The sequence below is a fragment of the Acinetobacter sp. BZX-2 genome, from assembly GCF_055179795.1.
Genome location: NZ_CM143686.1, coordinates 2,651,692 through 2,882,377 on the forward strand (window position 1 = coordinate 2,651,692; position 230,686 = coordinate 2,882,377).

Consider the following 230,686-nt stretch of genomic DNA (forward strand, 5'->3'; position numbering starts at 1 on the left):
ACCAGCCATTTTCATCAATATGAACATAGTAAAATTAAGTAAACATCCACTGAACCCTACTTGAGTTCAAGTGGGGTTCAGTGGATGTTTACGGATCAGGTTCCATAAAGTATTGTAAAATGCCTATCCGCTACAACTTTCTTATCCCGAATTCACGTTATTTAGGCAATAATTTATAGTTTTCTAATTCAAGTCTATTTGGGAGAGTTAGTTTATCTATCGACTGTTTATTATTGTCCACATAAATTGCATTCCCACATTGCGGGCACTCATATACAAGTCTAGAATCTTTTACATTTTTGAACACTAACAAACCATCTGAATCACAAAAAGAACAAAGAGTATTAACTCTAAGCACGAATAAATATTCAAATATTTCTGATAGTATTCTTGCTATACTTTTCTGATCTTTAAAGCTATATCTATTCAAATTTTTAATAAATAAGATAAACTCATCCTTATCAAACTGAAATTTGTAAATAGGATAATCATTCATATCTAAATTACAGTATTCTAATATTTTATAATTAGAAAAAGGATAATTAGAAAACATATCTATATTTTCTAATACCCAATTTCTAATTACTAAGTAAATACACACAGGTTCTACAGACTCTTCATCATTTATTTTATCAAGAAAGCCTTTCCAAATAGCTTTATTTAAATATTTTGAACTCATCTTCCACCAACCACAGGGTAAACTGTTATTAAATTCCCTTTTGAATCGGTAAATATTTTAATAAATCGTGTTGCCTGACCACTTTGATTTATTGAAGCATTCCCAATAATCTGCCCAGTATTAACATACGCATAAATTGACCTCCTAGAATTGTAGTAAATGAGTTAGCAACAGAGTTGTGAAATCTCATTAGATAAAGTTAAGGGTGAACCTGCTAGTCTAGAGCCAAATGTATTATGTTAATTTGTTTTTAACAAAATATGATAATTCATTTTTTCCATAATATTCTTCAAGAACTCCTTAATATTATTCAAATTAACACTAGATAACAGAACTAAATTTTTATCATAGAAGCAATTATTTCCAAAGTAGTTAGCACTCTCTATACTGTAGATTCTCCGCATATCATAAAAATTAAAAATATAAGAATTTTCAAAAATTGTGACATCAACCTCTAAGCATCCTTTAGCTTCATATTCCCAATCATAATCCTGAAAATCATCAGGTGAATTAATAGTATAGTTTTCCATTAGTTTTATCTCACACATTTAATTTGAGAGCATAAATTATATATTTGAAATAAAAAATGACCAAAGTAGGGAAGTATACTCAATATTTTTTCACAAAACATAATAAATACTTAGTATTTATAACTCTCTCGACAAAGTCATTAATATTTTTAATATTTACTTTAGTGAGAACAACTATATTTTCATCAAAAAAATTGGGTTGATGAGCAAACTCTATATCTATTGTTTGATTTAATCTAGTCATATCATAGAAATTAAAAGTATAAATATCATTATTAATTTCAATATCAAGCTCTAAACACCCTTTAAGCTCAACTTCCCACTCATATTCCTCAAAATCATTTGGTAAAAATAAAGAGTAATTCATTTTCCATCTCCTCATTTAATGCACTGTATCTGTGAACAAAATTTAATATATTGTTCAGGCGTAAGGTTAACACCGGGTTTCGGCACTATCTCAAAATGATTAAGATCATTTCCTACCTGTCTAATTCCTAATTGGCTAGGAAATGTATTAGGATCAACTTTGTAAGGCACATATCCTTTTGACCTTACACTATTAGAATTATTGAACAATGATACACCTCTAGTATCTTTAACATAACCACTTGTTTTATCAACTTTAAAATCAATTGATCTAGGAACAAAGTCGGCTTTAGTTCCATCCCTAGCTCCCCGATAAAAATCAATTGCTTTATCAGCAGCTTTAGCTCCTTTAGCTTGAGGAGGTTCACCGTCTACTAACCCATCTACTGTAAGTACAAATCCTCCAGCAGCTGCTATAAAATAAAATACTGGAGCTACCCCACCAGTTACATTACTCATTTCACTATCTGATAGTCTAGACAATGTTGAAGAGCCGTTATTTAATGAATTATTCAAATACCTAATTTGCTGATTTAAAATTGAATTACTTAATGAATTATTGATACCTGTTATCATTGATAACTGACCATCATTCATCATATCTAACACCAATCCTGTACTATCCGTATTCATGACAGGATTACTACCCGCATAAGCATACGGATTCAAACCACCTTCAAGCCCAATTGGGTCAGGCTCCATATAACGCCCAAGCTCAGGGTTATAATAACGGTTATGGTTATAGAACCGTTTGCTTTCCTTGTCATAATACTGACCAGGGAAACGCAGATTGAATTTTATTGAACCTACTTCTACAGGATCACCTAATCCAAATGCTGTAGAATCCCATGACCACACAACTGTTGATGTACTGCTATCAATCAAACGACGTGGTGTATTCAAATGGTCTGTGACAATATAATATATTTTAGTTGCTGCACCTGAACCGTAAATAGCAGCAACAGGCTTATCCCCCAACCAGACATATTCAACAATCACACCACTAGCGTTGTATTCCCCAATCAAATGACTGCTTTCATCATAAACATACTGTACAGCTGTCGCCTGAACACCATGCGTGGGCGAAGTTCTTAAACTACGCTCATTTTTATGGTTATAATTCATGTAGTAATAATCAACAGTTCCATGCTCAATTTTACGCCTGCCGCCATTGTCATAAGAACCTCCACCATAAGTACCATAGGCTAAATCGCCCATGGGGGTGTAACTCAGATATTGGGCATTACCATCCTTACTGTAGCTGTTTAGCCTGTTATTATTGTAGGTAGAGTCTGCATTTGTGGCTGGTTGCAGATGATTTCCTGTCGCCCTTAAACTGGTCCGATTGCCATTCCTGTCATAGGTATATGTTATGCCATAGACACTGGTTGCACCATTGGTCCGCTTTTCAGTCAACAAACGGTCAACATTATCGTAAGTAAAAGCATCCCTCGTACCATCATGACGGGTCAGACTGGTAATACGGCCTTCACTATCCCGTCCATAAGCTAAAGAATAATTGATATTACCTGCTGTATTGCTGTTGCTTATAGAACTGATATTTCCGATTGAATCATAATTTATTTTCTGACTGGCATTGCCAGATGCACCCCAAGACAGGCCAGCAAGATCACCGCCACCGTTATAGCTGATTAGGCGGCTGATGACTGTACCCGATACACTGATGCTGGTCACCTGTCCCTTGGATAGGTTAAGTCCATAATTAATTACTCGGCCTGACGGTAAAGTTGTTGAAGTCAGTTTTCCTGCTGTACTGTAGCTGTAACCTACGGACAATGCCTGCCCAGTATTATAGAAATAATTGAGTTGTGTCTTTTTGGTAATACGGTCATAGCTGTCATAACTGTAACTGGTATCAATATCATAACCTGTACTGGTTGTTACCTTGTCAAGCCGCCCATAACGACTTTGATCATAGGTGTAGCTGTCATTCACCTGATGCTCAGTATCAGTGGAACCGCTGCTAGCCTTGCAGGCAAAATTAGTATAACGACCAATTTCATCAATGTTGTTATAGTCACATTGACGGGTTCCATGCAGACGCCTGGTCAGTTGATCGGCATTATTATAAGTATAGGTTTTTTGACCAAAGTCAGTATTGTTTTCCTGAACCAGCACATTGCCGTTGCGGTAGGTCAAAGGTGCTGACCCTGCATTGAGTGCATCTTTTGCTGAAATCACATTGTCATTGGTATCGTAATCTTTGGTATCCGTATTACCATTGCCGTCAGTATGCGTTTTTATACGGTTGAGCAGGTCATATGTCCATTTTTCTGTAATCCCAAGTGTATTGGTTGCCTGAATCAGATTTCCATTGTTATCATAGCCATAGGTGCTCATATACTGACCAGCATCTGTACTTTGCCGTATTCTGTAAGTACGACCCTGAAAATTCAGATCCTGATAAATTGCACTGAAGACATTTCCTGCACTGTCAGTCCTTTTATAACTTTCCTGTGTTCCAATTGGATGATAGGTATATTTCTCAATCGTGTCGTCAGGTAAAACTGACTGTATGCGTCTTCCTGCTACATCATACTGATAGGTGACGACTTCACCATCAGGGCTGGTCTGGCTGATCATCTGTTTGAGATCATTATAACCATAAGTGGTTGTTTGCCCGGTGACAGTGCCTGATGCACCACCTGTACCTACAGTTTTGCTTTTTACAGTACCATCAACATTATAGACTAGTTTTTCTACCATCCCGTTTGGCGAGACAATACGTTCGGGCTGACCAAATGAATTGAAGCCCACATACTGCGTTATTCGGCTAATACCACTTACAACCTTAGAGATATTGGCTACATTACCATACGCATCATAGGCATAAGTGATTTTATCACGTGGTCCATCGACATTGACTAACAGCCCCAGCCCAGTAAGGTTTGCTTCATAGTAACTGTAATTAGTCACTTTACTTGTACTGCCGGCTTGTGTTGAACTTTCAGTCTGAGTAATAATTTGCCCACGGTTATTTAAAACATTGGTTATCTTCAGGTTAGATGTTTGTATGGTTTCAGGTGTGGAATAAGGGTTAGGCTGGCCATCAGCCAGTAATCCATAGACGTAGGTTGTCAGGCGGCTCAGTGGCGTATCTGCTGCTTCTGTTGTGGATGTAAGACGGTTGCGACTATCATAAGTGTAGACTGTATTACTAGCATTGACATCCATCACCTGAATAAGACGGCTGCGTGCAGTATCAAAAGTTGCTGAAGTTAATGGCTTTTTATTTGATGTCAGACAAGGATAGCCTGTATTCGTTAACGTAATACTTTTGTCAGAGTTGATAGTAGTCTGTACAGTGGTGGTCGCCCGACTTATCCCATCCAGTGCAAAGTTTAGGTTGATACTTTTAGAAATATCATCATATATCGTAGTATTGTCCGCTACTGTTCCATTATCAGGTGTAAATGACCTTAATGTCGTCTGAGCTGTAGAATAAGTATTTCCACTGCCTAAAACATAATTTTGAGTTACATCCCACTGACGTACAATCTGAGAAAGTGAATTTTTAACCTGTTTTAAAACAGGATAATAATAACTACTGTCAGCTGTTCTACCTTTACTTGCAACATAAGCTTTCATGGCTCCCAGTTCGGTTAATGCGTTCACATAGGTCGTTTGTCCTGCTGCTGTCGAATTGCTTTCAACCAAGGCATAAACTTTCGCTGTTATACCTGTACTGGGAGTTTTTACATCATATGACTCGTATTTAAACTCAGCAACCTGAGTTACTTCCTGTCCTGCATCAGCATAGCTGACCTTAGTCACTAGGCGGGATTCATCAATTGTCTGCCCACTACCAATATTGGGGTCATCAAAGGTATGCTCAATCATTAATTTATTATTAAAATTATCAGTAACCTGTGTCAGATTCATTGAGCCATCATATTGCATATCTAGGCTTCGTCCCTGAGATTCAATACGTGCAACACGATATAAATCTACAGATGTTGTTGTCGTTGTCTCTATATAACGAGCCACGTTGGTTATACTATTAAATCTATTGGCACCCCCATTAGAACCTAACCAAGAACTTGTGGTTGTTTGTAATCTTCCAGTTTTATCTATATATAAATTTAGGATACTAGAAGATGTTGTCGCTGGGGCTGTTCTATAATTATCACTTGAAATGGTATACTTAACTCCATTCTTTGTAATAACCAAATTTCCATTTATACGATTTAATTCATATTCACCTAAATCAGTATTCCAAGAAAGTTGATTTATTGAATAACGATTCATATCACGGATTGCATCTGCGGAGTATAATCTAGAGAACCCTCCTTTTTCTTCTTTAAAAACAGTATCAATCGTTTCACCAGGTAATCTAGCAATAATTAATTTTGCAGACAATTCTGTTGTTATTGGATTTGATGTATATAGCCAATAATATCCTGGATTGAATGAATCTGGTGTCGTGGAATAACTTGTATATTGAGTTGTTTTTGAGTTTATATTTTGAATAATAATTGATGATTGGTAATTATCACTCCAACCGCTTGTTGTGTTTTCGGGTTGAGCAAAGGTTTGAGCTGCTGATAAATTCAAACGTAACGGTGCTTTATAATTCCACGAATAGGGCAATTTACTGGAAATTAACGGTTGTTGATAAGCAACATCTCCACTCATCAGATCATAACCAGCTGTACAGGACTGAATACCCGGTGAGTTGGCTGCCGCATAATTTTGTGCAACCACATCAGGTGCCGCATAGATTAATTGAGACATTGATAAAAAATAAGCAATAAAAAGAATCGCAACACTACGAAAATTGAAATTAATCATTTTATTAGCCTTATTATTTTGATGTATCTGGCATAGTCGAAATGTTATGTGATTTACCATCTGCAACCACAGGCATATTTGAAACAGGGGCTTTTTCTAAGGCAACCTCATTCATCAACCGAGCCTGATTTTTCCCGAAATCTTCGTTATATCCAGCAGCAACATTACTATTCGTTGCCTGTTCTGTCTTACAACCTGTTATAAAAATACAGCAACAAAATACAGCTGTTTTTAAACCTGAGAAATTTTTTATCATCGATATACTTCCTTATTTTTAATAATATTGTTGATTAATTTCAATACTTTATGAGTTTTGAGCGATGTTGTATATTTAATCCAAATTTTATCGATAACTATAATTCATTTTCTAGTTATTAACAATCTACGGGATTTTTTCTCTTCATATACATCTCCGCCTTCAATATCCCAATCTTTGATCGTTTTTATTTTTAAAAGGTTGTATTTTCCATTTGTTGTTTTTGTCCATCCATTCAAAATGTTATTAAGTCTAATTTTTTGAAGCTTATTCAAGTGATGAAGTAATAAAAATATCAGTTATAGAAAAAAGATATTTTTGAGCTACAATAGATAAATTCTTTTAAACTGTTTTTACATGCCAAAAATATATTCAGAAGACTTACGTCAGAAAGTCATGGAGTTCTACACAAAGAGCAACCATAAATCAAATACCTGCACGACTTTCAACATCGCCCGAACAACATTGGATGACTGGATTCTACTTGAACAGCAGACTGGACAACTGGCTCAGCCTAAACTTGTCAATGTTGGTAGACCATCATCCATTAAGGATTGGCAGGCATTCAAAGTATTCGTGGAAAATACAAAGTTTTCACAGGCAAAAGACTTAGTTGCCTTATTTGAAATTCAGTTTGGATATGCGATTACTTATGATGTCGTGCTTGCTGCACTTCATAAATTAGGTTGGACTCATAAAAAAAGAGTTTCCTCTACAGACAAGCCTGCAAAATAAGCAGAACGGTATTTCAATGGATTCTCCCTCAATGGGAAAGTGAATATGGTCAGGAAAATATTCTGTATGTAGATGAATCTGGAATAAACAGTGCTGAGACAGCAGAATATGGCTGGTCATTTAAAGGGAAACGTTGTCAAGATTTAAAATCAGGTGGTCATGGAAAAAGAATAAGTATGCTCAGTGCCGTGAGATCAAATTCCCCATACAGTTTTTTGTCACCAATAGTTTTTCAAGGTTCATGTGACAGAAAGTTATTCACAGGATGGCTTGATTATTTATTTCAAAATTTACCTAGGTCAAAGTATCTTTTGATTCTAGACAATGCTTCTATTCATAAAGGCAAAGAGATAGTACAGCTTGCGGAAGCGTATAATGTACGAATTGCCTATCTTCCTGCATATAGCCCTGATTTAAATCCAATTGAACAAGCATGGTCTGTACTAAAAAGGAAAGTCAGAAATATTGTAAGTCAGCAGAGTATTTCTATCTCTGAGGCTTTAGATATTGGATTTAAAGAAATGTAGCCTTTAATTTACATGTGGCTATATGTAATTTGATTTGTTTTAATCATAAAAATCTCTGATTTTATTAAATGCTCTAATTGCATCATAAGCATTATGCTGAGAGTATTTTATCGGTTTCATCATTGTAATCTTTTTATATATTTCATAATCTTCTTTATGAGTAAAATTAAGTTCATTTTTTTGTTCCAATGATGTAAAAAAATTTAAAATAAATTCAAATACAAGAGTTTGAGTAAATCTTAATTCAGTACTTCGTTGTAATTTTTTTATATATTTTTCAGCAAAATTCAATATCAAATACCTCCTTGAATAGTTTTGGTCAATTGCTTCTGAATAAAGTAAAAAAGTCACCATAAGTACATCAAGTGGATGACCTTCTTCAATTTCATTTAGCAATTTTTGGGTTGTTGGAGCACGTTTAAGAATTGAGCCTCCAATTTCTTCTATATATAAAACTTTACCCATAATACAAGGTGTATGTGTGCTGCATAAAGCGTTGGGTTCAAATCTTTCTTCGTTTTTCCAAGAACCTTTGCAATTTCTGACGCTTTTAAAGGCCCTTTATCCTTTAAAACTGTTAAAATATTTTTTAATAATTCATTCATAATCAAGACTAAACTTAGAGAGTTTTAACAGAGCTATTAGGATAAAGTCACTTTCACTGGTGAGATTTATTCTACATCATGAAGAGATTAACTTTTACAAATGTAATTGGAAATTAGACTCAAAATCTAATTATGCAGCTTACCCCCCACTATCAAAAATATTTTGTTGCTAACTTTTCCAATTCTTTTGCATGTCTGGCCTGCCAACCATTTTTAATTGCCCAAAATTTAACATCTTCAGGTTCTACTTGATGTCCTTCATTTTTCAATTTTAGGAATATACGCTTGGCAAATTCTTTATCAGATGGATGTACTAGCCCTGTAGATAAGTTTATTACTTTGGTTAAACGGCTTAAAGCCTCTTCAACATCTTGCGTAAAAGTCAGAGGTTTAATTATCCAAGAAGAATTCCCCCAGATAACTGGATTCCAACATGCTAACCATTTTTTCCCTTCCTCTTCATGCCAAGGCAAATATACGATTGCTTGAACTGTTCTTAGAGCATCAATAATGGACATATCTTCCTCTGATAAGTAAGTAGCCAGTAAAGTGCCAAAATTTTTATGCGAAGAAAGATTACGAGGAATTTCTAGATTCATTGATATTCCATGCCCTAAATCTACAACTCCTCCTTTACACAATAACTTAGAAATTCGATCGCCAAAGAACTCTCCAATTATAGTGTCAGGAAAACCACCTTTGGCAGGTACAACTAAAGTGATTTGGCCAATACCATTTGAATGTGAAAATTTTATTGCCTCAGCCAATGCCATCTTAAAAGCATCAACATTTGGACCATGATTTTCAATTAAAAACCTTTGAATGTTCACATTATATCTCTTTTATTTCATTAAATATTTTCATCGTACACAACCTGTCCTTGATACTTAAAATTGTTAAAAGTTAGTAGAACATTATTGTATGCACATGAAGCCCATTAGTAGAATATTCAAACTTGACTCAGCTTGTAGTTTATGGCGATTCTTTCATAGCATGAAATAATAGTATAATTAATATGTTATTGGGTCTATGAGTTTAGGGTGATACTTTATTACTAGATCTGCACTGATTGAAGAAAAATGTGAACTGTAAAGGTGAAACTTTATTTTTTTCAAATAGATGAATTAATATAAATCAACGAAATAAGGCTGGAACAAGATGAAACTTTATAAAGTGCTTTCACACAAGAGCTTTTAATTAATGCGCTTCATTATCATCTAAAATGATCCAAATAGAACCATCTTCTGCCAAAAGCTCTTTTAATAATTGTAAACGTAGATACATCATTGACAGCCATTGAGTATATTTAAACTTGTTATCATAGTGTTCGAAAGCAGATTGCGTGTGTATGGTGGGTCAATAAAGATACACTTCACTTGTCCGCTATAAAGGGGCAAAAGTGCTTTGAGAGCCTGTAAATTATCCCCTTGAATAATAAGATTATCTTTGCTTGCTTCTCATCACCATAAGATTTTTCGAATTTTAAAAGATGATATGGAACTTGGGTCGCTGTTTCTTCAGCTTGGTTTCGGTTCACCCAATCAAGTAAAGGCATAACATAACTGAATATAAGATAAAAATTGACTTAATCTTATCAAAAATGCCTCAATCAATGGGCAATTGAGGCAATATTTTTCAAATATTTTCTTCGTCGTTTTGCATCCCAACAGATTCAACCCATAATGCTAAAATTTCATCAGGGGTAAACTTATGCCATTTTTCACAATTTCTAATGATAGTTGAACTAATAAATACCTCAACCTCAGAATATGTCCAATTCTCTAAAAGCGGTTTGGGATACTTAGGTTTCTCATTTCTCATTTGTAAAAAATCAATAGCTAATGAAATTTTCGTCGCAAAAATAGTATCTTTATGAAAAATATTACAATTTTTAGAATGCTCAATTTCATATAAGCGAGATGCCGCCATTTTTGCTTGATAATCTAGTACGCTATATATTTCATTTAAATTATATTTTTTCAACATTCTTATTAAATCAATTTCAAGTGCATTATTTTTTTTAATCGGTATACTTTTCATTTCACAAATATAATCGAGCAAAATATATATTTCTTCTAAGCGCTTACAGGTTATAAATTTTTCAATTTCAATACAATCGTCAATTGAAAGTTTAGCTTTTATTATTTCTAGATAAAGCTCTTCAATCCAACTCTCTAAATCTTCAAATTTTTCAGGAATTACAACTTTTATTTTACTTTTAAAATTCAATCGTAGATAGTTGTTTATTTCCTGTTTCATTACTTCACTAATATATTGTCCATACTTAAGTATCAAATTACGTAATTCAGCTTGGTTTTCTAAAAATTCATCATTTTGACTTGTTTTGAAGAGATAACCTTTTTTTAAAAAACAATCTAATGAATTTCCGCTTCCACATACATCAATATTATTAAAGTGCTCTAATACGTGAGATGAGATCACTCCATTTTTTTCAATTTTTGTTTTAGTAAGGAGGACAAATAAAAATATTTTTTCTAAATATTTAAGCTCTTCAATTGGTGAAATGACTTCTGAAATTGTTTGTGAAGTATTAAACTCTCTAAATGTATTTAGAATTTTTTTTGTACGTCTATCAGCAATTAATGAACGACAGTTATGACAAATTAATTTATCAGAAAAATTATTCCATTTATAATAATTAATATCTTTACGCTTATAGGCTTTAAATTCTTTAAAGCACTTTTTACAACTCATTAATTCACTAAATTTTAAAAATCCACTATTTCTAACAATACGTTCTAATGTCTCTGGCGATTTAATACCGTATTTACGTAATAGGCTAGCAAGACTGTAAGTAAATTTTTGACTTTCGAAATTTTTGAAAGACCAATAATCTTTCAACATTTCAATATTAAAATCTTCATAAGTTACATTCGTCACAAGTTCATAATCTTTATTCACCATTTAACAAAACTCCTTACGTACAATTTTAAAAATACTAACTCAATTAATTTAAAATATTTTAGAAAATAGTATATATACTTATTATGTATACTAGGTATAAGTTAATAATTTATATTGATTAAATACAATATAGTATAAAAAATGAGGTTATTATGTTTCATCAGCATTTTCCGAACGATCGCCTAAACTGGCAGCCCAATTTACCTTTTTAGTAATTTCAGGCCGTTCTACACGCCATAATTGCTGTAACTCTGCGACCAACAGATCATGCCCTTTACGGGTAATTAAATTTGATTTCATTTTTCAAAACCATTCACAATATACATCTACTTATCTTATTTTCACACTGAAGATTATCTATAGTCTGACTCAAATATTCTAGTTGTTTCTTTGATTATGCATCAGTAAAAATCATCATTTAAAACAAGCTTGATTTTAGAATCTACTTCACCATTTTACGCTATATTTTCCTCACTCAGACCCAAATAAAATCATAAAAGAATCTAGGCTCATTAAGTTTTTTTGCATTTAAAATGCGGTTTCATTTGCTACATTCGCTTACAATTAAAATTCATATAAATTACTTACCAGTTTCTTTAAAAAATCAAAAAAAATTATTATTTAAAATCAATGAATTGAATATTTATAACCGCTTGTTTTTTGAACAAAATTTGACAAGCTAAAAAAACGCTTATATTATGCGCACATGTTTTATTAGCTGACTTTTATTTTTTTGTAGTTTTTCTGCAAAAGCTTTCAATCCCACATGTCATTTTTTGAATGACGTTCATGACTGCCCACCCTTATTGAATTTACCAACTGTAAAAGGTTTTAGGCTTCTTTTGCTTTAACTTTTTTGGGCAATAAATTACTTGTAGCGGAGACAACATGCACAGTAGTTCAACCTCTGGGTCGAGGCTTAGCCTTAACTCATTTTTTCGTGCTCTTCCAATCAAAACTTTAGTTTTATCCACCGCATTAATTCCTTTCAGTATTAATGCCAGTAAGACCAATCAATACAATGCTGTAGTTAATTCGAGTAAATTGACTGTAGTCGCGGTTTCCAATCCTAGCATCGTGTTTAAGGATGGAAAATTTAAACATGGCTTCGGCTATGATTTAGCGCATAACTATGCACAAAGCTTAAATGTTAAATTAGATTTTCAAACGGTTTCAGATAATGCAACTGCTTTGAAAATGGTTGCGCAAGGCAAGGCCAATTTCGCAATCACCACGGCAAGTATGCAAAGCATTGAAGCAAAACAGTTAACTTCATTTTCAGCAAGCTGTGGTGATTTTAATAGTTTGCAAAAGAATGGTTTGAATACCGAACTGAATTGGGTCTTTAAACAAGCAGAAGATCCGTTAACAGCGACAGCAAGTGGTTTCGTCTGCCAAAGCAAACAAAATGGTGCTACTCAGCAACTTGCGGCATTTTATAACCGAAATGTTGTTAAAAAAGACGATTGGAATGTGATCCAACGTGATCTAAGTAATCGCTTACCTATTTACAAAGCCAGTTTCCAACGTTCAGCTGAACAGTATGATATAGATTGGCACTTGCTTGCTGCAATTGCATATCAAGAATCATATCTTAAACCTGACTCTGTTTCTCCCACAGGTGTTCGTGGTTTGATGATGTTGACCAATGGTACAGCGAAGGAAATGGGCGTACGTAATCGTAACGATCCTGCACAGAGTATTCAGGGTGGCGCAAAATATTTCGATATGATGCTCAACCGTTATTCTTATATTTCTAATCCTGACCGTCGTTGGTATGCACTTGTGGCTTACAACATGGGACCAGGTGCTGTAGAAAGTATTCAAAAGCGTATCAAAGCTCAAGGTAAAGATCCCAATGATTGGATGAATCTTTATAATTATTTGACACGTAATCAAGCAAAAAATGGTCGCTATAAGCAAGCGGTTCAATATGTGACACGTATTCGTGCGTACTTAGAACATATTAAAACCACCCCTCGTCTTTTAGAGATTTAATCCAAACGCTAACAACGAGAATGTTTAGACGACTGCATAAAAAAAGCTTACCCACATGGGTAAGCTTTTTTAGTTTCAATCGTGATTAAGCAGTTTGCTCAAGTACACGTTTGAAAAGATCTTTTTGCTCTTGGCTTGGTTTAGCTGTTTGTAAAGCCATCAATTGTGACATATCACCTTGAACTTTGATTTTACCTGTCATGAATGCTTGCATAGCAGCAGCCATATCAAACTCAAGGAATACTTTACGAAGTGTCTCAGCATCCATATTTAGTGTCGTTTTAGCATTTGCAGAAGCGCCTTTAAGGATTTTTCCGCCATCTAAAGCAAGTTCAGTATTGCCATCAGCATCAGCAACAACAAGGTTGATTGCTAAATTTGAAAGTGCAGGTGGTAAATTTAAATCACCAGCTTCAGCAGTCAATTTTTCTACATTTGCAAACCAATCATCAGTTAAGAAAGCAGGCATGTTCATTCCTCAAATTATTTATTCATTTATAGTGTTGTCTATCCCAACAACATCATAGTGAAGCAGTTTTGCTCGCCCATTGTTATAGCATGATAATTTCCATTTGGGCTAAAGTTTTTTGTACGGGCTGTTCAACTTTTGTCGGATTTTTGACTTTACATAAAAAAAAGGCACTCAAATCAAGATGAATGCCTTTGTTTATTGTATTGTGACTAGAAATTAATCTGCTGAAAAACTCAAGTTAACAACGTCAAGTCGCTTTTTCATGTCTTCAGTATCACACTTCATATCGAACTCACGCTCCTCATCCAATTTTTCAAAATCAAATAAGTCACGGTCTGCCAACTGAGATGGTGAGACATTCTGTAATGCACCGAAAATGCTGTGTAAGCGTTTAGGATATTGTTTATCCCAATCACGTAACATGTCATTCAAAATTGCACGTTGTAGATTTTCCTGAGAACCACACAAATTACATGGAATAATTGGAAATTGTCTAATTTCCGCATATTTAATGATGTCTTTCTCTTCTACATAGGCAAGCGGACGAATCAGAATATTCTTTTTGTCCGATGACAATAGCTTTGGTGGCATGGCCTTCAAGCTACCGCCATGGAACAGATTCAAGAAGAACGTTGCCAGAATATCATCACGATGATGTCCCAAAGCAACTTTCGTTGCACCAATCTCTTGTGCAAAACCATATAAAGAACCACGGCGTAAGCGCGAACATACGGCACAGTATGTTTTACCTTCAGGCGTTAAACGCTTGGTGATGCTGTAAGTGTCTTTTTCCAAAATATAATAAGGAATGTTATTTTCCTCTAAATATTTCGGTAAAACATCTTCAGGAAAACCGGGTTGCTTCTGATCAAGGTTGACTGCAACCACATCAAAATTAATCGGTGCAATGCGTTTAAATTGCAACAAAATATCTAACAAGGTATAGCTATCTTTCCCACCAGAAACACAGACCATGACCTTGTCGCCTTCTTCGATCATTTTAAAGTCACGAATAGCATGACCGACCTGACGACGAAGTTTTTTCAATAGACGATAGTAAGCCGAACTTGTAGGAAGTTCTGGTTTGAAATTAAATCCTTGTTCGGACTCAACTGGCGAGTACATAGACGCGATTTACCAAATAAAAATTCTGCGCAATTTTAGCTGATTTGTTGCTTAATCGCATCTAAAGAATTTTTATTTTTACATTAATCTTTTTCTTCGTCATATTCCTGTCTTATTCACATATCTAAAATAGACGGCTCAGTTCATTTTTTGACCTAGGTGCTTATGATTTGGACTTTTCCACAGTTTTCCACAAATCCTGTGGATAAAAGTGTGGATTGTTTGGGGCTTGACAAAGCATTCATACGGGAGAATGGGCGTTTTCTTTAAATTGATCACTTTTTAACCACATTATTTAAATGATATTTAACAATGACTTATCATAGTCAATAGGTATGTTTTAAAAAAAATATAAAATAATTTTTGATTAATATGCCAACAAATAAGACTTGATTTTTTTTATTTGTATTGTTAAAAAACAAATCGTAGTTTTTCTTATCGAATAACTTTGCTAAACTCCAAAAGGGAATTGGGGAAAATTTTAATTACTAAAAATGAAAAAATTAATTACGGGTTCATTGGTATCAATTTTAGGGTGTATGAGCATGGTCTCATTTACATCGCAAAGTTTTGCTGGGCAAATTTATTTCTATAAAGATAAAAATGGCACAACTTTACTGACCAACCGTAAAAATTCAGACAGTTCACTGCAAAAAGTTAAAGTGACCTATTATAAAGACAGCAATATTCATAGTTATAGCAATTGGGGCAGTTCAGAATCTTCTGTTTTACCAAGCTATAGTAGAAGTAAAAATTCTTTTGACTCGATTATTCGCCAAGCTGCTCAAACACATGGTGTTTCCGAGGGCTTAATCAAAGCTGTTATGCATACTGAATCTGGCTTTAATTCAAATGCACGCTCCCCTGTCGGTGCTCAAGGTTTAATGCAACTCATGCCAGCGACTGCACGTCGTTTTAATGTTTCCAACTCCTTTGACCCGCAGCAAAATATTTTTGGCGGTGCAAAGTATCTCAGTTGGTTAATGAAGCGGTTTAATGGCAATACCAATTTAGCTTTAGCAGCATACAATGCAGGCGAAGGCAATGTCGATAAGTATGGTGGTATTCCGCCTTTCCGTGAGACACAAGATTATGTTAGACGCGTCACCAGTCGCTATAACAATCTGTATTCTACGGGTTTAAGTATTGCCAACAGCAGTTCAAGCAATAATTCAAATTCTGGGCAAGTCATCGCCCAATCAAATAACTATACAAACAATAATTCGAATAGCAGCACATCTAACACTTTATCGAATAACACACCTACAGTGACTCCTGTAAAATATAGTTCTAGACAAATTATTGTCGCTTCTGATGGCACTTATACAGATGCACCTTCTGGATCTTCTTATTCCACAGCCAATGCCAGTGCAACCGCACATATTAGTTTTGGTAACTAAGGCATGATGTAAATTTTCTCAGTGAATAGATTCAAAGTTTGCTTATTTCTCCTGTTGAGATAATTCCTGTTATTTTTAAAAATAATTTTTAGTTTTTATAAAGATAGGACTCATATTTTAAAATTATTTTGATTTTATATTGTATAGATTTTTCCAATCATTCTTGAATTTTGATTATTGAAACCTCATATTCGATACATGATTTATAGGATCTATGAACATTTTATCAATGGCTTACATTGTAGGCTAAGATTGCGCAAACACGAACAACATGTGTTGCAAAGAAATGAACGCTGTAGCAAAACTATTTGCTTTCAAGACGGATTGTTCATTGCTCCTAAGTAATAAATCAAATTATTTTATATTTTGAAGAGGATTTTCTCGATGATGCGGATTGGTTTGTTTTTGCTAACCAACCTCGCGGTACTGGTTGTAGCTGGCATTATCCTATCTTTATTGGGTGTTGGTAGTTATCACGGCGCTGGCGGTCTTAACTTAGGCAACCTGATGGTGTTCTGTTTAGTCTTTGGTATGGCAGGCTCTTTAGTCTCGCTTTTCCTTTCTAAATGGATGGCTTTAAAAACCACGGGGACTGAATTAATTGATCCTAACGCACCTCGTAACCAAGCTGAAGCTTGGTTATTGCAAGAGGTTGCACAACTTTCACAACGTGCTGGTATTAAAATGCCAGATGTGGGTATCTTCCCATCTTATCAATCAAACGCCTTTGCAACAGGTTGGAACAAAAATGATGCGCTTGTATCCGTTTCAACAGGTTTGTTAGAGCGTATGAATCAAGATGAGTTACGTGCTGTATTGGCCCATGAAATTGGTCACGTTGCCAACGGTGATATGGTGACCTTATCGTTGATTCAAGGTGTTGTGAACGCCTTTGTGATGTTCTTTGCGCGTGTTGTTGGTGACTTTATTGACCGCAGTATTTTTGGTCGCCAAGATGGAGAAGCACCGGGTATCGCTTATTTTGCAATTACCATGGTATTGGATATCGTCTTTGGTATTTTGGCATCAGCGATTGTGTTGTGGTTCTCTCGCCACCGTGAATACCGTGCAGATGAAGCAGGCGCACAATTGGCAGGTAAAGAAGCCATGATCTCTGCGTTATTACGTTTACAAGCAGAATCTGAAATGCCAGATCAAATGCCAAAAGAGATGAAGGCTTTTGCGATTGCAGAAGGTAAAGAACAAGGTTTTAGCTTGGCGGCATTGTTCCATACCCATCCAAGCATTGAGCAACGTGTTGCGGCTCTACGTCAGCTTAATTTACCGTAATTGATCTAAAAATTTCACATCGATACAGAAATAGATCAAGCAGAAATAGTCAAAACAAAGCCTCCAATTGGAGGCTTTGTTTTTTAAGTATTTTACTTATCTGAGATTTTTAATCGTAAACAATACATTCTCAAACATTCTTATAGCAGCGTTCGTAATCAACGCAGTGCTTAAACACATTTACATCTAAGATTTCAGCACACAACCTGCTTTCGTCACGAAGCAGAATGCTATTTAAACCGTTAAACTTTGATACCAATCCCACAGCATATTCACCCCAAACCAAAGCGCAAAACCGATCAATACCAATACAATAGCGCCTAAAATATCGGGTATATGAATCCAAAGCCAAGCAACAACAGGGTTACGCCAAAATGCAGATTGTTGTTGCTTCTGCTCTAATTTTTCATGCAGGAATGGATGAACCACATGATCATCGCTATGAATTTGATATTCTTCTCGAATATGATCATGCACAACGTCTAAAGCCCGTCGGCTTGGGCGAATAAAAATATCGAAAACAGTGCCAACCACAGGAATAAAACCGACCACAGCATCAACAGCTGCGAGCTTGATGACCCCATTGAGTTTAGTTTGTGGCACACCAATTTGTTTGGCTTTATAGACTGCATAACATGTCAGCACAAAACCAGCAGCATCACCTGCAACTGGAATAGTACTCAATGCAGCATCTGCACCAACGCCTTGCTTAGTAAATGGAATGCGAACTACGGAATCCATCATATTGGCAAATTTTGCCAAATCACGTTCCAATTTAATGACTTCTTGAGTCGATAATTTTTTTTCTGAACTCATCGATGTGTCTATCTTCTAACATCACACTATATTCAAAGCATCATAGCCAATAAATTCAGCGTGTTGTGTATACTTTTAATATTTTGTGATCAAAATAAAGCGTTTAAATCTCATATTGTGCCCTGTCCTAATATCAGTAAAGCAATAAAAAGATATACAACCACACCTGTTGCATCACAAATTGATGTGACCAATGGTGCCGATGCGCTCGCAGGATCTAGTTTTAATCGATTTATCATCCTCTCAACATAGACATCATTAATCTATAAAAAGGCCATTATAAAAATAACAGCCTATTTAAATCACTTTAAGGTTTTGTCTAAATGCTCAAACTAAACGGTCTAAATTGTCTATATTTCAATAATACAGATTTTAAACTGCAGTTAATTTCTACTTAAAGTTGCATAAATGGCTGTTGCTTTAACTGGTTTTAGGTTTAGAGAATGATCGAATCAGAACGTACATAAATGGAATAAAAATCAGCACTAAAACCGTCCCAAAAACCACGCCACCCAGTACACTCACACCAATTTCCTGACGGCTGGCTGCCCCTGCACCAAAAGCAAAAACCAAAGGAATCACACCTGCACCAAAAGCCAATGAGGTCATTAAAATAGGACGTAGACGTAGCCCTGCCCCTTCTAATGCAGCAGCAACTGCGGTTTGACCTTTCTCTTGTGCAATTGCAGCAAATTCTACAATTAAGATTGCATTCTTACATGACAAACCAATTGTCGTGAGTAATGCAATTTGGAAGTAAATATCATTTGGAAATCCCATCAGTTTACTGAAAATAATATTACCACCGACACCAAGCGGAATGGCCGCAATCACGGCTGTCGGAATCGACCAACTTTCATATAACGCAGCAAGACATAAGAAAATAAATCCAATCGAAATTAAATAGAGCCATAAAGCCTGACTGCTCGATTTCTGTTCTTCAAAAGACAAACCACTCCACGCTACATCTATGCCATCATGTTGAGCAATCAGCTTTTGAATATCACGCATTGCCACACCAGAACTGGTATTTTTTGCTGCATCTGCTTCCATTTCCAGTGCTGTATAGCCTTGGAAACGATTTACAACATCAGGCCCACCATCCCAATTGATTGTTGCAAAATTGCTAAACGGGATCATTTGATTTTGTGCATTGCGTACCGTCCAATATTGCAAATCTTCGGGTTTGGAACGGAATGCCGCATCCGCTTGCATCATGACTCTTTTAATTCGACCACGGTCAATAAAATCATTGATATATGAACCACCCCAAGCAGCGGAGAGTGTGCTGTTTATTTCAGACTGAGATAAACCATTTGCCAAAGCTAATTTTTGATTGACATCAACTTTAAGCTTAGCTTTATCAGGATTAGATTGTTTGTCTAAGTTTTCAAAAGTACTTACTTTTTCGGCTTCATTTTTGAGTAATTCAAATTGCTGATCTAAATATTTTCGACCTTGGCCGTTAATATCTCGAATCCAAAACTCTATGCTATTGCTATTGCCCAAACCATTCACAGAAGAAGGCATCATTACTGTAATATTGGCATTTTTATTATTTCTAAAATACTTCATTGCACGTTCACGAATGGCTTGGGCCGAATTGGCACTGCCTACACGTTCATCCCAATGTTTTAATGCAATAAAGCCTGTACCTAAGTTTTGCCCAGTTCCAGAGAAGTTACGACCATAACGAATCAATACAATATTGACATTCTGCTGTTCTTTTTCTAGGAAATATTGACGAATTTCTTCACCGACAATTCGGCTCTTAGAAATCGGTGCACCTTCTGCTAGACGGAATTGCACGCTTAACATTCCTTGATCTTCACTGGGTATGAAACTGGTCGGCAATACCCGATAAATCAGTGCAAAAACACTGATTAGCCCAACAAAAATGACCAAAATGACCCACTTAAACTGCAAAGTCTTCGCAACAAGTTTTAAATAAGCTTGTTTTAAATGTTCAAGTTTTTGATTAAACCTATTTGCCCAACGCATGGTTTTTGGATTTGGTTTAAGAATGATCGCGCATAAAGCAGGGGTTAAAATCAATGCAACCAATAGCGACAAAGCCATTGCTGCAACTAAGGTAATGGAGAACTGGCGGTAAATCACGCCAGTTGAACCCGTGAAAAATGCCATGGGAATAAACACAGCGGTAAGCACAACAGTGATTCCGATCAAAGCACCTGTCATTTCTTGCATAGATTCAATAGAAGCTTGTTTCGCACTGAACCCACGTTCATGCATCAATCGTTCGACATTTTCGACAACAACAATTGCATCATCTACCAGTAGACCAATCGCAAGGACCAAAGCAAACAATGTCAGTGTGTTAACACTCATTCCCAAGGCAAATAACACTGCAAATGTTCCCAATATCACAATAGGAACAGTGATGGTTGGGATTAAAGTTGCACGCCAGCTTTGTAAAAAAACAAACATGACGATCACAACCAGAATGATAGCTTCGAATAAGGTTTTGATGACTTCTTTAATCGATTCTTGCACAAAAGGCGTGTTGTCTCGTGGGTAAACAATCTTATAGCCGTGTGGTAATTTTTCTGAAATTTGTGCCAGTTCTGCCTTGATCAAAGCTGAGGTTGCTAAAGCATTTGCACCAGAGGATAAAGAAATTCCGATACCTGATGATGGAAAACCATTAATGGTATTAAAGGATTGATAATTTTCAGCCCCCAATTCTATACGTGCAACATCTTTTAAATAAACGTAGCTGCCGCCCACATTGGATTTGACAATAATATTTCGGAATTCTTCTACTGTTTTTAAACGCGAACCTGCGGTCACTTTGGCATTTAAGTATTGATCTTCAACTGCGGGTAAATCCCCGATTCCACCTGCTGCGACTTGAGTATTTTGAGCCTCAATTGCCGCACGAATATCGCTCGGCATCAGTTGGTATTGACGTAATAAATTGGGGTCTAACCAAATGCGCATTGCATATTGTGAACCAAACACATCAACTTCCCCGACACCATCAATACGGGAAAGTTCTTGCTCAATATGGTCAGAGAGATAATCACCTAATTCAATATTATTGCTTTTCCCCGTTTCATCGTATAAACCCACGACCATAAAAGTATCGCCAAGTGATTTATAGACATTGACCCCTTGACGCTGAACATCTTCAGGTAAACGGCTAATCACACTGTTAATACTATTTTGAACTTGGACTTGCGCTGTATCAGGATCCGTTCCATTCTCAAAACTAATGCTGATTCGTGCACGTCCAGAAGAATCACTACTCGAACTAAAATAAAGTAGATTGTCTATGCCTTTGATCTGTTGTTCTAAAACTTGGGTTACACTTTGTTCAACTGTTTCAGCATCTGCACCTGTATATGTCGCTGACACAGTGATTCTTGGCGGTGCAATATCGGGATAACGCTCTACAGGAAGATGAATAACGGAGAAAATACCCAGTGCCATGACGATAATGGCAAGTACGCAGGCAAAAATAGGACGTTGAATAAAAAATTTTGAAAGCATCAGATTAAATTCTGTAGCAGATGGATATTATAAATCTCGTAAAGACTCAGGGTGCGTAAACAACTCATCAATGGTTTATCTCATCGGCTGAAATTGAAGTCATACACTGCATACTTTGCAAGGAAATGATGAGCCTAGGCTGACTATTTTCAAATTTCATGAGCAAGTTTTATAAACAAGGCCGAGATCATTTTAGCCACATCCCCAAAACCTCTTTCTATGGATATTCTGTGAGTTCGCAGAAAAACTCAAGAACAAATAACAGAAAACTGAATTTTATCATTAAATATGAAGAAATTATGGAGAATTATACAAAATAGAAAAAATAACCTTTTGTAATTTCATCATTTCTTCATAACAATGTCATCATTCTGTCAATCAAACTTTTCACACTTATGCAAACACTAATACCATAATTTGAGCAGAAAATGATTAAAAAAACCTTAATAATGACCAGTATCATGGCACTTTTAAGCGCTTGTAATGACGATAATAATGATTCAACAACAACTTCAAAACCTGAATATAAAGAACCGAAAATTATTATTGTAGGCCACCGAGGTGCGAGTGCTTTACGTCCTGAACATACCTTAGAAGCGTACCAAAAAGCGATTGATGATGGTGCGGATTTCATTGAACCCGATTTAGTTTCAACCAAAGACGGTGTACTGGTGGCACGTCATGAAAATGAAATTGGGGGTACCACCAATATCAGTGAATTAGCACAATTTGCAGATCGTAAAAAAACCAAAATCATCGATGGAACATCATTAACGGGTTGGTTTACCGAGGATTTGACATTGAGTGAATTAAATCAAATTAAAGCACGTGAGCGTATTCCAAAACTTCGCCCTGAAAATACCAAATACAATGACCAATTCAACATTCCCACACTAGAACAAATTATTGAACTTGCTGAAAAAAACTATAAGAAAACAGGAAAAATTATTGGCTTATATATCGAAACTAAGCATCCCACTTATTTTCAAAAAAACAATTTAGGTCTTGAAGATCCTTTATTAAAAACACTGGCGAAATATCAATATACACGTGACATAGCACCGATTTACTTACAATCTTTTGAGGTCAGCAATCTCAAATATATGAAAGATCAGCTGACACTACATAAAAGTTTAAAAAATGCCAAAATCATTCAACTCTATGATGATAAAACGGTTAGCCCTGCGGATTATGTTGCTCAAGGTATTCAAGCAACCTACGGCGAAATGGCAACAGCACAAGGCTTAAAAGACGTTGCCAAATATGCCAATGGTGTAGGCCCATGGAAACCTTATATTTTCAATGAAAGCTTTACTGCACCTTCTTCTTTTGTTGCAGATGCACATGCCGCAAATTTAAAAGTTCATCCTTATACTTTCCGTCCTGAGAACAACTTCCTTGCCGCAAATCTAAAATGCAGTAGCGCTGAAGCAGATGCCTCGAAACGCTGTGAAGCAGGTGCAAATAAAGAGTTTGAAATGTACTTTAAAGCAGGCGTAGATGGCTTATTTACAGATGATCCGGGTCTAGGTCGTAAAGCAGTCGATGCTTATTGGAAAGCGAATCCAAGTGCGCAATAAATATTGATTTCTACTCTTTAAAACGCTTTGATTGGGCAAGGGATTGAATGACTTGCCCAATTTTTTTATAAACTTGATGTATTTTGCCTAAAATTAATACCCATTTAAGTTTAAAATATTACACTTTTTAAAAATTTAGCTTCATTGATTTATGAGTGATTATTCTCCCCTTAAAGGTACGACTGGTTTCAAACGCATCATCAATGCAACGGGTTATTCTTTGGCTGGTTTTAAAGCCGCCTTCCAAAATGAAGCCGCTTTTCGTCAAGTTCTTTTCCTCAATGTTATTCTCATTCCAATCACCTTTTTCTTAGATTTAAGTGCTGTTGAACAAGCTTTAATGATTGGCGTATGTTTATTGGCGATTATTGTTGAACTGTTTAATTCAGCACTTGAAGCTGTGGTTGATCGTATTTCCTTGGAACGTCATCCACTTTCCAAGAATGCCAAAGACATGGGCAGTGCGGCTCAATTTGTTACTTTAACGATCATTGCCGTGACTTGGGCTTTGATTTTACTACGCTAAAGATCATCTTGATTTAGAGATAAATTGAAAAGCTAAACTGACTTTATTTATGACGTATAAATTGATTTGCGAAGCGCATTTCGCTTTCGCAAATCCTTTCATTAGAAACAATCTACAATTTAATATTTAAACTTCACATTAAAACGAACCATCATTGGATCACCCCAATTGACCAACTGCGCATTCGGTGTTGTTCCTGCCAAGTATTCTCGATCAAATAAATTTTTAATGCTTAAACCTGCGCCCCACTTTTCTGCTTCATAGCCTGCATTTACATCAAATACAGCATAACTTGGTAAATAGACATAATCCGTACTCCGTTGTGCCGTGCGTGAACCCTGATAACGTATCCCAGCACCCATATTCCAACCGAGTTTATCAGGACTGAAATAATACTGAGTAGATAAAGTTGCCGCATTTTTAGGAACATGATTACTACGTTTACCAATTTCACTGGCGGTTAAACTTTCAGTAATTTTTGCTGTTGGAATATAGCTATAGCTTGTCGAAATGTTCCATTGATCCGTAAGTGCAGCGGCCATTTCGGCTTCAAAGCCTTTGGTCACTTGTTCACCTGTTTGGATAGAGAAATTTCCTGAAGCATCTGCCTCTGTCACGTTTTTACGCGTTAAATCATAATAAGCAATATAACCTTGCAAACGCTGATCCAAAGCTTGTAACTTCACCCCAATTTCTGCTTGCTTACCCTGTTCTGGATCAAGTAATGAGCCATTTTCACCTGAATCTGTTACTGGCATGAAAGATGTTGAGTAACTGACATAAGGCGCAAACATATCATTCATGCGATACATCACCGACGCGCTGCCCGTAAAAGCATTGTCAGAGTTTTTGGTTGTTGTGTTATTTAAAATATTGTCAATTTCAACTTGCGTCCAGTCATGACGTCCAGACAAACCGATAATCCAGTCATCATCAATTTTAATGGTGTTACGTAAATATAAGCCTGTGTATTGGCTATAGGTTATTTCTTCTGAGGGTGTACCTCTTTTTTTAATAATGATGTTGCCATAGCTTGGATGATTTGCATCAAAATCATTAATCGTATCTGTACGACGATAATAATCACTACGCTCTCGCATCATATCTACACCGACCATGACATCGTAGTTAATCGATCCAAAATTAAAATTGCGTTGTAAATGATTATCCAAGGTATAATTCACATCTTGCTTATCTTGATTGTTAATGGCTCGCTTAATTGTAGGAAGTACATTTCGACCAGATGCAAGAATCGAATCACCCAATATCTCAGTTTTTGTCACAGCAAAATTTTGTTTAAACGTCCAATCATTATCAAAATAATGAGCATAGTTTGCCCCTAAACGATACACATCGACATCATAGCCATAGTCTGGATCTCCAAAGAACAGGCTATGTGAATAATTCTTATAATTTCCACTGCTATATGGAATACCTTGCTGACGCAGATATTCACGGCGTTGATAGCTGGCAATTACAGATAAATCGTCTTTTTCACCTAAATCAAAATTATATGATGGTGCAATATATAAGTTTTTGAAATACACATAATCCGTTGGATCATCCTGATCAGACACTCGCCCGACAATACGAAATGCACCTTTTTCTGTATTGTTGGGTGCATAGTTAAGATCAAAAGCTCCCTCTTTTAAACCATAACTCCCGTAACTTAAGCCGCCTTTATATGTTGTTTCAGCTTGTGGACGTTTTGTGGTTAAATTGACTAAGCCCCCAGGTAGCGCTAAACCAAAACCTACAGAAGTCGGGCCTTTGACAACTTCAATCGATTCTAAACCTGAAATATCTTCTGCTCTTAAAACGTTATCCGAAGCTTGTACTCGTAAACCATCAATATAAGTTTGAGAGCTCGAGATTTGCCCACGAATAATAAAGTCATCCCAACCACGGCGACCATATTGCCCAGTGGTGACACCTGCAACGCCTTCAAGTGCTTCAGCCACTGTTTTTGCTTGTTTTTGTTCGATCTGCTGATTTGTAATGACACTAATCGATTGTGCTGTTTCAAATAATGGTGCATCTGAGCGTAATACTGCATTAGCCGTTTTAGCTGCATATAGTTTTTGTTCTGTTTCAGCTTGTACTGTAATTGATGGAAGTACAGATGCTGCGTTTTGTTGTGTAGTAGATTCCGTTTCTGCATGCGTAGTCGCTGCCAAAATAGCCAGAACTGAACATGTTAAATAAGATCTGTTGAATTGCATTTGACAGCACCATATAGAAAAGTGGTGTAAATTATAATCATTTGCATTTATATGTATAGAGATTACTTAAGAAATATTTGTGAAAAATACATTAACTTTAGAATATTTAAACAAATTTTATTGTGAAAATATCAATATCGTAATAAAAAAGCCCATCAACTGATGAGCTTTTACTGAACCAACTCGATTATTTTATCGACTAACTGGGATACTAAGTTCCTCATCTTTGGTTAAAGCAACCGATGTTAAAATTGGAATAGCGAGAATAATTGGAACCGTAAAGATCCATAACACTACTGTTAATTCCCCTGAAAATAGAAAATGAATACCAAGCGCAGCCAATATCAAAACCAAGAAAAGAACACTTGCAAAGCGAATCACAAATTTTAGAGCCATCGTTAAACTCCCGTAGGATTATAATCTTTGTCTTTTGAGTATATACCCAATATTTTGGTTGGTTATATACTCATTCTGACTGATTTACTTATTATTTCCCACCAAAAACGTAGGAAACTCCAACTCTTCCACCCACTTCACCACCACCAGCAACACCAAATGCACCACTAAAAGATGTACGACCATCTTCAAGTACACTGGTTATACCAAGAGCGCCAGCTGATTGTCCCTCGTAATGTCCCATACCACCAAATACAGCAAATTGACCTGGCTTCATATTCGGTACAGCCTGTTGCGCAGCAAGTGAGATTGCTACTCCACGATAAGCATTGGTTTCAACATCATCAAAACGTCGATTTAAGTCTGCTGTATAAGATCGGAATTGTCCCATATTAACCGCGTCATTATTTGCAACACCATCGGCAACATTAGAGACGACTTTATTTCCTGCATCTACACCCTGTGCAGACAGTTTTACATCACCAACAGATACTTCTCCAGCTTTTACGGTTGTGGATATAGATGATTTCGTTTCTTTACCTGATGCATCTTTTTGGACAATGTCTTGGCTCAATAACACTCCAGACACATGATCTACTCGAGTTTCTGTTACAGACTTTGCCGAACCATCTTTAGCTGTTGAAGTCGTATTAAAATTTGAAGTATCTGATTCTAAAATCCCAAATTTATCAATAACTCTCGTATTGGCATTCGCTATTGATGTTTTTATACCGTCTGAGCTAAGAATATTCTCTGAGCCGTATACTTTTTCAGTAAAACTTTGATCTGTGCGATTTTCAATGTCTGAACCACGAATAATATTTTGTGTCGTTATTTTTCCATCTACAGCTGTGCTTGTTTTGGTTTCAGCATTTTGAATATTTCTCGTCGAATACACCGCTTGCGAAGCAAATAATCCCATTTCAGTATTGTTTACTGTTTCATTTGAAATATCCGACGTCGTATATGTAAACCCTGATTGATCTTTATTGGTTACTTTCATATCTGAGTTGAACTCAGATGTAATTTGCTCTGATATTTTTTGATCCGCTTGATAGACCAAATTTTCTAACTTCGTAGTTCCCTTTGTTTCTGTGGTTGACGCATCTAGAACATTTTTATGTGTATAAGAAGATTCATTTAGCGATGAACTTGATAAAGCATTTTTGCCTTTTTGGTAATCCACAGCAGTTGTGTTGTTGCTTGATGTTGTTTCAATCGTACCTTTTACGACTGATTCGCCATTTTCATTAAAATCATAAATTTTATTATTCGTACTCACTTCCACTGTCGTAGCTGCATCACGATATTTATCACTTTGATTATGATTGTATAAAGTGACATCATTTGTACTTTTTAATTCTGAGCGAGCAATATAACCATCTGCGAAGGTATCTTGATTGGTTTGCTGATTTTGTTCAGACTTTTTATATGCTATAGCACCAGACTGATAAACTTGTTCAGCTACTTTTTTACTCTTCGTATTTTGGTTAACAACATCTACATCCGTTGTTTTTAATACTTGAGTGCTTTTCACTTCTCTCCCATGCTCATCATATGCTAAGACACCATTTCGGATTGACAAATCAGTACCATTTTCATCAACACCATAATAAGGTGCTGTAGAAGTCAATTTTTGATTACTCAGCACATCCAGAGTAGAAGAAGTATTAATTGTTCGATCTAAAATATTTTTTCCTTGCGCATACTGCACAATGTCTAAATCTTTTGATTGATTATCATAGTTGAGAACTTTTCCGTTAGCATCTGTACTTTTTTGGTTTGATGAAATCTGGCTTGAATAGTTCCATACTTTTTCTTGTCCAGTTTGGTATTGCTGTAATAATGCCTTAGCTGCGGTATCAGATGTATTAATGGTTTTAATAACAACTTGACCTTGTTCATCTAACACTAAATTACTCGACATATTTTGAGTATTGTAGGCTTGTTGAATTTCACGATCTAATGCATTTTTTCCTGCAGAATATAATTTTATGGTTTTATTTTTATCCGATTTATTGGATCCATAAATAATCTGACCATCTTTTGATGTTTCAGATTCATCTACATGATCCTGCTCAGTTAAATTGTAAGCCAGTTCTTGCCCATAATTCACTTGTTCAGATTTATGGTTTGAGTTTTTTGCTTTAAAAACAGTATCGACTTGAATGCTTTTATTTTCTGATGCATTTTCTAAAGTCACTTCACTTCGAATGTCTTTCCCTTCTAAATCAGTCCCAAGAACGACATAGTGGCGCTGAGTACCATTTTCATCAACCCAGCTTCGAACATTACTCTCTGTCACATCTTGCCCTGTATTTAACAATATATGTTGATTAGGATCTAAATAACCGCCTGATAATGAACCATAATTACCAATGGTTTTATTAATACTACCCGCTTTAATATTCTGTTGATTTGTTCCAGAGGCATTTTCAGCACTTACTGTCTTACTTCTTAACTGCTGCAGATCAACACTCGATTGCTGACTTATAGCTCGATCAACTTCAATATTTTCCTGCATGCTCTTTTTATATTCTACTGAACTATTTTCTGCCGTTATCGCATGTTCAACAAAACCATCTGCATAATTTTTAACTTGATTATAAGTCGCCGATTTGGTTCTTTTTTGAGTAGCGGTATCCGAATAACGGCTATTTGTACCATTATTCAGGATGTCGTAATCCTGCCCTTGTTTATCTCCAGAGACATGATGCGTTGCTTGATAATTTGCCTGATATAATTCTTCAGAAGATTTATTTTCAAAGGTAAATTCAGTAATAGGTTGATTATTGGTTAATACCAACTCACCATTTATATTTGTTTGCAATTGACGATTTGCATTATGTCGAAGAGTTTTAGAACTTTCTTCTGTACCTATGGGTTGCGCACCATCTTGGTATTTAACATATGTTGTATCCGTAGAAGTATTATTGATTGCATTAAATCCATCCCATACTGAAGTTCTATTTACTTCATTCAGGCTTGACGACTTTCTACTTTCCTTAATTAAAGATGAATCATCGTAAACAATATTATGACTTGAATCTGAATTTTTTCTATTCGTAACTGTAGATTCTTTTTCTATATATCTTTTATCAGAACTCACTTGAATTGCTACAAATTGTCCTTGACCATCAGTTGCATAATCTACATCTGTACTGTTTCCACTTGATGAATGTTCTTGGTTGGTTAAAACCTTATTTGGGTCACGGCTAATGATTTTACCATCTTGGTTAGTCGTAGATTTATATGTCGCATTTTTAGATTGAGATTGGTTAGCTCTACCTTCGGCAATATAAACATGAGCACCACTTTCTATAACGGGTTGCCCATTGGCATCGCGTTTTTCAACGCTATTAAAATTTGATTGCTGGTATTGTGATTCATTCAGCGTATCTAATGCAACGTTATTTGAGTATTTTGTATTTGATTGACGACTATAATATGCATTACTTTTTGCATCTTTAACTTTTGTTAAATCATCCGCAGCAAAATCAAATGATGAATCATTTAAACGACGTTCTGAATTTGCAATTTCATTACCACTTGCATCTAATCTGACTTGAGTATTGGCTTTACGTGTAACTGTACCTGTGCTGTTGAAGTCGCTATTAATGCTTTCATAATGTGAAAGTTCATTTTCACCCACTTGGTTTGATGAATAATATCTCCCTCCATTTAAATCTGCCCGACGTGTTTCATCATAACTATATTGTTGATAATTTTGTCCTGAACTAGACGTTTGACTTTCTTTTATTTTCGTTCCTACAGAAGAAATAGTATTTGAGTTTAAGTTATCGTATTGGTAATTATTATCGTACATATTAAAATTGGGGTTAGATTGGTAATTACTTGTTCCTTGGGTTTGTTGATAATTATTTCCTAAATTTTGATCATAGGCAGTCCGATAAGTAAGGTCTGCTGCGGCATATCCTGTTATTGAAGATAATGCTAATACGAGTGTAGTTTGTTTTAACTTCATCAATATAATTCCCAAAGTTTTATCGATTATTTAATTTTTTGTTTTGTGCGCCTTTTAAATTTAGAAATGGCACGCTTACTGAATAGTATAAAATACTAGTTTTATTATGTAATTTAATCAATGAATTTCGTTACTTGTTTTTTGAGAATAAATTTTTAAAGTAAAAGAAATTTAAATATTGATAAAAAAATCCCTGCTAAAAAGCAGGGATTTTTTATGCAGTAGCGCTTAGGATGAATTACATCATTCCACCCATACCACCCATGCCGCCCATATCAGGCATCGCTGGTTTATCTTCTGGAATATCAGTAATCATACATTCTGTAGTCAACATTAAACCTGCTACAGATGCAGCATGTTCAAGTGCAGAACGCGTTACTTTTGCAGGGTCAAGAATACCCATTTCCAGCATATCACCATACTGAGAAGTCGCAGCGTTATAACCAAAATTACCTTCACCCTTTTTCACAGCATTGATCACGACTGATGGCTCATCACCTGCATTAGATACGATTTGACGTAGAGGTGCTTCAATCGCACGACGCAAAATATTGATACCCACATTTTGGTCATCATTTACACCAGTGATACCATCAAGCGCAGATGCAGCACGTACTAGTGCAACACCACCACCTGCAACAACACCTTCTTCAACCGCAGCACGTGTTGCATGAAGAGCATCGTCAACACGGTCTTTCTTCTCTTTCATTTCAACTTCAGTCGCTGCACCAATTTTAATTACAGCCACACCGCCTGCTAATTTGGCAACACGCTCTTGAAGTTTTTCTTTGTCATATTCAGACGTAGATTCTTCAATTTGTGCACGAATTTGAGTAACACGTTCAGCAATTTGTTCTGCGTTACCTGCACCATCAACAATCACTGTGTTTTCTTTAGAAATAGTCACTTTATGTGCAGTACCTAAGTCTTGAAGAGAGGCTTGCTCTAAAGTCATGCCGACTTCTTCAGAAATAACGGTAGCACCAGTTAAAATCGCGATGTCTTGCAACATTGCTTTACGGCGATCACCGAAACCAGGGGCTTTGACCGCACATACTTTGATAATACCGCGCATGTTATTTACAACAAGTGTTGCCAAAGCTTCACCTTCAACATCTTCAGCGATGATCAAAAGTGGCTTACCTGTTTTAGCAACAGCTTCAAGCACTGCAATTAATTCACGGATATTGCTAATTTTTTTATCAACAAGAAGAATAAATGGGTTTTCAAGCTCAGCAGTTAGAGTATCTTGTTTGTTTGCAAAGTATGGGCTGATATAACCACGGTCAAACTGCATACCCTCAACAACGTCAAGTGCATCTTCAAAGCCTGAACCTTCTTCAACAGTGATCACGCCTTCTTTACCAACGCGTTCCATTGCTTGTGCAATCAATTTACCTACAGTTTCATCAGAATTTGCAGAAATCGAACCGACTTGTTCAATTGCTTTCGTATCAGAAGCAGGTTTTGCAGTTGCTTTAATGTTTTCAACAACAGCTTTTACAGCAAGATCGATACCACGTTTTAAGTCCATTGGGTTCATGCCCGCTGTTACTGACTTAATACCTTCATTTAAAATTGCTTGAGCAAGTACAGTTGCCGTTGTTGTACCATCACCTGCGATATCATTGGTTTTTGAAGAAACTTCACGAACCAATTGAGCACCCATGTTCTCAAATTTATCTTTAAGCGAAATTTCTTTAGCAACAGTTACACCATCTTTAGTGATGTGCGGTGCGCCAAAAGAACGGTCAATTACAACGTTACGACCTTTCGGACCTAAAGTTACTTTTACAGCGTCTGCAAGTGTATTTACACCAGCAATCATTTTCGAACGTGCTGAATCACCGAATTTTACGTCTTTAGCTGACATGCTAAACTCCAATATTCTTAAATTTTTACTGATTTGATTTTAAAATGGATTTAACCTTTTCATTTTGGCTTAGGTTTTCTTTAATGTTGAAAATCTAAGCTTTTAAAATCATGAAAAAGTTATTCAGGTTTAAATTAACCTTCTAGGACCGCTAAAATATCAGACTCTTTCATAACAAGAAGTTCTTCACCATTTACTTTAACTTTTGTACCAGCATATGCGCCGAACAATACGTTATCACCAATTTTTACGTCTAATGCACGAACACCATTGTCAGTAATTTTACCATTACCTACAGCAAGGACTTCACCTTGAGCGGGTTGTTCAGCAGCAGAGGTACTTAAAATCAAACCGCCTGCGGTTTTAGTTTCCTTTTCTACGCGGCGAACCACAACGTTATCATGTAAAGGACGAATGTTACTCATTTCAAACTCCATAGGCATTTCAAAACGCCATTGATTACTAGAAGATGACTTCTTATTCCTAGGTCATCGACAAAATATTTGTATGTCACTTTTGTGGGGATGGAAACATAGGCTTCAAGGGGGAAACTTAAAAATATTTTGCAAATTTGTATCTTTTTTACACGTTCAACTCAAATCTAAGATGATCTAGAAATTCACTGTTCTAATTTGACAATAAAATCCTGTAATTGTTCATCAAAAAAGTAATGCTCAAATCTGCCATCTTTATAAATCACATTAAAGCTATTGGGCATATTTTTATACAGCCTTTTGGAAACTGCAGTACCTGCATGCACCTCATAAACTGGTTGACTTAAATTTAAAGCAAATTCTTGATTTAAATCATAAACGGCAACAAGATGTAAATGTCCATGTAACAAAGCATACAACTGATGCTGCCCCCATTCTTTTATGGCAAATTTCCCCAATGCAGGACAATCTTTCAAATGATGATTCTCATTGGAAATATAAAAAGGTTGATGACTGACAATGATTTTCAGCTGATCAACGGGTGCATTGGATAATAATTGATTCACTTTTTGAATTTGCGTTAAAGAAATGTGACCTCGAGTATGATAACGACGTCGGATCGTATTCATTCCAATTAAATAAAAATGTTCAGTTTGCAAAGTATTCTCTAAACTGCCAAAAAATAACTGATATAAACCAAATGGACGAAAAACACGCTTCCACACATGATACAACGGAATATCATGATTGCCAGGAACTACAAAATAAGGAATTTTCAAACTGTCTAAAAACTGACGACATGCTAAAAACTCTTTAAATTTAGCTCTTTGTGTTAGATCTCCACTCACCACGACTATTTCAGGTTGCTGTTTTACGCAAAACTTTTGTATCGCTTTAATACATGCTTGGCGTTCAGTTCCAAAATGAAGGTCAGACAGATGCAACAACATACGGCACCATAATATTTAAAGCATTTTTTTCAACATGAAGTTTTAAAGGTGTATTCATAGATACAATTTCACCATCGACAGCAACAGTCAGTTTAGGCTTTTTTGAATAAACAATGACGCTTTGTGCACCAAAACTATATACATCTGAAGCTTGATCTAATCGCCCTCGTATCATCTGAAAAAGGGTTTTAAATAAAGTGAGCTTATCCCCTTTTGCAATCACAATCCCTGCGATCTCACCAATTTCTGCGCATTTGGCAATTTTGAGTTTCATTTCTTTTAATTGTAATTGGTTATTCCCAAAAAATATTAAAGGTGTTTTAACAGGATATTTTTGACCATCAACTTCAATTTCAAGTTTTAATTCTTTACGATCACGAATGAGTACATCCAAGCCTGAAGTGTAAGCATTTAAAGTCAAACGTCCCAATTTACGATTGTAATCCTCTCTTTTCTTAATAAATAAAGGATAAAGCCCTAAACTGGCGTTATTTAAATAGATCTGATCATTAATACAAGCAACATGTGAAGCACGTGGTGTACCTGTTGCAACAACTTCTACTGCTTCAAGAAGATCCAACGGAATATTCAAAACTCGTGCAACATAATTAAAAGTCCCCAATGGCAAAATACCCATTGGAATTTTCTGATGCAGCATTTGTGATGCTACGGCATTTAAAGTACCATCGCCACCTGCTGCAACGATCACACCTTTATGATCATAACGTTGATGGCGTTCAAATACTTTTTTCATCAAAGTTTGGATACTTACTTCTGATCCAATATCAAAAACCTGTATTTCAAACCCATGAGCAGACCAAATCGTCATGAGTTGTTCATAGATACCTTCTTTCTTATTGGCATGAAAGCCAGATTTCTCATTGTAAATTAGTGAAAGTGGTTTAAGATCTTTACGCATAGACTTGATTATTGTGAAGTATTTCCACTAATTTTGCCGATTTTGTAAACAATTGGTAGCCCCTTTATGTAAAATTTGAATTATGATCATTTATTTAATCAATAAGAAAGTTCAACTATGTTTAAAATTTAACTTGTTGTAAATTATTATTATTTATAATTAAAATATCACATATAATAGATATAAATAGTTAAATAAAAGCCCTAATTTCCATACATTATCATTTAAAATCAACACATTAATAGAAATATTACATTTGGTATCTTTTACGCCTTTAGTCTTATTTTTTTTGTGAATATATGCTTTAATACAGCCACTTTTTTTCATACTTAAATCTGAATGTTGTATCACTACATTTGGATTATTATTTGTACATAAAATTGTACACATTTAAGATAGGCCTCACCATGACCCAAGTGAACGCACCAGAATTCGTTCGTCATCCCAAGCTCATTGCATGGGTTGAAGAAATTGCTAAATTAACCAAACCTGCAAAAATTGAATGGTGTGACGGAAGCGAAGAAGAAAATCAACGTTATATCGATTTGATGATCGCTAACGGCACTATGCAAGCTTTGAACCAAGAAAAACATCCTGGTTCTTATTTAGCGAATTCTGACCCGTCTGACGTAGCTCGTGTTGAAGGTCGCACATACATCTGTTCTGAAAAACAAGAAGATGCTGGCGCGACGAACAACTGGGAAGCACCTGCTGAAATGCGCGCACGTCTTAACGGTTTATTTGATGGCGCAATGGAAGGTCGTACAATGTATGTTGTACCTTTCTCAATGGGTCCTTTAGGTTCTCATATTGCTCATATCGGTATCGAAATCACTGATTCACCATATGTTGCAATCAGTATGCGTAAAATGGCTCGTATGGGCAAAGCTGTTTACGACGTACTTGGCACAGATGGCGAATACATTCCTTGCGTACACACTGTTGGTGCGCCACTTGCTGAAGGTCAGAAAGATGTTGCTTGGCCTTGCAACCCTGAAAAATATATTGTGCATTATCCAGAAACTCGTGAAATCTGGTCTTATGGTTCAGGTTACGGCGGCAATGCATTATTGGGTAAAAAATGCCTCGCTTTACGTATTGCATCATCTATGGGTCGTCAACAAGGTTGGTTAGCTGAACATATGCTTATCCTTGGCGTGACCAATCCACAAGGTGAGAAGCATTACATCGCAGCAGCGTTCCCTTCTGCATGTGGTAAAACAAACTTTGCAATGTTGATCCCACCAGCAGGTTATGAAGGTTGGAAAATCGAAACTGTAGGTGACGATATTGCCTGGATCAAACCAGGTGAAGATGGTCGTTTATATGCGATTAACCCTGAAGCTGGTTTCTTCGGTGTTGCACCAGGTACAAATACCAAAACCAATCCAAACTGTATGGCTACATTGCATAAAGACGTGATCTATACAAACGTTGCTGTTACTGACAATGGCGAAGTTTGGTGGGAAGGTCTTTCTAAAGAAGTGCCAGCAAACTTAACCAACTGGAAAGGTCAACCACACACTGGCGAAGAAAAAGCAGCACATCCAAATGCTCGTTTCACTGTTGCCGCAGGTCAATGCCCTTCTATCGACGCTGACTGGGAAAATCCGGCAGGCGTACCGATTTCTGCATTCATCTTCGGTGGTCGCCGTGCCGATACAGTACCTTTAATCTCAGAAGCATTTGACTGGGTTGATGGTGTGTATAAAGCTGCAACCATGGGTTCAGAAACGACTGCTGCTGCTGTTGGTCAACAAGGTGTTGTACGTCGTGACCCATTTGCGATGCTTCCATTTGCTGGTTATAACATGGCTGACTATTTCTCTCATTGGTTAGAACTTGGTGAAGAAGTTGCTACTAAAGCGAAAGCTGCTGGCAATAAACTTCCTGGTATCTACAATGTGAACTGGTTCCGTCGTGATGCTGAAGGTAACTTCGTATGGCCTGGTTTCGGACAAAACATGCGTGTTCTTGAGTGGATCATTGACCGTTGTGAAGGTCGCGCTACTGCAATTGATACACCAATTGGTCGCGTACCAACTTACGAACAGTTGAACTGGACTGGTTCTGACTTTACCAAAGCACAATTTGATCTTGTAACCTCACAAGACAAAGAGCAATGGGTAAAAGAACTTGAAAGCCACACTGAGTTGTTTGATAAGCTTGGTGATCGTTTACCTGCTGCACTTAAAGCACGTCAAAACGAGCTTTTAGAAGCTGTTCAAAAGTCTGCTTAATAAAATATAAGTAACACTCAAAAAAGACCGCACATGCGGTCTTTTTTCAACCTATTTTAATAAATTTTTATATTTTTTATCACTTTACAACTAAGCATAAAAAGGGGAAATCCATGCTAAAAACACTAACCTTAACGACAACGATCTGTCTATTCAGCTTATCTAGTATTACTATGGCCAATACTGAAACAACAGAACAATCTACGCCTCATATCTGCGCAATCAAAGGCACACCTGATTCTAGCCAATTTAAAATCATGAAACGTGTCAAAGTAGCGAAAGGTACTTATGGGAGCGTAGAAGAACTTTATCCTCGTTTTGCAGAGCGTACCCATCAAGTGGGTGGTAACGTAGTCATCAACTACAATGCCAGTCAAAGATTCGGTTTCTGGCCTTGGCGTATTGTACGCCCAGTGGTTTGGGGTACTGCTGTAAAATGGAATACACCTGTAAACTGCCAACAACTTGGTGGAATTGAAATTTAAGTATAAAAGCCGCTTTAAAAGCGGCTTTTTCATAGAATTCAAATCATTACCCTGTTCCAAATCCTGCTTATATTTTAAAATCGTATTAACATCATTTAAAACAACATACCAAATAACACCTAGTAAAATCACGATTAACACTGCAGCTATCAAAACTTATAAAAAAATAAAGGAATCAAAGAAGATTTATTTTTTACCAATTAAAACCGTATTCTTGCTTTAACTCGCTTGTATATATTCGTAAGTTTAAAATATCAATGTATCTTTAAAAAAAGAACTTTTACTATAGTAAAACCGTCTAATTTATCATACATATATCAAAAAATCGTCTAAAAAGAATATCTATCGAGTCAATAAGCCATTCTTTCCTTTTCTTCTTCACCCATGCCCACATTTTTTCAATAGGATTCAAATCTGGACTACAAGGAGGGAGCCAAAGTATTTGATGTCCATGTTGTGCTAATAAGTCTTGTATATCATGTCGTTTATGAAAGGTGGCATTATCCATAACAATTACACTGTGAGCTGGTAATTCTGGAATTAAAAATTTATCCACCCAAAATGGAATACATCAGAATTTACCTTGCAATCAAATAAACCCACTGCAAATAACTTATTCTGATAGATTGCTTCAATCGCATTGGTTTGATTTTTTAATTGCCAATTGTATGCCCCATAACAAGGAGTTCCTTGTTTAGAATAACCATGAGGTCTACATTCATGGGATTTAAAGCCACTTTCATCAAGATAGATGATCGGATGTTTGCTTTTTAATTGATCCAAATCTTTTAAGTATTGCTCTCTGATTTCGGCTTTTGCTTGTGGGTGGCGTAAGGTCTTTTTTTAACTGTAATTCCTAATCGTCTTAATGCGTCACCAATAGAAGAAGTTCCACAATTAAAGCGAAGAGCACGCTCACATTGATAGTCATCAAGATATTTTTCAACATCCGCACGTAATGCATCATCATCTATTTTAGTGGGTTTACGTGGTCGAGTTCTTTTGATTTCTATACGTTTTTTCCACTCGACAATTGTATTTTTATCAATTTCAAATTGTGAAGCTACAGCTCGAATGGATTTACCCTCCTCAAGCTTAGCTAAAACTTTGCGCCTAAAATGTTCTGAATAACTCATTATTTTAGTGTATAGATTTTTTATCGGATTGACTATACTTTTCATCTAGAAAATACAAAGTGTCATCTACCTGAATAAATTTCAACTTTTCACTAAAAAATAATGCATTAAAATCCCTATATGGATATGACACAGATTTCCAAGAGTCGTATTTTATTTTCCAATTCACTTTTATTTTGCACAAAAAAAGAGACCATGCGGTGAGCATGGTCTATAAAAATGGTGGCTATGACGAGACTTGAACTTGTGACCCCCGCATTATGAGTGCGGTGCTCTAACCAACTGAGCTACATAGCCTTAAACTGTGTGCGCATTATCTAAATTTCTGCATGCTTCGTCAAGCACTCAAACTCACTAGTGATCATGCTTTAAACAATTGATAATTAAATGTTTAAAATTAATACATATTTATCTATTTTATCAGACACAAAGCTAAAAAATAACATTCAATTTACACAGCATAGATCGCAAATTAAAAATAGAGAATGGCTTACCATTCTCTATTTGCAATAAGCTCTTCCATTTCAATATCTAAATAACCTTGGTTCTGAACCACCATCATCATCGCTTCTGCGATATAGTCAGCAGCAGTATCATCTAATGAAGAATCAAGGTCCTCAAACTGGGGCTTCATTTCATTAATTTCAACCACGGTTAAATTGGCCAAAGAATAAATTTCAGTATCACTAAAACTGCTCTTAGACACCTTTTTGGCAAACTTTTCTATCAACTGCTTTACTTCAGCGACAAGAATGTCAGGATAATATTCATCATCAAACATTGGGAGGAGTAGATCGTTAAACATAGCAACCTAAAATACAGCATATCAATCAACACGCTTATATAACATAAACAATACAATTCACCAAGTTGATAAACCATTAAGTTGATTGAATTTACAAATCATATTTACCTGTTCAACTTATCCTAAATAAAAAATAAAGCAAATCAATACAATGGAAACGAATCAAAATCACATCACTGCCCATTGATATTTTAATAAACACTTATTTATTCTAAAAAAATGGCACTTTTCTTGATAAAAATGCCAATGATCACTTTAAGCACCTTGGTTGATTTGCAGCGCTTTGGTTTGATCACCACTTAAGCTTTTCGCCTTTTTAACCAAATCAATAAACTCCGCTTTTAAACCATAAGGATCAGATTGCTTACCAGCTTGCGCTAAATTGAGAATGTCATTCCATCCCATTGACGCATTATATTGACCACCTCTTAATTGTTGCCCGTATGCAGCAACAGCGATGGCAAATTTAGTATCTACATTTGCTTGATTCAATGGTTTACTCGCCACAGCAATCGGTTGAGTCATTAAAATACTCTTAGATTGGTTAGGTAATTTATAGCGAATATTTAAAAATGCATACTCAGAATTTTTCCCTGATTTAATTTTGTTTTGAGCATATCTTGAATCGTTTAGCCAGCCCTTTTGCCCTACTGGAATAATTTCATACAATGCCGTAACGGTATGCCCTGCTCCAATATCCCCCGCATCGACCTTATCATTATTAAAATCCTCCTCATTCAATAGTCGATTTTCATAACCGATCAGGCGGTACTCTTTCACCGTATTAGGATTAAATTCCACTTGAAGCTTGACGTCTTGCGCTACGGTTGCCAAAGTTGATGATAATTGACGATCTAAAACTTTTTTTGCTTCATTTTCATTGTCGATATAACTGTAGTTTCCATTTCCAGCATCAGCCAATTGCTCCATCAGTTGCTCATCATAGTTTCCTGAGCCAAAGCCTAAAGTAGAAAATGAAACGCCTGTTTTGTGCTTTTGCTCAACCATTGTTTTTAATGCATCAAAATCTGTAACACCGACATTAAAATCACCATCTGTGGTAATCAAAATACGATTTATACCCCCCTTAATATAAGCTTTCTCTGCGGCTTGATAAGCCATGTCAATCGCATGTGCACCAGCTGTACCACCTCCTGCAACCAAATCATCAATCGCTTTAAGAATCTTCTGCTTTTGTTCCCCACTGGTTGGCGCTAAAACCATTTTGTCACCATCTGAATAGGTAATTAACGTGACTTTATCTTGAGGGCGTAATTGCTGAGTGAGTATTGTTAATGTCTTTTTGACCAGTGGTAATTTATTGGGTCCATCCATACTACCTGAAACATCAACAAGGAAAACCAAATTGGCTGGTGCTAAATTTTTCTGATCAATATCCTTGGCTTTAATACCAATTTTGATCACTTTGGCATTCGGTTGCCATGGAGAATCCACTGTTTCTGTACTCACTGCAAAAGGATGCGCACCACTTGCTTGTGGATATTGATAATCAAAATAATTAATCATTTCCTCCACACGCACAGCATCTGCAGGCGGTAGTGTTTTCTCACTCAGTAAAAAGCGTCGAACATTGGTATAACTTCCAGTATCGACATCGGCACTAAAAGTAGATACAGGTTGCTGAGCAACACTTTTCACAGTATTTGTTTCGATTTTTTGATAATTCTCAGTATTTCCTTCAGTTCCATAAGCAGGACTTTGTTCCGCAGCAGCATCTGTCACCTGTTGACTTGAATTACCCATCGGAGCTTGAGCTTGCATATCACTTGCAGCTTCTTCAGCCTTTTTACTACAAGCAGTCATCATCACAGCACATAATGATATTGCCAGTATTTTTTGATTGAACTTCATCACTCATTCCTCAAATTATTTTAAGTGTTATTGTTATATCGATATAAGTTAATTGTTATATTATAACATTTATTATTTTTCACAATTGTATTTTCAAAATGGTTGACATGATTTTGTTTATTTTCAGTAAGTCTAAAATCTATGCTCAATGCTAAAATGTTCTTGAACAACTCTAGCAATAATTCTCAAACTTATTTCATGATTAAATTTCACATTGAACAATATAATAATTAGAAACAATAGCTTAAAATTAAATCATTGATTCAAATATTAAATAGATACAGTAGAATAAGCTGGAAAATTGATGCATCTATTCTCCATCTTACAAAACGCTTAGCTTTAACACAGTTTCCTCGCAGAATTTTATTTACATGCCACATATAAAACTTTACATGTTGATGCGAGCCCTGCCAAAACATTTAACGCATTGACTAAATTGCAGCCTGCATCGCCTGCCATACTTTTATTGCATCCGACATTGCTTTTACATCATGCACACGCACCATACACGCACCTTGCTGAATACTCAGTAAGTGTGCCGCAACACTCCCCACAGCACGATTTTGCGCATCTGCTCCACCAAGTGCCTCACCTATAAAACGCTTACGAGAAAGCGCTGAAAGGATTGGATAACCCATCTGATTAAGCTGATAAAACTCATTCAAAAGCTTTAAATTTTGCTGTGCATTTTTAGCAAAACCAAAACCTGGATCAATCATAATATGTTCAGGTTTAACACCTGCTTGCAATGCATCATCTATTCGCTGCTGAAGCTCAGTCATAACATCTTGAGTAATATCTTGGTATTGGTCCAGATTGTTCATCGTAGTGGGTTCACCACGCATATGCATAATAATGATTGGAATATTTAATTCAGCTGCTGTTTTTAAAGCATTTGGACGTGTTAAAGCCCTAACATCATTCCAAATATGCGCACCAGCCTTTACCGCTTCACGGATCACTTCTGGCTGTGAGGTATCAATAGAAATCACCACATCATGGTTTGCTAACGCTGCAACAACTGGAATCACACGGCGAATCTCTTCTTCAATCTCAACGGGTGACGCACCCGGACGTGTAGACTCACCGCCAATATCGATCACTGTTGCACCTTGCTCGATCATTTCTAAGGCATAAGCAACCGCTTGATCTTTCTGATTGTGCTTTCCACCATCACTAAAAGAATCAGGTGTTACATTGAGAATACCCATGACATGCGCTTGCGATAAATCCAAGCTTAAACGCCCACATTGCAAGATTTGCTGAGGAAGTGGCATAAGTTGCATGTCATGTACCCATTGATGATTTAACTAGACCTCAGTGTATCAATTCCAATACCAGACAAGTTGAAATGTTTTCATAATCAGATATTTTTTGTATAAAAAAAGAGCCTCTATTGAGACTCTTTCTGACTACTTTTAAATATTTTAAATATTAAGTCGCTGGTAATGGCGGTGGAGTTGATGGGCCATCTGTTGGTGTTACATCAATCACAGGATTTTCAGCAACATAAACTTTTGGTGGTTGAGGTTCACGACCTTCCATGATGTCACGGATTTGGTCACGATCAATGGTTTCCCATTCCATCAACGCTTTTACCATCGCATGTGCGATATCTTTGTTATTTTCCAAGATATCACGGGCAACTCTATACTGTTCGTCAAGAATACGACGTACTTCTAAATCAACTTGCTGTTGTGTTGCTTCAGAAATTGTACGACTACCGACATTTCCAAAAAAACCGTTTTGGTTTTCATCTTCATAGACCATGACGCCCATTTTGTCTGACATACCATACTTGGTCACCATCGCACGTGCCATTTTAGTTGCACGCTCAAAGTCATTTGAAGCACCAGTCGACATTTGGTCAATAAACACTTCTTCAGCAATACGACCACCGAATAAGATTGAAAGTTCATTCAACATCTTCGATTTGTAATGGCTGGTTTGATCGTGTTCAGGCAGCTGCCAAGTCACACCAAGTGCCCAACCACGTGGCATAATCGTTACTTTATGCACTGGATCGGTACCTGGAAGAATCTCCGCAACAATCGCATGTCCTGCTTCATGGTAAGCTGTCGCACGACGTTCTTCTTCACGAATCACCATCGATTTACGTTCAGGCCCCATATAAATCTTGTCTTTTGCATCTTCAAAGTCATGCATATCGACAGTATTCTTATTACGACGTGCAGCAAACAACGCAGCTTCGTTAACAAGGTTTGCCAATTGTGCACCAGAGAAGCCTGGTGTACCACGTGCAAGAACTTTAAGATCTACACCAGTAACAGATGGTAATTTTTTCAAATGTACAGCCAAGATCTGTTCACGACCTTTAATGTCAGGAAGTCCTACCATCACTTGACGGTCAAAACGTCCCGGACGTAATAAAGCTTTATCCAGTACATCTGCACGGTTGGTTGCAGCAATGACGATAATGCCTTCATTACCTTCAAAACCATCCATTTCAACCAGCATTTGGTTTAGGGTTTGCTCACGCTCATCGTGACCACCACCTGTACCTGAACCACGATGACGACCAACAGCATCAATCTCATCAATAAAGATGATACATGGCGCATGACGTTTTGCTTGTTCGAACATATCACGTACACGTGATGCACCAACACCCACAAACATTTCAACGAAGTCAGAACCAGAAATACTAAAGAATGGAACTTTTGCTTCACCTGCAATCGCCTTCGCAAGTAAAGTTTTACCTGTACCTGGAGGGCCTACCATCAAGACACCTTTAGGAATAGTTGCACCTAAACGTTTGAATTTTGCAGGATCTTTTAAGAAATCAACAATTTCAACAACTTCTTGCTTCGCTTCATCACAACCAGCAACATCTGTAAAGGTCACTTTAATTTGGTCTTCTGAAAGCATTTTCGCTTTAGATTTACCAAAACTCATCGGACCATTTTTACCGCCTGCACCGCCACCCATGTTACGCATAAAGAACATGAACAATAGGATAATCAGAAGTACAGGGAAGCTTGCGATTAAAAGCTGCATCAATAAACCTTGACGTTGAGGTGCAGTACCTTCAACAACAACGTTATTTTTGATCAGGCTCGGCATCAATTCAGGATCTTGAACCGCTGGGCGAATACTTTCAAAAGGTGTACCGTTTCTTTTTTCGCCACTTATTCTTTCACCATCAATGGTCACTTGCTTAATTTGACCAGCATTCACCGCTACAATGAATTCAGAATAATTCATCGCAGATGGCTTACTGCGGTCGCTGAGATTGCTGAAGATAAGAATCAGCACACCCAGTATTACAAGCCACAATACGGCATTTTTGAAGTAATCGCTCAAAGCTTTATTCCCATATATAACTATTTTGATCAGGCTCAATCTTGCTTGATCGTAACAAAAAGCGAGTAATGAATTTCGCAATAAAGATTAAAAAGGTACAAAATGCACAATTTTTAACAACTTGGCAAGCTTTTGTTGGCAATTCATCACCAATAAAGAACATACCTTAAAACCAGTCGTTATTGCGAAACTTTTTTACGGCCTTGTCCAAGTAAAAAAACTTCTTTGGAACGTGCACGTGAAGCAGCAGGTTTTGCAGTTTTTAAGACTTCAAAACTATCCACGACTTGCTTTCGGAACTCATCAAAACCAGAACCTTGGAAAACTTTTACTAAAAATTGCCCTTTTGGTCCTAAAACCTTATTGGCAAAATCCAGTGCTAATTCACACAAGTAAATCTGGCGAGGTTGATCTACAGCCCTATTACCTGATGTATTGGGGGCCATATCCGAAATTACAACGTCTACAGTGCGTCCATTTAAAATATTTAACAATTTTTCGAAAACTTCTTCTTCACGAAAGTCACCTTGTAAGAAGGTTACATCGGGTAAAGCATCCATTTCTAAAATATCAGAGGCAATCACTAAACCTTTGTCACCGACCAGTTTTCCAGCAATTTGTGACCAACTTCCTGGTGCTGCGCCAAGGTCGACAACAGTCATACCCGGTTTAATCATTTTATATTTTTCTTGAATTTCAAGCAGCTTGTATGCAGCACGAGCTCGATAACCTTCTTTCTGAGCCTTTTTTACAAAAGGATCATCTAGATGCTCTCTCATCCACGCACGACTACTTTTTGATAACTTTTGGTTGGTAATGCGTGTAGCCATAACTCTCTTAATACAAATTAATCAATCATTATTGATTGTACGTGAAAAACTTTTCCTTTGCAGTAGGCATCTGTATCTAAAACCGAGATATTGGCATGATTTTTATGAATCAGCTTAATCGATTATTTCTACAGATTTTACAGCGCAGTGATACGGCATTTGTTATACTAGGTCGTTTTTAGAATTAGGTTATTTTTATGGCGACTCTCTCTATCCAAGAACGTAAGCGTTTACGTCAAATCGGACATGCTTTAAATCCAGTGGTAATGCTTGGAGATAAAGGCTTGACTGAAAGTGTCGTTGAAGAATTAAACCGCGCTTTAAATGATCATGAGTTGATTAAAGTTAAAGTTACTGGTGAAGATCGCGAAGCGCGTGCTGCAACAATGGCTGAAATTGCAGAGATCACTGGCGCTGAAATGGTACAAACCATTGGTAAAATTGTTTTGCTTTACAAAAAAGCACCGAAACAAAATCCTAAGTTATCCAATTTAGTTCGTCACGCTCATCTTTCAAATTAAGACTAAATTTTCATGGCAAGTTATGAATTAAATGCTTTTGATCGTCGCTTTCAAAGTATTTCCTTGGTTGGCGCAATTGAGCAACTCAGCCCTTATACCTTAAATGTAGGTTATTGGTTGCGTGATCCAAATCAATTGATTATTTACCCAGATATGGTTGCATCCAATCCACGTATGGATTTTCTTTGGGAAAAAACTTGTTTTGAGATTTTTATTGGTGTGCAAGGTGAAGATTATTATCGTGAGATTAATCTCTCCCCTTCCCAAGCATGGCAAGCTTACCAGTTCGAAGAATATCGCTATCCTGAACAAATGCCACCCAAAGTGGCGTATGACATCGAACTCAATCAGTTAAAACGCACCCATTACGGATTAAATGTAAGTTTAGATTTAACCGAATTTATGTTAGCCAATAAGTTGAAATGGTCAGATTTATTCGTCGGTCTAAGTGCTGTTTTCGACACGACACAAGGCCAACAATTGTTTGCTATGCAACATAGTGGACAACAGGCTGATTTTCATAATAAACGTGATTGGCTACATGTGTTTTAATGATTCATTACATTAAAAATACATGTAAATGAGTGAGGCAAATAACCTCACTTTTTTATTACCTATTAAATGCTCTCGTAAAAGCCAAAAGATGATCAAAAAACAGCAGTAATTTTTATATTCAATCTTTTTGTTCATAAAAAAAGGCAAATCAACCATGACCTGCCTTTCTCTTCTCTAATTTCTAAAAATCACCACTCATTCAATCTCACAAAACATCAAATGCTCAGTGAATAAAAGTTGTGATTTTGAAACTTAACTTTTTAAAGTTGTATTTTCTTCAACTTTTGCAGAAACTTTTTTCCATGCATCTAAAGTATGTTCTTTAGAACGTTTTAAAGTTTCAGTTAACTGCTCTTTGTGCTTAGACGAAATTTGAGTAACGTCTTGACGAATTTCTTTACCCACTTCAGTTAACTCTTTTACAAGTTGGCTTAATTCAGTTTTTAAGAAATCAGCCAATTCAACTAAATCTTTTTGTGAAGTTGAAAACTGAGTTTTAATCACGTCAATGCGTTGTACAAGATCTTGCTTAAAGTTTTGCACTTGATCTTGAACTTGACCATTCAATTGTTCTGCTTCAACTTCAAGTTTAGCTTTAGTTTCCGCAACAGCTTCAGTGACCTTTTGCTGCGCTTCTTTACCTAATTTCTCTAAGTTTTCAGCCGTTTCAGTAACAACTTCTTTCACTTCAGTTACAGCTTCTTTTACTGCTGCTTTCGCTTTTGGTGCTTTATCTAGATCTTTATCAGTAGATGTAGTCATTTCGATTCCCCCTGGAATGTGAACCGCCACAATAACGTGAATAGATAAATTTTAAATTCTGATTTGTCTGACAATTCTAAAATACTTACAAATTTCAGACATTTTTTAGAAACAGAAATTATTTCAAATAGCAAGGGATTTATCTTATATATTCAGCATAAATAAAATGGACTTTAAAAGCATTCATGCGTATAATGCGCTGTTAAGTTACAAGCGAGCAGACATGAGGAGGGTAGGATTTAGTTAGCCTTCCTTTTTTTTCGTCTACTCGCTTTTTTACAGCCCTATTTTTGTGGTTTTAGTTCAGGAGCTATGGTTTGAGCACCCCCGCCATTTTAGCCCTTGCTGACGGTACTGTTTTTAAAGGTACATCGATCGGCGCTACGGGTAGTACGACTGGTGAAGTCGTTTTTAACACTGCCATGACTGGTTATCAGGAAATTTTAACTGACCCAAGTTATGCACAGCAACTTGTAACTTTAACCTACCCACATATCGGGAATACTGGTTGTAATGATGAAGACGTTGAGTCTGGCCGCATTCATAAAGTATGGGCGAATGGCTTAATCATTCGTGACTTACCGTTATTACACAGTAACTTCCGATCAAATCAATCTCTTGGCGACTATTTACAACAACATAATGTGGTTGCCATTGCAGATATCGATACTCGAAAATTAACCCGTATTCTTCGTGACAAAGGTGCTCAAAACGGATGCATCCTTGCTGGCGAAAATATCACCGCAGAAGAAGCGATTGAAAAAGCACGTGCTTTTGGTGGTTTAACGGGTTTAGACCTTGCTAAAGAATGTTGCGATCCTGAAGGTTTTGAATGGACTGAGGGTTCTTGGGCTTTAGGTCAAGGCTTTTCTCAACCTGAAACTAAATTCCATGTTGTTGCATACGATTACGGTGTCAAAACCAACATCTTACGTATGCTTGCAGACCGTGGCTGTAAACTTACAGTTGTTCCTGCGCAAACGCCTGCTGAAAAAGTCCTTGCTTTAAATCCAGATGGCGTATTTTTATCAAATGGTCCTGGCGATCCTGCAGCTTGTGACTATGCCATTGAAGCTGTTAAAACAATTGTTGAAACAACAAACTTACCTGTCTTTGGTATTTGTTTGGGTCACCAAATTTTAGCACTCGCTTCTGGCGCTAAGACAATGAAAATGAATCATGGTCACCACGGCGCAAACCATCCTGTACAAAACCTTGAGAATGCTACAGTGATGATTACTTCTCAAAACCACGGCTTTGCTGTCGACGAAAGTACTTTACCTGCAAACTTAAAAGTGACCCATCGCTCATTGTTTGACGGTACAAACCAAGGTATTCATCGTACTGACAAACCTGCATTCAGCTTCCAAGGTCACCCTGAAGCAAGCCCTGGTCCACATGACTGTGCCCCATTGTTCGATCATTTTATCGAACTTATTGAAGCATCTAAGAAGTAATTAAGGAAGCGATCATGGCTAAACGTACAGACATTAAAAGTATCTTAATTATTGGTGCAGGCCCGATTGTGATCGGTCAAGCATGTGAGTTTGACTACTCAGGTGCGCAAGCTTGTAAAGCACTTCGTGAAGAAGGCTATCGTGTTATTTTGGTGAACTCTAATCCAGCGACCATTATGACTGACCCAACAATGGCAGATGCGACGTATATCGAACCGATTACTTGGCAAACTGTTGCACAAATCATTGAGAAAGAACGCCCAGATGCAGTTCTTCCAACAATGGGTGGTCAAACAGCGTTGAACTGTGCACTTGCATTGGATGCCAACGGTATTTTAGAAAAATACAATGTTGAATTGATTGGTGCGACCAAAGAAGCAATTGAAAAAGCTGAAGACCGTAAACTTTTTGATGAAGCAATGCGTAAAATTGGTCTTGAATGTCCAAAAGCAGATATTGCAGAGTCAATGGAACAAGCTTTAGAAATTCAAGCACGTTTCGGCTTCCCTGTGATTATCCGCCCATCATTCACCATGGGTGGTTCAGGCGGTGGTATTGCTTATAACAAACAAGAATTTATTGAAATCTGTGAACGTGGTTTCGATCTTTCTCCAACGAAACAGTTATTGATTGATGAATCTTTAATTGGTTGGAAAGAATACGAGATGGAAGTTGTTCGTGACAAAAACGACAACTGTATCATCGTATGTACGATTGAAAACTTCGATCCAATGGGTGTACACACAGGTGACTCGATCACTGTTGCGCCTGCTCAAACATTGACAGATAAAGAGTTCCAATTACTTCGTAATGCTTCTTTAGCTGTACTGCGTGAAATTGGTGTTGAAACAGGTGGTTCAAACGTTCAGTTCGGTATCTGCCCAAATACTGGTCGTATGGTCGTGATCGAGATGAATCCACGTGTTTCTCGTTCTTCTGCTTTGGCTTCAAAAGCAACAGGCTTCCCGATTGCAAAAATCGCTGCGAAACTTGCTGTTGGTTATACCCTTGATGAGTTAAAAAATGACATCACTGGCGGTGTAACACCTGCATCTTTTGAACCTGCAATTGACTATGTTGTTACAAAGATTCCTCGTTTTAACTTCGAGAAGTTCCCTCAAGCTGATGCAACACTGACAACTCAGATGAAGTCTGTTGGTGAAGTAATGGCGATTGGTCGTAACTTCCAAGAATCTGTACAAAAAGCCCTACGTGGTCTTGAAGTAGGTGTGTGCGGTTTTGATGAAAAAATCGAAGCTGGTACAGAGAATGCGAAAGATAAAATCTTAGTTGAACTTAAAGTGCCAGGCCCTGACCGTATTTGGTATGTTGCCGATGCATTCCGTCATGGCTTCTCTTTAGATGAAGTTTTTGAAGCTACCAAAATTGACCGTTGGTTCTTGATTCAAATCCAAGACATTATCAAAACTGAAGAACAAATTAAAACTTTGGGCTTTGGTGACTTAAACGCTGAGAATATTCGTTCATTCAAACGCAAAGGTTTATCTGACCTACGTATTGCGAACTTAATGGGTATTTCACAAAAGCAATTCCGTAAACATCGTTGGAACTTGGGCGTTTACCCAGTTTACAAACGTGTTGATACATGTGCAGCTGAATTCGAATCAGATACTGCTTATATGTATTCAACATATGATGAAGAATGTGAAGCAAATCCTTCAACGAAAGACAAGATCATGGTGATCGGTGGTGGTCCTAACCGTATTGGTCAAGGGATCGAGTTCGATTACTGCTGTGTACATGCAGCGCTTGCAATGCGTGAAGATGGCTACGAAACAATCATGGTGAACTGTAACCCTGAAACAGTTTCAACAGATTATGACACTTCAGATCGTTTGTACTTCGAACCAATCACCTTGGAAGATGTACTTGAAATCGTTCGTACTGAAAAGCCAAAAGGTATTATCGTTCAGTACGGTGGTCAAACTCCGCTTAAATTGGCTCGTGCTTTAGAAGAAGCGGGTGCACCAATTATCGGTACATCACCAGATGCGATTGACCGTGCAGAAGACCGTGAACGTTTCCAACAAATGATTCAACGTCTACAACTTCGTCAACCAAACAACAGCATTGTAAAATCTGCTGAAGAAGGTATGGCTGAAGCGTCTAAAGTAGGTTATCCATTGGTTGTACGCCCTTCTTATGTATTGGGCGGACGTGCAATGGAAATCGTGTATAACGACGATGAATTAAAACGTTATTTACGTGATGCAGTACAAGCTTCAAATGAAGCACCAGTTCTGCTTGACCGTTTCTTAGATGACGCGATCGAAGTTGACGTAGACTGTGTTTCTGATGGTAAAGACGTTGTGATTGGCGGTATTATGCAGCACATTGAACAAGCGGGTATTCACTCAGGTGACTCAGCATGTTCGATTCCTCCATATTCGCTGTCTGACGAAATCCAAGATGAAATGCGTCGTCAAACCATTGCTATGGCAAAAGAACTTGGCGTTGTTGGTTTGATGAACGTACAGTTTGCAGTGAAAGGCGAAGACATTTACATTTTAGAAGTGAATCCACGTGCATCACGTACTGTGCCATTCGTATCTAAATGTATCGGTGAATCGTTAGCCAAAGTTGCAGCACGTTGTATGGCGGGTCAGTCTTTAGAATCTCAAGGATTCACGAAAGAAATCATCCCAACTTACTTCTCTGTAAAAGAAGCTGTATTCCCATTCAACAAGTTCCCTGGTGTTGACCCGATTCTTGGCCCTGAGATGAAATCTACAGGCGAAGTAATGGGTGTAGGTAAAACCTTTGGTGAAGCATTCTATAAAGCTGTATTAGGCGCAAATGAACGCTTACCAGGTCTTCCAACCGAAGGCGAAGTGAAGCATGCTTTTATCTCTGTTCGTGATTCAGACAAACCACGTGCGGTAGGTATTGCCAAACAACTTGTAGACTTTGGTTTCAAAGTGATCGCAACTGGCGGTACCTATGATGTCATTAAAGCTGCGGGTATTGAATGTGAACGTGTGAACAAAGTCACTGAAGGTCGTCCTAATATCGTGGACCGCTTGAAAAATGGCGAGATTCACCTCATTATTAATACAACTGAAGGCAAACAAGCTCAACAAGACTCGTTCTCGATTCGTCGTTCAGCCCTTCAAGGTAAAGTGTATAACACAACAACCTTGAATGGTGCTGATGCTTTATGCCAAGCTTTAGCGATTCAATTGCCAATGGATGTATACCGTTTGCAAGATTTACAAACTGTAGGTTAATTCGTTTACCGAGAAGTCCCGTTACCTCTCGGTAGCGGGCTTTTTTTATTTCTAAACCTGTGTTTTATTCACTAACATAATTGAGGGACAACAATGCAACGTTATCCTATGACTCCTGAAGGCAAGGTTGCCTTAGAGAAAGAATTACAACAGCTTAAGTCTGTTGATCGTCCACGTATCATTGCCGCAATCGCAGAAGCACGTGAACATGGCGATTTAAAAGAAAATGCAGAATACCATGCAGCTCGTGAGCAACAAGGTTTCTGTGAGGGGCGTATTCAAGATATCGAGGGTAAGCTTGGCGCTGCTCAAGAAATTGATGTGAAAACACTTGAACAAAATGGTCGTGTGGTTTTTGGTGTGACCGTCACGATTGAAAATATCGACACTGAAGAACGTAAGACTTATAAAATTGTTGGCGATGATGAAGCTGATTTTAAGATCAATAAAATTTCAGTGAACTCACCTATTGCTCGCGGTCTATTGAGTAAAAATGAAGGCGACGAAGTGAAAATTGTAACGCCACAAGGTGAAGTGGAATACGAAATTGTGACTGTAGAATATCTCTAATTTTTTCTGATATTTACGGTTATCGAATCCCCTCACTTGAGGGGATTTTTTTGTTTTTGTATTTTCCGAAACACTCCTCCCTAACCTTCACCGAATAAGAGAGGGAAACTTCATTATAAGAATGAGATAGGTTTAAGGTATATACAAACCCTCAAACCAATACTCAAAATTCAATCTAGATTGAATACTCCTACCTCCTAAGGAATAAGGTTGGGATGAGGGATATCAGTAAAGAAGTTGTTAGATTTAAGCAATCCATTTCCCTCCTCTTTTCAAAGGAAGCGTTTTATTTGCTATAATTCCTTTCACCCTGCAACGTTATCATCCTATGTCTGAACCTTTGATCAATTCCCCTGTCAAACACTGGTGTGAGTTTGAATTTATTGCTAAAACGGTAAAAAATCCAAACATCCACATTAAGGGTAATTATTCTTATTATTCAGCGTATTGGGATCAAGGTTTTGAGCGTTGTGTCGTGCGTTATTTACACGATAAGCCCTCTACAGCGGAAAAGCCAATTGATCAGTTATATATCGGCAATTTCGTCTGTTTTGGAGCGGAATGTGTGATTATGATGGGTGGTAATCAGTTACATCGTCCAGATTGGATTTCAACCTTCCCTTTTGATACACGTAGTTTTTTAGCTGCGGGTGACACAGTGATTGCTGATGGTTGCTGGATTGGTAGCCGTGCCATGATCATGCAAGGTGTGACCCTTGGCGAAGGTGCTGTGGTTGCAACTGGTGCTGTGGTCACGCAAGATGTACCACCTTATGCCATTGTCGGCGGTGTTCCTGCTAAAGTGATTAAGTATCGTTTTCCTAAACAAGACATTGAAAAACTGCTATCCCTTAAATTATATGATTTAGATGAAAAACAGATTTTAAAGATGCGGGAAGAATTGCAAACGGATGATGTGGATGCTTTACTTAGATACTTAAGTTGACAACCCACTCGAAATATAAAACTCCCATTCTTTCTTGAAATCTAAAATATCCTCATCCTCATAACTATCAAAAGGAAGTTTAGTAACTTGATTTAAAATATATTCATTAGATGACTCTTTAAGTACTTCATCTAAGTTCATCATAAAAAATCTTGGTATAATGACATCTTTAGAAGAATTTAAAATATCTCCATATAATTGATGTTTACTAAAAACTCTTCCACGATCATTCATTTCTTGCTGCCTATAACTTAACTGCTGCATTAGTCCAATGTCCGAGTCAACAATTAACTTAAACCATTGCGTTAAGAACTTATAAACATCAATTGTAGAATGTTGTATTTGCAGTTTTTTTCTCAAAAATAAATAAACAACTAAAATATGATTTTTTCTTTGTTCCTCTAGAGCTAAAAGATTGAAAGAATGCATCAACCGAAGCAACTCCCTAGAGTTCGTTCTACAATTTTCTGCCATAAAAGCAAATAAATAATCTATTTTTAAAAAACTATTTCTATTTGTTTTAATTCCCAGTTCCTCTAATTTCTGCCTTACAAAATCCAACCTTCCATTTATTTTTGGTGGATTAAGCCTTAGGGAAAAATCCACAAATTTATCTAAATACTCTTCACCCAATTCTTCATCATAACCGTAGTTATGGCAAACGACTTTTGAAAACTGAGTTTTATCCATCACTAAAACAAATACAATTTTAGGAATATCAAAGAAATGCTTGATTCGCTCAATCAAACGAATTGCAAAATCAGGGCGACAACGATCCAGTTCATCAATAATAAAAACCAAAGGTTTTTCTAACTTATCAGCTAATTGAGCTAATTCTTGCTTAAATGCTAATAACGTATTTTTATCAGCTTCGTGGCTTTCAATTTTGGCTTCAATACTTTCTTTAATTTTTTCGCCAATTTCATCACTTGCTGATTCAATAACTTTTTCACCTGTTTCATAAGCTTGTTGTGCTAATGTTCCTAAAACTCCACCACTAATCAAATTTAGTCCCAGTGTAAGCAACACTTTAGGTAAGCTAGGCAATAGCGCTTGATAAGCTGCTGCAGCTTTTTCTTTAAAAGTATTGATTTGACTTGAAACATTATCATCTTTTGCAAGGCAACTTGTGATTTCAGAAGAAATTACTAAAAATGGATCTTCCAAATAATCATTTGCAAATGCATCCAAATAAATCACATTATGGTTTTCATCTTCTAAATGCTTTTTCCAATGCCTTACAAACCAAGTTTTCCCCTAGCCCCAACGCGCATCTAAAGCAAGCACAGCACCACAGTTCAAACGATCTACATAATTGGTTAATTGAATACCTAGGCGTTTCCGATCCCAAAGATCCCCCTCCCAAGCTTGTTCAATATTATCTAAATTTGTACGTTGCCAATTTAATTGATTTTGTTCAGTCATTAACTATTCATTATCATCAAGTTAACTACAGTATGACCGAACTCCATCTACATTGAAAAGTCATTTTTTCTTCTGCAAAACGGCATCACCACTACACGATGCTTTTCTACGATTTTATCCTTTTCAGGTTTAAAAGCCTCCCAAGTAAAATCTGTATAGTTCAAAGTCCATTGATAATAAGGCTTTCCTACATCCTTGAATTGAATCGATAAACTTGAACCACTTTCATCATGGCAATGCGGCGAAGTCTTATAATCTTTTTCAGAGAAACATGCTCGAATCATTTCATAAGAATAAAAAGGAACGTCTGCCAAAGCTAACTGATACTTCCCTTTCGGTTCTAACATCACAAAATCTGCAAACTGTTCACCTTTGCCACCACCTGAATAACCAGTACCCCAATGCTGAACGATAGCAATTGCAAACTTTTGCCGATTCAAAGGATAAAATGCAGGGAAAATTCCAGTGCCGTAATCACCCAATTCACCATCCTTAGAATTTTTATTGTAATGCTGATAATTTTTAAAATTCCATACATCAACGACTTTATAACGATTCTTATCTTTAACAAGTTCAATCAATTGCGGAGTAGCATCAATCAAATAGACATTGCCACCATTCGATGCTTTCTTTTTCCATAATGCTGCCCCTTCTGAACATGTTAAACTCAAATCTGTACAGATCTTTTTGAGTTGCGATAATTCAGCTTTTAATTTAACCAAAGGAACAGCCTGAATTGCACCCACAGCAACCGAGTGTACTGAAAACATCATTAGCGATGAGAATAAGACTGATGGCATTACAACATGTTTATGCATATTCATGATAAATAATCGCTCCAGTGTCCAATGGAATTAAGCTAATCTTGCATGATGAATGTGAATATTTTAAAAAGATCAAAAATATAAGTCGATCAACACATACAAGATCATTAACATGAACAATAATTTAACTTTTCCCACATATACAGATAATAATTCTCAGAATTATGTATATTTTTTGTTCTTCATAATTTTAATGATCTTGTAATTTTTAGCATTCCATCGCTCAATTATTTTCTACATTTCCTGTAATTCCATGATGTTTCTCTAGATTTAAATATCTTGATTTTGATATTACAAGCTATTGACTAATTAAAAATAAATTAAGATATTTCAATAAATTATCCTTATAAAATTACTGGGTTTTATTCTTTTCATATTCACGTTATGATCAAAGTGTAAACTGATTTATGTGTTCAATTTTCATCATTCAATTCAGCATTTTTTATCAAAATAAGGAAATTACCTATGGCTTATCAAAATATCCTTGTCCCTGTCGATGGTTCAGAAACGTCTCTATCTGTGGTTAAACATGCTGCTGAATTTGCCAAAGCATTTAACAGTAAAATCATCGTCGTACAGGTTATGACTTTAGACCCTTATATTGCTTCAGAATATCTTGCGAACGGTCAAAGCAATATGCTGATTGAACGTGCCCGAGAGTTTATCCAAGACAATATAAATGTTGCGAAAGAACAATTTCTTGCAGAAGGTGTTCAAGTTGAAACTCGTTTACTTGAAGGTGAAAATATTGCACGTACAATCAATCAAGCAACCACAGATTTAAAAATTGATTTGGTCATTCTCAGTTCTCATGGACGTACAGGCTTCCAAAAACTGATCATGGGCAGTGTTGCACAAAGTTTATTAACAGAGTTACAAATTCCTGTATTGGTCATTAAATAAGTGTTGTTTTAAGAATCTATTTCAAATACTGATTTTGGAGGATTTCATCGCAACAATTTAGTTTTTGAGTATTAAAAGTCCTTATCATAATTCCATGATAGGGACTTTTAAGTTTAAGGTGTCCATTGGTATTTTTTTAAATTAATTTTGCCCTCAATCACCACAACATTTTCAGACAATAACAATGCAGTTTGAATGCAATTGCCCTGTTCATCTAATTTGTTCAGGCTAATTTTACCTTGTGAATTCACCACTCTATACCATGGAATCGCATGACCCTGTTCGAGTTGCCCCAAAACACGTCCCACCAATCGTGCATGCTTAGATAGACCTGCTAATTTGGCGATCTGCCCATAACTGGCAACTTTACCTTGCGGTATTTGCACAATCACATTGAGAATAAGTTGTGCAAGTTCATTATTTTGCATGATTACAATCACCATTGACCGATAATGAGGAGTTTACTATTTTTAGGCAAATGTATTCTGTTTACGACTACTCTAATCTTAAAAAGATAATCTAAAACAACAAGAGTATATTTATGAAACGGACTTTAGCTCAATTACTTATGGCCTCTGCTATAGGTTTAGCTTCGATCGGAGTGATCCCGCAAACTCAAGCAGCCCCTAGTATTGATATTCAAAGTGTCTTGCAGCAAGAACGTTCTTGGGCGGGCATGGAAACCAAGCGTATCAAAGTTGCTGATATAGACTGGGCATATAGCGAAGGCGGTCAAGCAGGTAAGCCTACGCTGATGTTAGTTCACGGTTTAGCTGGAAGTCGTGATAACTGGAATCGCTTAGCACGTTATTTGACCCCTTATTACCATGTCATTATTCCAGATTTACCTGGTCAAGGCGACAGTAAAGTTCCCAATGATTTTGATTATTCACTTCCAAATCTAACTGAAAAATTACGCCGTTTTGCTGAAGCGATTAAAGTAGACAATGGTTTAAATATTGCAGGTCATAGTATGGGAGGATCGATTGCCCTACTCTATGTTGCACAATATCCAGTTGATACCAAGTCATTGTTTTTAATTGACAGTGCAGGCGTGTTTAAGTCAGCAAATACCCCTTATTTAAAAGATCCAACAACCTTGCGTAACATGCTGGTCAGTAAACCGGGGGATTTTGATCGTTTAATGAAAATCGCCATGAATACTCCACCGTTTATTCCAAAAGAATTAAAAGATGCGCAAGAAAAACTCATGATCAGTCAGTCTGCCAATACGTCCAAATTGGTAGAGCAATTGATCGTGATGTCTAAATTATTTACACCTGATTCATTTGCAATCGCAGCTCGTTCTATTGATCAACCTGTACTCATTGCATGGGGCGACAAAGACCAAATCATCAATGTTGAAGCAGCAGCCGAATTAAAAGGCTTACTCAAAAATGCGCAAGAACCTGTGATCTTAAAAGGGATTGGTCATATGCCAATTTTGGAACAAGAGCAATTGTTGGTTAAACCGTATTTAGACTTTTTAGGAAAACACGCGAAATAAATAAATTTAGCCTAACCTCGAATTCTCTTGCTACACCCTCCTTTGAACAAGGAGGGCTGGAAGGATTTAAAAATATTTGAATGAATAGTCTCGGCTTTTTCTACGATCAATCACAACAATATTGACGATTAAAAATTCGTAGGATTTTCCAAACGCTTCACTTCTTGTGCCTTTTTAGGATGATGTACCGTTGCAACACCATCGGCAGATTTTTTATCAATCAATGCTTCTGGATTATAAATGGTAATGGTTTCGTGACCTTCTGCATCTTCACCTACAATGTATTTCGCTCCCTTACGGTTCATTTTATTACACATACGTTGGTACCACCCCTTAAAGCCAGTGGTTTCTTCATTTGGGTTGTAATAGAAAGCATTCATAACAGCTGGTAATCCTAAACCACAAACCACGCCTGAAAGTAATACGCTAATAAAAGTATAACCAATCAAAATACTACTATACTCACGTAGCTCAGGAACGTTCGCAACTGCAAGGATCAAGGCCAAGGAAATCCCTCCTCGTACCCCACCCCAAGATAAAATTGCTAAACTACCGTTATAGCTTTTTTGTCTAAAACTAGGGAAAAATGCAAACGCCAAAAAGTTCGCTGCAAAGCGTGAAAGGTGTAATGCAAAGAATGCAAAAATACCGCCGAGAATCAAACTGGTACTCAAATCTAGAATGAAAATTTCCAAACCAATTAACGTGAATAAGAATGAATTGATAATCCCTTCAACCGTATGCCAAAAATGATTAACTTCACGAATCTCACGGTCTTGTAAAATTTCTTTCCATTTATTTCCGACAATTAAGCCACCAATTACACAAGCAATCGGTGCTGAAGCATGTGCAAATAATGCAACTAAATATGAACCACATGCCAATAAAGCAGTGGTCAAAATCAATGATTCCATTTCATGTTTACCACGCAGTAAACGCAAAATACCTAAACCAAAAGCCCAACCAATAATTACCGCGACAACAATTTCATAGAGGAAGGTTTGCAAGGTTGCAACTAAACTAAAATGCTCACCTTCGAGTACATTTAATAAGGTCATGAATACCGCGATACACATGGCATCATTAAATAAAGATTCGCCCTCAAGTTTAACGATCAAATGATGTGGCGCACGAACTGAACTTAAAACCCCTTTAATCCCAATAGGATCGGTTGCACCTAAAGCAGAACCCAATAACAGTAAAACTAAAATAGGTACAGGATTTCCAATCAAATATTGAAAACCAAAAACTAAGCCTGCGAAAAATACTGCACAGAATAAAAGTGCGATTGTGGCCAAAATACTGATCGGCTTCCAATATACCTTCAGGTCTGAAACTTTAAATTTGAGTGCCGATGACGTCAAAATAAAGCAAATAACACCATTCACTAAAAAATCATAGAAATCGATGTGACGTACAGCTTCTTCAATATTATGAATATTGATGGAAATAAACTGATTTCCATTCAATAAGCTCGCGCCCCATTGCAAAATAAAGACAAAAATTGCGGAAACAATCGGAACACCAATCGCCTGAGGAAAGCCTAAAATACGTTTATTAAAAATGGTTGTTGCAATGGAAAGTGCAAAAACAACTGTAAAGACCTGTAGAAAGAAATAATTACCCATGCAACCTCTATTCTCTATTTTTTAGTTGAAATCAACATCAAACACTCGATCATTTCCCAAATAAACACAAAATAAAAGACCATTTAACAATCCCAATAATTTTACAAAAAAATGAGAAAGTTAAATTAAATATTTATAATTTTTAACATAAAATTATCGATGTAGCGCATCACATCTCAGAACAACAAATTAGAAAAACAAAAAGAGAGGATTTTCATCCTCTCTTTCAATATGTTTAATATGTTCAATACTAGACAATATTTAAATTACTTAATTTAAATTACTTAAATGTATCACACTGATTAACATCACCAGATTTCAGACCTGTATTAAACCATTGCATACGTTGTTGACTGGTTCCATGCGTAAAACTATCAGGTACAGCATAACCACGCGCTTGCTTCTGCAGATAATCATCACCAATTTTTTGAGCTGCATCCATCGCTTCTTCAACATCACCTTGTTCTAAGAACTGAGTACGCTGTTGCGTATGATTGGCCCACACACCTGCAAAACAATCTGCTTGTAATTCTAAACGTACTGAAAGTTGATTCCCTTGCGCTTCACTTGATTGTTGGCGTGCTTTTTGTACTTGAGAAGAAATCCCCAAAAGGTTTTGTACATGATGCCCAACCTCATGCGCAATCACATAAGCTTGTGCAAAATCACCCGCTTCATCTTTTGCAGAAAGCTCAGACTGATTTTGTTCACCTGAAATACCCATTTGCTGACGCATGTCTTTAAAGAATTGAGTATCTATATAAACTTTTTGATCCGCAGGACAGTAAAAAGGTCCCATTGCAGATTGTGCTGTTCCACAAGCTGAATCAGTACTTCCAGTAAAAAGTTTTAATTTAGGTGCTGTATATTGCGCACCTTGTTGTTGGAAAATAGTTGTCCACGTATCTTCCGTATCAGCCAATACAGTTCCAACAAAGTCTGAGACTTCTTTTTGTTCAGGTGTCAGTGAAGTCGGTGCAGTACTTTGCGTTGCTCCAGCAGATGTGACTTGTTTGGTTGCTTGATAAGCTTGTTGCGGATCTACGCCAAAAAACTTCCAAGCCACAAAAGCCACAATCAAACCGAGGATACTAATCCCGCCTGCTTTTACACCGCCTCCACCACGTCGATCTTCGACATTTTCACTGACACGACGTCCTTTCCAACGCATAGTCTTATCCTTCTTATTTTAAATTGAAAATTATTTATTACTTAAGCTGTTGTCGATTTACCACGAATTTTTTGAATCAACCCAATCACAAGTACCACGATTAAACCTGCAACAATACCCACTGACATATTGATTAAAGTTGGGGTAATTGCACCAACAATACTACCAACTGTAGGAATATGTTGTGCATGATCAACGGCTTCTTCAGTCAAATGATGCAGTGAAGAAACTGTATGCGTAATAATTCCGCCACCAACAAGGAACATGGCGACCGTACCCACGATAGTCAATGTTTTCATTAATTTAGGAGCAAAAGCCAATAAACCACGACCAATGGCTTGTTTCAAATTTGAAGTTTGCTGGGTTAAATACAAACCCAAATCATCAATTTTTACAATCATTGCGACAAAACCATAAACGCCAACGGTCATTAAAATGGCAATAACAGACAAAACCATGACTTTAGTGCCAAATGTAGCAGCAGCCACCGTACCCAGTGAAATCACCACAATTTCAGCAGAAAGAATAAAATCGGTACGTACAGCACCCTTAATCTTGTCTTTTTCAAACGTCGCTAAATCAGTCTCAATCTGCTTGAGTTCTTCATGCGCAGCTTCTTCTGTTTTGGCTTTTTTATGTTGTAAGCTATGAATCACTTTCTCTACGCCTTCATAGCAAAGAAAAAGACCACCAATCATCAGTAAGGGATTAATTAACCACGGCGCAACAACACTAATCAATAAAGCTAAGGGCACTAAAATTAACTTATTAACAAAAGAACCTTTGGCTACACTCCACACCACAGGTAACTCTCGCTCTGAGCGTACACCACTGACCTGTTGCGCATTTAGTGCTAAGTCATCACCCAAAACACCTGCAGTTTTTTTGGCTGCCATTTTGCTCATCACCGCAACATCATCAAGAACAGTTGCAATATCATCCAGCAATATTAATAAACTACTCGCCATTTTTTATCCTAAATTTTAGTTATTTCACTATTTTAATTTGAAAATGGTTTTTTCTATAGAAAATTTTGTAGATTTTCACATTTATCCATAAAAAGCATGACTTCACCAAATTTCACTGACATTAAAATAAATTATCTCGTACAATGGTGCGCATTCACAAAACATGACTGTCCTTTAATAAGACTTTGGAAGCGATAATGACGAATCAAGATAATCGTCCTGTGATTTTGACAGGCGACCGTCCTACTGGACAACTACATTTAGGGCATTTTGTAGGTTCTTTACGCTCAAGAGTAGGCTTACAAGATTCTCATCATCAACATTTACTTCTTGCAGATGCTCAAGCACTGACAGACAATGCGGATAATTTTGAAAAAGTACGCCGCAACATTCTTGAAGTGGCTACAGACTACTTAGCGGTTGGCATTGACCCTACAAAAACCACCATTTGTGTTCAATCTTGCTTACCTGCACTGAATGAACTCACCATGTTGTATTTAAACTTTGTGACTGTTTCTCGTTTGGAACGCAATCCAACCATTAAAGCTGAAATCCAGTTACGTGGTTTTGAACGTGATATTCCAGCAGGATTCTTATGTTATCCAGTCGCTCAAGCTGCTGACATTACAGCATTTAAAGCGTCTGTTGTTCCTGTTGGTGAAGATCAAATTCCAATGATTGAACAGACCAATGAAATTGTTCGTCGTTTAAATCGTCAAATTGGGCAAGACATTTTACCTGAATGTAAAGCACTTTTATCTAATATGAGCCGTTTACCTGGTTTTGATGGTAAGGCGAAAATGTCTAAATCTTTAGGCAACACCATTGTTTTAGATGCTTCTGATAAAGACATTAAAAAAGCTGTAAATGCAATGTATACCGACCCGAACCACCTTCGTATTGAAGACCCAGGTCAGGTTGAAGGTAATATCGTATTTACTTATCTAGATGCTTTTGATCCAAATAAAGAAGAAGTTGAAGAGCTAAAAGCACACTATCGCCGTGGTGGTTTAGGTGATGGCACTGTGAAAAAACGTCTTGAAGGTGTTCTTAAAGAGTTGATCACACCGATCCGTGAGCGTCGTATGGAACTCGCAAAAGATCCTGATTACATCATGGACATTTTGAAAACAGGTACCGAAAAGTGCCGTATTATCACGCAAAATACGCTTGATGAAGTTAAAAATGGCTTAGGTGTATTTCATTTTTAAACATTAATTAAAATTTTTTAGTCAGCTTAAAACAAAAAAGCCTTTCAAAAGAAAGGCTTTTTTGTTTGATATTGTTCACATTTTAACCTCATTTACGAGAGTTAACACTTATTTACGTGAATACCAATGAATTTACAGATGAGAACATCTACTATCTACTTAAGTTATGAATCTTCCCCAAAATTCATAACATTTCTCCTTGACCGAACTGTGAAAGCAGATTCGTTGTTCTACGCAGTGATCACCCCAATCATTGCGTATTTTTTTGTCTTCAGTTCCATCTGTAAAACTGCTTCTGTTATAAGCAATCCTCGAACAAAACGCAAGAGCTTCTTTTTCCGCTTTCTTTATCGCTCATTTATAAATTCATAAGACATTGATTTTAATTGTGATAAATTAAAAATTTAATTGTAATCTGTAAATAAAACCGATAAGCTTGATCAGCTAATTAAATTAATTAATACGATCTTTTATTAATTAGTGAAAATTAAAACGTATTTTTATAAGTTTTATAAGAAAGTTAAACAATATATTGAGTACAACAATATGTGGGAATTATTTACTCATTCATCTAATCTACTCTTTAGCGTTAGCTTATGCCTCATGTTATTGCTCGGTATTTTAGAATGCTTACTTTTAATTATTGGATCAACTTCACAAGGCTTTTTAGATCAGTTCATTCCTGATCAACTTCTTGAATCACATCATCCGGATGTTGAGCTCAACGCAGACAGTGGCTTCTTTGTACAATTTTTAGATTGGTTATATTTGGGACGCATTCCAGTCTTGGTCTGGCTGATCATTTTTCTGACTGTATATGCATTATTTGGCTTTATTGTCCAAGCCACTTTCTATCACTTTACACAAAGCTATTTCCCACTTTGGATTATTGCACCTGCTAGCCTTGTTCTATGCATGCCCATTGTCCGCACCTGTGCATTGGTTATTGCCAAAATTTTGCCGCAAGACGAAACCACTGCCATTCATAGTGATGAACTGATTGGACGTAAGGCACACATTATTTTAGGTGAAGCCAAACTCAACTACCCTGCTCAAGCTAAAGTGGTAGATCAATTTGGGCAAACCCATTACATCTTGGTTGAACCAGAAACAGATATCGTATTCCAACAAGGTCAGGAAGTCCTTTTAACACAAAGAACCAAAGTTGGCTTTCAAGCGATTACCGCTTAATTTTGAAATAACAAACGCAGAGATAATAAAATGTTAACTGAAAATTTATCTGAAATACTTGTTTTAGCAGGAATAATACTCGTGGCGCTGATCGTCATTGGGGTGATTATTGCACGCTTATATAAACGCTCAAGCAAAGAAGTATCTTTTGTACGTACAGGTTTTGGTGGTGAAAAGGTGATTTTGAATGGTGGTGCCATCGTACTCCCTGTTTTGCATGAAGTTATTCCTGTAAATATGAATACGCTACGCCTTGAGGTAAAGCGTGCAACAGATCAGGCATTAATTACCCGTGATCGTATGCGCGTTGACGTGATGGCTGAATTCTATGTTCGGGTCAAACCAACTGCTGAATCGATTGCCACTGCTGCACAAACTTTGGGTAAAAAGACCATGTCACCGCAAGAGCTGAAAGACTTGGTGGAAGGTAAATTTGTCGATTCTTTGCGTGCTGTTGCGGCTGAAATGGCAATGGAAGAATTGCATGAAAAACGTGTCGATTTTGTTCAAAAAGTTCAACAAGTGGTGTCTGAAGATCTATTTAAAAATGGTTTAGAATTAGAAACGGTTTCTTTAACAGGTTTAGACCAAACCAGTTTTGAATATTTTAATCCACAAAATGCCTTTGATGCAGAAGGTTTAACCAAACTGACTGAAACCATTGAAGACCGTCGTAAGAAACGTAATGATATTGAACAAGACAATGACTTAGCCATCAAAGCAAAAAACTTATCGACTGAACAAGCGCGTTTACAAATTTTACGTGAAGAAGAATATGCAAAACTTCAACAAGAACGTGAAATTGCTATTCGTAAAGCTGAACAAATGGCTGAAATTGCATCTCAAGAAGCGGCAAAAAAACGTGAAGCAGAAGAAGCTCGAATTGCTGCTGAACGTGAAATTGAATTAAAACGGATTGCATCTGCACGTGATGTTGAAAATGAAAATATTCAAAAAGCACAATTAATTCAAAAAGCGCAAGTTGAACAAAAGAAAACCATTGAATTGGCAGAACAAGATCGTGCCATCGCCATTGCCGAAAAATCACGTGCTGAATCTGAAGCCAAAGCATTGGCCGACCAAGCACGTGCTCAAGCTGTAAAAGCGGAGGAAGAAGTCACGACTGTACGTGAAACTCAACGTGCTGAGCGTTTAAAAGCGGTTGAATTGGTTGCAGCGAAACAGGTTGCTGAAACGGATGCGATTGCTATTACGGTTGCCGCAGAGGCTTCTAAACAAGCTGCTGCCGATGATGCAGAAGCTGTACGTATTGCAGCACAAGCTGAAGCTGAAAAAGTACGCTTAAAAGCTAAAGGTGAAGCGGATGCAAAAATGCTACTCGCTGCTGCTCAAGAAAAGCAATACCAAGTCGATGCTGATGGTACTCGTGCTGTTAATGAAGCCAACAACATCCTTTCGACTGAGCAAGTCGAAATGCAAATTCGCTTAGCACTTATGAAGTATTTACCTGAAATCATTCGTGAAAGCGTTAAACCAATGGAAAATATTGACGATATCAAAATCCTGCAAGTCAATGGTTTAGGTGGCATGAACACGACCACTCATTCAGGTGAAGCTTCTGATCAAGGTCAAATTGCCCTTTCAGATCAAGTGGTGAATAGTGCCTTGCGTTACCGTTCTCAAGCACCGCTGATTGACAGCTTAATGAATGAGCTTGGCATTAAAGGTGGCGATATAAATGGTTTAACCCAATCTTTAAATCCGAAACCTGAAAAAGAGTCATGATTTACTAAACAAAGCCCCTATAGAGGGGCTTTGCTTTATTACGGGAATCTATAACTTGCCTTCCCAATAGAATCGTTAAATTAAGCCACTTCTTTCTGTAAGCGACGTTGATGCAATTCCACTAAATATGCATCTAAAGATTGGACATCATCCTGAGTGAATTCTAAATACAGTTTGGTGCGACGTTTTAAAATATCAGTCGTTGTAATCGCCCATTCTGAATCAACTAAATAATCAGCCTCTTGCGCATACAAACCATGTCCAAAATGTTGCCCTAGCTCATGAACCGATGTTGCATGATGCACGAAATTCCATACACAAGTACCGTACGCATGCGTCCAACGGCTGGCTGTTTCTACATCAAGACCTTTGATTTTATTTTGCAATTCAATCACTAAATCATCAATAGCATTTAGATTTTCAGCACCAGGTAGCAATGCTTTTTCAGTCCAAGGCTTATTCATTTCAGGGAAAAACTTTTTCAATTGATCCATTGCCGATTCAGCTAACTTTCTGTACGTGGTTAATTTGCCACCAAATACAGATAACAAAGGTGCTTCATTTTCATCATCTTGCGATAAAACTAAAGTGTAATCACGTGTAATCGCTGCTGGATTATCCGACTCATCATCACATAATGGACGAACCCCTGAGAACGTCTGAATAATGTCTGATTGTTGCAGTTTCTTTTTAAAATGATCATTCGACACATCTAAAAGATATTCAATCTCAGATTGCGTGATTTCAACCTGATTTGGATCACCTGTGTACTCACGGTCAGTAGTACCAATCATAGTGTATTTGTCTAAATACGGAATCGCAAAAACAATACGTTGATCATCATTTTGCATAATAAAAGCTTTATCACCCTCATAAATTTTAGGGACGATAATATGACTGCCTTGTATCAAACGAATGCCGTATTGAGATTTAAGCTGTAAATCTTGCTTGATAAATTGTGCAACCCACGGGCCTGCAGCATTCACCAAAACTTTTGCACGGATCTGATAGCGACCTTGCTCATTTTCCAACTCAACTAACCAAAGACCATTTTCTCTTTTGGCAGAAATACAACGTGTTTGAGTCACAATTTTTGCGCCCTTTTCACGAGCTTGTATCGCATTGAGAATAACTAAGCGAGAGTCATCAACTGCACAGTCTGAATACTCAAAACCACGGGTAATTTCATCTTTTAATGGACTTGTTTCAGCAACAAATTGAACTAAATTTGAGCCAGCAAGTTTTTCTCGTTTTCCCAAATGATCATAAAAGAATAAGCCTGTACGAATCAGCCACGCAGGTCGTAAATGAGGTTGATGCGGCATGATAAAACGCATTGGTCGGATAATGTGTGGCGCTTTAGACAACAAAACCTCGCGTTCTGCCAAAGCCTCACGAACCAATCGAAATTCTTTATGTTCTAAATAACGTAAACCACCATGAATCAACTTACTACTTGCAGACGAAGTATGACTGGCTAAATCATCTTTCTCACATAAAAATACAGATAAGCCACGTCCAATCGCATCTGTGGCAATCCCAACACCATTAATTCCACCACCTATGACAGCGATATCATAACAAGTTTGTTGCTCAAGACTTTGATTCATTTCGACCACCTATACGATATAAATTTTCGTTTATTTTCATTTAAGAAAAATAATAAACAATTAAGCCGATACTGTCTATCAAAAAACGACCAAATTACATTTTTATTTTCGTTTATTTTCATTATTCACAAATACTAAACAGCAATCGTCCAAATGCTTTCCTTATTAGCGCATAACTATTGATTGTTTTAAATACCTAATATCAGTGATCAACACATTTTTTGAATCCGCGAATGAAAATGTCGGCTGTTTTACGCGATCACCAATGTAACATCAGCTTCTTTAATTTTTTGTAGAAAAACATCGGTTGGCTTTTCATTGGTAAAAAGACATTCAATATCGGTCAAACTGCCTAAACGCATCATGGCATGACGGCCAAATTTACTATGATCGGCTGCAAGAAAAACATGTCTTGCACCTGCAATAATCTCTTGAGAAACAGAAACTTCTTGAAAATCAAAATCAAGTAATGTGCCATCTTCATCGATACCACTAATACCAATTAATGCATAATCTACCTTAAACTGTTTGAAAAAGTCCGATGTCGCTTGCCCAATGACACCACCATCTGGGCGTACCTTGCCACTGGCGATCAGAATTTCAAAATCTTCTTTCTTACTTAAAATATTGGCAACATTCAAATTATTGGTAATCACCTTTAAACCTTGATGTTGCATTAATGCATGGGCAATCGCTTCTGTCGTCGTTCCAATATTGATAAAAATAGATGCATGATCTGGAACAGCATCTGCAATAGCATTTGCAATTCTTTGTTTTTCTTCAAAATTATGATCAATCCGCATACTATAATCTGTATTGGATACGCTAGAATTAGAATCGATCGCTGCGCCACCATGGTACCGCCGTAGCAAGCCATCATCAGCCAATTGATTGATATCACGGCGTACTGTTTGCGGTGTTACAGAAAAATGCTGTGCTAACTCATCAATACTAATATAACCACGTTCTTTAACCAGTTCTAAAGTCTGTTGTTGACGGATTGCTAAATTCATTGAATAAACCTTGTTGTTTTATTTTCGAAAACGAACATGAGATGAATAAAATATCATAATTTCAAAAGATTAAACCTGTTATGCTTTAAAAAGAATGACTTTAACTCAACTCATTTGTTCAATATTGCAACTGTTGTTGCTTTTCGATCCCTATAAAAATTGGAAACCTATATTTTCCAATACCTGCACAATCTTTTTCTTACTCTTTTTACTTAATTTATATCCCGATTTTCTCTATCGGATCACAGTATCACTATACATCTTTGGATTAGCCTACCCCAAATGCTTTATGACAATGTTTAAAAGCATATAGCACTCAAATAAATATAAAACCGCTTATTTAATCTAGGTTTCAGTCAGCTTTGGCATTTATACACAAGACAATGTTCGTGAATTGATTTGAGCTATGGCATACTTAAAACAACAACAACACCGAGACTTGCAAAAATGAAAAAGATCACTTTATTAGGATTAGGTTGTATTATTTTAGGTTTAGCTGCGTGTCAAACTACGCCACGTCAGTATAACGGTGTTACAGGCTACCAAATAGAAAATCAAAGTTCAAACAGTGCTACGCTTGCTTACACTTTATCTGGTCGTGCAGATCGTGATCTAGATGCAAATAAATTGCAACGTGCTTGCAAAAAAGTTTTAGGCGAAAATAAAGCGTATAAAATTTCTGTTTTAAGTGTGAATGAGATTATTAACCCACAGGCGGTAAGTAATGATTCAAAAGGTGTTCAACTTGGTCACAGTCGTACATCGTTTGGACTTTCAAATACACCAAATTTAAATAACAGCGAAGATTATGCAACCCGTCAAGCTTTGGAAACTCGCCCAAGTACATTACATGTCGTTCGTTATACTTGTTCTTAATATTCAAAATCATAAATATGATCGAAACTCAATTTATAAGACGCTTTTACAGCGTCTTATAAAAACTTACATTTCTAAACTCTTTAGCTTCATCTAAATCAGGCCAAGTCGTTGCACTACGCTCATCCAACTTTTGATAATGTGGATGACTAAAATTTTTCACACGACTATCTGCAACCCAAACTTCAGGTGCGAACTTTAAAAACTCATCTAAAAAGAAACGATTACACTGATCATATAAAACATCGGCAGCGAGCAATACATCCACCTGCTCGGCTTTATATAAATCATCTAGATATTCCAACTCAACATTGTTCAATAATGCATTTTCACGACATGCATCTAAACTCCCTTGGTCTATATCACAACAAATCACACGTTTTGCACCTGCCATTTTTGCAGCAATTGCAACCACACCAGAGCCTGCACCAAAGTCTAAAACAACTTTATCTTTGACATGATGCGGTTCTGCAAGTAACCACTGCGCCATTGCAAGACCTGATGCCCAACAAAATATCCAATAAGGCGTATCGTTCCAAATACGACGAATCACTTCATCGTCCAAACGATCTGTTGGAAATATAGGTGGAATCAGCCACAAAGAAATCGGCGTTTCAGGCAATTGCTGTGCAATAAGCTCGCAATTTGGAATCACGTCGTGCAAAGCTTTTAGCAAATGCTCAGGGGCTTTAGCAAATTGAAAAGTACAACTCATTTGATTTTTATTCATTTTAAGGTTAAACGTTTAATTCATAAAAACGCGATCTAAGCCTAAGGTCATTATGTTCCCTCTCCTTTTGCAGGATGGGCACTATTACACATAAGAGCGAGAGGACTATCCCCCTCATCCCAACCTTCGTCCTCAAAGCATACAGCTAAAAAAGAGAAACATTCAATTTGAATCACATAAAATCCCCTCTCCTTTTTAAAGGAGAGGGTTAGGGTGAGGATTAATAAATCAACCCAACGCTTTTTCAGCAGCTTCAACTGTTTGACGAATTAAGGTTGTAATCGTCATAGGCCCTACACCACCTGGAACTGGCGTATAAGCTGAAGCGACCTCTTCAATACCTACCAATTGAATATCACCTACACCGCCACCATCACGTGGATGGAAACCAGCATCAACAACGACAGCACCTTGTTTGATCCAATCTTTTTGAATCAATTCAGCTTTACCTACAGCACCAACAACGATATCCGCTTGTTTCACCAATTCTGCAAGGTTTTGAGTACGTGAATGGCAAATCGTTACAGTCGTATTAGCTTGTAATAGCATCATCGCCATCGGCTTACCCAGAATCGCAGAACGACCGACAACAACAGCATGCTTACCCGCGATTTCAATATTGTATTCTTTAAGCGTGGTCATAATACCTGCTGGGGTCGCAGAACCATACGCAGCTTCACCCATTGCCATACGACCAAAACCTAAGCAAGTTACGCCATCTACATCTTTTTCAAGTGAAATAGCATCAAAACAAGCACGTTCATCAATTTGTTCAGGTACAGGATGCTGTAACAAAATACCGTGAACATCAGGATTGGCATTCAACTTCTCAATTTCAGCGAGTAATTGTTCAGTCGTTGTTTCTTTACCTAATTCAACTTTAAGAGAATCCATACCTACACGACGGCAAGCATTACCTTTCATACGTACATAAGTTGCAGATGCACCATCATCACCGACCAAAATAGTGGCTAAAATTGGGGTACGACCTGTTTTTGCTTTTAAAGCTTCAACACGAGTCAACAAGTCTGCTTCAATTTGTTTCGCTAATGCGCGACCATCTAATACCAATGCCACGGCACATCTCCAAGGTAGATATGAATCAATTTTGCAAATAATACATGATTATTTGAACATTTTTATTCTATATGCCGAATTTATGTGCATATGCATGAATTATAGTATTGTTTTTTTTTCAAAGGTTGCTAATATGTGCATCACCAAGACATGGCGGGGTGGCAGAGTGGTCATGCAGCGGACTGCAACTCCGTGTACGCCGGTTCGATTCCGACCTCCGCCTCCAATCTTGTAAAGCCCGAGTGGTGAAATCGGTAGACACAGGGGATTTAAAATCCCCCGCCCACAAAGCGTGCCAGTTCGAGTCTGGCCTCGGGCACCATTTTAATACTTCTTAAAATGGTGCAATAAAAATTCCAGCTTATGCTGGTTTTTTTATATCTAAAATTTACTAAATATAAGAATTAACAATATTTATTAAATACTTACAATACTATTTTTAAGTTTATTCCCACCCAAATCACGAACTTCTACATTTTCAAAAATTTAAAACACATTGTATTTGATTCAAGTTCTTGCCCCCAATTCAAAATTAGCCTTACAATGAGTTTAATTTTGAAAATCGTAATAGTACTCTGAACGATGAACATGTTCAGTCTATGCCAAATGAGTAGTATGATCAGATCCCAACAAGCTGTGCTTTTTCTGCAAGACTTGCAAAATAAATATCCTCAAGCGTTTAAACGCAATTTTTTATTTTACAGTCAGATGAAAACAAAAGGACTTTTAGACGAAGCAAAGGAATTCATTCCTTGGGTTTTATCGATCATGATTTTCTGTAGTATTTATTTTAGTTTAGGTCACTATATAGAAAATCATTACCCCCAGTTTGATCCTTTTCAAGCCAAAGGTATTGCAGCTTTAGCCATCATGCTCTTTTTTATGCTGATCGTGCCGTTTATTATCAAACAGATTAAACACAGTTCTGTACATCTTTATAAACAACTCAACAATACTCCGCTTAAACTCGCTATTCTCATCATCTTACAAGCACTGAACATTTACTTTTTTGAAAGTATTTTATTACAAGGTGTTCTGTTCTTTTTTGCTATGAGTTTTGGTTTTGTGAAGTTCTATAAAGAAAATTTATTTAGAGATAGCACCAAAGATACTGAGTATTATCAATTACAACAAATCCGTAGAACCTGCTTTTGGGCGTATAAACAAGCCAAAAAAGCTAAATTTAAAATGAAATTCCATGCTAAAAATTCTGAGCAATTTAAATTTCAGCAACAACAATTGACGCAGTATTTAGAATTACACTTAAAACTACTCAAATTCGAAAATGAAATGTGTATGACTTATAAATATGTCGACTTAGATGCTTATATGGACAGTTTGATGTAAGGTCAGATCCTTAATTCTTCTTATTAAGATGCCCAAAAGAAAAAACCAAGCAATCAACGCTTGGTTTTTCTTTTACCTAGATACTAGAAATAAATCGATCTAAGCACTTTTTTGCACAGTCGCTACATCAACCAAAGCGCTATTCAATACCAATTGATGTCCACGTGCTGTATCTACAACATAGCTTTTGTCTTTAATTGTACTCATAAAGACCCAGTCCGCTTGTACTTGCTGCGCAGTAAAGTTAACTTTTAAATAACCACGTTGATTCAAGTTAGCGTAGTTTAACTCATCAATTAACGTAGTAAATGCCATTTCAAATTGCTGCAACTGCGCCATCGGAATATTCAAATATTCTTCTAAGCCCGGTGAAGAAACAGAACTGGTTGCCAATTCCACGCCAACAAAGTCACCTGCTTGCGAATGCAAATCTGAAGACCAAGCATTATGTGTATCTCCTGCGAGCACAACAACTTTCTTATTCAATGCTTTTAATGTTCCGTATAAAACTTCACGTTCCACATAATAACCATCCCATGCATCAAGGTTATACGGCGCAACAGTTGTGACCCGTGCTTTTTCTTCAGCAGTTAAACTTGGATCACCTTTTTGTAAACGGATCTTTATGGTAACCAACTCAGTGATTTGTTTATTCATTTGAGCTAAAACTTCAGATGTCGCATTACCACTGGTAATCGCAGCAAGTGGCAACAACAATTCAGCAGGAATTAACATTTTAGACATCAACACTTGCTGCCCAAGTACGTTCCATGTCGCTGTAGATTGCGCCAATTTCTGTTGTAGCCATGCGCGTTGCGTATAACCCACCAAAGTTCGTGTAGTACTGGCTAAATCCGCTTGGAAACGAGCAAAATCCATGCCTGACGCTGTCATATAATCAGCATAATCCAATTGCTTATCACGTGCCAAAATACGTGTATCTAGCATGGTGAGTTGAACCAATGAACCAAAGTCAAATTGACGGTAAATATTCAAATGATCTGTTTCTGAAACAGGACGAATCGGCATCCATTCAAAATAAGCTTGTAATGCTGCTAATTTACGATCTAAAAAAGCACCTTCAGTACTTTGATGATTCCCTGCGCCATCTTTCCATGCATCATTGGCTAACTCATGGTCATCCCAAATCACAATAAATGGATGACGTAGATGTGCAGCTTGTAAATCCACATCCAAACGGTACAACGCATAACGTTTACGATAATCATCCAATTTGATAATTTCGTTTTCATTACCCGCAGCGAAAGTACGACCTAACTTTTCAGCATCTGCTGTTGCATAGCCACCTTGACCATATTCATAAATGTAATCACCCAAATGAATAATCGCATCAAGTTCTTGTTTTGCCATTTCTTTATAAACATGGAAATAGCCTGCTGGATAGTTTGCACAAGAACACACTGCGAATTGCACCGAACTGGTGGTTTCTGGCAATGTTTTGGTACGCCCTACTGGTGAAGTGACCGAACCAAATTTAAAGCGATAGAAATACGTTTGTCCCGATTTCAATTTATCTGCATCAACTTTAATGGTGAAATCTTGCGCAGCAGCCGTTTGTACTTTGCCTGTATTGATGATTTGGCTAAATTTATCATCTGTCGCAATTTCCCAAACAACCTCTAAACGTAGCGATGTATCTTCTGGGGTAATACGTGTCCATAGAATCACTCGATCTTTCAGCGGATCACCACTGGCTACCCCGTGTTTAAATGTCGCCTTTGTTGTTGGTTTAATTGAACTGTCGTTATCATCATCACATGCAGTCAACCCGACTGGTAAAGATAATGCCCCAAAACCTGCTAATGACCTTTGAATAAGTGCACGGCGTGAAATTGAATTAGACATTGATTTTCCCTAAGTTTTTTTATCCAGTTAATTTAGAAGGTTTAGATTTCACTTTGATCTCAAATAAATGAAAAAATCATGACAAAAAAGATTTTTTTAATAAAAATTGGCTTATTTTCAAACATAAACACATGAATTGATTGAAAAGAAAGCAAATCGACTTAAATATCCTTGCCAAGTGAAAGTCTCTCCTTTATTATTGCGTCCATGCCCGAGTGGTGAAATCGGTAGACACAGGGGATTTAAAATCCCCCGCCCACAAAGCGTGCCAGTTCGAGTCTGGCCTCGGGCACCATTTTACAAAGCTAAAATGGTGCAATAAAAATTCCAGCAACAAGCTGGTTTTTTTATGCCTAAAATTTATAAACTTGTACTCAGCTAAAATAATCTTGAATAGACTTTTTAGCAACCATTATTTTACTGAATTTTCAACTAATTAGATTGACCATCGAGCAAATATCTGCGTATTCCCCTTTCAAATCTTTCAGCAATAATTCAATAAATTAAGCTAATAATATAAACACTCACCTGAAATTTGAATGTGCGATAAATTTTGCTCACTGATTCAAAAAATAAAGTAAATATCAATAGAAATTAACCCCAGATTTTGGGTAAAGCATCACACAATAAATTCAATTCAATGAAGTGTTTTTAGTTTGATCATTTGAAAAATAAATTTCTTAATTTGAATCATTCAAACACATTTTTTATTTTTAATTAAAAAGGATAAAAGAAGTCTTTTCATCATTTATCTATTCTAGATATGTTATTTGTAATCGCGACTTCGCATATTTTTTAGATAAAAAAAGACCACTTTTTGGAACGTGGTCTATAAAAATGGTGGCTATGACGAGACTTGAACTTGTGACCCCCGCATTATGAGTGCGGTGCTCTAACCAACTGAGCTACATAGCCGAAAAACTGTGGGCGCATTATGTGATGTTATGTTTAGTATGTCAAGTACTTAATGCGCTTAATTGATCAAAATTTGTTGAAGTGAGCCGATAAGCCGGGTTCTGTCGAGAACGATCATTCCTCTAGGCGTACAATCACTCATACGCTCCAGCAACCTACCCGGATCCAGCATGGGCCATGCCTAAAGGATCCCTATTTGGTCTTGCTTCCAGTGGGGTTTACCATGCCATGAACTGTTACCAGCCATGCGGTGCGCTCTTACCGCACCCTTTCACCCTTACCTTCCATTTCTCCGAAAAGAAACGATATTGAAGGCGGTCTACTCTCTGCTGCACTTTCCGTCGGTTCACACCGCCCAGGCGTTACCTGGCACCTTGCCCGTTGAAGCCCGGACTTTCCTCCCCTGCTTCAATCACGGAGATTTCCACAGCAGCGATCGTCTAGCTCACTTCGGGGCGTATCCTAACAAATTTTACAGCTAATTGCTTGTGCTTTTTTGAGCAATCAGTTTTTTATACTTTTCCATCAACTCATCTTGGCTTTCCACATGATTGGGATCAAGCGGAATACAATCGACTGGGCAGAATAAAGAACACTGTGGCTGATCATGATGCCCAATGCATTCCGTACATAGGTTTGGATCGATTTCATAAATCTCCTCTCCCATGTAAATGGCTTCATTTGGGCATACAGGCTCACACACATCACAATTGATGCATTCATCGGTAATGATTAAAGACACACTACCAACCTTGCTGATGCTTACGATCAAAGGCTTCCACGACACATTGTGGAACAAATTTAGTCACTTCACCATTTAATCGTGCGATTTCCCGAACCATCGTTGAGGAAATAAATGAAAATTGTTCTGATGGTGTTAAAAATACTGTTTCAAAATGCTGGTCTAATTGACGATTCATATTGGCAAGCTGAAACTCGTATTCAAAGTCAGAAACTGCTCTTAAACCACGCAACACTGCTGTTGCATTTTGCTCACGGGCAAAATTAACAAGTAAACCATCGAAGCCAACAAACTCCACATTGGGTAAATGTTTGAGCGAAATCTGTGCTAGCTCTACACGTTCTTCCAAACTAAAGACTGGATTTTTATGATGCCCAATCGCAATAGCGACCACAACCTCATCAAACATTCTGGCGGCGCGCGCCACTAAATCGACATGACCATTGGTAATTGGATCAAAAGTCCCCGGATAAATAACACGAGTTTTAGACATCCATTTATACTCTAGTTTGTGAAGTCAGCACATAGTTTAACAAAAACTGAAATATTAGCGAAGAACCTCAACTCATTTACAATCAGGTTTTTAATTCTGAAATGACTTCACCTTGACTCAAGTTTGAGGCAAAATAAGACTATTCTTGGAATATTTGTATTATGTCGAAAAACATTGTTGTTAAAAAAAATAATAGTGGGACGATTGCGCTAAATAAACGTGCACGCCACGATTATTTCATTGAAGAAAAATTTGAAGCTGGTCTATCTTTACAAGGCTGGGAAGTGAAGTCGTTACGTGCTGGGCGTATGACGATCACTGAAAGCTATATTACGTTTAAAAATAATGAAGCTTTCTTGTTTGGAGCTCAAATTCAACCTTTACTTTCTGCCTCTTCTCACGTTGTACCAGAGGCAACACGTACACGTAAATTATTACTTTCTCGCCGTGAACTTGAAAAGTTGATGGGGGCGATTAACCAAAAAGGTTATACCTGCGTGCCTTTAGCATGTTATTGGAAAGGTCCTCTGGCAAAACTTGAAATTGCATTGGTGAAAGGTAAACAATTACATGATAAACGTGCGACTGAGAAAGACCGTGATTGGCAACGTGATAAAGCACGTATCATGCATAAATAATCAACAAAACAATCGATCGATAAAAAAACCTCCAAGTGGAGGTTTTTTTACAATTCTATGTATCTATATTTATCTCAAACTCAATACGTTATTTAATACGATTTACCATCAAAGCAGTATATTCACCAAACCACATAGCAGTTTCTAAATCACCTTTAGGCGGTGTGACTTCTACAGGTGCATTATCAGATTGCGTCATCAAACCTAAAAAACTCGACATACGATTTAAATCGTCAATTCCACGCCCTGTCGGCATCATTGGCAAACCACTCCATAACATGCCATGTTGCATGGCAAAAAGATTGATTTGCTGAAGCACTGCCAGTTTATCACCACTTAAACCACCACCATTGGTGAAACCCGCAGCCAATTTCCCCTGCCAAGTCCGTGCTAACCAACGCTTAGATGACTGTTCCATAAATAATTTTAATGCAGAAGTTAAGCTACCCATATAAGTTGGACAGCCGAAAATAATAGCATCTGCTTGGTCTAATATATCCCAATCTACATGCTCAACATTCATCAGGTGAACTTGAACACCGACCTTCTTCACCCCTTCTGCGATATGATTTGCAACTTTTGCAGTATGACCATAAGGGCTGTGGTAGACGATCGCGACAGATTTTGAGGATAAAGGCATAGCGATAAAAACAAACAAATTTAGTCAAGTTTAACACTAATTCAAATTTTAACAATTCTTGTAAAAATCATTCAAATCAGAATCAAATTGAAAAAAGTGAAATCAATAAAGATTCCACTTCGTTCAAAAATTTCATTGAATGTCTATTTTTATTTTTTCATTTATTTTTTCATAAACACGAATGTTGCCATACGGCCTGTTTTAGCATGTCGACGATAAGAATAATAATCTTGCGCTTGACGGTAAGAACATTGGTCACCACCTAAAATAGTTTCCACACCATGTTGTTTTAAAATGAAGCGAGCAATCGCATAAAGATCTGCATAATATTTACCTTGCTCACCATCTTGAAAGGCTGTGTTTAATTCTGCATATTTTGAGCAGAAAGCTTCTTTAACCTCTGCACCGACTTCAAAACAAGGCTGGCTAATTGCTGCACCTAACCATGCCCATGTTGGTTTTGACTTCATTTCTGCAAGCGTATTTTCAATAATACCACCTGCTAAACCTCGCCAACCTGCATGTAAATTGGCAATTTCAGTACCTTCTGCATTACCTAAAACTACGGGTAGGCAATCCGCAGTCATCATCATGAGTGCATGACCTGTTTTTTGCGTCACCAATCCATCACCGATCAGTGCTACTAAAGGCATTTCTTCATTGATGGTATGGCAAATTGTGCTATGGGTTTGCGTCATCCACGTGATTTTATCTACACCGAACTCAGCAAACTCATCTAACAAAATCATGCGATGCGTTTGTACCCGCTTCGGATCATCATTCACATGCAATGCCAAATTAAAACCATCAAGCTCAGATTGCTCCGAAGCCAAAGCTTTAGGATGCTGAATATGTGTCTGTCCGACAAATACGCCTTGTGGTAATCCTTGAACAAATTGCATGTGTTTCTGATCCTTTTATTCAATTTACTTTTTCAATTAATAAGCTTTATTTTCTGAACGTAAAACGTCTAAAAGCTCGATAAAGTCTTGCGGCCACGGTGCTTCAAACATCATCTCTTGCTTAGTTTGTGGATGAATCAGACCAAGTTTTGAAGCATGTAAAGCTTGGCGTTTAAAGCCACGTAAAGCACTTGCTAATTTATCAGAAGCTCCAGCGGGTACTTTCACACGGCTGACATAGACAGGATCACCTACTAAAGGAAAACCAATATAAGTGAAATGAATACGGATTTGATGAGTACGCCCTGTCTCAAGCTGTGCTTGTACACGGGTAAAATGCTGAAAACGCTCTTTAACATTGTAATGGGTTACCGCATCACGACCGCCCGGTAAAATCGCCATTTTCACACGATCTACAGGATGACGTTTGATCGGCTCATCGATTTTACCGCCAGCAATCATCGTTCCATAACAGATCAAGTCATAGACTCGATAAACTGTTTTTTTAGCCAATTGTTTACTAAGTGAAAATTGCGCTTCTAAATTCTTCGCAACCACCAATAAGCCACTGGTATCTTTATCGATACGATGGACTAAACCTGCACGAGTGAGTTCGGCTGATTTTGGATAATGGTAAAGCAATGCATTGACCAATGTTCCATTCGGATTGCCTGCACCTGGATGAACCACCATACCAACAGGCTTATTGATGACCATGATGTCATCATCTTCATAGATGATATCTAAAGGAATATTTTCAGGCTGTGCTGAAGTTTGAGCCTCAAGCTCAACCTCCAAAGTCAACATTTCATTGCCTTCACATTTATACTTTGGTTTGACAATGTTACCATTTACCAACAAATGACCTTCCTTCATCCACTGTTTAAGTTTTTCACGCGAAAACTCATTCCAAACAGTTGCTGCAACTTGGTCTATGCGTTGCCCTAAATAGCTGTCATCCAGTTGAAATTGCAACGATAAACGTGTTGCAGTCGGCGCAGAATTATGATTATCTGCATCCTCAGAATCTTCAAGTAAATTGAAATCATTTTCTGGGAAATTAGAATTAGAAGAGTGTGCTGAAGTCATTTGCTCATTCGGACAAAAGTGGTTTAATAGCGCAATTGTAGCCTATTGCCCGTATAAACAGAGGAATTTTTATGTCGCTACCACGTTATAAAGTCACAATGCTTGCTTTAACTGTAGGCTTAGCAACAGCTTTTGTAGGTTGTAGCAGTAATCCTAAAAAAGATGTTGTAGATACAGGACCGCAATCTAGCGAGCAAATTTATTACACGAAAGCGATGAAATCCCTAGATAATGGACAATATGGCGACGCTGCAAAATCTTTAGAAGCGATTGATACTTATTATCCGACTGGGCAATATGCACAACAAGCTCAATTAGAATTAATTTATACAAAATTCAAGCAAAAAGATTATGAAGGTGCAATCGCCCTTACAGATCGTTTTATTCGTTTAAATCCTCAGCATCCAAACTTGGATTACGCTTACTATGTTCGTGGCGTAGCCAATATGGAACAAAACTATGATGGTTTATTACGTTATACTTCATTAAAACAAGCACATCGTGATGTAGGCTATTTAAAAGTTGCTTACCAAAACTTTGTAGATTTGATTCGTCGCTATCCTTCGAGCCAATACTCTGTAGATGCAGCGCAGCGCATGAAATTTATTGGTCAAGAGTTGGCTGAAAGTGAAATGAATGCGGCTCGCTTCAATGTTAAACGTAAAGCTTATTTGGCTGCAATTGAACGTTCTCAGTGGGTGATTGAGCATTATCCACAAACCCCTCAAATTCCTGAAGCTTTGGCTACTATGGCCTATGGCTATGACAAACTGGGTGATAGCGCAACCTCTCAACAATATATCGAAGTCCTCAAGAAAAATTATCCTAATTTGGTTAAATCCAATGGTGAAGTGAATTTACGTGCTGCACGTAGAGAAGCAAGTTGGGTGAACCGTGCTACTTTGGGTATTTTTGGGCGTAGCGATAAAGCAGAAATTGCCAAAGAAGCACCAACACAGGCAACCACTGAGCAAGAAGCGAGTCTGTTAAATAAAGTGAGTTTTGGTTTATTGGATCGTCCAAATCGTCAAGTTTCAAGCGAGCCTGCACGTGCTGATGAAAGCTTATATGATGGTCAACGCAAATAATCATATATTAAGCGAACAATATAAACGAACGACAAATTAAGACGGGTTTTTACCCGTCTTTTTTATGCATAGATATTTTTCAATTTCAAACTAAGGTACACTTTGCCTTTGTAATTATGTATTCATTTTGGCTTTTCTATGGCAATTCCTCAGCATACTATTGATCAAATCCTCGATCGCACAGACATTGTCGAGCTGATTGGTCAACGTGTGAAATTGAAAAAGACAGGTCGCACCTATTCAGGATGCTGCCCTTTTCATCAGGAAAAATCGCCTTCATTTCACGTGTATCGTGACAAACAGTACTATCACTGCTTTGGTTGCCAAGCCAATGGGAATGCAATCCGCTTCCTTATGGATATTGATAATCGCAACTTTATCGATGTGATGAAGGAGTTATCAAGCCATGCAGGTGTCGAACTCCCCAAAGATAATCACGACAATAAAAAGCTATCCTATAAACGTGAAGCCGTAAAACCGCAGCCAAAAGCTGAAATAAAAGCAGCAGATTTGCAACCCGCTCAAACTCCTCATGAACCCGCTTCATCTGTTGATATTGATCCATTTGAAGCATTTCAAAATTATTCAGACTTTGACAACTTTGATCCGAGTCAATTCGGTGATGAAGGCTTTCACCAAGCTCCGATTGATGGCAACCTTTATGATTTACTTGAAAATATTGCCCAATTTTATGAACGCCAACTCCCCAATAGTAAAACGGCACAACAGTACTTTAGACATCGTGGACTAAGCACTGAAACCATTCAATATTGGCGTTTAGGTTATGCACCAGAAGATTGGCAACATTTAGAAAAAGCCTTTCCACAAGATATTGAAGGCCTAAAACTGCTTGGCTTGATTCGCACCAGTGATAGCGGTCGTGATTTTGATCTTTTACGCGATCGTGTCATCTTCCCAATTCGTGACAGCAAAGGCCGTGTTGTAGGTTTTGGTGGTCGTGCACTGAATGACGAAATTAAGCCCAAATACATCAACTCACCTGACTCAGAAGTCTTTCATAAAAACCAACTACTTTATGGTCTATATGAAGGTCGTAAAGATCGTGCGCAAAATTGGCTCATGGTTGAAGGCTATATGGACGTCATTGCCTTACAACAGAACGGTATTTCAGGTGCTGTAGCGACACTGGGAACGGCCAGTAACGCAGATCATTTAAATATTCTGTTTAAGCAGAATAGTCAAATTACCATTGCTTTTGACGGTGATGCAGCAGGTCAAAAGGCTGCTCGTCGCACTTTAGAAATCGCCTTGCCTTTACTCAATGATGGACGAGAACTCAAATTCTTTGTCTTACCCAAAGAACATGATCCAGACTCTCTGATTCGTAAAGAAGGTTTAGAAACATTCAACCGCTTATGGCAACAATCACCGTTATTGTCAGATTTTGTATTTGCCTTACTCAGTCAAAATTACGAAATTGCCACACCTGAAGGTAAAAGTCAGGTCATGGCTGAACTGAATCAATTGACCGAATTATTACCAAAGCAAGGTTCATATCGTTATTTATTGAGACAATTTTTTAAGGAAAAACTTGGCTTTAATAAAAAATGGCAACCTCAAGTCAGCTTGGATGCTACGCTTTCATTTAAACAAAAGATTGGGAATGAAGAATTTGCAATTTGTTTATTAATTCACAATCCATTTTTGTATACACATTTTGAAGTATTACGTGCATATACAAACAACGACAATTCACTATTATCAAATTTATTAAATAAACTAGACTTGTTATTTGATACTTTACCTGATGACCAAGAACAAGCTATTTATTATGTGCTTGGATCATGTTCTATGTTTAATTCAGAAATAGCACATCTCCTCTCCTTTGTTGATTTATCAGAGATGTTTAATTCACCTGAAAGGTCATATAACCATGCTCAGGAGTATTCTCAAGGATTGCAAGCAAAGTATTTACAAATCAAAATGAAGCAAGCAGTAAACCTAAAAGAACTACAGAATTTGAGAAAACAACAAAATGAGCTCACTCGACAGATCAGCTTAAAGCTAGTGCATAACTAGTATGCTCATTTAAACTTTAAATGATAAAGATTAGGTTATATTTGTTTGAAAATAGAAAGGTTTTATAGATAAATTAAATCTCTCACATAGAGAGAAAATTATTTTATGTTCTTTGGCTTTCGTTCTTGTTCAAAAATATCCTGAATGTGTTCTTTTAACCATTCAAAATGTGAAGGATCTTCATCTTTCGCTGCTTGACGTAATAAAATTGAAGATGGATGCAAGAGTTTCTGCGTCAAACGATGTGCAAAATCTTCAAGAACGTCTTGAGTATCTTCACCTGCCTGAATTCGCTCTAAAGCATGCGACAACTCCATCTGACGCTGTTCTTCACCATGTTCACGAAATTGCTGAATTGTACTGCCTGCTTGATGAATCTTTTGATGCGTGACCAATTGAGTGACCAATTGATTGACCATAACTTCTGCTTCAACCGCTGCCTGACGACGATGCGCTAAATTTTCATCAATAACACTTTGCAGATCATCGACACCATACAGATAAACACCATCCAAACTTTCAACTTTTGGATCGATATCACGTGGTACAGCCAAATCGACCATGAGCATCTGATGATAACGACGCTTTTTTAATGCAGCTTTGACATCTTGATAAGCGATCACTTGATGCAAACTACCTGTACAACTTGAAATCACATCTGCACGATATAAATTTTCAGCAAGCGCTGCGAATGGAATAATTTCAACTTCAACACGATGTGCAATTTCTTGCGCCAAATGTTCAGCACGTTCAACACTTCGATTACAAATCAAAATTTTCGCAACACCCATTTCTGCAAGATGCTTAGCAACCAAACTGTTCATTTCACCCGCAGCAACCACCATCACAGTAAGTTGGCTGGGTTTACTAAACACTTGTAGCGCAAGCTGAGCAACGGCATAGCCCATTGAAACTGCATGGCTACCTACCGCTGTTTCTGAGCGCACACGTTTGGCTGCATAAAATGCATATTCAAAAATTTGACTTAAATTCTGAGAAACAATATCAGCATCTTTGGCTAAAGCTAAGGCTGTTTTGACTTGTCCGAGAATTTGAGGTTCACCTAACATCAATGAATCTAAACCACTCGCCACTCGCATGAGGTGTGAAACTGCATCTGTATTTTCATAACGATATACATGATTTGACAATTGCTTTACATCAATACCGTTGGTTTGGGCGAGCCAATGCAATACCATATCAGCATTTTCAGCCATGGCATAAACTTCAGTACGATTACAGGTGGAAACCACCACCATGTCGTTTAAATTTTGTTGATTACTTTGTTGTGCAAGTAAATCTTTTAGCCGCTCTGGATTAAAAGCAACTTGTTCACGCAACTCAACTGAAGCTGTTTGATGGTTGACACCCAATGCAAAGAAAGACATATCAGATCATCATTTCGCTAAATTTATGCTATTGTGCAATAACGGTGTCATAGAAAGCATTACTTGGATTCGGAAAAAAATTGCGTCAAATAAACAACCGCTTAAGCGGCTCGACAATTAAGCAATATTCTACCACATTCTTACTTGTAGGTAGCATGGCTTCTAGTGCTCATATTAGAGCATCTGGAGAATTTTATCATACAAAATATAATACCAATGCATTAAAACAAAGCATTATTGCTGAATTTTCACTGGCTTATCATGATAATGCAACCGCACTACACAACTACACCGTGCTTGCGATTCGCAGTAATTCAACCACCATTAAACAACGTGCGTTAAACGTTGCAATTGAACAAAATGATTTACAAGCTGCCTTGGATATTGCGACGCATTGGGTGGTGCAAGAACCTGAGGATGTTCCTGCAAAATTTTATTTAGCACATATTGCACTTAAATCACATGAATATGAACTGGCTGCTGAAACACTCGATAGTATTTTAAATATCGATCAAAATGCTGATCTTGAAAAGATTTTGGAAGGTATTTCACCAGAGTCTGAGGAAGATCGTCAAAACTTGCTCAACACATTGAGAGCCAGTAAAGAAAAAGATAATCCATCAGTTTTAATTCTGATTGCAGGTTTAGAAGCCCAAAATAATGAAATTGAACAGGCTCTAAAAACAGTCAATAAAGCCTTGCGTAAACGTCCCAAAGTTACTGGTTTCATTCTCATGAAAGCCAATTTACTTGAAACTTTAGGCGACCAAGAAGCAACTTTAAACTGGTACGAGCGTAGTAGTAAAAAGAACAAATACAATCTCGATATTCGTTTGGCTGAAGTGAAATATTTAATCAAATTACAGCAAGATGAACTGGCTTTAACCAAACTCGAAAAAATTATTGAGAATTGGCCTGATGCAGAAGAAGCCCTATTTATTGCAGGATTGACTGCAATTGACTTAAAAAAGCTTGATCAAGCTGAACAATATTTGGTTGAGTTACGTTATTCCTCTCGTTATCAAAATGAAGCTTATTTCTATCTCGCTGTAAATGCTGAGAAAAAGCAAAATGAAGAAACGGCAAAAGCCTACTATCGTTTAGTCGATGGCAATTTATATACCGTGTCACGCCGTAACTTGATTTCGATTTATGAACATCAAGGCAAAATGAACGATGCATTACGTTTTCTAACTCAAGAACGTGTGAATTATCCGCAACATGCGAGTTTTTTATATCAAGCTCAAGCTGAAATTTTAAAACGGATGGATAATAAAAAAGCAGCGCTGCGGTTATTGAATGAAGCGGTTAAAAACCTGCCTGATGATCCTGAAATTTTATATTCAGAAGTATTACTGTTAGATCCTTTTGAAGACCGTGATCGCTTAGACAAAGCATTAAAACAGTTGTTAATTTTAGAACCAAACAGCCCAACGTATTTGAACGCATACGCTTATACATTGGCTTTACAAAACCGACGCCTCAGTGAAGCAAGATCTTATGCAGAACATGCTTTAGAATTTGCACCCGAACAAGCTTCAATTTTAGATACGCTTGGCTACATTACATTTTTACAAAATGACTTTGAAACATCTTCTCATATCTTAGCCAAAGCTTATCATTTGAGTCATAGCATTAATATTGGTGTGCGATACGCAAAATCGTTGTACATGCAAGGTTCTTTAGCGCAATTTAATGAAGTGTTACAACAACTCAAACAAAATCATCCAAATGATCCTCAATTAAATCAATTAGATTCATTAATATTACCGCAACATATTAAAAAGAGTTAATGACCATTTATGCGCAATTTCAAACATATTGCTTTTCCCTTTATCGCAATCAGTAGTCTAGTGTTTACAGGTTGTCAACACATGGTTAAAACCACTCCAACTACACCAACTTTAGAAGCGCCAAGCAATGAAACAGCGAATATTGCAATAGAAAAACCGACTAACCAATTTAATTTAGAAGGGAAAATTGGCGTAAAAACACCTAAACAATCAGGTAGCGCATTTTATACATGGGTACAAGATCAACAAGATTTTAGTATTCAATTGAATGGTATTTTGGGTATTGGTAAAACCATTATTGAGGGTAAATCAGGTGAAGTAACCCTGAATAGTTCAAAAACAGGCTTAATTTCGGCAGAAAATCCTGAACAACTTTTAGAAAAAGCAACAGGTTGGGTTGCACCAATCACGCATATTGTCAATTGGGTTCAAGCCGTTCCTGCGACTGAAAATGCACAAATCACTCGTGATGATGCACAACGAATTTCCAAAATTATTGAGGATGGTTGGGCTGTCGATTTGAGTTATAACGATCAAGCTAAATTACCAAACAAGTTGATTTTAAAACAACAACTTGAAGCAGATCAGGAAAATCGTATTACAATGGTCATTCAAAATCGTTAATTTATTTAAGTTCTCAAGACTATGATTCGAGTTCCCTCGCCTGCTAAATTGAATCTGTTTTTGCACATCACAGGACGTCGTGAAAATGGCTACCATGAATTGCAAAGTATTTTTCAACTGATTGATTTGTTTGATTGGCTAGAATTCACTCAAACAGATGATTCTGCTATTCACATTGAAGGCTTAAATGAAGTTTATTGCGAACAGAATTTAATCTACAAAGCCATTCATATCTTAAAACCCTATGCGAAAAATATTTCAGGGTTAAATGTACGCATTGAAAAAAATATTCCAATGGGTGCAGGCTTAGGTGGTGGGTCGTCGAATGCAGCAACAACCCTGATTGTTGTTAATCAACTTTGGCAATGTGGTTTAAATACTGATCAACTGGCTGAACTTGGCGTAAAGCTAGGCGCAGATGTCCCTATTTTTGTTCATGGTCGTAATGCATGGGCAGAAGGGATTGGCGAACACTTAACATTCATAGACTTAGATCAAAAACAATACATTGTGTTAAAACCTGACTGTTTTATCAGCACTCAACTACTTTTTTCGCAAAAAACATTGACAAGAGATACGAAGCCTACTAAATTTTGCGCCTATCAGCTAAAGCCATCTGATTTTGGAAATAACTTTGAGCCACTGGCAAGAAGTTTATACCCTGAAGTCGATGAAGCTATGCAATACTTAGATCAGTTCGGTAAAGCAAAGCTTACAGGTACAGGTGCTTGTGTTTTTGTTGAAATCACTGAACAAATGAATATTGATGATATATTAAATCATTCACCCTGCAAAGCCTACATGGTCAGTAGTTTGAATGAATCACCACTCATTCATTTTAAAGTGTAATGATAGGGGCGTCGCCAAGTGGTAAGGCACCGGGTTTTGATCTCGGCATCCGTTGGTTCGAATCCAGCCGCCCCTGCCATCATTTTCATCTGTAGATCGTTGTATTTTAGGGGCGTCGCCAAGTGGTAAGGCACCGGGTTTTGATCTCGGCATCCGTTGGTTCGAATCCAGCCGCCCCTGCCATTAAATACAACATCAAATTTAGGGGCGTCGCCAAGTGGTAAGGCACCGGGTTTTGATCTCGGCATCCGTTGGTTCGAATCCAGCCGCCCCTGCCATTTTCAAGTTCAAAAGACAGAACAATTTATTGGTTATTTCAACTTGGTTTTTTGTTAAAAACCTTGACAGATAACAGTAAAAATATTAAAGTTCTGCCGCATTAGGGGCGTCGCCAAGTGGTAAGGCACCGGGTTTTGATCTCGGCATCCGTTGGTTCGAATCCAGCCGCCCCTGCCATCTAATTTCAAATTTGCCAACCGCCAAGGGTGCTTCATGCCCAATCTTGTCGTTTTTAGTGGAACTGCACATCCACAATTCGCCCAAAAAGTCGTTAGCCATTTGCACATCCCTTTGGGTGCTGCTGCTGTAGGTAAATTTTCTGATGGTGAAATCACTGTCGAAATTACTGAAAATGTGCGTGGTAAAGACGTATTTATCGTACAACCTACTTGTGCCCCGACGAATGATAACCTGATGGAAATCTTAGTTATGGCTGATGCTTTGCGTCGTGCAAGTGCGGGTCGTATTACAGCTGTGATTCCTTACTTCGGTTATGCACGCCAAGACCGTCGTCCTCGTTCAACTCGTGTTCCAATCACAGCTAAAGTTGTTGCAGACATGCTAACAACTGTTGGGATTGACCGTGTTGTGATGATCGACTTGCATGCAGACCAAATCCAAGGCTTCTTCGATATTCCTGTAGATAACATCTACGGTACACCTGCTTTACTTGCTGACTTACGTCAACAACAACATCACAACTTGATGGTGGTTTCACCTGACGTTGGCGGTGTCGTTCGCGCACGTGCTGTTGCAAAACAAATGGGTGATATCGATCTTGCAATTATCGATAAACGTCGTCAAAAAGCGAATGAATCACAAGTGATGCATTTGATTGGTGATGTACGTGATCGTGACTGTGTCATTGTTGATGACATGGTTGATACTGCAGGTACTTTGTGTAAAGCTGCTGATGCATTGAAAACTTTCGGTGCTCGCAAAGTTGTTGCTTATGCAACACACCCAGTACTTTCAGGTAAAGCACTTGAAAATTTAAGCAAATCTGTAATTGATGAGTTGGTTGTTACTGACACCATCCCATTATCAGATGAAGCCTTAAAGCTTGGTAAGATTCGCCAAGTTTCTGTAGCAAGTATGGTTGCAGAAACGATTCGTCGTATTAATAACGAAGAATCTATTAGCGCGATGTTCGATTCTTATCTATAATAGCGCAAATTTTCAAAGCCCTGCCCTTTGGTGGGGCTTTCTATCACTGGACTGGTCGAAAGTTCAGTTTAATTAAACTCAATGAGGAAATGTCATCATGGCAAACTTCGTATTAAATGCAGTAGCACGTGAAGAAGCAGTTCAAGGGAAAGGTTCGAGCCGCCGCCTTCGTCTGCAAAATAAAGTTCCAGCGATCATCTATGGTGGTTCTGCTGAGCCTGTAGCTGTAACTTTAGAGCTTCGTGAACTTGTTAAAGCTTTAGAAAGCAACGCTTTCTTTGAAGAAGTAATTGAAGTAAACATCGACGGTAAAGCTGAAAGCGTTAAAATCCAAGCTTTACAACGTCACCCAGCTAAAAACACACCAATGCACGCTGACTTCAAACGCGCATAAGTGTTTAATGGTGTAAATGAGTGAGTAAACTTTCACTGATTATTGGTTTGGGTAATCCCGGTTCGGAATATGCCCAAACCCGCCATAATGCAGGCTTCTGGTTTGTAGAACGTCTTGCAGAGCAATATGGTATCCACTTGAAAACTGATTCAAAATACAAAGGAATCAGTGGTCGCGGTAATATTGAAGGTCAAGACGTTCGTCTGTTGTTACCGACAACCTTCATGAATCTTTCTGGTCAAAGTGTTGTACCTTTTGCCAAATTCTATCAAATTAAACCCGAAGAAATTCTCATCGCCCATGACGAACTGGATATGGATCCAGGTGTTATTCGTCTGAAAACAGGTGGTGGACATGGTGGTCACAATGGTCTACGTGACATTGTCCCGCATATCGGTTCTAATTTTCACCGCTTACGCATAGGCATAGGACATCCAGGCGCGAAAGAAAAAGTTTCTGGGCATGTTTTAGGTAAAGCTCCTAGCAGTGAACAAAGATTGATGGATGATGCAATTCATCATGCTTTGGGCAGAACAAAATTATTGGTCAATGGCGAGATTCAACAAGCAATGAATCAAATAAATGCTTATAAACCTTAATTTTGATCCGTAAAAAATACTCTTTGTTAAACAATTTTCCTTGCCATGATACATTTTTAAGAGCAAAATGCGCTTTCTAATGCATCCTCCCTATTGAAAATTGTTAGATAAACACCATATAACAATCGTAAGGGCTACTCTGGAGACGCTAATCATGCTATCTCGTTTATTAAAAGCAAAAATCCACCGTTGTGTTGTTACACAAGCAGAATTACATTATGAAGGTTCTTGTGCAATTGACGGTACACTTTTGGATTTAGCTGGTATCCGCGAATATGAAGAAATTCACATTTGGAACGTGACAAATGGTAAGCGCTTCACAACTTATGCTATTCGTGGTGAAGAAGGTTCGGGCATCATTTCTGTAAATGGTGGTGCTGCACATCAAGCTGATGTTGGCGATTTATTGATTATCGCAACATTTGGCGATTTCAGCAATGCTGAAGCTGATGCACATAAACCACGTTTGGTTTATGCAAATCCAAATAACACTGTAAATCACACTGCAAACTGTATTCCTGTTCAAGTTGCTTAATTTAAGTTACTTCTATTGTACAGTCGCAAAAAATCCGCTTAATGCGGATTTTTTATTGCGTCAGTATTTTTGAAATGCCTTTTAAGCATTTGTATTCCTCGAATGAAAACTTTCAAACCAATCACGTTTCGCTTCACAGCCTAAATCTTGCAACTGATCTCCCTTGAGTGACATCAATATAGCATTCCCCTGCTCATCAACCTTAAATTCTGCATATTCAGCTTGTTGATAGCATTCTGCTAAACCTTCTGCAAATAAAAAGCTCTGCGATGCAGGATAAAGCCTCGTGTAGCGATTGTCTGGATTTTGTAGAATCAATCGTTGTGTCTGCACATTTTTAAGTGGTTCAAAACGAGTATGAATCACTCGCCTTTGTGGATCTAATCCAACATAAGTTACGATTGAAGACTTATTTTTAATGATTTCATCAAAATATTGGCCTGAAAAAATATGATCTTCTGAATTGATATCAGGTTGATTCGTGTTTTCGGGAGTCGAATTTTGCGGAGCAAAATACAATTGATAATTCAACGCCATATAATCCCCCTGAAGAATCGAACGTGGATCTACAGGTTGCAACCGCACATACATGCTTTCGCTATTTTTTAAATGCAGCTCATTTTTAAAAATCATGCCTAAAAAAACAGCAATACTCAAAAGCGCTAAACAAAGTGGAATCATCTTCTTCATGTGCTTAACTCCTGTTTATTTTTGAATTTACTCAAGCTAAACGTCAGTAGTAACAACATGATTCCAGACATAAAAATGCTTAAACTTTTCATCAGGAATGAGACATCTAATGAATAATATATAAACCATAAAATTAACGCGAAGCTTACAAGTGCAATAGCATATATAACCTTATCTTGCTTTTTTAGTGCACAAGAAATGACGGCTAAACAAATAAAAATCTCGAAATAACCGTAAAAAATGAGTACGGTAGCAAAAGTAGCTAAAATCAATTTAGCCAATACATTGAACTGGTTTTGGATATGTAAAAACATAAAAACAATAAACCACAATATAGGTAAACCATAGGTGAATATAGCAATATGCTCTATTCTGACTAGTTCGTATTTACCCAATAAGGTATAAAGCCCCATTGAATATAAAATAATCACGAGAACGGCCAGTAATAAACTGCGTTGATATTCATCTGGTTTAATCCATTTAATCGCAAGGATTAAAAAATAAAAGATATAATTCCAAAGCACCAAATAGGCAAAATTTTCAATAAAACTTGTCCGACTCCAATATGAATGGATACCTAAAATATAAACAAAACCAGCAGCATATAAACCCAAGATTTGAATAAAGACAAAAAACCAGTGTGTTCGTATAAAATAGCTTAATATCAACATTCCCAATTGTAATAATACAATCGGAAGTATTTGATCGGTTAAATCTGCAGTATGAAAAATCACTGCGATTTGCCCAGCGACCCATATACAATAAGCAAACTGCCTTAAAAACAGACGTTGTGAAATTTTCAAAAGATAAGCAGCAACAGCTACAAAAACACCACCCATAATCAAAGAGAATTTCCCCCAAAATGTCAGCATGAGTGATGCAAAAAAAGCGCCTGAAATCCAAGCACCGACAGCGAGTGGGATCGCATTAAATCGACTTTGCGGAATAAATTTGATCAACAAATAAGTGATTAAGGCAAACCATGCAAAAATAATCAGTGCGATAAAAAATAATTGGAAAACTTCATTATTGCCAAAAAAATCGCTCAGCATTTTAACAATCACCAAGGTGAATGTAATGCCTAAGCCCACAGCTGAAAGTGTGCTACACAATTGATCTTTATTTTTATAAAAGTAGGCAAATAAAATACCCAAAAAGAGGAAGGAAAATAAAAAATAAAGAATGCCTTTATCTGCATATAAATACATCACCATATGCCAAACAGAGAGCATGGCAAACCACACTAAAAATAAGTAACGTAATTTGGGATAGTATCGAATACAAAAATAAAATTGAATGAGCGCAAATAGGTGAATGCAAACTAGAAACAATTCAGGATATTGATCCCCAAAAAAAGTTTGGATAAAAAACAGGAAAAGTGCAATCTGACTGACTATACACAATAAAAGAAACACACCAATATTCTGACGATATAGCCACGGTAAAAGCAAAACAGACCAAATCAGAAACAATAAATAACTGTCAGCACCTGTTTGATAAATTTGTCCAATCACGGCTAAACTTAAACCAATCATCAAACCACATATGGTATGAAAACATTGCACTAAAAAATCATGCTTTACGACCAACAAACTACAAATTGCACTGAGTAATAATAGAACTTGCGGAATAGCAAGCTGAATTGTTTGTGGCAACATAAACCAGTTGGCAGCAACCAAATACAACATACTTACAGCAAGCAATGTAAAACCAAAAACCTGTAAATGTTTGATGAATAATTCAGCATTCCAAAGGTAGTGCTGTGTGGGTATTTTTATCAATCTTCATTCCTCACTTTTGTTTTTATTTCAAAAATCGATATTAAAAACTCATTTCCTATTTATACTTGATACAGCAAACATTAATTCTTACACATGAATTCTATTCTAAGTCAAATAAACACAAGAGATTGTTTCTGTTTGGCAAGTCTTTAGCAAAAATTGTTCTATACATAAAACTGATCATTCTATAAAACACTCTACTTTTCTGATTATTTAGGATTATAATCATATGACATCGCTTCAGGGCGGGGTGTAATTCCCCACCGGTGGTAAATTGGTCTGATTTTTAATTCTTTAAATCATGCGCCAACAGCCCACGAGCTTATTGGGTTTCGAAAGATTTTCAATGAGCAGATTTGGTGAAATGCCAAAGCCGACGGTATAGTCCGGATGAAAGAAGACGACGTCACAGCTAAAAATTTCCAAAATGATCATTTTGGAAATGGTTTTGTAACGCCACTATTTCTCATGTCCTGAAATGTTCAACCGTATAATTTTTTTACGAGAGCGTTTCAATGTCTAGTTTAATTCAACCCGAAATTTTCTTTTCTACCCTTTCCCCTGCGGATCAACGTATCGAACAAGCTTTAGAAGATATGCGCCAAGGCAAACCTGTTTTGGTCATGGACGATTTTGATCGTGAAAATGAAGCAGATTTGATTGTTGCTGCAGAAACGTTAAATGTCGAAACCATGGCACGAATGATTCGTGATGGTTCAGGTATTGTGTGTTTAACACTCAGCGCTGAACTTGCCGATCATTTAGAATTACCACCTATGGTGAATGACAACTCAAGCCAATTTAAAACTGCATTTACAGTGACTATCGAGGCTGCGGAAGGTGTAACCACAGGTGTATCTGCAAAAGATCGTACAACGACCATTCACACAGCAATTAAAGATGGTGCTGTAGCGAGTGATCTCAATCGTCCAGGTCATGTCTTTCCACTTCGAGGACAAGATGGTGGTGTACTCACTCGCCGTGGTCATACCGAAGGTTCTATAGATTTGGCACGTATGGCAGGTTTAAAACCCGCTGGTGTTTTATGTGAAGTGACAAATCTTGACGGAACAATGGCTTCAGGCGTACAAGTTTTAGCATATGCACAAACCCATCATTTAACCTTAATCACCATTGAAGAAATTGTGCAATATCGTTTAAAGCATAACATCTAAACTATTGTTATTTATAAATTGATGAGCCTTTTAAATCCCAGTTTAAATCAGTAAGCTGGGATTTTTAGTTTTTACTTCCTATCTTCAAGCTGATACACAATCTTAATTTTTACTACGCCATAATGCCAAACCATAGCTCGGCCACTTTTGCGAAGCTTTAACATTATTTACCCCATACGCCACGGCAACTAAAGCAATTGATCCAGTGAGCACAGGAAAGAGTAAAAACGTCCAATCATAATGAATGCTATTGGCTGTTAATAAAATCACCAATGGATTTGCACCAGCAGGCGGATGTACACATCGAAAATACATCATCAAAGTAATGGCCAAACCTACAGAAACTGCGATACTCAAAACATTACTGCCAAACCATTTCAATAAACATATTCCGACCAAAGCTGAAATAAAGTGACCGAGAATCACGTTCCTAGGTTGTGCTAATGGTGACTGTGAAACAGCATAAAGAATGACACAGCTTGCACCAAATGGCGCCATAATAAATGGGTTGTGCGATAACTTACTCAATAACAATAAAATAAAAATGCTCAGTGTTCCCCCAATAAAACATCTTATCATGTCTTGATTTTTCGGCCTTGGGGCTAGTTTTTCTTTTCCAGCAAATATTGACATAGAGATGTCCTCTTGATTGATTTATTGAGTCTAGCGCGCTAAAATCAAAATAGTACAGATCTGTACTATTTTCAACAATCAATTTTGAGAATCAAGTGATGTCTAAGTCAGCAACAAAAATTTTGACGACTGCCGAAGCACTTTTTAATGCACATAGTTTTACCAGTGTCGGCGTGGATTTAATCCGTGATGAATCAGGTTGCTCTAAAACAACCATGTATACTTATTTTAAAAATAAACAACAACTTGTTGCAGAAGTTCTTAAACAACGAGATCTACGCTTTAGACAAAGCTTGATTGAATTTGTTGCTGATTCTGAGGGGCTTGGTGCATTAGAAAAAATTTATGACTGGCATATGCTTTGGTTTCAGCAAGATCATTTTAAAGGTTGTTTATTCGTGCGAGCTGTCGCTGAGTATTCTATTCAAGATACTGAAATTATAGAAATTTCAGTTGCACATAAAATTTGGCTACGACAATTCATCCATCATTTTTCACATCAAGTGAGTCAAGACCGAGTCGTAGCCGATTTATTTTACAATCTCATTGAAGGTTTAACCAGCAGATTTCTCGTTGAAGGCTTTGATTCAGATATTGCCCAACAGCAAAAAACTGCAATGCTTCAACTCATCAAAAATTATACCGAACGACCTTCAGCAGCTCATCAATAAACCAATTTTAGCAAAAAGATTTATTAAGATATTGATGAAGGTATTGAAAATTATGATGCCAACTTGTTTCGCAAAGTATTTGAAAGCAGTTCAGCAGCAATCAAATGTCCTGAATCTTGTGGAAATTTAAACACTGAAAGCTGAATATTTGCCTGAGCGAGTTCAGGTGCAAGTTCAGTAATCAATTGCTGAACAGTAAATGGTGTGGCTTTAAACCCCTCCCAATCACCAACAGCATTGAACTCTGCAAAAGTTTTATCTGACCAAACTGGAAAAGCTTGAATACCTTGTGCATCATCTAGGAATGAAGCCCATCCTTCTCCGCACAATCCCCAAATTTCACCATTTTCTAGCACTTGTTCAATAAAAAACGCATACTTTTCTTCAATTTTTAATTGTTTAATGGCTTCTAATTCTTTAACTTCATTCATGATCATTCTCGTTTTTACGAATATTTATTTGATATAAGTCACATTATATATAATTTTAAATAACTATTTCAAAGATATTTTCTAATTCAGTCCTACAATTGTATTTTTTAATTGTCATAAACTTTTTAAAAATTTTGAATCACGCAGAATCAACAATCAACACATCCTTAATGCATTGCCCTATCTACATGAATAATAAAATTAATTTTCTTCTAAATGTAAAATGCTTTGTCGAATCCCAACTGCTCTTAACCAAGCAAAATCATAACTTGCATTCGCCAATGCCAATACCCTGCGCTCAAACTCATCCCATAAAGGCTTAACTTGTTTTGAATCAATACCCAAACCACTGTCATGGGCTAAATTTCGATTTTTTTCACAGATTTTAAGTGCATGGTAATACTTTCTGCCTTTAGACGCTGTGTCCAAAACACGTACATGTTTGCTATGAATAAAGCCTTCGACATGTTTTAAATCCGCTAAAGGCAATAAAGGTACAAGGATTTGATCAAGTTGCGCATCTAAACGTACCCACACAGCCAATCGCTGCTCAGCAGAATAGGTATTCCACTGAATCACTTCATGATTAAAACGACGACAACCACGACAAACTGAATCACCAAATACCGTAGAACAACGACCTGCGCAAGGCGTTAATGATGGTATACGACGTTGGCTATTCAAAATAAGTTCCTCAAACAAGCAATCTAGCACACATTTTCAATGCTGAATTTCAATTTAGCCATACTATATATGGTATATAAAAAATGTTAAAGCACTAGATTTAGTATTTAAATCCATAAAATTTGTCTGCCTTAAAAATTCACTACAATGTGTATGGATTTCTCGCATATTCCAATAAATCACGTTAAAATGTGCGCCTAAAATTTTATCCTATTATTATACATTTGGAGTTTTCCATGAACGCTACTGTAGAACAGCTTGCACCTGTAGAACAGCAAGCGACCTCTGGTTGGGTTGTTGCAGCGCTTTATCAATTCAAAGAAGTTCAAGATCCTGCCGATCTTCAACAACGTCTTTTAGACTTGGTAAAAACCATCAACCTTTGTGGAACTCTAATTGTTGCAGGTGAAGGAATTAACGGAACAATTGCAGGTGATCGACAAGCAATTGATACGATTCGACAATTCCTTTTAGGTGAAGGTTTCAATGCGATGGAATATAAAGAATCGCATAGTGATGAAAAACCTTTCCGTAAAATGAAAATTAAACTAAAAAGTGAAATTGTAACCTTAGGCGTTGAAGTAAAACCACGCGATCTTGTTGGACATTATCTCGATCCTAAAGAATGGAATGAACTGATTGCACGTGACGACGTGATTTTGATTGATACACGTAATGATTACGAATACAAAGCAGGTACGTTTAAAGGTGCCATTGACCCTAAAACAGAAACTTTCCGTGAATTTCCTGAGTATGTAAAACAAAACCTAGAACAACATAAAGACAAGAAAATTGCGATGTTCTGTACAGGTGGTATCCGTTGTGAAAAATCTACATCATTACTGCTTCAAGAAGGTTTTAATGAGGTTTATCACCTTAAAGGCGGTATTTTAAAATACCTTGAAGAAACCCCTGCTGATGAAAGCATGTGGGAAGGTGAATGTTTTGTATTTGATGGTCGTACAGCCGTTACACATGGTGTAGAAGAAGGTCTAAATACCAAATGCCACGCTTGCGGATGGCCTTTACTTCCAGAAGAAGTTGAATTAACCAGTTATGAGCATGGTGTTTCATGTAAATACTGTATCGATAAAACTTCAGAAAAACAAAAAGCTGGCTTCCGTATGCGTCAATCACAAATTGTCGCTGCAAAACGTAAACGTCTTTAATTTAAAAAACCTGAGTTCGGAATAAGATATGTTCCCAACTATATGATACGCGGAAACGTCAGTCGCATTGTTCGAGGTATGAGGAATATATTCCGCAAGATCTGCAATATTCTGTTTTTGCAATATATTAGGTACTTGATAGTATCTGTCGAGTTGGCGACTGACAAATGGTTTTGCCTACTTTTCCCGAAAGAAAAGTAGGTCGAACCTGAACAAGATTGAAATATATTTCAAGCGAAGTGCAAGACGAAGTGGGTTAATCCATTCATCTGACTTTAAATGATAAGACTCCGTTGTGCCTGATCTATCTTTTCAACAATTTAAATCAGCGTTTATCCCGAACTGATGTTAGATATCTAATCAATAAAAATCTTTTCGTTGTTGATACTGCAATATTTCAAACCGTAGCCTAAAAACTGCGGTTTTTTATTGCTAAATTTAAATCACAAAAAGCAAACAAAGTTCACTATTCTCAGTGATTGCTTTTCACCACAACATTGCTAATTTACTTGTATAAACTTAAATAAAATCAATTTTTTAACGCACCAACAAACCGTGACACATACATCAATTGTAATAATTTTAGGAGTACCGCTATGCAAAAAGTGACTTCAAAATATTCACCTCATTTGACTATGACACCACATCACGCTGTATTGCATAATTTGAACATGCTACGCAAACGTGTTGATCCGCTAAAACTTGAAAAATTATTAAATCAGCAACCACATTTTTTAGTTCTGCTTTTAGGACTTGTGACTGGTTCAACAATTGCTCTAGCAATCGGCTTCACGCTAAAAGCTGATTTAGCTATTTCATTGCTGCTCAGTCTTATTCCTATAGCATTATGTTATCTGTTGCGTAAGGTCTACATTTACACCCTATTGCATTATCAAGATTAATTTTCTTTTTTAACTACAATTTCATACTGTTTTTTTATGCAGTAAAATCATAGGATGTTTCTAACATCCTATTTTTATTTATAAAATGACCGATTGGATTATTTCTATTATGGAGCAATTGGGGTACTTCGGTATTGCTCTGTTGATGTTTTTGGACAATGTCTTTCCGCCTGTCCCATCCGAAATTATTATGCCTTCAGCGGGTTTTGCAGCATCACAGGGTCAGCTCAGCTTGATTGGTGTTATTGTTGCAGGAAGTCTAGGCTCATTAATCGCTGCTGCTGCGCTTTATTGGATAGGTCGTAAAATATCACATGAAGCGCTGTTCAGCTGGGTGGATCGTTACGGCAAATATCTCTTTATCAAATCTGATGATGTCAAAAAAGCTTTAGATTGGTTTGAGCACTATGGTCATCGTGTGGTTTTTTTTGGACGAATGATCCCTGCTGTTCGCTCATTGATCAGTATTCCTGCAGGTATGAGTCGTATGCCCTTTTGGAAATTTATGAGTTATAGCACATTAGGAACGATGATTTGGACAACATTCTTGGCATACGTTGGTTTTTATTTTGGAAATAATACCGAACTGATGCAGCAGATTTTTAGCCGTGTCGGTTATGTCATTATCACAATATGTGTGATCGTCGGTAGTATTTGGCTGTATAAAAAGTTTTATCAAACAAAATAGTATGTGGAATAAATAGGATGCTCTGGCAGCATACAACATACTGAATGATCTATAAATTATAGGATTGCTATGGATTACGAATTTTGGCATCAACGTTGGCAAGAAAATAGAATCGGTTTTCACCTACCTCAGCCCAATCCATTATTAGTCAACAATTTGCAATTCCTTGAATTGGCGAAAGATGCGCGTATTTTTATTCCATTGAGTGGAAAATCCTTAGACATTGGCTACTTACTTGCTCAAGGTTTTCGTGTTGTCGCGATTGAATTGAGTCAAAAAGCCATTGATGCACTCATCGATGAATTACAGCTTGAATTCACACAGCATCAAGTGGGTGAATTGGTTCATTATCAACATGAACGACTCGACATATTTGTGGGTGATATTTTTCATCTCAACAAAAACCTACTGGGTCATATCGATGCAATTTATGATCGAGCAGCATTGGTTGCGTTACCTGAAAAGACACGTATTCAATATACGGCCCATCTCACTAAGCTTGCTCATGTTCCTCAATTAATCATCAGCTATGAATATGATCAAAATAGCTATGAAGGTCCTCCATTTTCCGTCACTGAAGCTGAAATTCGTCAACATTATCAAAAGGCTTATCAAATTCAATTACTTGAACAAGTGGATTTATCGGACAGTTTCAAAGGGCAAAATTCGATGGAGAAAGCTTGGTGTTTAAAACCTAAACATGAAATATAAAAAACACCCGATTGATCATAGATAAAGTTCTTTTAAGAGAAATATCATCAATTTATTCTAAAATGAAACATCTAATAAATAAACAGATCAAATAGGACTTTCCCTATTTGATCTAAACATACTTATTGTTAAATTTCTGAAGAACTAGAAAGCGCAATAAGCTTGGATTGACTCACTCTCATTTCTTCTATAAGCCAGTTCTTAAAAATCATTTTATCTGCATCATCCTCAAAAGGAGCCGCTGAAAGCAAATAGTAAGCAGAACCATCTGGGTCAATCGGTGTAAGCATTTCAAACAATTGAAAATCCAACTCTTTTTCAACCATATAACCTGACACGATAGTTGCTCCTAGCCCCGCTAAACAGGCCTCTATACATAAATAGAAATGCTCTAAGGTCAATTTTTGAAAGCCTTTAAACTGACCTTTATATCGATCCTTGAGTTGCGTCCATAACTTGGGTCGTGAGCTAGACACAAAAAGCTGTTGCGTTGAATATGAATTATTTTTTCGTGCAATACAAAGCACATATTCATCTGCTATTTTTTCACTATAAACAGCCTTCCCCCAATCAAAATCATTGCGTCTTAAAGCCAAATCAATTGATTGCGTTTCAAAATCAACTTCTCCACCATCGGTTAATAAGCTGATCTCAATCTGTGGATGACGTTGCTTAAATTGAATTAATCGAGGAATAAGCCACTTCATCGCAATAGTCGGTTCACATGAAAGTGTCAGTGTTTTATGCGACTGAGATTGCGCTTTTAACTGCACCAAACACTGATCAATTTGTGGAAAGACCTGCTGACAACAGTCAAACAAAAGCTCACCATCACCCGTCAGTTGTAATTTTTTACCTTCACGAATAAATAAGGTAAAACCTAGCGCCTCTTCGAGGTTCTTTAATTGCTTACTGACCGCGCCCTGTGTCACAAACAGCTTTTTCGCGGCGATTGTTACGCTGCCATAACGTGCCACATAATAAAAAAACTTCAGGGAATTCAATGATAATCGCTCAATCATTCCAAAAACTCATATTTAAATAAGAATTAAATTCGATTTTAACTATAGCAAATATATGAAAAATATATAAATCCTTTTATTCAATCCCAATAAGGTTAAATGAGTGAATGAAATAATGATGATTGCGTCGGTTACCTTACTGGCCGTGATTAGCCCTGGAGCTGACTTCGCATTGGTGAGTCGAAATAGCTACTTATATGGGCGTAAACAAGGCATTTATACCGCCTATGGTATTGCTTGCGCAGTGTGGATTCACATTAGTTATAGTTTGATGGGGCTTAGTTTTTTACAGCACGTACTGCCTAGTTTATTACATATTATTCAATATATTGGTGCGGGCTATTTGATGTATATCGGATACCAAACTTTTACGCAACAACAAGTGAATGACACAGAAAGTAGCGGCTTTATCCACCCATGGCAAGCGTTCCGGCAAGGTGTACTCACCAATAGTTTTAACCCTAAAACCACTTTATTTGTAATGAGCATCTTTGCGCAATTGCTCACAGCAGAAAATCACCTACTAAAACTGATTGGCTATGGCTGTTTTATATCTATAAGTCACTTGATTTGGTTTATGGCCATTTCTATATTTTGTTCTAATCCCACAATCAGAAATAAAATTTTACTCAAACAAGTCATCATCAATCGCATGATTGGCATTGTGCTGAGCAGTTTAGGGCTTTGTTTATTGCTGACAAATTAACCATCAATTTGTTGCAAATACAGTTGCATTACCAAAGTGCAAAACATAAAAAAGCACCTACGAAAGGTGCTTTTGAATGCAATCAAGTGATTAGCCAAATGATTAACTTACTGTGTGATCCATGAGCCACGATTGTAGCGACACAAGAAATATCATTTCGCTGGCGTATGGTACATCAAATAAATTTCATTTAAATTGTCTGGAATTTCTTCCGCAATCTCATCCATCAATTGACCATTGCGACGGAAAGACTCCATTTGAGGGTCTTCATCATCAACTCCACTAAACACCATCATTGGTAGAGTCAAATCAACCACTTGCTCTTCATATTCTGGTGCAAACCAAGCATCTTCGTTCAGGAACATGGCATCAACAAAACCAACGCTCCAATCACCTAGACTTGACTCAACATCTGCTTCTTCAATTTCAAAAGGAAACTCAATCCCTTCTTCATTGGCTAAGTTTTGGCGAATCGCATCTAACCATGCTTTAATTTGTGTAATGATTTCCGCAGGTACTTTCTTTTGATTATTGTCAAATAGCTCATCAAGCCATTGATCAAAAGTTGGGCCTACAGCAGTCGCACATAAAAATCCATGAGTCGCAGCAAAATCTAGACCATATTCATTTTGGTCACCATCTAAATAGTCACTTAACAGATCTAAATCTAAAGCACTCATTTTATTTCCAGTTCAGTTTGTATCAGGGTCAAGCATAGCATTTTCCCACACTATGCCCAATGTATTTTTAATCTTCTTCGTCGTCGTCAAGATCGTCATCATCAAGATCATAATCAAAATCTTTTAATTCTCGTTCTAAACGACGTTGAGCAAGTAAGTCATCTATTAAACGACGCTTTTCTAAGGATTCTTTAGCGCTAATTTTGCTTGATGACTCATCAAAACTAACATCATCATCACCGTAGTTATCATCTAGTTCAAAATCTGTAGAAGACACTAAAACTACCTCATAATGAAAAAAAGTGAATGGGTCTAGCCGCTATTTATCCCGCTTCTAAAAACTTGTCAAGTTTTATTTGTTTTTTTTGCATTTAAATCGATTTTGGGGCTTTTTTTCTGACCAATTTTTATGGCATGATATAATCCACCCTGTGTCTTTCTGTTTTACCGCTGGTTCAACATCGAAACACGCAAGGGATGAACTTGAAAATAACAATTTCACCCCCACCTATTGCACTGAATTTAAATTTTTTTAATATTTCATCAGGTAGTCTTGCGCTGCATTTTACTGGTGGAATAACTAAGCTATTCACAGATTTATTCATATGAATTGTGCTATTATGCACGGTTTTTTACTGCCACTGATTCAACGAGAAGAGAGTAAAGATGAGCGAAATGCATTCCCCTACTTCACAAGTAGCGGCTCTGATTAGCCGAGGCAAAGAACAAGGTTACTTAACCTACGCTGAGGTTAACGATCATCTCCCAGACTCGATCACCGAAAGCGAACAGATTGAAGATATTATCCAAATGCTTCAAGACGTTGGTATTCCTGTACACGAACGTGCGCCAGAATCTGATGATACGATGTTCGAAGGGAATAGCGAAGCTGCCGATGAAGTTGCAGAAGAAGAAGCTGCTGCGGTACTTGCTTCTGTAGAAAACGAACCTGGTCGTACCACTGACCCTGTCCGTATGTATATGCGTGAAATGGGTACGGTTGAACTCTTGACACGTGAAGGCGAAATTAGCATTGCCAAACGTATCGAAGAAGGTATTCGTGACGTATTGCATTCAATTGCATATTGGCCAAATGCTGTCGAAGTCGTTTTACAAGAATATAAAGATTATGAAACTGGCGAACGTCGTCTTGCAGATATTTTATCGGGTTATTTAGACCCTGAATCAGATGAAGTCATTCCTGAAGTTCTAGAAGAGGAATCTGAGGAGTTAGAAGATGACGAAAGCGCATCAGCTAAACCAACCAAAGATGTAAAACTAGATGATGATGACGAAGAAGAAGAGTCTGAAGGTGATGATGATTCTGAAGGCGAATCAGGCCCAGATCCAGAAATTGCCAAAGCTCGTTTTGATGAATTAGCATCAGTTTGGAATACTGCAAAAGAAACACTTGCTAAACATGGTCGTAATAGTGCTGAAGGCAAAGAAGCGATTGAGTCACTTGCAGCTGTGTTTATGATGTTCAAATTTACGCCTCGTTTGTTCGATATCATTTCTGAAATGATTCGTGGCACACATGAGCAAATTCGTACTTCAGAACGTGAAGTTATGCGTTATGCAGTTCGCCGTGGTCGTATGGATCGTACGCAATTCCGTACATCTTTCCCAGGTCAAGAATCAAATCCAGCTTGGTTAGATGAACAGATTGCGAAAGCACCTGCTGAATCAAAAGCATATTTAGAAAAAGTTCGTCCAGATGTATTGGCTTTCCAACAAAAGATTGCTGATATTGAAAAAGAACTGAATCTTAATGTGAAAGAAATTAAAGACATTTCTAAACGTATGGCGATTGGTGAAGCGAAAGCACGTCGTGCGAAAAAAGAAATGGTTGAAGCAAACTTACGTTTGGTTATTTCGATTGCGAAAAAATATACCAACCGTGGTTTGCAATTCCTTGATTTGATTCAAGAAGGTAACATCGGTTTGATGAAAGCCGTGGATAAGTTTGAATACCGTCGTGGTTATAAATTTTCAACTTATGCAACATGGTGGATTCGTCAGGCGATTACCCGTTCGATTGCAGACCAAGCGCGTACTATTCGTATTCCAGTACACATGATCGAAACCATTAACAAGATCAACCGTGTATCTCGCCAACTTCTTCAAGAAATGGGGCGTGAACCAACACCTGAAGAGTTAGGTGAACGTTTGGAAATGGATGAAGTTAAAGTTCGTAAAGTGCTTAAAATTGCCAAAGAACCGATTTCTATGGAAACGCCAATTGGTGATGATGAGGATTCGCATCTTGGTGACTTCATTGAAGATGGCAACATCACTTCTCCAGTGGATGCTGCAACTTCAGAAGGCTTAAAAGAAGCGACACGTGAAGTATTGGAAAACCTAACTGAACGTGAAGCGAAAGTATTGAAAATGCGTTTTGGTATCGATATGCCAACGGATCATACTTTGGAAGAAGTGGGTAAACAGTTTGACGTAACACGTGAACGTATTCGTCAGATTGAAGCGAAAGCTTTACGTAAACTTCGCCATCCTTCTCGTTCAGAACACTTACGTTCTTTCTTAGAAAATGACTGATCCAAGATTACTTTAGGGACTTGAAAAACAATCAAGTATCCCCATTTAGTAATTAAGAGAAATACAAAGCCTGCATTCTCGCAGGCTTTGTTTATAAATTAGAGGTGAATCATGTTAGACCGCACTCCATCTCGCGAATTACAAGAAGATCTTTGGGTTTTTCCAATGGATTACCCAATTAAACTGATTGGCAATGCGGGTGAAGAACTTAAAGGTGCAGTTGTAGGAATTTTGGTAAAACATTTCCCAGAGTTTGACGAAGCAACACTTGTTGTACAACCATCACGTACAGGCAAGTATCATTCGATTACTGCGCAATTACGTTTTGATGAGCTTGAACAAGTTCATGCCCTTTATGCTGATCTAGCTGCTTGTGAACATATTCGTACTGCGTTGTAATTTAGAAATGAATAAAAAAACACGCTTATTCGCGTGTTTTTTTATTTCTGTGACTTCTATTTAATAAAATACATACAATTCAAAAATTTATAACAATATCTCAACCTTTAAATCTGACAGTTGAAAAAGCAAAAATACTTGAATTACTACTACTCAATGCCATCCTGATATTTCACCGAAGCATGTGCGCCATTACAAAATGGTTTGTTCGATGATTTTCCACAACGGCATAATGCCTGACGGTTACGAATTTCATAAGATTGCCCATCTGCACTTTCTACGCGTACTCCGCCACGTACCATTAATGGGCCACTACAACCAATTCCTGGATCTTCGATTGGGTAGATACCTGCTTCTTCAGCAGTTTCTATGGGTTGCAACGTTTTTTTATCCCAAACTAACAATCGTCCAGCAGCACAATTGTGTACCATAAACTCAGTCAGTTGCTCGTGTTCTTTACCTTGCATTTGAACCTCATTCCAAACCCGATTACCGTTGTCGCAGAATCTTGAGAATGCACAATAGTTTTCATTATCCGTCAAAATTTGAGTAGGCCCATCAATTTCTGAAGAACCTTCGAGCAATGGTGCAAAGTTTTTTGCTTCTGTTAAATCCTCACCAGCTTTTAAATGCGACCCATCACAAAATGGCGCCTTTTTGCTATGTCCACAACGACACAAATACATTTTATCTTGGCTTTCAAAGGTTTTACCTTCACGATAACGTCCTGAGTTCCCCGTCTCATTTTTTTCAATAAGAACTTGTAAGAGTTTCGGGCTTCCATGAACTAAATACGGACCATCTTTCGTCACTTGAATATAGATTGTTTCTGGTGCAGCTGTTGAACCTGTTTGAATAATATAACGCGGTTGTGTTGTCATTTTAAAATCATCCATGTCATTGTTATCTTTTATAGAATGCATCTAAATTTTTAAATTAAAATCAGCTTTTTTGTAATGGATAAAAATTATTCTCATTTCACTTTTAACCACGATATTAATAAAGCCTTTAGTCAGAATATATTTGTATCATGCCTTTTAGACTTAGCCATTCTTGTGTAAATTTCTTTATAATCTATTTTATTTGATTTTTTAAAGGACGCATGTCTGTGAATGATGCTGTTCTAAAACCTTCTCTCATTATCCGTCAATATTCTGAACTCACGCCTTATCCAGACCGCTTTCAAGAGATGAAATCTTATACTGAACAGCGTGATGAACACTCCCCTGACCAACTTTGGATTTTGCAGCATCCCGATGTGCTCACTCAAGGGCAAGCAGGAAAACCTGAGCATATTTTAGTCCCAAGCAATATTCCAATCGTGCAATCAGATCGTGGCGGTCAAGTCACATGGCATGGGCCAGGTCAGATGGTGATTTACTTCATGTTTGATTTAAATCGCTTGAAATGGAATGTGCGCACACTGGTGACTTATGCTGAAAATTTAATGATTAATCTGCTCAAAAAATACGATATCGAAGCCTATGCAAAAGCTGATGCACCAGGTGTCTATGTGAATGATCAAAAAATTGGATCACTTGGGTTCAAAATTAGAAAAGGTCGCAGTTATCACGGTTTAGCATTAAATATTGATTGTAATTTAGATGGTTTTCACACCATTAACCCGTGTGGATATGCAGGTTTAGAAATGGTTCGTATTTGCGACCTCGCTAAAAACTATCCTGATTACAAGCAATTATGCCATGATGTGATTGAATATTTACAACAGAGCGGTTACTTTAATGACGTTAAAGTCATTTCTGAATAAATAACTTTCTTTTTGCAATAAAATAAATTAGAGTAATTACTCTAAAATAGAAATACAACTCATAAAAGGGACAAGCGTGTGATTTCAAGTAAATCTGTCAAACCCGCTTTAGAACAAGCTTATGTCAAAGTCATGATGGATGTGATTGGCAGAGGCTTGGTGATGGCGAGTCAAGTTGATGACGAAATAAAACATGAAGTATCAGCGCTTCCTGTTGGTTTTACCCTATCAATGAAAGTATTTCCAAATGGAGCTGCATTCATTGCTCGAGTTAAACAAAACCATCAGTTAGAACTGCTCAAATCTTTAGATACTAAACCTGATCTTTCAATCATTTTTAAGCACGTCCATCATGCTTTTTTAGTGTTTTCATTCCAAGAAAGTACAGCACAAGCTTTTGCCAATGACCGTATGATTGCAGATGGTGATGTTGCGAATGCAATTCGTTTGGTGCGTTGTTTAAATAAAATGGAAGCTTTAATTTTACCTAAACTGGTCGCTGAGCTTGCAGTGAAAGAATACCCTACCGACTTATCGTTAAAAGAAAAACTAGCTGGTGCTGCAAATATTTATCTTAAAGTTGCACAATCATATTTAAAAGGGAGCGCATAACCCATGGCTAAACCATATTACGAATTTTTTTGTCCTGTAAAAGTGATTGCTGGTCATGCTGCACTCGAACATATTCCTTTTGAATTGGCTGTTTTAGGTTCAAAACGCCCAATGATCATTACTGACAAAGGCGTGCGTACCAATAATCTTTTAGCACCGATTGAAGCATCTTTTGAATCAACGGATATTGAAATCGGCTTTATTTTTGATGATGTTCCACCTGATTCAAGTCTGGAAACAGTACGTGCAGCAGCTCAGGCTTACCGTGCAAACAATTGTGATGCAATCATTGCTGTGGGTGGCGGTTCTGTGATTGACACCTCTAAAGCTGCAAATATTCTTGTATCTGAAGGCGGCGATGATCTCTTGAAATATTCAGGTGCGCATAACCTTCCAAAACCACTTAAACCATTTTTTGTGATTCCGACGACATCAGGTACGGGTTCTGAAGTTACCCTTGCCGCTGTTGTTTCTGACAATCAGAAGAATGTGAAATTGGCTTTTGCATCCAACTATTTAATGCCACATGCTGCGATTTTAGACCCTCGCATGACACAAACCTTGCCACCGCATTTAACCGCGATGACCGCGATGGATGCGATGACTCATGCGATTGAAGCCTATACATGCATTGCTGCAAATCCAATTTCAGATGCCTATGCAACTGCTGCAATCAAAAAAATTAGCAATAACCTATTCAATGTTTTAGAAACACCGACTGATGCACATGGTCGTCTTGAATTGGCACAAGCATCTACAATGGCAGGTATTGCTTTCTCTAATTCAATGGTTGGGATTGTCCATTCCCTAGGTCATGCTTTAGGTGCAGTTGCACATTTACCGCATGGTTTATGTATGAACTTGTTCCTTCCATACGTATTGGACTACAACAAAGAAGTGAATGGCGATAAAATCGCAGATTTACTGCTTCCGCTTGCAGGGCCTGATATTTATGCACAAACACCTGCAAATGAACGTGCCAATAAAACCATCGCAACTTTAAAAGAAATTCGTGATCGTCTGCATGCTTTAACCAAGCTTCCTCGTACTTTGAGCGAAACTGGTAAAATCACCAAAGAACAATTGGATGATGTTGCTGAAAAAGCATTAAATGATGGTTCAATCATTTTCAATCCAAAAGAAGCAACACTAAAAGATTTAAGAGCGATTTTAGAGAAAGCTTGGTAATCCATTTAAAATGCTTAAAGCATAGTGTTAAAAAGCCCGATGTTTGATCAACATTGGGCTTTTGTTATTTTGAACTTAAAGTCATCTATTTTTTAGACAAGTTGGTACATTTTCTGCTAAAAAACTTAACAAAGTTACTGACAAAAGCCACCTTTTTAGAGTAGATTGGCGAACTTTTGTTTCATTTGTAGGGGGGATCGTTCGTCTCAAACGATCCTTATAAACATGACTGATCCTTGATCAACGATTAAGAGGACAACGCCGTTGACAAATATCTCTGGGACTCAATCGGCAGCTAAACTGCAAAAAACGCTTGGCTTTTGGCACATCATTATTATTGGTTTGGCATATATCCAACCCATGACCCTATTTGATACGTTTGGTTTAGTATCTGAAGAAAGTCATTATCACGTTCCAACGTCGTATATCATTGCGCTTATTGCAATTTTATTTACATCCATTAGTTATGGTCATATGATCCGCCGATATCCTTCGTCGGGTTCTGCATATACTTATGCGCAAAAATCCATTCACCCGAATGTTGGCTTTATGGTGGGTTGGTCATCTTGGTTAGATTATTTACTCTCTCCAATGGTCAATATCATTTTGGCTGTGATTTATTTGGAAGCACTTTTTCCTGAAATCAACCATTGGGTTTGGGTCATCGGTCTCACTGCCGTAATGACTGCGGTAAATTTACGTGGTGCTAAATTTGTTGCAAACTTTAACAGTCTGATTGTTTTTGTACAGTTAGGGGTTATTGCTTACTTTACGTGGATGGTTTACCAGCTTTTAGCGGGTGGTGTAAATGCTGATGGTACTTTGGTCAATGCCAAATATCAGTTATGGAGCTTAGAACCATTTTGGAATGAGATGACCTCTCTAGGTGCATTGATTACAGGTGCAACTTTACTGTGCTTCTCATTCACAGGCTTTGACTCACTCAGTTCTCTTGCTGAAGAAACCAAAGATACTGAAAAGACCTTACCACGTGCGATCTTTATGACTGCATTATTTGCTGGTGTGATCTTTATTATTAGTACTTACTTCATGCAAATTTACTTCCCGAATGATCCTAAAACCTACTTTGAGGATGTTGCTGCGACGCAACCTGATATTCTTCAAGCAGTGGGTGGCGTTGCATTTAAAACCGTTGTGCTTTATTTCGCAATCGTTACAGTGATGGCTTCAGGGATTTCTGCACACGCAGGTGTATCACGCTTGATGTATGTAATGGGTCGCGATGGCGTGATCAATAAGAAAGTCTTTGGTCATATTAGTCCAAAAAATTTCACCCCTTCATACAATATTTTGATCGTAGGTGCAGTTGCTTTAACTGCTGGCTTTATGGATCTTGATATTGTTATTTCAATGATCAGTTTTGGTGCTTTAACTGCATTTACATTTGTAAATTTATCAGTGATTTCACGCTATGCATTGCGTGATGGTCGTACCAAAACATTTAAAGATATTTTAAGCTTTGTGATTATTCCTTTGCTTGGTTTTATCAGTATCTTTGCAATGTGGCTTGAAATTGAAGAAACCGCTTTAAAATTCGGTTTGTGGTGGGCGATGTTCGGTATCCTTTACTTAGGTTATAAAACCAAAGGTTTCCGCTACCCTGCTCCGCAACATAATGAACATGAATAAGCACTCGCTTACATGATTCAAAATCAACAAAAGGCGCTTTATGCGCCTTTTGTTTTTCATTCGATTTAGTGTTTAGCTTTAAGCTGAAAATTTATTCACAATTGCTTGAACACGTTTTGCATAAAGTTTCGCTGTTTCTAAATCACCTGAAGGAATTTCGCTTACACTTGCATCTGCTGGAGATTGAACCAGTAAGCCTACAGAACCCCCAAGATTATTGATATCGGCACGCGTCGCGGCTTTGGTATTTGATGGCGCTAGTCCTAAACTCACCCAAATACCACCGTGTTGTGAAGCCAGTGTTTGCAAGCTAATTAAGGTCACTTGTTTATCACCATTCATACTCGCACTATTGGTAAAACCTGCGAAAACTTTATCTTTCCAACCTTGGGTAAACCAAATTTTAGACGTCGCATCAGCAAACTTTTTAAACTGCCAAGGCACACCTGCCATATAGGTTGGTGCGCCAAAAACGATACCTTGAGCAGCATTTAGCTTGTCCCAAGCATCTTCAGGTACATTGCCTTGTTGATCGATCTCAATCAATTGTGCATCAATTTCACGTGCAAATGTTTCTGCAATGACTTTGGTATGACCGTAACCTGAATAATAAACAACAGCGATATTTGACATTATGAATTCCTCATGGATCAATGTTTAGTGTTCAATAAGTTGATTTAAAATTAAATTTTTACATAACTTGGGATAACTGCGGTGAAATTCTGTTTCAGTTCTTGAGTAGACTCTCCCACTAAAACTTCAAATGCATTTTGTTCAATTCCATCAAAAATTTGTTCTGCAACAGTCTTGGGTGAAATTTTTGGAATGTCCAAAGTCTGTGTTAAATCAGTATCAATAAAACCAACATGCACGCCCATCACATGTACATTCGACGGACTCAAAGCCTGTCGTGTCGAATTGGTATAAGACCACGCCGCAGCTTTAGAAATAGCATAACTTGCAAGAAATGTACTCGGTTCCCAAGACACATCCGACAAAATATTGACGATATAACTTTCACTATTTTTCTGCAAAATTGGAGAGAAATGTTGAGTGCTATCAATCACACCATACAAATTGGTTTCTAAGACTTTGCGTGTTGTTGTGATTATTTCCGCATCTACTGGACTTTGATTTAATCGTGCAATACCTGCATTGTTAATCAATATATTGACATCAGCGCATTCTGCAACTGCTTTTTGAATGGATTCGGTATCTGTAACATCAATCTGAACTGGAACAATACCGTCTTGGTTAAAACCTACTGTACTACGCATACCTGCATATACTTTTTTAGCACCACGTTGTACAGCTTCTTGGGCTAATACTAATCCTAAGCCACGATTAGCACCTGTAATAAAAACCACCGCATCTGTTATTTTCATTGGATCATGCTCAAAATTGAAGAGTCTTTATTTCATATTGAAGAACATTCACTGAACTTCACTTCATCTACTCAACTTATGATATACTTTTGAAACCTAGTATCAATTAGTTACTAGCAGGTAACTGGTCTTTTTTTTGTATTGTTTGTATTAAAAACCGATGATCGAGGTAAATTTAAAATGACTAACACTTTCAATTTTAATATTTTTCACCCCAATTGCCCTGCTCGATCTTTTTTTGAAAAATTTGCAGATAAATGGATTCTGCTGATTATTTACCGCTTAGATCAACAATCTCAACATTTTAATGAGTTGAAAAAGAACCTTGCAGGAATTTCTCCCAAAGTACTTTCACAAAAATTAAAAGTCTTAGAAAGAGACGGTTTTATCTCACGTACTATTCATGAAAACAATGTCATTCGCGTTGAATATGCACTTACAACTTTAGGCGCTGAATTTGCACAAACTGCATTGTCGTTCAAAATATGGGCGGAAGGAAATATGCAACACGTGATTCGCGCGCAAAGAAAATTTGATGCAGCTCAAATTGAACTTGAGCAAAAGACTGAAATGATGACCATAACTGAATAAGCAATATGTTAAATATCAATTGAGTATTTAGGATCTACTGATTCAAGCGTATCAAAACTATTTTAATTGAAAAATTAAAAATTAAGAATTAAGAATTAAGAATTAAGAATTAAGAATTAAGAAAAGTTATAAAAAATTATAAAAGTTTTACTGTTATCAATTTAAGCGACCAAAGCAAGTTAAAAAAACTTGCTTTGGTTTTATCGCAATGTAAATTCAAGGAATTAAACCAATTCTTTAAACCCTTGCTGACGCCATGCTTCATATAAGATCACAGCAGTTGCATTGGATAAATTTAAACTACGAGAGTTTGGTGCCATCGGCAGACGAATCCAATGTTGTTGTGGAAACATCATACGAACATCTTCAGGTAAACCACGCGTTTCTGGCCCCATTAACAAAGCAATCGGACGATTTAAATCTGAGGTATGTGGTGTTTCAGTGCCTTTGGTCGTGAGCGGATAAATTGCGTTCTGGTCGATACCTTGCGCTTCTAAATGAGCCAAACATTCCGCAAAATTTTCCCAAACTTTCATATGCGCCCATTCATGATAATCCAAACCTGCACGGCGTAGTTTTTTATCATCCAATTCAAACCCCAGTGGTTTGACCAAATGCAATTGCGCGCCTGTATTGGCACATAAACGGATGATATTCCCCGTATTTGCAGGAATTTCAGGTTCAAATAAAACAACATGAATCACAAGATATCTCTACTTTAAAATCTCCCCGAACCCCGCTTTTTTAAAAAGGAGAACGCCTCCCTTTTTAATGGGAGCTGGGGAGGAATTGCCATTGCAACTGTTCACGTAAACTCACTACCTCACCAATAATGGTCAAAGTAGGCGCTTGAATATGATTTTCTTCAACTTTAGAAGCAATATCTGCCAAAGTTCCTACCACCACTTTTTGGTCTGGCGTTGTACCTTTGGAAATAAGTGCAACAGGCATACTTGGACGCTGACCATGTGCAATAAGCTGTTCACAAATTTTTTCCAAACCCACCAAGCCCATATAGAGTACAAGGGTTTGATTTTCATAAACCAACTCATTCCAAGGTAGCTCAGGTGAACCTTCTTTCAAATGGCCTGTCAGGAAACGTACGCTTTGTGCATAATCACGATGCGTCAGAGGAATCCCTGCATAAGCAGAACAACCTGAAGCAGCCGTAATTCCAGGAACAACTTGGAAGGTTACCCCAGCTTCATATAGCTCTTGAATTTCCTCACCGCCACGTCCAAAGATGAATGGATCACCACCTTTCAAACGGCAAACACGTTTACCTTCTGAAGCATATTGAACCAATAGTGCATTAATACCATCTTGAGGAACTGAATGATTTGAACGTGCTTTACCCACATAAATCTTAGTTGCATCACGACGACACAATTCTAAAATAGGTGCTGAAACAAGGCGATCGTAAATAACCACATCGGCTTGTTGCATCAATCTGAGCGCTTTTAACGTTAATAGTTCTGGATCGCCCGGCCCTGCACCAATGAGATACACTTCGCCTTTTGGTTTTTTCCACTCCGTCAAAGCTTGTTCAATTAAACGATCAGCCTCAACAATATTGTCATTAAATATTTGCTCTTTCAGTGGACTTGCATACAAGTCTTCCCAAAAGATACGACGCTCATCGGGATTGATAATCTTTTCTTTAACAACCTTACGCCATTTCCCCGAAAAATCAGCAAGTTTCCCCATACCATGGGGAATAGCAGCTTCTAATTGGGTACGGATTTGACGAGATAAAACTGGAGATGCACCATTGGTCGCAATTGAAACAACCAATGGGGAGCGATCAATAATCGCTGGCACCATAAAACGGCAATGTGGAGGATCATCAACACTGTTGACCAACACATTTAAATCTTCACACGCTTCAAAAACAGCTTGATTGACTGCACCACTATTGGTCGCAGCAATCACTAAACGATAACTACTGAGGCTAATTTGATCATCAAATTTAGCCTGATGGAACTGTCCCTGAGTTGCATGAACAATTTCCAACAAGCTTGGTTCAATTTCAGGTGCAACCACATGAATGATTGCACCTGCTTTTGCAAGCAAAACTGCTTTACGATAGGCAATATGCCCACCACCGACAATCAGACAAGGTTGCCCTTGTAGCTTTAACGAGATTGGGAAAATTTCCACAGTGTTCCTCAAAAGTTCAAATCTGATTGTACTAAGCAATTTTTGTGCACAAAACTAAGTCATTTATCGATTTATTGATATTTAGTCGATAAAAGTTGCACCAGCCATGTACGGACGAAGCACTTCTGGCACCTCAATAGAGCCATCTGCACGTTGGTAATTTTCCATCACTGCCAATAAAGTACGACCCACAGCCAAACCTGAACCATTCAATGTATGTACCAGTTCAGTTTTCTTTTGATCTGCACGATAACGTGCCATCATACGGCGTGCTTGGAAATCCCACATATTTGAGCATGAAGAAATCTCACGATAGGTATTTTGGCTTGGCACCCAAACTTCCAAATCGTAAGTTTTGCATGCACCAAAGCCCATATCGCCAGCACACAAGAGTACTTTACGATAAGGTAAGCCTAAAACCTGTAAAATCCCTTCTGCATGACCCGTTAATGCTTCTAAAGCATCCATTGAGTCTTCTGGTTTAACGATTTGCACCATTTCAACTTTGTCAAACTGATGTTGACGAATCAAACCACGTGTATCACGCCCATAAGAGCCTGCTTCGCTACGGAAACATGGTGTATGCGCTGCGTACTTAAGCGGTAAACGATCTGCATCAATGATTTCATCACGGACAAAATTCGTTACAGGGACTTCCGCTGTTGGGATAAGGTAATATTCTTTTTCACCTTGTAATTTGAATAAATCTTCTTCAAATTTAGGTAATTGGCCTGTACCACGTAATGAATCTGCATTCACCAAATAAGGCACATAAGCTTCGGTATAACCATTTTTAAGCGTATGTGTATCTAACATAAACTGTGTCAAAGCACGTTGTAAGCGCGCCAAAGGGCCTTTTAAAACGCTAAAACGAGTTCCTGTCAATTTAGTCGCAGTTTCAAACTCTAAACCACCCATCATTTCGCCAAGATCTGTATGATCTTTAATCTCGAAATCAAATTGACGCGGTGTACCCCATTTTAAAACTTCAACATTATCACTTTCATCTTTACCCTCAGGTACAGATTTGTGTGGTAAATTTGGAATAGACAATAACTTTGCTTCAAGTTCAGCTTGAAGTTCGTTCAATTCAACTTCCGCAGCTTTAATTTCATCACCAATAGCACCCATTCGCGCCATGATTTCAGAAGCATCACCACCTGATTTTTTGATTTGACCTACTTGTTTTGCACCCGAATTACGCTCAGCTTGCAAATTTTCAGTTCTAGACTGAATTTCTTTACGGCGAGCTTCTAGTGATGCCCATTCTTCAACGTTGAGTTGTACACCACGTTTCGCTAAGGCTAAATTTACAGCCTCAATATTATTTCTGAGTAATTTCGGGTCAATCATGGCCAATCTAAAGTAAGAAAAAAACTGACTATAGTGTAAGCTCTTCACCAAAAAAAATACAGTGACAGAGCATTACACAGACATGAATTGTATGATTTGACAACAAATTATGGACTTACAGGCTTTTCTACGACAGGTTCGACTTGCGGTAAGCTTGGTAAATATTCAGGTTTAACCAAATCTTTCGCCATTTGATACGGCAATTTGAGTTCTGGCATCCCATCTGCATAAGACGTTAATTCATATAATGGATACACAAAAACAATACCGTTTACGCCATAGTAATAATTATCACTCAATTGTAATTTTTCACGAGTAATATCTTTTTGAATCAACCAATTGGCATTGGCATCATAAAGCTGTTCCGCTACTTTTGCTTCAACATTCGGTTTTAGAATATCTGTAAGTGCTAAACGCTTTTTGGTATTCAAATCAAAAGTCACATATTCATTATGATACATACCATGTGCAGCACCCGCTGCGTAGCTATAAGTTTGAATCACAAAAGTGGCTAAATTATTTTGCTGAGAAATAAAACGCACATAAATTGAATTTTGACTTAAACCTTTCAGTGAAGACTCTGCTTCACTATTGGCTTGAGCATTGGCATGACCTTGCTCAAAAGCATTTGGCACATCTTTTTTAATACGAGTCAGAAAATAGTCATCAATCCATGTGACATTCGACTTCACTGTTTGTAAATCGTATTGGATACAACCATCTTCATCACAGAATTGCTTTTTAGGAATTTCAACACGTTCAATTTTAGCTTGAATAAGTGGCGTCACTTCAGATTGGCTTTGAGTCGTCTTTTGTTCTGCTTGCGGAGCTGGCTTTTCCTGACATGCAGTAACCATTAACATCGTCGATAACAGAGATGAAAAAATCAGACCACTTTTAAAATTTACTTTCATTTCTATATCTTTAAAGCATATTAAGTAATGACACTATCATAAAACCTGAACCCGAAAATTAATATTCATAATTGTTAATTATTGATATTTTGTTGTTTAAATCTCGATATATCTCTTTAATTTTGATCATTTTCTAACAGCATCATTTTTATTTAAAGCGTATTCAAAGCACTATTTCGCTAGACTCAACCCAATTACAATGAAAACCCAATGGGATATGCACAGTTAAATCAATTTCTGCTTGTTGCTGAATATCCAGTCCAGCCACTTTTAAAATCACGGCTTTGGCTGCCTCCCCCTCAATATGATGTAAATACCCCATCAAATAGCCATGACCTTCTGGGCTATGTTCATTTTCAGCAACAAATGTCAGCTCACCTATTGCCCACTCTGCCCCAAAATCATAAGACACGCAGATTTCCATTTCCAAATCATGGATATATAAACAATTGAATAAATTCGTTTCAGCAAAGCCTAAAGTATATAAATAACGATATTGTATCCCTATAAATCTTTGATCAATTTTAGGAAATTCCTGAATCCGATCATCTAAAAGTCTTCGCTGAATCGTTTGTAAATTTGAATCAACAATCCAACGTTCTAACTTTGCATTTTGCAACTCATAAGCGGCATGTTGAGCATGTTCAAAATCCTCTCGATGCACGACAACATCTAAAATAATTCTATTTTGATGATCGCGATAAGCATTTGCTGCATGAAATACAAAGCAGGGGTCAAGATTAATCCATTGAATATGTGAAGCCTCGGCATATTTAGGCAATATTCCAATACGTGCTTGATGCTGTTTATTCCAATGATATGGGACACTTGCACCTTGTAATAACCGCTTCGTAGAAAAAGTGAGTGGAAAATCAAAAACCAATACATCTTGTTGTGTAATCAAACAATCGTGAATCATCGGCCCATGTTGTAATAAAATTTGAGTCACATGGATTAACTCACCCTTTTCATCAATGACTTGATAATACGCATTTTTACCATCTAAGGCATCATAACTAATGGCATGCAAATGCCCTGTTTTAGGGTCTTTTCGAGGATGTGCTGTAAAAGGTAAATCAGCATCACTATTGAAAAGTTGGTAACGCTCAGCTTGTAATTGATCATTTAAACAAATCGGAAATGCACCTGCTTCAATCACAGCCCAAAGCTTGCCTGCATGTTGAAAAATATTGGTATTGACCACGTCATGCGCACCACGGCGAAAACCTTGAATGAATGGTTTTTGCTTCAATCGCTGTACCTGATCAGTTGCAATCATCGTACTTTTATAGCAAACAGCCTGACCCGCTTGCAGCTTCAGTGCATGAATCATTCCATCACCGAGATACCATTCAAATAATGAAGGCTGCGAAGTATAAATAGGATTGGAACCAATTCTCAGTAATAAACCATTCAAATCTGGCGGAATGACGCCTGAAACTTTTAGCGCAGTAATGGTTGTTTCTTCTACTGGTTGATAAAGCTTTTTATGGTAAAGGTTTGATTCTTTATCTCGATGATTTCGTCTTAAAAATCGCCCAATGACATGAATTAACTTTTGTCTAATCACATTCCAAAATGACTTTTGAGCAGTCATTCGTGGATATGGTTTAAGTGCTAATGGCTTTTTGCGATACATAAAGCATCTCAATTTTTATATTCAAGCTATTGTTTGAGAATAAAATAAACCCAAATTGAATACCACTTTAATTTCTCAAGCAAGATTGCTTATTGTAAATGTCAGCAATTGAACCATTCGGTTATTTGGATAAATTGGTACAAAAAAAGCAACCCGAAGGTTGCTCATTAAACAGATCAAAAAACTTATTGATCAATAATATCTGTACCTTTTGGTGGTACAAAATTAAAGGTTGATGCAGGAATTTTTGCATTGACCTGAACATTGTTAAAACGCACTGTGGTGGTTTGCCCCAATGAATCTTGTAAAATCATTAAAGATGGTGCATTTTTCGCTCCAAAACTAATCGTCAAGCTTTGGAAAGCGCCGTCTTTTTGTTTTGGATACAAGGTGTAGTAAGTTTTCCCCGCATTAGGCTGGGTAATACGGTAGGCTTTTTGAATCTGTTGCGTATTACCACTCAATAACAATGCAGGTGTATTGGCAACTTGTTCATCTAAACTTTGACGAACAGCTTGTTGTAAATCAGGATCATAAATCCAAACTGTTTTACCAGAAGTCACAATGGTTTGTTTTGCTGGTGTTGTCGTCTGCCAATAGAATTTACCAGGACGTTCAACTTTCATCACACCTTTAAAGGTTTGATTCATATGTTGTGCCGTCAGACCTTTCTTCTGAGCAACTTTACTTGATTGAGTGACTTTCGTACTTTGCTCAAAATCTGCTGTAAAGCTTTTCACACCGCTTAATTGGCGCACTAAATTTGCAGTCGCTTGTTGCTCCGACGCAGCAGATGCTGCAAAAACTGTTGTGCTCATTACAGGTGCAAGCATAGTCGCACTGATTGCTACTGCACCCATCGTTTTACGAAGCATATTCATAGGTTCACCTTTTATATATTTGCGTCATCGCAATTTGTAAGATGGTTCATCATAAACTAAATTTTAGCGCTAATATTAGAGAAAATAAGAGGTTTTGTATTGTTATTGGTGCAAAATGTAGAAAAGTATTCATCATGATGGAGATATGTTTTTAATTCCAAAGCATAAAAAAACCCGCAATTAAGCGGGTCTTTTAGAACTCTTAAAACTTATGCAGTTTCAACAGTTACGTAGCGACGGCCAAATTGACCCTTCACTTCGAATTTGATTACGCCGTCAGCAGTAGCGAACAAAGTATGGTCACGGCCCATACCTACGTTTGCACCAGCGTGGAATTCTGTACCACGTTGACGAACGATAATGTTACCAGCAGTCACAGCTTGACCACCGTACATTTTAACACCTAACATTTTAGGGTTCGAGTCACGACCGTTCTTAGTCGAACCACCGGCTTTTTTAGTTGCCATGTCTATTTACTCCTAGTGATTAGCCTGCGATCGCAGTAATTTTCAACTCGGTAAACCATTGACGGTGACCTTGTTGTTTACGGTAATGTTTACGACGACGCATTTTAACAATACGGATTTTGTCGTGACGACCATGACCAACCACTTCTGCAGTTACTTTTGCGCCAGCAACAACTGGAGCACCGATTTGAATACTTTCGCCATTCACAACCATGAGTACATCGTCAAATGTAATCGTTGCGCCAGTTTCAGCTTTCAACAATTCAACTTTAAGGGTTTCACCCTCAACAACACGGTGCTGTTTACCACCGCTTTGGATTACTGCGTACATATCGTACTCCAACTTACCCGTGTCGTCGTGCCGATAAAGGAATATATCGATCTTAATACGAACGCCACTGGGGGTTATATAAGGGCAAAGATTTTAAGTGATAATGAATTAAACAACAAGTCATTTTCATCAAATAATAGTACCGCACGCTAAATAATCAAGTACGAAACCTTATTTTAAGACTCGCCCATTGAATATATAGAATTTTTTTTAGAGTATTACAAAAATTGAAATAGATTTTTAAAACAAATCCGCTACTATGTAGCACAAAAGAATGACTGACTAAAATGTATGTTGTTTTACCTATACTTGGACATTTAAAGAACAAATCATTACTATTCAGCACAATGACTGTTTTCTATAGCAACATTTATTGACGTTAATTGTTACACTCACACTTAAACGCATTTGCATGAGGCTTCCGCTCTATGACCATTGACTTTAAGCAAGATATTCTCGCTCCTGTTGCAACTGACTTTGCAGCAATGGATAAGTTTATTAATGAAGGGATTACTTCAAAAGTTGCATTGGTTATGGCTGTCAGTAAACACGTGGTGGAAGCAGGTGGAAAACGCATGCGCCCAATTATGTGTTTACTTGCTGCAAAAGCATGTGGTGCAACAGATACACAAATGGAAGCTTACCGCAAACTTGCCGCAATTATTGAAATGCTCCATACAGCAACACTGGTTCATGACGATGTGGTTGATGAATCAGGATTGCGCCGTGGTCGTCCAACGGCCAATGCGACATGGAACAATCAAACTGCGGTTTTAGTGGGTGACTTCCTCATTTCTCGTGCTTTTGATTTATTGGTCGATCTCGACAATATGGTTTTGCTCAAAGACTTTTCTACAGGAACCTGTGAAATTGCAGAAGGTGAAGTGTTACAACTACAAGCACAACACCAACCTGAGACAACTGAACAAACCTACTTAGATATTATTCACGGAAAAACATCACGTTTATTCGAGCTTGCGACTGAAGGTGCAGCAATTTTGGCGAATAAACCTGAGTACCGCGAACCTTTACGTTTATTTGCTGGCCATTTTGGTAATGCCTTCCAAATTATTGATGATATTTTAGACTACACTTCAGACGCTGAAACATTAGGTAAAAATATTGGTGATGATTTGATGGAAGGCAAACCAACTTTACCTTTAATCTCTGCCCTAGCAAATACACAAGGCGAAGAGCACGAAATTATTAAAAAGAGTATTGCTACAGGCGGAACAGCAGATTTAGCACGTGTGATCGAAATTGTGCAAACATCTGGTGCTTTAGATTATTGCAGTCGCCGTGCGACTGAGGAAACTGAAGCCGCAATTCAAGCTTTAGAATCTCTACCTGAATCTGAATACCGCCAAGCACTCTATAATTTAGCGCAACTTGCCTTACATCGAATTCAATAAAATCTCCTAAGGCTTATGCAGATACAATTTAATGATCTTTTTATCCTCATGCAGGAACAGCTTGATAATGTCAAAGCTGTTCCAGACCCGAATGTTTTAATTACACTGATTGATCGTATCAGACCCGAAGACAGTCATAATTTAGAAGAAACGAATTTTAAGTTTGATGCTTTAACCCAAGCCTTACTCATCACACCTAATGCAGCATCAGCATTGCAAGGCTATTTACTTAAACTGATTAATCACTATAAACAAGCCAGCTTATATGCGGACAGTGGCATTTTATCTTTGGATGGTTTTTGGAATCAGCTTGGGCAACGCTTAGGTACTCATTTTCTACCTTTATTGGTTGATGGATCGGAACTCAAAGATTTAGTCGGTAAAGTATTTCATCAACGTAGTGATAAATATTGGCTTGAAAATATTGAACCTGAACAATGGCATCTGTTATTTCAACTGCTAAACCAAGGTCATCGTTATAAAACTGCCAAACTTGGTATCAAAAGAGAAATTGTAAAAGCTATAACCGTTCTGTCATATCGAATCAGTGGTATCGGGTTATATCCAGAATTTATTAATGCTCATCCTGAGTTACAAGAATATGAATCCCCTTTTCTGGTTCAAAACCGTGAAATTATTGAATTTATAGAATCCTATAAAAAACGACATCGCAATCAAGATGAACAGGCTGTTAGCGTTCCACATGATGCAGATCAAGCATTGGTGATGATTGAACAATGCCGTGATGTGGTATTGAAAATTCGCCGTGCGACCAAAAGAACGGGGGTAAGTTTAAGTCTGACTTATCTTGTGTCTTTATTAGAACAATGCTTAGATCGTATTGAACTACTCTTGAACCTGATTGTTGAAGAAGATCAAGTCCGTTATCAAATCTATGGTGAATTACTGATAGATTTAGTCCAAGCACATTATAGTGAAACCAGTGTTCGAGACTTACTCAAAACCAATAGTGAACTGATCGCCCTACAAGTCACAGAAAATGCCAGTAAGACGGGTGAACATTATGTAAGCACTGATAAAAAGGGCTTTTTAGGCATGTACAATGCAGCAGCAGGTGCAGGTGTAATCATTGCCATCATGGCAACGATCAAGATCTTGACTGCTCGATTGGTACTCGCACCTTTTGTACAAGCCTTTTTATTCAGTATGAATTATTCACTTGGCTTCATACTGATTCATGTCTTGCACTTTACTGTTGCCACCAAACAACCCGCAATGACCGCGGCAGCTTTGGCCTCTACGGTACAGCATCGTAAAGGTTCAAAAACTGCGCAAATTGCTGAACTTGCTGGCTTAATTATCAATATTATACGAACTCAATTTATTGCAATTCTGGGTAATATTTCAATCGCGATCCCAACTGCAGCTTTAGTGACCTTTCTTTGGCAATTGATGATGCATGAGCCTTTGCTCAATCATGCCAAAGCAACCATGTTACTGCATAGCTTAAACCCATTTACTTCACTTGCTATTCCACATGCGGCAATCGCAGGAGTTTGTTTATTTTTATCGGGATTAATCGCGGGATATTTTGACAATATGGCAATTTATCGCAAAGTTGGCCCCCGTTTGAAAGCACATATCAAGTTAAAAAACCTCATGGGGCAAGAAAGACTGGATAAATTCGCAGCTTATATTGAAAGAAACTTAGGGGCTTTAGCGGGTAATTTTCTCTTCGGGGTCATGCTCGGAAGCATGGGAACGATTGGTTTTATCCTAGGTTTACCGCTAGATATTCGTCATATTGCCTTTGCCTCTGCAAACTTTATTCAGGGCTTAATGACAGTCAATGGTTCTCCTGATCTTGGGGTGATTATTGTCTCATTCTTCGGCGTATTGTGTATCGGTCTCACTAACCTCTTTGTCAGTTTCACATTGACAATTATTGTCGCATTAAGAGCAAGACAAGTTCGTTTCGAACAGTGGAAACCACTTGCAAAGCTTGTTTTTACTCACTTTTTTACACGTCCTCTCGATTTCTTTTGGCCGCCCAAACAACCTTTGCAGGTTGAAGAACAAAACAACACTCAAAACAAAACAAATCACTAAAGATTTTGTTATTTTTTTGTTCAAATTGTTATTTTTTTTTGCAAAAAGAAATTAGTATAAATTAACTAATCCTACTCACTTGAAAAAAAGTGTACTGACTAGTACACTTTGGCGCATTAGTTAAACTCAACGAGTGAGATTAATAATAATACTCTAGGTCATGTTATGCCTTATGTACTTATCTTGATTGGCTGTATAGGTTTACTTTTTAGTAGTATTAGTTTAAATATTAATGAGATACAGCACTTTGATTTATTAAGTGTTGAATGGATGAGCTCGCATCGTTCTAGCATTATGAATGGTCTTGCGATCACACTTTCTTATTTAGGTGGTTTACCACCAATGATTGTGGTTGTGGCAATAAGTAGTTTGTATTTTTTGCGGCTAAAACAATATGCAAATGTCTTTATGCTCACAATTGGATTGCTCGGTGCAACGACGATTGGTTGGATAGTTAAATATGCAGTCAACCGCCCTCGACCAGATGAAGTGTACCAAATGGTGCAAACCTACGGTGCCTCATTTCCAAGTGCTCACAGTATTTATGCTGCTCTTTTAAGTTGCTCAATTGTTTTTATATTTCGTAAACATAGGCGAGCTAAGCTGATTTGCTTGGTGTGCTGCTTTTGGTTTTTAAGCATGGGAATTTCTCGCGTTTATCTAGGCGCACACTTCCCAACAGACGTACTTGCTGGCTGGAGTATAGGCTTTATATGGGCTGCTATTCTTTGGCTCATGTTGTTATCAAAGACGTTGAGTAGAAACAAATTATTTTTAAATAAAAAACTAAACGAGGTGGAATAATGATGTCGGCAAAGCTTTGGGCTCCTGCCCTTACTGCTTGTGCTCTCGCAACAAGTATTGCACTTGTAGGTTGTAGCAAAGACTCTTCTAAAGAAGCTGAGCAAGCTGCTGCTGCCCAAAAAATGCCACCGACTGAAGTTGGTGTTATTGTTGCTCAACCACAAAGCGTTGAACAAAGTGTTGAACTTTCAGGTCGTACAGCAGCGTATGAAATCTCTGATGTTCGCCCACAAACAAATGGTGTGATCTTAAAACGTTTGTTTACTGAAGGTAGTTTTGTTCGTGAAGGTCAACCTCTTTATGAGATTGATTCAAGTACAAATCGTGCAAACTTAGAGAGTGCTAAAGCGGCGTTAATTCGTCAACAAGCAAACTTAAATGCATTACAAGTTAAAGCAAACCGTTATCGTCAATTAGTTGGAATCAATGCTGTTTCTAAACAAGAATATGATGATTTAATTGCACAAATTAAACTTGCGGAAGCAGATATTGCAGCTTCAAATGCCGCTGTTAAGAATGCACAAATTGACTTAGGTTACTCTACTGTTCGTTCACCTATTTCGGGTCAATCTGGACGTTCATCTGTAACTGCTGGTGCTTTAGTTACGGCGAGCCAAGCAAATGCCTTGGTCACAATTCAACAACTTGATCCAATTTATGTTGATATTAATCAATCAAGTGCTGAGTTATTACGTCTTCGTCAACAGTTAAGCCAAGGCAGTATTGATCGTAGTAACAATACAAAAGTTCGCTTAAAACTTGAAGATGGTAGCACTTATCCGATTGAAGGGAATCTTGCCTTCTCCGATGCAAGTGTAAACCCAGATACAGGCTCTGTGACTTTACGTGCTGTGTTCTCTAACCCAAATCATTTGTTACTGCCAGGTATGTTTGCCAATGCGCAAATTGTTCAAGGTGTGATTCCAAATGCTTACCTCGTTCCACAAGCTGCAATTACACGTACCCCTACGGGTCAAGCGATTGCAATGTTGGTCAATGCAAAAGGTCAAGTGGAATCTCGTCCAATAACAACGTCTGGCGTTCAAGGTACTGACTGGATTGTAACTCAAGGTTTACAAACGGGTGATAAAGTCATTGTAGATGGTATTGCCAAAGTAAAACCTGAACAAGCTGTAGTTGCTAAACCTTATCAGCCTCAAGCGGCTGCACCACAAACAGGTGCTAAGCAAGGTTCAACACAACCGGCTCAACAAAATAAGTCTAGTGAACAAAAAGCTACTTCAAATACATAAGGGGTAGACGAATATGGCTCAATTTTTTATTCATCGCCCTATTTTTGCTTGGGTGATTGCACTGGTCATTATGTTGGCGGGTATTCTCACGCTAACACAAATGCCAGTTGCTCAATATCCGACTATTGCACCCCCTGTGGTGACAATTTCTGCAACTTACCCTGGTGCTTCTGCACAAACTGTTGAAAATACGGTAACCCAGATCATTGAACAACAAATGAATGGTCTAGATGGTTTACGTTACATTTCATCAAACAGTGCTGGTAATGGTCAGGCATCAATCAACTTGAATTTCGAGCAAGGGGTTGATCCTGATATTGCTCAAGTACAAGTACAGAACAAATTACAATCTGCAACAGCACTTTTACCTGAAGATGTGCAACGTCAAGGGGTAAAAGTGACCAAATCTGGCGCGAGTTTTATGCAAGTTCTTGCATTCTACTCTCCAGATGAAAGCCTTTCAGGCGCTGACATTAAAGACTATGTAAACTCAAATATTTCTGAACCACTTAGTCGTGTTGCAGGGGTAGGTGAACTCCAAGTCTTTGGTGGTCAATATGCAATGCGTATTTGGCTAGATCCAGCAAAAATGACCAGCTTACAAGTCACTCCAAGTGATGTTGCTGCTGCAATTCGTGCACAAAACTCGCAAGTGGCTGTAGGTCAATTGGGTGGTGCGCCAGCTGTACAAGGTCAGGTACTGAATGCGACTGTTAATGCTCAAAGCATGTTGCAAACACCTGAACAATTTAAGAACATTTTCCTCAAAAATACAGCTTCAGGTGCACAAGTTCGCTTGAGTGATGTTGCTCGCATTGAATTAGGTTCGGATAACTATCAATTCGACTCTAAATTCATGGGTAAACCTGCTGGTGGTGTTGCGATTAAATTAGCAACGGGTGCAAACGCACTAGATACCGCAGCTGCTGTAGAAAAACGTCTTAGTGAACTTCGTAAAAACTATCCCGATGGTTTGAAAGATCAACTCGCTTATGACACAACCCCATTTATTCGCCTTTCAATTGAAAGCGTAGTACATACGCTCGTTGAAGCCGTAGTTTTAGTATTTATCGTCATGTTCTTGTTCCTACAAAACTGGCGCGCAACGATTATTCCGACACTCGCAGTTCCTGTTGTTGTGCTTGGAACATTTGCTGTTATTAATATTTTTGGCTTCACGATTAACACACTAACCATGTTTGCCATGGTCTTGGCGATTGGTCTATTGGTCGATGACGCAATTGTTGTGGTCGAAAACGTCGAACGGGTTATGCAAGAAGAACATGCAGGTCCTGTTGAAGCCACAGAAAAATCGATGCAACAGATTTCTGGTGCATTGGTGGGTATTACCAGTGTATTAACAGCGGTATTTGTACCGATGGCATTCTTTGGTGGTACAACAGGTGTAATTTACCGTCAGTTCTCCATTACCTTAGTTACAGCAATGATTTTATCACTGATTATTGCCTTAACTTTTACCCCTGCGCTTTGTGCAACATTGTTAAAACAACACGATGCCAATAAGCCTGAAAGTAATAATATTTTTGCGCGCTTCTTCCGTTGGTTTAACCGTAGTTTTGATAAGCTCGCTGAAAAATACCAAGGTGGTGTCAATCGTATGACCCACAATAGACTATTCTCTGGCGTAGTTTATATTGCTGTTATTGCTGCCTTAGTTGGTCTGTACAAAATGCTACCCTCTTCTTTCTTACCAGAAGAAGACCAAGGTGTGGTTATGACGCTCGTTCAGTTACCACCAAGTGCCAGCCTTGAGCGAACAGATAAAGTCATCACCACCATGACGGATTACTTCCTAAATAAAGAGAAAGCCAATGTAGAGTCTATCTTTACTGTTTCTGGTTTCTCATTTACAGGGGTAGGTCAAAATGCGGGTCTTGCTTTTATTAAACTGAAAGATTGGGGTGAACGTACTTCGCCTGAGTCACAAATTGGTGCCATCATTCAACGTGGTATGTCACTCAACATGATCAAAGATGCATCTTACATCATGCCATTGCAGTTACCTGCGATGCCAGAATTGGGGGTTTCTTCAGGTTTTGACATCCAGTTAAAAGATGCCAGTGGCCAAGGACATGACAAGTTAATTGCTGCACGTAATGCTATTTTAGGAATGGCTGCACAAGATAAACGTCTTGCAGGTGTTCGTCCAAATGGTCAGGAAGATACACCGCAGTACCAAATCAACATTGATCAAGCGCAAGCGGGTGCAATGGGTGTAAGTATTGCTGATATTAACTCGACGATGAGCATGGCGTGGGGTGGTTCTTATATCAATGACTTCGTTGACCGTGGTCGTGTGAAAAAAGTGTATGTTCAAGGTGACTCAAATACACGCATGATGCCTGAAGATTTGAACAAATGGTATGTACGTAACAGTAGTGGCACCATGGTTCCTTTCTCTGCATTTGCAACGGGTGAATGGAAATATGGTTCACCTCGTCTAGAGCGCTATAACGGTGTTGCTTCGGCTAACATTCAAGGTACACCAGCACCTGGCGTTAGCTCGGGTGATGCAATGCTCGCTATGGAAGAAATTATTGCTAAGTTACCATCAATGGGCTTAACAGGTTTCGACTACGAGTGGACAGGTTTATCTTTAGAAGAGCGTGAGTCTGGTAGCCAAACGGTACCTTTATTGATTCTTTCTCTACTCATTGTATTCCTTTGTCTTTCTGCGTTATATGAAAGCTGGTCAATTCCTGCTTCTGTATTACTGGTTGTGCCATTAGGTATCCTGGGTGCATTCGCGTTAACATGGTTAGGCATGGTCATCAAAGGTGATCCAAACTTATCATTTAACATTTATTTCCAAGTTGCTATTGTTGCTGTAATTGGTCTTTCTGCGAAAAACGCAATTTTAATTGTAGAGTTTGCGAAAGAACTCCAAGAGCAAGGTCAAGAACTGTTTGAAGCTACGCTACATGCAGCAAGAATGCGTTTGCGTCCTATCATCATGACTACCCTTGCTTTCGGTTTTGGTGTACTTCCTCTTGCACTTTCTAGTGGTGCAGGTGCGGGTAGCCAACACTCGGTAGGTTATGGTGTACTTGGTGGTGTAATCAGCTCAACACTTTTAGGTATTTTCTTTATTCCTGTATTTTTTGTATGGATTCGTAGTATCTTTAAGTACAAACCTAAAAATCAAAATATTCAGGAGCATAAATCGTGATGCAAAAAGTATGGTCTATTTCAGGTCGTAGCATTGCGGTATCTGCACTTGCGCTTGCTTTGACTGCTTGTCAAAGCATGCGTGGCCCAGAACCGGTAGCACAGGCAAATTTACCAACAAGTTATCTTTCAAATGCGTCTGGTACTTCTATTGCTGAACAAGGCTATAAAGACTTTTTTGCTGATCAACGCTTACTTCAAGTTATTGATCTTGCATTAACCAATAATCGTGACTTACGTACTGCAACATTGAACATTCAACGTGCTCAACAGCAGTACCAAATTGCAGAAAACAACCAACTTCCAACCATTGGTGCAAGTGGTGGTATTCTTCGTCAAGATACATTAAGTACGAATAAACCAATCACGTCATACAATGTAGGCTTAGGTGTTACTGCTTACGAGCTCGATTTTTGGGGTCGTGTAAAAAGTTTGAAAGACAATGCGCTTGATAGCTATTTAGCAACTGCGAGTGCCCGTGATGCAACACAAATTAGTTTGATTGGACAAGTTGCTCAGGCATGGTTAAATTATTCATTTGCCACTGCGCAATTGAAACTTGCTGACCAAACACTGAAAGCACAACTTGATTCTTATAATCTCAACAAAAAACGTTTTGATGTCGGTATCGACAGTGAAGTTCCTGTCCGTCAGGCTCAAGTTTCTGTAGAAACCGCACGAAACGATGTTGCAAATTATAAGACCCAAATTGCTCAAGCTCAAAACTTGCTCAACTTACTTGTTGGTCAACAAGTGCCAGATAACCTATTACCTAAACAACGTGTTACACGTATTAGCAATAGTTCGGCATTTGCCTCAGGCTTACCAAGTGACTTGTTGAATAACCGTCCAGATGTAAAAGCTGCTGAATATCAACTATCAGCTGCTGGCGCAAATATTGGTGCAGCTAAGGCTCGTTTATTCCCTACGATCAGTTTGACTGGGTCTGCGGGTTATGCATCGACTGATCTAAGTGACCTATTTAAATCAGGTGCTTTTGTTTGGTCTCTTGGTCCAAGTCTCGATATTCCTTTATGGGATTGGGGAACACGTAAAGCAAATATTAAGATTTCAGAAACAGATCAACAAATTGCGTTGTCTGATTATGAAAAATCAATTCAATCTGCTTTCCGTGAAGTGAATGATGCATTGGCAACTCGTGAGAATATTGGCGATCGCCTTGCGGCTCAAAAACGTTTAGTTGAAGCAACCAATACAACATATAAGCTTTCAAATGCTCGCTTCCGTGCAGGTATTGATAGCTTCTTATCTGTATTAGATGCGCAACGTTCTTCTTATACGGCTGAACAGGGTTTATTGCTTTTAGAACAAGCAAACTTGAATAACCAAGTGGAAGTGTACAAAACTTTAGGTGGTGGTATAAAAGCCAACTCATCTGATCAAATTGTACAACCGCCGTCATCATCTGAATTGAAATATCATGCAAATGATCAGAAATAAGATCGATTGATGGTAAATTATGAAAAGCTCACTTCGGTGAGCTTTTTTATTGTTGTTTAGGACATAATTTCTACTGTTTATTTAAAATTTGCTTCGTTTAAAGTTACCATGCAAAGCATTTATGAAATATCATCAAAGCTAAACCTGACTGAAACAAATACAATGAAATTAAGTAATTTAGAAAGCGTACCTGCTCATCAGATTATTCAGCAACTGGATGTGGTTTATGGAAGTACTGTCCGCAGTAAACATGCAGGACGTGACCTTTTGGCTGGATTGAAAAATATTGTCGGTGGTGAACTCACGGCTTATACGGAACTCTTAGAAGAATCTCGCCAAGAAGCCATGAACCGTATGATTGAGAAAGCGCAAGGCTTAGGAGCCAATGCCATCGTTGGGATTCGTTTTTCTACCTCTAATATTACACAAGGTGCTTCTGAAATTTTTGTCTATGGAACAGCTGTCATCATTGAACCAAACTCAGTTACAACAAACTCAATTGCAACAAACCCAGTGAAACTACCCGACCCTTTTTCAAACTAGGCGAACACAATGGATGGCTTTATTTTAAAAATTAGCATTACACTGGTTCTGTTCTTTATCGGCTGGGGCTTCGGGCGTTTTATCGAACAAAAACATTTAAGAGAATTAGACGAAAAGGAACGACTTTTATCGCATATCTATATCGATACCAATAAATTTCAGACCTCAAACCATCAAGGACAATTGATCAGCAGCAATGTAGTCATTTCACATGATTATTTTAAATACATCATTGCACAAATTCAGAATTTCTTTGGCGGTCGCTTAACCACCTATGAAAGTGTCGTTGAGCGTGCACGCCGTGAAGCCATTGTCAGACTCAAACAAGAAGCTGAAAAAGTAGGTGCAAAGCAAATTATGGGCTTGCGTTTAAGCACGACAGAACTGGGCATGCAAGGTGGCATGGTCGAAGTTTTTGCTTATGGTACAGCTATTTCTACTCGTTAATTTTATTGCCTGATCATGGATGATCTCGATTTTCTATACTCTGACCACATAGGCCTTTAGATCATTGCTCATGTCTGCCTTTTATTCTTATCGTCCAAATACCAAACATATGTTGTATAACTCATTAACAATAAGTCACTAAACTACAATTAGCAGAAAAGCTAATATCGTATATTCATAAATAGGTTATATATATGATGAAATCCTTAGCACTAAAAACAAGTATGGCTTTAATCTCAATGCTTCCATTTGTAGCAAAAGCAGAATTAATTGTATTGGCCTCTCCTCAAAGTGATGATGCCTACTATGCAGAAATGATTGATGACATTTTTGAATTTCATGTCGATTATGCAAAGAAAATTATTAAAAATGGCGATAACGTCGTTATTTTAACCGACAAAGAACTTTACCCTGATTATGTGAAAGAATTAGGCGAAGATCATGTAGCAATTGCACCAATGCAAGATATTTGGATGCGTGACTTTACCAGCGCCAACCCTGCTCAACCTGTGCTGTTTCGCTATACCGCTGCTGGACAAGGTGGCTCTAAAAAGGGGCAGTCAATTTCAGATGAAGTACAAGCAGAATTTAAATATTATGGCCAAAAAGCAGGTTTACAATATACCAATACATCGTTATTAAATGATGGTGGTAACTGGGTTGAAGATGGCTATGGCAATGTGGTGGTGAGTACTAAATTTTTAGCTGATAATCGACTAACAGAAAGTGAAGCTCGACAAAAATTAATCGCTTTAACAGGTGCTAAAAATATTGCCTTTATCGAAGCAGATGAACAAGGCGGTTTGGAACACGCTGATGGCGTTGTGAGTTTTGTCGACCAGAATACCTTAGTAATTAATTCATATCCTGAAGACCCTGATTATGCGAAGCAATTAAAAGCCGATTTAAAACGTGGACTTCCCAATGTCAAAATTCGTGAAATCATAACACCTTATGATGGCAGTCAAATTTATGACGCAAAATTCGGCTCTGCATGTGGTTTATATACCAATATGCTCGTCACCCCTGAACGCATTTATTTCCCACAATTTGGCATAAAAGAAGATGCCGTTGCATTACAACAAATTCGTAGCGCAACAAACCGCACCGTAGTTCCTGTACAATCTGCAAGTGTTTGCCACATGGGCGGTGGTGTTCGTTGTATGTCATGGCAAATACGTGGGAAAAATGCTGAATTATTTTTAGACTATCTAGATGAAATGAGTGAATAATTTTTAAAATAGACCCAGCCAAAAACGATAGAAAGTCCCTTATCCTTCTTGCGATAAGGGGCTTTCATTGTACATATAAATATTCATCACACTACTTGTTGACTCAGATAAACAGTCTTTTATTTTAGTATTGATAATCATCTTTATATTTTTTAGGCAGTTGATATTGCTGACCATCAAATTTCAGAACAAAACTTTGTTGTGATCGCCTTTGATTGATCTGTTTACAATCCTCTCTCGTTCCAAGCATTTCGTAACTTTCAATTTTGCTATTCACCTGAATATCAGAATAATTTTTGCTCTGCTTATTCTGCATAACGAGAGTAGAAGAACGTTTTTCGACTGCCGCATTACAACGTGTATCTGTTTCTGCCCGATAACGTTCAACAATCAAACTGTCTAAAATTTTCTTTTTATTTTGAAGATCATACAAATTTAATACTTGCATTGAAAAAGGATTCGGTTGTGAATGACTTGAATAATTTAAACGCACACCTAAAGCACGATTTGAACCTGTCACTTTATAGTTTGCAGTATCCAGTTGAATTGACTCTAAACCAATTGCATCTGAAACAATTTCTTCTGCAACCACATAATTATAAAAAACGTTTAGGTTTTTTTGATTAAATTTCAATAGATTTAAATCATAAGCCCCTTGTTCTGGTTGATCTTTGACAGGAATCCATTGTGCATAAGCCATGATCACATTCGAGTCATTTAAAGGATCAGTTTTACAATCCATGAATGACTGTTCAAGATTAACAATTTGAGTTTGACTCAATATTTTTGCAACAACTTGATTATTTTCACAGATATTCGCATAAGCCGCACCAATCAAAATTAACTATAGGAAAATGATTTTTAGAATAATTTTCATTATTTCACCTTCATTTCTCGTATTTATATGTGCTGAATAGGTGACAAGTGCCTATAAATTTTATAAATAATAAACACTTCATCCTGATCTTAAGTTTTATAAATTTTTGATTTACAAAATTTTAATCATTTCACTTTCATCTTACGAATCATTTTATAAAGTGTCGTTGGCGAAAGCCGTGATACCCATACACCTAGTTTTTCTTTTCGACCACCCACCACAATATACTCATCACCTTTGATTAAGGCTGAAACGGTTTGTTGTGCAAATTCATCTGCATCCAAACCACTTTCAATCGCGTCATCTTGATGAGCTTGCGGTTTACCTGCACCATTCAATGCATTAAACGACACATTGGTTTTTACAAAGCCAGGGAAAATGACCGAAACTTTGACACCCTCTTGCGCAACTTCTGCACGTAAACTGTTTGCCCACATGTGAATTGCGGCTTTAGCAGCAGAATAGGTCGCACGATACTGAGTGCCCAACAATCCTGCAACACTGGAAACAAATGCAATACGTCCTGATTTTTGTGCCAAGAAAGTTGGAAGAACCAATTTAGTTAAAAAGACTTGCGAGAAATAATCGATTTCCATAATTGCACGTTCAGTTTGCATGGTTGTCTCTACGATCAAAGCACGCTGGCTTAAACCTGCATTATTGATTAACCAATCGATGCGCCCTTTTTCTTTTAAAACTTGTTCATAAGCATGACGAACTTGGCTTTCATCTGTAATGTCCATCGCAACTGAAATATGTCGCTCTGAGTTTTGCAAACTGTTGCGTACCTTTTCCAACTCATCTAAGCGTCTAGCACTCAAAACCACTTGAGCACCTTTCAAAGCACATTCAGCCGCTAAGGCCTTCCCAATACCTGAAGATGCACCAGTAATCCAAACCACTTTATTGTCTAAATGCTCCATGCCATTCATGCTCTTGAATAAGATGAATCAAGATTACACGATGTGATGAATCAAATAAATTATCTTTACGAATCCTTAGTTTTAGGCTTCAACTAAAAATTTTTTAAAATGCTGCGCGTAGTGCTGTGCTTTTTCAACATTATTTGGATTATATTCTTCAGCCGCTTTGTCTAAACGCTTATAGCCTGAACTGGTCACCATATTGATGACACCATCCAAAGTTTTGTTCACAACAAAATTGAACTTTAATAAGGTTTTTGGATCACGGATAAACTCCGAAACCCCTAAGTCGATAATGGTGATTAAGTTTTTAATGGTGATCGCTAAAATACTGGTATCACCATCGAGCAGTTTTTGTAGATTTTTAGCAGACTCTTCACCCAAACTGCGCTCTAACTTATAATACATGATGACTTGGTTTGCCTCTGAATCTTCAAATTTTTCAAGCATATAGTTTGCAACAGGCTTTAAACGATCATTACTAAAAAATGATATAGACCATGGCATATATTTTTTTAAAGCACTTTCGATCTGATCAAAAACTTGCTCTGCCTCTTTTAGCTTTTTCTGACCATTTGCATCTAAACTTTTATTCGCACGCTGTTCTTCAAGTAAAGCACCAAAGACTTGATCTAAAACCTGACAAGAGATTTCTGTAAATATGGTTCCTAACTGTTTGGCAAGATCTTGTTTCTCTCCATTATTTAAACTTTTCGTGATTTGTTTTAATTCTTGATAGGTTTTTTGTTGGATCAATAAATCAATTTGGTACGGCATCAGCATTTGTCCTGTTTTTGTTTTATACAAATTTACGGAAAACTATCTTATCAAAGCAATATGACAGTCACATTGTCTTTTCCTACCATGCTATAGAATATTTACTCTAATTAAATCAATTATAAATCAGTGATATATTCTTCTTCATTGTAATTTTGACTTGATATGAATAAAGAATACGCCGATCTTTGTTTACTTTTTAAACAATGACATACAACAACTTTTAGTATTTGACTCAAATACCCTGACAATACATTTAAATTTATAAAATCTGCTTAGGTGAAGACTGAAACGGAATCAACCATAGCACTAAAATCTTTGCTACAATGGATGTAATTTTTTACTTACTTTTGATCTGTTTTTACTATGACTGATTCAGCGCAAAATATTGCTACGACCTACGATCCGACTGAGATCGAAAAAAAATGGTATAAGACTTGGGAAGAGAATGGTTACTTCAAACCTTCTGGTAAAGGTGACTCATTCTGTATCATGATTCCGCCGCCAAACGTCACTGGTAGCTTGCACATGGGTCATGGTTTTAACAATACCATTATGGATGCCTTGACACGTTATAACCGTATGTCAGGTAAAAATACCTTATGGCAGCCCGGAACTGACCATGCGGGTATTGCAACCCAAATGGTGGTTGAACGCCAATTGGCGGCTCAAAACATTAGCCGTCATGACTTAGGTCGTGAAAAATTTATTGAAAAAATTTGGGAATGGAAAGAACAATCAGGCGGAACGATTACACGTCAAATCCGTCGCTTAGGTTCGTCTGTAGATTGGTCACGTGAACGCTTTACCATGGATGATGGTTTATCCAATGCAGTTAAAGAAGTCTTTGTAAAACTACATGAGCAAGGCTTAATTTACCGCGGTAAACGTCTTGTGAACTGGGATCCTAAATTACAGACTGCCCTTTCTGACTTAGAAGTTGAATCTGTTGAAGAAAAAGGCTCTTTGTGGCATTTCAAATATTTCTTTGAAGATAAAGCACTTCGCACCCAAGATGGTCACGACTATTTAGTTGTTGCGACAACTCGTCCTGAAACGTTATTGGGTGACTCTGCTGTTGCTGTGCATCCAGAAGATGAGCGTTATGCACACCTGATTGGTAAAAACATTATTCTCCCAATTACTGGTCGTCTTGTTCCAGTTATTGCCGATGAATATGTAGAAAAAGAGTTCGGTACAGGCTGTGTAAAAATTACCCCTGCGCATGACTTCAATGACTACGATGTTGGTAAACGCCATGATTTACCGATTATCAATATTTTCAACAAAAATGCTGAAGTTTTAGCAGAGTTTGAATTTATTGCTAAAGCAGGCGAACAGATTTCTAAAACCATTACTGCACCAGCAGATTATGTTGGTTTAGAGCGTTTTGCTGCACGTAAAAAATTAGTTGAACAAGCAGAAGCTGAAGGCTGGCTCGATCAAATCCAACCTTATGACCTAAAAGCACCTCGTGGTGACCGTTCAGGTGTGATTGTTGAGCCATTATTGACAGACCAATGGTATGTAAAAATTGCACCACTTGCTGAGCCTGCAATCAAAGCGGTTCAAGATGGTGAAATTAAATTCGTTCCTGAACAATACAGCAATATGTACATGGCTTGGATGAACAACATCCAAGATTGGTGTATTTCACGTCAATTGTGGTGGGGTCATCGTATCCCTGCTTGGTATGATGCTGAAGGCAACATCTATGTGGGTCGTTCTGAGCAAGAAGTACGTGAAAAGAATGCGATCCCTGCCGATGTTCAACTGGATCAAGATGAAGATGTACTTGATACATGGTTCTCTTCAGGTCTTTGGACATTCTCTACATTGGGTTGGACAGGTGATGAAGCGAAAGATAAAGAAAACTATTTCTTAAAGACTTTCCACCCAACTGATGTATTAGTAACAGGTTTTGACATCATCTTCTTCTGGGTTGCGCGTATGATTATGCTTACGATGCACTTCATGAAAAATGAAGATGGTACACCACAAGTTCCATTTAAAACCGTGTATGTGCATGGTTTGGTACGTGATGGTGAAGGTCAGAAAATGTCTAAGTCGAAGGGCAATGTACTTGATCCATTAGATTTGATTGATGGTGTAGATCTTGAAACTTTAGTTCAGAAACGTACGACTGGTTTGATGAATCCGAAGCAAGCGGCGAAGATTGAAAAATCAACACGTAAAGAATTCCCAGAAGGCATTCAAGCGTATGGTACTGACGCTGTTCGTTTTACATTCTGCGCACTTGCCAATACAGGTCGTGACATTAAGTTCGATATGAAACGTGTTGAAGGTTATCGTAACTTTGCCAACAAGATTTGGAATGCAACGCGTTTCGTCATGATGAACTGCGAAGAGCAGCCAATTGGTACTGACATTCGCCAAGATCTGTGGGAACTTCCTGAACAATGGATCGTGAGCCGTTTACAAAAAGCTGAAGCTGCTGTTCAACAAGCTTTCGCGACTTACCGTTTAGACTTGGCTGCGCAAGCCATTTACGAGTTCATTTGGAATGAATATTGCGATTGGTATGTAGAATTAACCAAGCCCGTTCTAAATGATGAAAATGTATCGACTGAGCGTAAAGCTGAAGTTCGCCGTGTTCTTCTTTCGGTTATGGAAGCTTCGTTACGCCTTGCGCACCCACTTATGCCGTATTTGACTGAAGAAATTTGGCAAAAACTTGCACCGATGGTAGGTATTGCTGGTGAAAGCATCATGCTTGCGCAATACCCTATTTCAAACCCTGAGCGTATCAATGAACAAGCTGAAGCTGATATGCAATGGCTACAAGGTTTGATTGGTGCTGTGCGTAACATCCGCGGTGAAATGGGCTTAGGTAATGCTCGTTTGCTTCCAGTATTGCTTCAAAATACGACGGATGCTGAAAAAGCACAGATTTCACGTATTGAACCGTTGTTTAAAGCATTGGCTAAAGTTGAAAGTATTACTTTCTTGGCGAATGGTGAGCAACCGCCATTGTCTTCGTCATCTGTAGTCGATCATGCATCTGTATTTGTTCCAATGAAAGGTTTGATTGACCCGAAAGCGGAATTAGGACGTTTGCAGAAAGACTTTGATAAAGTTCAGAAGCAACATGACCAAATTGCAACGAAGCTTGGTAATGAAGGTTTTGTGGCAAAAGCACCTGCTGCTGTGGTTGAAGGTGAAAAAGTTAAACTTGCTGAGTTTGCTGCTCAGTTAGAGAAGATTAAGGCGAATATGGATCAGATTGCGGCGCTTTAGGGTGTTGGTAATTTAATCTAATTTGTAGTATAAAGGGCTGATTATTCAGCCCTTTATACTATTATGAAGAAAATTATACAAACCAACTTAAATGATCAACAAATTTTACTTCACCCATTAGAAAAAACAGACTCGATACAAAACTCATTTACTATAATAATCGGCTCAAACAATTCAGGGAAAAGTAGGTTACTGAATAAAATTATTCGGATTGCTAGTGACGAAGATTATAACTTTGATAAAATCATTGGATTTTCAGTCGCTCATTTTAATAAGCTACCTACACCTCGAAAAGTTAATAAAAATTATATTAAATTTTCCACAAATCCAGCTGATTTTATTTTTGGCCAAGATAAATATCATAAAGATTTAGATAAATATGAAAAAATAATAGATGCCTATATAAAGAATAATGAGGTAGATTTTTTTCTAAAGAATAATATTAGCTCTTTACATATAAATCAATTATTTGAAATTTTTATATCTTCAAATAAGGATCAATTTAAAAAATATAATGATTGGAAAATTATATCCAGTTTTTTAAATTTACCTAAATCAATCGAATTTAAAATCACACAATCCTCACATTTTAAAAAGTTAAAGAAACATTTAGAAGAAAATAAAAAACAATCTGCTCAAAAATTAAATGACTTAGTAACCAATAAAACTTATAATCTATCATTGAAAGACATGTTTTCATTAGATAAAAAAATTATTGAATTATTACAGTTAAGATTATTATCAATTACTAAAATTTCATATCAACACGAAAGTCAGATTTTACCATTAACGTCTTTGAGCTCAGGTCAACTCGCAATTCTAACATTAGGTCTAGCCTTAATTTCATCTATGCAAAATAATAGTCTTATTTGTATTGATGAACCCGAATTAAATCTTCATCCAGAATGGCAAACAGAGATAATAAAACTAATTGAGTTATTAAGTGAAAAATATACAGGTTGTCAGTTTTTTATTGCCACTCACTCTCCACAAATAATATCAAATATAAATAGTGTAAATTCATATATATTAAATTTAAATCAAAACACTCTAACAATTTCTACTAAATTTAAAGATAAATCTTCTGATTTTCAACTATCTCAAGCTTTCAACTCCCCAGGTAATAATAATGAATACCTAATTAGAAAATTAATTATCATGTTAAATAAATTAAATACTGACGAAAATTTCATACTAGATACTGAATCCAAAGAATTACTCGACCATATAAGCTATTTATTAAAAGAACAAAAAATTGATAAAGAAGATAAAGTTAAAATTCTTTTTAACCTTGTGGAAAGCTATCGAGGTTGAAATGGTTATTTTTCAAATCCCTCCTGAACTCCAAAAACTTATCAATACATACGATAAGCGAAACTATAAAATTTGGAATGATGAAGATAATAATGACGTTAAGAGTTTCCGTTCTTTGATTCGGAATCACTATTTATCTGATCAAAAACTCACTTGTTTTTATTGTAAACAATATATTTTTTCTTCAAATGGACTGCATTGGCAAGTAGAACATATTCTACCTAAATCCTTATTTCCTCAATTTCTATTTGAGCCTAAAAATTTAATTGTCATATGTCCTGATTGTAATCGAGAAAAAAGCGATCAAAATCCACATGTGAATGGATTAAAGGCTTGTTCACAAAAATCTTATCCAAATACGAGTGGAAGATATAAAATTATACATCCACTTTTCGATATATACTCAGATCATATAGAACGTGTTTCTGCAAATCACTGCGACTACCCTAATCATTATTTTTTAAAAGCACACACTCCTAAAGGTAAATCAACAGTACGAATGTGCTATTTAGACCGTTTCACACAGGAATTTGCTGGTTATAAAGATATGAAAGGCAAACAAATCGAATGCTTAGATGAGTTTTTGGAACGTGACTTAAATGAATTAAACAAGGAGCAAAAAATGGCTCTTGTTCAAAGAATTATGGAATCAATGTAAACCCGTATCCTAAAAAATTACTTTTTTAAGATATTTCTATATATTTCATCTTGCTGAACATTCCTCTTCATCCTAAAAGAGTTAAAGCTTTCTCTTAAGATTTAATAACTATTTGATACACAGTTTCCCTCTCCTGCGAGGAGAGGGTTAGTAGAGGTGTTTTTAAAGATTTGTCTATAAACTTGCCCCTCACCCCCGCTCTCTCCCTAAGCCATATATGGCGCAAGAGAAGGCGCTTCCATCACTAATCATTTTTCAGTTTCAGACAAACATTCCACAAATCTTCCAAAACCACATCCGTATTTTTCAACACATCATTATTCCAATAGCGCACGACTTTCAAACCCAAAGCCTCTAAAAACACTGTTCTTACTTCATCATATTCAATCACATCATCTGTACCATGCTGACCACCATCTAACTCAATCACCAAACCAAGTTCATGGCAGTAAAAATCCACAATATACGGCTCAATAACATGCTGACGACGAAATTTAAAATTCATAAAACGCTTTGCACGTAATAAATGCCACATCAAACTTTCAGCATCTGTGGCATTGCTTCTCATGGTTTTGGCGAATATTAATAATTGTGGGTCTAGTTTCATTTTTTATTTTCCATTTCAATCACCCTCACCCCAACCCTCTCCCAAAGGGAGAGGGAGTAGTGAATTAACTTGCTGTTCGATACGTAATTAAGTTCCCTCTCCTGCGAGGAGAGGGCTAGGGAGAGGTGCTTCAAAAATTTTCATCATAAATTCCCCATCATCCCCACCTTCTCCCAAAGGAAGAGCGAGTAGTGAATTAACTTGCTGTTCGATACGCAGTGAAGTTCCCTCTCCTGAGCAAATTTTAAAGCACTGCTTTAAAGCGAAGCGCAAGTGAGGGTTGGGGTGAGGGAAAATCAAAGTACCCCATGCCCCAACAACATCTCCAACCCTTTCACTCGCTCCATATACTTCAAACGTTCTTTCTCAGCTTTCAACTGCTGTTTTAACACAGCATAATCCGCATCAATTGCTTTATATACATCACTAATGTGCACATTTTCCAATTTCACTGTATTGCTTAAATGAAAAGAATCAAAAATTTCAATCATTTGACTTTCAAGCTTCTGACTTTGTGCCTCCAAAGCGATTTGATAAAACTTCACTTGTTCCGCAGTTAAGTCTTTTGCGGTCTGTCCTTTGCCCTGTTCTAAATCTAATTGTAATTTGAGTAAATAAAATAAATCCTGCGCTGTATAAGCCGCATTCACCGTTTGCAATAACTCTGTTTTTTCTAACTTTTTCACCTCATCAGCTTCACGGTCTGGATGAATCATTGCAGTGATTTTTAAATATACGGTTTTAAGCGACTGCTCTGCCATTTTTATGGCTTGCTCACGCTTTTCTTGTTGTTTCAACTGCTTTGCACGTTCACGTTCCGCTTTATATTGGACTGAATCATATTCATAATTCTCCCAATCTGTCTCTATTTCCTGCTCTATTTCTTGTTCTATGGTTTCGGGCAAATCATATTGTTGTCTTAACATTGTTTTGGCTTTTTTAGCTTTTAAATGCGCTGCATGTTGCAAATAAAAAGTATCTATTTTCTCAACTTGCTCTTTTTGCAGTGTATTTAACATTTGTGATTTTTTTAGCATTGAGGCTAAAGCCGCAATTTTACTGTCGATTTGTACTAAATCTGCTTTGGAAAATGAATCACTGGCCAAGTGATTCCACAATCTATTGAGCTGCTCAAATAAAATCGTATGCAACTCTCCATAAATCGGTAAAAGTTTACTTCGAGTATAATTCTGAATATCTGCTTGAGCATTTTCCCAACTGGCAAGATCATGCTTTTGCTGTTCAATTTTATCGATCAGACGCTTTAACTTTTTCTGTTGTGGCGTGAGTAATGCGGTTTGCTGAACACTGATTTTTAAATCAAAAGACATAACCAATCAAAAATTTAAGAAATACCATAACAATATACTATGACTGATATGGTGAAACCATGCAGAAATAAGCAACTGGTTGAATCGTGGTGATACTCATAGGGAAAAGATAAATTTAAGTGCGTTATTTTTTCTACATTACATTCTTTTTATAAAAAGTAAGTTCATCATGCATTATTTTGAAGTAATACATATGAAAAACCACTAAAAATGCTACTTTATTGATCATTTATAATTAAAAATGCCTTTTAATTGGTAGTTAATCTAACAAAATAAGCAAATCCACGAAGAAATTACAAAAATATTTTCAAACTTATTCTGTAGTTGATATTAAATAAATATTTGAATCTGTGAAATGTGCAATCTTGCACAATTATTTTTATCATAAAAATCAATAACCTATAAAATTACAATAAAATCAAGGTGCGTCATCAAGGTGCGAAAATTCCATATTAGTGCATCAAATTGCTTTATATCGAGTCTTATTAATGTTTTGAATTGTTTAATCAATTTTTCCAAACGCTTAACCTCTTTTACTGCGCAATTGTATCGCTATACTGGCTAAATTGAGATTAATAGCACCAAAATAGAACCAGATTATGCAAAATACAGATCTTCTCTTTCTACTACTGGGCGCAGTGCTTGTATTAGCAATGCATGCAGGTTTTGCCTTTTTAGAATTAGGCACAGTTCGTCATAAAAACCAAGTCAACGCATTGAGTAAAATCATCACCGATTTTTCTATTTCTGCAATTGCTTATTTTTTTGTAGGTTACTACATCGCTTATGGACAGCATTTTTTCCATTCAGGTACCGACTTGTCCGCAGAGCACGGTTATAACTTGATGCGCTGTTTCTTCTTGCTGACTTTTGCAGCTGCAATACCTGCCATTATTTCAGGTGGTATCGCTGAAAGAGCCAAAATGCGTTCCCAAGCTCTTGCAACGTTATTCCTCGTTGCTTTGGTTTATCCTTTTTTTGAAGGGATGGTGTGGAATGGGAATTTTGGCTTACAAAAATGGTTAGAAGCAACTTTTGGGGCAAGTTTCCATGACTTTGCAGGCTCAGTTGTGGTGCATGCAATGGGTGGATGGATCGCTTTAGTTGCTGTGTTATTACTAGGTGCTCGACATGGTCGTTATAAAAAAGATGGCCGTGTCAGCGCACATCCACCATCTTCCATTCCATTTTTAGCACTTGGTTCATGGATCTTAATTGTAGGTTGGTTTGGCTTTAACGTGATGAGTGCGCAACGCTTAGATGCTATTTCAGGTCTCGTGGCAATCAACTCATTAATGGCAATGGTTGGCGGTACACTTTCTGCAAACTTTTTTGGTAAAGAAGATCCAGGTTTCTTACACAATGGCCCATTAGCAGGTTTGGTTGCAATCTGTGCTGGCTCAGATATTGTTCATCCAATTGGTGCATTATTTATTGGTGTCTGTGCAGGTTTCTTCTTTGTAAAATTGTTTACATATACTCAGAATAAATTGAAAGTTGATGATGTTTTAGGGGTTTGGCCGCTACACGGTGTGTGTGGTGCATTTGGTGGAATTGCAGTTGGTGTCTTTGGTCAACAATGGTTAGGTGGTTTAGGTGGCGTTTCGCTCATGTCACAAATCATTGGTACATTACTGGCTATTGTTATTGCTCTTGTAGGTAGCGCTATTGTTTATGGTGTACTTAAGATGACAATGGGGATTCGCTTATCTCAAGAAGATGAGTTCCGCGGTGCTGACTTATCGATTCATAAAATCTCAGCCAATTCAGAAGATGCGATGTTTTAATGTTAAAAGTTCGAATTTCTGACAATTTTATAGCGGCTTAAAAAGAGCCGCCTTTTTATATCTAAAATAATCTAAACTATTAATGATTCACATTTAATCTATTTCTATATGATTAAATTAAGTGCTTTTTAAGTTTCAATCTTTTTAATAGACGCTTTATTTATAGATAGTTATTGAATATGCAAAATTCCGAATCAAATAAATTCTTTATAAAAAACAGTTTATTGTTAGGGATTTTATTCTTAATTTTGTGGTTGCTTTTCCCCGTTGGTGGTGCAATCGATATGCATTTTATCCAACCTTGGATAGATACGACTGGACATTTTCCACTCAAAAATAACTGGTATCTAGTTGAAATTAATCATAAAGTCGTAAAAAATATCATCATCGGCTTTTATGTTTGTGTACTTATCGCTTGGGTTGCTTCATTTAAATCTGAAAAATTAAAAACTTACCGCTGGCAACTGGGTTATCTGTTTTGGGTGAGTATTTTATCGACAGCTGTAGTCGGTTTACTCAAAGCACATTCAGCACATGCCTGCCCTTGGTCGATGACCGAACAAACGGTTTCAGGCTATATTTGGAATTTTTCTGCAAGCAATGGACATTGTTTCCCTGGTGGTCATGCCAGCACAGGTTTCTCACTACTCTCAGGCTTTTTTGTGTTTAGAAAATCACGCCCTAAACTCGCCTATTTTTTCTTATTTATCGGTCTCGTTCTTGGCTTTACAATGGGTTGGGGACAAATGATGCGTGGCGCACATTTCTTGAGCCATAACTTATGGACAGGTTGGGTCATTTTTGCATTTAATTTAGTCTTGTATCGTATCTTCTATAAAAAACTAACAACATAATTTTGCACTATTATCAAGTTTAAGACGGTGAATGAAATCTGAGTATTATTCAGATTTCATCGTCAATTGCATCGGGATTTTCACCAATACACTCAAGCCACCTAACTCCTCACTCCGTGACAAGGTTAATGTCCCGCCTAAATGTTGAATCGCTTTATCTACAATAGATAGACCTAAACCACTACCAACTTCTAAATGGTGATGTACACGATAAAAGCGTTTTAACACCTTATCGTACATTTCAGGATCAATCCCCAATCCACTATCCTCAATTAAAATATATGCAAAATCATGGATATCTGAGAATACTGAAATATTGATCATGCCCGAAACAGGCGTGTATTTAATCGCATTGTCAATTAAGTTAAAAATAATGGAATGAAGGCTATGCTCTACACTTTTTAAAATAACTTCATCATTACGAATAAAACCCAGATCAATCTCTTTTTCCATGGCTAAATTCACAAGCTGTTCAACACAATTTAATGCAACGTCATTCAGTTTAAATTGCGTCACTTGCACTTCATTTTTGAGTGTTGAATCTTGCTTTGCCAAGGCTAAAAGTTGCGTGACTAAATGCTGCATTCGAGCCAAACCTTTACTGAGGTTCTGTAAGTTTTCTTCTTCAGGAAACTGACTCATCAAAATTTTAGTTTGCAAATTCAAAGCTGTAATCGGTGTTCGTAACTCATGTGCAGCATCAGCCACAAATTGTCGCTGTTCCTGCTGCGCAAGTGAAATACGTTCAAATAAATGATTCATTTCATCAATGGTGGGAATAAGCTCTTCAGGATAATTTCCATTTTGAATGGATTTCAATGAGTCTGGATCACGTTTTGCCAATTCACTTTTAAAATCATCCAGTGGCTTCAAGCTTCTTCCAATAATATAAATCAGCCCTAATAAAGCAAAAGGAATAATCAGCAAATAAGGAATAAACATGCTTCCAGCAAGTTCAAGTGCTAAGTGTTGTCTCACCTTTTCTTGCTGGCTAATTTGAATTTGGTAACCTTGAGTTGGAACAACATAGGTAATCCATGTCCCACTTGGCGATTCTTGTTGGTAGAAACCAGCTTTCCGTTTTGGACCAACCAATAAATGATGCGGATGAGACTGTTGAGTTGGATCTGCATAAGACCAAATGTCAATAAACAAATCTTCTTCGTGATAACGTTTATGTGTATCAAATTCACTTTGTATCGGTTTTGGATTTAGGGCAACACGTTCAGCCAAATACACCATTTGCGCATCGAGAATTTCATCAATTTCTTCCAGTGAAATTTTATATGCAGAAAATACCAATACACAGCCCAGTAGAATACTGAAAATAGAGGTGTAACGGATTAAACGCTTTTTTAATGAATATTGCGTTGCCATATTATTCTGCTTTCTGTGTCTGTCCTAAGCGGTAGCCTAAACCACGTATCGTACGAATAATATCTTTACCGAGTTTTGAACGAATATGGTGTACATAGACCTCAATGGTATTGCTGTTGATTTCACTATCAAAGGCATACAATTTATCTTCTAAATTTGATTTAGAAAATATCTTATTCGGATGTGTCATTAAAGGAATTAATATCGCCCATTCACGATTAGATAACTCAACAGTATTGCCTTTTAAAGTTGCAATATGCTGTTCTACGTCTAAAGTCACTTCACCATTTTTTAGAATTGCAGATTCTTGAGATATGATTTGTGAATTTAAGCTGCCACTACGTCTTAACAAGGCTTGAATACGTGCGACTAACTCATCGAACTCATAAGGTTTGATTAAGTAATCATCTGCACCTTGGTTTAAACCATCCACACGGTTTTGCAACTGATCACGTGCTGAAATAATCAAAACAGGCAAACCCGAACGCTGACGAATTTGCTTTAAAACTTGCATACCATCCATCATCGGTAAACCGAGATCCAATAAAACCAAATCAAATGATTGTTGACTGAGCAGTTTTAGCCCGTCTAAGCCATTATTCACCCATTCAACTTCATAACCATGAAACTTCAGCAGCGTTTGCGATGATTCTGCAATCATAAAATCATCTTCAATCATCAAGATTTTAATCACGGGCAATATCCTTTCAATCAACTACGCACAGCACATTGATGCAACATATCATTTTTTGGATCAATCACTTGAGTTTTTACATTTAACAAACTTAATAAGCTTGGGAATAAATTATCTTGGCTTAATGTTGCACCTTTTTGTTGAGTTAAACAATTCACTTGCTTCGCTGCAATCGATTTCCATGCATCTGAAAACCACATCACCATTGGAACATGTGTTTGTTGACTTGGCGCAATTGCATAAGGGGCACCATGTAAATACATTCCATGTTCTCCTGTAGACTCACCATGATCTGATAAATACCAAAACGCAGTACGGTAATTTTTTTGCTGTTTTAAAGTTTCAATCACTTGATTCAAAATATGATCGGTATACAAAATCGTATTGTCATAACTATTGATCAATTCTGTTTGTGTACAACCTTGAATCGCATTGGTTGCACAAATGGGCTGGAATTTTTGAAACTCAGCAGGTGCACGCTTATAGTACGCAGGACCATGACTTCCCATTTGATGTAAAACAATTAAACGAGGTTGTTGATCGTCTTTTGGAATTTGACGAATGTACTGTTGCAAGCTATCAACAAGGATTCCATCTTCGCACTCACCATCCTTACACCATTTTTGCTTTAATTCTTCTGGAATAACAAATTTTTCCACACGATCACATGCACCTTTACAACCTGAATTATTATCAATCCATGTCACTTTATAGCCTGCACGTTGTGCAATATCGAGCAAACCTTCACGATGGCTGGCCAACTGCTCGTCATAATTTATACGTGGCATACCTGAAAACATACATGGAACAGATACTGCAGTTGCTGTACCACATGAGCTTACTTGAGAAAAATTAATCAGGTTGGTTTGTTTTGACAATTCTGGATTGGTATTTTTGGTATAACCATTTAGAGAAAAACTTTCAGCACGCGCAGTTTCACCAACGACTAAAACCATTAATTTAGGTAAATGTTTAAGTGCAACCTCTTCAACCAAATGTGCATCTTCACCATAGCGAATTAAAGGCAAATTTTGTTTAGGTGCTTTTTTATGAAAATAAGAAATCGTTGAAGCAATGGTATTTTGCGGTGAGATCATCCCTTTCAAATCACGATGTTCACGGAAAATTGCAGCATAATCAACATAAAATACGAACAGTAAACTTGCAATAACAGCAAAAGAACCTGCAATGTTTAAACCTTTAAACATCAACATTCTGCCAATTTTTTCAGGCTTTATTCTCACCCAAAGTATGATGAGAATAGGCAGAATAACCAAGAAAATCGCCCATACAAAATATTGAATAGACAATAAATCAAAGGCTTCAGCAGGATCTGTTTGTGCAATATTTTGAATTTGGTCAGGCGAAATCACTGCGCCCAATGAGTTCACAAAATATGAACTAAAACCACCAATAAAAACTAAAATAACTGCAAAGAATTTTGCTGTCCATTTCCAGTCTACTAGGTTCAACAATAAGTTATATAAAGCGATTAAAACAAAGCCTGTCGCAACAATAAACAGTTGTGCTTTGATGCCTTGATAAGGTGTAAATGACTGAACTTTGATTAAAAATCCCAAATTCAAACAGACACCTAACCATACGGCCAAAATTAAATTAAAAGTAGTCAGAGAAATCGAAATTTCACGTTGTTTTATTCGTTGTATTAAATTAGACATCACTGTGACGGAAGTTCACTAAGATGGGCATAATTTAAAAAATGAAACTTAAATCCAACTTAAAATATAATTCCCAAGCATAAAGCAGTATTTTTACTTTATTATTTCCACTGTTTATTCATGATTTAAAATACCGTTTATTCTTAAATCATGATAAAAAATCAATAACAATAAATCATTAACCCATTTTAAAATAATTGTTTATTTTCAATAATTAACAACAAAAGAGAAAAACATACTATTTAATCGCTTCATTACATCGCATATTCAGCTCAAACGATAATATAGTGATTATAATTATCATTTAAAATAATACATCCACCGATAAATCGGCACTAAACATATTAATCCAATAATGAATATTAAACTCATAAAATTTAAATACCCTAAATAATCTCCAATCACACCACTGATCGTATAGAGTACCCCACTCACACAAGCCATGATTGATACTTGAAAAGTGAAGTCTGTTCCAGCATGCTCACTACGGCTATATTGCATGACTAAAGTTAAAATAATCACCAATAACATTGCCGATGAAAGGTCTTCTAAGGCATTGATTGCATAAACTAACCAAGGTGAAACTGGCAGCAGTTGCTCATGCATCGTAGCTAACCAAACAAATCCTGACAAACTCACCAACTTAAAAATAGCAAATACCAGTAAAGCTCGATCACGCTTGATCTTTTTTAATAAAAAACCTGCTAAACCTGCACCACATAAAGCAGCAAAAGCACCCAGCATGGTGATATAAACCCCTATTTGTGAAAGGCTTAAACCTAAATCGACCAATAAAGGTTTGGTGATCGGCCCAGTCAAACCATCCGTAATTTTGATACTACACAAGACCCAAAACCATGTTCGCATTTGCTTATTTTTAAAGAAATAATCTAAGTATGATTTAAATTTTTGAACAATACCGATTTCAGTTTGTACGATGCTTTGAGCTTGATCAATGACCATGTTTTTTTGATGTATGGGCTCTTTATAGCGCCAAATCGGAATAGTATTTAAAGCAACGATTGCAGCTAAAATTAAAAAAGTACGCTGCCAATCTAACCAATCCATTGCCCATAAAATTGCACCACCGCCCACAATGAAACCTAAGCGAGAGCCTATCACTTGGAACATATTTCCAAGATGTTGTTGCTCACTTTTGAGAATCGATACCGCTAAACCATCTGTTGCAATATCCTGTGTCGCGCCAATGCTATTCATACACAGTAAGGCAATAAAAAAAGACAATAAATATATCGGTTGATTCAATGATTGAATTGGCAAAAAGGATAAAAGAATTAGGATAAGAATCGTCAAAAACTGCGTTGGTAAAATCCAGCTTCGATAATGTCCCAAATGTGCATATCCAAATTTATCAATAAAAGGCGCCCAAAGCACTTTCATTGCCCAAGGTGCCATCAGTAAACCAAAGCCACCGATATGTGCCAATGAAACCCCTTGAGAACGTAAAATGACAGGTAAAGCATGCGTCATGAAACCAACGGGTAAACCTTGTGCCCAATACAATGAAAACAACAGTAAATACATTTTAGGCATTCGGTTTTGTCCAAAATCCATGTGAGGGCTAGGCAATTATATTGCTTTAATTGTTTGCTTTAGTTGCTATTCTTTGTAATATTCATATTTTGCGAATCATCTGAACATTGGCAAAAACAAAAACTGATCATTAAATACCACTAAAAGTAGTCATTCTAAAAATATGTCACAAAAATTTCCAGTGCTCCCTGAGCAAGTTCCACAGCGTGGAAGTCAAACTAGTCGAAATCTTTTTAAAAACCTTTATTTAGCTCAAGGATGGAAATTTGTGGGTGAATTTCCGAATTTACCTAAAGCTGTTGTATTTATTGCACCACATACGTCAAATTTTGATGGTTTGTATGCTTTTTTGGCCATGTTAGGTATCGGTCTAAAAATTACCATTTTTGGTAAAGACAGTTTATTCAAAACACCATTAAAAGGGCTTTTCGAATGGATGGGCGTGATTCCTGTCAATCGTGATTCTGCGCATGGCTTAACGCAAGAGATTGTAGGCATTATCAATCAACAAGAAAAAATTTGGATTGCTATTGCACCTGAAGGTACACGAAAAAAAGCAGAGAAAATTAAGAGTGGTTTTTACCATATTGCAATGGGCGCCAATATTCCAATCGCTATTTTTTCTTTCGACTACGATCATAAAACCATTCACTGTCTAGGCACTTTACAAGCTACGGGTAATTATGACCAAGACTTAGAGGATATTTTGAATCGTTTTAAAGGCAACTTTTCACCTAAAAAGCCAAGTTGGTTATCTAAACCTTTACAAAAACTTTTGAAAAATGGCTAGAAAAAAATCATGCAATCTGTTCAGATGTGCGCATATTTTATCTGATCAAAAGTAATACCGTATGCGTTTTAAACAACTTGGTTTTATAGGCTTAATGGGTCTAGCCCTAGTTGGTTGTGATAAGGCCACTAAAACTCCAACTCAAACCACGTCGATAAAGGCTCGCGAACCTGTGATTGCAATTGCACTCGGTGGTGGCGGTGCGAAAGGCTTTGCTCATATTGGTGTGCTGAAAGTTTTAGAATCTCACGGCATTAAACCGAAAATTGTCACAGGAACCAGTGCGGGTAGTTTTGTTGGTAGTATCTACGCAAGCGGAAAGTCACCTTATCAAATGCAACAGATTGCTCAACAGCTAAAAGAATCTGATCTGCGTGATTTAACCTTAAACAGCCAAGGCATTGTTTTAGGTCAAAAACTACAAGACTATATCAATCGCAATGTTGCCAATAAACCAATCGAACAATTTCCTGTTCGCTTTGCTGCTGTTGCAACTCGCTTGGATAATGGTCAAAAAGCTGAATTTATTAAAGGTAATGCAGGTCAAGCCGTTCGTGCGTCTTGCAGTATTCCCAATGTATTTGTCCCTGCAACCATTGGCAAAACCAAATATGTAGATGGTGGTTTAGTCAGTCCGATTCCTGTACAAACAGCCCGTGACATGGGTGCAGATATTGTGATTGCTGTAGATATTTCTGCACGTCCAACGGGCAGCCAACCGATGAATATGTGGGGATTATTAGATCAAACCATTAACATCATGGGACAGCAAAGTATCAATCAGGAATTGAGTCAGGCGAATGTGGTGATTCAACCCAAAGTTGGTCATTTGGGTACATTAGATTTGAAATCTAGCAATCAAGCCATTTTAGAAGGTGAAAAAGCTGCACAATTGAAAATTACTTCAATTCAAGCAGCGATTAATAACTTTAAAAAATCCCCTGCTGCTTTGAAACCTGCACCTCGTGCTAAATTCTAAACAAGGCTAAAACAAGAATAATCAAGTTTTTATATGCAGTATTCAAATGATCTGCTACATTGATATAGATGATGCGTCATCTATATCAATGAATAATCACTAGAGTAGATGTATGAACTTTATTTTTGAACCGTGGCATTGGTTTGTCTTAGGCATTTTGCTGATCTTATCTGAATTAATTTTACCTGCATTTGCTGCGTTATGGTTTGGCATAGCCGCTGTTGTCGTTAGTCTTTTATTGTGGCTTTTTCCAAGCATGAGTTTCATCGTGCAAATCATCAGTTGGATTATTCTTTCGATCATTTGTACTGTCGCTTGGTTTAAATTTATCAAACCATTGTCTGTAGATAAAACCAAAGCTGGCTTACCTCGTGAAGCAACCATTGGACAAACTGGAATGGTCATTCAAATCGGGCTTTCGCACGATCAGATTCGTGTTCGCTTTCCTATGCCTGTTTTGGGTTCCGATGAATGGAATTGCCGTACATTATCACCTGTTCAAGTCGGTGACCGAGTAAGAGTGACCGATATTTTAGGTAATGATCTCGTTGTACAGCCTTATTCATCAATATCATCATAAAGAACAAAGAGGAAAAATAAATGGGATTTGGTTCTATTGTTGTTTTAGCAATTCTTGCATTTGTTGCTATCACTATCTTCAAAGGTGTTCGTATTGTTCCGCAAGGTTATAAATGGATTGTACAACGTTTGGGTAAATACCATACGACGCTCAGTCCTGGACTCAGCTTTATTATTCCTTATGTAGACGAAGTTGCATATAAAGTTACGACCAAAGATATTGTGTTGGATATTCCATCACAAGAAGTCATTACTCGTGATAATGCCGTCTTGGTGATGAATGCTGTGGCTTATATTAACTTAACAACCCCTGAAAAAGCGGTTTATGGTATTGAAAACTATACTTGGGCCATCCAAAACCTAGTACAAACTTCACTGCGTTCGATTGTCGGTGAAATGGATCTAGATGATGCCTTGTCTTCTCGCGATCATATTAAAGCCAAGTTAAAAGCGGCTATTTCAGATGATATTTCTGACTGGGGTATTACGCTTAAAACTGTTGAAATTCAAGATATTCAACCCTCAAGTACAATGCAAGCAGCCATGGAAGCTCAGGCGGCAGCTGAACGTCAACGTCGTGCAACTGTGACGCGAGCAGATGGTGAAAAGCAAGCCGCTATTTTAGAAGCGGATGGCCGCTTAGAAGCTTCTCGTCGTGATGCCGAAGCACAGGTTGTACTTGCAGAAGCATCACAAAAAGCCATTGAAATGGTTACAGCAGCTGTTGGAGATAAAGAAGTCCCTGTTGCTTACTTACTGGGTGAGCAATATGTGAAGGCGATGCAAGATATGTCCAAATCGAATAATGCAAAAACAGTGGTTCTTCCTGCAGATATCATGAATACCATTCGTGGTGTAATGGGTAGAAATAACTAAATAAATTGTTCATTTAGTTATTATAGTTATTAGATAGGCAACTTTTGAGTTGCCTATTTTTTGGCTTAAACTTTTCAAGTGACGATTAAGCATCTAAAAATTTCTAAACAGAAATGACCATCCAACTGATTTCGCAATTCAAAGCATCGCTAGATTAATTTTGACGAGCCAATAAAAATTGCGAAATCTGATTGAGCTCTTGAGCATGCTCTCCAAAGTATTCCAAAGCATTAAATGCTTGATCATGCAGTTCTTGCGCATAAATTTTGGCATTCTCTAAACCCATCAACGCGGGATAAGTAGACTTGTCCACTTGTTCATCTTTACCCGCAGTTTTGCCTAAAGACGCGGTATCTGAGACTACATCCAAAATATCATCTTGAACTTGGAAAGCTAGGCCAATGGCTTGCCCATATTGTCTTAATTGAGGAATCGCTAGATCAGTGCCTGCAAAAATCGTTACCGCAGCCATCATAATCGCAGCCTGAATCAGTGCACCTGTTTTATTACGGTGAATATTTTCCAAGTGTTCTTGATCAACATGCTTCCCTTCAGCTTGCAAATCTAAAACTTGACCACACACCATTTTCGAACTTGCTGTTGCCAAAATCTGCATTTGTTTTAATACGACTGCTTGATCAACAGATTGCCCCTGATCAAACAAACGACTGCCTAAAACCTCAAAGGCCATAGATTGAAGAATGTCACCTGCAAGTAATGCAGTATCTTCACCATATGCAACATGACATGTTGGTTGCCCACGGCGTAATAAATCATTGTCCATACAAGGCAAATCATCATGTGCCAATGAATAGCAATGAATAAACTCAATAGCCACAGCTGCCCGACGCACAGCTGCAAAATTCGGATTATCATTTTTTAAATGTGAAGTGGCATAACATAAAGCAGGTCGAACTCGTTTCCCCCCCAGCATCACCGTATGATGAACAGCAGATTTCAAAGGTTCTGGTAATGAAAAAGCATCCAAAGCTGTTTGTAAATCTTGCTGAATTTGCTGCTGAGCACGTTTTAAAATTTCTGCGTTTACATTTGGAATAGAAGTCACATCCGCCTCGATTTGTACGAATCTCTAGCATTCAATGAAAAATGAATTCTAGATAAATTGGTATATTTGATGAGTGTGAACATTCTACTATGAGTCATCATAATTCACACCCCTTAATTCCTAAGCAAAAATAATGCTTATCATAACCTTTTCGCCTAAAACTATTCATTTTAAAATGTGTATTGCGTAATTTTGAATCACTTTAAAGCTGACTTTGATTGAATCAACCATGAAGTTAACAAGCAACCGATGTCTATAAATTTTGCGCACATGATTACGACCATCCATAAAAGAAAATAAAGCACATACTTGCAACATAAAGTCTGCCCTATCGTATAAAACACATATCAACTTTATTTGTTATTGCAATAAAAAGAGCTTTAAAAATCTATGACAAAAAGTAATGTATCTGTTCAGTATCCATTCAATAAAATTTAATGATGTTGACTTTCTACAACATTAAACAAATCAAAAACATGAAGGACACGAGAAAAAAACACTGAAATATAAATAAGATATAAAAGTTTAATTTCTACATATATCTACAAAAGCCTCCACAATCAGTCTCATTGTAAGTTGTAGAACATGCCATTGTTGTGAGGTCGAATCTTCGACAGTTAAATTTGAGAATAATTATGTTAGCCAATACAAACAGTCCACGAAAAGGTTCATTCAACAAATTTTCTATTAAAGCCAATGAAACTCTTCCACACCCTCGTGGCAATGATCAAAAACCTCAACCCGCTCCAGAAAGCACACCCAGTGTAGAGGATGAAAAGAAAACGGATGAGAAAAAACCTGATCAAAAATAATTTAAAAATCAATTATTAAAACTTAAACAAACAACTCACTTGATGTGGGTTGTTTTATAACATTAACCCACCCTTTATACTTATCTTAAACTCATGTATTTAAATAATAAAATTAAAATTTGGTACATTTAACCATCAATACATCAGTACGGTCATTATCTATCTTTTAGCACATACAATCCGTTCTTACCCTGCTCTTTCGCAGACCGTACCGCTTCATCCAGTTTTTGTAAAATATCAAAACTAACAACATGATCCAATTGATTTAAATGATAAATTCCAATCGATGCTGTTAAAAACTCATCAGCTTTTCCAAATACAATTTGCTGATCTGCAATCGTAAATTTTAATCTTTCTGCGAGTGTGATCGCTGCCCATTCAGTCAGACTGGTAATCACGACAACAAAACTTGCTGAATTTAATCGGAAAATTTTAGCTTCTGTATATGCAATCGTCTCATTTAATAGCTCTCCCAATTGAGAAAGAACTTCATCTCCACTGGTATAACTATGTAACTGATTAAAGCGCTTGAAATCATCCAAATCAATTTTTAAGAAAGAACAGTTTTCTTTATTCTCTCCCTGAAATAACTCGTTGATATAATGATCAAAAGCCATTTTATTTTGTAAACCAGTCACAAAATCCAAATACAGATGATCATGTAATTTTTTATTATTGAATAACAAAACATTTTCACGGCGCTTTAACCGTGTAACATCTGAACAGACCAACATGACCATTTCGACATGATTGTTTTGATCACGCATCGGTTTAAAATAGGAAAGATAAAACTTTCCTTTAACGTAAAAAACCTGTTCAGAATAACTCTGATGCTGTTCGAAAGCATCTAATGCTTCTTGAAATTGCGCATGTACAACAGAAGAAAATGTATTTAATAATTTGTCAAAAAGATACAAAGCATCACTTTCATAAATATCTGAAAATTTTTGATTTACGCCTAGAAACCGAGCATTTTTATCAAATATGGCAATGGGTAATGGGAATTGGGAAATAAAAGAAACCAAATACAATTTGTCTGATTGTTTTAAAAAATCAATCACATCTATATTATCAATAGCCTGCTTGATCTTTGTATATTCCGCTTCCATAGACTACCTCAAACTCATAACACTTTGAACCTAATCCATTTTTCAGACTGGATGATCAATGTACTCAATAATTAAATTAAAAATTAACCCATGTTAAACATTCTTATTTTGAATCAAACTCACTTTAAATCGGTATAATAAAATGTACGTTTAAGAATAGAACTTTAATATTGTAAATAACTGATATTAAAATCTTTATCTAAAAATATAACCTAAGAATTACACACCTGATTAAATTGGATGGAATAATCAATTCTGCTAAAATCATTTTGATACAACATTATTCAATATTGAAAAATTTTATCTACAGATTATTCAATCGTTAATTTTAACGCATTTTGCCATATATAAAACAAAAATAATACATAACATGATGAAATTCACATTAACAAAAAACCTTGCCATGGCAAGGTTTAAAATGATTGATCATTTAAATTTCAGATTTATACATTTTTCCTAATGATTTATCCACTTCAAACACATCAACCCCAAGTGATTAAAAACTGTCCGCAGGAACTCTAATCCAACCTTCCATCAGAACTCTTGCGCTACGGCTCATGATGGCCTTTTTAACCACCCATTGACCATTTTCATTCAAAGCTTGTGCACCGACTCTGAGTGTCCCTGATGGATGTCCAAATCGAACAGCTTCACGTTCTCCACCGCCTGCGGCAAGGTTTACTAAAGTGTTTGGAATCGCTGCTGCAGTACCGATTGCAACTGCTGCTGTACCCATCATAGCGTGATGCAATTTCCCCATAGATAATGCACGAACCAATAAGTCTGTATCCGCTTCACCCACTTGTTTACCGCTTGAAGATGTATAGGCTTTTGACTTTGATACAAATGCGACTTTCGGTGTATGTTGACGACCTGTCGCTTCACTTACATCTTGAATTAGACCCATTTTTAATGCGCCATAAGCACGGATTTTTTCAAAACGAGCCAATGCCGTATTATCACCATTTATATCATCTTGTAATTCAGTACCTTGGTAACCTATATCTTCTGCATTTAAGAAAATTGTAGGAATACCAGCATTGATCAGTGTGACTTGAAAACTTCCAATGTCAGGCACATCAAGTGTGTCAACTACATTACCTGTTGGGAACATTGCCCCACCGTCTTCACCATCATCTGCTGGATCTAAAAATTCAATTTGAACTTCAGCCGCAGGAAAAGTGACACCATCTAATTCAAAATCACCCGTTTCTTGGACTTGTCCATCGGTCATTGGAACATGCGCAATGATGGTTTTTTTAATATTGGCTTGCCAAATACGAACAGTGCAAATCCCATTTTCAGGAATACGGTCTTGAGCAACCAATCCATTGCTAATTGCAAATGATCCCACCGCCGCAGTTAAGTTACCGCAATTACCACTCCAATCTACAAATGCTTTATCAATTGAAACTTGTCCAAACAGATAGTCTACATCATGGTTTGGTTGATTACTTTTAGCCAAAAGAACCGTTTTACTGGTACTCGAAGTTGCACCACCCATACCATCAATTTGCTTTCCGTACGGATCTGGACTGCCAATCACACGAAGCAATAATTGATCTCTCGCAACACCTGCAATTTGTGCACGTTCAGGCAAATCATCTATTTTGAAAAAGACACCTTTACTTGTACCACCACGCATATAAGTTGCAGGGATTTTGATCTGTGGTGCAAAACTCATCTTATACATTCCTTTCGTTTATCATTGTTGCAACAAAATAATGAACCATCATTCAGTTTTATATTACCCTTTTTTTCAGCAAAAATATCTATTGATGCACTTAAGTCTTAAATATTTTTATATCAAGGTTAAATATTGTTCAGTTTGATTTAAAATTTAAACAATAATAAATAATTTATTTTGTTGAAAATGAAATGGATTATTCAAGAATCTTTTTTTTGACTTTGCAGTTCGCTTACATAAATCTCTCGTCTACTAGGTTTACAGTTACCAATCAATTACAATAATTAAATTCGAATAAATAGAGCCGGAAAAATTGAGCAACGAGTCTACACAATTACATCGTGGACTTAAAAATAGACACATTCAATTGATAGCCATGGGTGGCGCGATTGGTACAGGATTATTTTTAGGTTCAGCACAGGTCATACAATCTGCAGGCCCATCTATTATTTTAGGTTATGCAATCGGCGGTTTAATTGCTTTCTTAATTATGCGCCAATTGGGCGAAATGATTGTTGAAGAGCCTGTTGCAGGTTCATTTAGCCATTTTGCCAATAAATATTGGGGGAAATTTCCTGGATTTTTAGCAGGTTGGAATTACTGGATTTTGTATATCTTGGTTGCAATGACTGAGTTAACTGCTGTTGCTAAATACATTAATTACTGGTGGCCTCATATTCCTGCGTGGACCTCGGTACTCTTTTTCTTTGTGGTCATCACAATAGTCAATTTAGCCAATGTTAAGTTTTATGGTGAATCAGAATTTTGGTTATCTATAATCAAAGTTGCAGCCGTTGTTTCAATGATTGTTTTTGGCTTATATCTATTATTAACAGCCGATGCTGGTTCAACAGCGTCGTTTAGCAACCTTTGGGCACATGGTGGATTCTTCCCGCATGGCTTTGATGGGTTGTTTTACATGCTTGCGTTTTTAATGTTCGCTTTTGGCGGTATTGAATTGATTGGTATGGCAGCAGCTGAAGCTGAAAATCCTGAAAAAACTATTCCTAAAGCAATCAATCAAGTTGTTTTCCGTATTCTTATTTTCTATGTAGGTTCATTAACAATTCTGTTATCACTTGTACCTTGGAATCAATTAGACCTCGGTGGCTTGGATAAAAGTCCATTTGTTATGATTTTCAGTCAATTGGGAATTGGTTGGGCAGCGCATTTGCTGAATTTCATTATCTTAACAGCGGCTCTTTCTGTATATAACAGTGGGATGTATGCCAATAGCCGTATGCTATTCGGTTTAGCGCAACAAGGGAATGCACCTAAAGTTTTCGCTCAAGTGAATAAACAAGGTGTGCCAATTCCAGCAGTATTGTTCTCTGCATTGCTTATTTTTGGCTGCGTATTATTAAACTATTTTGTTCCCGAAGATGCTTTAAGTCACTTGATGTATGTCGTGGTTGGTGCTTTGGTTTTAAACTGGGCAATGATCAGTTTGACTCATCTCAAATTTAAACAAGCAATGCAAAAAGCGGGTAAGCTGACTAAATTCCCTGCGCTTTGGTCTCCAATCAGTAACTATTTAGTATTGTTATTCATTTTAACTGTACTTTATATTATGTGGATGCAAGGTTTTAAAGAGTCTGTAATCATGATTCCTATTTGGATCGTTGTTATGGCAATTTTATTTAAAATGCTTAATGCTAAAAAATCAGATTAGTTCATTTTGACTATCATTTGTTTCTAATTTTCTAAAAGCTATTATTTCGATAATAGCTTTTTTTTCATAGGTATATACGGTAAATTACTTGGCTGTTGCGCTCTTAGCTTAACTGGATAGAGCAGTTGCCTCCTAAGCGACCGACGTGGGTTCGAGTCCCGCAGAGCGCACCATTTTATGGTTTATTTTGATCTACAGCACTCCAAACCTACAATAAAAATACATATAATTCAACAAAATAAGAAAGATAAAGTCTAAATTAATCTTATAAATTCTCTTGTGAGCTAATATTTTTTACAGTATAAATTACAGTACAAACTTTTATACGCAAAACTGTGTACTGTAAAAATGCCAAAAATAGTCAAAAGCCTTACTGATAGTAAGATCAAAAGCCTTAAAGCTGATCCAAACAAGCACCAACGAATTTCAGATGGTTTAGGTCTTTATTTGTTCATTCACAAAAATGGCTATAAATATTGGAAATTTGACTATAGTCGTCCATACACTAAAAAGCGCAATACCATTAGTTTTGGTATATACCCAACAACTAGCCTCGCTGAAGCACGACTTAAAAGAGATGAAGCCCGTACCCTTCTCTCTCAAAATATCGACCCACATGTTGAAAAGCTTAGAATTGAGAATGAGATATTAAATACGAATAATAATACTTTTCAAAATATTGCACATGAATGGATGGCAAAGCAAGACTTTGCGGAATCAACAGTTAAAGGGCAACAACGCTTATTAGAAGTAATCAATCAGCATATTGGTAAAATCCCAATGCATGAAATTAAAGCCATGGATATCCTGAAGGTTTGTCGGATTTACGAAAAAGAAGAAAAATTAGAAACCGCTAAAAAGGTCAAAGTAAAATGTGGTCAGATCCTCCGATATGCTGTTTCAATTGGACTTTGTGAACGTGATGTTACTCAAGATTTAAAGGGAGCCATCTCCCCTCCCAAAGTGACACATATGGCCGCTTTGGTAGAACCTAAAGATTTTGCCTTACTCTTAAATGATATTGATCATTATGAGGGTTCTGTCATCACACGATATGCTCTACGTATTGCTCCTTTAGTTTTTGTTCGCCCAGGCGAATTAAGACATGCTAAGTGGCAAGATATCGACCTTCAAAAAGGCTTATGGAGTTACACCCCTCCCAAAACAAAATCAAAGACAGGAGTTCAGCATATTGTCCCGTTATCTACACAAGTGATCCATTTACTTTCTGAACTTACCCAAATAACAAAAGCTAAAAGTGAATATGTATTTCCTGCAACCACTTCCAACTTAAAGCCGATGTCGGAAAATACCATCAATCAAGCTTTACGTCGCTTAGGCTATACCAGTGAACAAGCGTGTGGGCATGGCTTCCGTGCTTCTGCACGTACAATTTTAGAAGAGGTTTTAGAATTCCCTATTGAGCTAATTGAGCAACAGTTAGCCCATCAAGTAAAAGATATGCATGGCCGAGCCTACAACCGTACCAAGCATTTAGAGAAGAGAAAAATCATGATGCAGAAATGGGCGGATTATTGTGAAGGAATAAAAAATGGATAGTAACTTTCTTTAATTTTAGGAACAGTAATTGTTACTATCTCTCCTCTAAGAATTAGTTTTGTATATTAAAACATGTTACTATTATTTCAGTAGTAGCTCTCAAATTTATTAATTCTATATGAACAAAAATACCAGCCTTGAAATCTGCCCAATTGCGAGAAGCCTATCCGTTTTAGGTGATGCTTGGAGTATGCTGATATTACGAGATGCACACTCAGGTTTCTCACGATTTGATCAATTTCGTAAAAGCCTAGGCATTGCGCCTACAATGTTAACTAAACGTTTGTCTGTTTTAGTTGATGAAGGGTTACTTGAAAAACGCAAATATTCTGAACATCCGCCACGTGAAGAATATGTACTCACTCAAGCAGGTCAGGATTTTCTCCCTGTTTTATTTGTGATCGGAGCATGGGGACGTAAACACAAACCTTACGAGCATCCTGAAGAAATGGCCACCTTTATTGATGCTGAAAATGGTACTGAAATCAAGCCTATTGTGATCGATCAAGTGACTGGTGCAGAAATTGGTACACGACTTATTCGCCAACAAGGTGAATAAATATATAAAAGCACTCAATACGAGTGCTTTTATATACTGTTTATTTTAATGATCGATTCATTATTTTGTTCTTGTCCGTTGTGTCGCATACGTTCCCCAACCACTACGTAAAACAGATTTAATAAATGCCCAGAAACCGCTTTCTTTAGGTTTTGGTGCTTTACCTAGAGCAATACGGTTAAGTTGTTGGGTATACCACAGCACTTCCATAATCCCAAGACTATCGATTTTTTTAATTCCTGTTTTAATAGGTTGAACCTTTTGTTTGCTATTGGTTCCTGCTAATAAATATTTGGGAGCATCAGGATCAATTGCCATAAGTCTTGCAATCCCGACTATATCAAAAGCACCTGATTCTAAAGCTTGATTCATTCCGTCAACACTTCTAAAACCACCTGTCACCATTAAAGGTGTTTTTACATGTGCTCTTACCTTTTCAGCAAAATCGATAAAAAATGCTTCACGAGCAATAGTCGATGCTTTTTGAGGTGCTTTAGCTACGCCTGACTCATAAGTACCACCTGAGATTTCGATCAGATCAATCCCTGCGACTGCTAATGCTTTAATGACTTCTAAAGAGTCTTCCTCTGTAAAGCCACCTTTTTGAAAATCAGCTGAGTTGAGTTTAATTGCGATTGGAAAATCTGTGCCTACCTGTTTTCTTATTTCTGTATAAACGTCCATTAGAAACTTACGACGTTTTTCAGGTGTACCACCCCACTCGTCCGTTCTTAAATTGTGTAATGGTGATAAGAATTGATTAATCAAATATCCATGTGCGGCGTGGATTTCAACACCACTAAATCCTGCATTTTTACATATTGCAGCACTACGGCCAAAGCGTTGAATAATCTCTGTGATTTCATCATGAGTTGCTTCATCTGGGGTAGCAAATAAAGATTGCATTTCAGTACCAAATGGCACTGCTGACGCAGAAATATTACGAGCATTTAATCCTTTTGGTGATTGTTTCCCTGGATGATTCAATTGTGCCCACAATTGTGAACCTTGCTCGGTAACGCTTTTCGCCCATTTCTGTAAAATTTCAAAATCACGCTCATCTTCAATCACAACATTCTCTGGTTCACCTAAGGCACGTCGGTCGATCATAATGTTACCCGTGATAATCATGCCAATCCCTGATGAGGTCCAACGCTGGTATAGACGAACATGTTTTTCAGTTGGATTATTGGAATAGGTGGCTAAGGTTTCACTGGTTGCTGCTTTAGCCAAACGATTTGGAATCACCACACCATTCGGTAAAGTTAAAGGCTGATTTAGGAGATTCGTTTTTAATGGCAAATGAGTCATGGCTTCGCTCACACAGTTGAAGATAATTTAGAATGAGGTTGAATAAAGTCCACTAAACTTTGAAACCACATCACATCTACAAAGTTTCCAGTAATCACAAGATCCTCTGTTCTAAGCGCTGTTAAAAACGTATTCACACTATCTTTAGCTGATAACACTGCAAAACCCTTACGACCTGTTTTAAAGGTAAAGGTAAAACTTGGGGATTTGGTTTGTCCTGCGTGAGAACTTATCTTGCCATTTTTAACTTCAAAATAACGTCCTTCACCACTTACCGTCTGGATTTGGAATGTGACATTTTTATCTTTCACGTATGCGGCACATTTCGGATTAGTTTTCACAGCCCTTTGTAACAGCTTGGTCAGCATCCACAGTAATAATTTAAATTTCATCATTTTAGCTCTCAGTTCACCAATATATAAAAACACAAAAGAAATTCTGGTTGATTACTCATCTAGAAACTGTATGGCATGTTTAACGAATCGTTCTGGATACTGAAACTGTGCGCCATGCCCTGCATCTGGGTAAATGAATAGCTGTGCATTTGGAATATTCAGTGCCATCTGATAGGCATTAATGGTCGGAATCATCACATCATCCACACCATTCAGAATAAAAGTCGGCTGTTTAATCTCACGTAAATGTGCAAATGGATCGTGTTCATCAAGCTTCGGTAAAAAGTGCATATTGGCTTCAATCTGAGCCTGCATCACATCGACTGAACTTGCGGGATCCTGATCTTTACGCAGATGGCGACGTTGCCAAAAATCACGACCTGCTTGAATTGCTTTTGGTGATCGACCAAAAAATAAAAAAAGAAAGTCCTCTTCAGAAGGCAAAGCACTGGTTGCATGCTTCAAGACCAAAGCTGGTACATCTGGATCATCACCGCGTGGTTTTCCACCTCTTGGTCCTGTACCCAAAAGCATTAACTTTCTGACCAGTTTAGGATGACGACGTACTAAATCCTGTGCTTGAAATCCTCCCAATGAAAATCCGAGTAGATCGACTTGGTTTAAATTCAATGCACGAATCACTGCGGCAGCATCATCAGCCATATCCTCAATGCGGGTGCGTGGCTGACCAGTGGATGAAGCAACACCACGACCATTGAATAAAATGATTTCTCGCCCTGCTGCTAACCCATCAGTAATTAACGGATCCCAATTGTCCAAACCACCACGGAAATGTTGCAGAAAAAATAAAGGTGGTTGTTGAGTATCTGGATTCCCCCAGCGACGATATGCAAAAGTTGCTCCATCAACCTCTATAAACTGGGTTTCAGCCGTCTGGTGTGTAAACGTTGTCATCTTCATTGTCCTCATTTAAATATCTGATTGGGTTTAAATTTATTTAGCTAAGAACGTGAGCGATTGTTTTACAAAATCTTGATTAAACTGAAATATTCCACCATGACCTGCATCTGGATAGATTACGAGTGAGCTATTCGGTAAACGTTTTGCCAAGTCATACGTATTGACCGTTGGAACCATACGGTCATTATCACCGTTAGCAACTAAGACGGGTTGTTGAATAACTGAAAGGTCAGCAGGTTTTTTACTTCCCCATTTTTTTAGGGCTTTAAGCTGGGCACGATATGCAGAAATGGTAATCTCTTTGTCACGATTCTCAGTACGTTCATTTATGCGTTGAACGAACTGTTTCGCAGCAGCTTTACCATTGTCTGTACGCGTAAAAAATAAATAGACTTTAGGATCTTGGCGAGTCGTCATACCACGGACTAAATCCCAATTAGAAACTCGCCCCACTGTACTAATTCCAGTTCCGCCAGCAGGTCCAGTTCCCGATAAAATCATTTTTCGGATCAATTGCGGCTGTTTTAAAACAATCTCTTGCGAAATCATGCCGCCCATTGAAAAGCCAAATAAATCAACCTTCTTAAACCCTTTCGCTTGAATAAATGTAATCGCATCATCTGCCATTTGTTCAATGGACTTTGCGGGTTGACCAGTAGAAGCACCGACACCACGATTATCAAAAATAACAACATGATGTTTTGCAGCAATACCATCAATGATTCGTGGATCCCAATTGTCCAATACAGCAGCCAAATGATTTAAAAAGATGATGGGAGTTCCACCATTTTGTTGACCGTACTCTCGATAGGCGAAATTAATACCATCTGCTGAAATGAACTGAGTTGGAACAGTTGTCCATTGATATTGTTTTTCCGTCATTACAATCGCTCCTGAATTTGGGGTAATAGCCGTATTTACATCCGCATAGATTGAACTAGATACAGCTAAAGCCATTGAAATCAGACTTTTTTTGAGTAAGTCACGCATGATTAATTTCCTAAAGTAAGATTAATATCTAAACCGCTACCCTAAGAATAAGAACCTCATACTTTTGGAATCATTCATATCTTGAGCTGGTCTGCACACACATCTATAGTAAAAAACAGTTACTATCGAATTAATACTAACAATACAGGAGTAATTTTAAATAGTCACTACTTTTTTAGTAGTAACTTTGATTTTTTTTCATTATGATGATATTTCGATAAGCCCGTTGGATTAAAAAACTTATCAAAAAAGAAGTTAATTTAGGAAAATCCCATGAAAAACAAAGTTATTTTAATTACAGGTGCATCCCTAGGTATAGGTTATGCTATCGCTGAAAAGCTCTATCAAGCTGGATATATTGTTTATGGTACAAGTCGAAAAGTGACAAAATCACATCGATCATTCCCCTTTAAGATGATTGATTTAGATGTTACACATGATCATTCAGTTAAATCAGCCGTTCAAAAAGTCATAGATTTAGAAGGTCATATTGATGTGCTCATCAATAATGCAGGATTTGCTATTGCACCTGCTGCCGCTGAAGAAAGTTCAATGGCACAAGCGCAATCAATTTTTGACACCAATTTTTTTGGTATGGTTCGTATGACTCAGGCTGTAATCCCACATATGCGTCAACAAGGCGGCGGACAAATTATTAATATTGGCTCTGTAATGGGATTTTTTCCATTACCTTATTGGGCACTTTATTCGTCAACGAAACATGCGATTCGTGGATATTCTGAGGCTTTGAGTCATGAATTAAGGTCACAAAATATTCATGTGAGTGTTATTGAGCCAGCTCAGACAAAGACATCTTTAGATGCTCATTTACTTGAAGCAGACTTGAAAATTCCACACTACGATACTGTCCGTGCTCAACAGCGTCTAATCATGGAAGAGCTAATGGAAAAGTCGGATGATCCAAGTATCGTAGCAAATAAAGTGTTACTTGTTATCTCTAAAACCTCTCCAAATCTTAACTATACGACAGGAAAATCTGCATTAGGCTTTAGATTATTTAGGCAGCTTATCCCTTCAAAAATCTCATACTTTGCTATTCAAAAAGGGCTGAAACTTTCAAAGACTTAAGCAAGATCAAGCTATAGTATTAAAGCCATGTCTAAACTGGTGTGGTTTTGATTCAATTTCTCTATATTCATAACTTTTAGTTAAAAGTACTTTAAGATCAAATTTTAAGCTAATATCTTAAGAGTTATATTAAACTCATAATAATATTCCATGACATTATATACCTTAATAAATCAATAGCTTATATTTATAAAAATAAGAAAATGATGATAAAAATTATTTACCTTTTTATCTATGCAATAAGGCTCATCAGATTAAAAATCGTTTTATTTAATCAAACTGATGAATTAATTCCATAAATGTAACTATCATTTTAGTAGTAACTATTCATTATTTAGATTATGATAAAAAATAAACATTATTGATGATTCAATTCAAGTTTTAATCGAAGAGTCTGATATGCATCCTAATCTGAAAATTTAATGTAGATTTACATACGTAAAACATTAAAACAAAAAGTGAACTAATTGAGGTCTTATATGAAAGCAGCCTATATTAACCGTTACGGCAATATTGATGATGTGCAACTAGATGAACAATCTAAACCACCGATTACAGAGAACGATGTACTTGTCAAAATACATGCAGCAAGTATTAATCCACTGGATTTAAGGATTTTAGAAGGTGAACTAAAGGCTATTCAGCCTGTTAAGTTTCCTTTTATTTTAGGCAATGATTTTGCAGGTAGAGTTGTTCAAGTGGGCGCAAATGTTAGTCAATTTAAAGTTGGAGATGAAGTATATGCCAAGACTGACCAAAATGGTGCTTTTGCTGAATATACTGTAGTTCAGCAATCTTCACTGGCTCTAAAACCTCAAAATATTTCTATGGAACTCGCAGCCTCTCTCCCTCTTGTTTCATTGACTGCATGGCAAGCATTGGTTGAAATTGCGAAAGTTCAAGCAGGACAAAAAGTATTGATTCATGCAGGTTCTGGCGGTGTTGGCTCAATTGCTATTCAGCTTGCAAAACACTTAGGTGCGACTGTTGCAACGACCACGAGTGGTAAAAATGCACAATGGGTCAAAGCATTAGGTGCAGACATTATCATTGATTACAAAACTACTGATTTTGAAAAAGAACTTATAGACTATGACGTAGTTTTAGATACACAAGGTGGAAAAATTTTAGAGAAATCTCTAAATGTCCTTAAACGTGGTGGTCGTATTATCAGTATCTCTGGTCCACCTGATCGTGCTTTTGCTGAGACAATCAAAGCCAATTGGTTACTGAAATGTATTATTCCTCTTTTAAGTTGGTCAATTCGAAATAAAGCCAAAAAGAAAGGAATTACTTACTCATTTTTGTTTATGCAACCCAATGGACAACAGCTATCTGAAATTTCAAAGTTAGTCGAGTCTGGGAAAATAAATCCAATCGTTGATAAAACTTATGCATTTACTGAGATTAAAGATGCTTTCCAATATGTGAATACTGGACGAGCAAAAGGTAAAATCGTCTTAAAAATCAAATATTAATATAAGATCCAGAGATTTAAACAAAAATAAGGGAGCCAAAGCTCCCAATTATTAATGACTCACCAACTTAGATTCAATCCAATGATTAATTTCCCATGCAGACCACCCAACACGACCAACTGTTAAATTTGTCTGTTTGGGAAATGTTGGATCATAGTACAGTAAGAACTCATTTATGATTCTCTAAATGAGTTCACAACAGCTCCTTTTTAATCCAACTCATTTTCTTTTAACCACGTAGAAAGTAATTCTGCAATTTTCCTATTATTCAGGTCTGAAAAAGGAAAATGAGTATTGCCATAAATACCGATATCAGGCAAATGCACGAGTTCAGCTTTACCACCATGTTGATTGATTTTATCCACCCAAAGCTGTGCCATTTTCAAACGAACACGCCAATTGTCTTGAGCTGCATTGTCCTGTACTTGAGTCGGAATATTGTCACCGTAATAAACAACTATAGGTATTTGGGTCAGTTTAATAAACTGGGCCATCTTAATAGGTGTTGCTTTGAGTGTTCCTGTAGCACTTGGTATATCTGCGGGGATTTCATTTTCAGGAAAAACGAAACCACTACCAGGTTCATACGCAACAATCGCTTTGACTTGATTCGATTTAATCGCTGTCCACCAACCTGGGCCACCCCCTTGTGAATGGGTAATCAATACTGCATCGCCTGATTTTTTTAAGACTTCAACCATCGCATCGCTAATCACCTGTTCATCATAAGCACCCGTATTTGGTGTCATTTGACGGAAATATTGATTTAAAGCAGCAGGGTCTTGCGAGAACTGCACTCCTTTAAAAAAATGAGGATACTGCCCTAAACGGAACATATTAAACCAAGCTTGATCGTTGGTCGTTGCTGGGATTTCTATCGCCACTGTAGATTGTCCAGCCTGTCCTCGACGTGGTTGGTCAACCAAATAAATAGGGAATCTTTGTCGAAGAAAAAGCGTTTGAAACCCTTCCCGACCATCTGGTGTAGTTCCCCATGTTTTTGCTGATTGTCCTGCACCATGCAGGAATACCAATGGATAATGTCGTGCATGTTTAGGAATTTGATAAAATACTGAGGCATGATCACCATGCAGGGTTTGACCTTGTGAATTAAAGAGTTGTTTGTCGTCAAACTGTCCTGCACTTTGAATGACTTGACCACCCGCAGCAAAATTACCTTGCTGTGCAATACTTATAGCCGATGATTGATATGGATTGACTGAGCAGGCTGACATTGATGCTGTAATACAGATTGTTAGCAATAACTTGCCAAATATAGAATTTGTATTCATCATTTTATCTCGTTCCCATTATCATAGTTGCTTTAAAACACTTTCGGCGTTGTCTACCCGATCACTTCCAATAGCATGCTGTAAAGTGTTCATGATTTTTTGCATTTGGACATTATCCATACCTAAATTTTGGATAATCCTCAAATGAGAACGTAATTGGGCATTGACATCACCTAAAGCAGAAAGTGTACTCACCACAACCAATTCACGTTCTAAAGGCGGTAAATTATCTCGACTAAACAAATAACCAAACAAATGCGCTTTTAAAGCGTAGTCCATCGTGGGTGAAAAGTTATCAAATAAAGGTTTTGAGCTTTCAGATACATCGGTTTTATTCAGATAAGCCAACATTTCACTGCCCAATTGGTAGTAATCAGTTTGGTTAGATAAAGTGCTTGGTTCAGCCCCGTGTATGTCTTTAATCCCCTGTTTTTCACGCTCTTCGAGCAGACGTTTGAAAGTCAACATACCATTTAAAGCACGAGGAAACCCAACATAGGCAGATTGATGAGCAAATACTTCCTTGATTTCATTGATCGTTAAACCATTCTCCAATCCTGTGATTAGAGCAGGTTTTAGTTTTTCCAGTTCACCTGTTGCAGTAAAAACAGCGATGGGAACAAAGCTTAATTGTCTAGTGCTTAGCTGTACTGTTTCGGCCTTTGCAGGTATTTTTAAAGGTTCTACTTGTGTAGGTAAATCCACTTTTTCGAGCCATGTCACGCTCTTGCCATCAGTGGCTACAGGGCTAATCGCAATATGCGACATTGCCCGATGTTCACTCGCACCATGCCAATGTTTAACGTTGGGTGGACACCAAATAACATCACCTTTGCGAATCATTTGAACAGGTTTTCCCCATTCTTGTGTACGTCCCTCTCCTTCGGTCACAATTAAATATTGACCCTGTGAGTGAGTATGCCAGTTGGTGATCGCACCGACTTCAAAATTCACAATGGCAGGTGCAACATCACCTTGTGAGGGCATCACTGGATAACGGGTAAAGTTTGCCTTACCTGAAAAATTGTTGGCTGGAGCAGATTGAATGCTCAGTCTTTCAGTTCGAATGATTTGTTGTTCAATTTTTTGTTCAATTCTATCGTCAGCCCAGACCATACCTGATAGAAAACTCATCGCCAATAAAGCATTCACCTGATGTTTCATCTTATTTCCCCATTATCCCTATTAAAAAATAGGTCAATGATTCAAGAAAAGTTATCTAATCATTGTCCATCATCCAAATTAACAATCTTTATTTTAGGTGCTTGCCATAAAATGCGATCAGTTGATCCGTCGCCTGTTTGACATATTCAGGCTTCCAATAGGTTTCAATATGAGAGGCATTTGGAATCTTGAATAAGGTTTTGTCTTTTGTACCTGTCGCTTTAGCAAAGGCATCTTCGGTCATATACAAGCTATCTGCTTTACTTCCTGCAATCATTAAAAGTGGCTGATTGATTAAATCAATATGATCCGTAGCATCCCAACGCATTAAGTCAAGTAAGCTACTGGTTGTGTATTTAGCTGAAGAATTTGGATGAGCGTGAGTTTTAGAATAATACTCATAACCCTGACGATATAAATCGAATGGTAATTTAGCAATCTGTTCATCTGTTAAATGCGCTCCGCCCTCGTAGAGAATCTCTCCGCCTGATGCTTCTTGAGCACGAGCTGCTGATGCTCTTTGTAAACGCTGCTGAATCGTATCGAGTTGTGAATCTTGATAACCATTACGACGAACACGCCCTGAGTTAAACATGCTTAATGTTGCTACTGCATGAAAACGCTTGTCCGTTTCTGCGGCTGCCAATGAGTAGCCACCACCACCACAAATCCCCAATAAACCTAAACGATTATGATCCACCCCTGCATATTGGCTAATAAAATCAGCCATACCCTGAATGTCTTCAATACGGTTTGCAGGTTTATCAACATTACGTGGCTGACCGCCACTTGCACCTTGATAAGCTGCATCCGCTGTGATGGTAATATAACCTTGTTCAGTTAAACGCTGTGCATAGAGTCCTGCAACCTGCTCTTTTACTCCACCATTCGGATGCGCCACAACAATGGCAGGATATTTTTGACTCGGGTCATAATTGGCTGGTGTATAAACATTTGCCGCAATGTCTAACCCATTCAGTTTATAAGTCACAGGATGAATATTGACCTGTCCCTTTACATTTTCAGTGATCGCTCCACTATAAACCAGCCCAAAAGGATTTTCTTTTTTGTCTGCTGCAAAACCTGCACTTGATGTCGTCATAACTGCGGACATTAAAATGGTTTGTAAAATTTTCATCATCATTCCTCTATACTATTGTTATCGTTATACATCTAGCTTACGACTGGTTAACCACTCAATCATGGCTGGATCACGGTGTGAAAAGAATGCGCTGGTTGCGGTATCCATAGCGATAATTTGATTCATTTCTGTAATGGATAACTCGAAATCAAAAATATCAATATTTTCGAGTAAGCGTTCTTTACGCACAGATTTGGCTAAGGACACAATGTTGCGTTGCAATAACCAACGCAGTACCACTTGCCCAACGGATTTACCGTATTTCTGTGCAATATTGACCAATACAGGTTGGTTAAATAAATTATTTTTCCCTTCTGCAAAGGGTGCCCATGCTTGTGGCTGAATATCTTTTGATTGCATCCACGGCACAGCATGCAATTGTTGATTAAATGGATTGACTTCAACCTGATTCACCGCAGGTTTAACCTGATTAAATGCCATCAAATCAGCTAAACGATCAGGATGAAAATTACTCACACCAATGGCACGGATTTTCCCCGCTGCATATAACTCTTCCATTGCTCGCCACGCACCATGTACATCACCAATCGGTTGATGAATTAGGTACAAGTCAACATAATCCATTTGTAAGCGATTTAAAGAACGTTCAAATTGGGCTTTTGCACCTTCATAGCTGGTATCTTGCAACCAAAGTTTAGTGGTCACAAACAATTCATCACGGACAATATTGCTTTGGCGAATGGCATTACCCACTTGGATTTCATTTTGATAAGAAGCCGCAGTATCAATTAAACGATAACCTGCATCTATTGCATGTAAAACAGCTTGTTCACATTCAACAGGCTCATTCATTTGAAATACACCAAAACCTACAAGTGGCATTTCAACGCCATTATTTAATCGAATTGTTTTCATCATTTATTTCTCATACATTCATACAGAATTGCTTAAGAAAACTATAACTCGACAATAAAGAATGTATTAGTCAGGCATTTTCGATTACATTTATATAAATTTTTGATTAATTAAGTTTGATTCACAAAAAAATAATACATTGAGGTCGCTATGTCTGAGAATCTAAATGATTTAAAAGCGTTTATTGTTGTTGCTCAAACTGGAAGTTTTACCAAGGCTGCGGGACAATTAGGTGTCTCTCAATCTGCATTGAGTTACACCCTTAAAATGCTAGAACAACGCCTTGGAGTTAAATTACTAAGCCGTACCACCCGAAGCGTTTCTCTTACACAAGAAGGAGAGCAACTCCTCAATGACATTGAACCCCTCATTTCAGGTATTGAACAAAAACTATATAACCTCAATGAATTCAGAGATTCGCCACGTGGAAAACTGAGGATTAATGGCACTGAGCTAAGTATTAATTATTTATTGTGGGATAAATTATCCAAGTTTTCACACGATCATCCCAATATTCAACTTGAACTGACCATGGATTATGGCTTTTCGGACATTGTCAAAGATCGTTACGATATCGGCATTCGCTTAGGAGATTATGTACATAAAGACATGATTTCAGTACAAGTTAGTGATGCGTTAGAAATGATGACACTCGCTTCACCTGATTATTTAAGCACTTACGGTATTCCTCATCATCCCAATGAATTACATCAACATCGTTGTATTGGATTACGATTGCCGAGCTATGAACGTATCCAAGCATGGGAATTTAAAAATATTCGTGAAGGCAACGAAGTTTTAACCATATCACCTGAATGTGCAATAGTCGTCAGTCATGCAAGGCTGCAATTAAAAGCAGGCTTAGATGGTCTTGGAATTGTATGGCTGCCTAAAATCATGGTTGAAGCTGAGATCCAAAAAGGGAATTTTATTCAGATATTAGAAGATTGGGATATGAATTATTCAGGCTACTATATGTATTATCCAAGTCGACGTGAATCTTCTCTGTTATTTCGTTTGTTGGTCGATGCTTTGCGTTTTCAACATTAAGCTTATTTTGATCATAAAAATAAACCGCTAAAACAGCCTTTCTGATTATTAAAATATATATCGACATTTCATATTTTGGCACGATATCACCATAAAGCTGTCACTTAACTACCAAATCATATTTTCCATAAAAGTTACATTCAATCTAACAAGTTTATAGTCCATAAAAAGGAACGAAGATGTTAGATCAAAAAATAATGGATTTTCGTGAGAAATTGGTTCTCGATCATTTTGCTGATGAAGTAAAACAGGATTTTGATGCTGTACTCGGTACCTTCCCACATCCACATTATGAACTGATCGCAACAGGTGCTGTGCACGATGGTCATGATGATGTGCTCAATTATCATCGCAATGCACGTAAAGCCTTTCCTGATCAACGTCATGAATTGATTGCACTACGACATACCGAAGATTCGGTCATTTGTGAGTTTTGGCTTTTAGGTACCCATAAGGGTTATCTCGGTTCAGTCCCTCCAACAGGTAATGCTTTTCGTGTACGCATGTGCGCATTCTTCATTTTTGAAGGTGAAGAATTGGTCTGTGAACGTATTTACTTCGATACATTAAGCATTATCAAACAATTATTTAAAGGTTTTAATCTCAAATCACCGAAAGGTATGCTCCAGTTTTATAAAGCGGCATCAGGACTGTTACGAGACATGAAAGACCTCAGTAAAATCACTAAAGCCAAATGAGCTACATGGAGAATCCCTTATGAATACTTCATTTAAAGCTTTAGGTATGCAAGAAATTCTAGATTTTGATGGTGCTCGTGATGCTCCCTCTCCTGCTGAGCGTCTAGAAAATGTCAGAGCTGCTGCGCATCGATTTAGACAGAAATTAATGCAACAAAAGGATGTTGGTTTTTATCAATCCATTGATCTTGTTCGTGCACCTTATCCAACTTGGTATGGTTATACAGGTGTTTTTGCTCAAAAATCATTGACCTTTCCATTTTTACATTTATTAAATCGATTATTTATTATTCAATATCAAGACTTTAATGATCAGCTTAAGGTTTTATTATTTTCTCCAACAGATGTAGTGAATAATCGTAAAACACCATTCTTTGAGCGTCTAGCAGGTGCTTTGCCTGAGAGTACATTTAAGGTTTTTGCACCCCAATACAGTTCTGTCGAACAAAGCTTAAAAAAGCTAAAAATTAAACCAGAACAAGTCGATTACATTAGCTATGATCATTTACATACACAGGAATTGAGAAAATGGTTAGGTACAACCGATCAGCTTGCATATTTTCCAAATGCAAAACTATTGGTACATGAAAAAGAATGGAACAATGTACAAGGTTTATTGCCTGTGCAATCTGACTGGTATTGCCCACATGCGACTGACGGTATTGATCCGAAAAAAATTATCACCTTCAAGAAAAGCCTTGCTTTAGGTTCAGGTTTGGCATTGGTTCATACACCAGGACATACCGAAGGCAATCACTCTTTAGTCGTGAAAGTAGATGACCAAATTTTTGTGAGTTCAGAAAACGGCATTAGCCTAGATGCATATGAACCGAAAAGTTCAAAGATCAAAGCCATTCGTGATTATGCGGAAAAGACTGGTGTCGAAGTGATTTTAAATGGCAATACCCAAGAAGGCAGTAATGATCAGTATATTTCAATGGTGATGGAAAAGACTATTGCAGGCCCATTAAAAAGTAATCCAAACTTTCCTGCCTGTGCTTGTAGTAGTGAAACGACACCCTATTGGTTATTTCCAGGTTTAAAGCAAACTGAGTTACTCGGTGCACTACAATTTGGTCAGTTGTCTATTTAACGTTAGAGTTTAGCTTTTTATATCGCTTGAGAGTCCTTGAAGTTCAAGCGATTTCTTCATTTTCGTCATTCAAGCTCCAAAGCTACGATACTCTTTCGGCGTTTTTCCTGTCCAACGTTTAAAAGCTCGCTGAAAAGCACTTTGTTCAGAGAATCCCAGTAAAAAAGCGATTTCAACTAAACTTAATTGTGGATTGCGTACATAGCTAATCGCAAGACTTTGTCGTATCTCGTCGACAAAAGTTCTAAAGTTCAAATTGTGTCGCAGCATTTCTGTTTTTAATTCATCAACACTAAAGCCTGTGTGACCTGCCAGCTCCTCAAAAGTTAAACCACCTAGTTGAAAGGATTCAACAATGGCTTTACGTGCATTCGCCAGCCAAGAAGGTTCTAAGTGATTCCCTAACTGTTTTAAGAGTTGTTGTCTTAAATCACTCATCACCACATGAACCGATTCATTTGAGCTGGGTAATGACAAATCTAAAAAACTTTCATGGAAGCCAATTGCAGTATCTTTGGCATTAAAAATCAATGGGCAGCGAAATAAAGCCGTATATTCACTGATATCTTCGGGCTGTTCATGCTGAAATGAAACCCATAAGGGGCTTAAATCCTGCCGATTAAACAACTGCCGAGATAAAGTCACATAAGATGCTTGATGCAACTCATCTTGTAATTTGCCCAAGGGTTGATTATCTGCCAAATTACTTTTCCAATAACGGATATATTCCTGCCCATGCCGTTCAAAAATATTACTGCCAGCATCGATTGTCAGCGCTGAATAATGAATATTTTGTTGCATGACTTCACGTGCATTGGAACAAGTCATCAATGCAAAACCATGTGGCCCCAAATGCCCTGTGGTGACCAATTGCCCTAAATAAATCCCTAAATGAGGCTGTTGAAATTTTTCTTGTAAAACATGGCAAGCATGATTAAAAATGTCGAAATCGATCCGATCATTTGGTCGTTCGAATAAATCTTTATCTAAATGAATTTCTGCTAAAAACTGCTGAACTGAATAATTTCTTCGCTGCAAATAATCAAAAAGTAAGCGCATATAATGCACAGCAACTGTATGCCTTTTCTTTACATAATCAATCTGTTGTACCATTAAACTCACTTTCCCTGTTGATTCTAAACCTTCATTTCAATATTTGCTGTCAATGAATTCCAATTCACGTCAATACCCTTTTTTTCTGGTGTTCTATAGTGAGTTCAACATTCAAATGTGAATGCAAAATCTCATCTATCTCACTGGGTATATTAATTAAAGGAATAGGCTATGAATATCAATGATTTTATTTTAAATAAATTACCGACGGCTTTAAATCCCGAAGCCACGGATGGTGTTGAGTGTATTTTACAGCTCAATTTATCTTCACCTTTTACCATTCAGATCAATGACAGCACTTGTGACGTTCAGCAAGGTGAAAATGCTGATGCTGATGTGGTACTCACCACCACAGACGAGGTTTTTGTTGAGTTGTTGACAGGCAAAATCGCAGGTGCAATGGCCTTTATGAGCGGCAAATTAAAAATCGATGGTGACATCATGCTTGCCAAAGAAATCAGTGATTATTTTGATGCATCGAAATTGGCTTAATTCAGTTCAAAGGGGAAATTCAGTTCCCCATTTTTTAAGAATATTGAATCAAAACATCAAAAGGATAAGGTCATGAGCAAAGATTTAGGTCCAATTTGTCAAAATGGTTACATTGTTAAAGACATTGAAAAAGCCATGAATGAATGGATTGCATTGGGTGTAGGCCCTTGGTTTTATGTTGAAAATGCAATTTTGGATAATTTTAAATACAAAGGTCAGCCACATAACATCGAAATGAAAGTTGCACTCGCCAATTCAGGGGATGTGCAAATTGAACTGATTCAGCAAACAAATGGTGTGCCTTCGATGTATCAGGATTTCCTAAATTCTGGGCGTGAAGGTTTTCAGCATATTGCCTATTGGACAGAAGATTACGATGCCATGTATCAGCATTTACAAGATAAAGGCTATGAAGTGGTTCATGAAGGTCAAATTGGTGGGCCACAAGGCCGCATGGCTTATTTTGATTCTGAACATGCTGTTGGCATTGCCATCGAAATATCAGAACTCGCAGGCAGTAAAAAACAAATTTTTGACTATATTAAAAAGGCATCGGTTGGCTGGAATGGTTCAAAGCCAATCCGCAAACTCTAAGTCGGGGTCACTCATTTATGAAAAGTATTTTATCAGCTGAACAAGGTGCTGTTTTAGGCGAGTTAGAGATGCCTAAAGTCATGCCCAATCATGTTCTGGTCAAAATCAAAGCCTGTGCATTAAATCGTGCCGATTTGAATATGCTCACAGGCGCAACACATGGTTTTGTTGGCGGCGTAGGCTTTCCAGTCGGGATGGAATGGGCTGGAGAAATTATCGAGGTGGGTGAAGATGTTCAGCAATGGCAAGTGGGAAACCGTGTCATGGGTGCGGGTCCAGGTGCATTTTCTGAATATACCTTGGGCAATGCAGACTGGATTTACCCAATTCCAAATAACTTAAGCTTTGAACAGGCTGCAACTTTACCTGTTGCCTTGCAAACCACGCATGATGCTATTGCGACCAATGGTCAATTACAGATTGAACAAAGTGTTTTAGTGGTTGGTGCAAGCTCAGCGGTCGGTTTGATGGCAATGCAAGTTGCAAAATACTTAGGCGCCAAACAAGTCATAGGAACGTCCACCAGTGCGGAAAAACTAGCAAAGTTGCAAGAATATGGTGCAGATCATGTCATCAATAGCACAGATGAAGATTGGACTAAACAGGTTTTAAAACTCACCAAACGTAAAGGTGTGGATCTAGTCATCGACTTCCTTGCAGGGCCTTTATTTAACCAGACCATGTCTGTGACTAAAATTGCTGGAACTATTGTTAATGTCGGACGTATGGCAGGCGAAACGGGTGAAATTGATTTTGATCAACACTCTATGCGTCGTATTAACTATAAAGGCGTCAGCTTCCGTACCCGCAATCCAGATGAAATTGCAGCAGTGATTCAAAATGCCAAGCATGCGTTAATACCAGCATTAGCTGAAGGAAAAATTCATTTGCCGATCGATGCAATTTATCCATTTGATCAATTCAATGCCGCTTTTGACAAAATGAAAGCCAATCAGCATTTTGGCAAGATCGTACTTTCTCTTTAATTTAACTGGCCTTACACATTGTTTTCTTATAAAACGTGTAAGGCATCCTATATGAGACAATGCTATGAAAATTCATCATTTAAATTGTGGAACGATGTGTCCATTGTGCTCTAAATTGATCAATGGTCATGGGTCTTTGACTGAACCTGGCAAACTGGTCTGTCATTGTTTATTAATCGAAGATAATAATCGTTTGATGATGGTGGATACAGGAATTGGGTTGCAAGATATACAACAAGCAGATCAGCGTTTAGGAAAATTCTTCCAAAAAACCTTTAAACCGAAATTATTGGTTGAAGAAACAGCACAACATCAAATTCAAGCGTTAGGTTATTCACCCAATGATGTCACGGATATCTTTCCCACCCACCTTGACCTCGATCATATTGGCGGTGTTTCTGATTTCCCCAATGCAACAGTGCATGTCTATAAGCCAGAATTGGAACAAATTCTCAAACCTGATTTCAAAGACAAATTACGATTCCGTCAAAATCAATTTAAGCCTACACCAAACTGGCAAGTCTATAACCAAACAGATAGTACATGGTTTGGGCTACCTGCTTTTTCTTTAAAAGCAAAACTGGGATTAGATCTTTTTATTATTCCCCTGATTGGACATACCAAAGGTCATGTTGGTGTTGCTGTTCAGCAAGACAATGGTCAATGGGTTCTCCATTGTGGCGATGCGTATTATCACCATAGTCAACTTGATGAAGTAAATCGCATGCCAATCGGTCTAAAAGCGTTTGAGGCAAGTGTACAGGCGATTCGTCATGAACGATTGAATAGTCTTAATCAGTTAAAACGACTCAAAGCCAATCATGCCAATGAAATCGAGTTTTTCTGTGCACATGATCCTGTCGAACTTGATCGATACCAAAACTAATATTTTTTTATTTCCTGTTGTCGTTTTTATTCATCTCAAAAGATAAAATAAGTGCATTTTATCTTTTTCATTCACCTCTGTTATTTCAATGCTTTAATCACTATAGATCACCTCAATACTTAATAAAATGCTGAAAAATAATGTATTTAAACCTCAATTTTTTAAAATAAATTTTAATCATAAAACACATAATATCGTTGAATTCACCCACACATTGACACTTTTTAACCATAACAGTGGCACTGAATAACCAATCAGATCGATAAGAAAAGTTAAAAATAACCATAGAAATTAAAGTGGTTTTCACTGATATCTCATACGCTATTCCAGGAAGGAATCCAATATGAAAAAAAGCATATTATTCACAGCATATGCCTGCATCTATGTAACTCAATTACATGCGGCAGCAATTGATCGTTCAGGACAATCAGTTGCAGCATTTTTACAATCAGACAATTATTTTGAAGCTGGTATCTCGATTTTGGATGCTTCTTTGAGTGGTAAAATGAATGATAATTTTAGTAAAGGTGGTTTAACCGCCGCAGCGAATATGCCCTCAGGTGACATTGCCAATAGTTATTACTCTCCTTCTGCTGCGCTTAAACTACAACTGACAGACCAATTTTCAATGGGTTTTTTATACGATCATCCCTTTGGCGCAGATGCGGGTTATCCAATTAAAGAATATCCAGCTTATACAGAAGGCAATGAGAAATCGGAATCAGAAGTGGTCTCACAAAATTTAACTACCCTCATCGGTTTTCAGCCAAACCAACACTGGAATATTTATGCAGGGCCTGCCGTACAAACAGTTAAAGGAACTAGTCGTTTACGTGGAGCGGGTTATTCATGGGCTCGTTATGACCTTGATGCAGCAGAGACGACAGGTGTCGGTTGGGTTGCAGGTGTTGCGTATAGCATTCCTGAAATCGCATTAAAAACATCTATAAGTTATCGCTCTGAAGTCGATCATGATATGCGAATGACTGAGTCACTCAGTATTTTACATCCACTTGCTGGGCGTGTTGATTTAGGAACATCCACTGAAAACTCAACGATCACTACACCGCAATCAATCAATCTCGATGTCCAAACAGGAATTATGGAAAATACTGTGGCCTTTGCCAATGTGCGCTGGGTGGATTGGTCAAGTTTCAAAATTTCTCCACCAAAACTTTATAATTTTACAAAACAAGCCACAGGCAATGGCGTGCATTTAGCTGCCTACTATGACGACCAAATTTCAGCAAATATGGGCTTAGGAAGAAAATTTAACGATAAGCTCTCAGGTACTATTTCTGTTGGATGGGACAGTGGTAGTGGCGAGCTTGTAACGACGCTTGGACCCACTGAAGGTTATTGGAATATCGGACTCGGTGCACAATACAGCCCTGCCGAAAACTATTTTGTTGCTGGAGGAATCAAATATTTTTGGCTCGGTGATGCAAAAGCACAATCTGGTTTTGACTTTGGCACAGATAAATATGACGCTATATATAAAGATAACAACGCGTGGGGCTATGGTCTAAAAATAGGTTATCGCTTTTAAATCCATAACAACATTATTTTAGGCGATCATAAGATCGCCTTTTTAATAAAATCATGAATTTACAGTTTGAATAAGTTGTGACTGCTGCCACTGTTTCGGAGGTAAGCCATACCAACGTTTAAATGCTTTGGTAAAGTTAGAAACATCGTTATAACCTAAATGATCAGCCAATTCGATCAATGTGGTTTTCTTATACAATAAATAGTCTTTGGCAACTTCAGCACGAGATGCTGATAACAGTGCCTCATAACTCGTATGATGTTCAGCTAATTTTCTAAAAAAAGTTCGCCTTGATAAATGTAAATGTTCTGCCATTTCTTCTGCGGTTAAAGGTTGCTGAAGGTTTTGCAAAATCATTAGCTTCAGCTTCATCAGCCAGTTTTCGCCCTGCTGAGTCAATAACCCCAGTTCAGCTTCACACATTTTAATTGCCTTTTGAAATGCAGGAAAATCAGCACCAGGTAATTTTTCATTCAAAACATTAGCATTAAAATAAATTGCGCAGTGTTTTTGATTCCAATGGATTGGCGCCTTTAGATAACTAAACTTTCCAGCATGAGGGGGTTTTGCATAATCAAGCTCAATTTTTAACTGTGGCAATTCATGCTCAAGTAAATCAGTTAAAATACGGATAATAGAAAGACACAATGCCTCTTGCGTATAGTAATAATTGAGCCCTAACGGAATTTGTTTACCGAACTTAATGCAGATCGTTTGATCTTTAATTTCACTGTCGAAATTGATTGTAGGATCGATCAATACACTATATTGACGGCAAATCGCAAAGACATCATACAACGTCGGTGCAGACATCAATGCTATCCCAAAAGACCCAAAATGCGACAGTCGAATATGTTGACTAAATGCAATTGAAATGGATGGGTCTTGAGTTAAATACAATGCATTTTGAACAATTTTTGCAATTTGATTGAGCGTGAAATAAGTATCTATTGAATCCAAATCATCGATTTGAATCCCTGAATTATCCAAGATTGCTGTGATTGGATAGCCCCGAACAGCACACATCCTGACAAATGCAGCAGGCAAATGCACGGGTATAATTGGAGCACACATGCTCTTATCATCAAAATCCATTTTTAACTCCTATCGACTTAATTTTTCAATATTTATCTCATCTATCTATTGAATAAATTATTAAACCATAGGCTGTTTTTTATTCTAACAAAATTGTCACGTTTGTACATTTATTTGGCACGCTTTTACCAAATTATTTTTCTATTTTGTCTGATAGTCAATGCATACGTTAACCATTCAGGATGATGATCATGGCACAACAAAAACAAGCCATTTTTATTACGGGTGCTGGTTCTGGGATTGGACTTGCATGTGTAAAGCAATTTATAGATCAAGACTTTTTTGTTTATGGTTCAGTGATCAATGCACAAGAACTGCAATTGGTATCGCAACAGTTTAGTCATAATTTTATGCCAATTGTCATGGATCTCACCCAAGAACAAGCGGTTCAAGAAGCTTTTGATTTCGTTAAGCGTCATCTCAATGACATGAAATTTAGAGCCTTAATTAACATTGCAGGTGTCATTTACAACGGCCCTCTTATGGACGTCACTCAACAGCAGTTTGAACATATCTTGGCGGTCAATACCATTGCAGTCCACATGATGACAAAGGCCTTTTTGCCTCTCTTAGAAACACAGGACAAGCTGCGTAATAAGGTCATTAATATTAGCTCGCAAAGTGGCTTACGTACATTACCATTTACTGGGATTTATTCTGCCAGTAAATTTGCGCTAGAAGCGCTGTCTAACGCAATGCGTTACGAATATTCAATCTTTGGTATAGATATCTGTGTTATTGAACCAGGGCAAATTCAAACGCCAATGGCTAAAAAAATTCTGGTAAATGTTCAGGCAACTCCCAGCCATCCACGCTATATCGAACCTATGCGTCTTTTCTCTAAACGGACACAAAATTCATTTTCTACGGGTATTCCGATGCAAAAGATCGTCAATACGATCTACACCGCATTCACCTCCGAAAATGCTAAGTACCGATATGAAATACATAGTGACTATATTCGAGACGCAATTATTTTCAGAAAAATGCCGATCAAATTACAGAAAATATTGCTCAAAAGTTCACTCAAACTTTAACCACATTTAAACTGATAAAAGGAAATTTTCTATGGATTCAGCATTTATTACGATTGGTATGCCTATTGCTTTGATTATCATCATGATGGGACTTGGGTTTGAAGTCACACTCAATGATTTCAAACGTGTCAAAGAAAATCCTCGAAATGTGGTGATCGCTTTATTTTGCCAACTTATCCTATTGATCAGCATTGCATTTTGCTTAGCTAAGCTGTTCAAACTTGAACCTTTACTTGCCGTGGGTCTGATGATTCTCGCAGCATCTCCGGGTGGGAGTACAGCCAACTTATTTAGTTATTTATTTAAAGGTGATATTGCGCTGAATATTACCTTGACTGCTTTTAATTCTGTAATCGCTGCATTTACTTTACCAATCGTTGCAACACTTTCACTTAGCTATTTTATGCAAGATAGTACGATTGTTGGAATTCAACTAGATAAATTAGTTCAGGTATTTTTACTCATCCTCGTACCATTAACCATAGGTATGATCATTCGTGCAAAAAAGCCAAACTTTGCAAAAAAAATGGAAAGTTTTGTAAAGTATTTTTCGGTGACTTTTCTCGTATTGATTTGTATAGGTGCATTATTCAAAGAACGTGAACATCTGGCTGATTATTTTGCTTCGGTTGGAGCAGTGTGTGCATTATTTTGTGCAATCAGTTTGGCTATAGGTTATTTCATTCCGCGTTTATTTAAAATGAATGAAGCGCAATCAAGAGCTTGTGCATTTGAAATAGGTATTCATAACAGTACTGTTGCACTAACCATCGCAATTTCAGTCTTAGGAAATACAACCATTGCCATTCCAGCAGCTGTTTACTCCGTCATTATGATTTTCTTTGCCTTTGCTGTTGGTTTGATTTTTAAATATAAGGATAAACAGCAAATTGAGGGGAATAATTCTCTTCAAAATAATCTTTATTAAAAGGATAATACTAAATAACCAACCTTGTAAATGCTATCTACCATTCGATTTAGTATAGTTGGTTCAATAAAATCATAACAAAAAAATAAGGGAGCCAAAGCTCCCAATTATTAACGACTCGCCAACTTAGATTCAATCCAATGATTAATTTCCCATGCAGACCATCCAACACGACCAACTGTTAAATTTGTCTGTTTGGGAAATGTTGGATCGTATTGCTTATGACGCTCATCCATAATGTTATAAATCGTTGCGCGACTTAACCCCGTAATTCGCATAACCTCTTTCAAGTTAATAATTTGATTCATCTGAAAAGTTTGACCTGTGAACGCATTCATGATGTTGACTCCTAATCATTGATGCGAGCGGTGATTCGCTCAGATAATAGGGCAGTCCAATAAAATTTTACTGAGTCCAATCTCGTCCACCCCTGTCTAATTCACAGCCCGTACGTTCTGCTGCAAACCATTCTGAATATCCTGCACAAATCTATCTTGCTGATTGAATTTAGGCTTAGCCTTACCTTTAGGCTCAGGCTGTACCTGTTCAGACTCAACAAGCTCATCCATATAAAACTCCTCCACCAAATCCAATCCCTCTTCCGAGTTCACCTCAAACCTTGCATTACCATAACCTTGCCTAGCTGTCTGATCTAAAGCATGTTGATTAAAGCCTGAAGCTTTGCTTTGTTGGTCAATCTCCTTCGCCACTTGAATGGCTTGTTGAAGATTAACGCCATCACGTAAAGTTAAATCCACGTAATACACAGGCGTGCGATAGCTTTGTGTGGTGGATTTTCCTCTTAAGGTCAGTTGTAACGGTAGGCAAGACAATAAGCCATTCGATGCAGCATGGTAATAACTCAGTCTCGCAGCCAAGGTTCGAATACTATTAAACCCCGCAGTTCTAAAGATGAATGTACCCAGTTCATCCGATTCATCTAAATTAACATGCAAACGTCCATAAGGCTTACAGTTGCCACCTTGTGCCAATGGACAAAGATCAGGCGAAGGGCATGGATGTTGCTCAATCCCTTGATTGGTCAGCCGTTGGCAAGTTTCACCATTCCCAACACACACGGGGCGTCCTGTTTGACGATCAAATAGGCTGTACTCCGCCCGTAGATTCAGTTCAGGATCATTGAAGATCATACGGACTGGTATGGTTCTGAGCTTTTGGTTTTGCGCTTTAACTCGGAGTTGTTCATCAAGCGGATGCTTGACCCATCCATCTTTACCTTGGATTTGACTGGTAATGGTAAACTGATCATCCCTTTCAGGGAGTCGTTTGCCATTCTTTTCCACGACTTTACCGATACTGATTCTGCCAAGTATGGATGGTGTGATTGCTAAACCTTTGATCATGGTGATGTCCTCTTTTGTGTAAATAAAATTTGCATAAAAAAATCCCATACGCTGAGGCATGGGATTTTGGTTTGTGGGGTTGGATATTTTACTTAGGCTAATCGGTATAAATATTGAAGCGCCGTGAGCCTTGTTTGCTTTGTGGGAACTGGTTGAGATATTCAGGATGCTGTTTCAGTAAAGCCTTGCTGTCTAAGCTGATTGAGTCCTTGGACTTTTTCCACGTCACTGAGCCTGTTAAGAATGTTGCGCGTTCTGCCTGTTGCATCTTGGCTTGCAGTTGGTGTTTAAGTAAATCAAACTGCTGCTGATGCTTTTCGATTTGGTTGCGCGCTTGAAGCAGTTGCTCAAACTGTTGATTGGCTTGCGTATCTTCAGTGAGGTCTGTGGTGCTGAGTGGTACATGTTCAGGATAAAGCAGTTGTAGGGCTTTGGCTGCCGACTCACTGGCATCTGCTTCAGGTGGTGTATCCTTTTCCACACACTCCCAGAAATATCGTTCAGCATTGATGATGTGTTGAATCACTGATTCAGAACGGGTCACTTTAAAGATTCGGGTTTCATGCCCACAAATCAGCACACAAATATGCGCAGCTTTCTTACCTGTCACCGCCAATTGATGTTGTACCTGACACAGCACGTATAAAGGCACACCATCTCGCCACAACTTAGCACCATATTCCCCTGCTGTTTTACACTCCAAGATTTGCACATCAGCATCACCCACCACGGAATAATCCAAGTTAGCCAACATGAAGTGTTTATCAGCTTCAGGATGTTGTAGCACTGCATTGACCCGACGAACTTTGTAATTGGTATGCATGCTGTAGTATTCAGCGACCAAGGGTTCAAGTCGTTTGCCCCAATACAAAGGCGCATGCCCTTCACTTTCATCTTCGATGCTTTGTTGAATCCGACCTGTCTTGATCATCCACAATTCGAGCATCGACATATAGGGATTGAGTCCACAGGCTGCGGCGCAATCACTGCTACCGATGCCTTGTCGACGTACTGCTAACCATTCGGCTTGGCTGAGTTTCTTGGTGTCTACAAAGCGTTTAGCGGTAAACAGTTTGGGACGATGGGTATGAATATTGACCATTGGATTCGGTGTTACATTGAGAGGCATGTTTAGTGCTGTATTCATGATGATTTCCTATTTTGTAAATTTCGGGCATAAAAAAGCCACATCCGAAGATGTGGCTCTGTGTCGTGGCTCAATGAATTTGAGTGACTGAAATGAGGTGTTTAAAACAGCAGGCATAAAAAAAGCCACATCGTGTGATGTGGCTATAAAGGGTTTATGCTCTGGAGGTGGTGCAACATAAACTTTGCTTGATTGACAATTTTTAATTTAATCTCAAAAGCTTAAAGCAAACTTAAGCAATCATCCTTAAAGCTTGCTCCAATCCACGTTGTTTTAAACCTGCCCCTGCACCAAACCATGCAGAATCAAGTCGATGATCTTGGCTCATAGCACGACGTTCGTGATCGCAGAATTCTGTGATCGAACACAATAAGCCATAGGCGGTGTCTTTGGCTGAACTGAGTTCTGCCCCTCGTCCATGTCCATTAAACATGGTCATGACTTTAGACATTGCTCGTCCATTGGGTTCGGCTTTTGTAGTCTCAGTCTGATTAGCAACATTACGATAGAACTGAATAATGCTGTCATCCTGTTCGGCAATACTCAGACTAGTGTTGTTAAACACTGCATCGAAATAAGCCGCCGCTTCTTGTTGCGTCACTTTACGTTGACTCAGTTGTTTCATTTCATACATATGATCTTCCCATGCACGCACGGAAATACCCAGTTGCTGTTTAATTTTCTCAGCATCGAATTTGGTGCTGTGTGGCACTTTGACCACGCCTGCACTTGAGTTCTGTCCTTTTAAGGCAATGGCTAAGGTGTTATTACACACCACTCGAATACTGGTGAATTGTGCGGTGGTGGCAAGGGTGCCATCGCAAGCCGTTGCTAAGAGAATATAGCCATTGCTGACATCTTTCCCCTTGAGTGATGTTGTTTGTCCTGTTCGTGCCAATGCCCAGAACTTCTTTCCACCTTTGAGTACACCTGCGGTTTCTAATTCAAAGCCAGATTGTTCGGTCAGGTCTTTATAGAAATTTAAGATTTCCAATGGTTGGACTTCCTGATAACGCTGACTGACTACGGATAGCGGTGCATGGGTATCGGAACGATAAAGTACTCGCTGTTCCTCATAGGGCATGATGATGCTTTGCCCTCGTTCATTCTGTGCCATATAGCTAACATTGGAGGATTCAATCCTCCAGTCCATGCCTGCCTGCTGTGCCCAGACCTCGATGGGTTGGTTTTGGGTGAGTTGGTTGCCTAAGCCATGCCAAGGGGTTTCGCCTACATACGCCATTTGTTCAAGTTGATGTGCCATGCGTTTTGTCCTTATAAACAAAAAGGCTGCTGAACCCCATCCCTTGATTGGAATGAAGTCCAGCAGCCTGATTCAGATTTGTCTTGTGAATGTGCTTATTAAGTCCTGTGTAATAGGCTCAATAAACACATTCAATGTATTGATTCATCTTTATGTTATATAAGTGAAATTTCTTTCAATCCGTTCAAAAGCTTCAACGACTCAACTGTATAGTACGTGGTGCGTATGTAGAATAAATATCGCCTTCAGCTTATTGTGGTGACATCACAATTTCACGTCCATCCTTGAGTACTGCAACCACCTCTCTGACATTGCGTGGATCACAATTCAAGAAGAAGCGCATGGATTTCCCATACAAAATAGGATTGGCACCATCACGGTAATCTGCTTTACAGTTACCCCGATTCACCACCACTCGATCCAATGTAATGCTATCGGACAATGAAATTAAATGGAGGTAGGCTGTTTCAACCTCATGTTTCTCACCAAAGACCTGATTCTTAATTTCAATACGATATTGCATTGAAGCATCGCCTTGGTCGGATGATGTTTGTTGTGCGTCCTTCTCCGCTTCTTGTCTATTCAGGGTTTCCCATTCATCCCAGCCTTTGGTAATAAATTCTCGTATTTCCGCAACGGGTGTCACTTCCAAATTACTGAGATAATAGCCTGCGGTAGCTGCCGTTTCTTCACTAGGCGATTTTTCTAAGGACTCCAAGTCCTGTAATTCTTTCTCGGTCAGTTTGTCTGTTTGAGCCTTTGCTTTGACTGCTTCGGTTTTCACTGCGTTATTCTGCGCTTGTGCTGCTTCTGGTTGTTTTTCACAACCGACTGTGAACATGGCTATGGTTGCCAACATTATGATCTTTTTCATTTTATCTCTTTTCCCTTATTCCCCATATGCTTAGGTATTCACATCAAGGTGCTGGTCTATCCATGCATTGTTGGTAGTATTTGTCTTTAAAAACTTGTTTGGTTTTTTCAAAAGTTGCTGTCCCACCTCGACTATATTCAAAGGCATCATGAATCATCGGTCTGAGTTGTTCTCTCAGCTCATCGTTATCGCCTGCAAGCATGTAAGTCGCTTCGGCAAAACCACCGTAGGTCAAACGAGCCTGCATCACGGTTTCAGCTACATTCGCTTCTTCCTGACAGGCTTTCTCTTGTTTGGAGCTACAGCCTGTCAGCAAAGCAACGGCTATGATGAAAAGTAATTTTTTGTTTATCATGTTCCTACCCTCTGCATTTGCCCACGGTATAGCCTCTGGCAAAGTCCAGACGACGTCTGTCTTCATCATTGCTGATCGGTACAGTAAAGAATGGCTTGCCGTATTGTTCACGGATGCTGTCATAGCGACAGCTACAGGCTTCTTCACTTTCCACTGCGGTTTTAATGGCAGCGTTTGGATACATGCATTGTTCGATATAAGCTTTACGGTCTTTGCTATCCGTAGATGAACAAGCAGATAAAATAGGTAAAAGGAATACAGCAAGCATGCTGAATGTTTGAATTCTCATAAAGCTCCCCTTTGGTATTGTTCTGTATTGAAATCAAAATTTAAGACACAACGACGCATGCTCCCGAGTCAGGAAGATGTGCGAATATGAATAAAATGAGATGAATAAATCCCATCAACTGCTTGGTGAAAAGTCAGTTGTTTGAAATAGAATTCAGTACAGTAAGGGGATGTTTTGAATGACCATGATGGACTCCTTGGAATTAAGAAGTTCTACCGAATCACTGTCAATTGATTATGGTGGCAGAACGAGAAGGGGTTGACAGACTGGGATCCAAGGAACCAGCACGCGTAAAGCGTCCCCCTCCCGTCCTACCGCAAAGAAGGGGGACACGAGGGTTCTAACGACTTATAGAAATATATAAGCCGCCATGGATCTTCGGTCTGTCAAAACCGACTGACGATGTAGGTCAGCATGCTAAGAATAATGGTGAGGGTAAGTTAAGTCAATTCACTTAAACCAAGAATCCTAAGTATTCAGAAAGTTGTTAAATATCTTGAACTATTAAAATATTTTTAGAAAAATGACAAACTATATATAACATTATTAATTCTTATCTCTTATTTTATAATAGCTTGGAGCAACACCAGCCCAGCGCTTGTAGGCTTGAGAAAATGTGGATAGATCAGAAAAACCTAAAATTTCTGCGATTTGCGTTAAGCTTACATTCTTGGATAAAAGTGTATTGGCACGATGACACAACATTTCATTTTGAATCGTTCTAAAAGATGTCTGTTCTTCTTGTAATCGCCTTTTAAGAGTACGTTCACTGGTATTCAACCGATTTGCAATATTCCCAAGACTGAGCCGTACACTTGATGGTGCATTCATTAAGAGGTCACGTACGATCATAGTTGTGGTTAAAGTTGTATGGCGCTGAGTGATAAGTTCCATACACAACCTCTCACACATAGCCGCAGTGTTTGGATTTGCATGTGGTAATGGCTGTTGTAATTGAGAAATATTAAATTTGAGTACATTATTTTTTTGGCCGAACTGTATGCTTGTACCTAAATATTGTTCAGGAATAGGGATGAACAGATATGACGGCTTGGGATAAATCAGATGAAATGCATCTAATTGAAAAGCGCTTTCATAAATATCATGAATCACTCTAGACGTTGCTGCCATCGCCCGTTCAACAACAAATCGTCGTAATTCATTTGTGTAGCCTACAGGTTCAGTAAAGTGAATTAAACATTCTCCATTTTCTTGATGAAAACTGATATTCACAAAGGTATAAGTCAGAGCAAGATAACGCTGTACAAGGTACATTGCATCTAAACCCGTTGCACTGCTCATGAGTGCATAACCAAGAATGCCATAAGTTGTCAGTTGATGTTGAAAACCTGTGACTAGACCTAATCCAGCCGTATTCTCAGACAAAGCATCAATCAAATTATGGATTACATCTATCTCTTCATCAGGTGCGATAACACAGTTCGCATCACTTAATCTTGTAAGCGTAAGTCCAGTACTTGTTAATAATTGAATCTTTTGTATTTTGAGTTGCTCACCAAGTTCTAATAATAATTGCACACTGGATGGAGCTCGGAGATAGTCCTGAAATTCTAACATTAATTGGCCTAAATACTAAAACCGTTGTCCCAATCTAGCATGGTTGATTTGTATGTGGAAGCCTAAGATTGACTTATCCGATATGAATGGAAGGGATTCAGTATGAATTCAACCCAACCAATAAAGACTACAAGCTTTATACGTAATTTTATTCAGAAACTAAGTATAACCAGCTTGACAGCATGCGTAATCACAACTTCTTCAGCGAATGAAATAAAAATAGGAGATTCAACCATGGGCTATCAAAATCAAGTTGCTTGGCAACAAATCGAACAATTTCTTCCTCAAGAATTTCATATTTCCAAAGATCAATTGCCAGCAGAAGAATGGTGGGATTGGAATGGTAATCATGTCCATTTAGATACCTATCGCAATCCAAAAGCAAAGATTAAAGTCATTTTATTTCATGGTGTGGGAACCAATGGCCGACAAATGTCGATGATTTTAGGTAAGCCTTTGGCTGATCGTGGTTATGAAACGATCGCAGTAGACATGCTTGGCTACGGTGTTACTCAGGTTGAGAAAGGCAAACGCATTCGTTATGACGACTGGGTACAAGCTGGAAGTGATTTAATTGATATTGAACTGGCTAAAGATAATCGTCCAATTGTGTTGTATGGATTAAGTGCGGGTGGCATGTTGACTTACCATGTTGCTGCAAAGAATAAAAAGGTGAAAGCTATTGTGGGAATGACCTTCCTTGACACCAGTAATCAGGTGGTTAAAGACACAGTAGCCAGTAATTTGTTTATGAGTCGTGTAGGAACGCCAATAACGCATTGGACTGCCAAAACCCCATTAGCATCAATGCGTGTGCCAATGAGTTGGGCAAGTAAAATGAGCACTTTGGTGAATAATAAAGACGCTTTGAAAGTTTTTATGAAAGATAAAACCTCAGCAGGGAATTCAGTATCATTGACCTTTTTAGATTCATATATTCATTATAAACCTGAAGTTGTAGCAGAAGACTTCGATATTTGCCCAGTGTTATTGACTCAACCTGCGCAAGATCGTTGGACTCCATTGAATTTAAGTACTCCATTCCTAAGCAGAATTAAGAAAGTTCCTGTAAAAACAGTGATGCTTGAAAATGCAGGACATTATCCATTAGAACAACCTGGTTTGTCTCAAATGGTTGACGCAATTGATGTTTTCTATAAAGCTACAGTGAAATAGATTATGTATAAAGTTAATCCCATAGTTTGCCTTGTATAATGGTGGACTCTAGTCTTAAATTTAAGTGTCTAAATTTCGCCTATAGGAATTGAGCCATTACTGACTCAGTTCCCTTGAAACTCCAAATAGCTTTTTTAGCTAATAATGTATAACTCTATCCTACTGTATTGAGATGTATAGCCTTTTACTCAATCAACATGAAGAACAGCCAAAAGCTCTCATACCTTTCACACGGACTCTAAGCCGCTGGCTAATCTTTTCAACAGTCATACGAGCTAAATAGCTATACACAGCTTCCAACCTTTCTAATCCTCTTGGGTCTTCACGCTTAATCATACCCAACCCATTAAGATATTTGTAACCTTCCTGTTGCTGACTGTTTTCTGTATTCGCCACCATAATTTCACTGTCTTCCAAATCTTCATCTGCATGTTTATTCGTATGGCAATTCCAATAATAACCAAGCCCTTCCGTGATTTCATTCATCCATGCCCTACCTACCCATCGAGCTAATTTGCAGTCGTAAGTAGATGCAGAACCATCGTAGATTAAAAACAAATGAACGTGATAACTCCCTAGCGGAGCCTGCTCTAAACACCACGCATTCAGTTTCAAGTTTTTAAAACACTTATCCTTATTGGCCATACGGTTACGAAGCGTTTGAACGTGTAGATTAAACATTTCAATATCAACCATATGCTGTTTATCCACGTGATACTTCAAATCTACCCTGACAACGAGATTACGGCTATAACGGGAAAATAACCTTTCTGAGAGCTGCTTAAGCCTTTTAAACCTAACACTTACTCCAAATCTATACTGACGAAGATCACTCTTAGTTTTTGACTGATACTCATGAAATAGTTTGCTGTATTCATTCAATATTCCCTCATCGACCTTTAGAAGAGATCCATACGTACAGTAGCCATTTTCCATTTTCCTGTAACGTTGAAGTTCACCTTTAGCAATGACATGAAATACCTCAACATAGTCTGCATATACATGATTACAGGAATAGATCTGTTCAAAGGCATCTAGCAATCTAACCAGTTCAGGTAGGTCTTTTCTGTTCAAACCATTGTTGATAAGCCTCTTGGTAAAAGATTCAATTTCAATCAGCAGTCTTGGTTCATGGGGAGTGTATTGGTGAATGTTCATGATGAGTAATTCCGTAATATGCTCATCAGATCAGGTGTTTGAGTATTTTTTAATTCTTAATCTTTAGTTATATAATTCATACATATAATATCTACTACAGCTTTTCAGAGAAAAAAATGCCCTAGAATTCCTTGAAATATAGAAACATTTCAATCTATTTATCCTAGGGAATCTTATGAAATTGATCATTTTCAGTAAAGCTAAAGTTATTCAACGCTTATGGTCAAATCTCAAGGAGAAATCACGCTGAACATACACAATCAATCATGACGATTGGCTGTCCTCTGTGGTTGAAATTTTCTTAGCTTTGGGCTCCTGCCCTTTCGTATAACGTTTGATTTTCTTACCGTTTTCCATATCCACCCATAGTATGAACAAGTCCAAAAAGTAAAAATAAGGTAAATAGTATTTCTTAAAGCTTTTTTGAAGGTCTTTATCAATGGTTTCAATTTTTAAAACTTCATGCCTTAATTCGGCCTTTGGAGCAAAAATATTGCAACTACGCATGCTGTAATGTATTTCATTCGCTGAGTTACTCAGTTTGTTCTTTTCGTTATAGCGTGCGATAAATTTAGCCAAATACTGCCTTAGCTTCTCTGGCAAATTGACATCTTGCAGTTTGGGTTGATATTCAAAAAACAAGGTTAAATCTGCATAGGTCTGTCTACTCTGCCGCTGTACACAGTCATATTGATCCCAACGCAACAAATAGCCTCTAAGCCAACTTAGTGGTTGTGCTGACTGACCCACTCGTAAGAATTCAGTCAGAATCGATGATTGCTCTGTCTGATTCAAACTTTTGTTTGGGATATTCAATTCAATCTGTATACGCAAGGCATAAACATCTTTTGCAAGCAAATAACGAGTGTACTTGGTGAGTTTTTTAAAATTGCCATCTAAACTTGCCTTAGTTTTTATAAAATCGTGATGTGATAGTTCATTCTTTAAAATGCTCATTTTTTCATTAAGTTGAACCATGATTACGTCATTCAATGGCTGTAATTGAAACTCTTGCAACACACTCCAATTTGCCTGCAAAAAACTTAAAAAGGACAATACATTTTGAGATCGAAATGGTGCGCTTGATAAGTTTTGAAAAAGGTCTGGCTCATCAAGTAAAGTTTTAAAAATATTCAACCACATCTGACCCAATCGAGTGTGCATTTTTGAATATTCTTCAGGTGAGAAAGTACCTAATAATGCTTTATTCGGAATAATAAATAATTCAGGTTTTACTGCTCTAAGGGTTTCACAAAACACTTCTATTCGCCCCAACAGAGGAGCTAATGTTAAATGTCCACCGTCACTGTCTGACAAGTATGGATATACAAAGTAAGTGAGATCAGCATAACTCAAATATTGCTGCACAGGTTTTGCTAAATGTTTTCGATGAGCAAAGATCCTTGTATCCTGCTCACTTAGGTCATTGAGGGTACAATAGTCTTTGGATAACGACTCTAAATTCTTATTAGAGGTAGGTAGAGATGATGATTGCAGAGCCAGACATCCATTTATTATCTGGTGTAGGTTAAAACCTAAATTAAATTTAAAAACCTGTTCTACAGCAAAGAAGCAGCTAAATATCCAGTACCAACTTTCATTTACAGCGGCTACATCACTTTTTTTGATTAAACCAACTGCCTTTTTACTAAATTGCTTGCGAACAACATCATTCCAATTTCTAACAGTGTACTTATCCGCCAAAATAGAAAAAATACCTGCCAACTCTTTCTTGAATTTTAGGATAAATGTATTTTCTGCAAAGTACTTGGTTTCCTTAAGAATAAAGGCAAAGTGTAAATTCAAACCAAATTCCTGACTTGGCTCCAGTCTAACTAAATAATGAATAAGTGTGTTTAACCCATCAACTTTCTGTAAAATCGCTTTTATTTTACCCTCATAGTCTGAATACAATTTTAGGTAATCATCCTCCCCCTTTGGCTGATCTCGATAAATTGTAACATCGAAGCAAAAAACATAAATCTGCTCATGTTCATCTAAAGCTTTTTTAAATGTTTGCTCGTACCCTGCCTCATAAACATCTAAGCCAAATTGTTCATCAACAGAAGAGTCTGTTAATACTTTCGGTTTCAATTTTTCCAAAAAATCAAAGAAGACATCAAGCTCATAATCACCAACTTCACTTGGTACAAGCGGATGAGAATCTATACACAACCTCATTGCACTTTGCCCTAGATGCATATTCAAATTTTTAATTATGCTTCGGCTAGATAAATCAAGCGCATGACTCAACCCCAAATATTGTGAAATTTTTCTAAAAACAAAAAAGTCTAAATGATCCTTTTCAGTTAAAACACTACGAGAATATCTGAGGCTATTAATCCCTTTATTCAGTTCCACACGCTGCTCGTTCGTCAAACATGGAAGTTCCTCAAGTATTGGTTCCTGATCATTTTTAAGCATCAACAACAACTGATCATAGTTTTCCAACAGATCAATTGTCTCTCGAAAAATAACAACTTCATGTTGCTGATTTCTTTTTGACACTCGTTGAAACGACAAAGGATATTTATAGCGAAGCATCTTGTACAAATCACTCTTTGTTATTCTTTTAAGAAAATGGTAATTTTCCATACTAATCCTTTATATTTAGAAGACTACAATAAAGTCTTAATTTTATTAATCAGTATTTATTTTACATTAAAATCATATTTTAATAGATCATTATTCACTATAAAAAATGAATATTAATTAACACCAAAAACAACAATTCTACGTATAAAAACTGGCTATATCCGTTATTGCTTGGAGTAAAGAATAATAGAGGCCTAAGACCTGAACCAAGCTTTCAAAAAGTAAGTTAGTTATGCTTTTAAAGTGTGGTAGAGAGCTATCAAGAAATTTGATAAAAGATAGGCTTTGCAATAGATACGAATTGGCTTAAATAGTTATTGTTTATTATTTCTAATCAAAATAAAAAATTTCAGCAATAATGTACCCCACATTCAATAGAGGTACATGAGTATAAATGAGCTAATTAAGCATTAGATTCAACTCATTTATTGAGCCGAATATGTGTTATATTTAGCTCATCTTGGAAAGATTCTAAGTGGAGACTAAGATGCAAGATTGGATTTGGCAAAGTGAAAACTGGGTAAACTTCACATGGGACGATGAAATCATCTTGCCCAAAACCAGACAGATTCATCAAAAAATTGGAATTCTACTTGGGCAAAGTCAACATGATTTAGCCAAAGAACAATTCACTTTAGACACACTGCTTGCCAATCTTGTAGCATCATCAGCGATTGAAAATGAGACCTTAAATGTGTATTCATTACGCTCCTCACTTGCTCGTCGTTTGGGTGTTACCCTTGAACAACCTTACCCAAGTTCAGACCGATCTGAAGGCTTAGCCAACATCATGCTGGATGCGCTTAATAACGTAAAGCAACCACTTACTGTTAAACGTCTTATGCAATGGCACCAATGGCTTTTTAATGACCCTGATTGGACAATGCAGCGTTTACGTATTGGTCAACTCAGAGGTTCAGAACCAATGCAGGTTGTCTCTGGTCGATTGGACTATCCGACCGTTCACTTTGAAGCACCTCCTAGAGAAGGACTAGAAGAACGTTTAGAAGCTTTTATCAATTGGTTTAATCATAGTCTAACCGATGCGTTGCTTGACCCGCTACTTCGTGCAGGCATTACTCACTTATGGTTTATCACACTCCACCCTTTTGATGATGGTAACGGTCGTATTACACGTACCCTCACAGACCTTGCTTTAGCGCAAATGGATGAACAGAGTATTCGCTTGTATGCACTATCCCCCGTTATATTAAATAAACGCAAAAGTTATTATGAAATTTTAGAACAAACCCAAAAAAATGATTCCAATATCACCAATTGGCTTGTCTGGTTTTTAGACACCTTAAATGACAGCCTTGAAACGACGTTAAAGCAAATTAATCGAACATTGTTTAAAAGTCAGTTTTGGCATAAGTATTCAAACTTAGATCTCCATGAAGGACAACGCAAAGTATTGAATCGTTTATTAGATGGTGGTGAAAATGGCTTTGAACATGGTATTAGTGCCTCACAATATCAAAAGGTTGCTAAAGTCAGTAAAGCAACGGCTACTCGTCACTTATCTGACTTGCTCGAAAAAGAGTGTATAATCAAATTGGAAGGTGGTGGGCGCAATACTCGCTATCAGATCAATACTCAATTATAAATAGAGTACTTTTATTTTTTACGGTATATTTTGCGGTAAAATCAATTTGCTGCATAAATTATCAATTTAAAATTCAATTGGATAAGCTAATAGTTCGAGTCCCGCAGAGCGTACCATTTTATGGTTTATTTTGGTCTATAGTACTCCCAATAAGAATAAAAAATCAGTCTATAAAATTCTAAATTTATACATATTCTTTGCGGTAATTATTTCGATAAGATGTGTTACTTCAAAACCTTTACCACAAAATACCAAAAATCGTTATACCTCTAGCAGATACCAAGATTAAAACTATCAAAGCAAATTTATTGCCCCTATCTCTTACACAACCACATTTACTTTCAATTGCTTTCCTCATTCTCAAGATACCTTGAACCCATGTATTTGATATAAATATGGATCAAAATGATATTTATTGATTTCATAAAATTTTTCACCCTGATCGTTAATATTATCCTTAAGAAACCAAATCTGTTCTCAATTAAAATGATACAAAAATATTAAACACAATTGTTCAATTTTACTCATATTTGATCTAATATACATATATTGAAATTTTGTTGACTAGAGATACTAGTAACTAAACAAAAAAATTAAGGCTCTTTCCGAGGATCAAATATGACCAATACAGTATTTCAGCAAGGAAGAATTGACGTACATCATCACATTGTTCCTCCTGTTTTTAGAGAGGCCATGCTCAACAAAGGCATTGATAAAGTTGCTGGTGCGCCATTGCCTGTCTGGACACCCGCTCAATCGATTGACATTATGGATCAGATCGGTACAGAAACTGCGATTGTCTCTTTATCTGCGCCAGGTGTTTATTTTGGAAATGTACAGGAAGCATGCAGCTTGGCACGCGAGTGCAATGAATATACTGCGCAAATGCGACAAGACTATCCAAACAGATTTGGTTTCTTTGCCGTGCTGCCGATGCCTTTAACTGCTGAAGCCTGTAAAGAAGCCATCTATGCTTTGGAAGTACTAAAAGCGGATGGCATTGTCTTACTGGGAAGTACCAATGGTATTTTCCTTGGTGACAGCCGTTTTGAAGAACTCATGTTTGAACTCAACAAACGTAAAGCCATTGTCTTCATTCATCCAAATTTGCATCAGACCAGTGAAAATTTAGGTCTCAGCACACCTGGATTTATTTTGGAATTTTTACCTGATACCACACGTGCAGCAGTCAATCTGATTACCTCTGGGGTGATGGAACGCTTTCCAGATATCCAATTTATCTTGGCACATGCTGGAGGCTTCTTACCTTATATTGCATGGCGTGTCTCGCTAGGCAACCTGATGACTGAAATGAATAAAAATGCGCCTCAAGGGATCATGACTTATATCAAACGTTTCTATTTTGACACTGCTTTATCACCCTCTCCTTACGCCATGTCAGCATTAAAAGAGCTTGTTGGCACAGAAAGAATTTTATTTGGCAGTGATTTTCCATTTGCACCAGCGCCTGTGTCTCATATGCAAGTACAGACTCTCGGAGAATTGAGCATTTTTGATGAATCAGATCATTATAAAATTCAAAGAGCTAATGCACTCAGCCTATTTCCTCAATACAAAAAAGCCAATGAAGAAGTCAGCCCACGCCCAATTTATCTACAGGAATCCTTTAGTAATAAATTTAAACGTTGGATGACTCAGCCAATTATTGCAATCGCAGAAAAGAAACGTTCAAAATAAGATTGAGGCTTTTATTATGGCTTTACATATTGTTCATTTTATTGATTCTCAACAAAAAAAGCGTTGGGGACTCATTCAGGAAGATCAGATTAAATGCTTGCAGCATGATTTTGAAAATACTCAGGAAATCATTCAATGTGGCATTCTGCAATTGGAAAAATTGGCAACTGAAAGTAAAGAAAAATACTTACTTGCTGATGTGGAACTACTGAGTCCGATCACCAATCCATCGCAAATATTATGTCAGGGTGCAAATTATCGTCAGCATATGCTTGATTCGGGAATTAATCCTGATACTCAATCATTTAATATGTTTTTTACCAAATCATTGGCATCTCTTCATGGTCCAATAGGATGGATTGAAAAACCAAGCCATGTTGATTTATTAGACTATGAAATTGAATTAACACTGGTATTAGGCAAAAAAACGCAAGGTAGTGTCAATGTCACCACAGAAAACCTACATGAATATATTGCAGGTGTCTGTATTGGTAACGATATTTCAGCACGTGACATCCAAATTCCACAAATGCAGTTTTATAAAGGCAAAAGCTATCGTACATTCTGTCCACTCGGCCCTGTTTTGTGCTTATTGAATAAGACAGAAATGCATTATCTCAATAAGTTACAACTTAACCTAAAAGTAAATGGTGAAGTCCGTCAGCAAGACTCCACCGAAAATCTGGTGTTTAAGCCTGCTGAAACATTGACTGAGTTCTCCCAGATTACCAATTTTGAAGTGGGTGATGTCCTGATGACAGGTACACCATCAGGCTGTGCATTGGGTTTACCCTCCGCTACACTCATTAAAATGACAGGTCTTTTACCTGAGAAGCTTAAATGGCAATTGTTTCAAAAAAGTCAGTCCAGACGTTCCCAATATCTGAAAATTGGTGATCAGATTGAATCTCATATTTTTAGTAGTGATGGCAAAATCAATTTAGGCTATCAAAAACACACCATTTGTTAAGTAGAGAACTCTTTATTATGAAAAAATATTTGTTTTTATGTTTACTGGCATCTTACTCTATTCAGTCCTTTGCATCAGATCACCTCAATGGCACTGTATGGAAAACGATTGATGATGAAACCAATCAACCTAGAGCCCTTGTAAGATTTAGTGAAGATAAAAATGGTGCACTATCGGCGACTATTGAAAAAATTCTCGTTGCTAGTGAAGCGAATAAATGCACCAAATGTGAAGGAACCTACCAAAACAAATCATTAGTTGGTCTAACCATCGTCAAAAACTTAAAAAGTTCAGGTCAAAATAAGTATACCAATGGATCGATCTTAGATCCAAAAACAGGTAAAACGTATAGCTTTAATGCGACTTTATCCCCTGACGGCAAAAAACTAAGCGGTCGTGGTTACATTGGTATTTCTGCACTTGGTAGAAGCCAGACGTGGTACAAAATTAAATGATTTAAAAGGCTTAAAATTTTCTTATTTTTGGATTGAATCTACTGTTCGATCCAAAATACGTGATTCTAGATTAGCAAAATAGAGCGCTAATCTAGAATTTATAAAATGACATCACAATTCTTTTAATATTGGTAATTCACGGCGTGATATTTCATAAGCCTCAGTATGTGCCAAACCTAATGCAATCAGTATTAACTCTGCTGCATCTGAACCACTTTCCCGCCATGTTTTATGACCATCAAGCACTAAAAAAATCGAAGTTAATACCGAACCCGCAATTAATGATATGACTGAAAAAAGTTGATCTTCCCGAAACGTATAGCGCTTATTCTCTAATCCTGACAATACATCTGGTAAAGGTGAATCATCCCCTGTCCACAAAGCCATTAGAGATTTTGAACTAAAAGCGAATCGGCAGATAAATCGCCCCCAATCTGGTTCTTCATGCGCTCTACGAATATACATACGTATACCTGTCGCAATCCGAACAGCAGCATCGGACTCATTGTCTAATGTTTTAATCACTCGAGCATTCATTTCTACTGCAAGCTGAGATGCAATGTCTTCAAATAATGTTTCTGGATCAAGCTGATTATTATAAATAGTACCACGAGCCACACCAGAAGCTTCCGCCAACTCACTGACACTGATATTGGTTGAACCTCGTTCAGCAAAAAGTTTGAGTGCTGCTTTATGAATTCTTTTTTGTGATGATGATAAACGCACAGCCTCAACCCTTTGCACAAATCCAATTGAATTGAACAATAATACCTAAATTTAAACAAAAAATCTCTATTATTGCTCAATCATACTTATTTTATATCTGTACCCATTTTAGACTTTGCATCCATAATTGTTCTGCCAACGCAATATTCTGTGCCACACTGGAAGATGCTGTGACTTTGCAATCCTCATAATACATACCTGTTTCACCACCAAGTTGTGGTGCCGTTGCACAATAGAGTGTCGTTTTAGCCCCTTCTGCTGGACTAATCATCCAACGAGAAAGCACTTTCACCAAAGGCTTTGGCAAGCTCCGCCAAACATTGGTCGATACAACTCCAGGATGTACTGCGTAGGTAGTCACACCTGTCCCATACAATCGTCGAGCGAGTTCTTTGGCAAAAAGTATGTTAGCAAGTTTAGCCACAGCATACTCTTTCAGCCCACCGATACTTTGAGTCGATTGTAGTACAGCATCAAAATCAATACCTTTTGCATGACGATGTGCTTTGCTCGAAACGACAACGACACGTGCTGGTTTAGATTCGATTAATTTATTTGTTAATAACTGAGTCAGTAGAAAGTGCCCTACATGACACACACCGAACGTCAATTCAAAGCCTGACTTTGTTAATCCTTTCTGCCCTGCTAAACCCGCATTACAAATCAGAAGATGTAAGGGTAAATCACGTTCTAAAAATTGTGTTGCACATACTCGAATAGAATCAAAATCTGCGAGATCTAAAGGGATAAATTCCGCTTTTGCTTGTCCACGGCTCTGCTGATTAATTTCACTGATCACTTGTTGCGCTTTGCCTGCATCACGACAGGCTAAAAGCACATGATAACCCTGTAAAGCAAGTTCTTTTGCAGTCACAGCGCCAATCCCTGAGTTTGCACCTGTCACCAACGCCACTTTGCCATTTAATTTAAATTGGGTCATGCTGTTATCCTGCCTGTTGCTGTTTTAATAGGTCTAAAGCAACATCAACAATCATGTCTTCTTGACCACCCACCATACGACGACGTCCCAATTCGACTAGAATATCAACGGTACTCAGTCCATAACGTTGCGAGGCAATTTCTGCATGTCTCAAGAAACTCGAATACACGCCTGCATAGCCCAGTGCTAAAGTTTCACGATCGACACGAACAGGACGATCTTGCAATGGACGAACCAATTCATCGGCGGCATTCATAAGTGTAAAAAGATCAGTTCCATGATTCCAACCGAGACGTTCAGCCGCAGCAATAAACACTTCTAATGGTGCATTGCCTGCACCAGCCCCCATACCAGCAAGACTTGCATCAATACGGTCACAACCCTCTTCCACAGCGGCAATTGAGTTGGCAACACCTAAGCTTAAATTGTGATGAGCATGAATCCCTGTTTGCGTTTCAGGTTTTAATACAGCTTTCATGGCACGGAATCGATCACGGATATCCTGCATGGTCATTGCACCACCAGAATCGACAACATAAATACATTCTGCACCATAAGATTCCATTAATTTGCCTTGTTCCGCTAAAGCTTGCGGTGTGGTCAAGTGACTCATCATCAAAAAACCCACCGTATCCATTCCCAGTTCACGAGCATATTCAATGTGCTGTTTGGAAATATCCGCTTCGGTACAATGCGTCGCGACACGAACCACACGAGCACCTGCGTTATAAGCTGCTTTTAAGTCATGAATCGTCCCTATACCGGGTAAAATCAGTGTGGCAATTTGAGAATGCGTCAATACATCGGCGGCAGCCTCAATCCATTCCAAATCAGTATGCGCAGCAAAACCATAATTAAAACTAGAGCCTTGTAAGCCATCACCATGGGCGATTTCAATGCTATCTACTTTTGCATTATCTAAAGCTTTGGCTATCTCTTGTACATTTTGAATAGAATATTGATGGCGAACTGCGTGACTCCCATCACGTAGAGTCACATCAGAAATATAGAGTTTTTTATCTTGAATATTCATATTCATACTCCTATTGAATCTTGAAGCGCTTGTGCAATTTTCTCACCTGTCGCCAACGCTGCCGAAGTCATAATGTCCAAATTGCCTGCATAAGCTGGTAAATAATGCGCTGCACCTTCAACTTCTAAAAATACGGAGGTTTTCAAGCCTGAAAATTTCCCTAATCCTGCAATATTGAGTGGCGCAGATTCAGGAATAACCTCGAACTGAACTTTTTGTTTTAAACGATAACCCGCAACATATTGCTGGACTTGGGCAACCATCTGCTCAATCGACTGTTCAACCATAGCTTGGTCCACAGCTTCAGACAGCACATAAACCGTATCGCGCATTAATAGAGCTGGTTCGGCTGGATTTAATACAATAATTGCCTTACCTTTTACTGCACCACCGACTGTTTCTAGTGCCTTTGATGTGGTTTCGGTAAATTCATCAATATTGGCACGTGTCCCTGGCCCAGCAGATTTACTGGAAATAGAAGCCACAATCTCGGCATAATGAACTTTTGCAACTTTCGATACTGCTGCCACAATAGGAATCGTTGCCTGCCCACCACAGGTCACCATATTGACATTAAGTGCTTGAATATTCTGCTCAAGATTAACCACTGGGACGCAATAAGGGCCAATTGCTGCTGGCGTGAGATCAATCATACGAACATTTGGCTTTTTTAATCGGATTAGTGCATCGTTCTGTATATGTGCACCTGCCGAAGTTGCATCAAAAACGATGTCGATCTCTTGAAATTCAGGAAGCTCAATCAGTCCCTGAACACCTTGTGATGTAGTTGCAACACCCATACGTTTTGCACGTGCCAAACCATCAGATTCTGGGTCAATACCGACCATTGCTGCGATTTCAATATGTTGACCATATTTCAACAGTTTGATCATTAAATCACTGCCAATGTTGCCACTACCAATGATGGCTGCTTTAATTTTCTTACTCATACTTTTAGCTCCCGAATGACGAAATTTACAAAAAGTGGCAACTCACTTTTCCAAGACCTGTGATTTCTGCGGCGATGAGATCACCAGCTTGTATACTGACCATCGGTCCCAAAGCACCTGAAAGAATAATTTCACCTTTCTTGAGCGGTTGTTGACGTTTATTCATTTCTTTGGCTAACCACCAAGCTGCTTCTAATGGATGAATAATGTCCTGTAAATTTCCAGACGAGACGAGTTGATCATTTTTACACAAGGTCATTTCAAGATCAGTAAAATTCATATTTTCAAAAGGGATCTTGGTATAACCCAGTACAAAAGCTGCGCTTGATGCATTATCTGCAACCGTATCTTCTATATTTATTTTCCAGTCTTCGATGACACTGTCCACAATTTCAAGTACGGCAACCGCATGAGAAATACAAGGAATAAGGTCTTCAAAACGGCTTAAATTGTCAGGTAAGTCTTGCCCCAAAATAAAAGCAATCTCAGCCTCAATTTTGGGTTGGATGAACTGAGCACAATCAATACTGGCTTGATCAGAATATTCCATATCGCCAAATAAAATACCAAAATCAGGTTGATCCACACCGAGCTGAACTTGTACAGCATTCGATGTTAAGCCAATTTTTTTCCCAACAATCCTCGCACCGTGCTGCACTCTAAATTCAGTATTGATCTGTGCAACCGCATAAGCCTCATCCAAACCGTTAATACCATGACTTACAGATATTTTTTTGATTGCTTGTCGTTGCTCACGCGCCTGACGAAGTGCGGTTGCCGCTGCGAGTAATCGCTCATGATTCTGCTGAGACATCTTCTGCTCCTTGCATTGCTTGAGTAGGAATCACAGTCGTAGGTATCGCTTTATTGACAGAATTATTGGCAGAATTGGCTGTTTTTGAATGAACAACCGTTTTTGCATTGGCAAGATCAAGTTGTAATTTCAATTGCTGAACTGCGCCATCCAATTCATCATGAGGTACGACAGCAAAGCTAAACTTATCAGGACGAAGTAGAGCCACTGGATGTTTGACATGACACGCTTTGTTAAACCAATTCACCATATGCCCATCAATATCTTCAACTTCAATCAACTCAGGATTGAAATCTTGCAGAATTGAACCTTGTGGACGTTCACCATAAGGATAAAGCGTGACAAATTGACAACCGAGCTGTGTCAAAGTGTGTTTATTGTTTTCGGATAAACACGCAGAAGGATCACATGACAGTCCGATCAACGCATAGTTTTGACCTGTCAATTCATCGAGTAGAACACGTTTTCCAGCAATCGTCCGCACGATCGGTTGTGGCGAAAGACTTCCTTCGGGGCTTAAACGATGTTTACGTGCTAAACCGAGATACTGCCCTTTGGTGTAAATCGGTTGTGGTTTAAAGCCGCCTTCCTGTGCCCAATCTTTGAGTTTCGGCGTCGCAAGAATACCTTTAATCACACCATCACGAATTTTACTGCCGACTGGATTGGTCATTGAGACTAAATCTTTCAAAAATACTGAACCTTTAATCATTGAATGTGCATGATCACGGCGTTCAGATTCGTAGCTGTCCAAGACTTTCTCACCTGCTCGTCCTTCGAGCACTGCACTGAGTTTCCAACCTAAATTGGCTCCATCACGCACACCAGAGCTGGCGCCTTGCCCCATGAATTGCGGTGTCATATGTGCTGCATCACCTGCCAATAGCACACGGCGATCACGCCATTGATTTGCCACTAAAGCATTGAATGTATAAACCAATTTACGTTTTACTTCGAACTGGTCAGGGTCTACATATTTTGAAAGGAGCATGCGTACCGTATCATCCTGCTCCATGTATTCTTTGGTCTGCCCTTTTTTCAACATAAATTCAAAGCGATGAAATCCATCAGGCTGTACGCAGCTCACGACGGGTAATTCAGGATCAACGATAAAATTGAAATAAGGCAAATGGCGTAAGCCTTTGTTTGGATCTTTTTGTTTTAAATCGACCACCAACCAAGGTTCAGGAAAGTTTTTCCCTGTCATTTCGATACCGAGTTTGGCACGTACTGTACTTCGCCCACCATCTGCTCCGACAAAATATTGCGCACGAATCATTTGTACATCTACATCATGCGTTGCTTCAACTTTGGCATCATTACCATCACTAAAACGGTAGACTTGAGTCGCTTGATGTTGAACATCAACACCATTGGCATCTTGTTCAAAATTAACCACTTCTCGACCACGTAAAATGTTTACATTGGGATAACGTGCTAATCCTTCAGTCAATGAAGTTTCTAAATAAGGCTGATAGAAAAAATTGACAATCGGCCAACCAAATGGACGTTTTAGCGGTTTGTATTGTGCAATGACACGACCATCGGGATAAGTCAATTGAACAGGTGTTTCAAGTAACATGTCCTTTTGCAACTCATCTGCCATATCAATGGATTGAAAAATCCGCATACATTCATCATCGGTATAGACGGCTCGTGCATTGCCATAAAAGACAGGTTCACGCTCCAGTACCACGACTTGATGTCCACGTTTTCCCAATACATGTGCAAGTACCAGTCCTGTTGGACCCAGTCCTGCGATGACCACATCTGCTTGTTTTGGCAATGGTTGATTTTGCTGTTTTATTGACTGCGATTTAGCTGCTTTCATCTTCACTTATCCTTTTTTAAGGGTGCAAAACCCTAAGTAACCTTTCGATTACTTTTTTAAACTTGGCGTTGAATGGCTTTAATTGAACGACTTTAAATGAGTGATTTAGTGGTAATACATTAACTAATCAATCGGTGAATACTCATCATGTCGTAGCTTTTTAATGCTTTGACTGATTTGGTCCAATTCATGGACGAATTTATGCATCTTTGTCGGAGGTTTAGGTTGGTGTCCCCATACACTAATCGATGTATGTTTGACAGGTTGCCACGTTGCTTCATCAATCTTAATCGGCGCCCAACCCAACTCAATTTCAAAACCTGATGGGCCTGCAACATAAAAAGACACTTCACGATCATTGGTATGTTGTCCAACTTCCCAAGCCACAGGAAAGCCATGATCTTTACAGCGTTGATACGCCATCGTCACATCTTCCAAGTCTAAAACTTGTAGATTCATGTGTTGAATTGCCGTGCGAATTGGATCGAGATGCACACCACGTGTTTCAGCAACTGCAATCGAATGATGACGTTCATTCAATCGTAAAAAAGTAACATCCAAAGTCACGCCATTAATCTTTTGTTCAATGGTATCTGTCAGTCGTGCATCAAAGAATTCTTGCCAAAAACGGATCATCTTTTCAGGTTTTCTAGAAGTGATTGCGACATGTCCCATGCCACTATCAGCAGTGTAAAAACCACTTGCTAACATATTGAGTGGTTGATCGACTCGCACCTCTTCAATGAAAAGTTCGACTTGAATTTCTTTAGGGCCTTTTAAAGCCCAAAAAGATGTCACACCTCTATTACCAGCATCCTCAACAGATCCTTGAGTGTATTGAATGCCTCTAAAATCAAAGCGTCCCAATATTTGATCTAAAACCTGCTGATTTTCCACTTGAAAACCAATATGTGTAACATCTTCAGCATCACCACGTTGTACGATAAAACGCTTTTGATAATCATCAATGCGGAAACTCAATTGCTGTTCAGTCTGTTCTGCCAAATGCAAACCCAAGCATTTCTGCATAAAGCTGATCCACTCATCAAATTTCTGCGATTGTGCAATGACATAACCCAGTTTGACCTGACCAAAAATATTTTCAAATTTAAATGTCGACATTTCTCACCTCATCATGCAGGCGTATGCTGTTGCATAAAGCTTGTGGTGATTGCATTAAAGTGCTCAGCACGTTCCCACTGTACCCAATGCCCTGTTTGTGCAAATAAATACACATCGCAATGTTTCATGGTTTTTTGCAATGTTTCAGCACCACTTGGACGATTGACTTTGTCGTCTGCGCCCCAAATAACTAAGGTTGGTGTATTACAACGTTTTAAGCGTGGATCACGGCTAAAATCCATACGAATCGCAGCTTTTAAGCTATTCGGACGCTGTAATGGTGGCGATGCGATGACCTCTGGATCGATGCTGGCTTGATAGCGTAATTCGATTAAGTCTTCTGAGACTTGACTGCCGTCGTAAACCAAGTATTCACGAATAAACGTACGTAACTTTTCACGGCTTGGTCCTTCACCTGAATAGTAATTTAAGAGTTGATTCAATCCTTTAGTGGGTAAACCACGTGTGGTATTCACACCACCAGGCCCCATCAATACCAAACTTTGTACACGCTCAGGACGGTCAAGTGCCATTCGTAAACCGCATGCACCGCCATAAGAATTACCAACAATATGCACTTTAGGAATATTCAATTGATCAAGTAAGCCCAACATCACATCTGCAAGGTCACCAAAAGGATCACTACGCTTCACACCTTTGCTGGATTGACCATAACCTTGCATGTCTGGCACCAAAACACGGAAATGCTTTGCGAGTGCTTCAATATTTTTTGAGTAATTGGAGAGCCCTGTTGCACCTGCGCCGCCACCATGTAAAAGCAATACAGGAAAACCTTCGCCTATTTCGCTTAAAAATATTTTGCGTTTGCCAAATTCAATAAAGGTACTTTTTAGCCCTTTCATTTCTAATTGCTGATCCATATTCATTCCAATTTATGATCAATTTAAAAACATATTGAACAATTGTGTTCAATTTTGCAACATTTATTTTCATTATTTATTTATAGTTTTAATTGAACTATTATTTTTATTTTTGTACATTATTGTTCAAATATAGTTAATTTAGATTCAACATGACCAGTCATATCTTACGACTCAACCAAGGTGATCAGATTTGCTGAAATGTCCGAAAAAACGTGAAAGTGATCTGTCCTCACGTGTGCAAAACAATTTTTTAAAGACAAACGCCAATAGACCGTTTTAGGAGATATGTAGAAGGAAGAAATGAAGACACACATCGAAAATAAAAATTGACGATGTAACTCAATAAATCAACAAACCACACTCATGATTCAACTTAGAGTAAGGAATACTCATGCAAAAAAAATCTATGAATAAGCCACTCTTATTCGCAACTCTCACTTTCAGTTTGTTTAGCCCAACAATCCATGCAGGTGCACTTGACCGTTCTGGTCAATCCATTACCCCTTTTTTACAAGATGGAAACTATTTTGAAGGGTCAATCTCTGTATTGGACGCAAATGTCTCGGGGGAAAGCCGTCGTCAATACGCCACCCCAACGACAAGTTTAGAAACAGGAGAAATGGCAAAAGATTATCAGTTTTATAATGCAGCGTTAAAGTTACAACTCCATCCAAACTTCTCTTTTGGATTAATTTATGATCAACCCTTTGGTGCAGCAGCAGAATACCCTACCCAAACGAACAGCACATTTAGTACACCCAAGAGTCATACTCAAGCCGATGTAAACACACAAAATCTAGCATTTATGTTTGGTTATCAGCCCAATAAAAATTGGAATATCTATGCAGGACCTGTTTATCAAACCATTAAAGGAGATGTTGAAATTCAAGGTCGTGCTTATAGTGTAGCAAGTGGATATAAAGTTTCCATGGAAGAAGACCATGCTGTCGGTTGGCTAGCTGGTGTTGCCTATCAAATTCCTGAAATTGCCTTAAAAGCCGCTGTTACTTATCGCTCTGAAATAGACCATAAAGTACAAGCTGAAGAAAGCTTTAGTGCGCCATTATCCAATTTTTTACCCTTGGTAGGTACAGGTCAATCTACACTGACCACACCGCAATCTGTTAATTTAGATTTCCAAACAGGACTAACACCACGTACTTTAGTATTTGCCAATGCACGTTGGGTAAACTGGAGTGATTTCAAAGTTAAACCTTATCAGTTTGGAGAAATTACCTCATTAATGACCACAAAGATGTATGGTTATTCTGAAGGACTTAATTTAGTCGATTATGCAGATGATCAGTGGTCACTGAATTTAGGTTTAGGTCAGAAATTAACAGATCAATGGTCTGGGATTTTATATGCAGGTTGGGACAGTGGTGCTGGTGATCCAGCATCTACTTTAGGCCCGATTCAAGGCTATTGGGCAGCAGGTTTAGGCGTCCAATATAACCCTACTCAACAATATTTTATTGCGGGCGGTTTAAAGTATTTTTGGTTAGGTGATGCAACAGCCCAATCGGCAACTCACTCAATCCCAGGTAATGCAGAAAATGCAAAAGTTGCTAACTTCGAAGATAATCATGCTTTAGGTTATATGCTAAAAATTGGTTATAAGTTCTGATCCATTTCAAAGGAGCATATTATAAAAAATAATGTGCTCTTTCAAACACATAACAGTGTTAATATTTAGATAAACATAAGTTACTTTAAATACCTAATAAATTCTAAAAATTAATGATGAAGCATCAGATAAACCTGCAACTCTCCAACTAAAAAGCCGATAGCCCCACCAAGTAAAATTAATATTTTTTCATCTTGTTGAAATACGGGTCTTAACAATCCTTCAAACTGAGTTAGTGTCATTAATTTCATTTTCGTTGTTAGCACATTTCTAATATCTAACTGCTTTGTAAGTTGAGGTTCAATACGTTGAATCATCTCGGGAAGATGTTCTAACATTTTCTGAGTAATCTGATTCTTCATTTTGATATAGTTCTGACTTCCCATACTATAAACGAGAACTGGACGAATATAGCCTGCTTGATCATCAACCATATCCTGAATATGACGATGTACTAAATTATATAGTCGATCAGATGCTGAACCATAAATTGCTGCATTTACAAGATTTTGTACAGTAAAAACTTCTTCAGCTATTAATTTGGCATGGATTTCACTTACTTCTAAACGACGTTTTAGGAATAACCCTTGCCATGACCATAGCCCCAAAAACTTTCTTTTTTCCAAAGGTCTGAAGACCATTTTCAACGCTAACCAATCTGAAAAAAATCCAATAAAACCGCCAAATAATGGCATAACCCAAGGTGAATGAGTCAATGCCCATGTTATTGCTTGCACTATTCCAATAGCAAAACCAAAATAAATCCCTGTCCTACGGATAAAAGCAAATTCTTCTTTACCCGTTTCTTTAAAAACCTTAATAATTACCCGCTTATCTGTAGTTAATGTCCTTACAATCATGTCCTTAAGATCAAAAACCATGTCTAAATTTCGCCCAACATCTGTCAGGATTTGTTGACTCAGATCTGGAATTTGTTTTTGGATATTACATACTAATTTAACCTTGACTGCTTTAGGTAAGACTTGCCATACAGTTGGATAATAAGCAGAAATAATGTCTTGAGTCATTATTTCAACTACTTTTTCAATCGGCTGCTTTAACTCATTTAATAAAATTTGAGGGTCTATTTTTTCCCAAATCTCTTCAGGTTGAATCAAATTCTTAGTCAAAGTATCACAAGCAATACCTGCCATATATTCAGCTTTTCGTGGCACTATACCCTGCCAACCCAAATATGGCTTTATGCCTATAAAGCTTATTGGACTAAACATCATCTTAATCGCAATAAGCTTAGTCACATACCCAATCGCAGCAGCAACGAATGGCATTGCTAAATAGAGTAACCAGTTTTTTTGCACATCTAAGAGAATTTCTGTGAATGTCATTTTAGCAACCTAACAAATTTGATCATTTTTAAACATATATGTTCAAATTTAATCATATTCTTTTTATGCTACAAATTACATCAAATGACTGCTCATTCATTAAAAAGAGCGCATAAAGCGCTCTTAAATAATTAATGTTGTAATCGTTTAAACTAAAGCTTATTCAACCCGAATCCATGTTTGCGTCCGACCCAATTGAGAAATACCGATATAACCTCTCAAATTCAATTTTCTATAATTTTTTGCAACCTTAATTTTACTTTTATAGGTTTCTCCTGAAACAGGGTCAACAATTTTTCCATTAATATATTCATCTGCTCTTTTTGGATTTTGTACAAAGCCTGAAAGAACTTGCATACCAATAACGGGAGTATTCTTTAGTTCTCCCTTACACTTTAAACAAGTTTCAGTATAGTCGGGTAATGAGCCATCCAGTTGAGGATAAATTTTTAAAATTTTTCCAGCATAACTTTCATCAGTATTTTTATAAATTTGCACTATAGCTCGCACAACACCACTTTTATCATCAATTGTTTTCCATTTACCGATGATTTCATCTCCCGCATATAAACTTGAACTCAAAAAAATACCCAATAAACCTGTCAAGTACTGCTTTTTATATATTTGCATCATCCACTCCTGTGTTTAATTTATTCTAGAAAGCATTTATGTTCTCATATTGAATATCTCAATAAGCAGTTTTAGCTTGTAGAGAAAATAAACATAATTGTTCAATTATATCAATTAATGTAAAAATTAATACTGTTTTAGATTCATTTTTATAATTTGTAACTCATTCTTTAAAACTTATGAATTTAATGAGATTTCAGATATGTAAGATAAAGTGATCTTAAAAATTGTCGATTAATATTAGAAGCATGGATTCAAAAAAAGAGAGCCGAAGCTCTCACCTGTTATTGACTCGCCAACAGAGACTCAAACCATGGATTGCTCCCTCACTAATCACTTTGATCTTCAACTATAAAGATGTGGGTTATGAATAATTTTGTTTGCTCAGCATGCTGATTCTTAGCGAATAATATGTGAGTTAAGAATGTAAAGTTGTGTTTTGAATATCCTTACAACTAAACAGCTTTCATTGTTCTAAATGAGCACATAAAGAAATGTTTCTCTTTGCTTCTTCAAAATTTTGTATCGTTTGTCGCCATGATTGTTGTGGCCATAATAGTTCAACACTCTTTGATAATGGCCGATACACAGCAGAATATAATGTGCCATAACCTCGTAACCACGCTTCTTGATAAAGCGGTTTACAAAGCATAGCTTGTATTGCTTCATGCGAGCTGGATGCATATTCAAGTTTTTGCTGCAATACTTCTAAACGTTCAATCGCATGTGTTGCTTTTGCATGTTGTTGCCATTCAACCGTATGTTGGAAGTTAGTCACAGCGCGTTGCTGAACTACTTCAGGTGCTCTGTCAGGACTGACAAAAACCGTTGCCCACTCTCCTGCTTGATCAAGTAATGTAATGCTATACGTCATATGAACAGGGATACGTTGAAGAATACTGACTGCTTGAGCCGTATTTTGAGCAGTCTCCAAAATATATCTAACCACCAAAGGAACACCGAAACCCGTGCCTGATACTGTCCGTCCGCCGAAAGATAGCGATACAGATAAACCTGCCTCATTCAACCCATCCAATGCTCCCCACAAGCAATCACTCATCGCCAGTACACGCTGTCCAAGCCAGCGTGTACTCATCCAGTTTCCTTCTAGCAACACTGGAGCAAAATCATAATTACGTAATAGCATCGGTTCTTCATAGCCATGAGGATCTAGCCAAATACCTTGAGAACATCCTGCAATATAAGGTGGTGGACACCATAAAGATAAAAACCGTGACTCTACATCTCCACCGCCAGCAAGTTCAACCAGTCTTTCCCAAGTAGGAACCAGCTCAGGCATGTATGTCCGTAAAGCCTTCCTACATTCCAAATAGGTTGGTCGTCCTACAGTGCCACTGCGTAAAAACCATGCTCGATAACCCGGCCAATATTGATTAAATACTTTTTGCCACTGCTCATCAGGCATGTCTTCCTTCCATGCTTGGAACTGAAGTTCAATTGACATGATCCTTTCCTATAGTATTTTAAAAGCCCCTGGCTCAGGTATAGATTCATGATGCGTCGTAACAATCGGTTTACCTGCATAGTAGCTTTTTATGCCTCGAATCCAATCACGTGCTCTTAAATTCAATTTAAAGTTATCATCCATTGAACGACCACGTGTTATCAAGATTCCTAAATCAGCTCCTTCATAACGGAAATCACCCGGCCCTGTTATACGTAGGAAGAAAGCCTCTTGTTCGGTATCAATCGCTTTACGGTTATAATCAAAACGCTGATAAGAAACACTACCATCCTGAGCCATGCGATAAATACCCGTCGGTGGCGCATGTGTAACTTGATCGACTTTATTTTCAGTAAATTTAATAACAACTTGTGACCAAGAATCAATAAAATGTGGCTGCGCCCAACGCTCATTAATTTCTTTCACATTTAAATCAAATGGTACACCTGAAAACTCAAGTAAATGGAATAGGAATAATGGTGCATCTGCATAAGCAAATGCCGCATGATTCGTCATCGGGCTTGCACCACAAATACGCGGATTTAATTCACCTAGATAGACTTCATCTGTATCAATATCAATTAAAAAGTCTAAATCAAAATAACCACGATAACCTTCATTCAATAATTGATTACCAAATTTTTCTGCCATGTCTCGGGCTTTCGTGCGAACACTTTCTGAAAATGCACCAGGGAAAATTTCATTGCCACACCAACCGCCCTTATAAGGTGTAAGCTCTGTTGCACCAACCACTTCCGTCAACAATGGACCAACCAATGTTCCAGATTGCGTCGCACAAGCTTCTAATGTCGCACCACGGCAATTGATGCGCTTCATTACTTTGACTTCTGGGTCTTTAATAATATCTTCTTTATGTTTATTAAATTCTTCTTCATTGGAAATAAAAAAGGTGGTATGTCCTGAGTCACCAAATGCCGTTTGCACAACCAAATCATGACCTAAACCGTGTTCAGCCGCCAGTTGCTGTAAGTGCGCATAACTATCTACTTTGACCAATGCATTTGGAACAGAATAAACACCTGCTTTATTCCCAATACGTACCGTCTCCATTTTATTATCACAGCGCTGTCTTAACGCTGCGGGCGGGAACCATATATCTAAACCAATTTCTTTCGCCAACTCCTCAGTTTTTTCATCAAACATTAAGAACGTTGCAACTGGATTGCCTCCTCGGCGTTCAATCAAATCAATGACATCTTTATGTTGCAATAAATAGTTATTGATATCTTCAATTGATTCAAACTCTTCGTGTGGCGATTCTTGTGGAACAAAAACATTAGGATGGCGCCCATCGAAGCAATCAATATAGTTAATATACCGAAAGCGGTTTACCCAGCGATCCATACCTAGCAAATTAAAGTTTGTTGCACTAATAAAATAAATTGGTCGTTCGTTACGATGAAACATCAATAACATATCTGAAATACTGGTGACTTTATTACTATTATTCATACTTCTTTCCTTAATCAATTTTTGTCCATTCTGAGGATAAATACTGCTCAAAAACTCTCGCAACATCTTCATGATTAACAATGAATATTGATTTCTCATGCGATTGGGCTTCCTTACATCACATATCTTGCAACGTTATCCAGCTTGTAAATTCTGTGTAAGTAATCGTTGTTTGCTATTTAATCCCAAGGCCTGCTCGGCGTCATCTAGTGCAGATTGTTTGAAAATTCGGAAACCCAGTTCAGGGCGGAAACCATGAATTTCTCGAACATCTAGCGCACTCATAAATTTTAATATTTCCATACTAATCACCTGACCGGGTACCAAAATCGGGAAGCCTGGTGGATAAGGAATGACAAATAATGCCGAAACCAATTCTCGTCCAGCTGCAATCGCTAGTGCAGCTTCACTCATATCGATATATTCGCAACTTTCATCTTCATAAGATAAGAAAAACGCTCGTCGGACATTTCCATCACGGGTAAATACTTCAAATGAAGGATTTTGGCTTTGTCCTCTAAAAGCACGATGAAATGCTGAAAAATCAGGTAATGGCGGTTGTTCTTGCGTCAAAGAACGCACCTTTTTTTCATGAATTTTGCGTTCAACCGAACTCATATCTGCAATACGCATTTCAACGTTTCGAGCAATTTTAATCAGGACTTCAATCAGATATGCAATTGCTGAACGTGTCGTCCCAATATTGGTAATAAATAAAACTGTGTTTCGAGATGTCTTATTGATTTGAATGCCGTACTTATCCATTAACTCTTTGTTTTTGAATGTATCTCCATCCATTCCTATACGACCAATCATTAAAGTGGCACGTGTGGGATCCATCACAAATTCATCGGTATTCCATGCGCGTTCTAAATTCGTCCAACCATTGCCTTCATCAAAATAGCTATTAATCCCAGATTCGCGATATTCTGCTGGGATCAGATCGCCTACTCTTAGAAATTGGAAATGATTTTTGAGTAAAGGATGATTCATCACTTGCTCACGCAAACTCATTGCCAATTCAAGCTGACGTTGCACTAACTCATAACCTTCCAATTCAACCTGTCTACGCCCCACATCTAAAGTTGCTAAGATTTGGTAATTGGCTGAAGTTGAGGTATGCGTCATGTACGCTTCAAGGAATGCTTCTTCACTTTTTTCTTTAAAATCCTGATCCCAAATATGGATCATTGACCCCTGACGGAGTGCCGTTAGCGTTTTATGGGTTGAATGGGTGGCATAAACCCGTACCCGAGCCAATGCTGGATTCGGCATTAAACGCGTTTTTAGTAATTGCTCTGTATTATCCCAATCAATTGTTTCATTCCATTCTGCATAGCTTTGTGCATAGGCTGGATCTTTAAAGCGTTCTGCAAGTCTTGCCGCATTCGACATGGCCGTTCGTTGGCGATAAATTGGATGGCATCCAGCAAAGGCAAACCATGCTTCATCCCATAAAAACACCAAATCTGGTTTGATGGCTAAACATTCCATCATCACCCGTTCGACATCATAAACAACACCATCAAAAGTACAGTTTGTGAGCAAGACCAATTTAACTCGACTCAATGTTCCTGCACGTTTAAAATTTAATAATGTTTCTTTAATGTGGGCAATCGGTACCGCGCCGTACATCGAATATTCATTGAGTGGATAAGAGTCAAGATAAGCAACCTGTGCTCCCGTCAATACCAAGCCATAATGATGTGATTTATGGCAATTACGATCGACCAGTACAATATCGCCTTCATGCACCAGAGACTGAACTACAATCTTATTGCAGGTCGATGTTCCGTTCGTTGCAAAATATGTTCTACGTGCACCGAATGCGCGAGCGGCGTACTCTAAAGCCAATTTCAGTGGCCCAACAGGATCAAGTAGAGAATCTAGCCCACCAGATGTAGCTGAGGTTTCTGCCATGAATAAATTCATGCCATAGAACTGTGCTAAATCACCAATCCAATTACTATTTAGAATGGCTTTACCTCTTGCCAATGGCAAGGCATGAAAAGTTCCAGTGGGTTGCTTTGCATAATCTCTCAAAGCATAAAAGAAAGGTGTTCGATGACGTTCTCCAACACCTCGCATAATCGCACTATACAATTCAATATGGTCTTCTTCACCAAAGAAAATTCGTTTAAAGACCTCACCACCTACACATGCTGCAATATCTTCGACACCTACATCGGTTACGAGATACAAATCAAGCTCAGGACGAATTTTTGAGATTTGTCGTCCGAGCAATGGGCCTCGCTCCAATTCAGGCATTGCTTCAATTTCTGTATCGATTCCACTTAAGAAACGTTCTAATAATTCGATATGATTGACTGATCGAAATGGAAAACCGTGTCGAATTACAACAGCTTGTAAATTAAAATTCACCAAAGTAGCAATTAATGCATCTTCAAAGCTCGGCACGACCACAATATCAAAGATAAAATTATCATCGACACTGCGTTTACTTTGCACTCGACGGCGCAAAGCATCTTCTTCACCTGTAGACATTTCATCGACAATCAGTACTTCAAAATATGGTCGAGCCAAGCGTGCTTGTTGTTCGCTGTCTGTTTCAATTTGGGAGGGAAGTTCACGGTCACTATCCAAGACATTATGATCATGTCGATAAGTACTGGCTGTTAATGCTCTATGAATACGACGTGCGATTTGATATGCCGAGGCGAACTCTTCTCGTTCGATATACTGACACAAATCAGCAAATACACGTTTTCCGGGAAAAGCCCAATAGCTTTCTATTGGCGTTAAAATATCTACCGTTCGTTGAACACGTTTTAAAATTGAAGCCCGATCCGCCGCATTAAGCACTAAACTACTTAAGTACCGAGTATCATCAACCAAATTAATCCAACCATCTGAACGGATTTCCCATACACTGCGATGATTGCCTAAAGAAGTATTATGTTTTTGTTCTTGATGATTCATATATTGGCATCCTATGTTCTTATTTCCATTGACCTGCTTTCTATCTGAAATTTAATTTTCAGGTTTTGCCAATGTTCCTAATGTATCTAGATAAGTAAAAGCAGGATTACCTTTTTCATAAACTGTGAAATCACAGTCTCGATCTCTAAAACTTTTTAATGGCTGCCCTAATGTCCGTAATCCACGCCGACGTTCTCTCCTTACTCGTTCAAAATCTACTTCGATTGGAATAATCTCTGGGCCAGCTCCAGACTGATGCAAAACATACCCAGATGGATCAACAACGATTGATTGACCTACGCCACCATCTCCTACGCCATTAATATCAATAAAATAAACTTGGTTTTGTACCGCCGATGCCCGAGCAATAGCCAATTCAACATCACGGTCAATACTGTCTGTCATGGTTGGGTGTAAAATCACCTCAGCGCCCATTGCAGCTAAAGTACGTGTTGTTTCGGGAAACCACATGTCATAGCAAATCGACACACCAAAACGTCCAACTTCAGGTACATCAAAAATACAGAATTCAGTTCCACCTTCGACGTTCTTTTCATAAGGACGAAATGGGAACAACTTGCGATACCGCGTTACAATTGCGCCATTCGGGTCAATAACTGACAGCGTGTTATAAACAATTGAACCTTTTTCTTCATCTTCGACACGTTCAAACAGAGAACCAGTAATCAGCCAAAGACCTGTTTCATTTGCAAGATCAGCAAGTTGAGCTTCAGTTTGGCTAGGTAAAGCTTCAGCCGTACTGTGTTTTGGTCCTAAAGGTGCCAATTCAGAAAACATAACCATTTTGACCCATGGATAACGCATGCGGATGTAACGCATATAATTACCCATTTGCTCAACATTGCTTGAAAATGCAGAAATCTGCATCTGAACACCAGCTATACCAAAATTGCTTAACATGAAATCCTCTTGATATGTTTAGGAAACCAATCTATACAATTCAATTATTTAGATTAATTAAATATTTTCTTATAAAAATAAGGCTATGCTTCTGTAATAAAATAAATGTTTTTATTTTAAGTACTTAAACAAGTTCTCAGGATTGTCAAAAATATCTTTTCAATAAATCTTAGTTAAAATAAACTATCATATTGTTTTTTAATATTATTTAACAAATCCTTCGTCTTACTTTTATAACATTCTTAGTGTTAATGTGTGCTTTCATACCAGTCCAAACAAGAACCAATTTATTGAAATATGAAAGAGCCAATTCATGTGATTTAGGTTAATAAACTTTGTATTTTCTAAGGACCAATCTTTTTTAAAGAAAAACTCTATAAAGTGCTATATATCACACTATATCTTTAATTTATGATCTTGTAGATCACTTTATTTAATTTTTAGTTTTGAGTAAAAATAGATTTAAATTTCGAGTAAATTTAATAAAAAAACTGATCATGAAAAACATGATCAGTTAAGCACAACATAGGGTTCAATTATTCAGATAAATCTAAGCAAAGGTATTTGATTTCAAGATATTCCTCGATCCCAAATTTTGATCCTTCACGTCCTAAACCTGATTGCTTTATACCACCAAATGGAGCAACCTCATTGGAAATCGCACCTGTATTAATACCGACCATGCCATACTCGAGTTGCTCTCCCACACGCCATTGGCGCGCAGTACTGCTGGTAAATAAGTAAGCAGCTAATCCAAACTCGGTATCATTTGCCATCGCCACCGCTTCTTCTTCCGTTTTAAAACAGAATAAAGCCGCAAGTGGGCCAAATGTTTCTTCTTTTGCAACCTTCATTTCCTGCGTCACACCACTCAATACAGTAGGTTCAAAGAAAGTTCCGCCCAAAGGCGAACGTTTACCACCTATGCGGATCGCTGCACCTTTCAGCATGGCATCATCAATATGTGATTGAACTTTTTCTACCGCATTTTGGTCAATTAAGGGCCCTTGCGTTGTGTCTCCCTGACGACCATCTCCAACCTTTAATTTCGCAACAGCATTCACTAGACGCTCAGTCAGTTCGTTATAAATGCCTTCCTGAACATAGATACGATTCGCACAGACACAAGTTTGCCCACTGTTACGGTATTTGCTTGCCATAATACCTTGTACAGCTTGATCAAGATTTGCATCATCAAAAATCAAGACAGGAGCATTGCCTCCCAATTCTAATGAGAGTTTTTTAATATTTGCGGCAGATTGACGCATTAAAATACGACCAATTTCTGTTGAACCTGTGAAACTCAATTTGCGAACAATATCATTGCTACAGAAAATTTCACCAATTTCAGCCGCTTGACCACTAATCGTAATCAAAACATCTTGAGGCAAACCAGCCTGTAAAGCTAACACCTCAAGTGCATAAGCAGTCAAAGGTGTTTGTGCAGCAGGTTTGACTAACATTGAGCAGCCCACCGCAATTGCAGGCGCGGCTTTACGGGTAATCATTGCTGCTGGAAAATTCCACGGTGTAATTGCAGCAGTAACACCAATAGGTTGCTTAAGAACTAAAAGTCGCTGCTGTGCCTGTGTTTGAGTCAAAATATCGCCATCAACACGACGTGCCTGTTCTGCAAACCAACGAATAAATGAAGCTGCATAAGCAATTTCACCACGCGCCTCTACAAGTGGTTTGCCCTGTTCTGCTGTGAGAATTTTGGCTAAATTATCTTGATGTTCAATGATCAGCTTATACCATGCCCACAGGACATCAGCACGAACTAAAGCAGTCTGCTTTTTCCAAAGTTGTTGCGCTTTTTCAGAACGGCCTATGGCTGCGTTTATTGCAAGCGCATCGTGTTTTCTCACCCATGCCAATGTTTCGTCAGTAGAAGCATCATTGACCTGAATGTAATCTTTCGATACAGGTGCTTCAAAGGTAATATCAGGATGTTTCAATAAATACTGTAGATCATCTTGCATCATGCAGATTTCTCCATTGCAGTTGAGCGACTAGCATTAAGTGCAGCAAAAGCATCATTTAAAATACTCAATCCCTGATCGAATTGCTCAGCAGGAATCGTTAATGGATATAAGAAACGTATCACATTTGCATTTTTACCACAGGTCAAAAGCAACAAGCCTTTTTCCATTGCGTAGTTTTGTATGGCTTTGGCTTGTTCAGCGCTTTGCAGTTCAACCGCGATCATTGAGCCAAGTGCTCTGATTTCTTTAATGATTTTATTACTATTTTGTTGAATAGTATTCAGTATTGAAACTAATTTTTGACCAAGCTGATTAGCACGTTCACATAAACCCTCTTCCTCAATGACATCCATCACTGCATGTGCTGCTGCAATAGAAACAGGACTACCTGCATAGGTTCCACCTAAGCCTCCGGGATTTGGGGCGTCCATTACTTCTGCACGACCAACCACACCTGAGATAGGAAAACCACCACCCATACTTTTTGCCATTGTCATTAAATCAACTTTGGTTTCAAAATGATTCATGGCAAAAAATTTACCTGTTCGAGCAAAACCAGACTGGACTTCATCTGCGATCAATAAAATACCGTGTTCATCACATAAAGCTCTTAAGCGCTTTAAGAACTCAGCGGGTACGATATGGAAACCACCTTCCCCTTGAACAGGTTCGAGTACAATCGCAGCAACATCATGTGGTGCAATATCTTCATGTAAAATATTTTCAACACTTTCGATTGCATCATCCACACTAATCCCTTGTGTAATCACTGGGTAACGAGCATGAAAAACACCACCTGGCATCAATCCAAAATCACGTTTATACGGTGCAACTTTGCCTGTCATCGCCATCGTCATAAATGAACGACCATGAAAACCATTCCCAAAAGTAATAATGCCCTGACGACCTGTATATGAGCGTGCAATCTTCACTGCATTTTCAACAGCTTCAGCTCCTGTTGAAAAAAAAGCAGATTTTGCTGGTTGGGGAATTGGGGCTTTTTCATTAATTCTTTCAGCCAAAGCCACATAACTTTCATATGGGGTGATTTGATAGGCTGTATGTGTAAATTTACTTAATTGTTCAGTAACCGCTGCGATGACTTTAGGATGGCGATGTCCTGTATTTAATACAGCAATCCCTCCAGCAAAGTCGATATACTGTTTACCCTGCATATCCCAAATCGTGGCATTCTCCGCTTTCTCCGCATACCACTGACACATCACGCCTACACCACGTGGAGTTGCTTGCTGTTTACGCGCATTCAGTGCAGAATGTTTATCATTCATTAGATTCTCTCAATATTTATAATCATCAATTACAATTAGGGACCACATCCATAATTTAATTTTTTGGATCAGTAACGACAGTATTCCCATAATTTCGCTTGTCTGATAACAACTGACGAGAGCCATTTACAACCTGCAGGAGAGAGCCAATTGCGTAGTTTACTTGGAGATTATGTCCTACAGCGCCTACAGCAGGAAACTGAGGGAAAATTACATCAACGACTTTTTCATTGTTTACGTAGTGCAATTATAGAAGGGGTGATTCAACCCAAAGTACGCTTACCCGCCTCTCGGGATTTGGCGCAAGAAATACATGTTTCTCGCAATACAGTATTAACAACTTATGAACAACTACAAGCTGAAGGCTACTTAGAAGCCCGTACTGGTCATGGAACTTGGGTTTCTGAACAACTCCCCGAGACTTTTTTAAATACACAAATTGATTTAGAAACGACATCTGCACATAAAACGCACAGCTCCTATGCCCTGTCTAAACGTGGCTCTAATTTAATTGAATATGCTGCTGCTTCACCGCATCAATGGGGTGCATTTGTTCCAGGTGCACCAGATGTGACTGAGTTCCCTCATCACATTTTCAGTCGTATTCAAACCAAATTAAGCCGTGAACCTGATATCGATTGTCTGATTTATAGTAATGCAGGTGGTTGTATCGAACTACGTCAGGCCCTTGCTGACTATTTACGTATTGCACGTTCAGTTCAATGTGATGCCGACCAAATTATTATTACAGAAGGTATTCATCAAGCTATCGATTTGGTGTCTCGTGCGCTAAGCGATATTGGAGATCCAGTTTGGATTGAAGATCCTGCCTATTGGGGAATGCGTAATACTTTAAGAATGAATGGTTTGGATATTCAACCAATGCCTGTCGATGCAAATGGTATTATCCCCGATGCGCATTCTAGTCATCCGCCAAAACTTATTTTTGTAACCCCTTCTCATCAGTATCCATTAGGATCACATTTAAGCTTAGAACGCAGAAAACAATTACTGCAAATCGCTCAAAACAATAATAGTTGGATCGTAGAAGATGACTACGACAGTGAGTTCCGTTTTTCAGGATTACCCTATCCATCGTTACAAGGCTTGGAAAAAAATACCCCAGTTCTGTATATGGGAACATTTAGCAAAACCATTTACCCATCTTTACGAATAGGTTATTTGGTTGTTCCTAAACCACTATTTCCACTGTTACGAATCGTTGCGGCAGAGTTATACCGAGGTGGACATTTACTTGAACAAAAAGCCTTGGCAGAATTTATTAGTGAAGGACATTATGAAGCACATATTAGGCGTATGCGTCTACTGTATGGTAAACGACGTGACTTTTTAATTGGTCTTATTACGCGCTATTTGGGAAATGCATTTATTCACGAATATGATCAAGCAGCAGGCTTACACCTCATCTTAAAACTGCCTGAATTTTGTAATGACGTTACAATTGCTACAATGGCTTTAGAACGCGGAATAAAAGTTAGAGCGCTTTCCCAATACTACATGCAACCAACGTTGCAAAAAGGCTTACTCTTAGGTTTTGCATGTGTAAATGAAAAAGATATGCTGATGGCTTTTGGTGTTTTACTACAATGTTTAAGAGAAGCGGGGATATCTACTTTATCTTGATTTTTAGTATATAAATAATGCATATCATGGAAACAAAATACGACTCAGACACTCAATATTTGAGCCATTCTTGACTGAAACCTAGCCGAAATTATATTTATCATTCACAAATCAAATTGAGGATTATTTCTTTAGAAAGCTCGATATTTCTTGAAAATCATGTTTAATGGCTTGTCGCGCATTTTGCTCCATCTGCCTAAATTGATTAAGTATTTTTTCTCCAAGATCTGTGACTTTTGCGCCACCGCCATGTGTCCCACCTTTTTGGGTTTCGACCAATGCTGACTGAAAACTATTATTCATCGTTTCAACCAACTGCCACGCTCTTCGATAACTCATATTCATGTTTTTTGCTGCTTGGGAAATTGAACCTGAACGTCGAATTTCTTCCAAAAGCTCAGCTTTCCCTGGCCCAAATGCGATGTCGTCATTGAACAGAACTCTTAACTGTAATTTTAATTTGGCATCATGCATACATTTACTCTAACAACGACATTCCTTCACACAGATCACTGAAAATACCAATTAAATTGTTGGTTTCTAAAAAGTGGGTTTCATCTATTAAAAACTAAGTATATAAAACAAAACCATCGCCACGACAAAAACTCGCCAATGTTAAACCTGATTTCTTTGCCATGTTAATCGCCATACTGGTTGGTGCTGAAATACAAGCCAATAAAGCAATATTCAGTTGTGCACATTTCCGAATCAACTCATAACTTGCACGACTGGTCATGACCACAAAACCCTGACTGACATCATACTGATTTTCTGAAATATAACCTAATAACTTATCCAAAGCATTGTGTCTGCCTACATCTTCGAATAATGCAATAATTTCACCAGCTTCCACCCACGCAGCAGCATGCGCCCCACCTGTAAGCTGAGTGATTTTCTGTCTCATATTCAGTTGAGAAATTACTTTAGGAATTTGGACTAACCATATCTCAGAAACTTGCGTGGTAATTTGAGGCAAATCAAAATGAAGCTGTTGCAGACTTTCAATGCCACATAAGCCACAGCCTGTACGTCCGACCATCATACGACGATGTTGTTTAAGTGCTGTGAACGCTCGAGCAGAAATCGTCATTTCGACTTGGATACCAAATTCTGTTTCTTGTATTTCGAGTGAATAAAGTTCTTTCAAACTACTCAAAATACCTTCGGATAAGCTAAACCCTTTCGCAAAAACTGCAATATCTGCTGGGGTTGCCATCATTACTGCATGTGAAATTCCATTATAAACCAGTGCGATAGGATATTCTTGTACAACAAAATCAGACTGTTCAACAGTTGTATTCTGATTTAAACGCTGGATATCAACGCTTTCATATCCTTGAGAATTCAACATCTACTCCCTAATATCCATATTCACGTTCTCTATATTCCCTATAAAGACTTGAAAAGCACGCATTACGCGGAATGGCGCGCTGTAATCAAGCGCCATTCCATAACACAATGCAATTTTTACAACGTGTACGTTTTATCCTGCTCTATTCACAATTTCATTGGCATCTTCAGGATCTACAGCTTGTGCCAAATTGAAATGTTCAGGCGCTTGCCCTGCATGTAAAATCACAGGCACACTCTTCGATGCAGGAATTTTTGCATATTTATCATGACTACTCAGCGCCACCAAAGGATTAGTTTCAGGATAATACGCAGCTAAACTCCCTCTAGGAATGTTATACGGCACAATACGGAAACTGTGAACGATACGTTTTACACCATCAGAATAAATACTTTCAATATCCACCCATTGATCTGCAACAAAACCTGCAGCAGCGATATCATCAGCATTCATAAACAAGACACGACGCTGACCAAATACCCCCCGATAACGGTCATCTAGCCCGTACAAAGTCGTGTTGTACTGGTCATGTGAACGTGTGGTCATCAGGGTATAAACTTTCGCACCCGTATATTGTTCAGCATATTTATTTTCTTTATCCGCATAGACTTCCGCCAATGGGGTAATTAAAAATTGTGCCTTACCGACGGGTGTATTCCACACATGCTGATTGGCCGGATGCTCTAAGTGGAAACCACCCGGTTGATATACGCGTGCATTAAAATCATGGAATTCATCAAAAACTTGTTCAATCGAATCACGAATACGGTCGTAACTTTCTACATACCATTTCCACTGAATATCACTGTCTGGCAAAACAGCGGCTGCCATTCGTGCCACAATATCAGGTTCAGAGAGCAAATCTGAGGAAATCGGTTCATTACGACCTGCTGAAAGATGCACATTACTCATTGAATCTTCAACCGTAATTGCCTGTGGCCCATGCAGTTGCATATCAATTTCGGTACGTCCCAAACACGGTAAAACCAATGCTTCTTTACCGCAAACCAAATGGCTGCGATTCAGTTTAGTCGCAATATGTACGGTTAAATTACAACGACGTAATCCTTCTTCCGTATAAGGTGTATCAGGTGTGGCCACTGCAAAATTACCACCTAAACCGATAAAGACTTTCACATCACCTTCATACATCGCCTTAATGGTATCCACTACACCAAAACCGTGGTGACGCGGTGATTTAATTCCAAAAACACGGTCGAGATTATCAAGCAGTTTCGGACTAGGTAATTCATTGATCCCCATAGTTCGATCGCCCTGCACATTACTATGTCCACGGATCGGTGCTAAACCTGCTCCTGGTCGACCAATATGCCCTCTTGCTAACATTAAGTTTGCCAGCATGTGCACATTGGCTGTTCCATGTCGATGTTGAGTAATCCCCATGCCCCAGCAGAAAATTGCAGTTTTGGCATCAAGATACATCTTGGCTAAAGATTCTAAATGTTCAGGTGTAAGCCCCGTATGTGCATGAATATCGGACCATACGGTGCGGTCAACCTCTTCCATCATGGCGTCAAAACCAACGGTATTCATTTCAATAAATGAACGGTCAAAGACACTTTTTTTGCCCGCAGCGAGCGCTTGTATATCCCATTCTCTCAAGTGTTTAAGTACACCAAACAGCAATGCATAATCACCACCAACTTTAGGTTGGAAATAATAACGACTAATTGGCGTGCTGCCATTGGTCATCATTTCAATAGCCGCTTGAGGATCTTGGAAACGTTCTAATCCACGCTCTTTCAGTGGGTTAATCGCTACGATATTGCCACCACGACGTGAAACTTCCCTCAAAGTACCCAGCATTCGAGGGTGATTGGTTCCCGGATTATGGCCAAAACTAAAAATCGCATCGGCTTTATCAAAATCTTCTAAGGTTACTGTTCCTTTCCCTAATCCGATCGAATCCAATAAGCCGACACTGGTGGTTTCGTGGCACATATTTGAACAATCAGGGAAATTATTCGTTCCAAAAGCACGCACAAAAAGTTGATATAAAAATGCCGCTTCATTACTGGCACGCCCAGAGGTATAAAATGCTGCTTGATCAGGGTGATCTAAAGCGTGTAGATGCTTTGCAATCAAAGCAAAAGCTTCATCCCAAGAAATTGGAATATATTTATCAGATACAGGGTCATAGCGCATCGGATCCGTCAAACGACCTGAGTCTTCTAGAAAAAAATCACTTTGTTCTGACAACCAACTGACCGTATGCGTTGCAAAAAATTCTGGGGTTACCCGTTTTGAGGTTGCCTCGAATGCAACTGCTTTCGCACCGTTTTCACAAAAGTTAAAGGCATGTGCGTCTTTTTTTTCAGGCCATGCACAGCCGGGACAATCAAACCCAGTCGGTTGATTAATATTAAGGAGCGTTATCGCCCCTTTTTTAAATACTTCCTGTCGTTTTAAGTTTCTTGCAACACTTAATAAAGCGCCCCAACCACCAGCAGGATGAGTATAAGGTTCTATTCGTGCATAACCTGTTTCTTCATCGTTATGCTTATCCTCAACGTTTTCCATATTCCGGTCCTCTGCGTCAGTTTTTCCATAAAAAGATGCGTATTACTTAGGGTCTGTTGACATTTCATAAATGGCTTGCGTTGTAGGCTAAAATTGAGCAGACGAGGAATGAAACGAAGAGAATAGCGAGACTATTTTCAAGTTTCATAACGAAGGCTGAGATAATTTTAGCCACAACCTGAGCAAGAACAAAGCACTGCTTTGTTCGTAGCGCAAGGCGCAGCGGGGACTAGAGTGTTTTTTGACGCTACGTTGTTGTCTTGCGAAACAGTGTTTCTCATCATTTAGAATGACTAAATTTTGTATTTCACGCCTAGTATCACCTAAAAAACACTCATAGTCGCAAACATAGACGAATTGTCAACAGCCCCTAATCCAATATAACGTATTTAATTGCTTAAAATAGGCTGTCTTAACCATTTAGAAACATATAGATTATTCACACAATTTGAACCATCTTTTAAATAATCTATTGCCTTTTTTGTTGCAACCGTTTCAGAATACAAGTTCTATTTGTATTCAATATCCTCTCTTTTTTAGGAGATTTCAATTGTAAATTTATAATGAGAATTGTGTCTCAAAATAACCATTTAGGCTGGCTTTACCATTTACATACCAACTTAAAAAACAAGAATGCAAGGTACACAAAAACTGAATTGTTGAAGTTGATATTTAAAATAAAACGACTCATACTGCTTTATAAATGATCTTATCCTGTGATTAAACAAGGTTAATTGCGACTATGGACGGCTCGACTAAAACATTAGCAACACCCGTAAAAATGCCGCTAGTCACCAATGCATCAACGCAGTTGGTCGATCAATTTGGTCGCCATAAACATAAACTCAGAATATCCCTGACAGATCGTTGTAATTTCCGTTGCAGTTATTGCATGCCAGATAAACCAGAATGGCTCGCAAAAAAAGATATTTTAAGCTTTGAAGAATTATTAAAATTTTGCGAAGTTATGGTGCATTTAGGCATCCAGCATATCCGTTTGACAGGCGGTGAACCGCTGATGCGCCAGGGCGTTGTCAACTTTATTTATGATTTGAATCGATTAAAAGCGCATGGTTTACAACGTATTTCCATGACTACCAATGCTTTCTATTTAAAAAAGTATGCACACGCTTTGCAACAAGCAGGTTTAGATGATCTGAATATTAGTTTAGACAGCATTGATCCAAATACCTTTCAAATCATGACCAAACGTCCACTCGAACCTGTACTACAAGGAATTGCAGCAGCACAACAACTCAATATTCCAATCAAGTTGAATTGTGTTTTAGTGGCAGGAAAAAATGATCATGAAATTGTTGAACTCACCCAATGGGCGTATCAACAAAATATAGAATTACGTTTTATTGAATATATGCCGCTGGATCAACCTGAACACTGGCAACCCGAAAAAGTCATTACTGAAGATGAAATTATTCAAAAACTTACAGCGCATTTTCAGATAGAAAAACAACAAAGACAGAATGATCCTGCAACAATTTATCGCCTCAATAATGATTACAAATTAGGCATCATTTCCACCATCAGTAAACCTTTTTGTCAAAGTTGTGATCGTTTGCGCTTAACCGCGACTGGCGAATTATTCACTTGCTTATTTGCCAACTCTGGTACGCCTTTGCGTGATTTACTTCAGCAAAACGATTCATCTTTAACAGCCACCATTTTGAATGCTGTATGGCATAAAAAAGCGGGATTTATTGCACACCAGCAAGCTCCAACACGTAAGATCAGCATGCATGCCATAGGAGGATAATTCACGGGTTAATTTTGTGTGAATCAGTCCATGGACTGTATCATCTTTTATTTTTATGTTATCTAAACAATAAATTCTTTCCTCTGATCAAGCAGATGACTGAAGATCAGCACCTT

At 37.7% G+C, this 230,686-nt stretch carries 204 protein-coding genes, 10 tRNA genes, 1 other RNA gene, 6 pseudogenes and 1 riboswitch; of the genes and pseudogenes, 97 read left to right on the forward strand and 124 right to left on the reverse strand.

The annotated features are described in order from the left end of the window. Positions 1 to 157: 157 nt before the first annotated feature. The 5 genes from ACY45D_RS12470 to ACY45D_RS12490 form a co-directional block, all read right to left on the reverse strand. Positions 158 to 679, reverse strand: a complete 522-nt coding sequence (locus ACY45D_RS12470) for a hypothetical protein (protein ID WP_463107032.1) — start codon at positions 677 to 679, stop codon at positions 158 to 160. 239 nt (positions 680 to 918) lie between these two features. Further along, the gene (locus ACY45D_RS12475) at positions 919 to 1,209 is read right to left on the reverse strand and encodes a hypothetical protein (RefSeq protein ID WP_463107033.1); all 291 of its coding nucleotides are present in this window, start codon (positions 1,207 to 1,209) and stop codon (positions 919 to 921) included. A 79-nt stretch (positions 1,210 to 1,288) separates the two neighbouring features. Beyond that, complete coding sequence (locus ACY45D_RS12480) at positions 1,289 to 1,576, reverse strand: hypothetical protein (RefSeq protein ID WP_463107034.1); 288 nt, start codon at positions 1,574 to 1,576, stop codon at positions 1,289 to 1,291. An 11-nt stretch (positions 1,577 to 1,587) separates the two neighbouring features. Continuing rightward, positions 1,588 to 6,387, reverse strand: coding sequence for an RHS repeat-associated core domain-containing protein (locus tag ACY45D_RS12485; RefSeq protein WP_463107035.1), 4,800 nt, complete (start codon positions 6,385 to 6,387; stop codon positions 1,588 to 1,590). Positions 6,388 to 6,400: 13 nt separating this feature from the next. Continuing rightward, positions 6,401 to 6,643: a hypothetical protein gene (locus ACY45D_RS12490; RefSeq protein WP_463107036.1), complete on the reverse strand. Its 243-nt coding sequence runs from the start codon at positions 6,641 to 6,643 to the stop codon at positions 6,401 to 6,403. Between the two features lie 357 nt (positions 6,644 to 7,000). Here ACY45D_RS12490 and ACY45D_RS12495 point away from each other — a divergent pair, with 357 nt between their 5' ends. Together ACY45D_RS12495 and ACY45D_RS12500 are read left to right on the forward strand one after the other, a co-directional pair. Then, a complete protein-coding gene (locus ACY45D_RS12495) occupies positions 7,001 to 7,378 on the forward strand; it encodes an IS630 transposase-related protein (protein ID WP_463106851.1) in 378 nt (125 codons plus the stop codon). A 20-nt stretch (positions 7,379 to 7,398) separates the two neighbouring features. Continuing rightward, entirely contained in the window at positions 7,399 to 7,905 is a 507-nt protein-coding gene (locus tag ACY45D_RS12500; RefSeq protein WP_463109430.1) for an IS630 family transposase, read from the forward strand. A 39-nt stretch (positions 7,906 to 7,944) separates the two neighbouring features. On the opposite strand, the gene ACY45D_RS12505 is transcribed toward ACY45D_RS12500, so the two are convergent. From ACY45D_RS12505 to ACY45D_RS12530, 6 genes and pseudogenes are all read right to left on the reverse strand, one after another. Next, a complete protein-coding gene (locus tag ACY45D_RS12505) occupies positions 7,945 to 8,370 on the reverse strand; it encodes a hypothetical protein (protein WP_089603614.1) in 426 nt (141 codons plus the stop codon). After that, positions 8,349 to 8,510 (reverse strand): hypothetical protein, encoded by a 162-nt coding sequence (locus ACY45D_RS12510; protein ID WP_463107037.1) that lies wholly within the window; start codon positions 8,508 to 8,510, stop codon positions 8,349 to 8,351. The genes ACY45D_RS12505 and ACY45D_RS12510 overlap by 22 nt, the downstream gene beginning before the upstream one ends. A 152-nt stretch (positions 8,511 to 8,662) precedes the next feature. Further along, on the reverse strand, positions 8,663 to 9,340 hold the full coding sequence (locus ACY45D_RS12515) for a hypothetical protein (protein ID WP_089603615.1): 678 nt from the start codon (positions 9,338 to 9,340) through the stop codon (positions 8,663 to 8,665). A 370-nt stretch (positions 9,341 to 9,710) separates the two neighbouring features. Further along, positions 9,711 to 10,065, reverse strand: a pseudogene (locus ACY45D_RS12520) (DNA methyltransferase); the annotation flags it as partial. An 80-nt stretch (positions 10,066 to 10,145) separates the two neighbouring features. Further along, entirely contained in the window at positions 10,146 to 11,435 is a 1,290-nt protein-coding gene (locus tag ACY45D_RS12525; protein WP_463107038.1) for a hypothetical protein, read from the reverse strand. A 159-nt stretch (positions 11,436 to 11,594) separates the two neighbouring features. Next, positions 11,595 to 11,735, reverse strand: a pseudogene (locus ACY45D_RS12530) (transcription elongation factor GreB); the annotation flags it as partial. A 588-nt stretch (positions 11,736 to 12,323) separates the two neighbouring features. Between ACY45D_RS12530 and ACY45D_RS12535 the strand changes: the two are divergent. After that, the gene (locus ACY45D_RS12535) at positions 12,324 to 13,433 is read left to right on the forward strand and encodes an MltF family protein (RefSeq protein WP_463107039.1); all 1,110 of its coding nucleotides are present in this window, start codon (positions 12,324 to 12,326) and stop codon (positions 13,431 to 13,433) included. 85 nt (positions 13,434 to 13,518) lie between these two features. Here ACY45D_RS12535 and ACY45D_RS12540 read toward each other — a convergent pair whose 3' ends face one another. Both ACY45D_RS12540 and ttcA read right to left on the reverse strand, forming a co-directional pair. Next, the gene (locus ACY45D_RS12540; protein WP_010113929.1) at positions 13,519 to 13,902 is read right to left on the reverse strand and encodes an SCP2 sterol-binding domain-containing protein; all 384 of its coding nucleotides are present in this window, start codon (positions 13,900 to 13,902) and stop codon (positions 13,519 to 13,521) included. A gap of 219 nt (positions 13,903 to 14,121) precedes the next feature. Then, positions 14,122 to 15,030, reverse strand: a complete 909-nt coding sequence (ttcA, locus tag ACY45D_RS12545) for a tRNA 2-thiocytidine(32) synthetase TtcA (protein WP_463107040.1) — start codon at positions 15,028 to 15,030, stop codon at positions 14,122 to 14,124. A gap of 494 nt (positions 15,031 to 15,524) precedes the next feature. Here ttcA and ACY45D_RS12550 point away from each other — a divergent pair, with 494 nt between their 5' ends. Together ACY45D_RS12550 and htpX are read left to right on the forward strand one after the other, a co-directional pair. Then, complete coding sequence (locus ACY45D_RS12550) at positions 15,525 to 16,430, forward strand: lytic transglycosylase domain-containing protein (protein ID WP_463107041.1); 906 nt, start codon at positions 15,525 to 15,527, stop codon at positions 16,428 to 16,430. A 384-nt stretch (positions 16,431 to 16,814) separates the two neighbouring features. Further along, on the forward strand, positions 16,815 to 17,720 hold the full coding sequence (gene htpX / locus ACY45D_RS12555; protein ID WP_463107042.1) for a protease HtpX: 906 nt from the start codon (positions 16,815 to 16,817) through the stop codon (positions 17,718 to 17,720). Positions 17,721 to 17,954: 234 nt separating this feature from the next. Here the strand turns inward: htpX and ACY45D_RS12560 are convergent, their stop codons facing one another. The 3 genes and pseudogenes from ACY45D_RS12560 to ACY45D_RS12570 form a co-directional block, all read right to left on the reverse strand. Then, complete coding sequence (locus ACY45D_RS12560) at positions 17,955 to 18,536, reverse strand: DUF4112 domain-containing protein (protein WP_463107043.1); 582 nt, start codon at positions 18,534 to 18,536, stop codon at positions 17,955 to 17,957. 110 nt (positions 18,537 to 18,646) lie between these two features. Further along, positions 18,647 to 18,775 (reverse strand): annotated as a pseudogene (locus tag ACY45D_RS12565) (magnesium transporter); the annotation flags it as partial. 181 nt (positions 18,776 to 18,956) lie between these two features. Further along, entirely contained in the window at positions 18,957 to 22,049 is a 3,093-nt protein-coding gene (locus ACY45D_RS12570; protein WP_463107044.1) for a multidrug efflux RND transporter permease subunit, read from the reverse strand. A gap of 428 nt (positions 22,050 to 22,477) precedes the next feature. Here ACY45D_RS12570 and ACY45D_RS12575 point away from each other — a divergent pair, with 428 nt between their 5' ends. Beyond that, positions 22,478 to 23,629, forward strand: a complete 1,152-nt coding sequence (locus ACY45D_RS12575) for a glycerophosphodiester phosphodiesterase (RefSeq protein ID WP_463107045.1) — start codon at positions 22,478 to 22,480, stop codon at positions 23,627 to 23,629. A gap of 151 nt (positions 23,630 to 23,780) precedes the next feature. After that, on the forward strand, positions 23,781 to 24,155 hold the full coding sequence (locus ACY45D_RS12580; protein ID WP_463107046.1) for a diacylglycerol kinase: 375 nt from the start codon (positions 23,781 to 23,783) through the stop codon (positions 24,153 to 24,155). A 119-nt stretch (positions 24,156 to 24,274) separates the two neighbouring features. On the opposite strand, the gene ACY45D_RS12585 is transcribed toward ACY45D_RS12580, so the two are convergent. From ACY45D_RS12585 to ACY45D_RS12615, 7 genes are all read right to left on the reverse strand, one after another. Continuing rightward, the gene (locus ACY45D_RS12585; protein ID WP_463107047.1) at positions 24,275 to 26,377 is read right to left on the reverse strand and encodes a TonB-dependent siderophore receptor; all 2,103 of its coding nucleotides are present in this window, start codon (positions 26,375 to 26,377) and stop codon (positions 24,275 to 24,277) included. A 192-nt stretch (positions 26,378 to 26,569) separates the two neighbouring features. Beyond that, a complete protein-coding gene (locus tag ACY45D_RS12590; RefSeq protein WP_463107048.1) occupies positions 26,570 to 26,773 on the reverse strand; it encodes a hypothetical protein in 204 nt (67 codons plus the stop codon). Between the two features lie 91 nt (positions 26,774 to 26,864). Beyond that, entirely contained in the window at positions 26,865 to 30,758 is a 3,894-nt protein-coding gene (locus ACY45D_RS12595) for a YadA-like family protein (RefSeq protein ID WP_463107049.1), read from the reverse strand. Positions 30,759 to 30,996: 238 nt separating this feature from the next. Beyond that, the gene (groL, locus tag ACY45D_RS12600; RefSeq protein ID WP_463107050.1) at positions 30,997 to 32,631 is read right to left on the reverse strand and encodes a chaperonin GroEL; all 1,635 of its coding nucleotides are present in this window, start codon (positions 32,629 to 32,631) and stop codon (positions 30,997 to 30,999) included. Positions 32,632 to 32,765: 134 nt separating this feature from the next. Then, a complete protein-coding gene (locus ACY45D_RS12605) occupies positions 32,766 to 33,056 on the reverse strand; it encodes a co-chaperone GroES (protein WP_463107051.1) in 291 nt (96 codons plus the stop codon). Between the two features lie 194 nt (positions 33,057 to 33,250). After that, a complete protein-coding gene (locus ACY45D_RS12610; RefSeq protein WP_463107052.1) occupies positions 33,251 to 34,015 on the reverse strand; it encodes a metallophosphoesterase family protein in 765 nt (254 codons plus the stop codon). Further along, entirely contained in the window at positions 33,996 to 34,934 is a 939-nt protein-coding gene (locus ACY45D_RS12615; RefSeq protein WP_463107053.1) for a diacylglycerol/lipid kinase family protein, read from the reverse strand. The genes ACY45D_RS12610 and ACY45D_RS12615 overlap by 20 nt, the downstream gene beginning before the upstream one ends. Before the next feature lie 407 nt (positions 34,935 to 35,341). Between ACY45D_RS12615 and ACY45D_RS12620 the strand changes: the two genes are divergently transcribed. Further along, positions 35,342 to 37,174 (forward strand): phosphoenolpyruvate carboxykinase (GTP), encoded by a 1,833-nt coding sequence (locus ACY45D_RS12620; protein WP_463107054.1) that lies wholly within the window; start codon positions 35,342 to 35,344, stop codon positions 37,172 to 37,174. 113 nt (positions 37,175 to 37,287) lie between these two features. Continuing rightward, on the forward strand, positions 37,288 to 37,659 hold the full coding sequence (locus ACY45D_RS12625; RefSeq protein ID WP_463107055.1) for a hypothetical protein: 372 nt from the start codon (positions 37,288 to 37,290) through the stop codon (positions 37,657 to 37,659). Between the two features lie 298 nt (positions 37,660 to 37,957). Here ACY45D_RS12625 and ACY45D_RS12630 read toward each other — a convergent pair whose 3' ends face one another. The 9 genes from ACY45D_RS12630 to rlmE all read right to left on the reverse strand — a co-directional run bounded on the left by ACY45D_RS12630 (position 37,958) and on the right by rlmE (position 45,626). Further along, positions 37,958 to 38,215, reverse strand: a complete 258-nt coding sequence (locus tag ACY45D_RS12630) for a transposase (protein WP_463107056.1) — start codon at positions 38,213 to 38,215, stop codon at positions 37,958 to 37,960. Then, positions 38,200 to 38,442 carry a transposase gene (locus tag ACY45D_RS12635; RefSeq protein ID WP_463107057.1) on the reverse strand — a complete coding sequence of 81 codons (243 nt, stop codon included), beginning with the start codon at positions 38,440 to 38,442 and terminating at the stop codon, positions 38,200 to 38,202. The genes ACY45D_RS12630 and ACY45D_RS12635 overlap by 16 nt, the downstream gene beginning before the upstream one ends. A 5-nt stretch (positions 38,443 to 38,447) precedes the next feature. Next, on the reverse strand, positions 38,448 to 38,795 hold the full coding sequence (locus ACY45D_RS12640) for an IS630 transposase-related protein (RefSeq protein ID WP_463109485.1): 348 nt from the start codon (positions 38,793 to 38,795) through the stop codon (positions 38,448 to 38,450). A gap of 220 nt (positions 38,796 to 39,015) precedes the next feature. Next, positions 39,016 to 39,092 (reverse strand) — tRNA-Met (locus tag ACY45D_RS12645). Between the two features lie 193 nt (positions 39,093 to 39,285). Further along, the gene (locus ACY45D_RS12650; protein ID WP_463107058.1) at positions 39,286 to 39,600 is read right to left on the reverse strand and encodes a DUF5713 family protein; all 315 of its coding nucleotides are present in this window, start codon (positions 39,598 to 39,600) and stop codon (positions 39,286 to 39,288) included. A gap of 255 nt (positions 39,601 to 39,855) precedes the next feature. Next, positions 39,856 to 41,472: a vWA domain-containing protein gene (locus ACY45D_RS12655; protein ID WP_463107059.1), complete on the reverse strand. Its 1,617-nt coding sequence runs from the start codon at positions 41,470 to 41,472 to the stop codon at positions 39,856 to 39,858. A gap of 431 nt (positions 41,473 to 41,903) precedes the next feature. Continuing rightward, positions 41,904 to 42,758 (reverse strand): dihydropteroate synthase, encoded by an 855-nt coding sequence (folP, locus tag ACY45D_RS12660; RefSeq protein WP_463107060.1) that lies wholly within the window; start codon positions 42,756 to 42,758, stop codon positions 41,904 to 41,906. 148 nt (positions 42,759 to 42,906) lie between these two features. Continuing rightward, entirely contained in the window at positions 42,907 to 44,796 is a 1,890-nt protein-coding gene (gene ftsH, locus ACY45D_RS12665; RefSeq protein WP_463107061.1) for an ATP-dependent zinc metalloprotease FtsH, read from the reverse strand. Positions 44,797 to 44,975: 179 nt separating this feature from the next. Further along, on the reverse strand, positions 44,976 to 45,626 hold the full coding sequence (rlmE, locus tag ACY45D_RS12670) for a 23S rRNA (uridine(2552)-2'-O)-methyltransferase RlmE (RefSeq protein WP_463107062.1): 651 nt from the start codon (positions 45,624 to 45,626) through the stop codon (positions 44,976 to 44,978). 197 nt (positions 45,627 to 45,823) lie between these two features. Between rlmE and yhbY the strand changes: the two genes are divergently transcribed. Both yhbY and ACY45D_RS12680 read left to right on the forward strand, forming a co-directional pair. Next, complete coding sequence (gene yhbY, locus ACY45D_RS12675) at positions 45,824 to 46,147, forward strand: ribosome assembly RNA-binding protein YhbY (protein WP_296277993.1); 324 nt, start codon at positions 45,824 to 45,826, stop codon at positions 46,145 to 46,147. A 12-nt stretch (positions 46,148 to 46,159) separates the two neighbouring features. Further along, complete coding sequence (locus ACY45D_RS12680; protein ID WP_463107063.1) at positions 46,160 to 46,699, forward strand: DOMON-like domain-containing protein; 540 nt, start codon at positions 46,160 to 46,162, stop codon at positions 46,697 to 46,699. Between the two features lie 255 nt (positions 46,700 to 46,954). Here ACY45D_RS12680 and ACY45D_RS12685 read toward each other — a convergent pair whose 3' ends face one another. Further along, positions 46,955 to 47,464: a hypothetical protein gene (locus ACY45D_RS12685; protein WP_463107064.1), complete on the reverse strand. Its 510-nt coding sequence runs from the start codon at positions 47,462 to 47,464 to the stop codon at positions 46,955 to 46,957. 317 nt (positions 47,465 to 47,781) lie between these two features. On the opposite strand from ACY45D_RS12685, the gene carA reads away from it, so the two are divergent. From carA to ACY45D_RS12705, 4 genes are all read left to right on the forward strand, one after another. Next, entirely contained in the window at positions 47,782 to 48,921 is a 1,140-nt protein-coding gene (gene carA, locus ACY45D_RS12690; protein ID WP_463107065.1) for a glutamine-hydrolyzing carbamoyl-phosphate synthase small subunit, read from the forward strand. A gap of 14 nt (positions 48,922 to 48,935) precedes the next feature. Beyond that, positions 48,936 to 52,169, forward strand: coding sequence for a carbamoyl-phosphate synthase large subunit (carB, locus tag ACY45D_RS12695; RefSeq protein ID WP_463107066.1), 3,234 nt, complete (start codon positions 48,936 to 48,938; stop codon positions 52,167 to 52,169). A 93-nt stretch (positions 52,170 to 52,262) separates the two neighbouring features. Then, positions 52,263 to 52,739: a transcription elongation factor GreA gene (gene greA, locus ACY45D_RS12700; protein WP_463107067.1), complete on the forward strand. Its 477-nt coding sequence runs from the start codon at positions 52,263 to 52,265 to the stop codon at positions 52,737 to 52,739. A gap of 328 nt (positions 52,740 to 53,067) precedes the next feature. Next, a complete protein-coding gene (locus ACY45D_RS12705) occupies positions 53,068 to 53,685 on the forward strand; it encodes a CatB-related O-acetyltransferase (RefSeq protein ID WP_463107068.1) in 618 nt (205 codons plus the stop codon). On the opposite strand, the gene ACY45D_RS12710 is transcribed toward ACY45D_RS12705, so the two are convergent. From ACY45D_RS12710 to ACY45D_RS12720, 3 genes are read right to left on the reverse strand one after another with little or no spacing between them, the layout of a single operon-like run. Continuing rightward, positions 53,677 to 54,885, reverse strand: a complete 1,209-nt coding sequence (locus tag ACY45D_RS12710; protein WP_463107069.1) for a KAP family P-loop NTPase fold protein — start codon at positions 54,883 to 54,885, stop codon at positions 53,677 to 53,679. The genes ACY45D_RS12705 and ACY45D_RS12710 overlap by 9 nt on opposite strands. Before the next feature lie 57 nt (positions 54,886 to 54,942). After that, positions 54,943 to 55,110 carry a hypothetical protein gene (locus ACY45D_RS12715; protein ID WP_463107070.1) on the reverse strand — a complete coding sequence of 56 codons (168 nt, stop codon included), beginning with the start codon at positions 55,108 to 55,110 and terminating at the stop codon, positions 54,943 to 54,945. 47 nt (positions 55,111 to 55,157) lie between these two features. Beyond that, positions 55,158 to 55,934 carry a hypothetical protein gene (locus tag ACY45D_RS12720; protein WP_463107071.1) on the reverse strand — a complete coding sequence of 259 codons (777 nt, stop codon included), beginning with the start codon at positions 55,932 to 55,934 and terminating at the stop codon, positions 55,158 to 55,160. A 465-nt stretch (positions 55,935 to 56,399) separates the two neighbouring features. On the opposite strand from ACY45D_RS12720, the gene ACY45D_RS12725 reads away from it, so the two are divergent. Continuing rightward, entirely contained in the window at positions 56,400 to 56,837 is a 438-nt protein-coding gene (locus ACY45D_RS12725) for a universal stress protein (protein WP_463107072.1), read from the forward strand. A 113-nt stretch (positions 56,838 to 56,950) separates the two neighbouring features. Here the strand turns inward: ACY45D_RS12725 and ACY45D_RS12730 are convergent, their stop codons facing one another. Next, positions 56,951 to 57,265, reverse strand: coding sequence for an MGMT family protein (locus tag ACY45D_RS12730; RefSeq protein WP_463107073.1), 315 nt, complete (start codon positions 57,263 to 57,265; stop codon positions 56,951 to 56,953). Positions 57,266 to 57,378: 113 nt separating this feature from the next. Between ACY45D_RS12730 and ACY45D_RS12735 the strand changes: the two genes are divergently transcribed. Beyond that, positions 57,379 to 58,344, forward strand: a complete 966-nt coding sequence (locus tag ACY45D_RS12735; protein ID WP_463107074.1) for an alpha/beta fold hydrolase — start codon at positions 57,379 to 57,381, stop codon at positions 58,342 to 58,344. A 128-nt stretch (positions 58,345 to 58,472) separates the two neighbouring features. On the opposite strand, the gene ACY45D_RS12740 is transcribed toward ACY45D_RS12735, so the two are convergent. The 3 genes from ACY45D_RS12740 to ACY45D_RS12750 all read right to left on the reverse strand — a co-directional run bounded on the left by ACY45D_RS12740 (position 58,473) and on the right by ACY45D_RS12750 (position 62,111). Next, on the reverse strand, positions 58,473 to 59,972 hold the full coding sequence (locus tag ACY45D_RS12740; protein ID WP_463107075.1) for a cation:proton antiporter: 1,500 nt from the start codon (positions 59,970 to 59,972) through the stop codon (positions 58,473 to 58,475). Between the two features lie 280 nt (positions 59,973 to 60,252). After that, positions 60,253 to 61,143 carry a KPN_02809 family neutral zinc metallopeptidase gene (gene ypfJ / locus ACY45D_RS12745; RefSeq protein WP_463107076.1) on the reverse strand — a complete coding sequence of 297 codons (891 nt, stop codon included), beginning with the start codon at positions 61,141 to 61,143 and terminating at the stop codon, positions 60,253 to 60,255. A 41-nt stretch (positions 61,144 to 61,184) separates the two neighbouring features. Further along, positions 61,185 to 62,111: a DUF808 domain-containing protein gene (locus ACY45D_RS12750; RefSeq protein ID WP_463107077.1), complete on the reverse strand. Its 927-nt coding sequence runs from the start codon at positions 62,109 to 62,111 to the stop codon at positions 61,185 to 61,187. A gap of 197 nt (positions 62,112 to 62,308) precedes the next feature. Between ACY45D_RS12750 and trpS the strand changes: the two genes are divergently transcribed. From trpS to ACY45D_RS12765, 3 genes are all read left to right on the forward strand, one after another. Continuing rightward, positions 62,309 to 63,322 (forward strand): tryptophan--tRNA ligase, encoded by a 1,014-nt coding sequence (trpS, locus tag ACY45D_RS12755; protein ID WP_463107078.1) that lies wholly within the window; start codon positions 62,309 to 62,311, stop codon positions 63,320 to 63,322. 546 nt (positions 63,323 to 63,868) lie between these two features. Next, a complete protein-coding gene (locus tag ACY45D_RS12760) occupies positions 63,869 to 64,513 on the forward strand; it encodes a YqiJ family protein (RefSeq protein WP_463107079.1) in 645 nt (214 codons plus the stop codon). 30 nt (positions 64,514 to 64,543) lie between these two features. Next, positions 64,544 to 66,259, forward strand: a complete 1,716-nt coding sequence (locus ACY45D_RS12765) for a flotillin family protein (protein ID WP_463107080.1) — start codon at positions 64,544 to 64,546, stop codon at positions 66,257 to 66,259. An 80-nt stretch (positions 66,260 to 66,339) separates the two neighbouring features. Here the strand turns inward: ACY45D_RS12765 and glpD are convergent, their stop codons facing one another. Beyond that, on the reverse strand, positions 66,340 to 67,869 hold the full coding sequence (glpD, locus tag ACY45D_RS12770) for a glycerol-3-phosphate dehydrogenase (RefSeq protein WP_463107081.1): 1,530 nt from the start codon (positions 67,867 to 67,869) through the stop codon (positions 66,340 to 66,342). A gap of 251 nt (positions 67,870 to 68,120) precedes the next feature. After that, positions 68,121 to 68,882 carry a DeoR/GlpR family DNA-binding transcription regulator gene (locus ACY45D_RS12775; protein ID WP_463107082.1) on the reverse strand — a complete coding sequence of 254 codons (762 nt, stop codon included), beginning with the start codon at positions 68,880 to 68,882 and terminating at the stop codon, positions 68,121 to 68,123. A 447-nt stretch (positions 68,883 to 69,329) separates the two neighbouring features. Between ACY45D_RS12775 and ACY45D_RS12780 the strand changes: the two genes are divergently transcribed. Beyond that, complete coding sequence (locus ACY45D_RS12780) at positions 69,330 to 69,758, forward strand: hypothetical protein (protein ID WP_463107083.1); 429 nt, start codon at positions 69,330 to 69,332, stop codon at positions 69,756 to 69,758. A 46-nt stretch (positions 69,759 to 69,804) separates the two neighbouring features. Here the strand turns inward: ACY45D_RS12780 and ACY45D_RS12785 are convergent, their stop codons facing one another. After that, a complete protein-coding gene (locus tag ACY45D_RS12785; RefSeq protein ID WP_463107084.1) occupies positions 69,805 to 70,473 on the reverse strand; it encodes a class I SAM-dependent methyltransferase in 669 nt (222 codons plus the stop codon). A 243-nt stretch (positions 70,474 to 70,716) separates the two neighbouring features. Continuing rightward, positions 70,717 to 71,565 carry a bifunctional methylenetetrahydrofolate dehydrogenase/methenyltetrahydrofolate cyclohydrolase FolD gene (gene folD, locus ACY45D_RS12790; RefSeq protein WP_463107085.1) on the reverse strand — a complete coding sequence of 283 codons (849 nt, stop codon included), beginning with the start codon at positions 71,563 to 71,565 and terminating at the stop codon, positions 70,717 to 70,719. Positions 71,566 to 71,717: 152 nt separating this feature from the next. On the opposite strand from folD, the gene ACY45D_RS12795 reads away from it, so the two are divergent. The 3 genes from ACY45D_RS12795 to ACY45D_RS12805 all read left to right on the forward strand — a co-directional run bounded on the left by ACY45D_RS12795 (position 71,718) and on the right by ACY45D_RS12805 (position 72,912). Next, positions 71,718 to 71,791, forward strand: a tRNA-Cys gene (locus ACY45D_RS12795). Between the two features lie 10 nt (positions 71,792 to 71,801). Then, a tRNA-Leu gene (locus tag ACY45D_RS12800) sits at positions 71,802 to 71,887 on the forward strand. Positions 71,888 to 72,180: 293 nt separating this feature from the next. After that, positions 72,181 to 72,912, forward strand: a complete 732-nt coding sequence (locus ACY45D_RS12805) for a hypothetical protein (RefSeq protein ID WP_010113181.1) — start codon at positions 72,181 to 72,183, stop codon at positions 72,910 to 72,912. A 99-nt stretch (positions 72,913 to 73,011) separates the two neighbouring features. On the opposite strand, the gene ACY45D_RS12810 is transcribed toward ACY45D_RS12805, so the two are convergent. Beyond that, positions 73,012 to 74,778: an alkaline phosphatase D family protein gene (locus ACY45D_RS12810; RefSeq protein ID WP_463107086.1), complete on the reverse strand. Its 1,767-nt coding sequence runs from the start codon at positions 74,776 to 74,778 to the stop codon at positions 73,012 to 73,014. Positions 74,779 to 74,987: 209 nt separating this feature from the next. Here ACY45D_RS12810 and ACY45D_RS12815 point away from each other — a divergent pair. Next, positions 74,988 to 75,073, forward strand: a tRNA-Leu gene (locus ACY45D_RS12815). Between the two features lie 543 nt (positions 75,074 to 75,616). On the opposite strand, the gene ACY45D_RS12820 is transcribed toward ACY45D_RS12815, so the two are convergent. From ACY45D_RS12820 to coaD, 4 genes are all read right to left on the reverse strand, one after another. Continuing rightward, positions 75,617 to 75,693, reverse strand: a tRNA-Met gene (locus ACY45D_RS12820). A gap of 74 nt (positions 75,694 to 75,767) precedes the next feature. Continuing rightward, an RNA gene (gene rnpB, locus ACY45D_RS12825) (RNase P RNA component class A) lies at positions 75,768 to 76,145 on the reverse strand. 26 nt (positions 76,146 to 76,171) lie between these two features. Beyond that, positions 76,172 to 76,435: a YfhL family 4Fe-4S dicluster ferredoxin gene (locus ACY45D_RS12830; protein WP_463107087.1), complete on the reverse strand. Its 264-nt coding sequence runs from the start codon at positions 76,433 to 76,435 to the stop codon at positions 76,172 to 76,174. A 1-nt stretch (position 76,436) separates the two neighbouring features. After that, on the reverse strand, positions 76,437 to 76,928 hold the full coding sequence (gene coaD, locus ACY45D_RS12835; protein ID WP_463107088.1) for a pantetheine-phosphate adenylyltransferase: 492 nt from the start codon (positions 76,926 to 76,928) through the stop codon (positions 76,437 to 76,439). 161 nt (positions 76,929 to 77,089) lie between these two features. Here coaD and smpB point away from each other — a divergent pair, with 161 nt between their 5' ends. After that, positions 77,090 to 77,566, forward strand: coding sequence for an SsrA-binding protein SmpB (smpB, locus tag ACY45D_RS12840; RefSeq protein WP_010113174.1), 477 nt, complete (start codon positions 77,090 to 77,092; stop codon positions 77,564 to 77,566). Positions 77,567 to 77,654: 88 nt separating this feature from the next. On the opposite strand, the gene ACY45D_RS12845 is transcribed toward smpB, so the two are convergent. From ACY45D_RS12845 to rluD, 3 genes are all read right to left on the reverse strand, one after another. After that, entirely contained in the window at positions 77,655 to 78,206 is a 552-nt protein-coding gene (locus tag ACY45D_RS12845) for a flavodoxin family protein (protein ID WP_463107089.1), read from the reverse strand. Positions 78,207 to 78,367: 161 nt separating this feature from the next. Beyond that, complete coding sequence (gene pgeF, locus ACY45D_RS12850; RefSeq protein WP_463107090.1) at positions 78,368 to 79,108, reverse strand: peptidoglycan editing factor PgeF; 741 nt, start codon at positions 79,106 to 79,108, stop codon at positions 78,368 to 78,370. Positions 79,109 to 79,144: 36 nt separating this feature from the next. Further along, positions 79,145 to 80,197, reverse strand: a complete 1,053-nt coding sequence (gene rluD, locus ACY45D_RS12855; protein ID WP_463107091.1) for a 23S rRNA pseudouridine(1911/1915/1917) synthase RluD — start codon at positions 80,195 to 80,197, stop codon at positions 79,145 to 79,147. A gap of 71 nt (positions 80,198 to 80,268) precedes the next feature. On the opposite strand from rluD, the gene ACY45D_RS12860 reads away from it, so the two are divergent. The 3 genes and pseudogenes from ACY45D_RS12860 to ACY45D_RS12870 form a co-directional block, all read left to right on the forward strand. Next, on the forward strand, positions 80,269 to 81,285 hold the full coding sequence (locus ACY45D_RS12860; RefSeq protein WP_463107092.1) for an outer membrane protein assembly factor BamD: 1,017 nt from the start codon (positions 80,269 to 80,271) through the stop codon (positions 81,283 to 81,285). Between the two features lie 138 nt (positions 81,286 to 81,423). After that, positions 81,424 to 81,771, forward strand: a pseudogene (locus ACY45D_RS12865) (CHC2 zinc finger domain-containing protein); the annotation flags it as partial. 111 nt (positions 81,772 to 81,882) lie between these two features. Next, positions 81,883 to 83,325, forward strand: a pseudogene (locus ACY45D_RS12870) (DNA primase); the annotation flags it as partial. Positions 83,326 to 83,423: 98 nt separating this feature from the next. Here ACY45D_RS12870 and hemA read toward each other — a convergent pair. Further along, on the reverse strand, positions 83,424 to 84,713 hold the full coding sequence (gene hemA, locus ACY45D_RS12875) for a glutamyl-tRNA reductase (protein WP_463107093.1): 1,290 nt from the start codon (positions 84,711 to 84,713) through the stop codon (positions 83,424 to 83,426). Between the two features lie 80 nt (positions 84,714 to 84,793). Here hemA and ACY45D_RS12880 point away from each other — a divergent pair, with 80 nt between their 5' ends. The 11 genes from ACY45D_RS12880 (at position 84,794) to panD (ending at position 90,953) form a co-directional block, all read left to right on the forward strand. After that, positions 84,794 to 86,506, forward strand: a complete 1,713-nt coding sequence (locus ACY45D_RS12880) for a tetratricopeptide repeat protein (protein WP_463107094.1) — start codon at positions 84,794 to 84,796, stop codon at positions 86,504 to 86,506. A 9-nt stretch (positions 86,507 to 86,515) separates the two neighbouring features. Then, on the forward strand, positions 86,516 to 87,130 hold the full coding sequence (lolB, locus tag ACY45D_RS12885; RefSeq protein ID WP_463107095.1) for a lipoprotein insertase outer membrane protein LolB: 615 nt from the start codon (positions 86,516 to 86,518) through the stop codon (positions 87,128 to 87,130). Between the two features lie 21 nt (positions 87,131 to 87,151). Beyond that, a complete protein-coding gene (ispE, locus tag ACY45D_RS12890; protein WP_463107096.1) occupies positions 87,152 to 87,979 on the forward strand; it encodes a 4-(cytidine 5'-diphospho)-2-C-methyl-D-erythritol kinase in 828 nt (275 codons plus the stop codon). Between the two features lie 4 nt (positions 87,980 to 87,983). Next, a tRNA-Gln gene (locus ACY45D_RS12895) sits at positions 87,984 to 88,058 on the forward strand. 29 nt (positions 88,059 to 88,087) lie between these two features. After that, positions 88,088 to 88,162, forward strand: a tRNA-Gln gene (locus ACY45D_RS12900). A 20-nt stretch (positions 88,163 to 88,182) separates the two neighbouring features. Then, a tRNA-Gln gene (locus ACY45D_RS12905) sits at positions 88,183 to 88,257 on the forward strand. Between the two features lie 103 nt (positions 88,258 to 88,360). Continuing rightward, positions 88,361 to 88,435 (forward strand) — tRNA-Gln (locus tag ACY45D_RS12910). 36 nt (positions 88,436 to 88,471) lie between these two features. Then, on the forward strand, positions 88,472 to 89,425 hold the full coding sequence (locus ACY45D_RS12915; protein ID WP_004722497.1) for a ribose-phosphate pyrophosphokinase: 954 nt from the start codon (positions 88,472 to 88,474) through the stop codon (positions 89,423 to 89,425). Positions 89,426 to 89,522: 97 nt separating this feature from the next. After that, the gene (gene rplY / locus ACY45D_RS12920) at positions 89,523 to 89,819 is read left to right on the forward strand and encodes a 50S ribosomal protein L25 (RefSeq protein ID WP_463107097.1); all 297 of its coding nucleotides are present in this window, start codon (positions 89,523 to 89,525) and stop codon (positions 89,817 to 89,819) included. A 20-nt stretch (positions 89,820 to 89,839) separates the two neighbouring features. Further along, complete coding sequence (gene pth, locus ACY45D_RS12925; RefSeq protein ID WP_463107098.1) at positions 89,840 to 90,418, forward strand: aminoacyl-tRNA hydrolase; 579 nt, start codon at positions 89,840 to 89,842, stop codon at positions 90,416 to 90,418. Positions 90,419 to 90,572: 154 nt separating this feature from the next. Then, positions 90,573 to 90,953, forward strand: coding sequence for an aspartate 1-decarboxylase (panD, locus tag ACY45D_RS12930; RefSeq protein ID WP_089603796.1), 381 nt, complete (start codon positions 90,573 to 90,575; stop codon positions 90,951 to 90,953). 81 nt (positions 90,954 to 91,034) lie between these two features. Here panD and ACY45D_RS12935 read toward each other — a convergent pair whose 3' ends face one another. Beyond that, entirely contained in the window at positions 91,035 to 91,643 is a 609-nt protein-coding gene (locus ACY45D_RS12935; RefSeq protein WP_463107099.1) for a GDYXXLXY domain-containing protein, read from the reverse strand. Then, on the reverse strand, positions 91,640 to 93,424 hold the full coding sequence (locus tag ACY45D_RS12940) for a DUF2157 domain-containing protein (RefSeq protein ID WP_463107100.1): 1,785 nt from the start codon (positions 93,422 to 93,424) through the stop codon (positions 91,640 to 91,642). The genes ACY45D_RS12935 and ACY45D_RS12940 overlap by 4 nt, the downstream gene beginning before the upstream one ends. Positions 93,425 to 93,657: 233 nt before the next feature. Continuing rightward, positions 93,658 to 93,830, forward strand: a riboswitch (FMN riboswitch). A 109-nt stretch (positions 93,831 to 93,939) separates the two neighbouring features. On the opposite strand from ACY45D_RS12940, the gene ribB reads away from it, so the two are divergent. Further along, entirely contained in the window at positions 93,940 to 94,599 is a 660-nt protein-coding gene (gene ribB / locus ACY45D_RS12945; protein WP_463107101.1) for a 3,4-dihydroxy-2-butanone-4-phosphate synthase, read from the forward strand. Between the two features lie 102 nt (positions 94,600 to 94,701). Here ribB and ACY45D_RS12950 read toward each other — a convergent pair whose 3' ends face one another. Then, on the reverse strand, positions 94,702 to 95,232 hold the full coding sequence (locus ACY45D_RS12950; protein ID WP_010113152.1) for an HPP family protein: 531 nt from the start codon (positions 95,230 to 95,232) through the stop codon (positions 94,702 to 94,704). A gap of 98 nt (positions 95,233 to 95,330) precedes the next feature. On the opposite strand from ACY45D_RS12950, the gene ACY45D_RS12955 reads away from it, so the two are divergent. Then, positions 95,331 to 95,903 (forward strand): TetR/AcrR family transcriptional regulator, encoded by a 573-nt coding sequence (locus ACY45D_RS12955; protein ID WP_463107102.1) that lies wholly within the window; start codon positions 95,331 to 95,333, stop codon positions 95,901 to 95,903. Between the two features lie 50 nt (positions 95,904 to 95,953). Here the strand turns inward: ACY45D_RS12955 and ACY45D_RS12960 are convergent, their stop codons facing one another. Beyond that, positions 95,954 to 96,334: a DUF2750 domain-containing protein gene (locus tag ACY45D_RS12960; RefSeq protein WP_010113149.1), complete on the reverse strand. Its 381-nt coding sequence runs from the start codon at positions 96,332 to 96,334 to the stop codon at positions 95,954 to 95,956. A gap of 201 nt (positions 96,335 to 96,535) precedes the next feature. Then, positions 96,536 to 97,018, reverse strand: coding sequence for a DUF1289 domain-containing protein (locus tag ACY45D_RS12965; protein WP_010113147.1), 483 nt, complete (start codon positions 97,016 to 97,018; stop codon positions 96,536 to 96,538). A 236-nt stretch (positions 97,019 to 97,254) separates the two neighbouring features. Between ACY45D_RS12965 and trhO the strand changes: the two genes are divergently transcribed. The 4 genes from trhO to tmpT all read left to right on the forward strand — a co-directional run bounded on the left by trhO (position 97,255) and on the right by tmpT (position 100,488). Beyond that, positions 97,255 to 98,187 carry an oxygen-dependent tRNA uridine(34) hydroxylase TrhO gene (gene trhO, locus ACY45D_RS12970; protein ID WP_463107103.1) on the forward strand — a complete coding sequence of 311 codons (933 nt, stop codon included), beginning with the start codon at positions 97,255 to 97,257 and terminating at the stop codon, positions 98,185 to 98,187. Between the two features lie 596 nt (positions 98,188 to 98,783). Continuing rightward, entirely contained in the window at positions 98,784 to 99,089 is a 306-nt protein-coding gene (locus tag ACY45D_RS12975; RefSeq protein WP_463107104.1) for a hypothetical protein, read from the forward strand. A gap of 85 nt (positions 99,090 to 99,174) precedes the next feature. Next, the gene (locus ACY45D_RS12980) at positions 99,175 to 99,777 is read left to right on the forward strand and encodes a DedA family protein (protein ID WP_463107105.1); all 603 of its coding nucleotides are present in this window, start codon (positions 99,175 to 99,177) and stop codon (positions 99,775 to 99,777) included. 69 nt (positions 99,778 to 99,846) lie between these two features. Then, positions 99,847 to 100,488, forward strand: coding sequence for a thiopurine S-methyltransferase (gene tmpT, locus ACY45D_RS12985; protein WP_463107106.1), 642 nt, complete (start codon positions 99,847 to 99,849; stop codon positions 100,486 to 100,488). Positions 100,489 to 100,616: 128 nt separating this feature from the next. Here the strand turns inward: tmpT and ACY45D_RS12990 are convergent, their stop codons facing one another. Then, positions 100,617 to 101,510, reverse strand: a complete 894-nt coding sequence (locus tag ACY45D_RS12990) for a LysR family transcriptional regulator (protein ID WP_463107107.1) — start codon at positions 101,508 to 101,510, stop codon at positions 100,617 to 100,619. Positions 101,511 to 101,613: 103 nt separating this feature from the next. Here ACY45D_RS12990 and ACY45D_RS12995 point away from each other — a divergent pair, with 103 nt between their 5' ends. Beyond that, a complete protein-coding gene (locus ACY45D_RS12995) occupies positions 101,614 to 102,216 on the forward strand; it encodes a LysE family translocator (protein WP_463107108.1) in 603 nt (200 codons plus the stop codon). A gap of 152 nt (positions 102,217 to 102,368) precedes the next feature. Here the strand turns inward: ACY45D_RS12995 and ACY45D_RS13000 are convergent, their stop codons facing one another. Beyond that, positions 102,369 to 102,896, reverse strand: a complete 528-nt coding sequence (locus ACY45D_RS13000) for a YecA/YgfB family protein (protein WP_463107109.1) — start codon at positions 102,894 to 102,896, stop codon at positions 102,369 to 102,371. Positions 102,897 to 102,963: 67 nt separating this feature from the next. Continuing rightward, entirely contained in the window at positions 102,964 to 103,173 is a 210-nt protein-coding gene (locus ACY45D_RS13005) for a PA3496 family putative envelope integrity protein (protein ID WP_010113136.1), read from the reverse strand. A 389-nt stretch (positions 103,174 to 103,562) separates the two neighbouring features. Between ACY45D_RS13005 and rpoD the strand changes: the two genes are divergently transcribed. Then, positions 103,563 to 105,452, forward strand: coding sequence for an RNA polymerase sigma factor RpoD (gene rpoD / locus ACY45D_RS13010; RefSeq protein WP_463107110.1), 1,890 nt, complete (start codon positions 103,563 to 103,565; stop codon positions 105,450 to 105,452). Between the two features lie 111 nt (positions 105,453 to 105,563). Continuing rightward, the gene (locus ACY45D_RS13015; protein ID WP_089603810.1) at positions 105,564 to 105,851 is read left to right on the forward strand and encodes a YbeD family protein; all 288 of its coding nucleotides are present in this window, start codon (positions 105,564 to 105,566) and stop codon (positions 105,849 to 105,851) included. Positions 105,852 to 106,000: 149 nt separating this feature from the next. On the opposite strand, the gene ACY45D_RS13020 is transcribed toward ACY45D_RS13015, so the two are convergent. Beyond that, complete coding sequence (locus ACY45D_RS13020; RefSeq protein WP_463107111.1) at positions 106,001 to 106,732, reverse strand: CDGSH iron-sulfur domain-containing protein; 732 nt, start codon at positions 106,730 to 106,732, stop codon at positions 106,001 to 106,003. A 227-nt stretch (positions 106,733 to 106,959) separates the two neighbouring features. On the opposite strand from ACY45D_RS13020, the gene lipB reads away from it, so the two are divergent. From lipB to ACY45D_RS13040, 4 genes are all read left to right on the forward strand, one after another. Beyond that, positions 106,960 to 107,619 (forward strand): lipoyl(octanoyl) transferase LipB, encoded by a 660-nt coding sequence (gene lipB, locus ACY45D_RS13025; protein WP_463107112.1) that lies wholly within the window; start codon positions 106,960 to 106,962, stop codon positions 107,617 to 107,619. Between the two features lie 78 nt (positions 107,620 to 107,697). Continuing rightward, positions 107,698 to 108,231: a hypothetical protein gene (locus tag ACY45D_RS13030; RefSeq protein ID WP_463107113.1), complete on the forward strand. Its 534-nt coding sequence runs from the start codon at positions 107,698 to 107,700 to the stop codon at positions 108,229 to 108,231. 3 nt (positions 108,232 to 108,234) lie between these two features. After that, a complete protein-coding gene (locus tag ACY45D_RS13035) occupies positions 108,235 to 109,419 on the forward strand; it encodes an iron-containing alcohol dehydrogenase (protein WP_463107114.1) in 1,185 nt (394 codons plus the stop codon). A 264-nt stretch (positions 109,420 to 109,683) separates the two neighbouring features. Beyond that, entirely contained in the window at positions 109,684 to 111,069 is a 1,386-nt protein-coding gene (locus ACY45D_RS13040; RefSeq protein WP_463107115.1) for an APC family permease, read from the forward strand. A 78-nt stretch (positions 111,070 to 111,147) separates the two neighbouring features. Here the strand turns inward: ACY45D_RS13040 and ACY45D_RS13045 are convergent, their stop codons facing one another. Further along, positions 111,148 to 111,702, reverse strand: a complete 555-nt coding sequence (locus ACY45D_RS13045) for a flavodoxin family protein (RefSeq protein ID WP_463107116.1) — start codon at positions 111,700 to 111,702, stop codon at positions 111,148 to 111,150. A 50-nt stretch (positions 111,703 to 111,752) separates the two neighbouring features. Next, the gene (locus ACY45D_RS13050; RefSeq protein ID WP_463107117.1) at positions 111,753 to 112,454 is read right to left on the reverse strand and encodes an SDR family oxidoreductase; all 702 of its coding nucleotides are present in this window, start codon (positions 112,452 to 112,454) and stop codon (positions 111,753 to 111,755) included. Between the two features lie 180 nt (positions 112,455 to 112,634). Between ACY45D_RS13050 and ACY45D_RS13055 the strand changes: the two genes are divergently transcribed. Continuing rightward, a complete protein-coding gene (locus tag ACY45D_RS13055; protein ID WP_463107118.1) occupies positions 112,635 to 113,045 on the forward strand; it encodes a winged helix-turn-helix transcriptional regulator in 411 nt (136 codons plus the stop codon). Positions 113,046 to 113,269: 224 nt separating this feature from the next. On the opposite strand, the gene ACY45D_RS13060 is transcribed toward ACY45D_RS13055, so the two are convergent. The 8 genes from ACY45D_RS13060 to rplU form a co-directional block, all read right to left on the reverse strand. After that, entirely contained in the window at positions 113,270 to 113,749 is a 480-nt protein-coding gene (locus ACY45D_RS13060; RefSeq protein WP_089603819.1) for a tRNA (cytidine(34)-2'-O)-methyltransferase, read from the reverse strand. A 64-nt stretch (positions 113,750 to 113,813) separates the two neighbouring features. Next, positions 113,814 to 115,205 (reverse strand): siroheme synthase CysG, encoded by a 1,392-nt coding sequence (gene cysG, locus ACY45D_RS13065; protein WP_463107119.1) that lies wholly within the window; start codon positions 115,203 to 115,205, stop codon positions 113,814 to 113,816. Between the two features lie 81 nt (positions 115,206 to 115,286). Next, a complete protein-coding gene (gene serS / locus ACY45D_RS13070; RefSeq protein WP_463107120.1) occupies positions 115,287 to 116,558 on the reverse strand; it encodes a serine--tRNA ligase in 1,272 nt (423 codons plus the stop codon). A gap of 107 nt (positions 116,559 to 116,665) precedes the next feature. Next, on the reverse strand, positions 116,666 to 117,472 hold the full coding sequence (locus tag ACY45D_RS13075) for an RsiV family protein (protein WP_463107121.1): 807 nt from the start codon (positions 117,470 to 117,472) through the stop codon (positions 116,666 to 116,668). 163 nt (positions 117,473 to 117,635) lie between these two features. Beyond that, the gene (locus tag ACY45D_RS13080; RefSeq protein WP_463107122.1) at positions 117,636 to 119,111 is read right to left on the reverse strand and encodes a carotenoid oxygenase family protein; all 1,476 of its coding nucleotides are present in this window, start codon (positions 119,109 to 119,111) and stop codon (positions 117,636 to 117,638) included. Between the two features lie 185 nt (positions 119,112 to 119,296). Beyond that, the gene (gene lolA, locus ACY45D_RS13085; RefSeq protein WP_463107123.1) at positions 119,297 to 119,992 is read right to left on the reverse strand and encodes an outer membrane lipoprotein periplasmic chaperone LolA; all 696 of its coding nucleotides are present in this window, start codon (positions 119,990 to 119,992) and stop codon (positions 119,297 to 119,299) included. Positions 119,993 to 120,201: 209 nt separating this feature from the next. Further along, the gene (gene rpmA / locus ACY45D_RS13090) at positions 120,202 to 120,459 is read right to left on the reverse strand and encodes a 50S ribosomal protein L27 (protein ID WP_010113104.1); all 258 of its coding nucleotides are present in this window, start codon (positions 120,457 to 120,459) and stop codon (positions 120,202 to 120,204) included. A gap of 19 nt (positions 120,460 to 120,478) precedes the next feature. Then, entirely contained in the window at positions 120,479 to 120,790 is a 312-nt protein-coding gene (gene rplU, locus ACY45D_RS13095; protein ID WP_010113102.1) for a 50S ribosomal protein L21, read from the reverse strand. 428 nt (positions 120,791 to 121,218) lie between these two features. Between rplU and sdsA the strand changes: the two genes are divergently transcribed. From sdsA to ACY45D_RS13140, 9 genes are all read left to right on the forward strand, one after another. After that, positions 121,219 to 122,202, forward strand: a complete 984-nt coding sequence (sdsA, locus tag ACY45D_RS13100) for an All-trans-nonaprenyl-diphosphate synthase (protein WP_463107124.1) — start codon at positions 121,219 to 121,221, stop codon at positions 122,200 to 122,202. A 15-nt stretch (positions 122,203 to 122,217) separates the two neighbouring features. Then, a complete protein-coding gene (locus ACY45D_RS13105; protein ID WP_463107125.1) occupies positions 122,218 to 124,272 on the forward strand; it encodes a site-specific recombinase in 2,055 nt (684 codons plus the stop codon). Between the two features lie 165 nt (positions 124,273 to 124,437). Further along, positions 124,438 to 125,076, forward strand: a complete 639-nt coding sequence (locus tag ACY45D_RS13110; RefSeq protein WP_463107126.1) for a phosphatase PAP2 family protein — start codon at positions 124,438 to 124,440, stop codon at positions 125,074 to 125,076. Next, positions 125,076 to 126,329 (forward strand): efflux RND transporter periplasmic adaptor subunit, encoded by a 1,254-nt coding sequence (locus ACY45D_RS13115; protein WP_463107127.1) that lies wholly within the window; start codon positions 125,076 to 125,078, stop codon positions 126,327 to 126,329. The genes ACY45D_RS13110 and ACY45D_RS13115 overlap by 1 nt, the downstream gene beginning before the upstream one ends. Before the next feature lie 13 nt (positions 126,330 to 126,342). Beyond that, positions 126,343 to 129,519, forward strand: coding sequence for an efflux RND transporter permease subunit (locus tag ACY45D_RS13120; protein WP_463107128.1), 3,177 nt, complete (start codon positions 126,343 to 126,345; stop codon positions 129,517 to 129,519). Beyond that, a complete protein-coding gene (gene adeK / locus ACY45D_RS13125) occupies positions 129,519 to 130,979 on the forward strand; it encodes a multidrug efflux RND transporter AdeIJK outer membrane channel subunit AdeK (RefSeq protein WP_463109486.1) in 1,461 nt (486 codons plus the stop codon). The genes ACY45D_RS13120 and adeK overlap by 1 nt, the downstream gene beginning before the upstream one ends. 162 nt (positions 130,980 to 131,141) lie before the next feature. Next, positions 131,142 to 131,522, forward strand: coding sequence for a YbjQ family protein (locus ACY45D_RS13130; protein ID WP_463107129.1), 381 nt, complete (start codon positions 131,142 to 131,144; stop codon positions 131,520 to 131,522). 9 nt (positions 131,523 to 131,531) lie between these two features. Next, entirely contained in the window at positions 131,532 to 131,969 is a 438-nt protein-coding gene (locus ACY45D_RS13135; protein ID WP_463107130.1) for a YbjQ family protein, read from the forward strand. A 197-nt stretch (positions 131,970 to 132,166) separates the two neighbouring features. Then, positions 132,167 to 133,201 (forward strand): agmatine deiminase family protein, encoded by a 1,035-nt coding sequence (locus tag ACY45D_RS13140; RefSeq protein ID WP_463109487.1) that lies wholly within the window; start codon positions 132,167 to 132,169, stop codon positions 133,199 to 133,201. A 124-nt stretch (positions 133,202 to 133,325) separates the two neighbouring features. Here ACY45D_RS13140 and ACY45D_RS13145 read toward each other — a convergent pair whose 3' ends face one another. The 3 genes from ACY45D_RS13145 to ACY45D_RS13155 form a co-directional block, all read right to left on the reverse strand. Next, positions 133,326 to 133,943 (reverse strand): PA3715 family protein, encoded by a 618-nt coding sequence (locus tag ACY45D_RS13145; RefSeq protein ID WP_463107131.1) that lies wholly within the window; start codon positions 133,941 to 133,943, stop codon positions 133,326 to 133,328. Positions 133,944 to 134,203: 260 nt separating this feature from the next. Further along, positions 134,204 to 135,001 (reverse strand): SDR family oxidoreductase, encoded by a 798-nt coding sequence (locus tag ACY45D_RS13150; protein ID WP_463107132.1) that lies wholly within the window; start codon positions 134,999 to 135,001, stop codon positions 134,204 to 134,206. Positions 135,002 to 135,082: 81 nt separating this feature from the next. After that, positions 135,083 to 135,778: a hypothetical protein gene (locus tag ACY45D_RS13155; protein WP_463107133.1), complete on the reverse strand. Its 696-nt coding sequence runs from the start codon at positions 135,776 to 135,778 to the stop codon at positions 135,083 to 135,085. A gap of 366 nt (positions 135,779 to 136,144) precedes the next feature. Between ACY45D_RS13155 and ACY45D_RS13160 the strand changes: the two genes are divergently transcribed. The 3 genes from ACY45D_RS13160 (at position 136,145) to ACY45D_RS13170 (ending at position 141,008) form a co-directional block, all read left to right on the forward strand. Continuing rightward, complete coding sequence (locus tag ACY45D_RS13160) at positions 136,145 to 139,036, forward strand: valine--tRNA ligase (RefSeq protein ID WP_463107134.1); 2,892 nt, start codon at positions 136,145 to 136,147, stop codon at positions 139,034 to 139,036. 63 nt (positions 139,037 to 139,099) lie between these two features. Beyond that, entirely contained in the window at positions 139,100 to 140,350 is a 1,251-nt protein-coding gene (locus ACY45D_RS13165) for an ATP-binding protein (RefSeq protein ID WP_463107135.1), read from the forward strand. Between the two features lies 1 nt (position 140,351). Next, complete coding sequence (locus ACY45D_RS13170; RefSeq protein ID WP_463107136.1) at positions 140,352 to 141,008, forward strand: HNH endonuclease; 657 nt, start codon at positions 140,352 to 140,354, stop codon at positions 141,006 to 141,008. A 244-nt stretch (positions 141,009 to 141,252) separates the two neighbouring features. On the opposite strand, the gene ACY45D_RS13175 is transcribed toward ACY45D_RS13170, so the two are convergent. Beyond that, positions 141,253 to 141,615, reverse strand: coding sequence for an endonuclease domain-containing protein (locus tag ACY45D_RS13175; protein ID WP_463107137.1), 363 nt, complete (start codon positions 141,613 to 141,615; stop codon positions 141,253 to 141,255). 296 nt (positions 141,616 to 141,911) lie between these two features. Further along, positions 141,912 to 142,946 carry a molecular chaperone DnaJ gene (locus tag ACY45D_RS13180; protein ID WP_463107138.1) on the reverse strand — a complete coding sequence of 345 codons (1,035 nt, stop codon included), beginning with the start codon at positions 142,944 to 142,946 and terminating at the stop codon, positions 141,912 to 141,914. Positions 142,947 to 143,545: 599 nt separating this feature from the next. Between ACY45D_RS13180 and ACY45D_RS13185 the strand changes: the two genes are divergently transcribed. Further along, positions 143,546 to 144,733, forward strand: a complete 1,188-nt coding sequence (locus ACY45D_RS13185) for an ammonium transporter (protein ID WP_463107139.1) — start codon at positions 143,546 to 143,548, stop codon at positions 144,731 to 144,733. 179 nt (positions 144,734 to 144,912) lie between these two features. Further along, positions 144,913 to 145,587, forward strand: coding sequence for a phosphatase PAP2 family protein (locus tag ACY45D_RS13190; protein ID WP_463107140.1), 675 nt, complete (start codon positions 144,913 to 144,915; stop codon positions 145,585 to 145,587). Between the two features lie 45 nt (positions 145,588 to 145,632). Here ACY45D_RS13190 and ACY45D_RS13195 read toward each other — a convergent pair whose 3' ends face one another. From ACY45D_RS13195 to ACY45D_RS13210, 4 genes are all read right to left on the reverse strand, one after another. Beyond that, positions 145,633 to 146,964 carry an ATP-binding protein gene (locus ACY45D_RS13195; protein ID WP_463107141.1) on the reverse strand — a complete coding sequence of 444 codons (1,332 nt, stop codon included), beginning with the start codon at positions 146,962 to 146,964 and terminating at the stop codon, positions 145,633 to 145,635. 1 nt (position 146,965) lies between these two features. Next, complete coding sequence (locus ACY45D_RS13200; RefSeq protein ID WP_463107142.1) at positions 146,966 to 147,658, reverse strand: response regulator transcription factor; 693 nt, start codon at positions 147,656 to 147,658, stop codon at positions 146,966 to 146,968. 17 nt (positions 147,659 to 147,675) lie between these two features. Continuing rightward, positions 147,676 to 149,337 carry a phosphoethanolamine transferase gene (locus ACY45D_RS13205; RefSeq protein WP_463107143.1) on the reverse strand — a complete coding sequence of 554 codons (1,662 nt, stop codon included), beginning with the start codon at positions 149,335 to 149,337 and terminating at the stop codon, positions 147,676 to 147,678. A gap of 300 nt (positions 149,338 to 149,637) precedes the next feature. Next, positions 149,638 to 150,891 (reverse strand): MFS transporter, encoded by a 1,254-nt coding sequence (locus tag ACY45D_RS13210; protein ID WP_463107144.1) that lies wholly within the window; start codon positions 150,889 to 150,891, stop codon positions 149,638 to 149,640. Between the two features lie 163 nt (positions 150,892 to 151,054). Between ACY45D_RS13210 and ACY45D_RS13215 the strand changes: the two genes are divergently transcribed. The 4 genes from ACY45D_RS13215 (at position 151,055) to ACY45D_RS13230 (ending at position 154,115) form a co-directional block, all read left to right on the forward strand. Next, positions 151,055 to 151,681 carry a lysophospholipid acyltransferase family protein gene (locus ACY45D_RS13215; RefSeq protein WP_463107145.1) on the forward strand — a complete coding sequence of 209 codons (627 nt, stop codon included), beginning with the start codon at positions 151,055 to 151,057 and terminating at the stop codon, positions 151,679 to 151,681. Between the two features lie 61 nt (positions 151,682 to 151,742). After that, the gene (locus tag ACY45D_RS13220; protein ID WP_296284826.1) at positions 151,743 to 152,660 is read left to right on the forward strand and encodes a patatin-like phospholipase family protein; all 918 of its coding nucleotides are present in this window, start codon (positions 151,743 to 151,745) and stop codon (positions 152,658 to 152,660) included. 112 nt (positions 152,661 to 152,772) lie between these two features. Then, entirely contained in the window at positions 152,773 to 153,240 is a 468-nt protein-coding gene (locus tag ACY45D_RS13225) for an NfeD family protein (RefSeq protein WP_463107146.1), read from the forward strand. 20 nt (positions 153,241 to 153,260) lie between these two features. Continuing rightward, positions 153,261 to 154,115 (forward strand): SPFH domain-containing protein, encoded by an 855-nt coding sequence (locus ACY45D_RS13230; RefSeq protein ID WP_463107147.1) that lies wholly within the window; start codon positions 153,261 to 153,263, stop codon positions 154,113 to 154,115. Between the two features lie 154 nt (positions 154,116 to 154,269). Here the strand turns inward: ACY45D_RS13230 and ACY45D_RS13235 are convergent, their stop codons facing one another. Continuing rightward, entirely contained in the window at positions 154,270 to 155,181 is a 912-nt protein-coding gene (locus ACY45D_RS13235) for a polyprenyl synthetase family protein (RefSeq protein ID WP_463107148.1), read from the reverse strand. A 635-nt stretch (positions 155,182 to 155,816) separates the two neighbouring features. Here ACY45D_RS13235 and ACY45D_RS13240 point away from each other — a divergent pair. Further along, positions 155,817 to 155,993 carry a hypothetical protein gene (locus ACY45D_RS13240; RefSeq protein WP_463107149.1) on the forward strand — a complete coding sequence of 59 codons (177 nt, stop codon included), beginning with the start codon at positions 155,817 to 155,819 and terminating at the stop codon, positions 155,991 to 155,993. Positions 155,994 to 156,148: 155 nt separating this feature from the next. Here ACY45D_RS13240 and ACY45D_RS13245 read toward each other — a convergent pair whose 3' ends face one another. Beyond that, positions 156,149 to 157,102 carry a sensor domain-containing diguanylate cyclase gene (locus tag ACY45D_RS13245; protein WP_463107150.1) on the reverse strand — a complete coding sequence of 318 codons (954 nt, stop codon included), beginning with the start codon at positions 157,100 to 157,102 and terminating at the stop codon, positions 156,149 to 156,151. 496 nt (positions 157,103 to 157,598) lie between these two features. Beyond that, positions 157,599 to 158,786 carry a 2-methylaconitate cis-trans isomerase PrpF gene (gene prpF, locus ACY45D_RS13250; protein WP_463107151.1) on the reverse strand — a complete coding sequence of 396 codons (1,188 nt, stop codon included), beginning with the start codon at positions 158,784 to 158,786 and terminating at the stop codon, positions 157,599 to 157,601. 316 nt (positions 158,787 to 159,102) lie between these two features. On the opposite strand from prpF, the gene ACY45D_RS13255 reads away from it, so the two are divergent. The 4 genes from ACY45D_RS13255 to ACY45D_RS13270 all read left to right on the forward strand — a co-directional run bounded on the left by ACY45D_RS13255 (position 159,103) and on the right by ACY45D_RS13270 (position 162,580). Then, entirely contained in the window at positions 159,103 to 160,461 is a 1,359-nt protein-coding gene (locus tag ACY45D_RS13255) for an amino acid permease (RefSeq protein WP_463107152.1), read from the forward strand. Between the two features lie 97 nt (positions 160,462 to 160,558). Next, a tRNA-Arg gene (locus tag ACY45D_RS13260) sits at positions 160,559 to 160,634 on the forward strand. A gap of 175 nt (positions 160,635 to 160,809) precedes the next feature. Then, positions 160,810 to 162,021 (forward strand): tyrosine-type recombinase/integrase, encoded by a 1,212-nt coding sequence (locus ACY45D_RS13265; protein WP_463107153.1) that lies wholly within the window; start codon positions 160,810 to 160,812, stop codon positions 162,019 to 162,021. 118 nt (positions 162,022 to 162,139) lie between these two features. Next, positions 162,140 to 162,580: a winged helix-turn-helix transcriptional regulator gene (locus ACY45D_RS13270; RefSeq protein ID WP_463107154.1), complete on the forward strand. Its 441-nt coding sequence runs from the start codon at positions 162,140 to 162,142 to the stop codon at positions 162,578 to 162,580. Between the two features lie 60 nt (positions 162,581 to 162,640). Here the strand turns inward: ACY45D_RS13270 and ACY45D_RS13275 are convergent, their stop codons facing one another. Genes ACY45D_RS13275 through ACY45D_RS13290 form a run of 4 tightly spaced genes read right to left on the reverse strand, consistent with a single transcriptional unit; the run spans position 162,641 to position 166,089 of the window. Then, on the reverse strand, positions 162,641 to 163,891 hold the full coding sequence (locus ACY45D_RS13275) for an NADH:flavin oxidoreductase/NADH oxidase family protein (protein WP_463107155.1): 1,251 nt from the start codon (positions 163,889 to 163,891) through the stop codon (positions 162,641 to 162,643). Positions 163,892 to 163,899: 8 nt separating this feature from the next. Beyond that, positions 163,900 to 164,286, reverse strand: coding sequence for a helicase (locus ACY45D_RS13280; protein WP_463107156.1), 387 nt, complete (start codon positions 164,284 to 164,286; stop codon positions 163,900 to 163,902). 51 nt (positions 164,287 to 164,337) lie between these two features. Beyond that, complete coding sequence (locus tag ACY45D_RS13285) at positions 164,338 to 165,201, reverse strand: alpha/beta fold hydrolase (RefSeq protein WP_463107157.1); 864 nt, start codon at positions 165,199 to 165,201, stop codon at positions 164,338 to 164,340. Positions 165,202 to 165,240: 39 nt separating this feature from the next. Then, positions 165,241 to 166,089 (reverse strand): alpha/beta fold hydrolase, encoded by an 849-nt coding sequence (locus ACY45D_RS13290; protein ID WP_463109488.1) that lies wholly within the window; start codon positions 166,087 to 166,089, stop codon positions 165,241 to 165,243. 381 nt (positions 166,090 to 166,470) lie between these two features. Here ACY45D_RS13290 and ACY45D_RS13295 point away from each other — a divergent pair, with 381 nt between their 5' ends. Further along, positions 166,471 to 167,286, forward strand: a complete 816-nt coding sequence (locus ACY45D_RS13295) for an oxidoreductase (protein ID WP_463107158.1) — start codon at positions 166,471 to 166,473, stop codon at positions 167,284 to 167,286. 479 nt (positions 167,287 to 167,765) lie between these two features. Beyond that, positions 167,766 to 168,764 (forward strand): NADP-dependent oxidoreductase, encoded by a 999-nt coding sequence (locus ACY45D_RS13300; protein ID WP_463107159.1) that lies wholly within the window; start codon positions 167,766 to 167,768, stop codon positions 168,762 to 168,764. Positions 168,765 to 168,815: 51 nt separating this feature from the next. On the opposite strand, the pseudogene ACY45D_RS13305 reads toward ACY45D_RS13300, so the two are convergent. The 5 genes and pseudogenes from ACY45D_RS13305 to ACY45D_RS13325 all read right to left on the reverse strand — a co-directional run. Next, positions 168,816 to 168,926 (reverse strand): annotated as a pseudogene (locus tag ACY45D_RS13305) (AlpA family phage regulatory protein); the annotation flags it as partial. A gap of 47 nt (positions 168,927 to 168,973) precedes the next feature. Continuing rightward, positions 168,974 to 170,059 carry an alpha/beta hydrolase gene (locus ACY45D_RS13310; RefSeq protein ID WP_463107160.1) on the reverse strand — a complete coding sequence of 362 codons (1,086 nt, stop codon included), beginning with the start codon at positions 170,057 to 170,059 and terminating at the stop codon, positions 168,974 to 168,976. Positions 170,060 to 170,077: 18 nt separating this feature from the next. Then, a complete protein-coding gene (locus ACY45D_RS13315; protein WP_463107161.1) occupies positions 170,078 to 171,220 on the reverse strand; it encodes a cupin domain-containing carboxymuconolactone decarboxylase family protein in 1,143 nt (380 codons plus the stop codon). A gap of 88 nt (positions 171,221 to 171,308) precedes the next feature. Then, a complete protein-coding gene (locus ACY45D_RS13320) occupies positions 171,309 to 172,358 on the reverse strand; it encodes an alpha/beta hydrolase (RefSeq protein WP_463107162.1) in 1,050 nt (349 codons plus the stop codon). 27 nt (positions 172,359 to 172,385) lie between these two features. Beyond that, positions 172,386 to 173,240, reverse strand: a complete 855-nt coding sequence (locus tag ACY45D_RS13325; RefSeq protein WP_463107163.1) for an aldo/keto reductase — start codon at positions 173,238 to 173,240, stop codon at positions 172,386 to 172,388. A 147-nt stretch (positions 173,241 to 173,387) separates the two neighbouring features. Here ACY45D_RS13325 and ACY45D_RS13330 point away from each other — a divergent pair, with 147 nt between their 5' ends. The 3 genes from ACY45D_RS13330 to ACY45D_RS13340 all read left to right on the forward strand — a co-directional run bounded on the left by ACY45D_RS13330 (position 173,388) and on the right by ACY45D_RS13340 (position 176,078). Continuing rightward, positions 173,388 to 174,287 carry a LysR substrate-binding domain-containing protein gene (locus tag ACY45D_RS13330; protein ID WP_463107164.1) on the forward strand — a complete coding sequence of 300 codons (900 nt, stop codon included), beginning with the start codon at positions 173,388 to 173,390 and terminating at the stop codon, positions 174,285 to 174,287. Between the two features lie 179 nt (positions 174,288 to 174,466). After that, positions 174,467 to 174,985, forward strand: coding sequence for an ester cyclase (locus ACY45D_RS13335; protein ID WP_463107165.1), 519 nt, complete (start codon positions 174,467 to 174,469; stop codon positions 174,983 to 174,985). A gap of 19 nt (positions 174,986 to 175,004) precedes the next feature. Next, positions 175,005 to 176,078, forward strand: a complete 1,074-nt coding sequence (locus ACY45D_RS13340; RefSeq protein WP_463107166.1) for an MBL fold metallo-hydrolase — start codon at positions 175,005 to 175,007, stop codon at positions 176,076 to 176,078. Positions 176,079 to 176,147: 69 nt separating this feature from the next. Here ACY45D_RS13340 and ACY45D_RS13345 read toward each other — a convergent pair whose 3' ends face one another. Further along, entirely contained in the window at positions 176,148 to 177,191 is a 1,044-nt protein-coding gene (locus tag ACY45D_RS13345) for an AraC family transcriptional regulator (protein ID WP_463107167.1), read from the reverse strand. 171 nt (positions 177,192 to 177,362) lie between these two features. On the opposite strand from ACY45D_RS13345, the gene ACY45D_RS13350 reads away from it, so the two are divergent. From ACY45D_RS13350 to ACY45D_RS13370, 5 genes are all read left to right on the forward strand, one after another. Next, entirely contained in the window at positions 177,363 to 177,683 is a 321-nt protein-coding gene (locus ACY45D_RS13350) for an SCP2 sterol-binding domain-containing protein (RefSeq protein ID WP_463107168.1), read from the forward strand. A gap of 72 nt (positions 177,684 to 177,755) precedes the next feature. Next, the gene (locus ACY45D_RS13355; protein WP_463107169.1) at positions 177,756 to 178,277 is read left to right on the forward strand and encodes a VOC family protein; all 522 of its coding nucleotides are present in this window, start codon (positions 177,756 to 177,758) and stop codon (positions 178,275 to 178,277) included. A gap of 17 nt (positions 178,278 to 178,294) precedes the next feature. Next, positions 178,295 to 179,263: a quinone oxidoreductase family protein gene (locus ACY45D_RS13360; protein ID WP_463107170.1), complete on the forward strand. Its 969-nt coding sequence runs from the start codon at positions 178,295 to 178,297 to the stop codon at positions 179,261 to 179,263. 64 nt (positions 179,264 to 179,327) lie between these two features. Then, the gene (locus ACY45D_RS13365; protein WP_463107171.1) at positions 179,328 to 180,149 is read left to right on the forward strand and encodes an MBL fold metallo-hydrolase; all 822 of its coding nucleotides are present in this window, start codon (positions 179,328 to 179,330) and stop codon (positions 180,147 to 180,149) included. Positions 180,150 to 180,492: 343 nt separating this feature from the next. Then, on the forward strand, positions 180,493 to 181,698 hold the full coding sequence (locus ACY45D_RS13370; RefSeq protein WP_463107172.1) for an OmpP1/FadL family transporter: 1,206 nt from the start codon (positions 180,493 to 180,495) through the stop codon (positions 181,696 to 181,698). 51 nt (positions 181,699 to 181,749) lie between these two features. Here the strand turns inward: ACY45D_RS13370 and ACY45D_RS13375 are convergent, their stop codons facing one another. Continuing rightward, on the reverse strand, positions 181,750 to 182,793 hold the full coding sequence (locus ACY45D_RS13375; protein WP_463107173.1) for an AraC family transcriptional regulator: 1,044 nt from the start codon (positions 182,791 to 182,793) through the stop codon (positions 181,750 to 181,752). A gap of 191 nt (positions 182,794 to 182,984) precedes the next feature. Here ACY45D_RS13375 and ACY45D_RS13380 point away from each other — a divergent pair, with 191 nt between their 5' ends. After that, positions 182,985 to 183,830: an SDR family NAD(P)-dependent oxidoreductase gene (locus ACY45D_RS13380; protein ID WP_463107174.1), complete on the forward strand. Its 846-nt coding sequence runs from the start codon at positions 182,985 to 182,987 to the stop codon at positions 183,828 to 183,830. 31 nt (positions 183,831 to 183,861) lie between these two features. Further along, positions 183,862 to 184,758, forward strand: a complete 897-nt coding sequence (locus ACY45D_RS13385) for a bile acid:sodium symporter family protein (RefSeq protein ID WP_463107175.1) — start codon at positions 183,862 to 183,864, stop codon at positions 184,756 to 184,758. A gap of 110 nt (positions 184,759 to 184,868) precedes the next feature. On the opposite strand, the gene ACY45D_RS13390 is transcribed toward ACY45D_RS13385, so the two are convergent. The 8 genes from ACY45D_RS13390 to ACY45D_RS13425 form a co-directional block, all read right to left on the reverse strand. Further along, on the reverse strand, positions 184,869 to 185,096 hold the full coding sequence (locus tag ACY45D_RS13390) for a helix-turn-helix transcriptional regulator (protein ID WP_463107176.1): 228 nt from the start codon (positions 185,094 to 185,096) through the stop codon (positions 184,869 to 184,871). 96 nt (positions 185,097 to 185,192) lie between these two features. Next, positions 185,193 to 186,122 carry a recombination directionality factor gene (locus ACY45D_RS13395; protein ID WP_463107177.1) on the reverse strand — a complete coding sequence of 310 codons (930 nt, stop codon included), beginning with the start codon at positions 186,120 to 186,122 and terminating at the stop codon, positions 185,193 to 185,195. A gap of 97 nt (positions 186,123 to 186,219) precedes the next feature. Further along, complete coding sequence (locus ACY45D_RS13400) at positions 186,220 to 187,269, reverse strand: YqaJ viral recombinase family nuclease (RefSeq protein ID WP_463107178.1); 1,050 nt, start codon at positions 187,267 to 187,269, stop codon at positions 186,220 to 186,222. A 232-nt stretch (positions 187,270 to 187,501) separates the two neighbouring features. Beyond that, positions 187,502 to 188,533: a DUF932 domain-containing protein gene (locus ACY45D_RS13405; RefSeq protein ID WP_463107179.1), complete on the reverse strand. Its 1,032-nt coding sequence runs from the start codon at positions 188,531 to 188,533 to the stop codon at positions 187,502 to 187,504. A gap of 250 nt (positions 188,534 to 188,783) precedes the next feature. Next, complete coding sequence (locus ACY45D_RS13410; RefSeq protein ID WP_463107180.1) at positions 188,784 to 189,407, reverse strand: hypothetical protein; 624 nt, start codon at positions 189,405 to 189,407, stop codon at positions 188,784 to 188,786. 43 nt (positions 189,408 to 189,450) lie between these two features. Then, positions 189,451 to 189,762: a hypothetical protein gene (locus ACY45D_RS13415; RefSeq protein ID WP_463107181.1), complete on the reverse strand. Its 312-nt coding sequence runs from the start codon at positions 189,760 to 189,762 to the stop codon at positions 189,451 to 189,453. A gap of 4 nt (positions 189,763 to 189,766) precedes the next feature. Then, entirely contained in the window at positions 189,767 to 190,051 is a 285-nt protein-coding gene (locus ACY45D_RS13420) for a hypothetical protein (protein ID WP_463107182.1), read from the reverse strand. A gap of 546 nt (positions 190,052 to 190,597) precedes the next feature. Beyond that, positions 190,598 to 191,629 (reverse strand): AraC family transcriptional regulator, encoded by a 1,032-nt coding sequence (locus ACY45D_RS13425; protein ID WP_463107183.1) that lies wholly within the window; start codon positions 191,627 to 191,629, stop codon positions 190,598 to 190,600. 102 nt (positions 191,630 to 191,731) lie between these two features. Here ACY45D_RS13425 and ACY45D_RS13430 point away from each other — a divergent pair, with 102 nt between their 5' ends. Next, a complete protein-coding gene (locus ACY45D_RS13430) occupies positions 191,732 to 192,805 on the forward strand; it encodes an alpha/beta hydrolase (RefSeq protein ID WP_463107184.1) in 1,074 nt (357 codons plus the stop codon). Between the two features lie 192 nt (positions 192,806 to 192,997). Here the strand turns inward: ACY45D_RS13430 and ACY45D_RS13435 are convergent, their stop codons facing one another. Beyond that, the gene (locus tag ACY45D_RS13435; RefSeq protein ID WP_463107185.1) at positions 192,998 to 193,963 is read right to left on the reverse strand and encodes a YagK/YfjJ domain-containing protein; all 966 of its coding nucleotides are present in this window, start codon (positions 193,961 to 193,963) and stop codon (positions 192,998 to 193,000) included. 264 nt (positions 193,964 to 194,227) lie between these two features. Next, positions 194,228 to 196,558 carry a hypothetical protein gene (locus ACY45D_RS13440; protein ID WP_463107186.1) on the reverse strand — a complete coding sequence of 777 codons (2,331 nt, stop codon included), beginning with the start codon at positions 196,556 to 196,558 and terminating at the stop codon, positions 194,228 to 194,230. 487 nt (positions 196,559 to 197,045) lie between these two features. Here ACY45D_RS13440 and ACY45D_RS13445 point away from each other — a divergent pair, with 487 nt between their 5' ends. The 4 genes from ACY45D_RS13445 (at position 197,046) to ACY45D_RS13460 (ending at position 201,287) form a co-directional block, all read left to right on the forward strand. Then, on the forward strand, positions 197,046 to 198,164 hold the full coding sequence (locus tag ACY45D_RS13445; protein ID WP_463107187.1) for a Fic family protein: 1,119 nt from the start codon (positions 197,046 to 197,048) through the stop codon (positions 198,162 to 198,164). A 618-nt stretch (positions 198,165 to 198,782) separates the two neighbouring features. Beyond that, entirely contained in the window at positions 198,783 to 199,862 is a 1,080-nt protein-coding gene (locus ACY45D_RS13450; RefSeq protein ID WP_463107188.1) for an amidohydrolase family protein, read from the forward strand. A gap of 16 nt (positions 199,863 to 199,878) precedes the next feature. Then, a complete protein-coding gene (locus tag ACY45D_RS13455; RefSeq protein WP_463107189.1) occupies positions 199,879 to 200,832 on the forward strand; it encodes a fumarylacetoacetate hydrolase family protein in 954 nt (317 codons plus the stop codon). Between the two features lie 17 nt (positions 200,833 to 200,849). After that, positions 200,850 to 201,287, forward strand: coding sequence for a DUF2147 domain-containing protein (locus ACY45D_RS13460; RefSeq protein ID WP_463107190.1), 438 nt, complete (start codon positions 200,850 to 200,852; stop codon positions 201,285 to 201,287). 111 nt (positions 201,288 to 201,398) lie between these two features. Here ACY45D_RS13460 and ACY45D_RS13465 read toward each other — a convergent pair whose 3' ends face one another. From ACY45D_RS13465 to ACY45D_RS13500, 8 genes are all read right to left on the reverse strand, one after another. Beyond that, positions 201,399 to 202,013, reverse strand: coding sequence for a TetR/AcrR family transcriptional regulator (locus tag ACY45D_RS13465; protein WP_463107191.1), 615 nt, complete (start codon positions 202,011 to 202,013; stop codon positions 201,399 to 201,401). A gap of 91 nt (positions 202,014 to 202,104) precedes the next feature. Further along, positions 202,105 to 202,953 (reverse strand): SDR family oxidoreductase, encoded by an 849-nt coding sequence (locus tag ACY45D_RS13470; protein WP_463107192.1) that lies wholly within the window; start codon positions 202,951 to 202,953, stop codon positions 202,105 to 202,107. Positions 202,954 to 202,957: 4 nt separating this feature from the next. Next, a complete protein-coding gene (gene dmpG / locus ACY45D_RS13475) occupies positions 202,958 to 203,986 on the reverse strand; it encodes a 4-hydroxy-2-oxovalerate aldolase (RefSeq protein ID WP_463107193.1) in 1,029 nt (342 codons plus the stop codon). Between the two features lie 2 nt (positions 203,987 to 203,988). Next, positions 203,989 to 204,936 carry an acetaldehyde dehydrogenase (acetylating) gene (locus ACY45D_RS13480; RefSeq protein WP_463107194.1) on the reverse strand — a complete coding sequence of 316 codons (948 nt, stop codon included), beginning with the start codon at positions 204,934 to 204,936 and terminating at the stop codon, positions 203,989 to 203,991. A 25-nt stretch (positions 204,937 to 204,961) separates the two neighbouring features. Continuing rightward, on the reverse strand, positions 204,962 to 205,750 hold the full coding sequence (locus ACY45D_RS13485; RefSeq protein ID WP_463107195.1) for a 2-keto-4-pentenoate hydratase: 789 nt from the start codon (positions 205,748 to 205,750) through the stop codon (positions 204,962 to 204,964). Beyond that, complete coding sequence (gene mhpA / locus ACY45D_RS13490; protein ID WP_463107196.1) at positions 205,731 to 207,581, reverse strand: bifunctional 3-(3-hydroxy-phenyl)propionate/3-hydroxycinnamic acid hydroxylase MhpA; 1,851 nt, start codon at positions 207,579 to 207,581, stop codon at positions 205,731 to 205,733. Before mhpA ends, ACY45D_RS13485 begins: the two co-directional genes overlap by 20 nt. Before the next feature lie 123 nt (positions 207,582 to 207,704). Continuing rightward, complete coding sequence (locus ACY45D_RS13495; RefSeq protein WP_463107197.1) at positions 207,705 to 208,703, reverse strand: VOC family protein; 999 nt, start codon at positions 208,701 to 208,703, stop codon at positions 207,705 to 207,707. Positions 208,704 to 208,714: 11 nt separating this feature from the next. Further along, positions 208,715 to 209,584: an alpha/beta fold hydrolase gene (locus tag ACY45D_RS13500; RefSeq protein WP_463107198.1), complete on the reverse strand. Its 870-nt coding sequence runs from the start codon at positions 209,582 to 209,584 to the stop codon at positions 208,715 to 208,717. Positions 209,585 to 209,978: 394 nt separating this feature from the next. Here ACY45D_RS13500 and ACY45D_RS13505 point away from each other — a divergent pair, with 394 nt between their 5' ends. Next, positions 209,979 to 211,214 carry an OmpP1/FadL family transporter gene (locus ACY45D_RS13505; RefSeq protein WP_463107199.1) on the forward strand — a complete coding sequence of 412 codons (1,236 nt, stop codon included), beginning with the start codon at positions 209,979 to 209,981 and terminating at the stop codon, positions 211,212 to 211,214. Between the two features lie 110 nt (positions 211,215 to 211,324). On the opposite strand, the gene ACY45D_RS13510 is transcribed toward ACY45D_RS13505, so the two are convergent. The 8 genes from ACY45D_RS13510 to gabT form a co-directional block, all read right to left on the reverse strand. Then, on the reverse strand, positions 211,325 to 212,560 hold the full coding sequence (locus ACY45D_RS13510; protein WP_463107200.1) for a DUF445 domain-containing protein: 1,236 nt from the start codon (positions 212,558 to 212,560) through the stop codon (positions 211,325 to 211,327). A gap of 159 nt (positions 212,561 to 212,719) precedes the next feature. Beyond that, the gene (locus tag ACY45D_RS13515; RefSeq protein WP_463107201.1) at positions 212,720 to 213,190 is read right to left on the reverse strand and encodes a DUF2147 domain-containing protein; all 471 of its coding nucleotides are present in this window, start codon (positions 213,188 to 213,190) and stop codon (positions 212,720 to 212,722) included. Positions 213,191 to 213,656: 466 nt separating this feature from the next. Next, positions 213,657 to 214,655 (reverse strand): C45 family autoproteolytic acyltransferase/hydolase, encoded by a 999-nt coding sequence (locus ACY45D_RS13520; protein WP_463107202.1) that lies wholly within the window; start codon positions 214,653 to 214,655, stop codon positions 213,657 to 213,659. Positions 214,656 to 214,664: 9 nt separating this feature from the next. After that, complete coding sequence (locus ACY45D_RS13525) at positions 214,665 to 216,128, reverse strand: biotin carboxylase (protein ID WP_463107203.1); 1,464 nt, start codon at positions 216,126 to 216,128, stop codon at positions 214,665 to 214,667. A 135-nt stretch (positions 216,129 to 216,263) separates the two neighbouring features. After that, positions 216,264 to 219,068, reverse strand: coding sequence for an aminotransferase class I/II-fold pyridoxal phosphate-dependent enzyme (locus ACY45D_RS13530; RefSeq protein ID WP_463107204.1), 2,805 nt, complete (start codon positions 219,066 to 219,068; stop codon positions 216,264 to 216,266). A gap of 51 nt (positions 219,069 to 219,119) precedes the next feature. Then, entirely contained in the window at positions 219,120 to 219,989 is an 870-nt protein-coding gene (locus ACY45D_RS13535) for a carbon-nitrogen hydrolase family protein (protein ID WP_463107205.1), read from the reverse strand. A gap of 536 nt (positions 219,990 to 220,525) precedes the next feature. Further along, a complete protein-coding gene (locus tag ACY45D_RS13540) occupies positions 220,526 to 221,974 on the reverse strand; it encodes an NAD-dependent succinate-semialdehyde dehydrogenase (RefSeq protein WP_463107206.1) in 1,449 nt (482 codons plus the stop codon). After that, a complete protein-coding gene (gene gabT, locus ACY45D_RS13545; protein WP_463107207.1) occupies positions 221,971 to 223,263 on the reverse strand; it encodes a 4-aminobutyrate--2-oxoglutarate transaminase in 1,293 nt (430 codons plus the stop codon). The genes ACY45D_RS13540 and gabT overlap by 4 nt, the downstream gene beginning before the upstream one ends. A gap of 150 nt (positions 223,264 to 223,413) precedes the next feature. On the opposite strand from gabT, the gene pdxR reads away from it, so the two are divergent. After that, positions 223,414 to 224,907 (forward strand): MocR-like pyridoxine biosynthesis transcription factor PdxR, encoded by a 1,494-nt coding sequence (pdxR, locus tag ACY45D_RS13550; protein WP_463107208.1) that lies wholly within the window; start codon positions 223,414 to 223,416, stop codon positions 224,905 to 224,907. A 123-nt stretch (positions 224,908 to 225,030) separates the two neighbouring features. On the opposite strand, the gene ACY45D_RS13555 is transcribed toward pdxR, so the two are convergent. The 3 genes from ACY45D_RS13555 to ACY45D_RS13565 form a co-directional block, all read right to left on the reverse strand. After that, positions 225,031 to 225,381, reverse strand: a complete 351-nt coding sequence (locus ACY45D_RS13555; protein WP_463107209.1) for a winged helix-turn-helix domain-containing protein — start codon at positions 225,379 to 225,381, stop codon at positions 225,031 to 225,033. Positions 225,382 to 225,475: 94 nt separating this feature from the next. Further along, positions 225,476 to 226,258: a formate dehydrogenase accessory sulfurtransferase FdhD gene (fdhD, locus tag ACY45D_RS13560; RefSeq protein ID WP_463107210.1), complete on the reverse strand. Its 783-nt coding sequence runs from the start codon at positions 226,256 to 226,258 to the stop codon at positions 225,476 to 225,478. A 132-nt stretch (positions 226,259 to 226,390) separates the two neighbouring features. Continuing rightward, complete coding sequence (locus ACY45D_RS13565; RefSeq protein WP_463107211.1) at positions 226,391 to 228,799, reverse strand: FdhF/YdeP family oxidoreductase; 2,409 nt, start codon at positions 228,797 to 228,799, stop codon at positions 226,391 to 226,393. 781 nt (positions 228,800 to 229,580) lie between these two features. Here ACY45D_RS13565 and moaA point away from each other — a divergent pair. Further along, positions 229,581 to 230,570, forward strand: coding sequence for a GTP 3',8-cyclase MoaA (moaA, locus tag ACY45D_RS13570; protein WP_463109489.1), 990 nt, complete (start codon positions 229,581 to 229,583; stop codon positions 230,568 to 230,570). Positions 230,571 to 230,686: the final 116 nt, after the last annotated feature.

Bases quoted from the DNA above. Each gene is read 5' to 3' on its own strand.
- ACY45D_RS12760 (WP_463107079.1), top strand. From the start codon at position 63,869: ATGTGGGAATTATTTACTCATTCATCTAATCTACTCTTTAGCGTTAGC.
- ACY45D_RS12935 (WP_463107099.1), bottom strand. From the start codon at position 91,643: ATGAAGAAGATGATTCCACTTTGTTTAGCGCTTTTGAGTATTGCTGTT.
- ACY45D_RS13335 (WP_463107165.1), top strand. From the start codon at position 174,467: ATGTTAGATCAAAAAATAATGGATTTTCGTGAGAAATTGGTTCTCGAT.
- ACY45D_RS13265 (WP_463107153.1), top strand. From the start codon at position 160,810: ATGCCAAAAATAGTCAAAAGCCTTACTGATAGTAAGATCAAAAGCCTT.
- ACY45D_RS12680 (WP_463107063.1), top strand. From the start codon at position 46,160: ATGGCAAGTTATGAATTAAATGCTTTTGATCGTCGCTTTCAAAGTATT.
- rpoD (WP_463107110.1), top strand. From the start codon at position 103,563: ATGAGCGAAATGCATTCCCCTACTTCACAAGTAGCGGCTCTGATTAGC.
- rpmA (WP_010113104.1), bottom strand. From the start codon at position 120,459: ATGGCAACTAAAAAAGCCGGTGGTTCGACTAAGAACGGTCGTGACTCG.
- ACY45D_RS13445 (WP_463107187.1), top strand. From the start codon at position 197,046: ATGCAAGATTGGATTTGGCAAAGTGAAAACTGGGTAAACTTCACATGG.
- ACY45D_RS12495 (WP_463106851.1), top strand. From the start codon at position 7,001: ATGCCAAAAATATATTCAGAAGACTTACGTCAGAAAGTCATGGAGTTC.
- ACY45D_RS13470 (WP_463107192.1), bottom strand. From the start codon at position 202,953: ATGACCCAATTTAAATTAAATGGCAAAGTGGCGTTGGTGACAGGTGCA.
- ACY45D_RS13360 (WP_463107170.1), top strand. From the start codon at position 178,295: ATGAAAAGTATTTTATCAGCTGAACAAGGTGCTGTTTTAGGCGAGTTA.
- ACY45D_RS12640 (WP_463109485.1), bottom strand. From the start codon at position 38,795: ATGAGTTATTCAGAACATTTTAGGCGCAAAGTTTTAGCTAAGCTTGAG.
- ACY45D_RS12650 (WP_463107058.1), bottom strand. From the start codon at position 39,600: ATGTTTAACGATCTACTCCTCCCAATGTTTGATGATGAATATTATCCT.
- ACY45D_RS13275 (WP_463107155.1), bottom strand. From the start codon at position 163,891: ATGACTCATTTGCCATTAAAAACGAATCTCCTAAATCAGCCTTTAACT.
- ACY45D_RS13510 (WP_463107200.1), bottom strand. From the start codon at position 212,560: ATGACATTCACAGAAATTCTCTTAGATGTGCAAAAAAACTGGTTACTC.
- ACY45D_RS13115 (WP_463107127.1), top strand. From the start codon at position 125,076: ATGATGTCGGCAAAGCTTTGGGCTCCTGCCCTTACTGCTTGTGCTCTC.
- ACY45D_RS13395 (WP_463107177.1), bottom strand. From the start codon at position 186,122: ATGATCAAAGGTTTAGCAATCACACCATCCATACTTGGCAGAATCAGT.
- ACY45D_RS13440 (WP_463107186.1), bottom strand. From the start codon at position 196,558: ATGGAAAATTACCATTTTCTTAAAAGAATAACAAAGAGTGATTTGTAC.
- ACY45D_RS13020 (WP_463107111.1), bottom strand. From the start codon at position 106,732: ATGACAACACAACCGCGTTATATTATTCAAACAGGTTCAACAGCTGCA.
- ACY45D_RS13210 (WP_463107144.1), bottom strand. From the start codon at position 150,891: ATGCCTAAAATGTATTTACTGTTGTTTTCATTGTATTGGGCACAAGGT.
- ACY45D_RS12980 (WP_463107105.1), top strand. From the start codon at position 99,175: ATGACCGATTGGATTATTTCTATTATGGAGCAATTGGGGTACTTCGGT.
- ACY45D_RS13390 (WP_463107176.1), bottom strand. From the start codon at position 185,096: ATGAATGCGTTCACAGGTCAAACTTTTCAGATGAATCAAATTATTAAC.
- ACY45D_RS13055 (WP_463107118.1), top strand. From the start codon at position 112,635: ATGACTAACACTTTCAATTTTAATATTTTTCACCCCAATTGCCCTGCT.
- ACY45D_RS12615 (WP_463107053.1), bottom strand. From the start codon at position 34,934: ATGCGTAAAGATCTTAAACCACTTTCACTAATTTACAATGAGAAATCT.
- mhpA (WP_463107196.1), bottom strand. From the start codon at position 207,581: ATGAAAGCAGCTAAATCGCAGTCAATAAAACAGCAAAATCAACCATTG.
- greA (WP_463107067.1), top strand. From the start codon at position 52,263: ATGCAACGTTATCCTATGACTCCTGAAGGCAAGGTTGCCTTAGAGAAA.
- ACY45D_RS12550 (WP_463107041.1), top strand. From the start codon at position 15,525: ATGAAAAAATTAATTACGGGTTCATTGGTATCAATTTTAGGGTGTATG.
- ACY45D_RS13370 (WP_463107172.1), top strand. From the start codon at position 180,493: ATGAAAAAAAGCATATTATTCACAGCATATGCCTGCATCTATGTAACT.
- ACY45D_RS13355 (WP_463107169.1), top strand. From the start codon at position 177,756: ATGAGCAAAGATTTAGGTCCAATTTGTCAAAATGGTTACATTGTTAAA.
- ACY45D_RS13375 (WP_463107173.1), bottom strand. From the start codon at position 182,793: ATGGATTTTGATGATAAGAGCATGTGTGCTCCAATTATACCCGTGCAT.
- htpX (WP_463107042.1), top strand. From the start codon at position 16,815: ATGATGCGGATTGGTTTGTTTTTGCTAACCAACCTCGCGGTACTGGTT.
- ypfJ (WP_463107076.1), bottom strand. From the start codon at position 61,143: ATGCGTTGGAAAGGACGTCGTGTCAGTGAAAATGTCGAAGATCGACGT.
- ACY45D_RS12730 (WP_463107073.1), bottom strand. From the start codon at position 57,265: ATGCAAAATAATGAACTTGCACAACTTATTCTCAATGTGATTGTGCAA.
- rluD (WP_463107091.1), bottom strand. From the start codon at position 80,197: ATGACTTCAGCACACTCTTCTAATTCTAATTTCCCAGAAAATGATTTC.
- ACY45D_RS13050 (WP_463107117.1), bottom strand. From the start codon at position 112,454: ATGAAAATAACAGATGCGGTGGTTTTTATTACAGGTGCTAATCGTGGC.
- ACY45D_RS12510 (WP_463107037.1), bottom strand. From the start codon at position 8,510: ATGAATGAATTATTAAAAAATATTTTAACAGTTTTAAAGGATAAAGGG.
- ACY45D_RS13285 (WP_463107157.1), bottom strand. From the start codon at position 165,201: ATGACAACGTTTACACACCAGACGGCTGAAACCCAGTTTATAGAGGTT.
- coaD (WP_463107088.1), bottom strand. From the start codon at position 76,928: ATGTCTAAAACTCGTGTTATTTATCCGGGGACTTTTGATCCAATTACC.
- ACY45D_RS12535 (WP_463107039.1), top strand. From the start codon at position 12,324: ATGCACAGTAGTTCAACCTCTGGGTCGAGGCTTAGCCTTAACTCATTT.
- yhbY (WP_296277993.1), top strand. From the start codon at position 45,824: ATGGCGACTCTCTCTATCCAAGAACGTAAGCGTTTACGTCAAATCGGA.
- ACY45D_RS13145 (WP_463107131.1), bottom strand. From the start codon at position 133,943: ATGGATTGTAAAACTGATCCTTTAAATGACTCGAATGTGATCATGGCT.
- fdhD (WP_463107210.1), bottom strand. From the start codon at position 226,258: ATGTTGAATTCTCAAGGATATGAAAGCGTTGATATCCAGCGTTTAAAT.
- ACY45D_RS12470 (WP_463107032.1), bottom strand. From the start codon at position 679: ATGAGTTCAAAATATTTAAATAAAGCTATTTGGAAAGGCTTTCTTGAT.
- gabT (WP_463107207.1), bottom strand. From the start codon at position 223,263: ATGAATGATAAACATTCTGCACTGAATGCGCGTAAACAGCAAGCAACT.
- ACY45D_RS12805 (WP_010113181.1), top strand. From the start codon at position 72,181: ATGATCAGATCCCAACAAGCTGTGCTTTTTCTGCAAGACTTGCAAAAT.
- serS (WP_463107120.1), bottom strand. From the start codon at position 116,558: ATGATTGACCCGAAATTACTCAGAAATAATATTGAGGCTGTAAATTTA.
- ACY45D_RS13340 (WP_463107166.1), top strand. From the start codon at position 175,005: ATGAATACTTCATTTAAAGCTTTAGGTATGCAAGAAATTCTAGATTTT.
- moaA (WP_463109489.1), top strand. From the start codon at position 229,581: ATGCCGCTAGTCACCAATGCATCAACGCAGTTGGTCGATCAATTTGGT.
- ACY45D_RS13420 (WP_463107182.1), bottom strand. From the start codon at position 190,051: ATGAGAATTCAAACATTCAGCATGCTTGCTGTATTCCTTTTACCTATT.
- ACY45D_RS13290 (WP_463109488.1), bottom strand. From the start codon at position 166,089: ATGACGGAAAAACAATATCAATGGACAACTGTTCCAACTCAGTTCATT.
- ttcA (WP_463107040.1), bottom strand. From the start codon at position 15,030: ATGTACTCGCCAGTTGAGTCCGAACAAGGATTTAATTTCAAACCAGAA.
- ACY45D_RS13500 (WP_463107198.1), bottom strand. From the start codon at position 209,584: ATGGATCAGCAATTAGAAATGAAAGGGCTAAAAAGTACCTTTATTGAA.
- ACY45D_RS12610 (WP_463107052.1), bottom strand. From the start codon at position 34,015: ATGTTGTTGCATCTGTCTGACCTTCATTTTGGAACTGAACGCCAAGCA.
- ACY45D_RS12525 (WP_463107038.1), bottom strand. From the start codon at position 11,435: ATGGTGAATAAAGATTATGAACTTGTGACGAATGTAACTTATGAAGAT.
- ACY45D_RS13165 (WP_463107135.1), top strand. From the start codon at position 139,100: ATGAAGAAAATTATACAAACCAACTTAAATGATCAACAAATTTTACTT.
- ACY45D_RS13480 (WP_463107194.1), bottom strand. From the start codon at position 204,936: ATGAGTAAGAAAATTAAAGCAGCCATCATTGGTAGTGGCAACATTGGC.
- ACY45D_RS12475 (WP_463107033.1), bottom strand. From the start codon at position 1,209: ATGGAAAACTATACTATTAATTCACCTGATGATTTTCAGGATTATGAT.
- ACY45D_RS13150 (WP_463107132.1), bottom strand. From the start codon at position 135,001: ATGGAGCATTTAGACAATAAAGTGGTTTGGATTACTGGTGCATCTTCA.
- ACY45D_RS12585 (WP_463107047.1), bottom strand. From the start codon at position 26,377: ATGCAATTCAACAGATCTTATTTAACATGTTCAGTTCTGGCTATTTTG.
- ACY45D_RS13405 (WP_463107179.1), bottom strand. From the start codon at position 188,533: ATGGCACATCAACTTGAACAAATGGCGTATGTAGGCGAAACCCCTTGG.
- ACY45D_RS13035 (WP_463107114.1), top strand. From the start codon at position 108,235: ATGGCTAAACCATATTACGAATTTTTTTGTCCTGTAAAAGTGATTGCT.
- trhO (WP_463107103.1), top strand. From the start codon at position 97,255: ATGAACGCTACTGTAGAACAGCTTGCACCTGTAGAACAGCAAGCGACC.
- ACY45D_RS13565 (WP_463107211.1), bottom strand. From the start codon at position 228,799: ATGGAAAACGTTGAGGATAAGCATAACGATGAAGAAACAGGTTATGCA.
- ACY45D_RS12625 (WP_463107055.1), top strand. From the start codon at position 37,288: ATGCTAAAAACACTAACCTTAACGACAACGATCTGTCTATTCAGCTTA.
- ACY45D_RS13455 (WP_463107189.1), top strand. From the start codon at position 199,879: ATGGCTTTACATATTGTTCATTTTATTGATTCTCAACAAAAAAAGCGT.
- ACY45D_RS13515 (WP_463107201.1), bottom strand. From the start codon at position 213,190: ATGCAAATATATAAAAAGCAGTACTTGACAGGTTTATTGGGTATTTTT.
- ACY45D_RS13540 (WP_463107206.1), bottom strand. From the start codon at position 221,974: ATGATGCAAGATGATCTACAGTATTTATTGAAACATCCTGATATTACC.
- ACY45D_RS12655 (WP_463107059.1), bottom strand. From the start codon at position 41,472: ATGAAGTTCAATCAAAAAATACTGGCAATATCATTATGTGCTGTGATG.
- ACY45D_RS12990 (WP_463107107.1), bottom strand. From the start codon at position 101,510: ATGATTGAGCGATTATCATTGAATTCCCTGAAGTTTTTTTATTATGTG.
- ACY45D_RS13350 (WP_463107168.1), top strand. From the start codon at position 177,363: ATGAATATCAATGATTTTATTTTAAATAAATTACCGACGGCTTTAAAT.
- ACY45D_RS13295 (WP_463107158.1), top strand. From the start codon at position 166,471: ATGAAAAACAAAGTTATTTTAATTACAGGTGCATCCCTAGGTATAGGT.
- ACY45D_RS13245 (WP_463107150.1), bottom strand. From the start codon at position 157,102: ATGGAAGCGGAATATACAAAGATCAAGCAGGCTATTGATAATATAGAT.
- ACY45D_RS13330 (WP_463107164.1), top strand. From the start codon at position 173,388: ATGTCTGAGAATCTAAATGATTTAAAAGCGTTTATTGTTGTTGCTCAA.
- ACY45D_RS13300 (WP_463107159.1), top strand. From the start codon at position 167,766: ATGAAAGCAGCCTATATTAACCGTTACGGCAATATTGATGATGTGCAA.
- ACY45D_RS13270 (WP_463107154.1), top strand. From the start codon at position 162,140: ATGAACAAAAATACCAGCCTTGAAATCTGCCCAATTGCGAGAAGCCTA.
- ACY45D_RS12725 (WP_463107072.1), top strand. From the start codon at position 56,400: ATGGCTTATCAAAATATCCTTGTCCCTGTCGATGGTTCAGAAACGTCT.
- ACY45D_RS13535 (WP_463107205.1), bottom strand. From the start codon at position 219,989: ATGTTAAGCAATTTTGGTATAGCTGGTGTTCAGATGCAGATTTCTGCA.
- ACY45D_RS13110 (WP_463107126.1), top strand. From the start codon at position 124,438: ATGCCTTATGTACTTATCTTGATTGGCTGTATAGGTTTACTTTTTAGT.
- ACY45D_RS13000 (WP_463107109.1), bottom strand. From the start codon at position 102,896: ATGAGTGCTTTAGATTTAGATCTGTTAAGTGACTATTTAGATGGTGAC.
- trpS (WP_463107078.1), top strand. From the start codon at position 62,309: ATGACGAATCAAGATAATCGTCCTGTGATTTTGACAGGCGACCGTCCT.
- ACY45D_RS12560 (WP_463107043.1), bottom strand. From the start codon at position 18,536: ATGAGTTCAGAAAAAAAATTATCGACTCAAGAAGTCATTAAATTGGAA.
- carB (WP_463107066.1), top strand. From the start codon at position 48,936: ATGGCTAAACGTACAGACATTAAAAGTATCTTAATTATTGGTGCAGGC.
- ACY45D_RS12845 (WP_463107089.1), bottom strand. From the start codon at position 78,206: ATGCCTTTATCCTCAAAATCTGTCGCGATCGTCTACCACAGCCCTTAT.
- ACY45D_RS13160 (WP_463107134.1), top strand. From the start codon at position 136,145: ATGACTGATTCAGCGCAAAATATTGCTACGACCTACGATCCGACTGAG.
- ACY45D_RS13460 (WP_463107190.1), top strand. From the start codon at position 200,850: ATGAAAAAATATTTGTTTTTATGTTTACTGGCATCTTACTCTATTCAG.
- rplY (WP_463107097.1), top strand. From the start codon at position 89,523: ATGGCAAACTTCGTATTAAATGCAGTAGCACGTGAAGAAGCAGTTCAA.
- ACY45D_RS12490 (WP_463107036.1), bottom strand. From the start codon at position 6,643: ATGATAAAAAATTTCTCAGGTTTAAAAACAGCTGTATTTTGTTGCTGT.
- ACY45D_RS12810 (WP_463107086.1), bottom strand. From the start codon at position 74,778: ATGTCTAATTCAATTTCACGCCGTGCACTTATTCAAAGGTCATTAGCA.
- rplU (WP_010113102.1), bottom strand. From the start codon at position 120,790: ATGTACGCAGTAATCCAAAGCGGTGGTAAACAGCACCGTGTTGTTGAG.
- ACY45D_RS12685 (WP_463107064.1), bottom strand. From the start codon at position 47,464: ATGACTACATCTACTGATAAAGATCTAGATAAAGCACCAAAAGCGAAA.
- ACY45D_RS12595 (WP_463107049.1), bottom strand. From the start codon at position 30,758: ATGAAGTTAAAACAAACTACACTCGTATTAGCATTATCTTCAATAACA.
- adeK (WP_463109486.1), top strand. From the start codon at position 129,519: ATGCAAAAAGTATGGTCTATTTCAGGTCGTAGCATTGCGGTATCTGCA.
- ACY45D_RS12740 (WP_463107075.1), bottom strand. From the start codon at position 59,972: ATGGGTAATTATTTCTTTCTACAGGTCTTTACAGTTGTTTTTGCACTT.
- ACY45D_RS12955 (WP_463107102.1), top strand. From the start codon at position 95,331: ATGTCTAAGTCAGCAACAAAAATTTTGACGACTGCCGAAGCACTTTTT.
- prpF (WP_463107151.1), bottom strand. From the start codon at position 158,786: ATGAGTTTTGCACCACAGATCAAAATCCCTGCAACTTATATGCGTGGT.
- ACY45D_RS12750 (WP_463107077.1), bottom strand. From the start codon at position 62,111: ATGGCGAGTAGTTTATTAATATTGCTGGATGATATTGCAACTGTTCTT.
- rlmE (WP_463107062.1), bottom strand. From the start codon at position 45,626: ATGGCTACACGCATTACCAACCAAAAGTTATCAAAAAGTAGTCGTGCG.
- ACY45D_RS13180 (WP_463107138.1), bottom strand. From the start codon at position 142,946: ATGTCTTTTGATTTAAAAATCAGTGTTCAGCAAACCGCATTACTCACG.
- ACY45D_RS13045 (WP_463107116.1), bottom strand. From the start codon at position 111,702: ATGTCAAATATCGCTGTTGTTTATTATTCAGGTTACGGTCATACCAAA.
- ACY45D_RS13435 (WP_463107185.1), bottom strand. From the start codon at position 193,963: ATGAACATTCACCAATACACTCCCCATGAACCAAGACTGCTGATTGAA.
- ACY45D_RS13195 (WP_463107141.1), bottom strand. From the start codon at position 146,964: ATGGCAACGCAATATTCATTAAAAAAGCGTTTAATCCGTTACACCTCT.
- ACY45D_RS12720 (WP_463107071.1), bottom strand. From the start codon at position 55,934: ATGAATATGCATAAACATGTTGTAATGCCATCAGTCTTATTCTCATCG.
- ACY45D_RS13135 (WP_463107130.1), top strand. From the start codon at position 131,532: ATGGATGGCTTTATTTTAAAAATTAGCATTACACTGGTTCTGTTCTTT.
- ACY45D_RS13190 (WP_463107140.1), top strand. From the start codon at position 144,913: ATGCAAAATTCCGAATCAAATAAATTCTTTATAAAAAACAGTTTATTG.
- ACY45D_RS12485 (WP_463107035.1), bottom strand. From the start codon at position 6,387: ATGATTAATTTCAATTTTCGTAGTGTTGCGATTCTTTTTATTGCTTAT.
- ACY45D_RS13205 (WP_463107143.1), bottom strand. From the start codon at position 149,337: ATGTCTAATTTAATACAACGAATAAAACAACGTGAAATTTCGATTTCT.
- ACY45D_RS13140 (WP_463109487.1), top strand. From the start codon at position 132,167: ATGAAATCCTTAGCACTAAAAACAAGTATGGCTTTAATCTCAATGCTT.
- lolB (WP_463107095.1), top strand. From the start codon at position 86,516: ATGCGCAATTTCAAACATATTGCTTTTCCCTTTATCGCAATCAGTAGT.
- ACY45D_RS12570 (WP_463107044.1), bottom strand. From the start codon at position 22,049: ATGCTTTCAAAATTTTTTATTCAACGTCCTATTTTTGCCTGCGTACTT.
- ispE (WP_463107096.1), top strand. From the start codon at position 87,152: ATGATTCGAGTTCCCTCGCCTGCTAAATTGAATCTGTTTTTGCACATC.
- ACY45D_RS12480 (WP_463107034.1), bottom strand. From the start codon at position 1,576: ATGAATTACTCTTTATTTTTACCAAATGATTTTGAGGAATATGAGTGG.
- ACY45D_RS12505 (WP_089603614.1), bottom strand. From the start codon at position 8,370: ATGGGTAAAGTTTTATATATAGAAGAAATTGGAGGCTCAATTCTTAAA.
- ACY45D_RS13410 (WP_463107180.1), bottom strand. From the start codon at position 189,407: ATGAAAAAGATCATAATGTTGGCAACCATAGCCATGTTCACAGTCGGT.
- ACY45D_RS13365 (WP_463107171.1), top strand. From the start codon at position 179,328: ATGAAAATTCATCATTTAAATTGTGGAACGATGTGTCCATTGTGCTCT.
- ACY45D_RS13320 (WP_463107162.1), bottom strand. From the start codon at position 172,358: ATGAAAATTTTACAAACCATTTTAATGTCCGCAGTTATGACGACATCA.
- ACY45D_RS12950 (WP_010113152.1), bottom strand. From the start codon at position 95,232: ATGTCAATATTTGCTGGAAAAGAAAAACTAGCCCCAAGGCCGAAAAAT.
- ACY45D_RS13230 (WP_463107147.1), top strand. From the start codon at position 153,261: ATGGGATTTGGTTCTATTGTTGTTTTAGCAATTCTTGCATTTGTTGCT.
- ribB (WP_463107101.1), top strand. From the start codon at position 93,940: ATGTCTAGTTTAATTCAACCCGAAATTTTCTTTTCTACCCTTTCCCCT.
- ACY45D_RS12960 (WP_010113149.1), bottom strand. From the start codon at position 96,334: ATGAATGAAGTTAAAGAATTAGAAGCCATTAAACAATTAAAAATTGAA.
- ACY45D_RS13505 (WP_463107199.1), top strand. From the start codon at position 209,979: ATGCAAAAAAAATCTATGAATAAGCCACTCTTATTCGCAACTCTCACT.
- panD (WP_089603796.1), top strand. From the start codon at position 90,573: ATGCTATCTCGTTTATTAAAAGCAAAAATCCACCGTTGTGTTGTTACA.
- ACY45D_RS12735 (WP_463107074.1), top strand. From the start codon at position 57,379: ATGAAACGGACTTTAGCTCAATTACTTATGGCCTCTGCTATAGGTTTA.
- ACY45D_RS13015 (WP_089603810.1), top strand. From the start codon at position 105,564: ATGTTAGACCGCACTCCATCTCGCGAATTACAAGAAGATCTTTGGGTT.
- smpB (WP_010113174.1), top strand. From the start codon at position 77,090: ATGTCGAAAAACATTGTTGTTAAAAAAAATAATAGTGGGACGATTGCG.
- lolA (WP_463107123.1), bottom strand. From the start codon at position 119,992: ATGAATATGCTTCGTAAAACGATGGGTGCAGTAGCAATCAGTGCGACT.
- ACY45D_RS12860 (WP_463107092.1), top strand. From the start codon at position 80,269: ATGTCGCTACCACGTTATAAAGTCACAATGCTTGCTTTAACTGTAGGC.
- ACY45D_RS13310 (WP_463107160.1), bottom strand. From the start codon at position 170,059: ATGATGAATACAAATTCTATATTTGGCAAGTTATTGCTAACAATCTGT.
- ACY45D_RS13185 (WP_463107139.1), top strand. From the start codon at position 143,546: ATGCAAAATACAGATCTTCTCTTTCTACTACTGGGCGCAGTGCTTGTA.
- ACY45D_RS12975 (WP_463107104.1), top strand. From the start codon at position 98,784: ATGCAAAAAGTGACTTCAAAATATTCACCTCATTTGACTATGACACCA.
- ACY45D_RS13400 (WP_463107178.1), bottom strand. From the start codon at position 187,269: ATGAATACAGCACTAAACATGCCTCTCAATGTAACACCGAATCCAATG.
- ACY45D_RS13080 (WP_463107122.1), bottom strand. From the start codon at position 119,111: ATGTATCGCAAAAAGCCATTAGCACTTAAACCATATCCACGAATGACT.
- ACY45D_RS12705 (WP_463107068.1), top strand. From the start codon at position 53,068: ATGTCTGAACCTTTGATCAATTCCCCTGTCAAACACTGGTGTGAGTTT.
- ACY45D_RS12605 (WP_463107051.1), bottom strand. From the start codon at position 33,056: ATGAGTAACATTCGTCCTTTACATGATAACGTTGTGGTTCGCCGCGTA.
- ACY45D_RS12785 (WP_463107084.1), bottom strand. From the start codon at position 70,473: ATGAGTTGTACTTTTCAATTTGCTAAAGCCCCTGAGCATTTGCTAAAA.
- groL (WP_463107050.1), bottom strand. From the start codon at position 32,631: ATGTCAGCTAAAGACGTAAAATTCGGTGATTCAGCACGTTCGAAAATG.
- ACY45D_RS13325 (WP_463107163.1), bottom strand. From the start codon at position 173,240: ATGATGAAAACAATTCGATTAAATAATGGCGTTGAAATGCCACTTGTA.
- ACY45D_RS13105 (WP_463107125.1), top strand. From the start codon at position 122,218: ATGCAGATACAATTTAATGATCTTTTTATCCTCATGCAGGAACAGCTT.
- ACY45D_RS13430 (WP_463107184.1), top strand. From the start codon at position 191,732: ATGAATTCAACCCAACCAATAAAGACTACAAGCTTTATACGTAATTTT.
- ACY45D_RS13485 (WP_463107195.1), bottom strand. From the start codon at position 205,750: ATGTCTCAGCAGAATCATGAGCGATTACTCGCAGCGGCAACCGCACTT.
- tmpT (WP_463107106.1), top strand. From the start codon at position 99,847: ATGGATTACGAATTTTGGCATCAACGTTGGCAAGAAAATAGAATCGGT.
- ACY45D_RS13450 (WP_463107188.1), top strand. From the start codon at position 198,783: ATGACCAATACAGTATTTCAGCAAGGAAGAATTGACGTACATCATCAC.
- ACY45D_RS12540 (WP_010113929.1), bottom strand. From the start codon at position 13,902: ATGCCTGCTTTCTTAACTGATGATTGGTTTGCAAATGTAGAAAAATTG.
- ACY45D_RS13525 (WP_463107203.1), bottom strand. From the start codon at position 216,128: ATGAATAATAGTAATAAAGTCACCAGTATTTCAGATATGTTATTGATG.
- folP (WP_463107060.1), bottom strand. From the start codon at position 42,758: ATGCAACTTATGCCACTTCCTCAGCAAATCTTGCAATGTGGGCGTTTA.
- ACY45D_RS13520 (WP_463107202.1), bottom strand. From the start codon at position 214,655: ATGTCAATTGAACTTCAGTTCCAAGCATGGAAGGAAGACATGCCTGAT.
- ACY45D_RS13120 (WP_463107128.1), top strand. From the start codon at position 126,343: ATGGCTCAATTTTTTATTCATCGCCCTATTTTTGCTTGGGTGATTGCA.
- sdsA (WP_463107124.1), top strand. From the start codon at position 121,219: ATGACCATTGACTTTAAGCAAGATATTCTCGCTCCTGTTGCAACTGAC.
- ACY45D_RS13315 (WP_463107161.1), bottom strand. From the start codon at position 171,220: ATGAAACATCAGGTGAATGCTTTATTGGCGATGAGTTTTCTATCAGGT.
- ACY45D_RS12620 (WP_463107054.1), top strand. From the start codon at position 35,342: ATGACCCAAGTGAACGCACCAGAATTCGTTCGTCATCCCAAGCTCATT.
- ACY45D_RS13155 (WP_463107133.1), bottom strand. From the start codon at position 135,778: ATGCCGTACCAAATTGATTTATTGATCCAACAAAAAACCTATCAAGAA.
- ACY45D_RS13220 (WP_296284826.1), top strand. From the start codon at position 151,743: ATGCGTTTTAAACAACTTGGTTTTATAGGCTTAATGGGTCTAGCCCTA.
- glpD (WP_463107081.1), bottom strand. From the start codon at position 67,869: ATGAATCAAAGTCTTGAGCAACAAACTTGTTATGATATCGCTGTCATA.
- ACY45D_RS13175 (WP_463107137.1), bottom strand. From the start codon at position 141,615: ATGAAACTAGACCCACAATTATTAATATTCGCCAAAACCATGAGAAGC.
- pgeF (WP_463107090.1), bottom strand. From the start codon at position 79,108: ATGCAATTTGTTCAAGGATTACCACAAGGCGTATTTGTCGGACAGACA.
- ACY45D_RS13170 (WP_463107136.1), top strand. From the start codon at position 140,352: ATGGTTATTTTTCAAATCCCTCCTGAACTCCAAAAACTTATCAATACA.
- ACY45D_RS13425 (WP_463107183.1), bottom strand. From the start codon at position 191,629: ATGTTAGAATTTCAGGACTATCTCCGAGCTCCATCCAGTGTGCAATTA.
- ACY45D_RS13555 (WP_463107209.1), bottom strand. From the start codon at position 225,381: ATGCATGATGCCAAATTAAAATTACAGTTAAGAGTTCTGTTCAATGAC.
- ACY45D_RS12765 (WP_463107080.1), top strand. From the start codon at position 64,544: ATGTTAACTGAAAATTTATCTGAAATACTTGTTTTAGCAGGAATAATA.
- ACY45D_RS13280 (WP_463107156.1), bottom strand. From the start codon at position 164,286: ATGATGAAATTTAAATTATTACTGTGGATGCTGACCAAGCTGTTACAA.
- ACY45D_RS13385 (WP_463107175.1), top strand. From the start codon at position 183,862: ATGGATTCAGCATTTATTACGATTGGTATGCCTATTGCTTTGATTATC.
- ACY45D_RS12580 (WP_463107046.1), top strand. From the start codon at position 23,781: ATGAGTGATTATTCTCCCCTTAAAGGTACGACTGGTTTCAAACGCATC.
- ACY45D_RS12590 (WP_463107048.1), bottom strand. From the start codon at position 26,773: ATGGCTCTAAAATTTGTGATTCGCTTTGCAAGTGTTCTTTTCTTGGTT.
- ACY45D_RS13240 (WP_463107149.1), top strand. From the start codon at position 155,817: ATGTTAGCCAATACAAACAGTCCACGAAAAGGTTCATTCAACAAATTT.
- ACY45D_RS13075 (WP_463107121.1), bottom strand. From the start codon at position 117,472: ATGAAAGTAAATTTTAAAAGTGGTCTGATTTTTTCATCTCTGTTATCG.
- ACY45D_RS13415 (WP_463107181.1), bottom strand. From the start codon at position 189,762: ATGATAAACAAAAAATTACTTTTCATCATAGCCGTTGCTTTGCTGACA.
- ACY45D_RS13215 (WP_463107145.1), top strand. From the start codon at position 151,055: ATGTCACAAAAATTTCCAGTGCTCCCTGAGCAAGTTCCACAGCGTGGA.
- ACY45D_RS12775 (WP_463107082.1), bottom strand. From the start codon at position 68,882: ATGAATTTAGCAATCCGTCAACAACAGACTTTAGAACTGGTTAAAGAA.
- ACY45D_RS13130 (WP_463107129.1), top strand. From the start codon at position 131,142: ATGAAATTAAGTAATTTAGAAAGCGTACCTGCTCATCAGATTATTCAG.
- ACY45D_RS12780 (WP_463107083.1), top strand. From the start codon at position 69,330: ATGAAAAAGATCACTTTATTAGGATTAGGTTGTATTATTTTAGGTTTA.
- ACY45D_RS12715 (WP_463107070.1), bottom strand. From the start codon at position 55,110: ATGACTGAACAAAATCAATTAAATTGGCAACGTACAAATTTAGATAAT.
- ACY45D_RS13345 (WP_463107167.1), bottom strand. From the start codon at position 177,191: ATGGTACAACAGATTGATTATGTAAAGAAAAGGCATACAGTTGCTGTG.
- ACY45D_RS12575 (WP_463107045.1), top strand. From the start codon at position 22,478: ATGATTAAAAAAACCTTAATAATGACCAGTATCATGGCACTTTTAAGC.
- ACY45D_RS12915 (WP_004722497.1), top strand. From the start codon at position 88,472: ATGCCCAATCTTGTCGTTTTTAGTGGAACTGCACATCCACAATTCGCC.
- ACY45D_RS13380 (WP_463107174.1), top strand. From the start codon at position 182,985: ATGGCACAACAAAAACAAGCCATTTTTATTACGGGTGCTGGTTCTGGG.
- ACY45D_RS13225 (WP_463107146.1), top strand. From the start codon at position 152,773: ATGAACTTTATTTTTGAACCGTGGCATTGGTTTGTCTTAGGCATTTTG.
- ACY45D_RS13530 (WP_463107204.1), bottom strand. From the start codon at position 219,068: ATGAATCATCAAGAACAAAAACATAATACTTCTTTAGGCAATCATCGC.
- dmpG (WP_463107193.1), bottom strand. From the start codon at position 203,986: ATGAATATTCAAGATAAAAAACTCTATATTTCTGATGTGACTCTACGT.
- ACY45D_RS13495 (WP_463107197.1), bottom strand. From the start codon at position 208,703: ATGTCGACATTTAAATTTGAAAATATTTTTGGTCAGGTCAAACTGGGT.
- hemA (WP_463107093.1), bottom strand. From the start codon at position 84,713: ATGTCTTTCTTTGCATTGGGTGTCAACCATCAAACAGCTTCAGTTGAG.